The 180,807-nt window shown below is 55.5% G+C and carries 175 protein-coding genes and 3 tRNA genes; 50 read left to right on the forward strand and 128 right to left on the reverse strand.

All coding sequences use genetic code 11. From position 1 onward, the window contains the following. Nucleotides 1-407: 407 nt before the first annotated feature. Genes gmhB through EDC28_RS15520 form a run of 3 tightly spaced genes read right to left on the reverse strand, consistent with a single transcriptional unit; the run spans nt 408 to nt 4,027 of the window. On the reverse strand, nt 408-962 hold the full coding sequence (gmhB, locus tag EDC28_RS15510; RefSeq protein ID WP_123422227.1) for a D-glycero-beta-D-manno-heptose 1,7-bisphosphate 7-phosphatase: 555 nt from the start codon (nt 960-962) through the stop codon (nt 408-410). Beyond that, nucleotides 959-2,668 carry a PglL family O-oligosaccharyltransferase gene (locus EDC28_RS15515; RefSeq protein WP_123422228.1) on the reverse strand — a complete coding sequence of 570 codons (1,710 nt, stop codon included), beginning with the start codon at nt 2,666-2,668 and terminating at the stop codon, nt 959-961. Before EDC28_RS15515 ends, gmhB begins: the two co-directional genes overlap by 4 nt. A 15-nt stretch (nt 2,669-2,683) precedes the next feature. Continuing rightward, nucleotides 2,684-4,027, reverse strand: a complete 1,344-nt coding sequence (locus EDC28_RS15520; RefSeq protein ID WP_123422229.1) for a UDP-glucose dehydrogenase family protein — start codon at nt 4,025-4,027, stop codon at nt 2,684-2,686. 274 nt (nt 4,028-4,301) lie between these two features. On the opposite strand from EDC28_RS15520, the gene EDC28_RS15525 reads away from it, so the two are divergent. Beyond that, nucleotides 4,302-4,493, forward strand: coding sequence for a hypothetical protein (locus tag EDC28_RS15525; RefSeq protein ID WP_050660363.1), 192 nt, complete (start codon nt 4,302-4,304; stop codon nt 4,491-4,493). A gap of 27 nt (nt 4,494-4,520) precedes the next feature. Here EDC28_RS15525 and EDC28_RS15530 read toward each other — a convergent pair whose 3' ends face one another. The 25 genes from EDC28_RS15530 to rfaH all read right to left on the reverse strand — a co-directional run bounded on the left by EDC28_RS15530 (nt 4,521) and on the right by rfaH (nt 32,425). After that, nucleotides 4,521-5,528: an NAD-dependent epimerase gene (locus EDC28_RS15530; RefSeq protein WP_123422230.1), complete on the reverse strand. Its 1,008-nt coding sequence runs from the start codon at nt 5,526-5,528 to the stop codon at nt 4,521-4,523. Nucleotides 5,529-5,591: 63 nt separating this feature from the next. Beyond that, nucleotides 5,592-6,605, reverse strand: a complete 1,014-nt coding sequence (gene galE / locus EDC28_RS15535) for a UDP-glucose 4-epimerase GalE (protein ID WP_123422231.1) — start codon at nt 6,603-6,605, stop codon at nt 5,592-5,594. 2 nt (nt 6,606-6,607) lie between these two features. Next, the gene (gene galU, locus EDC28_RS15540; RefSeq protein ID WP_123422232.1) at nt 6,608-7,489 is read right to left on the reverse strand and encodes a UTP--glucose-1-phosphate uridylyltransferase GalU; all 882 of its coding nucleotides are present in this window, start codon (nt 7,487-7,489) and stop codon (nt 6,608-6,610) included. 15 nt (nt 7,490-7,504) lie between these two features. Then, nucleotides 7,505-8,671, reverse strand: coding sequence for a nucleotide sugar dehydrogenase (locus tag EDC28_RS15545; protein WP_123422233.1), 1,167 nt, complete (start codon nt 8,669-8,671; stop codon nt 7,505-7,507). Next, nucleotides 8,668-10,092, reverse strand: a complete 1,425-nt coding sequence (locus tag EDC28_RS15550) for a phosphomannomutase (RefSeq protein ID WP_123422234.1) — start codon at nt 10,090-10,092, stop codon at nt 8,668-8,670. Before EDC28_RS15550 ends, EDC28_RS15545 begins: the two co-directional genes overlap by 4 nt. A gap of 1 nt (nt 10,093) precedes the next feature. Continuing rightward, complete coding sequence (locus tag EDC28_RS15555) at nt 10,094-10,843, reverse strand: glycosyltransferase family 2 protein (protein ID WP_123422235.1); 750 nt, start codon at nt 10,841-10,843, stop codon at nt 10,094-10,096. Between the two features lie 17 nt (nt 10,844-10,860). Beyond that, entirely contained in the window at nt 10,861-12,267 is a 1,407-nt protein-coding gene (locus EDC28_RS15560; protein WP_123422236.1) for a mannose-1-phosphate guanylyltransferase/mannose-6-phosphate isomerase, read from the reverse strand. Then, on the reverse strand, nt 12,264-12,743 hold the full coding sequence (locus EDC28_RS15565) for a GDP-mannose mannosyl hydrolase (protein ID WP_123422237.1): 480 nt from the start codon (nt 12,741-12,743) through the stop codon (nt 12,264-12,266). The genes EDC28_RS15560 and EDC28_RS15565 overlap by 4 nt, the downstream gene beginning before the upstream one ends. Then, complete coding sequence (gene fcl / locus EDC28_RS15570; RefSeq protein ID WP_123422238.1) at nt 12,740-13,705, reverse strand: GDP-L-fucose synthase; 966 nt, start codon at nt 13,703-13,705, stop codon at nt 12,740-12,742. Before fcl ends, EDC28_RS15565 begins: the two co-directional genes overlap by 4 nt. Before the next feature lie 2 nt (nt 13,706-13,707). Then, entirely contained in the window at nt 13,708-14,826 is a 1,119-nt protein-coding gene (gene gmd, locus EDC28_RS15575) for a GDP-mannose 4,6-dehydratase (RefSeq protein WP_123422239.1), read from the reverse strand. Nucleotides 14,827-14,836: 10 nt separating this feature from the next. Next, a complete protein-coding gene (locus EDC28_RS15580; protein WP_123422240.1) occupies nt 14,837-15,958 on the reverse strand; it encodes a glycosyltransferase in 1,122 nt (373 codons plus the stop codon). Then, nucleotides 15,948-16,874 carry an NAD-dependent epimerase/dehydratase family protein gene (locus tag EDC28_RS15585; protein ID WP_123422241.1) on the reverse strand — a complete coding sequence of 309 codons (927 nt, stop codon included), beginning with the start codon at nt 16,872-16,874 and terminating at the stop codon, nt 15,948-15,950. Before EDC28_RS15585 ends, EDC28_RS15580 begins: the two co-directional genes overlap by 11 nt. Before the next feature lie 8 nt (nt 16,875-16,882). After that, nucleotides 16,883-17,608 (reverse strand): acyltransferase, encoded by a 726-nt coding sequence (locus EDC28_RS15590; protein ID WP_123422242.1) that lies wholly within the window; start codon nt 17,606-17,608, stop codon nt 16,883-16,885. Then, the gene (locus EDC28_RS15595) at nt 17,608-18,525 is read right to left on the reverse strand and encodes a glycosyltransferase family protein (protein ID WP_123422243.1); all 918 of its coding nucleotides are present in this window, start codon (nt 18,523-18,525) and stop codon (nt 17,608-17,610) included. Before EDC28_RS15595 ends, EDC28_RS15590 begins: the two co-directional genes overlap by 1 nt. Before the next feature lie 165 nt (nt 18,526-18,690). After that, nucleotides 18,691-19,845 (reverse strand): EpsG family protein, encoded by a 1,155-nt coding sequence (locus tag EDC28_RS15600; RefSeq protein ID WP_123422244.1) that lies wholly within the window; start codon nt 19,843-19,845, stop codon nt 18,691-18,693. 62 nt (nt 19,846-19,907) lie between these two features. Then, nucleotides 19,908-21,332, reverse strand: coding sequence for a lipopolysaccharide biosynthesis protein (locus EDC28_RS15605; protein WP_170164145.1), 1,425 nt, complete (start codon nt 21,330-21,332; stop codon nt 19,908-19,910). Beyond that, nucleotides 21,329-22,459 carry a dTDP-4-amino-4,6-dideoxygalactose transaminase gene (gene rffA, locus EDC28_RS15610; protein WP_123422246.1) on the reverse strand — a complete coding sequence of 377 codons (1,131 nt, stop codon included), beginning with the start codon at nt 22,457-22,459 and terminating at the stop codon, nt 21,329-21,331. The genes EDC28_RS15605 and rffA overlap by 4 nt, the downstream gene beginning before the upstream one ends. Nucleotides 22,460-22,474: 15 nt before the next feature. Then, nucleotides 22,475-23,359 (reverse strand): methionyl-tRNA formyltransferase, encoded by an 885-nt coding sequence (locus EDC28_RS15615; RefSeq protein WP_123422247.1) that lies wholly within the window; start codon nt 23,357-23,359, stop codon nt 22,475-22,477. Further along, a complete protein-coding gene (locus EDC28_RS15620) occupies nt 23,356-24,393 on the reverse strand; it encodes a TDP-N-acetylfucosamine:lipid II N-acetylfucosaminyltransferase family protein (RefSeq protein ID WP_123422248.1) in 1,038 nt (345 codons plus the stop codon). The genes EDC28_RS15615 and EDC28_RS15620 overlap by 4 nt, the downstream gene beginning before the upstream one ends. Next, nucleotides 24,390-25,268: a glucose-1-phosphate thymidylyltransferase RfbA gene (gene rfbA / locus EDC28_RS15625; protein ID WP_123422249.1), complete on the reverse strand. Its 879-nt coding sequence runs from the start codon at nt 25,266-25,268 to the stop codon at nt 24,390-24,392. Before rfbA ends, EDC28_RS15620 begins: the two co-directional genes overlap by 4 nt. Next, nucleotides 25,265-26,329 (reverse strand): dTDP-glucose 4,6-dehydratase, encoded by a 1,065-nt coding sequence (gene rfbB / locus EDC28_RS15630; protein WP_123422250.1) that lies wholly within the window; start codon nt 26,327-26,329, stop codon nt 25,265-25,267. Before rfbB ends, rfbA begins: the two co-directional genes overlap by 4 nt. An 18-nt stretch (nt 26,330-26,347) precedes the next feature. Then, entirely contained in the window at nt 26,348-27,397 is a 1,050-nt protein-coding gene (wecA, locus tag EDC28_RS15635; protein ID WP_123422251.1) for a UDP-N-acetylglucosamine--undecaprenyl-phosphate N-acetylglucosaminephosphotransferase, read from the reverse strand. Nucleotides 27,398-27,405: 8 nt separating this feature from the next. Further along, nucleotides 27,406-28,365 carry a Wzz/FepE/Etk N-terminal domain-containing protein gene (locus EDC28_RS15640; RefSeq protein ID WP_123422252.1) on the reverse strand — a complete coding sequence of 320 codons (960 nt, stop codon included), beginning with the start codon at nt 28,363-28,365 and terminating at the stop codon, nt 27,406-27,408. Between the two features lie 96 nt (nt 28,366-28,461). Beyond that, nucleotides 28,462-31,158 carry an SLBB domain-containing protein gene (locus tag EDC28_RS15645; RefSeq protein ID WP_123422253.1) on the reverse strand — a complete coding sequence of 899 codons (2,697 nt, stop codon included), beginning with the start codon at nt 31,156-31,158 and terminating at the stop codon, nt 28,462-28,464. 769 nt (nt 31,159-31,927) lie between these two features. After that, on the reverse strand, nt 31,928-32,425 hold the full coding sequence (gene rfaH / locus EDC28_RS15650; protein ID WP_170164146.1) for a transcription/translation regulatory transformer protein RfaH: 498 nt from the start codon (nt 32,423-32,425) through the stop codon (nt 31,928-31,930). 263 nt (nt 32,426-32,688) lie between these two features. Here rfaH and EDC28_RS15655 point away from each other — a divergent pair, with 263 nt between their 5' ends. Both EDC28_RS15655 and EDC28_RS15660 read left to right on the forward strand, forming a co-directional pair. Then, a complete protein-coding gene (locus tag EDC28_RS15655) occupies nt 32,689-34,182 on the forward strand; it encodes a peptide MFS transporter (RefSeq protein ID WP_123422255.1) in 1,494 nt (497 codons plus the stop codon). Nucleotides 34,183-34,349: 167 nt separating this feature from the next. Continuing rightward, a complete protein-coding gene (locus EDC28_RS15660; RefSeq protein WP_123422256.1) occupies nt 34,350-36,353 on the forward strand; it encodes a BCCT family transporter in 2,004 nt (667 codons plus the stop codon). A 27-nt stretch (nt 36,354-36,380) separates the two neighbouring features. On the opposite strand, the gene EDC28_RS15665 is transcribed toward EDC28_RS15660, so the two are convergent. The 12 genes from EDC28_RS15665 to ccmA form a co-directional block, all read right to left on the reverse strand. Continuing rightward, the gene (locus tag EDC28_RS15665; protein WP_211355746.1) at nt 36,381-38,447 is read right to left on the reverse strand and encodes a sensor domain-containing diguanylate cyclase; all 2,067 of its coding nucleotides are present in this window, start codon (nt 38,445-38,447) and stop codon (nt 36,381-36,383) included. Nucleotides 38,448-38,642: 195 nt separating this feature from the next. Beyond that, entirely contained in the window at nt 38,643-39,758 is a 1,116-nt protein-coding gene (locus tag EDC28_RS15670) for a response regulator (protein WP_050660347.1), read from the reverse strand. Between the two features lie 210 nt (nt 39,759-39,968). Continuing rightward, on the reverse strand, nt 39,969-40,760 hold the full coding sequence (locus EDC28_RS15675) for an MlaA family lipoprotein (protein ID WP_050660346.1): 792 nt from the start codon (nt 40,758-40,760) through the stop codon (nt 39,969-39,971). A gap of 13 nt (nt 40,761-40,773) precedes the next feature. Further along, nucleotides 40,774-41,967, reverse strand: a complete 1,194-nt coding sequence (gene ccmI, locus EDC28_RS15680) for a c-type cytochrome biogenesis protein CcmI (RefSeq protein ID WP_123422258.1) — start codon at nt 41,965-41,967, stop codon at nt 40,774-40,776. Next, entirely contained in the window at nt 41,967-42,425 is a 459-nt protein-coding gene (locus EDC28_RS15685) for a cytochrome c-type biogenesis protein (RefSeq protein ID WP_050660369.1), read from the reverse strand. Before EDC28_RS15685 ends, ccmI begins: the two co-directional genes overlap by 1 nt. Further along, nucleotides 42,425-42,955 (reverse strand): DsbE family thiol:disulfide interchange protein, encoded by a 531-nt coding sequence (locus EDC28_RS15690; protein WP_050660344.1) that lies wholly within the window; start codon nt 42,953-42,955, stop codon nt 42,425-42,427. The genes EDC28_RS15685 and EDC28_RS15690 overlap by 1 nt, the downstream gene beginning before the upstream one ends. After that, nucleotides 42,952-44,904, reverse strand: coding sequence for a heme lyase CcmF/NrfE family subunit (locus EDC28_RS15695; protein ID WP_123422259.1), 1,953 nt, complete (start codon nt 44,902-44,904; stop codon nt 42,952-42,954). Before EDC28_RS15695 ends, EDC28_RS15690 begins: the two co-directional genes overlap by 4 nt. Beyond that, a complete protein-coding gene (ccmE, locus tag EDC28_RS15700) occupies nt 44,894-45,355 on the reverse strand; it encodes a cytochrome c maturation protein CcmE (RefSeq protein WP_050660342.1) in 462 nt (153 codons plus the stop codon). The genes EDC28_RS15695 and ccmE overlap by 11 nt, the downstream gene beginning before the upstream one ends. Beyond that, nucleotides 45,339-45,557 (reverse strand): heme exporter protein CcmD, encoded by a 219-nt coding sequence (ccmD, locus tag EDC28_RS15705; RefSeq protein WP_123422260.1) that lies wholly within the window; start codon nt 45,555-45,557, stop codon nt 45,339-45,341. Before ccmD ends, ccmE begins: the two co-directional genes overlap by 17 nt. Continuing rightward, nucleotides 45,557-46,294: a heme ABC transporter permease gene (locus EDC28_RS15710; RefSeq protein ID WP_123422328.1), complete on the reverse strand. Its 738-nt coding sequence runs from the start codon at nt 46,292-46,294 to the stop codon at nt 45,557-45,559. The genes ccmD and EDC28_RS15710 overlap by 1 nt, the downstream gene beginning before the upstream one ends. Before the next feature lie 8 nt (nt 46,295-46,302). Next, a complete protein-coding gene (gene ccmB, locus EDC28_RS15715; protein WP_050660339.1) occupies nt 46,303-46,974 on the reverse strand; it encodes a heme exporter protein CcmB in 672 nt (223 codons plus the stop codon). Beyond that, nucleotides 46,971-47,603, reverse strand: coding sequence for a cytochrome c biogenesis heme-transporting ATPase CcmA (gene ccmA / locus EDC28_RS15720; protein WP_050660338.1), 633 nt, complete (start codon nt 47,601-47,603; stop codon nt 46,971-46,973). Before ccmA ends, ccmB begins: the two co-directional genes overlap by 4 nt. 153 nt (nt 47,604-47,756) lie before the next feature. Here ccmA and EDC28_RS15725 point away from each other — a divergent pair, with 153 nt between their 5' ends. Both EDC28_RS15725 and EDC28_RS15730 read left to right on the forward strand, forming a co-directional pair. After that, nucleotides 47,757-48,434, forward strand: coding sequence for a flagellar hook-length control protein FliK (locus tag EDC28_RS15725; RefSeq protein ID WP_123422261.1), 678 nt, complete (start codon nt 47,757-47,759; stop codon nt 48,432-48,434). A gap of 1 nt (nt 48,435) precedes the next feature. Then, nucleotides 48,436-48,741, forward strand: coding sequence for an EscU/YscU/HrcU family type III secretion system export apparatus switch protein (locus EDC28_RS15730; protein ID WP_050660336.1), 306 nt, complete (start codon nt 48,436-48,438; stop codon nt 48,739-48,741). Here EDC28_RS15730 and EDC28_RS15735 read toward each other — a convergent pair. The 32 genes from EDC28_RS15735 to EDC28_RS15890 form a co-directional block, all read right to left on the reverse strand. Next, the gene (locus tag EDC28_RS15735; RefSeq protein ID WP_123422262.1) at nt 48,738-49,115 is read right to left on the reverse strand and encodes a DUF2802 domain-containing protein; all 378 of its coding nucleotides are present in this window, start codon (nt 49,113-49,115) and stop codon (nt 48,738-48,740) included. The two genes, EDC28_RS15730 and EDC28_RS15735, sit on opposite strands and share 4 nt — an antisense overlap. Further along, nucleotides 49,115-49,606 carry a chemotaxis protein CheW gene (locus EDC28_RS15740; protein ID WP_050660334.1) on the reverse strand — a complete coding sequence of 164 codons (492 nt, stop codon included), beginning with the start codon at nt 49,604-49,606 and terminating at the stop codon, nt 49,115-49,117. Before EDC28_RS15740 ends, EDC28_RS15735 begins: the two co-directional genes overlap by 1 nt. Continuing rightward, complete coding sequence (locus EDC28_RS15745; RefSeq protein ID WP_123422263.1) at nt 49,603-50,445, reverse strand: chemotaxis protein CheW; 843 nt, start codon at nt 50,443-50,445, stop codon at nt 49,603-49,605. Before EDC28_RS15745 ends, EDC28_RS15740 begins: the two co-directional genes overlap by 4 nt. Further along, entirely contained in the window at nt 50,442-51,215 is a 774-nt protein-coding gene (locus EDC28_RS15750) for a ParA family protein (protein ID WP_050660332.1), read from the reverse strand. Before EDC28_RS15750 ends, EDC28_RS15745 begins: the two co-directional genes overlap by 4 nt. 15 nt (nt 51,216-51,230) lie before the next feature. Then, complete coding sequence (locus EDC28_RS15755; protein ID WP_123422264.1) at nt 51,231-52,139, reverse strand: OmpA family protein; 909 nt, start codon at nt 52,137-52,139, stop codon at nt 51,231-51,233. Between the two features lies 1 nt (nt 52,140). Further along, the gene (locus EDC28_RS15760; protein ID WP_050660330.1) at nt 52,141-52,884 is read right to left on the reverse strand and encodes a flagellar motor protein; all 744 of its coding nucleotides are present in this window, start codon (nt 52,882-52,884) and stop codon (nt 52,141-52,143) included. Then, on the reverse strand, nt 52,877-53,983 hold the full coding sequence (locus EDC28_RS15765) for a protein-glutamate methylesterase/protein-glutamine glutaminase (RefSeq protein ID WP_123422265.1): 1,107 nt from the start codon (nt 53,981-53,983) through the stop codon (nt 52,877-52,879). Before EDC28_RS15765 ends, EDC28_RS15760 begins: the two co-directional genes overlap by 8 nt. A gap of 15 nt (nt 53,984-53,998) precedes the next feature. Next, complete coding sequence (locus tag EDC28_RS15770) at nt 53,999-56,146, reverse strand: chemotaxis protein CheA (RefSeq protein WP_050660328.1); 2,148 nt, start codon at nt 56,144-56,146, stop codon at nt 53,999-54,001. 12 nt (nt 56,147-56,158) lie between these two features. Further along, entirely contained in the window at nt 56,159-56,890 is a 732-nt protein-coding gene (locus tag EDC28_RS15775; protein ID WP_123422266.1) for a protein phosphatase CheZ, read from the reverse strand. A 9-nt stretch (nt 56,891-56,899) separates the two neighbouring features. After that, nucleotides 56,900-57,271, reverse strand: a complete 372-nt coding sequence (cheY, locus tag EDC28_RS15780) for a chemotaxis response regulator CheY (RefSeq protein WP_417357653.1) — start codon at nt 57,269-57,271, stop codon at nt 56,900-56,902. A gap of 70 nt (nt 57,272-57,341) precedes the next feature. Then, on the reverse strand, nt 57,342-58,082 hold the full coding sequence (locus EDC28_RS15785) for an RNA polymerase sigma factor FliA (protein WP_050660325.1): 741 nt from the start codon (nt 58,080-58,082) through the stop codon (nt 57,342-57,344). Then, on the reverse strand, nt 58,054-58,926 hold the full coding sequence (locus EDC28_RS15790; RefSeq protein ID WP_050660324.1) for a MinD/ParA family protein: 873 nt from the start codon (nt 58,924-58,926) through the stop codon (nt 58,054-58,056). The genes EDC28_RS15785 and EDC28_RS15790 overlap by 29 nt, the downstream gene beginning before the upstream one ends. Before the next feature lie 32 nt (nt 58,927-58,958). Further along, a complete protein-coding gene (gene flhF, locus EDC28_RS15795) occupies nt 58,959-60,269 on the reverse strand; it encodes a flagellar biosynthesis GTPase FlhF (RefSeq protein ID WP_123422267.1) in 1,311 nt (436 codons plus the stop codon). Nucleotides 60,270-60,274: 5 nt separating this feature from the next. Beyond that, entirely contained in the window at nt 60,275-62,386 is a 2,112-nt protein-coding gene (flhA, locus tag EDC28_RS15800) for a flagellar biosynthesis protein FlhA (RefSeq protein WP_170164147.1), read from the reverse strand. 83 nt (nt 62,387-62,469) lie between these two features. Further along, nucleotides 62,470-63,603, reverse strand: a complete 1,134-nt coding sequence (flhB, locus tag EDC28_RS15805) for a flagellar biosynthesis protein FlhB (protein WP_050660322.1) — start codon at nt 63,601-63,603, stop codon at nt 62,470-62,472. Continuing rightward, entirely contained in the window at nt 63,603-64,382 is a 780-nt protein-coding gene (gene fliR, locus EDC28_RS15810) for a flagellar biosynthetic protein FliR (RefSeq protein ID WP_050660321.1), read from the reverse strand. Before fliR ends, flhB begins: the two co-directional genes overlap by 1 nt. Further along, a complete protein-coding gene (gene fliQ, locus EDC28_RS15815; protein WP_050660320.1) occupies nt 64,379-64,648 on the reverse strand; it encodes a flagellar biosynthesis protein FliQ in 270 nt (89 codons plus the stop codon). Before fliQ ends, fliR begins: the two co-directional genes overlap by 4 nt. Beyond that, complete coding sequence (gene fliP / locus EDC28_RS15820; RefSeq protein ID WP_050660319.1) at nt 64,648-65,391, reverse strand: flagellar type III secretion system pore protein FliP; 744 nt, start codon at nt 65,389-65,391, stop codon at nt 64,648-64,650. Before fliP ends, fliQ begins: the two co-directional genes overlap by 1 nt. Beyond that, nucleotides 65,388-65,708, reverse strand: coding sequence for a FliO/MopB family protein (locus EDC28_RS15825; protein ID WP_050660318.1), 321 nt, complete (start codon nt 65,706-65,708; stop codon nt 65,388-65,390). The genes fliP and EDC28_RS15825 overlap by 4 nt, the downstream gene beginning before the upstream one ends. Further along, nucleotides 65,705-66,097, reverse strand: coding sequence for a flagellar motor switch protein FliN (fliN, locus tag EDC28_RS15830; protein WP_123422268.1), 393 nt, complete (start codon nt 66,095-66,097; stop codon nt 65,705-65,707). Before fliN ends, EDC28_RS15825 begins: the two co-directional genes overlap by 4 nt. Beyond that, on the reverse strand, nt 66,084-67,160 hold the full coding sequence (gene fliM, locus EDC28_RS15835) for a flagellar motor switch protein FliM (protein ID WP_050660316.1): 1,077 nt from the start codon (nt 67,158-67,160) through the stop codon (nt 66,084-66,086). Before fliM ends, fliN begins: the two co-directional genes overlap by 14 nt. Nucleotides 67,161-67,170: 10 nt before the next feature. Continuing rightward, complete coding sequence (gene fliL / locus EDC28_RS15840; RefSeq protein WP_123422269.1) at nt 67,171-67,698, reverse strand: flagellar basal body-associated protein FliL; 528 nt, start codon at nt 67,696-67,698, stop codon at nt 67,171-67,173. 50 nt (nt 67,699-67,748) lie between these two features. Continuing rightward, the gene (locus tag EDC28_RS15845) at nt 67,749-69,533 is read right to left on the reverse strand and encodes a flagellar hook-length control protein FliK (RefSeq protein ID WP_123422270.1); all 1,785 of its coding nucleotides are present in this window, start codon (nt 69,531-69,533) and stop codon (nt 67,749-67,751) included. A 32-nt stretch (nt 69,534-69,565) separates the two neighbouring features. Then, the gene (gene fliJ / locus EDC28_RS15850) at nt 69,566-70,003 is read right to left on the reverse strand and encodes a flagellar export protein FliJ (protein ID WP_050660313.1); all 438 of its coding nucleotides are present in this window, start codon (nt 70,001-70,003) and stop codon (nt 69,566-69,568) included. Next, nucleotides 70,000-71,346 carry a flagellar protein export ATPase FliI gene (gene fliI, locus EDC28_RS15855; RefSeq protein ID WP_123422271.1) on the reverse strand — a complete coding sequence of 449 codons (1,347 nt, stop codon included), beginning with the start codon at nt 71,344-71,346 and terminating at the stop codon, nt 70,000-70,002. The genes fliJ and fliI overlap by 4 nt, the downstream gene beginning before the upstream one ends. After that, complete coding sequence (locus EDC28_RS15860) at nt 71,336-72,094, reverse strand: flagellar assembly protein FliH (RefSeq protein ID WP_050660311.1); 759 nt, start codon at nt 72,092-72,094, stop codon at nt 71,336-71,338. Before EDC28_RS15860 ends, fliI begins: the two co-directional genes overlap by 11 nt. Nucleotides 72,095-72,107: 13 nt before the next feature. Then, nucleotides 72,108-73,142, reverse strand: a complete 1,035-nt coding sequence (gene fliG / locus EDC28_RS15865) for a flagellar motor switch protein FliG (RefSeq protein WP_123422272.1) — start codon at nt 73,140-73,142, stop codon at nt 72,108-72,110. Continuing rightward, nucleotides 73,132-74,868 carry a flagellar basal-body MS-ring/collar protein FliF gene (fliF, locus tag EDC28_RS15870; RefSeq protein WP_123422273.1) on the reverse strand — a complete coding sequence of 579 codons (1,737 nt, stop codon included), beginning with the start codon at nt 74,866-74,868 and terminating at the stop codon, nt 73,132-73,134. Before fliF ends, fliG begins: the two co-directional genes overlap by 11 nt. Before the next feature lie 10 nt (nt 74,869-74,878). After that, nucleotides 74,879-75,247, reverse strand: a complete 369-nt coding sequence (gene fliE, locus EDC28_RS15875) for a flagellar hook-basal body complex protein FliE (RefSeq protein WP_050660309.1) — start codon at nt 75,245-75,247, stop codon at nt 74,879-74,881. A gap of 60 nt (nt 75,248-75,307) precedes the next feature. Further along, nucleotides 75,308-76,615, reverse strand: a complete 1,308-nt coding sequence (locus tag EDC28_RS15880) for a sigma-54-dependent transcriptional regulator (protein ID WP_123422274.1) — start codon at nt 76,613-76,615, stop codon at nt 75,308-75,310. After that, on the reverse strand, nt 76,612-77,622 hold the full coding sequence (locus EDC28_RS15885; RefSeq protein ID WP_123422275.1) for a sensor histidine kinase: 1,011 nt from the start codon (nt 77,620-77,622) through the stop codon (nt 76,612-76,614). Before EDC28_RS15885 ends, EDC28_RS15880 begins: the two co-directional genes overlap by 4 nt. Nucleotides 77,623-77,754: 132 nt before the next feature. Continuing rightward, the gene (locus tag EDC28_RS15890) at nt 77,755-79,203 is read right to left on the reverse strand and encodes a sigma-54 interaction domain-containing protein (RefSeq protein WP_050660306.1); all 1,449 of its coding nucleotides are present in this window, start codon (nt 79,201-79,203) and stop codon (nt 77,755-77,757) included. A 224-nt stretch (nt 79,204-79,427) separates the two neighbouring features. On the opposite strand from EDC28_RS15890, the gene pseB reads away from it, so the two are divergent. The 7 genes from pseB to pseI are packed head-to-tail and all read left to right on the forward strand — an operon-like array spanning nt 79,428 to nt 86,913. Then, nucleotides 79,428-80,429: a UDP-N-acetylglucosamine 4,6-dehydratase (inverting) gene (pseB, locus tag EDC28_RS15895; protein WP_050660305.1), complete on the forward strand. Its 1,002-nt coding sequence runs from the start codon at nt 79,428-79,430 to the stop codon at nt 80,427-80,429. After that, nucleotides 80,426-81,565 (forward strand): UDP-4-amino-4,6-dideoxy-N-acetyl-beta-L-altrosamine transaminase, encoded by a 1,140-nt coding sequence (pseC, locus tag EDC28_RS15900; RefSeq protein ID WP_123422276.1) that lies wholly within the window; start codon nt 80,426-80,428, stop codon nt 81,563-81,565. Before pseB ends, pseC begins: the two co-directional genes overlap by 4 nt. Then, on the forward strand, nt 81,562-82,380 hold the full coding sequence (locus EDC28_RS15905) for an aldo/keto reductase (RefSeq protein WP_050660303.1): 819 nt from the start codon (nt 81,562-81,564) through the stop codon (nt 82,378-82,380). The genes pseC and EDC28_RS15905 overlap by 4 nt, the downstream gene beginning before the upstream one ends. 10 nt (nt 82,381-82,390) lie before the next feature. After that, a complete protein-coding gene (locus tag EDC28_RS15910) occupies nt 82,391-83,140 on the forward strand; it encodes a cytidylyltransferase domain-containing protein (RefSeq protein ID WP_050660302.1) in 750 nt (249 codons plus the stop codon). Further along, nucleotides 83,133-84,416, forward strand: coding sequence for an aminotransferase class III-fold pyridoxal phosphate-dependent enzyme (locus tag EDC28_RS15915; RefSeq protein WP_050660301.1), 1,284 nt, complete (start codon nt 83,133-83,135; stop codon nt 84,414-84,416). Before EDC28_RS15910 ends, EDC28_RS15915 begins: the two co-directional genes overlap by 8 nt. After that, a complete protein-coding gene (pseG, locus tag EDC28_RS15920; RefSeq protein WP_123422277.1) occupies nt 84,416-85,867 on the forward strand; it encodes a UDP-2,4-diacetamido-2,4,6-trideoxy-beta-L-altropyranose hydrolase in 1,452 nt (483 codons plus the stop codon). Before EDC28_RS15915 ends, pseG begins: the two co-directional genes overlap by 1 nt. Then, nucleotides 85,864-86,913: a pseudaminic acid synthase gene (pseI, locus tag EDC28_RS15925; protein WP_123422278.1), complete on the forward strand. Its 1,050-nt coding sequence runs from the start codon at nt 85,864-85,866 to the stop codon at nt 86,911-86,913. The genes pseG and pseI overlap by 4 nt, the downstream gene beginning before the upstream one ends. A 31-nt stretch (nt 86,914-86,944) precedes the next feature. Here pseI and EDC28_RS15930 read toward each other — a convergent pair whose 3' ends face one another. From EDC28_RS15930 to EDC28_RS16045, 24 genes are all read right to left on the reverse strand, one after another. Next, a complete protein-coding gene (locus tag EDC28_RS15930; RefSeq protein ID WP_050660298.1) occupies nt 86,945-87,205 on the reverse strand; it encodes a hypothetical protein in 261 nt (86 codons plus the stop codon). After that, a complete protein-coding gene (locus EDC28_RS15935) occupies nt 87,202-88,500 on the reverse strand; it encodes a motility associated factor glycosyltransferase family protein (protein ID WP_050660297.1) in 1,299 nt (432 codons plus the stop codon). Before EDC28_RS15935 ends, EDC28_RS15930 begins: the two co-directional genes overlap by 4 nt. 109 nt (nt 88,501-88,609) lie before the next feature. Continuing rightward, on the reverse strand, nt 88,610-89,542 hold the full coding sequence (locus tag EDC28_RS15940; RefSeq protein ID WP_232338749.1) for a GNAT family N-acetyltransferase: 933 nt from the start codon (nt 89,540-89,542) through the stop codon (nt 88,610-88,612). 37 nt (nt 89,543-89,579) lie between these two features. Next, on the reverse strand, nt 89,580-90,263 hold the full coding sequence (locus tag EDC28_RS15945) for a class I SAM-dependent methyltransferase (protein ID WP_050660295.1): 684 nt from the start codon (nt 90,261-90,263) through the stop codon (nt 89,580-89,582). Then, nucleotides 90,263-92,431, reverse strand: coding sequence for a motility associated factor glycosyltransferase family protein (locus EDC28_RS15950; protein ID WP_123422279.1), 2,169 nt, complete (start codon nt 92,429-92,431; stop codon nt 90,263-90,265). Before EDC28_RS15950 ends, EDC28_RS15945 begins: the two co-directional genes overlap by 1 nt. A 14-nt stretch (nt 92,432-92,445) precedes the next feature. Next, nucleotides 92,446-92,766 (reverse strand): hypothetical protein, encoded by a 321-nt coding sequence (locus tag EDC28_RS15955; protein ID WP_050660293.1) that lies wholly within the window; start codon nt 92,764-92,766, stop codon nt 92,446-92,448. Continuing rightward, nucleotides 92,767-93,189, reverse strand: coding sequence for a flagellar export chaperone FliS (gene fliS / locus EDC28_RS15960; protein ID WP_050660292.1), 423 nt, complete (start codon nt 93,187-93,189; stop codon nt 92,767-92,769). A gap of 39 nt (nt 93,190-93,228) precedes the next feature. Beyond that, the gene (gene fliD / locus EDC28_RS15965) at nt 93,229-94,662 is read right to left on the reverse strand and encodes a flagellar filament capping protein FliD (RefSeq protein WP_123422280.1); all 1,434 of its coding nucleotides are present in this window, start codon (nt 94,660-94,662) and stop codon (nt 93,229-93,231) included. Nucleotides 94,663-94,689: 27 nt separating this feature from the next. Next, on the reverse strand, nt 94,690-95,085 hold the full coding sequence (locus tag EDC28_RS15970; protein WP_083445976.1) for a flagellar protein FlaG: 396 nt from the start codon (nt 95,083-95,085) through the stop codon (nt 94,690-94,692). 66 nt (nt 95,086-95,151) lie between these two features. Beyond that, on the reverse strand, nt 95,152-95,967 hold the full coding sequence (locus tag EDC28_RS15975; protein ID WP_123422282.1) for a flagellin N-terminal helical domain-containing protein: 816 nt from the start codon (nt 95,965-95,967) through the stop codon (nt 95,152-95,154). Between the two features lie 206 nt (nt 95,968-96,173). Further along, on the reverse strand, nt 96,174-96,992 hold the full coding sequence (locus tag EDC28_RS15980; RefSeq protein WP_123422283.1) for a flagellin N-terminal helical domain-containing protein: 819 nt from the start codon (nt 96,990-96,992) through the stop codon (nt 96,174-96,176). An 81-nt stretch (nt 96,993-97,073) separates the two neighbouring features. After that, the gene (flgL, locus tag EDC28_RS15985; RefSeq protein ID WP_083445998.1) at nt 97,074-98,291 is read right to left on the reverse strand and encodes a flagellar hook-associated protein FlgL; all 1,218 of its coding nucleotides are present in this window, start codon (nt 98,289-98,291) and stop codon (nt 97,074-97,076) included. Nucleotides 98,292-98,295: 4 nt separating this feature from the next. Continuing rightward, the gene (flgK, locus tag EDC28_RS15990; protein WP_198174042.1) at nt 98,296-100,272 is read right to left on the reverse strand and encodes a flagellar hook-associated protein FlgK; all 1,977 of its coding nucleotides are present in this window, start codon (nt 100,270-100,272) and stop codon (nt 98,296-98,298) included. A gap of 11 nt (nt 100,273-100,283) precedes the next feature. Then, nucleotides 100,284-101,264, reverse strand: coding sequence for a flagellar assembly peptidoglycan hydrolase FlgJ (gene flgJ / locus EDC28_RS15995; protein ID WP_123422284.1), 981 nt, complete (start codon nt 101,262-101,264; stop codon nt 100,284-100,286). Next, entirely contained in the window at nt 101,261-102,343 is a 1,083-nt protein-coding gene (locus EDC28_RS16000; protein ID WP_123422285.1) for a flagellar basal body P-ring protein FlgI, read from the reverse strand. The genes flgJ and EDC28_RS16000 overlap by 4 nt, the downstream gene beginning before the upstream one ends. A 10-nt stretch (nt 102,344-102,353) precedes the next feature. Further along, entirely contained in the window at nt 102,354-103,025 is a 672-nt protein-coding gene (flgH, locus tag EDC28_RS16005; RefSeq protein WP_123422286.1) for a flagellar basal body L-ring protein FlgH, read from the reverse strand. Nucleotides 103,026-103,034: 9 nt separating this feature from the next. Next, a complete protein-coding gene (gene flgG, locus EDC28_RS16010; protein ID WP_050660570.1) occupies nt 103,035-103,823 on the reverse strand; it encodes a flagellar basal-body rod protein FlgG in 789 nt (262 codons plus the stop codon). 10 nt (nt 103,824-103,833) lie between these two features. Next, nucleotides 103,834-104,580: a flagellar basal-body rod protein FlgF gene (flgF, locus tag EDC28_RS16015; protein ID WP_123422287.1), complete on the reverse strand. Its 747-nt coding sequence runs from the start codon at nt 104,578-104,580 to the stop codon at nt 103,834-103,836. Between the two features lie 108 nt (nt 104,581-104,688). Further along, the gene (flgE, locus tag EDC28_RS16020; protein ID WP_123422288.1) at nt 104,689-105,996 is read right to left on the reverse strand and encodes a flagellar hook protein FlgE; all 1,308 of its coding nucleotides are present in this window, start codon (nt 105,994-105,996) and stop codon (nt 104,689-104,691) included. Nucleotides 105,997-106,013: 17 nt separating this feature from the next. Continuing rightward, entirely contained in the window at nt 106,014-106,715 is a 702-nt protein-coding gene (locus EDC28_RS16025) for a flagellar hook assembly protein FlgD (protein ID WP_050660573.1), read from the reverse strand. Nucleotides 106,716-106,727: 12 nt separating this feature from the next. Beyond that, a complete protein-coding gene (gene flgC, locus EDC28_RS16030; protein ID WP_123422289.1) occupies nt 106,728-107,141 on the reverse strand; it encodes a flagellar basal body rod protein FlgC in 414 nt (137 codons plus the stop codon). 2 nt (nt 107,142-107,143) lie between these two features. Then, a complete protein-coding gene (gene flgB / locus EDC28_RS16035) occupies nt 107,144-107,545 on the reverse strand; it encodes a flagellar basal body rod protein FlgB (protein ID WP_050660575.1) in 402 nt (133 codons plus the stop codon). Nucleotides 107,546-107,599: 54 nt separating this feature from the next. Then, nucleotides 107,600-108,436, reverse strand: a complete 837-nt coding sequence (locus EDC28_RS16040) for a CheR family methyltransferase (RefSeq protein WP_050660576.1) — start codon at nt 108,434-108,436, stop codon at nt 107,600-107,602. Nucleotide 108,437: 1 nt separating this feature from the next. Continuing rightward, nucleotides 108,438-109,367, reverse strand: a complete 930-nt coding sequence (locus tag EDC28_RS16045; RefSeq protein WP_050660577.1) for a chemotaxis protein CheV — start codon at nt 109,365-109,367, stop codon at nt 108,438-108,440. Nucleotides 109,368-109,450: 83 nt separating this feature from the next. On the opposite strand from EDC28_RS16045, the gene flgA reads away from it, so the two are divergent. From flgA to EDC28_RS16060, 3 genes are all read left to right on the forward strand, one after another. Beyond that, nucleotides 109,451-110,182 (forward strand): flagellar basal body P-ring formation chaperone FlgA, encoded by a 732-nt coding sequence (gene flgA, locus EDC28_RS16050; RefSeq protein WP_170164150.1) that lies wholly within the window; start codon nt 109,451-109,453, stop codon nt 110,180-110,182. A gap of 97 nt (nt 110,183-110,279) precedes the next feature. Further along, nucleotides 110,280-110,612: a flagellar biosynthesis anti-sigma factor FlgM gene (gene flgM / locus EDC28_RS16055; RefSeq protein WP_050660579.1), complete on the forward strand. Its 333-nt coding sequence runs from the start codon at nt 110,280-110,282 to the stop codon at nt 110,610-110,612. 10 nt (nt 110,613-110,622) lie between these two features. Continuing rightward, nucleotides 110,623-111,066, forward strand: a complete 444-nt coding sequence (locus EDC28_RS16060) for a flagella synthesis protein FlgN (RefSeq protein ID WP_123422291.1) — start codon at nt 110,623-110,625, stop codon at nt 111,064-111,066. 24 nt (nt 111,067-111,090) lie between these two features. Here the strand turns inward: EDC28_RS16060 and EDC28_RS16065 are convergent, their stop codons facing one another. Continuing rightward, the gene (locus EDC28_RS16065; protein WP_123422292.1) at nt 111,091-111,549 is read right to left on the reverse strand and encodes an LPP20 family lipoprotein; all 459 of its coding nucleotides are present in this window, start codon (nt 111,547-111,549) and stop codon (nt 111,091-111,093) included. Then, nucleotides 111,546-112,127, reverse strand: coding sequence for a FlgO family outer membrane protein (locus tag EDC28_RS16070; protein ID WP_123422293.1), 582 nt, complete (start codon nt 112,125-112,127; stop codon nt 111,546-111,548). The genes EDC28_RS16065 and EDC28_RS16070 overlap by 4 nt, the downstream gene beginning before the upstream one ends. Before the next feature lie 116 nt (nt 112,128-112,243). On the opposite strand from EDC28_RS16070, the gene EDC28_RS16075 reads away from it, so the two are divergent. From EDC28_RS16075 to luxS, 4 genes are all read left to right on the forward strand, one after another. Then, nucleotides 112,244-113,311: a flagella assembly protein FlgT middle domain-containing protein gene (locus tag EDC28_RS16075; RefSeq protein ID WP_123422294.1), complete on the forward strand. Its 1,068-nt coding sequence runs from the start codon at nt 112,244-112,246 to the stop codon at nt 113,309-113,311. Between the two features lie 73 nt (nt 113,312-113,384). Continuing rightward, nucleotides 113,385-113,460: transfer RNA gene (locus tag EDC28_RS16080), tRNA-Arg, on the forward strand. A gap of 1,164 nt (nt 113,461-114,624) precedes the next feature. Continuing rightward, a complete protein-coding gene (locus tag EDC28_RS16090) occupies nt 114,625-115,107 on the forward strand; it encodes an FKBP-type peptidyl-prolyl cis-trans isomerase (RefSeq protein WP_050660583.1) in 483 nt (160 codons plus the stop codon). A gap of 77 nt (nt 115,108-115,184) precedes the next feature. Continuing rightward, complete coding sequence (gene luxS, locus EDC28_RS16095; protein ID WP_050660584.1) at nt 115,185-115,697, forward strand: S-ribosylhomocysteine lyase; 513 nt, start codon at nt 115,185-115,187, stop codon at nt 115,695-115,697. Between the two features lie 42 nt (nt 115,698-115,739). Here the strand turns inward: luxS and EDC28_RS16100 are convergent, their stop codons facing one another. Beyond that, the gene (locus EDC28_RS16100) at nt 115,740-118,121 is read right to left on the reverse strand and encodes a fatty acid cis/trans isomerase (RefSeq protein ID WP_123422296.1); all 2,382 of its coding nucleotides are present in this window, start codon (nt 118,119-118,121) and stop codon (nt 115,740-115,742) included. Between the two features lie 109 nt (nt 118,122-118,230). Then, complete coding sequence (locus EDC28_RS16105) at nt 118,231-118,890, reverse strand: hypothetical protein (RefSeq protein WP_050660586.1); 660 nt, start codon at nt 118,888-118,890, stop codon at nt 118,231-118,233. 59 nt (nt 118,891-118,949) lie between these two features. Here EDC28_RS16105 and EDC28_RS16110 point away from each other — a divergent pair, with 59 nt between their 5' ends. Next, nucleotides 118,950-119,606, forward strand: a complete 657-nt coding sequence (locus EDC28_RS16110; protein ID WP_123422297.1) for a DUF2982 domain-containing protein — start codon at nt 118,950-118,952, stop codon at nt 119,604-119,606. On the opposite strand, the gene EDC28_RS16115 is transcribed toward EDC28_RS16110, so the two are convergent. Both EDC28_RS16115 and EDC28_RS16120 read right to left on the reverse strand, forming a co-directional pair. Beyond that, nucleotides 119,594-120,460, reverse strand: coding sequence for an EamA family transporter (locus EDC28_RS16115; RefSeq protein WP_232338757.1), 867 nt, complete (start codon nt 120,458-120,460; stop codon nt 119,594-119,596). The two genes, EDC28_RS16110 and EDC28_RS16115, sit on opposite strands and share 13 nt — an antisense overlap. Next, entirely contained in the window at nt 120,433-120,936 is a 504-nt protein-coding gene (locus EDC28_RS16120; RefSeq protein ID WP_123422298.1) for a GNAT family N-acetyltransferase, read from the reverse strand. The genes EDC28_RS16115 and EDC28_RS16120 overlap by 28 nt, the downstream gene beginning before the upstream one ends. 94 nt (nt 120,937-121,030) lie before the next feature. On the opposite strand from EDC28_RS16120, the gene EDC28_RS16125 reads away from it, so the two are divergent. Continuing rightward, nucleotides 121,031-121,408 carry a DUF3634 family protein gene (locus tag EDC28_RS16125; RefSeq protein WP_123422299.1) on the forward strand — a complete coding sequence of 126 codons (378 nt, stop codon included), beginning with the start codon at nt 121,031-121,033 and terminating at the stop codon, nt 121,406-121,408. 64 nt (nt 121,409-121,472) lie between these two features. Here EDC28_RS16125 and EDC28_RS16130 read toward each other — a convergent pair whose 3' ends face one another. Next, nucleotides 121,473-124,589 (reverse strand): ExeM/NucH family extracellular endonuclease, encoded by a 3,117-nt coding sequence (locus EDC28_RS16130; RefSeq protein ID WP_123422300.1) that lies wholly within the window; start codon nt 124,587-124,589, stop codon nt 121,473-121,475. 253 nt (nt 124,590-124,842) lie between these two features. Between EDC28_RS16130 and slyD the strand changes: the two genes are divergently transcribed. From slyD to EDC28_RS16145, 3 genes are all read left to right on the forward strand, one after another. Further along, nucleotides 124,843-125,325, forward strand: coding sequence for a peptidylprolyl isomerase (gene slyD, locus EDC28_RS16135; protein ID WP_050660592.1), 483 nt, complete (start codon nt 124,843-124,845; stop codon nt 125,323-125,325). 83 nt (nt 125,326-125,408) lie between these two features. Then, nucleotides 125,409-126,317 (forward strand): TraB/GumN family protein, encoded by a 909-nt coding sequence (locus tag EDC28_RS16140; protein ID WP_050660593.1) that lies wholly within the window; start codon nt 125,409-125,411, stop codon nt 126,315-126,317. Further along, nucleotides 126,314-127,117 (forward strand): hypothetical protein, encoded by an 804-nt coding sequence (locus tag EDC28_RS16145; protein WP_050660594.1) that lies wholly within the window; start codon nt 126,314-126,316, stop codon nt 127,115-127,117. Before EDC28_RS16140 ends, EDC28_RS16145 begins: the two co-directional genes overlap by 4 nt. On the opposite strand, the gene EDC28_RS16150 is transcribed toward EDC28_RS16145, so the two are convergent. The 3 genes from EDC28_RS16150 to EDC28_RS16160 form a co-directional block, all read right to left on the reverse strand. Then, entirely contained in the window at nt 127,114-128,067 is a 954-nt protein-coding gene (locus EDC28_RS16150; protein ID WP_050660595.1) for an alpha/beta fold hydrolase, read from the reverse strand. The two genes, EDC28_RS16145 and EDC28_RS16150, sit on opposite strands and share 4 nt — an antisense overlap. Nucleotides 128,068-128,116: 49 nt before the next feature. Continuing rightward, nucleotides 128,117-128,193 (reverse strand) — tRNA-Pro (locus EDC28_RS16155). A gap of 39 nt (nt 128,194-128,232) precedes the next feature. Beyond that, a tRNA-Pro gene (locus tag EDC28_RS16160) sits at nt 128,233-128,309 on the reverse strand. Nucleotides 128,310-128,837: 528 nt separating this feature from the next. Here EDC28_RS16160 and EDC28_RS16165 point away from each other — a divergent pair. Next, nucleotides 128,838-129,764 (forward strand): glycosyltransferase family 9 protein, encoded by a 927-nt coding sequence (locus EDC28_RS16165; RefSeq protein ID WP_123422301.1) that lies wholly within the window; start codon nt 128,838-128,840, stop codon nt 129,762-129,764. Here the strand turns inward: EDC28_RS16165 and EDC28_RS16170 are convergent. Then, nucleotides 129,751-130,797, reverse strand: a complete 1,047-nt coding sequence (locus EDC28_RS16170; protein ID WP_170164152.1) for a DUF418 domain-containing protein — start codon at nt 130,795-130,797, stop codon at nt 129,751-129,753. The genes EDC28_RS16165 and EDC28_RS16170 overlap by 14 nt on opposite strands. 25 nt (nt 130,798-130,822) lie before the next feature. Between EDC28_RS16170 and smrA the strand changes: the two genes are divergently transcribed. The 4 genes from smrA to EDC28_RS16190 all read left to right on the forward strand — a co-directional run bounded on the left by smrA (nt 130,823) and on the right by EDC28_RS16190 (nt 134,602). Then, nucleotides 130,823-131,398, forward strand: a complete 576-nt coding sequence (gene smrA / locus EDC28_RS16175; RefSeq protein ID WP_123422329.1) for a DNA endonuclease SmrA — start codon at nt 130,823-130,825, stop codon at nt 131,396-131,398. A 597-nt stretch (nt 131,399-131,995) separates the two neighbouring features. Further along, a complete protein-coding gene (locus tag EDC28_RS16180) occupies nt 131,996-133,423 on the forward strand; it encodes a cytochrome ubiquinol oxidase subunit I (RefSeq protein WP_123422303.1) in 1,428 nt (475 codons plus the stop codon). Further along, nucleotides 133,423-134,433 (forward strand): cytochrome d ubiquinol oxidase subunit II, encoded by a 1,011-nt coding sequence (cydB, locus tag EDC28_RS16185; protein WP_050660604.1) that lies wholly within the window; start codon nt 133,423-133,425, stop codon nt 134,431-134,433. The genes EDC28_RS16180 and cydB (EDC28_RS16185) overlap by 1 nt, the downstream gene beginning before the upstream one ends. Next, nucleotides 134,420-134,602, forward strand: coding sequence for a DUF2474 domain-containing protein (locus EDC28_RS16190; protein ID WP_336391553.1), 183 nt, complete (start codon nt 134,420-134,422; stop codon nt 134,600-134,602). The genes cydB (EDC28_RS16185) and EDC28_RS16190 overlap by 14 nt, the downstream gene beginning before the upstream one ends. Before the next feature lie 26 nt (nt 134,603-134,628). On the opposite strand, the gene EDC28_RS16195 is transcribed toward EDC28_RS16190, so the two are convergent. The 12 genes from EDC28_RS16195 to choX all read right to left on the reverse strand — a co-directional run bounded on the left by EDC28_RS16195 (nt 134,629) and on the right by choX (nt 145,698). Beyond that, nucleotides 134,629-136,497 (reverse strand): transglycosylase SLT domain-containing protein, encoded by a 1,869-nt coding sequence (locus tag EDC28_RS16195; RefSeq protein WP_123422304.1) that lies wholly within the window; start codon nt 136,495-136,497, stop codon nt 134,629-134,631. Nucleotides 136,498-136,522: 25 nt separating this feature from the next. After that, a complete protein-coding gene (msrA, locus tag EDC28_RS16200) occupies nt 136,523-137,029 on the reverse strand; it encodes a peptide-methionine (S)-S-oxide reductase MsrA (RefSeq protein ID WP_123422305.1) in 507 nt (168 codons plus the stop codon). 141 nt (nt 137,030-137,170) lie between these two features. Then, complete coding sequence (locus EDC28_RS16205) at nt 137,171-137,416, reverse strand: cyd operon YbgE family protein (RefSeq protein WP_050660607.1); 246 nt, start codon at nt 137,414-137,416, stop codon at nt 137,171-137,173. A 61-nt stretch (nt 137,417-137,477) separates the two neighbouring features. Then, a complete protein-coding gene (gene cydX / locus EDC28_RS16210; protein WP_050660608.1) occupies nt 137,478-137,588 on the reverse strand; it encodes a cytochrome bd-I oxidase subunit CydX in 111 nt (36 codons plus the stop codon). Between the two features lie 9 nt (nt 137,589-137,597). Next, a complete protein-coding gene (gene cydB / locus EDC28_RS16215; RefSeq protein WP_198174044.1) occupies nt 137,598-138,737 on the reverse strand; it encodes a cytochrome d ubiquinol oxidase subunit II in 1,140 nt (379 codons plus the stop codon). Continuing rightward, nucleotides 138,737-140,299, reverse strand: a complete 1,563-nt coding sequence (locus tag EDC28_RS16220) for a cytochrome ubiquinol oxidase subunit I (protein WP_123422306.1) — start codon at nt 140,297-140,299, stop codon at nt 138,737-138,739. Before EDC28_RS16220 ends, cydB (EDC28_RS16215) begins: the two co-directional genes overlap by 1 nt. Beyond that, on the reverse strand, nt 140,289-140,480 hold the full coding sequence (gene cydP / locus EDC28_RS16225) for a cytochrome oxidase putative small subunit CydP (protein WP_050660611.1): 192 nt from the start codon (nt 140,478-140,480) through the stop codon (nt 140,289-140,291). The genes EDC28_RS16220 and cydP overlap by 11 nt, the downstream gene beginning before the upstream one ends. 311 nt (nt 140,481-140,791) lie before the next feature. After that, nucleotides 140,792-141,886, reverse strand: a complete 1,095-nt coding sequence (locus tag EDC28_RS16230) for an NADH:flavin oxidoreductase/NADH oxidase (protein WP_123422307.1) — start codon at nt 141,884-141,886, stop codon at nt 140,792-140,794. Between the two features lie 126 nt (nt 141,887-142,012). After that, entirely contained in the window at nt 142,013-142,753 is a 741-nt protein-coding gene (locus tag EDC28_RS16235; RefSeq protein ID WP_123422308.1) for a glycine betaine ABC transporter substrate-binding protein, read from the reverse strand. Further along, complete coding sequence (locus EDC28_RS16240; RefSeq protein WP_336391554.1) at nt 142,753-143,580, reverse strand: ABC transporter permease; 828 nt, start codon at nt 143,578-143,580, stop codon at nt 142,753-142,755. The genes EDC28_RS16235 and EDC28_RS16240 overlap by 1 nt, the downstream gene beginning before the upstream one ends. Next, a complete protein-coding gene (locus EDC28_RS16245; RefSeq protein ID WP_050660615.1) occupies nt 143,580-144,767 on the reverse strand; it encodes a quaternary amine ABC transporter ATP-binding protein in 1,188 nt (395 codons plus the stop codon). Before EDC28_RS16245 ends, EDC28_RS16240 begins: the two co-directional genes overlap by 1 nt. Nucleotides 144,768-144,777: 10 nt before the next feature. Next, a complete protein-coding gene (gene choX / locus EDC28_RS16250; protein WP_123422310.1) occupies nt 144,778-145,698 on the reverse strand; it encodes a choline ABC transporter substrate-binding protein in 921 nt (306 codons plus the stop codon). Between the two features lie 181 nt (nt 145,699-145,879). Here choX and betI point away from each other — a divergent pair, with 181 nt between their 5' ends. The 10 genes from betI (at nt 145,880) to EDC28_RS16300 (ending at nt 156,617) form a co-directional block, all read left to right on the forward strand. Beyond that, nucleotides 145,880-146,461: a transcriptional regulator BetI gene (gene betI / locus EDC28_RS16255; RefSeq protein ID WP_123422311.1), complete on the forward strand. Its 582-nt coding sequence runs from the start codon at nt 145,880-145,882 to the stop codon at nt 146,459-146,461. Between the two features lie 12 nt (nt 146,462-146,473). Continuing rightward, a complete protein-coding gene (gene betB, locus EDC28_RS16260) occupies nt 146,474-147,919 on the forward strand; it encodes a betaine-aldehyde dehydrogenase (protein WP_123422312.1) in 1,446 nt (481 codons plus the stop codon). 9 nt (nt 147,920-147,928) lie between these two features. Further along, nucleotides 147,929-149,581 (forward strand): choline dehydrogenase, encoded by a 1,653-nt coding sequence (gene betA, locus EDC28_RS16265; protein ID WP_050660619.1) that lies wholly within the window; start codon nt 147,929-147,931, stop codon nt 149,579-149,581. Between the two features lie 26 nt (nt 149,582-149,607). Continuing rightward, on the forward strand, nt 149,608-150,306 hold the full coding sequence (locus tag EDC28_RS16270) for a TorF family putative porin (RefSeq protein ID WP_050660620.1): 699 nt from the start codon (nt 149,608-149,610) through the stop codon (nt 150,304-150,306). 403 nt (nt 150,307-150,709) lie between these two features. Continuing rightward, entirely contained in the window at nt 150,710-152,230 is a 1,521-nt protein-coding gene (locus EDC28_RS16275) for a 2-isopropylmalate synthase (protein WP_050660621.1), read from the forward strand. A 102-nt stretch (nt 152,231-152,332) separates the two neighbouring features. Continuing rightward, nucleotides 152,333-153,730, forward strand: coding sequence for a 3-isopropylmalate dehydratase large subunit (gene leuC / locus EDC28_RS16280; protein ID WP_170164153.1), 1,398 nt, complete (start codon nt 152,333-152,335; stop codon nt 153,728-153,730). Further along, entirely contained in the window at nt 153,727-154,278 is a 552-nt protein-coding gene (gene leuD / locus EDC28_RS16285) for a 3-isopropylmalate dehydratase small subunit (RefSeq protein ID WP_050660623.1), read from the forward strand. The genes leuC and leuD overlap by 4 nt, the downstream gene beginning before the upstream one ends. Then, nucleotides 154,275-155,318, forward strand: a complete 1,044-nt coding sequence (gene leuB / locus EDC28_RS16290; RefSeq protein WP_123422314.1) for a 3-isopropylmalate dehydrogenase — start codon at nt 154,275-154,277, stop codon at nt 155,316-155,318. The genes leuD and leuB overlap by 4 nt, the downstream gene beginning before the upstream one ends. Before the next feature lie 320 nt (nt 155,319-155,638). Beyond that, the gene (locus tag EDC28_RS16295; protein ID WP_211355747.1) at nt 155,639-155,980 is read left to right on the forward strand and encodes a hypothetical protein; all 342 of its coding nucleotides are present in this window, start codon (nt 155,639-155,641) and stop codon (nt 155,978-155,980) included. 202 nt (nt 155,981-156,182) lie between these two features. Beyond that, a complete protein-coding gene (locus EDC28_RS16300; RefSeq protein ID WP_211355748.1) occupies nt 156,183-156,617 on the forward strand; it encodes a hypothetical protein in 435 nt (144 codons plus the stop codon). Between the two features lie 165 nt (nt 156,618-156,782). Here EDC28_RS16300 and EDC28_RS20050 read toward each other — a convergent pair whose 3' ends face one another. Both EDC28_RS20050 and EDC28_RS16305 read right to left on the reverse strand, forming a co-directional pair. After that, entirely contained in the window at nt 156,783-157,361 is a 579-nt protein-coding gene (locus tag EDC28_RS20050; protein WP_170164154.1) for a hypothetical protein, read from the reverse strand. A gap of 101 nt (nt 157,362-157,462) precedes the next feature. Then, nucleotides 157,463-157,984, reverse strand: coding sequence for a hypothetical protein (locus tag EDC28_RS16305; RefSeq protein WP_148049869.1), 522 nt, complete (start codon nt 157,982-157,984; stop codon nt 157,463-157,465). A gap of 348 nt (nt 157,985-158,332) precedes the next feature. Here EDC28_RS16305 and EDC28_RS16310 point away from each other — a divergent pair, with 348 nt between their 5' ends. Further along, entirely contained in the window at nt 158,333-159,283 is a 951-nt protein-coding gene (locus EDC28_RS16310) for an IS110 family RNA-guided transposase (protein ID WP_123422316.1), read from the forward strand. A gap of 28 nt (nt 159,284-159,311) precedes the next feature. Here the strand turns inward: EDC28_RS16310 and EDC28_RS16315 are convergent, their stop codons facing one another. The 3 genes from EDC28_RS16315 to EDC28_RS16325 all read right to left on the reverse strand — a co-directional run bounded on the left by EDC28_RS16315 (nt 159,312) and on the right by EDC28_RS16325 (nt 164,533). Beyond that, complete coding sequence (locus EDC28_RS16315) at nt 159,312-160,514, reverse strand: RelA/SpoT domain-containing protein (protein WP_123422330.1); 1,203 nt, start codon at nt 160,512-160,514, stop codon at nt 159,312-159,314. 846 nt (nt 160,515-161,360) lie between these two features. Beyond that, complete coding sequence (locus tag EDC28_RS16320) at nt 161,361-162,677, reverse strand: mechanosensitive ion channel family protein (protein ID WP_244946602.1); 1,317 nt, start codon at nt 162,675-162,677, stop codon at nt 161,361-161,363. A 128-nt stretch (nt 162,678-162,805) separates the two neighbouring features. Next, nucleotides 162,806-164,533: a DUF885 domain-containing protein gene (locus tag EDC28_RS16325; protein ID WP_123422317.1), complete on the reverse strand. Its 1,728-nt coding sequence runs from the start codon at nt 164,531-164,533 to the stop codon at nt 162,806-162,808. A 137-nt stretch (nt 164,534-164,670) separates the two neighbouring features. On the opposite strand from EDC28_RS16325, the gene EDC28_RS16330 reads away from it, so the two are divergent. Further along, nucleotides 164,671-165,669: a TIGR00341 family protein gene (locus EDC28_RS16330; protein ID WP_050660501.1), complete on the forward strand. Its 999-nt coding sequence runs from the start codon at nt 164,671-164,673 to the stop codon at nt 165,667-165,669. On the opposite strand, the gene EDC28_RS16335 is transcribed toward EDC28_RS16330, so the two are convergent. After that, on the reverse strand, nt 165,666-166,040 hold the full coding sequence (locus EDC28_RS16335) for a PH domain-containing protein (protein ID WP_050660500.1): 375 nt from the start codon (nt 166,038-166,040) through the stop codon (nt 165,666-165,668). The two genes, EDC28_RS16330 and EDC28_RS16335, sit on opposite strands and share 4 nt — an antisense overlap. 148 nt (nt 166,041-166,188) lie before the next feature. On the opposite strand from EDC28_RS16335, the gene EDC28_RS16340 reads away from it, so the two are divergent. Genes EDC28_RS16340 through ychF form a run of 3 tightly spaced genes read left to right on the forward strand, consistent with a single transcriptional unit; the run spans nt 166,189 to nt 168,494 of the window. After that, entirely contained in the window at nt 166,189-166,797 is a 609-nt protein-coding gene (locus EDC28_RS16340; protein WP_123422318.1) for a 50S ribosomal protein L25/general stress protein Ctc, read from the forward strand. Nucleotides 166,798-166,800: 3 nt separating this feature from the next. Further along, complete coding sequence (gene pth, locus EDC28_RS16345; RefSeq protein WP_050660498.1) at nt 166,801-167,385, forward strand: aminoacyl-tRNA hydrolase; 585 nt, start codon at nt 166,801-166,803, stop codon at nt 167,383-167,385. Between the two features lie 17 nt (nt 167,386-167,402). Continuing rightward, on the forward strand, nt 167,403-168,494 hold the full coding sequence (gene ychF / locus EDC28_RS16350) for a redox-regulated ATPase YchF (protein ID WP_050660497.1): 1,092 nt from the start codon (nt 167,403-167,405) through the stop codon (nt 168,492-168,494). 47 nt (nt 168,495-168,541) lie between these two features. Here ychF and EDC28_RS16355 read toward each other — a convergent pair whose 3' ends face one another. Then, on the reverse strand, nt 168,542-170,440 hold the full coding sequence (locus EDC28_RS16355; protein ID WP_123422319.1) for an extracellular catalytic domain type 1 short-chain-length polyhydroxyalkanoate depolymerase: 1,899 nt from the start codon (nt 170,438-170,440) through the stop codon (nt 168,542-168,544). Between the two features lie 330 nt (nt 170,441-170,770). Here EDC28_RS16355 and EDC28_RS16360 point away from each other — a divergent pair, with 330 nt between their 5' ends. From EDC28_RS16360 to EDC28_RS16380, 5 genes are all read left to right on the forward strand, one after another. Beyond that, on the forward strand, nt 170,771-172,471 hold the full coding sequence (locus EDC28_RS16360; protein ID WP_123422320.1) for a PHA/PHB synthase family protein: 1,701 nt from the start codon (nt 170,771-170,773) through the stop codon (nt 172,469-172,471). A 9-nt stretch (nt 172,472-172,480) separates the two neighbouring features. Next, nucleotides 172,481-173,887 (forward strand): bifunctional enoyl-CoA hydratase/phosphate acetyltransferase, encoded by a 1,407-nt coding sequence (locus EDC28_RS16365; protein ID WP_123422321.1) that lies wholly within the window; start codon nt 172,481-172,483, stop codon nt 173,885-173,887. Beyond that, complete coding sequence (locus tag EDC28_RS16370) at nt 173,884-175,002, forward strand: acetate/propionate family kinase (protein WP_123422322.1); 1,119 nt, start codon at nt 173,884-173,886, stop codon at nt 175,000-175,002. The genes EDC28_RS16365 and EDC28_RS16370 overlap by 4 nt, the downstream gene beginning before the upstream one ends. After that, on the forward strand, nt 174,999-175,757 hold the full coding sequence (fabI, locus tag EDC28_RS16375) for an enoyl-ACP reductase FabI (protein WP_123422323.1): 759 nt from the start codon (nt 174,999-175,001) through the stop codon (nt 175,755-175,757). Before EDC28_RS16370 ends, fabI begins: the two co-directional genes overlap by 4 nt. A 261-nt stretch (nt 175,758-176,018) precedes the next feature. Then, nucleotides 176,019-177,503: a sensor domain-containing diguanylate cyclase gene (locus EDC28_RS16380; protein WP_123422324.1), complete on the forward strand. Its 1,485-nt coding sequence runs from the start codon at nt 176,019-176,021 to the stop codon at nt 177,501-177,503. Nucleotides 177,504-177,549: 46 nt separating this feature from the next. Here EDC28_RS16380 and EDC28_RS16385 read toward each other — a convergent pair whose 3' ends face one another. Together EDC28_RS16385 and EDC28_RS16390 are read right to left on the reverse strand one after the other, a co-directional pair. Then, nucleotides 177,550-178,716 (reverse strand): hypothetical protein, encoded by a 1,167-nt coding sequence (locus EDC28_RS16385; protein WP_123422325.1) that lies wholly within the window; start codon nt 178,714-178,716, stop codon nt 177,550-177,552. Nucleotides 178,717-178,784: 68 nt separating this feature from the next. Beyond that, the gene (locus EDC28_RS16390; protein WP_170164155.1) at nt 178,785-179,522 is read right to left on the reverse strand and encodes a rhamnogalacturonan acetylesterase; all 738 of its coding nucleotides are present in this window, start codon (nt 179,520-179,522) and stop codon (nt 178,785-178,787) included. Between the two features lie 137 nt (nt 179,523-179,659). Here EDC28_RS16390 and EDC28_RS16395 point away from each other — a divergent pair, with 137 nt between their 5' ends. Beyond that, complete coding sequence (locus tag EDC28_RS16395) at nt 179,660-180,694, forward strand: pectinesterase family protein (protein ID WP_123422327.1); 1,035 nt, start codon at nt 179,660-179,662, stop codon at nt 180,692-180,694. Nucleotides 180,695-180,807: the final 113 nt, after the last annotated feature.

Genomic DNA, 180,807 nt, shown 5'->3' on the forward strand with positions numbered 1-180,807 from the left:
CATGATCAAACTCTTCAATTAAAAGCGTTTGATGCTCAATGAATTGCTGAAGTGTTGAACACTTCACTTCATCGAGTAGTTCTCAATTTTTTGAGTCTACCCAACTGTGAGTGCCCACACAGATTACTTGGATTCAATTGTTAAAGAGCGTCGCTTTCTCAAGCGAGGAGGCGCATTCTACCGCCTCCCAATACAGTGTCAAGCCCTTTCGCTTCACACTAAACTTCGTTTTTTAAGCCTTTCGACTCAATCCCCGAAGCGGGCCGCCATTCTACTCTTCTGCTTAGCACCGTCAAGCTTTCTTTTCAGGCGCCTTGCCGAAGCCTCCTTGGCGACGGGAAGCGAAGTATGGGCGCCTCGTAGAAAAAAGGCAAGCCCACAAAAACACTCCCCAGCTCAACTGGTTGTTATTTGTTCGCAGCAAGCCAGACGGGAACATCAGCAATGCTGTCAAGCACCACATTTGCCAGTGAAACACCGTCATCAGCAATAGCTTTGCCGGTCTTTACCAAAACCGCCTTGCTGATGCCCGCCGCGTGGGCTGCCCGCATATCATCGGCTTTGTCGCCGACAAAGACCGAGCGAGCGAGATCGATATTGAGGTCATGTTGCGCCTCCAGCAACATGCCTGGCTTGGGTTTTCGGCAATCGCAGTCGACTTTGTACTGACCGATGCCCTTTTCAGCATGATGAGGGCAGTAATAGACACCGTCGAGCAAGACACCATGGTCTTCAAAGTTCCAGTCCATCCACTGGGTCAACTCTTGGAAGTCTTCTTCGGTATACATGCCACGGGCAATACCAGACTGGTTGGTGATAACAACAACCAGATAACCCTGCTCCTTAAAGGCACGGCAAGCATCGAAAACACCGTCAATAAATTCAAACTCATCGGTTTTACTCACGTAACCGTGATCGACATTAATGACTCCGTCGCGGTCAAGAAATACGGCAGGTTTCATCTTGGCGCTGCTGCTCCACTGGCTGAAAGGTCGAAAGAGGGATTGTTGGGGTAAAGCCACTTGGCACGTTTTCTTATGGCTTCTTCCTGTTGCTTGTCGCCAAGAGCTTGAGCGGCTTCAAGCATATATATAAAGGTGTCGGCTCTGACAACATGTTCACTGAACTGCCAGCCCCACTGAATAAACGTCTGCAGGGTTTTGGTATCGTGATTCTTAAGGGCAAGTTGCAGGCGAGCATACATGGCAATGTGCTCGATGTGGTTTTGAAAGACGATGGGATTGACGATGTCCAGCAGCGGAGCCAGAGGCGAGTCTCCCTCTTTAGCCACTTTGTTGGCTCGGGCCACCTCAACCAGTTTATAAATGGTATGCAGGTTGGTCACCATGAACAAGCCCCCCACCAACACCCCAATTACGCTCAACGACTTGAACACATAAGGTAGCTTTACCTCACGCTCATGAGCCTGAGCCATCCTTGACTCGGCAAGGAACAGTAAAAAGAGAAACGCAAACCAGTGAGTAGCGGAATGGTAGAAGGGATATTCCGTAAGGGAATGCAATGCAAAGGGCAGTAGCAACGCACCATAACCAAGGCCACTTCGCCCTAACCGAGCCAATCGCCAGATAAAGTAACCAACAAAAGCCAGCAATGCGAAAAGTGGCAGGCACCCGCCCTCCACGGCCCAGAACAATAGCTCGTTATGGGGATGATCGACATTGGCCAGGGCCAATACGCCAGATTGTGCAAAGGTAACAGCTCGCTGCTGGGCATAGGCCGCTTCAAAGCCGCCAAGGCCAACACCGGTAAAAGGATGTTCACTAAAAAGTGCCCAGCTCACCCGCCAGATATCCGTGCGGCCATTGCTACTGGCAGCAACGCCCGCCCCATCCCGAATAGGCGCCGATAACTCAGCAAATATCATCCCGGCCAATTCACCGATGACAATAAAGGTAAGTGCCGTAAACAAAGCCCGCCGGTTCTCGCCTTTAGGTGCCCAAAGCAACAAAAGCAGCACGCCAACCAATGCCAAAATGCCGGTCCGGGACAATGTGACATAAAGACCAAAACCAGAGAGCGCAAGAGTCAGGTAGATAACACCCAGCCACATGGGCTTTTGCCAAGGCTTGGCCGCAGGCAGGGGGTGTTTTATCAACAGCCAAAGGCCAGCGGCGACTCCCATGGCAAGATAACTCGAAAAAACATTGGGCTGTTGAAAGATGCCTTGGGGACGAATGGCATCACCGGTTATGCGCCCTATCGGCAGCCACTGCCACCCAAATAACTGCAGCGTCCCCAATAAGGCTTCAATACCCACTGAGCACAGCAAGATGAAGAGCAAGGTTCGCTCATCGCGCTTTGCATCAAAGCATTGAAAGAGCGCAACGAAGAAAAATACCCCTCCCAACACACCAAAGAATCGCCCAATGGCATATTCACCGGTCTGCTGTGACCAGGCAAAAGGAAGAAATAAGACGATAAAAAGCAACACATAAGCCAGCCAACTTGATGGCAGGCGCCAAACACCTCGGTTTACCGCACTAAACACCCCAATGGTGCCAAATAGCAGGGCCACCACCCAAACGGTGTTATTAAAGGCGATTTGAAGGCCATAACCACCAAGATTGTGTTGAAAATAGTGGGCTGCAAACAAAAAGAGCAGCCCAAAGGCTGCCCATGCAAGCTTATTATCCTGGGCGTTATCCACGTGGGATATCCTCGCTTATTGGTTTTGGCTGATACTATCACCCCGGCCAATAGCGTAGTAGGTAAATCCTTGCGCCTTCAGGGCCGCCGGCTCATACAGGTTTCGCCCATCGAAGATCACCGGCTCAGACAACGACGCTTTGATCCGTTCAAAATCCGGTGCTCTAAAGGGTTGCCATTCGGTACAGATGGCCAAAGCATCGGCACCGGCAAGGGCCTCTTCCAAGGTGGACACCAATTTAAGATCAGAGCGCTGGCCATAAATGCGAATGGTTTCGTCCATGGCTTCAGGGTCGAAGGCCTGCACTTTGGCGCCGGCTGCCCATAACGCTTCCATCAGCACCCGGCTTGAAGCTTCTCGCATATCGTCAGTATTAGGTTTAAATGCCAACCCCCAAAGCGCAATGGTTTTGCCCTCAAGCTCACCTTTAAAATGACGGTTGATGAACTGGAACAGCTTCTGCTTTTGCCGGTAATTAACGTCCTCAACCGACTGCAATAGCGCGGGCTCATAGCCCACCTGCTGCGCCGTGCGTACCAGAGCCTGCACATCTTTGGGGAAACAGGAGCCGCCGTAGCCACACCCTGGGTAGATAAAGTGGTAGCCGATACGCGGATCAGAGCCGATCCCCTTACGCACCGCTTCAATATCCGCGCCAAGCAGCTCCGCAAGGTTGGCGATTTCATTCATAAAGCTGATCTTGGTGGCCAACATGCAGTTAGCCGCATACTTGGTCAACTCAGCACTGCGCACATCCATCACAATCACTTTGTCATGGTTGCGGTTAAAAGGTGCATAAAGCTCGCGCATGGCTTTTTCTGCCTCGCTATCGGAGGTGCCGATAACAATACGGTCAGGCTTTTGGCAGTCGCTAACCGCAGCGCCTTCTTTTAAAAACTCCGGGTTAGAGACCACGGCATAAGGCAAAGACTCGCCCCGCTCAGCAAGCACTGCGGCGACCTTGGCACTGACCTTATCAGCGGTGCCAACCGGAACCGTCGACTTGTTGATGATGACCTTACGCCCCGCCATGTGCCGGGCAATGGTTTCAGCCACGGCAAGCACGTACTTAAGATCTGCCGAGCCGTCCTCATCCGGCGGTGTACCTACAGCGATAAACTGCAACTGCCCATGGCCTACGCCCATGGCGGCATCGGTAGTAAATACCAAGCGCCCTTCCCTTGTCCCTTTGAGCACCAGCGCTTCGAGGCCGGGCTCGTAAATAGGAATAACGCCTTTTTTCAGGCCAGCGATCTTGTCTGGATCAATATCGACACAGCACACATGATGCCCAGCATCCGCCAACACGGCAGCCTGCACCAACCCAACATACCCAATACCAAAAACGGTGACCTTCATCCGCGACTCTCACTAGACTCGAGCTTAAAGACTGCCAGCACTATACCAGCAAGGGCTTGGCTGCGCCTGCCCAGCGGCTGCATCTGCCTATTTTGCAAACACAGAGACACCCTCACCGCGCCGTAACAAATGTTTCAGGCCAGAGTGAAGCCGTGGTATCTTAAGCGGGTATTATTTCCTCTGTAACACTCGATGTTCCTTTGAACCGCCAAGGGTTGCCCCAGCGCAGATCGCGGGTTCAATTTGTTACGCTAGATAGAAGGTAAACTGGAAAATGAAAACCAGTGAAGACTGGCTTCCCCATTTTAGACGAGCAAAAAGTCTTGAAACCTTGGAGCTGATGGTCAAACGCGCCTTAGAAGAATGCGCAACCGCCAGTGAAAAATTTCAAGTTTATAAAGCCGAAGAATTAAGGGAGCAAGAGCTGGAAAGGCTCAATGCCCCTGAGCGATTTAGACGCCTTTAAAACAGCCCAATATGTGGGCTGTTTTTTTTAGACGGCATAAAAATCTCGATACCACTTCACGAAGTTGGCAACACCGTCTTTTACTGACACTTTAGGCCGATAATCAATAACCTGGAATAGATCTTCGGTTTCAGCCCAAGTAGCAGGTACGTCACCCGGTTGGATAGGCATCAGGTTACGCTTTGCGCTTTTACCCACCGCATTTTCGATAGCCTCAATAAACTCGGTTAGTTTAACCGACTGGCCAGCACCGATATTAAATACGCGGTACGGCGCACTGCTCTGCCCTGCACTGCCCAGCTCTGGCGACCATCTATTTTGAGGCGCAGGAGGTTTTTCAGCAATACGCAGAATAGATTCGACGATGTCATCAATATAAGTGAAATCACGTTGCATTTGACCGTGGTTATACACATCGATGGCGTCGCCATTGAGAATGGCCTTGGTGAATTTAAACAGCGCCATATCCGGGCGCCCCCAGGGGCCGTAGACGGTGAAAAACCGCAAACCGGTACAGGGAATGTTGTAAAGATGAGCATAAGTGTGGCTCATCAACTCATTGGCTTTTTTGGTCGCGGCGTAAAGTGAGACCGGGTGATCGACCGAATCTGCCACCTTAAACGGCATGCTGGTGTTTAAGCCATAAACCGAGCTGGATGAGGCATACACCAAATGCGGCGTTTTTTGGGCACGGCATCCTTCCAGCACATTCAGGTGACCAACCAGGTTGGCATCGGCGTAAGTGTGCGGGTTGTCAATGGAATAACGGACACCGGCCTGGGCCCCAAGGTGGATGACGCGGTCAAAAAAACGGCTCGCAAAAAGTGCCGCCATACCGGGGCGATCAGCCAAATCAAGCAAATGAAAAGTAAAGGCAGGATGCGCTTTTAATTGCGCCAGACGCGCTTCTTTGAGGCTGACATCGTAATAGTCGTTCAGGTTATCAATACCGGTTACCTGAAAACCGGCGTCAAGCAAGCGCTTGGCAACGTGAAAACCGATAAAACCGGCAGCGCCGGTAACAAGACAATGCATGGGATGCCCTCGTATTTTACGCGTCAATGCTAACAAAAAAGGGCACCCGAAGGTGCCCTTTTATCAGCTGCGATAGCCATTGGGGTTTTGCGACTGCCAACGCCAAGCGTCTTGCATCATCTGTTGCAGCGTCTTTTGCGCGCGCCACTCCAATTGCTCGGCGGCAAATTGCGGGTCGGCAAAACAGGTGGCGATATCTCCAGGCCGGCGCGGCACCACCTTGTAGGGAACTGGCCGCTGAGCGGCTTCTTCAAAAGCCTTGACCATATCCAGCACCGAATAGCCGTTGCCTGTGCCTAGGTTATAAGCCTGCCACCCCTGCTGCACTTTAAGCTTGTTCAAGGCGCATAAGTGGCCTTTGGCGAGATCCACCACATGGATGTAGTCACGCACGCCGGTGCCGTCAGGGGTTGGGTAGTCATCGCCAAACACTTGCAGTTCTTTTAGGCGCCCCACCGCTACCTGGCTGATGTATGGCAGCAGATTGTTGGGAATGCCGTTAGGGTCTTCGCCAATCAGGCCCGACTCATGGGCACCGACGGGGTTGAAGTAACGCAGCACAGCAATAGCCCAACGCTCATCAGCTTTGGCAAGGTCTGCCAACACACGCTCAACCATGTACTTGGAAGTGCCGTAGGGGTTAGTGGTCCCCCCAGTTGGTGACTGCTCGGTAAGCGGAACCGTCTGGGGATCGCCATACACTGTGGCGGATGACGAAAATACCAGTTTAAAGACACCCGCTTTGGCCATCGCCTCACACAGGGTGAGCGTACCAGTGACATTATTTTGGTAATAACGCAGCGGCTGCTGCACGCTCTCGCCGACCGCTTTGAGGCCAGCAAAATGGATAACCGCCTCGATGGGGTATTGGGCAAACAAGCTATCGAGCAGCGCTCGGTCAAGGATATCGCCTTCAACAAAGCTCGGCTCACAGCCGGTAAGCCTCGCGACCCTCGCCAGACTCTCTGTAGTGCTGTTGGAGAGGTTATCAAGCACCAACACCTCATGCCCTTCGCTTAAAAGCTCAAGCACAGTATGAGAGCCGATATAACCGGCACCGCCGGTAACCAAAATCATGGTCAGATATCCAGGGACTTAAGGAAGGCGGCGAACTTTTTACCCAGCTTGGGGTTACGCAGGCCGTAGGTGACAAAGGTCTTCAGATAACCCAGCTTGTCGCCACAGTCATGGCTATAGCCTTTAATGCGATAAGCCTCGACATCCTGGCGCTCCATCAGCAGCGCGATGGTGTCAGTCAATTGGACTTCACCGCCGGCGCCAATGGGGGTTTTTTTCAACAGCGGCCACAGTTCCTTGCCGAACACGTAGCGCCCTACTACCGCCATGTTAGACGGCGCCTCTTCCTTGGCTGGCTTTTCGACAATGGCGGACATCTTGGATGACTCACCGGCAGCGATATCAGCGCCCTGCAAATCCACCACGCCATAGCTGCTTACCGCTTCCATGGGCACCGCTTCTACCATCACCTGGCTAACGCCGGTTTCTTCAAAACGCTTAACCATCTCTGCCATGTTATCGGCTTTAGGATTGGCTGCCGTGTCGTCGATAAGCACATCAGGCAGCACTACAGCAAAAGGCTCGTCACCCACCAGTGGCTTTGCACACAAAATGGCATGGCCAAGACCCTTCGCCTCACCTTGGCGCACTTGCATGATGGTCACACCGTCCGGGCAAATGCTCTGCACTTCTTCCAATAGCTGCCGCTTTACCCGGCGCTCCAACATGGATTCCAGCTCAAAACTCTTATCAAAGTGGTTTTCAATGGCGTTCTTGGAAGAATGGGTAACCAGCACAATTTCTTTGATGCCTGCGGCAATACATTCATTAACCACGTACTGGATAAGAGGCTTATCCACCACCGGCAGCATCTCTTTGGGGATAGCCTTAGAGGCAGGTAACATACGGGTGCCGAGGCCGGCAACGGGGATCACTGCTTTCATCTAAATCAGTCCTTTTTAATCACTGCCAAACAAATCACGGGTATAAATCTTTTCAGCTACATCTTGCAGCTCTTCTACCATGCGGTTGGCCAGAATCACATCACAGCTTGCTTTAAATTCATCAAGGCTTTGGATAACTCGAGAGTGAAAAAACTCAGACTCGGTGAGAACCGGCTCATAGACTACAACCTCAACACCCTTGGCTTTGATGCGCTTCATGACGCCCTGGATAGCAGAGGCACGAAAGTTATCAGAGCCTGACTTCATGATCAGTCGATAGACACCTACAACCTTGGGCTTTCGTGCCAACACCGAATCAGCGACAAAATCTTTGCGTGTCGTATTGGCATCAACTATCGCACCGATGATGTTGTTGGGGACATCCTGATAGTTGGCCAAGAGTTGCTTGGTATCCTTCGGAAGACAGTAACCACCGTAGCCAAAAGATGGATTGTTGTAGTGGCCACCTATACGCGGGTCCAGCCCTACCCCTTCGATGATCTGACGGCTGTCCAAGCCATGGGTTTCGGCGTAGGTATCAAGCTCGTTGAAGTACGCAACCCTCATAGCAAGGTAGGTATTAGAGAACAGCTTTACAGCTTCGGCTTCCGTAGAGTCAGTAAAAAGCACGGGCACGTCTTTTTTAATGGCGCCTTCCAACAACAGGTTCGCGAACCTTTCAGCCCGTTCAGAACGCTCCCCGACAATAATGCGCGATGGATAGAGGTTGTCGTGCAAGGCCTTGCCTTCGCGCAGAAACTCAGGTGAGAAGATGATATTGTCGCAGCCTAGCTCATCCTTAATACGCTTGGTGTAACCCACCGGGACGGTGGATTTGATCACCATCACGGCCTTGGGGTTAACCCGCATCACCTCCCGGATCACCGATTCAACCGAGCTGGTATTGAAATAGTTAGTATCTGGATCGTAATCGGTTGGGGTGGCGATGATAACGAAATCAGCATCAGAGTAAGCGGATTCAGCATCCAGGCTGGCTGTCAGCGACAGCTCCTTGTTGGTAAGAAAGTGCTCAATCTCCTTATCCTCTATGGGCGAACGGCCAGCATTAATAGTGGATACACGTTCCGGAAGAATGTCGACAGCAACAACCTTATGGTGCTGCGCCAAAAGCACAGCATTGGACAGGCCGACATAGCCTGTGCCTGCAACAGCAACTTTCATGCAAATTCCATTTTCGATATAGAGTTAAGAGCCTTTGTTACCATGGTCTCTGCTAATTCAGGGGTCTCCGCCTCTGCATAACAACGTAATTCCGGCGCGTTGCCAGAAGGACGAAAGTGGATAATACGTTCATCCGCTAATGTCACCCGAACACCGTCCGTTGTATTAATGCCGACAACAGCCGTATCTACCTCCATTGTCGCCAGAGTAGATTCAGTACTAGCTAGCAACCGCTCCAACAACGCTTTGCTGCGCTCACGTGGTACATTCTGTAGCCGATCACTACATGTAAAACGCTGTGGGATCTCTTGGCGCAACGATGACAGCTGTTTATCCCCGGCTAACAGCAGCAACATAAGTGCAGGGAGTAAGGCGTCGCGAGTGGGCAGCGCAGCAAGAGTCTGGCCGTTTATTGTTACGGTTGATGCCAACAAATAGCCGCCATTGGCTTCAAAACCTGCAACATGCTCATTTTCAACAGCGAGAACAGGGAAAGCATCAATGACGTAAGGCGAGCCAATACGGGTACGCACTACCTCATTGAACAAGCCCGACTTTTCTATTGCTGTGGTACAGCTTACTGGTACAGCCAAAGCATCTATGCCAAGTGCTTTAGAACACAATATCCCCAGGTCATCGCCCCGAAACCACTGCCCTTTTTCATCAGCGATAAGGGGACGGTCACCGTCACCATCGGTGGAAAAAAGCATGTCAAGCTTGTAGGTTTCCGTCCACTCACGCGCCCGAACTTTATCTTCAATGGAAACCGCCTCGGTATCGATCGGGACGAATTGATCGCTACGACCAAGGCTAATGACTTCAGCTCCTAACGATTCAAACAAACTCCCATAAAGCTCACGGCCAGCACTGGAGTGTTCATAGATCCCAATTCGACGTCCGAGCAAAGCTTGTTCTGGGAGCAATTGCTGATAACGCTGAATATAACGCTCCGCTGCTTCTGCATTGACCTCGAGAAAAGGCACTTGGGTAACAGGTGCAAAAGCCACATTTACTTGGTTTATCGCCAGCTCATCAGCCTTGGTAATCTCACCATCAGGCCGATAGAACTTAAGACCGTTGCGGTCAAATGGAATATGGCTACCAGTAACCATGATGGCAGGGATACCCGCCTGCATACTGGTAAAAGCCATAGCCGGCGTTGGCAAAACGCCGTAGTAAACCGGCTTAATGCCTTGCTCTATCAAGGCGGCGGCACAAGCCGCCGCCATAGCAGGGCTACTGGGCCTGTTATCAATCCCCAAAGCAACTGCCTCAAAACTGAAGCGCTGTTTCATCACCTCAACGAAGGCCAGGACAAAGGCAGCACAAACATCAGGGTTGAAGTCCTCCACCAAGCCGCGGGCGCCGCTGGTACCAAAGGCGACCTGACTATTATTCAGAAGGTCATTTGTATTTAGCATGTCAGAACCTAGCAAAAAACTGCGATATTTTTGATAAATTTTTACCCAAAATAGCGCGTAGAGCAGGCAAGTCATTCTCTTTCATTGCTTGCCAATCCTCTTTTGACTTTTTGATGATATTCATGAAACTACGATTGCTTTCTCCGCCCACCCTCATTTTCACGAGAACCTTAGGGATATACGCAACAGATACATTAGCTTTCCAGAGGTAGCGAAGAATAGATTCATAATCAGCTGCTATCCTATAGCGCAAGTCAAACGCACCTAACTCCAAGTACTTATTTCTTCGCATATAAAATGTTGGATGAGGAGGCATCCACCCGTTAACAATCTTACTCTTTGAATACAAGCCGCTCCGCCAGAGTCTAATAACTTTTTCGACATTATTTTGTGCTACGTATTCGAGATCGCCATAAACTGCATCAACCCCAGACCTTTCAAACTCCGCTGCGATCTCCGTCAATACATTAGGCGATGAAAAAAAATCATCAGAGTGCAGGAAACCGACAACATCACCGGATGCTTTTAATATCCCTTTATTCAAGGCATCATAAATGCCATTATCCGGCTCTGAAATTAAAACGAAGTCAATATCCTTACGAGATTTAATAATTTCAACCGTATCATCAGATGAAGCCCCATCAATAACAATAAGCTCAACATCTTTATATGACTGTGCGGCAAGTGAATCCAAAGTACTAGCGATAGTCCTTCCACTATTCCATGTCGCTGTAATGACTGATATCTTCATCTATATTCTCGATTAGATTAAGCTCGACCGTATTTGTCCTCAAAACGCACAATATCGTCTTCCCCCAAGTAGGAACCCGACTGCACCTCGATCAGTTCTAAGGGCACTTTTCCAGGGTTTTCCAGAGCGTGGACAGCCGCGATGGGAATATAGACGGACTCATTCTCGGTAAGATATTGATCATTACCATCGATAGTGACCTTTGCTGTACCCGACACCACTACCCAATGCTCAGCCCTGTGGTGATGCATTTGAACTGAGAGCTTAGCGCCCGGCTTGACAGTGATCCGCTTGACTTGGAAGCGCTCGCCGTTGTCAACGGAGTCATATTTGCCCCAGGGGCGATAAACCTCACGGTGATGCTGCCATTGGCTGCGGCCTTCGGCCTTTAGCTGTTCCACTACCTTCTTGACCAACTGCACGTCTGACTTCTTGGCAACCAAGGTCGCGTCCTTGGTATCAACAATCACCAAGTCTTCGACTCCGATGGCTGCGATAAGCCTTTCTTCCGAATGAATGTAAGAATTCCAGCAGTCAAGGTTGATCACGTCACCATGGATAGCATTGCCGTTGACATCTTTTTCGCTGACTTCCCATAAGGCAGACCAGCTGCCCACATCACTCCACTGGCAGTCCATGGGCACCACAACGGCGTTGGCCGTTTTTTCCATGACGGCGTAATCAATGGAATCTTCGGGGCTGGCAGCGAAAGCTGCGGCATCAATACGAATAAAATCCAGATCAGCCTTGGCTTGACTAACAGCCTTATGGCAAGCGTTGTATATTTCCGGGCAATGCGCCTCAAGTTCCGCTAAGTATCGGCTAGCCTTGAACAGGAACATGCCGCTGTTCCAAAAATAGTCGCCACTGGTGATATAGGACTCGGCAGTAGCCTTATCTGGCTTTTCAACAAAACGGCTTACCACAAAGCTACCCTCACCCTGCTCCTCGCCACGTTTGATGTAGCCATAGCCGGTTTCCGGTGAATTAGGAACTATGCCAAAGGTTACCAATTTTCCTTGCTGGGCACAGGGCACAGCAAGGGCCACACTTTGCCGAAAGGCAGCAGGATCTTTAATCACATGGTCAGCCGCAAGTACCAACAGTAAAGGATCTTGGCCTTGCGCCATGGCGTGAAAAGCCGCTAGGGTGATAGCAGGCGCAGTGTTCTTGCCAATAGGCTCAAGGATAATGCCGCTAGATATGACTCCCCCCACACGCAACTGTTCAGCTACAGAAAAACGGTGTTCCTCATTACAAATCACCAGAGGGGGCTGATGTTCCAAGCCCTTAAGACGATAAACAGTGTCTTGCAGCATGGAATTAACGCCGCACAGGCGCAGAAACTGCTTGGGAAAAAGCTGGCGAGACAAGGGCCACATCCTTGTTCCTGAACCGCCGGCCATGATGATCGGTACTATCATTCTATTCTCCCTAATACATCCTTACCCTGAAAATACCACTTGCTATGCTGATGTACGTCTTGCGCTGCTCGAAGCACATCGATGGACTGCCAACGATAGCGACTGTGCTGCGCTATTGGCAGTGCCAGATCGTCGGGGTCTACCGTTACCTTTAGTGCCAACACAACGTAATGGGTAGAAAAATTTTCGCCAGAAAAGTTGTCGTCGTATAGGTGTTCAAAAACACCCATAAATTCGGCATTTTTAATATTTAAAGATGCTCCCAACTCTTCCTTGGCTAAGCGCGAAAAAGCACTGCTTATAAGCTCATTTTTATGTACCCGCCCACCAGGTACAAACCAATAACCTTTTGCAGGTCGGTTATTCCGCAGCCCCAACAAATAATTGCCTTGACCGTCACCTACCAGCAGATCGATAGATACCAAAGGAGCATTTTCAACTACCGTTAAGAAAGTTGATAACGGTAGTATACTCATACTCGGATACCGGCAGTGTTAGCCAGGAACCATTGATAGGTATCGGCAAGGCCCTGCTCTAATTCGATACTGTAGCGCCACCCCATTGAGCTTAGACGAGACACGTCCATCAGTTTTCGGGGGGTGCCGTCTGGCTTACTGGCATCAAAAACAATATCGCCTTTAAAGCCAACGACTTGGGCCATTGTCTCCGCCAACTCACGGATAGTGCAATCAACGCCGGTGCCGACGTTAATGTGCGACAACATAGGGGAGATATTTTCCTGATAATGTAATGCATCAAGCTCCATTACAAATATGGAGGCTGCAGCCATATCATTTACATGCAAAAACTCCCGCATTGGCTTTCCCGATCCCCAAACTACAACTTTCTCCTCACTTGCAAGTTTGGCTTCATGGAAGCGGCGCATCAATGCCGGAATCACATGGGAATTTTCCGGATGAAAATTATCGTTTTCGCCATATAAGTTGGTCGGCATCACACTACGATAGTCTCGACTATACTGTCGGTTATAGGACTCACATAGTTTAATGCCAGCAATCTTGGCAATAGCGTAAGGCTCATTTGTCGGTTCCAAAGTACCGCTGAGCAATGCATCCTCACGCATCGGCTGCACTGCAAATTTAGGGTAAATACAGGAAGACCCTAAGAAGAGTAATTTGTGAACACCAGAAATATGCGCAGCGTGAATAATATTGCACTCAATCAGTAGATTCTGGTAAATGAAGTCCGCTGGGTAGTCATTGTTAGCAACAATTCCACCGACCTTAGCGGCAGCTAAGTACACTTCGTCTATCGCTACATCAGAAAAAAATTTGGTTACAGCCTGTCGGTCCAATAAATCCAATTCAGAGCGGCTCCGAAGGACTAATTCTACGTCGGGACGCTGCCGTAACTGACGTACTATTGCTGAGCCCACCATACCGTTGTGCCCAGCAACAAAGATCTTTTTCTTGCTCAACCTTAATTCTCCAAAGACAGCGAGACATCGTGACCATGAGCCTTAAGTAAGGCATGCCGGCGTGCTTTATCCAGATCACTCGCCACCATTTCAGCACACATCTGTTCAACTGTGATCTCAGGTACCCAGCCCAGCTTTGCTTTGGCCTTAGAAGGATCACCCAAGAGTGTATCTACTTCGGCCGGACGGAAATAACGGGGATCAACCCGTACAACAACATCACCAACGTTCACTCCCGTGGATTTCTCTCCAACGACAGATTTCACTATTGCAATTTCATCAACGCCTTTGCCGGTAAATTCAAGTTCTATGCCCAGCTCTTTCGCAGACATGCGAACAAACTCCCTAACGGAAATCTGCTTACCTGTAGCAATAACAAAGTCTTCTGGCTGCTCCTGCTGCAGCATCATCCATTGCATCCGTACATAGTCTTTGGCATGCCCCCAATCACGCAAAGAGTCCATGTTGCCCAGGTAAAGGCAGGACTCCAAACCTTGGGAGATATTGGCCAGCGCACGGGTGATCTTACGGGTAACAAACGTTTCGCCGCGACGCGGTGACTCATGATTAAAGAGAATACCATTACAGGCATACATACCGTAGGACTCACGGTAGTTAACTGTGATCCAATAAGCGTACATTTTGGCTACAGCATAGGGAGAGCGAGGGTAAAAAGGTGTAGTTTCCTTTTGCGGAATCTCCTGTACCAAGCCATAAAGCTCAGATGTTGAAGCTTGGTAGAAACGAGTCGTCTTTTCAAGGCCGCAGATGCGTATGGCTTCCAGTAGCCGGAGTGTACCCATCGCGTCTACATCCGCTGTATATTCTGGCGATTCAAAAGAGACAGCGACATGAGACTGTGCACCAAGATTATAAACTTCATCAGGTTGTATCTCTTGAATCAAGCGAACAAGATTCGACGTGTCGGTCAGGTCACCATAGTGCAAAAAAAATCGTGGATTATCTTCATGAAGGTCCTGATAAATATGATCAACACGCTCAGTGTTAAAAGATGAAGCACGACGTTTGATTCCGTGTACCTCATACCCCTTCTCCAGAAGGAACTCAGCAAGATAGGAACCATCTTGACCCGTAACACCAGTAATAAATGCTTTTTTCATTATATTTACCTCACTTGAAAATTTTTTTTAAGTCATCGACAAACTGCAGAAAATAATTCCCTCCCGAAACAATTTCGGGAATGCAGAAACTCTCATCTAGAAGCTCTGCTAACTGCCTCTTATCATTAACACCAAAAAACGATACATTGATATCAGCCTGTTCTCTATGGACAGGTATATCGGAAAGGATAAGGAATTTTTTTCTTGCCTTAGCGTCTTCAACTGAAGAATTCCAACCTTCGAAAAGGGATGGGTTAAGCAAGGCTTTAGAGTAATACAGCAAACTCTCCAACTCATCATTACTTACAAAGCCTAGTACCTTGTAATCATCTAAAAGCTCATTTCGCTCAAGAAATTCATTGATCTGCTTGTAACATTCTGTATTGAAGTTTCCCGTCGATATGACTTGTAGTGGCTTGCGCCCGCTTTCTCTGAGATGCTGAATAGCCTCGACCACTAGCTTTTGATTTTTATGAGGCCAGTATTGATTTGGCATGAATATATATGGCTGCCGAAAACCAAATTTCGATTGTAGTTTGTCCAAAGACAACAGGGGTCTTTCAGTACCAACCACATTAGGAGAGAATCGCACGACTTTAATTTTACACCTATCTGAAACACGGTATCTTTCTAAGAAAGATCTCTTTGTATCCTGGCTACTTACTATAATGTCTTTTCGGAAGAGTGACTGAAGGAAAAAACCGAAATCTCTTTTAACTCGAGTAGATAAAGAAAAAAAATGTGGCAAAAATGCATGCTGAAGGTCAGGCACCCAGCTGATTACCCTAAAGCGCGTCCTCCAGCCATAGAATGCAGCATTTTCTATAACCATATTTATATTATGCAGACGAAGAAGTTTGTTAACAGTAGGGTCTAAACCCGATACAAGAGCAGTGATTAGATCTTTAAAGGACTGCTTTGTAGAATCGACAACCTTGCATGATACAAAGCTCATTTTTTCGAAGGATGCCCGAATGTAATCTGGAGTACCAGGGGGCATAAAAACCACAACTTCAATTGGTAATGCCATTTTATCTAGGGCTTCACAAATCCTAACATAGTAATTCACTCCGCCCATCCATAGTTTATGGTCAGGGCAAAAAATGGCCAGCCTTTTTAGATCATCGCTCATTCAAAAACCACTGAACATAATGCTTTACACCTGTCGCCAAGTCCACTTGGCAAGGAAAATTAAGACAAGACTGCCTAGACACGTCAGCAACCAGAGAAACTGGGTCTCCTATTCTTTTATTCCCGTTAAAATCCAGCCTAATATCTGAACGCCCAAACTCATTAAGAATAAGCTCCGCGAGCCCCTTCACAGTGTTAGCCACACCAGTACCTATATTCATCACTACTTGGCAATTATCATTCTGGGCAAAATTCCAAAGCATAGAAACAAGATCATCGATGAATATCCAATCCCTAAGCTCATCACCGGAGCCAAACATTTCTAGATACGAGGACTGATTCTCCGATACCCTGTTGCAAAAATCCCAAAGGAACTGTTTTTTCAGCCCAGGACCATAAACAGAGAACAATCGAGCAATCCTAACATCCAATTCCGATCTGGACGCATAACTAAGGGCAATATCTTCGGCAAAAATTTTATGCTGACCATAAGTAGAGACAGGACAAGGAATATTACTCTCTTTTAACAAGGAATTGCTTTCATTTGAGCCGTAAACAGCAGCGCTAGAGGAAAAAATCACTTTGGCCGAAGGACAATAACACCTAACCCATTCAAGCAATCTCAAAGTCGTTACGACGTTATTTTCCAAGCTCTCACTAGGGCTGGCCTCAGCACGAGCAACAGATGCGCTGCCAGCAAGATGGAAAACATAATCAGGTTTAAAATCATGTTTAGCGTAGAATGAGGCTAAAAAAGTAGAGTTCAAGTCTCCACAGATGTAATCATCGCCTTTCCCCTCTTCCGCTGGCAGAATTCCCCTACCTACGCCTAAAACTCTGTGTCCTTCAAGGCGAAGCTTCTTCATCAATGCAGAACCGATAAAGCCAAAACAGCCGGTTATCAATACATTACTCATTAGATTACTCAATAAATACTGGACAGCAAACGGCTAGCCAAGATGGATGTAAATAGTGGATTAAAAGATTTTTTATCCAGTGTTTCTTTGTATTCTTCTCTGGACGGGACAAGACTCTCGTCAAGTCCGTCAAACTCTTTTGTCCACGTTCCTGACTTAAAATCAAAACGCTTTACAACGTGAGCGGGATTACCGATAACAATGGAAAAGGGTGGTATATCACCCAACACAACAGCATGAGCACCAATAATTGAGCCCCTTCCTATACGTACATTTCCAACAACACTGCTGCCATAACCAAAGAAACAATTTTCCTCAATAATAATGTCGTTTTTTTGGGTGACACCGGTAGACAGGTAAGGAGAAAAGGGATCATCAACAATGTGAGAGGCACCAATAAAAGAACAATTAGAGGCAGTCAAAAAGTAGCTGCCAATATCAATGCTATTTCCTACACTAAAAAAATTTCTGACACCAACAAAGCTTTTATCACCAATACTTATAGAGATATTAGCCGACTTCCTATGAGAGACATTAATCCACGTGTCGTGACATAACACTACACCTTTTCCAATTCTCAGGTTTTTCCAGCCCACAATACGAGCGGACCAAGCAATAGTGCAGCTACCAATATATTTTATCCGGTAAAAAAAACCTAATAAACCAAATAGTAAACCATAGATATTACCAATTAGCCAGCTGATAAAGTTATAGCGTTTTATATAGTTTTTCATTAATTAAATAATATCCTAAAATAAGAAACGAATTTATTCCATAATACCTTTGTCTTAAATTTATTAAATTTACAAATCAAAAGACTTAATTGAATTTTATCAATATCTACATCTGCAGGGTACCTTATCTCACTCAATACCGATACCTCTACCTGGCTAAATAAAGAGCCAGACTTATTAGCAGCATGGGTCCCGCTACTATCAAACCCATCATTATTTACCATCGTTGTAGGAGGATACAAAGTGAGTCTATTATGAAGAAAAGAATACAAGTACCAACGTATGGCCCAAGAGTTGACCTTCCCATCAGCTTCCTTTTTAAGCATAGAAAGAAAAGGAAAAGATCCTTCCAGATTGAATTTTCTTTCTTCTAAAGATAAATTTTTTAAGGAAAGTGTATCTTCAACACTAAAATCCCGCCAAGCTCTGGCCCAAGTAGCCCAACCCCAAGAAGTTGTCAAAGGCAAGAAAAAGCAATCCTTCGAATTGCTACCATTACCTAAGTAGTTAAATCCGGATATCTGGCACACCTTATCTTCAAATTGATAACGCTCTAAGCCGGCTCTCATATAGCGATAAAAATCAGGCGCCAATTCTAGATCATCTTCAATAACAATAGCGGCATCATACTTTGAGAGTACTTCAGTGACCCCCTGCCATATAGACTGCTTCAGCCCCAAGTTGTAGTCCCTGACACTAATAGTGGCCGCTGGCAACTCGGTAGTTGTTACAAATAGACACTCGTTAATTTTTTCTTTGTCATTTTCGTTTCTTGCTCCATCGACAAAAACGAAAATGTCACTTAGCTGTCTCTCTGAACATTTTTTATAAGACCTAATAGTTTCCTTCAGTTTATGAGGGCGATTGAACGCAAAAAATATTACGGCAATTCGGCACTGACTTTTATCTTTTTCCATAAACAATAGACCTTGGTGAGCGTCCTGGCGATAAAAATACTTATACGGACTAAAAATCAATATTGATATGACGCGTTAAATTTCATTATCCATATCTCTACCATCGGCAAAATCAATATTAGCTAACCTATTAAATATATTAAAAATAATTATCTTGAATCGATGTCACAGGCCTAAAAAAAATGGGCTCTTAGGCTGGTGAAGTCCAGCTAAATAAAGCAGGTAGACAACAAATCGAAGAAATAAAAGAAGAGAGAAAGCGACCATCCATTTTTTTTTCAACCAGCTATCTGAAAATGCTCTTGCCATTATGAATAAGCAACCTAGATTCAAAAGCATTAATATTCTTATACCTAGCACAGATAGTCCGGAAAATACAAAAAATGTATAAATAAATGCGGTAAATATGAATATCCTAGACTGCAATTCAACAAACCGGTTTGAGTCATGTTGTAACTTGACTGAGAAGAAAAAAATGAATGTATAGCATAGATAATTTAGCAGAGTCCTCGCTTCGCTAAGAAAAAAATGAGTAGCATTGATAAATTTATATCCGTGCTGTTGGTAGTAAACAAGATAGTAATTTATCTTAAAAATGAGTTCTTGAAAAAAGCTACCATCTCTATGGTCATAACCACTTCCGATGGAAATAAAAGAGAGGGAAAGATAAACGATAATTCCGAGAAAAGCCGACAGTGCTAAACCAAAATACGCAAACGAGGGACTCACTCGGAATTTACTTAATATAAAAGCAAGCGGAGACAATATCGCGCTATTATGGAAAGCAACTGAAGGCAACATAAGTGTTGCCGCCCTGATTTTTTTATTCTCACTAATTTGATAGATAGATAGTAATATAAGGGCGGAAGCAAAGAAAGCTCTTATTATATCAATGGCGTCCCAAAACAAAAATGCCATAAAGAATATAAAAACCACCGGAGTTTTAATTTCTTTGTCATTTTTTTTAGCGATGTAGTAGATTATATAAATAGGTATAGCCGACGAGAAAAACAAAAAAAAATGAAAAGAAAGTCCTATTTTTTTAAAGAAAAAGATAACAGTCAACCAACCAATTTCAAAATCGAACTCAAAAGTGGAATTATTTATTGACGACTGGATAACGGAGCCATCATAGAATGCCCTATAATTTTCCAAGTCGAGTCCTAAATCTCTAAACGTAAACAATAAAATCACGAAGGAGAATAGCACAAGCCAAATCAACCGATCTGAATTGGTTTTCCCCGCTTTAAACTTTGAGACTAAAAGAAAAGCCAGAAATAGAAGGCTAATGGCAGCCAATACATCCAGGATTTTTTCCACTTTCTAATTCCCTAGAACGAGATTTGACTAGACAAAAATTTCACCAAGATAGAAGGCACATTCTATTTCACTCTATTGAGGTTAATTCTCATTCTTGACCATGAAGCAATCTCGTGAAATTCTCTAAAAAAGACTATTAGCACGAAAAGAAACAACAGAAGCCAAGTTACCGGTCCCCACCACCCGATAATAGATCCATACAATGCTGTTAAGATGGCCATAGCCGTAGCTATAAAAGAAAACGCATAAAGCTGTCCTCTTTTTATTTTTTTCCAAAGCAAAATTGAAAATTCGGTTCTTAATACCAAGAAAATCCAAAATGAAAAGGCAGTACTAGCAGCAGCACCAGCTGCACCATATAAGGGCACTAAGAAATAATTACAGACGGCGTTAATGAGAAAAGCAAGCAAGGACGCCAGCATCGAATAAAAGGTCTTTTTAGAAATATTCACTCCAACAACAGTTGTCTCAGACAAAGTGTATAAAAGTGGGTACCCTAAACATGCGGTAAGAATAAATTTAACATTTTCATAGTCTTTAGGTAGAAATAGATTAAATACCCAAGAAAACATTCCTGCAGTGCAGAAAAAAATCATTACCATAAGTAAAATATATCTAATTATTTTTTCTATTTTATCTAAGTCCGCTCCAGCTGAATACTTTCTATAGACTATTGGAGCCCAAACAGTTGAAAATATACTTTGCAAAATAATCGCAGCTCCAGCGAAGCTTACAGCTACAGAATAAATACCCAACTCTTCAAAACTTGAAAAATTTCTTAAAAAGACCCTATCAGTAGCCGTTAAGCCCCAGAAGGCGAGAGAACCAAAAATTAATGGATACGCAAACTTAATCAGTCCTAAGCAATGTTGCAAATCGAGCTTCTTCTTTAATGCTTCCATCCATGCATCTTTTGTCGAATACAAAAAAAATAGAAAGGTAAAGCAAAGCGATATAGTTTGAGATATCAGAAGCTGCTCAAATTGGTGTGAATGGTATGATTTAGCAAATATAATAATTGACAGTAAAAATATCACTTTAGGTGCGATCTGGCTTAAAGAAAAAGTAAACCCTCTCTCTTGCATTCGAAGAATGAGTGATAAAAATCTAATGAAAAAAGCCATAAGAAAACAAAATAAAACAATAAAACTTATAGCGTTATTTTTATACTCAAACAAATAATACGATACAAGACCAGGTTGTGTTAGAAGTGCTAAAAAAACAAGTGAAAGAATAAAAAAACTAGGTAAAATACAACTTTTTAAAAGCAATGATTTGTCTTTACTCTCATGAAACTCTCTAACATAAGCTTGGTCTAACCCTAGACAACAAAATATTGTGCAAAGATTTATCGCAGTTTGTAATAGAGAAATACGCCCAATATCTTCTGGCGAATAGTACCACGCAATGATTGGAAGTGCGATAACACTCAATACAGCTGAACCAATAGGTCCTAATGAAAATGCAAATATGGTTTTTATATTCAAGCGTAGAACTCTTTTATTTTTCTTATAATTAGTGATACATCTTGCTTGGTCATACCATACCAAAGAGGTAGACGAATAAGTCTTTCACTTTCAATGGTAGTATATTTATCTTCACCAGAGAAAACACCAAATTCCATGCCTATTGTTGATGAATGGAGAGGAACGTAATGGAAAGCCGCCGTTACGTCGTTCGCCTTTAAATACTCAATCAACTCGCTTCTATCTTCGAGATTAGAGACTTTGACATAAAACATATGTGCATTATGTAAACAATTTGACGGCACAAAAGGTGATTCAATTATGCCTGCCCGAACTAATGGTTGAAGTTCTTCTTTGTACGATTGCCAAATTTCGAGTCTAGACTTATTTATTACATCAACCATCTCCAATTGCCCCCATAAGTACGCGGCTTGGATGTCTGATGGTAAATAACTGCTTCCTATATCTACCCAGCTATATTTATCTACCATACCCCTGAAAAATTGACTTCGATTGGTCCCTTTTTCGCGAATAACTTCTGCTCGCTCTTTGAAACGATCATCGTTGATGATAAGCAGGCCGCCTTCACCACCGCTGGTGTAATTTTTAGTCTCATGGAAACTATAAGCTCCCAGATGTCCAATTGTCCCTAGGGGTTTTCCATTATAGCTTGACATCATGCCTTGAGCAGCATCCTCAATAACAAAGAGGCCATGCTTTTCAGCTATAGCCATGATGGTATCCATTTCACAAGACACACCCGCATAGTGAACCGGGACAATAGCTTTTGTTTTTTCCGTTATGGCCTCTTCGATAAGCCGTTCATCGATATTCATAGTGTCCGGCCGGATATCGACAAAAACAACTTTAGCTCCGCGAAGTACAAAGGCATTAGCTGTACTGACAAAAGTATAACTCGGCATTATGACTTCATCTCCGGGATGAATATCAATAAGAATTGCAGCCATTTCCAAAGCATGTGTGCAGGAAGGCGTCAGTAAAGCTTTAACACAATGTAAGTTCTCTTCGAACCACTGGTGACATCGCTTCGTAAACCCACCATCACCAGAAATTCGTTTGCTTCGCATAGCATCTAAAACATATTGCTCTTCATTACCAGTATAAGGAAAAATATTAAATGCTATCATTTTTAATCGCCCTGACTAACCGAATCTAACTCTGAATGGAATTGTTTCAAAAATTTCCTTGCCATTATCTTCAAAAATAGCTTTATTGATTAATAGTAGTCCTGTCCCACATATAATTACTGGTTTACCATCTTTTGAAAAGATACGTTTCCCAACATGAACCTCTCGGTCAATTATAGATACATCATCAAATAGCTGAGCATCTTTGACTCTGACACTGCGTCCATTGATGTAAGTTAAAGCCCCTAAATATGGTGACCCGAGTGCATCTATGAATCGTATAATTCGCTCAGCATCCTGAGACCAATCTATAACGTAATCGAACCCATCACGCCACATAGAATAGCTCGCAAGGTCGTTATCTTGTTTTATGCCTTCAAGGGTATCTTTATTTGTGATTGATGAATATACACTAACAACCAAATCTGAGTAAATCACGGAAAGCTTATCAATTGCATCGCTTATTTTAACTGGGTACGTAATATTCACCTCCTTTTGACCAAGGATATCTCCACGGTCATACTCATTCGATGCTTTTATTGCAGAAACCCCAATTTTACTTTCTCCATTAATTAACATGTTAACTAGTGGAGAGAATCCTCTATATTGTGGAAGCAAAGAATCATGAAGCACTATCAAGTTTGCATCGTCGGAGATAATCCACCTCCAACCAATTGCAAAGAAGTAGTTTGCACTTCCCTTAGGAGATTCCCCTCGAAAGTAGAACGTGATGTTATTGGATTTACAAAACGAGGATGTTTCATGATGATAATCATTTTCTACACCTCCGTCTTTTCCAATACAAACAACGCCAACTTTCTCAGGGCCCATTTTCTCAACAAACCCTTTTAAAACACTAAACCCTTTCAAACCAAGAAGATAAAAACCAGCACTAATCATCTATTAAAAATCTCTTTCCACTGCGAAACTAATTTATCTCTTGAAAAAAAACTGGCTATAATCAACTTGTTTTTCTCTCTTACATCGATAGCTAGCGGCACTATTTCAAGGTTTTTCACGCTTGACACAGAAACTCCCATATCTATAAAGAGTTTGTATTGTGGAACGTCATCTCTTATGAAAACTTTTTTCCCGAGTCCCAATAATGAGATCGTATTACCCATCGCTTGCTGTCGACGATGGCTAAATATAGCAATATCTATGTCACCTAAAAATTGGATATAGTCTTGGAAGGACATAAAAGTAGTCAATGGAAAAAAATTCTCTCCAAAAAGCTCGTATCCTTTTTTTATAACCATATCTGCATATTTTTTATCGCCGTAAGACAAGGGTACAAAAATTTTCACATTAGCACTGCGAAACTTTATAATATCATCAAAAACTTCAAAGTGATTGTTAGCTGGATCAGCTGAGTTTCCAACTTGAATATTAATAGACTTTTCTTTTTTTTCTTTTATATGAAATTCATGATAAACATTACTTTCATACATCAGACACTGATGTATATGACCTTCCGCTCCGTACCACTTTTTCGCAAGTTCAGCATCTCCTTCGATATATGTAACTAAATTTCCGATCTTCTTTATGACTCGTTTCCTAAAGATCTCTTTAACATACCATTTTAAGCTTGAATTCCTATAGTTGTACGCATACAAATCCCCTCCCCATATAACCCAATAACACTTTTTATAAAATCTAGGATTGCAAAATAAAAAAACTAAAACAGAAGTATCGAAAATACCGTGGAGAATTATTTTATCCGCAGCATTCGACTTTATTAATAAATTTAATAACCCTTTGAGTTTACCCAGTACACTGGACTTCGCCAGATATACCTGCTCTCTACTCCTGTGTTTATAATCATCATGATTCCCTGACAGCCAAAAGTGATGTTTTCCAATATCGAACTCTTTATCTACGAGTTCAATAAAAGAAGGGATGAACTTCTCTGATGGCGCGATATGTAATATCACCTTATTTCTCCATCATGGATAAGTGAGAGCAGATATTGGCCGTACCCATTTTTCGTTAAGTCTGCTGAAATTGATAATATATCATCTTCAGAAAGCCATCCGTTATAAAACGATATCTCTTCCAAGCAGGCTATTTTATAGCCCTGTCGGCGTTCTATGGTCTCGACGAACTGTGCCGCTTCTAATAGGCTTTCATGAGTACCAGTATCAAGCCAGGCGAAGCCTCGTCCAAGCAGTTCCACCTGTAGATCGCCCCGCTCCAGGTAGGCCTGGTTGATAGTGGTGATCTCCAATTCCCCTCGAGCCGATGGCTGCACATCCTTGGCGATGCGTACCACATCATTATCGTAGAAGTAGAGGCCGGTGACAGCGAAATGGGATTTGGGCTTAGCTGGCTTTTCCTCTATGGAAATGGCACGTTGCTGGGTATCAAACTCGACGACGCCGAAACGCTCGGGGTCTTTGACCTGATAGCCAAAGACTGTCGCCCCCGTAGTACGCTTAGCGGCCTGCCTCAACTTAGAGCCAAATCCTTGTCCGTAAAAAATATTGTCGCCTAGCACCAAGCAAACGCTGCTGTCACCAATGAACTCTTCACCAATGATGAAGGCCTGGGCCAGGCCTTCAGGGCTGGGCTGCTCGGCATAGCTAAGAGTAATGCCGAACTGGCTACCGTCCCCCAGCAGCCGCTTGAAACCTTCGGCATCTTCCGGGGTGGTGATGATCAGGATGTCCCGGATCCCGGCCAGCATCAGCACTGACAAGGGGTAATAGATCATCGGCTTGTCGTAGATGGGCAGCAGTTGCTTGGAAACGCCCCTGGTGATGGGATAAAGCCGGGTGCCGGAGCCACCGGCCAATATGATGCCCTTCATAAGGCCACTCCCAGGCGCTCACGCTGATAACTGCCATCCTGGACGCGCCGGCACCAATCAAGATTCGCCAGATACCACTGTACTGTCTTGCGGATGCCACTTTCAAAACTCTCCTGCGGCTCCCAGCCTAGGTCAGCCTTTATTTTCGAGGCATCGATGGCATAGCGCAGGTCGTGGCCGGGGCGATCCTTGACGAACCTAATGAGGTCGGTGAAGTGCTTGAGGCCCTGCGACTTGGGAGCCAGCTCCTCCAGGAGGGCACAGATGGCCTGCACGACAGCAATATTCTGCTTTTCGTTATGGCCACCGATATTGTATGTCTCCCCTACTGCTCCCTCAGTGACAACCTTATAAAGCGCTCTGGCATGGTCTTCGACAAAAAGCCAGTCGCGCACCTGATCACCCTTGCCGTAGACAGGCAGGGGGTTACCCTCCAGGGCATTGAGGATCATCAGCGGGATGAGCTTTTCCGGGAAGTGGTAGGGCCCGTAATTGTTGGAACAATTGGTCACCAGGGTTGGCAGGCCGTAAGTACGCTGCCAGGCACGGACCAGGTGATCGGAACTGGCCTTGCTGGCCGAGTAGGGAGAACTGGGCGCGTAAGGCGTCTGTTCGGTGAACAGATCCTCTTTGCCGTGCAGATCACCATAGACTTCATCGGTGCTGATATGGTGGAAACGGAAGCGCCCTTTTTTCTCCGCATCCAGGCCTTGCCAATAGTGGCGCGCTACTTCTAGCAGGGTATAAGTGCCAAGGATGTTGGTTTCGATAAAAGCCGCAGGGCCGTCAATGGATCTGTCGACATGGCTCTCGGCCGCCAGATGCATGACTGCATCCGGGGCGTGGGCGGCAAAGACCCGTTCCAGTTCGCCGCGATTGCAGATATCGACCTGCTCGAAGGCATAGCGGTCACTGCCGCTGACCTCAGCCAAGCTCTCGAGGTTACCGGCATAGGTGAGTTTGTCAACGTTCACCACTGAATCGGCGGTGTGACTAATGACATGGCGAATTACAGCTGAACCAATGAAGCCAGCACCGCCGGTTATTAATATTTTCAACATATTATCCTACTGAAACTATTAGGTTCTTACTTTTCTAATGAAAGTTACTACCTGCCAGATGTGGTTAATACTCCAGCTGTAAGTAGCAAAAATGATTAGAAAGCACAGCAGGGAATAGCTCTCAGCAACCCTATAATATTCCATCAATATGCCCAATACTGCTAGGCATAGCGCCTTGACAATAATGATCGCCAGGGCTTGCCGAGGGGAAAACCCGGCCCGCATAAAAATATGATGCAAATGGTCCCTATCCGGTTTGAAGGGAGATTGACGTTTCATTATGCGTCTAACCATGATGGCCGTCATATCCATCAGTGGCATGGCTATGATCCAAAGTGCCGTGACTGGCTTGAAGGCCGTGTGGCTGGACTGGGTACCAATTACCAGCATCCAGACTACTGAAAGGCCGATGAGCATGGAGCCAGCATCACCCATAAAAACTTTACTGACACGTTTACTTGGCCAGCCTAAATTAAACATTAAATAGGCCAGCACGGCTCCGACGAAAAGCACAGGAACTACTGTCCATGGACTGTTAACCAATCCAAAGAGTACAGCTAACGAAACAAAGCTAACTACGCTCAGTGACCCTGCTAGGCCATCAATACCGTCCACCATATTAAAAGCGTTTATAGCACCAATAACAGCAATTACCGTTAAGACTATCCCAGCATAGCCAAGATGAATATCACCCAAGCCTACAAGATTACCCAAGTTTTCGAGATAATAACCTGCACCAAAAATCATCATGCACGCAGCCAGTGCTTGCGCCATTAGCCGGAAAGAGACTTTCAAATCGTATTTATCATCTAAAACACCAATGAATACAATCAGCGCTGCCGATAATAAGAAGATATTAATGGCCTGACTTTTGGGGAGGAATATCATCACTGCAAAAAGTACAGCGATAAAAATGGCAATTCCGCCAACCAAAGGTATATGACCATCATGGTGTTTACGAGCATTAGGGACATCAACCAAACCAGCTCTAATAGCGATAGGCTTAGCAACGGTAACGGCAATGCAGCTTAATGCAAAGGCAACAATAGCAGGGAGGAACAGGTCCATGTTACACCTCAGGATTTACGGGAAAAATGCCTTACCAAAACAATCATTACACCTAACATGCCTCCTAGTAGCGTACCCAGTACACAAATCAAAGCACGTTTAGGCTTGTCTTTCTCTTCGGGCACGATTGCTGGATCTACCGTCTTAAACACATATTCATCACGCACTTCGGCAAACATCAGCGTCTTAGTTTGTTGTTCCACTAACTGATAGAGCATGGTGCGAAGGTCAGTCAGATTAGTTTTATTGATTTGCTCATCCAAATACTGGATGCTTTTTTTAGCTTCAGCCATATCACGTTGGCGCATCACATCATTAAGGTCTTTTACCAACCAAGTCGCCCATTGCTGTGACATTTCTGGCGAGTAGAAGCTAACCGAAACGGTGACCATGCCGGTTTCTTTATCTTGGCTGGAACTTAATATATTTTTAGTAAATTCTTTGTAGGCTTCTTGGGCAGAAGGTTTCGGCTGAAAAGGAGGCTTAACCTTACGCACCCAGGTTTTATTTTCGGGGTTGTAGACGTCGGTATCCCAGATCAGCGAGTCAGTATCTCTGTTCCAGCCTTTTGCTGCCATCAGTGGCACCAAAATTTGATGCTTGTCGATAAAGTTACCGATGAACTCTCTGGATTGCAAAACCTGCAATGCAAGGGTGGTTTTGTCGGTACTACCACCGCCAAGGTTTATCCCCGCCAGAGAGGCAAGGCCACCAAACTGCCCTGCTAGGCCAGCAATGCCGCCTTGCTGTTGCTGCTCAGCGGGTGCGAGAAGCACCTCTGACTTATAGATATTGGGGAGATATAAGGCAATGGCGACTGAGGCTATGGCAAAAAAGGCTGTGCAAGTAATGACCAGCCATTTTCCTCGCCAAATAGCGGCGAACAACTCGCGAAGATCTATCTCATCGTCTTGGATAGCCAGCTGCGGTTGATAGTGCTGGGAAGTGGGAAATTCAGCGTCCTTCATGGAACCCTCATTCCTGCGAATTCAGTGCAGGGTGTTTACAGCATAAGAGTGAAGCAGCAAGAGGCTGCATTTTGCAGCCTCTTATTCAGATAGCATTTACAGCGTTGCAATAGCCGCCAGGGCAACCGCACTTTGGTAAATGATCTGAGTGACGCTGCTCCAGGTGGTCAGGTTATTCATATACTCAGTATCGAGCGGTACCACTATGGTATCGCCGGCTTTGAGCTGGTCGCTGTTGGAGGCAAACCAACTGCTATTGTGCCCCGGGATCATCACCGAGCCGTCAGCGCGAATAACGTAGACGCGGTCTTCATCGGCCCGCTTACGGAAGCCACCAGAGAGATTGAGGTAGTCTTCAACACTCATACCAGGCTTAAAGCGATGGCTGCTGGCATGTTGCACTTCACCCACTACGGTAACGGTAGAAGTTTTGCGCGGAATGTAGAGGATATCGCCATCTTCCACTTGCATATCGGCATCGCGATCGCCAGCCAAAACATGCGGCAAGTCGATTACCAGGCGCCCTACCGGCTGAATTTTTTGCAGCTCGCCAATCATCGCCATAGCGTCTTGATATGACACGGTTGTCGTATCGGCAGAAAGAGCGCGAGTGGCCACGTCACTTCGCAATTGCTCAATCAGTTTATTGACCTGCATTTTCTCTCTGTCTTGCACTTGTTTACGGGTAAAGACAGCGCCGTCCACAAAGGCGTACTGCGTTACACCGCCAGCCCGCTGCAGCACATCATCTAGCGTCTCTCCGCGGTGCACTGTGTAGGAACCAGGGAAGCGCACTTCGCCACGGATCTCCACAGTGCGGTCCACTTGCCAATCAGGAGTGGAGAAGACGTTCAGGTGGTCTCGGCTGGCAAGGGCAATATTATCTACACCGCCTTTAACCGCATCGCTGATATCAACAGCGCGGTGGGCAACTTGAATACCGTTGATGTCCTTGTTGGTGCCCTGGGCGCGGGTAAGCTCAGCCCGGCCAAGATAGGCAGACGCATTCAGGCCACCGGCGGCGGTAATGAGGCTGCGGATATTGGCGCCGCTGGCAAGCGGATATTCACCAGGGACTTTAACATCTCCGCTGATGGACACGACTTGCAGCTCAGAGCCGCTACGAGCTTGGTTTTTCAGCTTCTCCAGTACCGGGAACAGCAATTCTTGACGCTTTAGCTCCGGTGTTAAAGCCATCAGGTCAGGGTTGACAAAAATTCTGGAAAGCAGGTTCTGGGTGGCCTCACTCAGGACAGAGACAATGGTACCGTCGGCCAGACGCTCTTGAGTAAGCTCTTGTTGGGTTTGCTGCTTATCTGTAGCCGCATCTTTAATAGCAAAACCGGCAACCGATTTAACATCCTTTTGCTTAGCGTTGTCTTGGATAGACTGAATGCCTTTTGCTAGCAAATCGTCTGAAAGCCAACGCTCATCACTGGATTTATCCAGCACCGGCTGAAGTTGCTTGGTGATGTACTTATTAAGATTGGTACGTTCAAGATTGGCGTCGTCGTAGTTAAAAACCAGTACCACATCTTTGGGTGACAGGGCGATGTCGTCCTGGCTGCCCGGCTTGGTAACCGCATTGCCAATGGCAAACTGTTTGACTTCAATGTCACCCAGGGCATTGACCTGACGCACCACTAGGGCGTAATCCAAGTCAGCCGAGAGCCGCAGATCGGCCCAAAGACTATTTACCAAGTCATGCACATGCATGCCTTTGCGCCAGGCATATTTACCGGGCCGCACCACGGCACCAGCCAGTACCACAGCATTTTCGGTGCGATTGGAGGTAACGCCAACCCGCAGTACGTCCCCACCACGCACATGCTCTGCAAGCACTTTGCTGTTGGTCAGGTCAACGTTCTGGATATCACGAAGGTTTTGGCTGTTGATACGCTCAAGCACCGAGGCTTGAGGATAAGCCTCTGCCTTGGCGCCACCAGCCATGGCCAACAGATCAGCCAGGGTGTCGTCTTTATTGAGTTCGTAAAGCGCTGGGCGACGCACTTCGCCTTTTACCTCGGCGATGCCGGTATAAGGCGGGATAAATACCACATCACCGGACTGCAGGCGGATGTCATCTGAAGCATTACCGCGCAGCAGCAGATCGTAAAGGTCGAAGTTGGTTACTGTTTTACCGGCACGCTTTACCACGATATGCCGAAGGCTACCAATGTCGCTTACCCCACCTGCGACAAAAAGCGCTTGGGTAACGGTGGTGAGCGCGGGAACGGCGTATGCCCCCGGGTATTTGGCTTCACCCGCCACAAAGATGCTGATGGTACGCAGGCTGTTGAGGGTAACGGCCGCGGTGATACCAATCATCTGCTCTTTGACTCGCCCTTCCAACAGGGCTTTGACCTTACCAAAGCTCAGACCGCCGACCGCAATAGGGCCTAGGTCAGGGAAGTTAACGGTGCCGTCTCGCTCCACATTCAAGCTGAGCTGCTGGCTCTCCTTACCGAACAGCAGCACATTGATAACGTCATTAGGGCCGACAACGTAGTCATCCGGCACAGGCGCATTGTCTACCGGAGCAAAGCTACTGATATCGGCATTAAACAGGTTTAGACCGTAACGGACCGGTTTTTTGGCCCCGTTATCATCCGGTGTTTTGTCGTCTTTGGAGCTGGTATCAGTTGGAAGTACCTGGCGCTGTTGTAAAACGGTGCTCTGCTGACGGGTGCCCTCCCCTCCTTGCGAACCAGTGATTTGGGATAAATCGACCCCATACTGTTTTGCCAGCTGTTCCTGCTGGGCACGCGGCAGGCTCTTAAACTGCTCAATCATTGCCGGTGATATGCCGCCGGGCAACGCCGCAGCATAGGCACTCCCCCATGCCAGCAGTGCTAGAAGAACAAACCCAATTTTCCTAAACACTCGATGCTCCGTTTAAAAAGTAATCAACGCCATTAACTCTCATATGACAAAACACATGAACCTGTAGAAACCCTGTACGCCGAACTCTGCCAGCGTCCAAAAACCATTCCCGAACAAAAAAATAAAAACAAATTAAATCAAAAGGTTATGACATCCCACTTCAATTACCGCAGACACGCTACCGCCCCTGGGTTACAGCTCCCACAGTGCTGATGTCATAGCAAATTGTCATTTTTGGCTTTAAAAAAGCCTAAAAGGCCCTGAACCTACAAACGACAACACCCTGAATGCGGACTCTCACATCAGGGTGATTAATAATATAAAAATCATGAAGATAACTGCAAAAGCACCAACATTTTCTATTTACCACTTGCTCATTCTGACGCTTTTTTAGTCTCGGGAAGCGATGAAACTAACAAGATCGCCTACATTCCTTAACAGCCTCTAGATTACCAGCAAGCACCTACAATTTAAACCCGAAAAAGAAACCCTAACCTAATGATAAAAAACAGTTTTTTACATTAAATGTTATTGGATGTACGTTTCTTTGAGCTGCATCCACTTTAGGCGAAAAATTGCACTTTTCTCTATAAAGCTCAAACTCGTAGCAAATTAGAGGTCAACCGCTAAAAAAGCACTCTCAGCAAGCCAGATAAGCAGCCTTAAGACAAGTCTCTCTTTACAATCGTTCAACGTCTTTTAAGGAAATAGACAACGGCGATTGGCTGTTAAGGATCTCAACCATCACTTTGATGCGCTCTTGGCCTTCATTCATGGTGTAAACCGCGCTCAAGCCTTTGAACGGGCCGTTCAACAGCCGTAGCCGCTGCCCAGGCTTAAAGCCTTCATCAAAGACCCCTGCCAGCTCGAGGCGCTCTTCGTTCAAAGCCAAGGTTTTTATCAGTTTCGACGGGATCTGGGCCGGTTTGTCGCCACTGCGCACAAAGCCGCTAACGCCACGGGTAGAGCGGACTTTATAGAAATCGCCACCTTCAGGGTCAAGGTGTACAAAGAGGTAGTTGGGGAACAGCACCGTCTCGGCAAGCTGGCGCTTACCACGGCTGATTTTTTCGCTGAGCACCCGAGGAAGGTAGGTCTCAAAGCCTTGATTATTGAGGTTTGTCTTGGCACGCGCTTCCTGCTTTGCGCGGCAATAAACCAGATACCAACCTAACACAGAACCTCTCTGGACAATTCCTATGTCGCAATAGACAGGTAGTCTACCCCAGACTTAACAAGTTGCAATAACCGTGAAACTTGTTTGCCTACAAGACAACCAACAGTCTAATGCCCTTGGCGCACTCTACGCGAATTGGCTCTACATCGCACCACATCACAACTACAACGCCCTTTTATTGTCTTTTTCAGGGCCTATCGGTATAAGAAGCCGTCAAACTAACAAAACTATAACTGAACCATCGAAGGACGGGAGTTCAATCAATGAGTCAACAGATCCCACAGGGGACCTTCCTGGGCCACCCTAAGGGCCTTTTCCTCCTCTTTACTACAGAGATGTGGGAACGGTTTTCCTACTACGGAATGCGCGCCCTGCTGGTGCTGACCATGGTGGCAGCTACTGATGCAGCAAACCCCGGTTTTGGCATGACGACTGCCGAAGCCCTAAAACTTTATGCCTACTACACCTCACTGGTTTACCTGACCCCCATTTTCGGCGGTTGGCTGGCAGATACCTTTATTGGCCAGCGCCGCGCCGTTATTTTGGGCGGGGCCTTGATGTCGGTTGCACAGTTTGTCCTGTTCGCCGCAACCCCTCATAGCTTGAGCCTGTTTTATGTGGGCCTTGGCATCCTCATCATCGGTAACGGTTTCTTCAAACCCAACATCTCCACCATGGTGGGTGACCTTTACGAGCAAGGCGATGCCCGCCGCGACTCGGCTTTCTCCATTTTTTACATGGGGATTAACCTCGGTGCCTTTATCGCCCCACTTATTTGCTCCACCTTGGGTGAAGATCCGGCCTGGGGCTGGCGCTACGGCTATCTAGCTGCCGGTATCGGCATGGCACTGTCTGTTGTTATCCAACTGTTTTTTGCTCAGCGCTTCCTAGGGGATGTCGGGGTAGTTGCCGGTGCCAAGCGCTCTTTGGACGCTGCCGGCGGTAAGAAGCAGCCACTGACCAAGGTCGAGTTGGACAGGCTGCGGGTTATCCTTACCCTCTTTATCTTCGTGGTGATGTTCTGGCTGGCCTTTGAGCAGGCTGGCGGCCTGATGAATATCTTTGCCCAGGATAAAACCGACCGCATGATTGGCAACTCGGAAGTGCCGGCAGGCTGGTTCCAGTCACTAAACGCGATGTTCATCCTGATCTTCGCGCCGGTGTTCTCCATCCTTTGGGTGAAACTCAACAAAATCGACAAGAACCCTGACGCGCCAATCAAGATTGTGGTGGGTCTGTTCATGACCGCCATCGGTTTTGGCTTCCTGGTTGCCGGTATCTTCCAGATGCAGACTACCGGTGATGCCAAAGCCTCAATGATCTGGCTGGTACTGGCTTACATGTTCCACACCCTGGGTGAGCTGTGCATCTCGCCGGTTGGCCTGTCGCTGATGACCAAGCTGGCGCCGATGCGCCTGGCCTCCCTGGTGATGGGGATTTGGTTCCTGATGCCGGCGCTGGCCCAGCTCCTTGGCGGCCTTATCGGCGCCTTCTCCGAGCAGGCCGGTGAGTACGAGTCGGTGCGCCACTTTGCAGCCAACCTTGGGATCCGCGCCGAAGACGCTGGTATCCTGGCTATCTTCGGCTCCATCGCCATCTTCCTTTGCTTGTTTGCCATCATCCTGTGGTTTATCTCCGGCAAACTGGTGCTGTGGATGCATGGCGCCGAGAAGTTCAGCGCCGATACCACTGAAGCGGCGCTCAACGAAGAGCTGAACGTGGTCGGCGACCACGAAGCGCTCCGAAAACAGCACTAACCTTCCAAAGCCCCGCAACGCGGGGCTTTTTTATTGCTATACCTTCCTTCAGCAGCATTTAGCTCCCTCCTTACACAATCAATTGCACTGTAACAAACCAAGTGTCTTTGAGACTCACGCAAAAGCCCTTTAGACTAAGGCAAAGCCTAAAAAAGAAGACGCCTTATATGACTGACAAGGAAAATTCCATTAGCCATCAACTGAATCCGCCGGTTTTTTTTGGCTCGGCTCTTATCATCTTTGCCGTGGTGCTGTTTGCAGTGCTCGCCCCGGATACCGCAGGAACCGCCTTTGGCAACTTGCAAAACTGGATAATCACCAACACTGGTTGGTTCTACATTCTGTCGGTGGCCATCTTCCTGTTCTTTGTGGTGGGGCTGGCGTTCAGCAGCTACGGCAAGATAAAGCTGGGGCCAGACCATATTGACCCGGATTTCAGCTACGGCTCCTGGTTTGCCATGCTGTTCTCGGCCGGCATGGGCATTGGATTGCTTTTTTTTGGTGTCGCCGAACCGGTGATGCACTTTGTCAGCCCACCGGTTGGCGAGGGGCAAACCATTGAGTCGGCCCGTGAGGCCATGCGTATCACCTTCTTCCACTGGGGCATTCACGCCTGGGCCATTTATGCAGTGGTGGCGTTGTCGCTGGCTTATTTCAGTTTTCGCCATGGCCTGCCGCTGACCATTCGCTCAGCCCTCTACCCTATTCTTGGCGAGCGCATTCACGGCCCCATCGGCCACGCCGTCGACATCTTTGCCGTGCTGGGCACCATGTTCGGGGTGGCAACATCTCTTGGCCTTGGGGTAATGCAGGTCAATGCCGGCCTGCATTATATGTTTGATGTACCGACCGATCTGACAGTACAAATACTGCTGATCTGCGGCATTACCCTGCTGGCCACTATCTCGGTGGTGGTGGGGCTTGATGGCGGTATCCGCCGCCTGTCTGAGCTAAACCTGCTGCTGGCCGTTGCCCTATTGCTGTTTGTACTGCTGGCCGGCCCTACCGTGTTCTTGCTGCAGACTTTGGTGCAAAACACCGGGGCTTATCTGTCCGATATCGTCGATAAGACTTTCAATCTTTACGCCTACAAGCCTGACCACAGCTGGATTGGCGGCTGGACCCTCTTCTACTGGGGTTGGTGGATAGCCTGGTCGCCCTTTGTTGGCATGTTTATCGCCCGGGTATCCCGTGGCCGCACCATTCGCGAGTTTGTGATTGGGGTGCTTTGCGTGCCAGTTGGCTTTACTTTCATGTGGATGACCTTCTTTGGCGACACCGCCATCCATATGATGCTCACCCAAGGCATCGACAGCATCGGCCAGGCAGTGGAGGACGATACTTCCACCGCCATCTTCAAGTTTCTCAAAGAATTGCCTTGGTCAGGGGTAATGTCGCTGCTGGCAACTTTGTTGGTGGTTACCTTCTTTGTCACCTCCTCAGACTCGGGCTCACTGGTCATCGACATGATCACCTCAGGTGGCCGTGAAGAGCCGCCTGTATGGCAGCGGATCTTCTGGGCATTGACCGAGGGCGCCGTTGCCATCGCACTGCTGGTGGCAGGTGGCTCAGATGGCCTCAAAGCCTTGCAGACCTTGTCTATCGCCTCTGCCCTGCCCTTTGCGGTGGTGATGCTGGTGATGTGTTACGCCCTATGGAAGGCACTGCGCATTGAAGGCGTCAAGCAGCTTAGTCTTCGCCATGCCGTTACCACCCCAAGGGCGCCAGCGCCAGCCACCGCTAAAAACCCCTACACCTGGAAGACCCGGCTGCAGCGCATTGTGTCCTGGCCCAAGCGCAGTGAGGTTAAAGCCTTTATCGGTGAAACCGTAAAGCCGGTGCTCGAGTCGGTAGCCCAGGAGCTGCGTGACACCGGTATGGAGGTAACCGTCAAGCAAGAGCCCGAAGATAGGGTGAGCATGGTGGTGTCTCACGGCGAAGAAATCGACTTCATCTACGAGGTGCGTACCCGCGGCTACACCGCCCCCACCTTTGCCTTTCCGGAGTTCAACTTTACAGAGAAGGACGAGGCTAAGCATTTTCGGGCAGAAGTTTATCTGCGTGAAGGGGGCCAAGGTTACGACATCTATGGCTACACCAAGGAGCAGGTGGTCAGCGACGTGCTGGATCAGTACGAGAAACACATGCACTTTTTACATCTGGTGCGTTAACAATCAAGGGGCCGACAGGCCCCTTTTTCATGCGGCAACCAGGCAGTTTCGCCCTTGGCGTTTAGCTTGGTAAAGTGCGGCATCGGCCCGGTTGAGGGCTTCATCGCCATTGTCGTCGGCCCCCACCAAAAAGGTGCTGCCCAGACTCACAGTCAAAGTAACGGCCTTGCCGTCTTGTATGAAGGGCTGCTGCGCTACCGCCAGGCGCAGGGCCTCAAGTAACGGATAGTTGGCCATGCCGTCTTTACCCTCCAATAACCAGACGAACTCCTCACCTCCAATGCGTGCCAACACATCGGTGGATTTAGCATGTTGGCGAAGTAACTGCGCAAAATGCTGCAATACCTTGTCACCCGTGCTGTGGCCGTAGGTGTCATTGATTTGCTTGAAGTGGTCTAAGTCCATCAGCACCAGGGTGTAAGGTTGGTGCTCGGCGATGACTTCGTTCAAAGCCCGGATGAAGGCGCGGCGGTTTAGAAGCCCGGTGAGGGTGTCGGTACTGGCCAGCAGCGCCAATTCGGCTTCGGCTTCGCAGCGGGCTTTTTCTACCAAGCGAGCGTGCATCAACATGCCGAGGGTATCGATAAGGGGGTTAAGGAAGGTTATCTCATCCTCGCTGTACCCTTCAGAGCGGTTGGCAAGCCCCACTAAGCCTAAAAGCTCCCCCTGATAGCAAATCGGCAGCCCCAAGAACGAATCCAAAGGCGGGTGGCCCTTGGGCGTGCCGCCAGAGTTTGGATCGCGGCGCACGTTATTGGAGATCACCGCTTTGGCGGTGAGGATCACCTGGCCAAAGAGGGTTTCCATGTTGTGAAACTCTAGGCCGTTTTGGACGTGCTTTTTATAAAGGGCGCGGCTGGGAGCGTCCCAGCTAATGTCAGAGATGGTTTTCACCCGCATGAAGGGCTTGGCCTCTTCGCTGTAGTGCACCTCGCTGATAAAGCCAAACTGGCTTTCGGCAAGGGCTAATAAAGGCTCAAAGATACTTTCACAGGCGGCCGCCAAGTCTTGTTCTTCCAAAAAGATGGACTGAGCCTGGTGAATGAGGTTGAGCAAGGACTGCTGGCGCTCCCTGGCTTTCTCCTGATATTTGCGGGCGCTGATGTCCTGGTGCATAAACAACATGCGAAGAGGCTGCCCATCACTGCCAAACTCCACCACCCGACCGTGCGATTCCAGCCAGCGCACCTCGCCGTTATGCAGCAAGATACGGTATTCACAATGAAAATCTGCGCTAAGGCCAGTCAGGTGTTTTTTCAAGGATTCGTCGACATTGTTGATGTCTGCCGGGTGGATAAACTGCTGCCAGGAATGCAGGCACGGCTCCAGCTCTTCGCGCCCGACCCCGAGCATCGCCACACATTGCGGGCTCATCAGCAGTTGGTCCTGAGCCAGATCCCAGTCGGCCACCCCCATTCCCGAGGCGTCCATCACCATGGACAGGCGGTCGCGGGTGGCTTTGATTTGCAGCTCAAGTTGCTTGCGATGAGTTTGCTCTAACAAAAAGCCGTAAATGGCGGTGACATTGCCATTGATGTCGTATTGCACAACGCTGTGCTGGCGCACCCAGTGCACCTTGCCATTCTGCCCTTTGAGGCGGTAATCAAGCTCTGATTGCCTGGCGCCCCGGGCATGGGCATTTAGCAGCCGTAAGAAGGCTTTGACATCATCTTCGTCAAGCCAGTCTTCAAAGCGAGCCGCCCCGGCGCGCACTGCCATCACATCAATGCCCAGCAACGACTGCGCGTTGTCGCTGATAAAACACACCGGCAAAGCCGGGTTTGCCTCCCACATCACTATCACCACCGGGCTGTCCTTGAGTTTGACCTGCTGCAATGGCATCTGGCCAATAAGGTCGCGCATTTTCAGCTCTTCGGTAACCAACGCCGCCACCTCTTCAACACCGGGCGGCAGCGCTTCGCCCTGATGCCATATCCCAAGGGTGGCAATCACGTTGTTGGCGTCGGTTAGCGGAATAAGGTGCAGGGTGCCGTTGGCAAGGTATTGGGTTTTGGTGTGGCGGACTAGAGGTAGCAGTTGTTCGGTAGGGTCTGATGGGAAATACCAGCTGCACCGGCGCCGTTGGCAGGTCACCCCCACTCGTTCAACCCCAAGGCAGCTTGTGCACAGTTGCAGTACACGCTCTAACGCAGCGGGGGCAGTGTCACCCAAGGCAGGCGTCCTTACCATCGAAAGTCCTCAATCCAGCGGGTATAGGCGATAAACAGGCCGATACACAGGCTTTTTGAGTGTAGCTGCCCAATTAAGGCTTTGCAGATAGAGCGCGGATCACCGCCACACTTGGTGAAAAACGCCCAAAAGCAGCAGGTCGTCATCTCGCCCGCCTTCTTCGGGCAACGCCAGTTGTTCAGAGAGTGCCTGGCGAGGGTCTAGCGGCCAGTTCCACTCCAAAGGGCGGTTAGCCATCAGCAGCTGGGTATTGGCCACAAAGGGCTCGATATGCTCCTGGTAGCGGCTCCACTCGAACATGCCAAGGGGCGCCTGGCCGTCCTGTAGAGGCTCGCCAGATAATACCGGGCCGGGTTGGTAACCGGCGTTGGCGTAGTGCAGCTGATGCTTCTCTCTGTCGATAACCAGATAAAAGGCGCGCACCGGCTGTTCAAGCTGGCTTTTTAACAGCTCGATATTGAGGTAATCAAGGAAGGCGCCGGGGTTTAACAACACCGAGGGCTCACCAGGCCGGTACTGCTTAAGCGGCTGATTAAAAAGCGTTTTAACAACAACTGATAAGAAGGCGCTGTTGCTGCCAGCATGGGAGAAACGGCCAATGATAGCGGCAAGGTAGCGGTCGTCTAACGCCACGTAATCGACAAATTGGTCAGCAATTTCACTGGCGGTAAAGAGTTGATAACGAAGGGTGATTTCGTGCCAGCGAATGAGGGTTTCAGGAAAAAGCTGTTGCTGCACTTCCCGGCCGGCCAGTTTGCTTTCTTCCAGAAGCCGAAGGTTAAGTTGCAGCTCGACGTTAGCCGCTTCTAGCTCCTCGGTAAGCCGCCGGTTCTCCTGCTGCAACCGATAGCGCTCCAGCGCCGATTCCACCGCATACTCCACCATGGCTAGCTCGTTAATGGGTTTGAGCAGTACATCGGTTGCCCCTAACCTAAGCGCGGTGGTGACATCGTCCATCTGGGCGGTGCCGGAGATCATCACCACCGGCAGGTCGAGGTGGTGGTCTCTCACCTCTTTTAGCACCGTCATGCCACTGCCATCACCCAATTGCAGATCGCAGAGCACCAGATCCACCGTCTCCTGGGCCAGAGTATCCAGAGCAGAACGCAGGCTAAGGGCATCCAGCACGTCAAAGTCCAGCCGGCGAAGAAAAGCGGTAATGAGCTTTAAAAATACAGGCTCATCATCGACCACCAAAATACGCTCTCTTGCCATGGGAATTACGCCAACCTCTCTACGCCGCGACCTTTTAACCCTTGTTCAGAAGGGTTCAGCTGTCAATTTAGTCAGGAGATTATTAGTTTTGTGCAATTGCAAAAAATAAAAAATAAAAACTGCCTATTTGCAACCTACACCATCTACAAAGCGGACCCAAGACTTCAATACTTAAACTTGCCCATTAAAAAAGGCCCCGAAGGGCCCTTTTTATTCTTTGGTTTTGCTCGGAGCCGGTGGCTCGGTGCTGTCATCTTCGTCCAGGTACTGGTCAAGATCGAAGTCATCAGCCGGCTGCGGCATCGCTTGGCCATAAGTGTCGTAATAGGATTTTTGGAAGTAGGCTTCACGAATGAAGGCGTACGGGTCGACACTTTGATTAATAAGCCCTTCCTGAGGGATAAGCTTGGCTCGGGTATCGATACCCTCAATGCCCCAGCGGATGGCCTTTTCGGTGAAGTTAAGCACCGCCAGCGGGGGATAAAGATAATCCACCAGGCCGCCCACTTCGTCCCGAGGTGTGCTGGGGCCAAGTACCGGCAGCATCAGGTAGGGGCCGGATGACACGCCGTAATAACCCATTACCTGGCCAAACTTGGTTTCTTCCTTATCAATACCCGCCATGGTAGCAACGTCGATAAAACCCAGCAGACCAAACGTGGTGTTGAGCAGGAAGCGGCCAATGGTTTTGCCGCTGCGGGCGAACTTGAATTCTAAAAACTGGTTAAGGGCGCTGGACGGCTCAGAGAGGTTTTGTGCGAAGTTCAGCAGGCCGGTTTGTACTGGCGTTGGCACGTGTTTGGTATAGGCAACGGTTACCGGGCGGGCAACGTTCGGGTCCAGCACATCCCAGTTGAACTTCCACATTTCCCGGTTGAAGCTCTCAATGGGGTCCCGGTCGTTGGCAGTGGCCAGGGTCGGCGCCTTGGCATCTGGCAGCACCATGGGCTTGCTGGCACAACCGGCAAGGAAAGCAACACAAAGGGGTAACAACCACCGCATTTATTTCGTCCTTTTATTTTAGAATCAAGCTGACTTGCTTTTCGGAACTATCCACCGGCCCGATTTCACCGCTGAGATCCCCGGCTTGTTGCTGGCCCACCACACCACTTTGACTGATCCTCGCTCCCACCAGATAGCTGCTGGCGTCCGCCAGGCTGCGCCCTGGGATCATCGAGGTGGCGTCCGACAACGCCACTTCGGTAGGCAATCTTGATAAAGGTAGCCTAACCGCTGCCAAAGGAGGACCCCCTTGAGGCGCCTTGGCGTAGACAAAGAGTGTTGCCGAGGGCGGCAAGTTTGCCTTGCGCTCGGTCGCCACATCAATCTTGACCAATAACCGGTGCCCTGCGCCTTGCAGCTTACTGCGAGCATCGCTCACTCTTGCCGCCACCATTGCCTTGCGCGGATCACCCTCAGGCAGCGCGTTGTCTAGCTTCTGCCAGAGGCTAAGCGCCTGATTATAATCTTGCTTTTGATAAGCGACAAAGCCTTGCAGCAACAGTGCGTCGTGATTGGCCGGATCGGCGGCCAATAAGCGCTTGAGGGCATTGTTTGCCGTTTCAAGGCCGGCCTTATCGCCATCAAGCAATTCAACCTGGGCGAGCCCCAGAAGCGCCGAGCTATTGGCCGGCTCGCTTACCAGCGCTTTTTGGTAGGCATCAACAGACAGCTCCTTTTGGCCCAGTGCAAACCCCACCCGACCAAGGAAAACCCAGGCATTAGTGTCGTCCTGCTGGCTAAGGCGGGTGCGGATCCCAAGGGCCAAATCCTGCATCTGCTGCGGGGTAAGATTTTGGCCAGGCTCTGGCCGCAGCGCTTTCTGGGCCAGGCTTGGCAGCTCGGTCATCACCTCTTGCCAGTGGCTAAGTTGCTGCCAGGCGCCAAAACGCCAGTAAAGCGCTGCGCTCAGCGCCACCATCAACAGCACGCCGGGCAGCAATACTTGCCAGCCCAGCGCCTTGCCTGTTCCCTGGTGCTGCTCGGCATCGTCTAGCAGGCTGCGTTTGAGCTCACTGTCCAGTTCGTTAAAACGGCTTGGGTCAACCAACCCTTGCTCAAGCTCACCGGTCAGCTCAAGGCGGCGGTCCTTGTACAACGCCAGGTTTAACTGACGCTGCTCAGGCCCCTGCTGTGAAAGGTAAGGCACCAACACCACGGCGATGGCCAGCAGCAGCATCAAAGCCATACTCAGGCCAAGCCACAGCATCAATGTTGTTCCTTCTCATTAAGCAGCTCAGACAATCGCCGGGCTTCTTCTTCATTGAGGGGAGAGGCCTGTTCACGGCTGGCGCGAACAAAGATAAAGATAAGGCCGGCTATCAGCACCAAAATGGGAGCCAGCCACAACACAATGGTGTCAAGGCGCAGCGGCGGCTGATAGTGGATGAAGTCCCCGTAGCGGGCCTTCATATAGCTGATGATTTCCTTGCGGCTCTTGCCCTGCTCGGTCATCTCGTAGACCTTTTCCCGCAGATCCTTGGCAAGCTCGGCATCGGAATCGGCAATATCCTGATTCTGGCATTTAGGGCAACGCAGCTCTTTGATCAATTCCTTGAACTGAGTTTCCTTGGCCGGATCGGTAAAGGTATAGGCATCCACGGCCGCAGTGGCGGCAACGCAATAAAATGCTACTGGAAGCAGCAATATATACAGCAGCGTTCGCATCATGGCTTCAGTCCGTTGTAGATAGGTTTAAGGGTCTGATTCCAGACCCTGTCGTTCACATCCCCGACATGGCGGTAGCGAATAACGCCCTGCCCGTCGATAAGAAAGGTCTCGGGTGCTCCATACACCCCAAGATCCAACCCCAACTGCCCTTTGGGGTCAAAAAGCACCTCTTCATAAGGGTTACCCAAGCGGCTCAACCAATCAACGGCGGCGTTGCGCTCGTCCTTGTAGTTAACCCCCACTATTCTCACCCCCTGGCGAGCCAGGGTGTTGAGAAACTGGTGTTCGGCATAGCAGGTGGGGCACCAGGTGGCCCAAACGTTCAGCAGTACCGGCTGGCCGGTGGCCAGCAGCTTTTGGTCATAATGCTTGTTATCGTCAAAGAGGTCGACTTTTTGAAAGTCGGGCACCGCTTTACCCACCAGTACCGAGTTTAACTCCCTTGGGTTGGAATAAAGCCCTCGGTACAAAAACACGGCCAACACCAAAAAACAGGCCAGCGGCAGCAACAGCCATAACTTCTTCATGCCTTGGCCTCCTGCAACCTGGCAAAGCGATAACGCCGGTCAGATACCATCAACACGCCGGCCAGAGCCATCAGAATGCCGCCTCCCCAGATCCAGCGAACAAAAGGCTTAACATGAACCCGGATGGCCCAGGCGCCGTCATCAAGCTGCTCGCCAAGGGCAATGTATAGGTCGCGGCTTAGCCCCCAATCGATACCAGCTTCGGTCATCACCGAACGGGCCACGGTGTAAAAGCGCTTTTGAGGGTTGAGTGTGGCCTCCAGCTTACCGTCACGGGTAACCGTAAAATGGCCGCCGTAGCCTTGATAATTAGAGCCTGCTACCGGCTCAATACCGTCAAAATGAAAGGCGTAGCCAGCCAGGGTATAGCTTTGGCCGGTTTTAAGGCGAATATCCTGCTCTTGGGAGTAGCTGGTGGTAAGGGCGATGCCAATCACCGTGACCGCCAGCCCCACATGGCCAAGCACCATGGCCCAGTGGCTGCGGTTAAGTACCCGGAGCCCTTGCCATAGGTTGCCTTTATTGCCGGTACGCAGGTGCACTTCTTGCAACGTGCTGACCAGCACAAAGAAGGCCAGCACCAAGCCCAGCATCGCATAACCCTTGGCCTGGCCGGTGATAAGCGGCGGCAGCAGCACGCCCAGTACCAGGCTGATACCAAAGGCCAGCACCAGCCTTTTGATAAGTTTATTGGCGGGTTCTTTTTTCCAGCGCGCCAGCGGGCCAGCCCCCATGGCAAAGGCAAAAGGTATAAACAGCCAGGTAAAGAGGCTGTTAAAAAAGGGCGCCCCTACCGAGATGGAGCCCAGCCCTAGCTCTTTGTGCACCAGCGGCATCAAGGTGCCCACCAGTACCACCAGGCAGGCGGTGGTCAAAAAGACATTATTGCTAAGCAGCAGGCTCTCGCGGCTCAGCAGGGTAAAACTGCCTTGGCTGTGCACCTGGGCGGCGCGAAAGGCGTAGAGGGTTAAGCTGCCGCCAATCACAATCACCAAAAAGGCCAGGATAAAAAGGCCCCGTGCCGGGTCGGAGGCAAAGGCATGCACCGAAACCAGCACCCCGGAGCGCACCAGGAAGGTGCCCATCAGGCTTAAGGAGAAGGCAGCAATGGCCAGCAGTACGGTCCAGGCCTTAAATACCCCGCGCTTCTCGGCAACCGCCAGTGAGTGCAGTAGCGCCGTACCGGCCAGCCAGGGCATGAAGGAGGCGTTTTCGACCGGATCCCAGAACCACCAACCGCCCCAGCCCAGCTCGTAATAGGCCCACCAGGAGCCAAGGGTGATACCGATGGTTAAAAACAACCAGGCAGCCGCCGTCCAAGGCCGAGACCAGCGGGCCCAGGCAGTGTCGAGCTTGCCGGACAAAAGAGCAGCAATGGCAAAGGCAAAGGCGACCGAGAACCCCACATAACCCATGTACAGCATGGGGGGGTGTACCACCAGCCCCGGGTCTTGCAGCAACGGGTTAAGGTCGGCGCCGTCAACCGGGTAGAAAGGTAAGCTGCGGCTGAAAGGGTCGGAGGTGAAGAGGATAAAAAGCAAAAAGCCGGTGGCTATCATGCCCATCACCGACAACACCCGCGCTACCGCTGGCAGCGGCAACGGCTTTGAAAAAAGCGCCACTGCGCCGGCCCAGCCGGTGAGGATAAGCACCCACAGCAGCAAAGAGCCCTCATGGGCGCCCCAGGTAGCACTGATACGATAGGCCAAAGGCAATTGGGTATTTGAATGAGCCGCCACGTAGGCCACGCTAAAATCGTTGCTGATAAAGGCGTAGACCAGAGCGCCAAAGCTAAAGGCTACCAGCACAAACTGGCCTAGGGCCAAAGGCCGGGCCAGGCTCATCAGCCGAAGGTGCCCTTTATAGGCGCCCCACAGCGGATACACACAAGACAGTAGCGATAAACCCAGCGCCAGTATCAGCGCAAAGTGGCCAAGTTCAGGAACCATTGACCCCTCGCTTATGCATGTTGATGGCCGCTTCTGAAACTTCAGGGGGCATGTATTTCTCGTCGTGTTTGGCCAGCACTTCACTGGCCCGCACCGCTCCGGTATCGGTAAAGGTGCCCTGGGCCACTATGCCCTGCCCTTCACGAAACAAGTCAGGCAGGATGCCCGAATACAATACAGTGACCCGGTAGCCGCTGTTGTCGGTCAGCTCGAAACGGACATCCAGGGTTTTATCATCTCGCTTGACGGTGCCCGGCACCACCAAGCCACCAATGCGAAGGCGCTGGCCAGGATGCGGCTTGATACCGTCCTTGCCGCTTTCCACCTCGCCTGGCGTGAAGAACAAATCAATGTTCTGGCTCAGGGCATAGAGCACCATGCCAGCGGTGGCTGCCAGGCCCAGCAGCACCGCCCCCGCTACGATTAGCCGGGTTTTACGACGAGGATTCATTACCGCTCACCTCTTTGTTTCTTTGCGCTTGGCGTTGTTGGCGGGCATGGCGTTTTTTAAGGTATGACAGCAACCTGCGTTCCTGTTGCCACAGCAAGATAATGAGCCCAATCAAGGTGACAAAGGTCACCCCATAGGCGAGCCAGACAAAAAAGCCATGGGTGCCCTGAGCCAGAAAATCCTTCAGGCTATGAAAATACATCAGCGGCCCTCCAACAGTGTGACAACCCAAGGCCGGCGGGCTTCCATGCTGAGAATGAGGGTCGCCATCCGTTTTACCGACAGCGCCGTCAGCAACAAGGCAAAACCCAACAGGTTAATCAGCAGCGGCCAGAGCATACTGTCGTCCATGGAAGGCCGGGAGAACTTACTGATGGTGGCCCCCTGGTGAAGCGTGTTCCACCACTGGACCGAATAATGAATGATGGGCAGGTTGATCACACCGACCAGCGCCAAAATCCCTGCGGCCCGGCCAGCGGTCTTCTTGTCGTTGAAGGCACCATATAAGGCGATCACACCCAAGTACAGGAACAATAAGATAAGTTGTGACGTTAGCCGCGCATCCCACACCCACCAAGTGCCCCAGGTCGGCTTGCCCCACACCGCCCCGGTAAAGAGCGACAAAAAAGTAAAGACGGCACCGATAGGGGCAACAGCCTGCACCGTGACATCAGCCAGGCGCTGCTGCCAGACAATACCGACAAAAGCGGCGATAGCCATGGCCAGGTACCCCCCCATGCCAAGCATGGCAGTGGGTACATGGATATAGATGATGCGAAAACTGTTGCCTTGCTGGTAATCGGGGGGCGCAAAGGCCAGGCCCCACACCGTGCCAACCAGCAACACAAAGAGGCTTGGCCAGAAGAACCAAGGCGCCAGGCGCCGGCACAGCCAGTAGGCGCGTTCGGGTTTAGCGTAGGGGTGTAACCAGTTCCACATGGCCATTCCTATCCGTTAATACTGATTTTCAGCGCCGAGGCGATGGCAAAAGGACAAAGGGTTAAAGCCCCCAGACTAAAGGCGGCCAGCAGCGCCAACTGGCCGCTGTAGCTCAAACCAAGGGCTGCCGCTTCGAGGCTGCCGGTGGCAAAAATAAGCACCGGGATATAAAGCGGCAGCACCAGTAGGCTAAGTAGAATACCGCCGCGCTTCAGGCCTACAGTCAGTGCCACCCCAACCGCTCCCACCAGGCTCAAGGCCGGCGAGCCTGCCAGCAGGGTTAACACCAGCGCCAGCCAACCGGCGCCATCGAGGTTCAATAGCAGCGCCGCCAGGGGCGATAGCAACACCAGCGGCAGCGCGGTCAGCAGCCAATGGGCTATCACTTTGGCTAGCGCCACCAGCGGCAAGGGCAGCGACATAAGCATCATTTGCTGCAAGCTGCCATCGGCCAAGTCGTCTTTAAATAACCGTTCAAAAGACAGCAGCGCCGAGAGCAGCACCGACACCCAGATGATACCGGGCGCCAATCTTGCCATCAGTTGCGGCTCCGGTCCCAATCCCAGGGGAAACAGTGTTATTACCAGCAGATAAAAGATAAGGGGGTTGAGCACATCGGCCTTGCGCCGAAAAGCAATGGCCAGGTCGCGGCGAATAAGGCTGATAAAAAGACTCGTCAAGAGACCGCCTCAAGTAGCAATCGTTGGCTCGGTGGTTTGGCCAAATCCTGATGGCTGGTCATCAGTACCGCGCCACCTTGCTGGCAGTGTTGCCAAAGCCGCTGCTCCAGCGCCGCCACACCTTTTTTGTCGATGGCAGTAAAGGGCTCGTCAAGCACCCAGACTCGGGCGCGGCTCAACCACAACCTGGCCAGTGCCACTCGCCGCTGCTGGCCAGCGGACAATTGCCCCACCGGCACGTCCTCAAAGCCAAAAAGGCCCACCGTATCTAGCACCTGCCAGTGGTCCAGCGGCTGGCAGGGTTGGATCCGGGCATAAAAAGCGAGATTTTCAAGGGGGGTGAGCACGGTGTTGATGCCACTGTGGTGACCAATAAACAGCAAATCCTGATGGTATTGTGCCCGAACCTCGCCAATGGCTTGGTTCAGATAACACACCTTTCCCGTCGCGCTATCCCCAAGACCGGCAACAATGGCCAGCAGGCTGCTTTTGCCTGCGCCATTGGGGCCTTCTACCTGAATAAGCTCGCCAGCCTCAAGATCAAACGAGAGACTGGCAAACAGGGTGCGTTCTTCGCGAATGCAGGATAAATTTTCAACAGAAATAAGGGGATAGCTCACCAGGGTCATCCGACTGTCAAAGCTGTCGCGATGATAGCATACTGACCTAAAGTGGCTAGGCAGTGCAAAGACAACCTTATGAAAGTACCGACAAATTTGCCTCCTGTTGGCATCAGAGCACAACAGGCAGCGACCACGCCACCATCGGCCCCGGCCAAAGCCATGAGCGCGGCCCTACTCAGCAGCGCTCCAGACATGGCGCGCCTCGCCCTTGGCTTGACCCTCCCGGCCCCGGATGCCGGCGCCTTAAGCCGGGTATTACCGGCGCTTTTAACCAGCCAGTTGCCACAACTTCTGACCAGCTTGCTCAATCCGGCCGACGGTAAGGCGCCCATGGTTCGCCAGTGGTTGCTGGCCGCCCTCGGTGCGCGTTTGCAAAGCAAAGACATTTCCCTGCCGGCGCCGTTGAAGGTCTTGCTGCAAAGCCTTGATGAAGGGCAAAAGCAGCTCCTTTCAGATGGCCTTGGCAAATTGGAGCAAGCGCAGTTCCAATCCCGCCAGGACACCCTTTTTTGGGCGCTGCCCCTGCCCTTTGCCCAGGATTGGCTGGAGCTTGCCTGGCCCAACCCCAAAGAGCAAAAACGCAATCAGGAAAGCGAAGCTGTGTTGACCCTGCTCTTTCCATTGCCAGGCCTTGGCCGCTTGCTGGTAAAAGCCGGGGTGCAGAGCGTACGCTTTTATGCCGACACCCCGGCTTTAAAGCAGCGGGTAGACGACACCCTGCCAAGGCTTGCCAAGCGCCTTGCCGACTTAGAACTCGCCCCGCAGCTGATGAGCTTTCAGGGCAAGGTACCGGCCAAGCTTATTCCGCCGGTCGGCGGTATCAACGAATTGGTGTGAAATGAGCGACCCAAAAGAAACCAAAGCCATTGGCTTGTCCTACGACGGTAGCCAGCCGCCGAAGCTGGACTTCAAACTCACCGGCGAAGAAGCAAAAGCGGTTATCGAGATGGCCAGGGAAAAGGGCCTGCTGCTTCATGAAGACGCAGCGCTTACCGAGAGCCTGATGCGCCTTGAGCAAGGCCAGGGAATACCGCCGGAGCTGTACCTTATCGTGGCGGAGCTTATTGCCTATGCCTGGCTGCTGATGGGCAAGGAACCCGATTATTGGCGCACCCCAGATGGCGGGGTGCGGGCTCGGGGTTAGGGCTTTTTGTGCAGATTAAAGAGGAGTTCGGCCTCGGCGCGGGGCAGTTCGCATTCGCGCATCAGCTCGTCGATATCGGCGCCAAGAGCCACCATTTTGGCGGCGCGGCTGTAGAGCTTACTTTGCGGGTCGACACTTTTCAGCTCGTCCTGGGCGCCTTGCATCCGCTCTACGTCTGCCGCCAGGCTCAACAGCCGTTGGCCCATGCCTAGGGCGCCTGAGTGGATCTCATGGAGCAGGTTTTCCCGGTCTTGAAGCTGGCGCTCCAAGTCGTCAATACGGCCGACAAGTACCGTTTGACGGCGGTACATCAACACGATGACCGCCACCACCAGCAATAACAGCAGCGTTTCGAGAAAGGTAACCAGGCTCATCACAGATTCATTATCTCTTCCCACTCCTCGTCGGTGAGCATTTTGTTGAGATCCACCAGGATCAACAGCTCGCCGTCGCGGTTGGACACGCCCTGGATAAACTTGGCGCTCTCTTCGGTGCCGACATTGGGCGCCACCTCGATTTCGGAGCGCTTGAGGTAAACCACCTCAGCCACGGCGTCCACCAGAATACCGATGACTTCTTTCTCGGCCTCGATGATGACAATCCGTGATTGTTCGCTGACCTCAGAAGACGCCAGGCCGAAACGGGCGCGGGTATCAATGACCGTAACCACGTTGCCACGCAGGTTGATGATGCCCAGCACATAGTCGGGCGCACCGGGAACCGGCGCGATTTCGGTGTAACGCAGTACTTCCTGCACCTGCATTACGTTGATGCCGTAGGTTTCGTTATCCAGCTGGAAGGTTACCCACTGCAGGACTTCGTCGTTAGCTTGTGCCACTTTCGCCAGCTTTTGCTTGTTGCTCATGCTTTACCCTTATTCTCTTCCAGATCCAGACCACCCAGGCCCTTGTCGAGCATGCCCAGCAGGGCATCAACGTCAAGCAAGGCACACATACGTTCTTTGACCATACCGGCCAACCAAGGCCTTTTGCTGCCGCCCTGGCGCCAGCGAACCGAGCTACTGTCGATACGTTCGGTGCGAACCAGGCTATAACAGGCCAGCCCCCATGGACTGTCCCCCAACATCACTAGATATCGGTAGTTTTCGGCATTTTCTTGATTTTTTGTTTTGTCGGGCATCACCCAACGGGCCGTATCCACCACCCGCATTTTTTGATCGCGGTGCAGCATCAGCCCTTTAAACCAATCGGGCTTGCCAAAAAGCGGGCTCACCTCGCCTATCTGGTGGATGCCGCCCAGTTTATCCAGCGGCACCGCAAGCTCAAGCCCCGCTACGTCAAAAAGCAGTACCTGAAAGTCCCCTTCCCGCACCACGGCGTCCACCGGCGCTTCAGGGGGCGGCGGCTCGGCGCCTTTTTGCTCCATGGCTACCGGCACATCAACCGGCGCCTCTACCTGCGGTTTTACCGGCGCCGCAACTGGCGCGGGCGGTGCTTTAGCGGGAGGCTCGGCCACCTTGGCTTCAACCTTGGGCACAGCCAGTTCTTCTTGGGCCGCTCGAACCTGTGCCAACAGCTTATTGAGGGTCGCCTTGTCTTCGCTTGCCGGCGCCGGGCGCTCGGCAAAGGGTTTGGCCGGGGCCTTTTCTTCGGCTTTGACCTGCACCTTGGGCTCGCTCTTGGCAGGCTCTGGCGGCGAAGGCTCGGCCAACAGCGCGGCGAAGTAGTCGTCCATCAGGCTCATGCACTCACCTCCAGCGGCAGCAGAGACTCGAGCAGTTTTTCATAGGCCTGTACCCCCCTTGCCAGGGGCGAAAGCACCGGCAGCGGCACATGCTCGCGGCTGGCATCACGAAACTTGGTATCCACCGGCACCATGCCTTGCCAGACGTTGCCGCCATATTCCTGGTGCAATTCCTTAAGGGCTTCCAGGGAGGCACGGGTACGCTTGTCAAACATGGTAGGCACGATAGTGACCTGGCGCTTGCCTTTGAGGGATTTTTCCATCATCGACAGGGTACGGAGCATCCGCTCTAAGCCCTTGATAGCCAAAAACTCGGTTTGTACCGGCACCAGCACCCGCTGGCAGGCAGCCAGAGCATTGACCATCAACACCCCCAGCACCGGCGGGCAGTCGATAAGCACGTGGGCGTATAGGCCATCGAGCTTTTCCAGCAGCTGCTTTAACAAAAGGCCCAAGCCTTCGCGGCTACCCAGTTGACGGTCGAGAGTGGCAAGCTCCATGGCCGCCGGCCACAAAAAGAGGTTATGGCCCACTTCCAAGGTGGCTTTGTCGATAAGGGCCGGGGTCAATTGCTGGCTGGACATCAAGTCAAACAAGGTGGCATCCAGGTTTTCCTGGGTGCGATTGAAATAGCTGGTCAAAGAGGCATGAGGGTCCATGTCAATCAGCAGCACTTGCTCGCCCCGGGCCGCCAACAAGGCGCCAAGGGTAACGGTGGTGGTGGTTTTGCCCACCCCGCCTTTCTGGTTCGCAACAGTCCAGATATTCACGCTGTTCTCATCGCCTCAGTTATCTTCCCGGGTGGTATAACGAACACCGCCCCCCGGCAAGGCTACCTCTTTGATCTCGGGCTCACCGGGCATCGGCTTGGACGGCAATGGCTGTGGCTTTTGCCAGCCGTAAACCGACAACGCCAGCACCACCCGGCGCCGGTCTGCCTGGTCGGTCTGGGGCTGGTCGCCGTAAGCGCCATAGCCTTCCAAGGCCAGACGCGGCGCTTCAACACCATCAGCTACCAGTTGGCGCAGTACCGCCGCTGCCCTTGCTGCCGACAGCTCCCAATTGGATGCAAAAATGGCATCACTGATGGGGGTGCTGTCGGTATAACCTCGAACCCGAATGTAATTGTTGGCCGACCTCAAGGCCGGCGCCAAAGACGAAAGCAAGTCTCGTGCCGGTTTCTGCAAGGTGGCGCTAGCCCTTGAGAAAAGCAGGCTGTCTGGCAGTTCTAAGGTCAGCCAATCTTCACCCAGCTTGAGTTTGGCGCCGCCGAGGTTGGCGTCACCCTCCAGGGCTTTGCTGAGCTCATTGGCCAGTTCTTTTAGCGGCTTACCGGCTACTTGCTGGGGCTCGCTGGCTAACAGGCCGTCATCGGCCGCCACCTTGCCCTGCCCCGCTTCTTTAAGCTGTTGGCCGCCATCTAGCAGGCCGGCGCCATCGGGCAGCAGGGTTTGGCCGCCCCCTTGGGCAGCAGCGCCGCTCTCGGTGCTTTTCGGATACGGTTTAGCCACCCGCTGCACCGCGCTTTCGAGGTTGGAAACCACTTCTTTGAATTCGTCTTTTTCCAGCAGCACAAAGGCGTAGAGCACCACAAACAGCGCGAACATCAGCGTCATGTAGTCGGCATAGGACACCAGCCAGCGATCGCTGTTGTCCTTATGCTTAACCCTGTGCTGGCGCCGGTAGCGATACACCTCAGCCTCCCTGGTAGCTTTGCAGCTTCATAGCCACCTTGGCCGGGTGCTCTCCCAGCCCCAGGGCCATCAAGCCGACGATGGCGGCTTCCTGGTACCGGCTGCGCCCGTCAATCAGGGCATGCAGGCGCCCACCGAGGGGCAAAAAAATGAGGTTGGCAAAGCCGACGCCGTAGATGGTGGCCACAAAGGCTGTGGCAATACCGGCGCCCAGGGCCTCGGGGTTGGTGAGCTGGCCCATGGCCTGGATAAGTCCCAGCACGGCGCCGAGGATGCCCATGGTCGGGGCGTACCCCCCCATCATCTGAAACACGTCGGCCGCTTTGTAATCGCCGTCTTGTTGCAGGTAGAGATCGCTTTCGAGCATTTCCCGAAGCTGCTCGGGGGTGGCACCATCCACTAACAGTTGCAGGCCTTTACGCACAAAAGGTTCGGGGTAAGACTCGGACGCCGACTCCAGCGCCAAGATGCCCTGGTTACGACACTGCTGACTCCAATGCTGGAAGTTATCCAGCAAGGCGTCAATATCTTGACGAGGCGGGGTCACCAGCCACTGACAAAGGGACAGCCAGCGGGTAAATCGGCCCCAGGGACTTTGCACCAGGGTTGCCATAAAGGAGCCGCCCACCACAATCAGCACCGCCGGGCCATTAAGGAGGCTGGCAAGGTGACCCCCTTCCAGCCACAAGGCTAAAAGGATGATCCCCATTCCCAGCACCACGGCTGGCAGCGCCAGTCTATCCATGGCCAATCTCGGCCAGAATACGCCCGGCAATACGATCCAAACTGATGGACTCGTCGGTGAGGCCGGCGGCGGTCACCGCCTGCGGCATGCCGTACACCACGCAGCTGGCTTCGTCCTGGGCAAACAAGGTGGCGCCCTGGGCTTTGAGTAGCCTAGAGCCATCACGGCCATCGGCGCCCATACCGGTCAAAATCACCGCCAGCACGTCACCCGTCACCTTGGCCGCCGAGGCAAAGGTAATGTCTACCGACGGCTTATAAACCAGCGATTCTGGGCCTTCGGTCACTTTAAGGCGCATCGCCGAGCCTGAGCCCTCAACCAGCATCTGCTTGCCGCCTGGGGCAAGATACGCTGAACCTGGCAGCAGCCGGTCACCGTTTTCCGCTTCTTTGACATTGATTTGGCAAAGGCCGTTAAGGCGCTGGGCAAAAGCCGAGGTAAAAGTGCCTGGCATATGCTGGATAAGCACGATGGGCAGCGGGAAGTTACCCGGCAGGCGGGTCAGAATTTGTTGCAGCGCCACCGGGCCGCCCGTGGAGCAGCCGATAGCCAGCAACTTGTAGGGCATGCTGCGACGCCGGCGCGGCGCTGGTGCATCGTGGCGCTCACTGACCGGCCTTGTAGGCGCGGGTTCGGGCTTGGCAATGGTCGGCGCCGAGCTTGCGCTTCGCAGCTGGCGCGCCTTGATAAGAGACAAGCCGCGGCGGTTAGCCAGGGTTTTGACCCTCGTGAGCAAGGTGGCAACGGCGTCGTTGCGGTCTTTGGCGATGTCCTCAAAGCGCTTGGGCAGAAAATCCAAGGCCCCGGCGTCCAGCGCGTCAAGGGTGGCCTTGGCGCCGTCGTGAGTTAGGGAAGAGAACATCAAAATCGGAGTGGGATTGGCCAGCATGATCTCGCGCACTGCCGAGATACCGTCCATAACCGGCATCTCGATGTCCATGGTGATCACATCCGGGCGCAACTCTTTTGCTTTTTGAACGGCTTCCTTACCGTTCATTGCGGTGTCGATAACCTCCACGCCTTTGTCGGAGGTCAGGATCTCTGACACCCGGCGACGGAAAAAACTGGAGTCATCGACCACCAAAACACGAATCGGCATAGCAGGGTTATCCCTTTACATCTTGCGGGCATAGCGCTTGAGCAGCGCCGGTACATCCAGAATAAGGGCAATGCCCCCGTCAGAGGTAATGGTAGCGCCGGCCATGCCAGGGGTCCCCTGAAGCATCTGGCCAAGCGGCTTGATCACCACCTCTTCCTGGCCGATAAGGCCATCGACCACAAAGCCAACCTGCATGGTGCCTTGCTGGATGATCACCACATGCCCCTGGCCGCGGCGTCGTTCGCGGTTTGAGCCGCGCACTAGCCAATGGTCCAGATAGAACAGCGGTATGGCCCTATCCCGCACTATTATCGTCAACTGGCCGTCAACAACATTGGTCTGGGACAAATCCAGGTGGAAAATTTCGTTGACGGTGGCCAGCGGGAAGGCAAAGGTCTGTTTGCCCACCAGCACCATCAAGGTCGGCAAAATCGCCAGGGTTAGCGGCACCTTGATGGTGATGCGAGTGCCCTCGCCTTTGGCCGAGTCGATATGGATGGAGCCGTTGAGCTGGCTGATTTTGGTTTTCACCACGTCCATGCCCACACCACGGCCGGAGATGTCGGAGATCTCCTTCTTGGTGGAGAAGCCCGGAGCAAAAATCAGGTTGTACGCTTCTTCGTCAGACAAACGGTTGGCAGCGTCCTGGTCCATGACGCCGCGCTCGACGGCGATGGATTTGAGCCGCTCCGGGTCCATGCCAGCGCCGTCGTCGTTGATGGCCAGCAGGATGTGGTCACCCTCCTGGCTTGCCGACAGCACAATGGTACCGGTTTTGGCTTTACCGCTTTTCACCCGGACATCGGGCATCTCGATACCGTGGTCCACCGAGTTACGCACCAAGTGCACCAGCGGGTCGGCAAGGGCCTCTACCAGGTTTTTATCAAGATCGGTTTCTTCCCCCACCAACTCCAGGTTGATGTCCTTTTTAAGGCTGCGGGCAAGGTCACGGACCACCCTCGGGAAGCGGCCAAACACTTTCTTGATGGGCTGCATGCGGGTTTGCATCACCGCGCCTTGCAGGTCGCCGGTCACCACATCGAGGTTGGCAACGGCTTTGGAAAGCTCTTCGTCTTCGGCGTTAAGGCCGATGGACAGCAGGCGGTTACGCACCAACACCAGCTCGCCGACCATGTTCATGATCTCATCGAGCTTCTTGGTATCGACCCGCACCGTGGTTTCGGCCGGCGGGTTAACGTGGTTTTGCGCGGCGGCTGCTGGAGCTGCTTGCGAGGCAGGCACGGGCGCCGCCTTGGCAGGCTCGGCTTTAGGGGCGGCCGCCTTGGGCGCCGCAGCACTGGGCGCAGCCGGTTCGTTTACCGAGGGCCCTTTGCCTTTGCCATGGAGCTCATCGAGCAGCGCTTCAAATTCATCGTCGGCGATAAGGTCGCCACCACCGCCAGCCGCGGCAGGGGCTTTTACCTCTTCGGCCGCGGGCGCTTTTGGCGCTTCGGGTTCGTTGGACTCCACGGCGCCACTGAACTTGCCTTTGCCGTGCAATTGGTCAAGCAGCGCTTCAAATTCGTCGTCGGTGATGTCATCACCGCTGCCGCCAGCCGGTGTGGCAGGCGCCGCTGGCTCAGGAACAGCGGCTTTGGCCGAAGGCCCTTTATTGCTGCCATGCAGCTCGTCAAGGAGGGCTTCGAATTCATCGTCGGTGATATCGTCGATGCCGCCTTCGCTGGTGGCAACCGACGGTTCGGCAGCCTCTTGGCTGACGTCGGGCTCGGGAGCAATCTCAGGCTCAGGCTCGGGAGCAGGCGCCGGGGCGGCGTCTGGGTCGGTCAGGCGGTGCAGCGCTTCGATAAGCGCGGGATCGGCCGGACCGGGGATCTCCCGTTCCTGGATAAGGGCAAACATCTCGTTGATGGTGTCCAGAGCGCTCAGCACCACGTCCATCAACTCGGCGTTTACCGCCAGTTTGTGGTTTCGAAGCAGGTCGAAGACGTTTTCTGCGCCATGGCAGACATCAACCAGGTTGGACAGGCCAAGGAAACCGGCACCGCCTTTAACGGTGTGGAAGCCACGAAAGATGGCATTGAGCAGATCACTGTCCTGGGGCCGTTTTTCCAGCTCCACCAGCTGCTCGGAGAGTAATTCAAGGATCTCTCCGGCCTCAACCAGGAAGTCCTGCAGGATGTCTTCATCCAATTCGAAGCTCATTGCTCAGCCCCTTTAGAAACCCAAACTCGATAGCAGGTCGTCTACGTCATCCTGCCCTGTGACTACGTCGTCTCTACCTTCAGGGTTAAGAATGGGCCCTTCCGGCTCAGTGCTGGATTTTTGGCGCTCGTTGGCCATTTTCGGCTCGCCAAACATGGCTACCAGGCTCACCAAACGCTCTTCCACTTCCCTGACCAGTTCGATAACACGGCGGATGATCTGCCCGGTAAGGTCTTGAAAGCCTTGGGCCATCAGCACTTCGGTCAAGGCACCGCGCAGTTCGTCGGCTTCGTTTTTGGAGTTGACCAAAAAGCCGTCGAGATCGTGAACCAGAGTCTTGAACTCCCCAACCTTCATTTCCCGCTCCATCAACCGCTGCCAGGCAGGGTTGAGGCTGTCGATGCTGTCCACCAGCTTGTCGGCGATAGGCAGGCAAGACTCCACGGCATCCATGGTGGTGTTGGCTGCCGTCTCGGTCATGGTGATGACATGCATCAGACGGTCTTTGGCATCGGGAATGTCCTGGGTGGCCAGGGTGGCAAGACGCGGGTCTTGCTGGAACTCGAGCAGCGAGTCGTGCAATTCGCGGGTCAGTTTACCGACCTGGGAAAACAGTTCGGTGTTGGCACTGACGGCCATTTCCCGCAGTACCGCTTCCGCCTGCTGCTCCTGACCAGCTTCCAGGTGGGCCACCAACGCTCTGGCCTGCTCCAGGGAAATGCCTGTTTTTTGGCGCTCAGTCATGGCGTGTCCTTACCCCATCCGCTCAAAGATTTTGTCGAGCTTTTCTTTTAGCGTGGCGGCGGTAAAGGGCTTGACCACATAACCGTTCACACCGGCCTGGGCGGCGGTGATGATCTGCTCGCGCTTGGCTTCGGCAGTCACCATCAATACCGGCAGGTGTTTGAGGTTGTCGTCAGCACGAATGGCCTTCAACAGGTCAATCCCCTGCATGCCTGGCATGTTCCAGTCGGTGATCACGAAGTCAAAATCACCGTTTTGCAGCATCGGCAGCGCGGTGTTGCCATCGTCGGCTTCAAAGCAATTATTGAAGCCCAGATCGCGCATGAGGTTTTTGATGATGCGGCGCATCGTGGAGAAGTCGTCCACGATGAGGATCTTCATGTTTTTGTCCAATGCTTCCTCCAACGAAGCGTGAGCTGATTTCTTATCGGCCTGATTTATAAATACTTAACTAAATTATGCTGCTGTCTTGGTGCCACTCGGTCAGGCGCCCTTTAAGGCGGGACATCGCCTGGCCGTGAATTTGGCAGACTCGGGACTCGCTGACCCCGAGCACGGCGCCGATTTCCTTGAGGTTAAGCTCCTCTTCGTAATAGAGCGAAAGCACGATGGCTTCCCGCTCAGGGAGCTTTTTCAAGGCGTCACTCAAGGCGCTTTGGAACTGGCTGCGGTGATGGTTGAGATCCGGCCTGTCGCTGTCGTCCGGGGCATACACCTCTTCGGTGACGCCCAAGTCCTCCATGGCCACCAGCCGGCCGCAGTTAACGTCGTTGAGCATACGGTGGTAGTCGTCGACACTGACTTGCAGTTTGGCCGCCACTTCCACGTCCCGGGCTTCTACACCGGTTTCGCGCTCTACGTCATTAATCGCATCGCTGATGGCGCGGGCATTGCGGTGCACGCTGCGCGGCACCCAGTCGCCCCGGCGAATTTCATCCAGCATGGCGCCGCGGATACGGATACCGGCATAGGTTTCAAAACTGGCACCTTTGGAACCATCGAAGTTACGGGCCGCTTCGATAAGCCCCATCATGCCGGCCTGGATAAGATCGTCCAGCTGTACCGATGGCGGCAGGCGCATCAGCAGATGGTGGGCAATACGCCGCACAAGTTCGGCGTAACGGGTAACCAGTTGGCTCTCCCGCTGCTCACCATAGGGATTTTTATTGAGTATCTTGTTCGCTCCCGACATGAGATTTTTCGCCGATCAGTTGCTCAAGGAAAAACTCCACATGACCGCCCGGTCTGTTGGGAATGGGCCAGGTCATCACTTTGGCAGCCAGGGCCTTGAAGGCGATGGCTGCTGGGGCTCGCGGATACAAATCGACCACCAGTTTTTGCTTGCGCACGGCCTGGCGGACATGCTCGTCAAAGGGCACGGTGCCAACCAGTTCCAGAGCAACATCCAGGAAGCGGTCGGTTACCCGCGACAGCTTTACAAAAAGCTCCTGTCCCTCTTTAAGACTACGCACCATATTGGCCACAATTTTAAAGCGAAACAGGCCATAGTCGCGGGACAGGATTTTGATAAGGGCGTAGGCATCGGTGATGGAAGTCGGTTCGTCACAGACCACCACCATGACGTCCTGGGCGGCGCGGGAGAAACTCAGCACCATGTCCGAGATACCGGCAGCGGTGTCGATGATCAATACATCGAAGGTTTCTTCCAGTTCGCTAAAGGCGCGGATAAGGCTGGCATGCTCAGCCGGGGTCAGCTCCACCATGGACTGGGTACCGGAGGTGGCCGGCACGATTTTAAAGCCGCCAGGGCCTTCGAGCAGCACGTCTTTTAGCTCGCACTCGCCGGCCAATACATGGCTGAGGTTTTTCTGGACCCTAAGGCCCAACAGGACGTCAACGTTCGCCAGGCCAAGGTCAGCGTCCAGCAGCAATACTTTCTGCCCGGCTTGAGCCAGGGCTGCCGCGGTATTGATAGAAACGTTGGTCTTACCGACACCGCCTTTACCGCCGGTGACAGCAACCACTTTGGTGATGCTCTGACGCTTCATTTGCCTCAAGCCGCTCGCTTGATCCATGGGTGTTCCTTATTTTACTTGTCGCCTCGGACTTAAGCCGCAGCCGTGCCCACAAAAAGTGCCAGAGCACGCTCAAGCAGGTTCTCCGCCTGGGCAACCTGCAAGTCCTCTGGTACACGCTGACCGTCGGTAAGATACCCTATTGGCAAGGCATTTTGTATCGCCAGGCCAAGGACTTCTCCCAGGCTTAGGGTCTCGTCGAGTTTGGTCAGCACCAGGCCATCAAGGGGGACCTGGGAAAAACGGTTCAGTGCATCTTCCAACACCCGCTGTTGGGCGGTGGCAGAGAGCACCAGGTAACGCTGAATGGGTACCTGCCCGGCCTGGACCAGGGTAGAAAGCTGCTGGTTCAGGCGCAGGTCGCGCTGGCCCATGCCGGCGGTGTCAATCAGCACCAAAGAGCGGTTGCGCAGCTGATACAGCACGTCTTCCAGTTCTTCGGCGTCTTTGGCCACCTTAACAGGGCAACCGATGATACGGCCATAGGTGGCCAGTTGTTCGTGGGCACCGATACGGTAGGTGTCCGTACTGACCAAAGCGACCTCATCGGCGCCGTGCTTAAGCGCATAATGAGCAGCCAGTTTGGCCACGGTGGTGGTTTTGCCGACCCCGGTGGGGCCCATCATGGCCACCACGCCGCCTTTGCGAAGAATGGTGTTGTCACTGGTAAAGAGGCGCTTTTTCAGCTGCACCCGCAGCCACTTCCAGCCATCGTTGGCGCCAAGGGCTTCGGGCATGGGCGCTGTGACTTCCTCTGCCAGTGTAGAAGGAAAGCCCATTTTCACCAGCCGCTCTTCCAGCAGGGTGCGCACCGGCTGGCGCCGGGCTTTGGCATCCTGGCGAAGGCCGGAGAGCTGATGTTCAAGTAATTGACGCAGGCTAAGCATTTCTTCGGAAAGGTCAGCCATGGTCACTTTTTTGACGGGGCTGGCCGGCTCGGTGGCGGCAGCAAACTCGGGTTGCTGCTCCATGGCTTGGCGAGCAAGGCCGCGAGACCATTCTGGCAGGCTTTCGCTGCGGCTGTCCTGCTCGCGGCTTTGCCAATCCCAGTTAAGGGTGGGCGCCGCCTTTTTACGGGGCTCAGCCTTGGCAGTCTGGCGGGGCGCGGCTTGGCGCGGAGCGCTTGAGAGCGTCACCCTGTCTTCCGGTAGCTCGCGCTCACCAGCGCGGCCTGCGCTGGCTCGACCCTGCGGGGTTTTGTCTGCAACATCCACGGCCGCCACGATTTCGACACCGCCATTGACCTTGGTGTTGGACAGAATAACGGCGTCCACGCCCAGGGTGTCTTTGACCTCTGCCAGTGCAGAGCGCATGTCTTTGGCGAAAAAGCGATGGATTTTCACTGGCCTTAGCCTCCGCTACCTATGCTGCTGACAATACGGATCTGCTTGTCATCCGGCACTTCCTGATAAGACAGGACGCGCAGGCCCGGGATCGAATATTTGACGAATCGGGCCAGGGAGCCACGGAGCACCCCGGATGTCAGCAGCACCGCTGCCTGACCGTTCATTTCCTGTTGATTGGCGGCGTTCTCGAGGGATTTTTGTAGCCTTTCTGCAAGGCCCGGCTCCAATCCCGCGTTTTCGCCACCGGCTTGCAGAGTCTGATGCAACATCTGTTCCAACTCTGGCGACAAAGTAATGACGGGCAGCTCGGCCACCGGCCCGAAGATCTCTTGGACCAGTAGGCGCTTGGTGGAAATACGGGCGGCAGCGGTCAGTACGTCGGCATCCTGAGACTTGGGACCATACTCGACCATGGTTTGTACCAAGGTGCGCATATCGCGGATAGGCACTCCTTCGTGCAGCAGGTTTTGCAGCACCTTGACCAGAATACCCAGCGGCATGATGTCGGGAATAAGGCCTTCCACCAGCTTGGGCGCCTTCTTGGCCAGCATGTCCAACAGGTTCTGCACTTCTTCGTGGCCAAGCAATTGCGCGGCATTATTGGCCAGCAGTTGGCTAAGGTGAGTGGCCACCACGGTGGCCGCGTCCACCACGGTGTAACCGAGGCTTTGGGCGTGGTCACGCTGGGATGGGGTTATCCAGTAAGCCTCCAGGCCAAAGGCCGGCTCCTGGGTGGGAATACCGTCGATTTTGCCAAAGACCTGCCCTGGGTTGATGGCCAGTTCCCGGTCACCGCGGATATCGGCTTCCCCAACCGCCACCCCCATCAGGGTGATGCGATAGATGTTGGGTTCCAGTTCCAGGTTGTCACGCACATGCACCGGCGGCACCAAAAAGCCCAAATCCTGGCTGAGCTTCTTGCGCACCCCTTTGATACGAGAGAGCAGCTCGCCGCCCTGGGCTTTGTCTACCAGCGGAATGAGGCGATACCCCACTTCCAGACCGATGGTGTCAACCGGCTGTACATCGTCCCAGCCCAGCTCGCGCTGATCCGGGGGCAGTACGTCACCACTCTTGGGCTCGGGTTTGGTAGCCTCGACCAGCGCCGCCTTTTGCTTGCGCTTGTATTGCACATAGGCGCCGACACCACAAAGGGTACCGAGCAGCAAAAAGGCCAGATGGGGCATGCCGGGCACCAGCCCCATCACCACCAAGATGCCGGAGGCAATCATCAGGGATTTGGGGTTGTCGAACATCTGCCCGACCAACTGCGAACCCATATCGCCGTCGGTGTTTTCTCGGGTCACCATCAGGGCCGCTGCGACCGACAGCAGCAGCGAGGGAATTTGCGCCACCAGGCCGTCGCCGATGGTCAGCAAGGTGTAGATCTGCAAGGCATCGGCAAAACTCAAGCCATGCTGGACCATACCAATGACAAAGCCACCGATGACGTTGATAAAGAGAATGAGGATACCGGCGACGGCGTCGCCCTTAACGAATTTTGAGGCACCGTCCATGGCCCCGTAGAAGTCCGCTTCGCTGGTTACTTCCTTACGGCGCTTGCGGGCTTCATCCTGGTTGATAATGCCGGCGTTAAGGTCGGCGTCGATGGCCATCTGCTTACCAGGCATGGCGTCCAGGGTAAAGCGGGCGCTTACCTCTGAAATACGCCCGGCACCTTTAGTGACCACCACAAAGTTGATGATGATAAGGATGGCAAACACCACCAGACCCACGGCGTAGTTACCGCCAATAACCACCGAGCCAAAAGACTCAATCACCTGGCCCGCCGCACCAGGGCCATTATGGCCTTCCAGCAGCACCACCCGGGTAGAGGCGACGTTAAGGGCCAGCCGCAGCAAGGTGGCAACCAGCAGCACCGTGGGAAAAGCCGCAAAATCGAGGGGCCGGCCGGTGTAGATACAGACCAGCAGCACCACCAGCGACAGGGAAATGTTGAACGAGAACAGCATGTCCAGCAGCAGTGGCGGCATCGGCAACACCACCATGGCCAGGGTGGCCAGCACCATCAAGGGGGCCCCGATGCCTTTGAAGATTTTGCCTCGGGAAGCCTTGATATTCAGGAAGACGTTTTGCCAGTTTGCTACAGCCATGCCTTGACGCTCTCGATCAGGATACCAAGACCAAAGCAAAGACTAGGCCAAGTATTTTTATTATTTAAAAACAGAAAGTTAAATTACCAGTGTCGGAACTCTGGCGGTACCGGCACTTCCGTTGGCAGTGTCTTGGGCCGGGTACCTCTCCCCTTCTTCCAAAGCCGCAGCTGGTAGACATAAGCCAGTACCTGGGCCACCGCCACAAAGAGGCCATCGGGGATGGGTTTGTCCAACTCGCCACTGTAATAAAGAGCCCGGGCCAGCATCGGCGAGCGCAGCATGGTGATGTTGTTGCCGTTGCCGATATCACGGATGTGAGCGGCCACTTCGTCCACCCCTTTGGCCAGCAGCATGGGGGCGTGGTCGCGGCTTTGATCGTAGCGCAGCGCCACAGCGTAATGGGTGGGGTTGGTGATGATGACATCCGCCTCCGGCACTTTGGCCATCATCCGGCGGTTGGCCATCTGCATCTGCATGCGGCGAATTTTGGCTTTGACCTCAGGCTTACCCTCGGCGTCCTTGTATTCGTCCTTGATCTCCTGCTTGCTCATTTTGAGCTGCTTGTTGTATTGCCAGAGCTGAAAGGGCGCATCGATGATGGCAATCAGCAGATAAGGTGCACAAAGCGCCAGGCACAGCCAAAGCAGGATCTCTAGGCCGTCAATAATGGCCCCTTCCACCGGCTCGCCGGCCAGGGCCAATACCTTGGTAAACACCGAATGCAGCAAAAACCAAGCGGTAGCGCCTATCACCAGAAACTTGGCCAGGGATTTTAGAAGCTCCACCCCGGCTTGGATCCCAAACATGCGCTTGAAACCATTAAGGGGGTTGAGCTTTGAGAATTTGGGGGCCATGGCCTGGGTGCTGAAGTTAAAGCCCCCTAAAATCACCGAGCCCACTAGGCTGACAAAAGCCATCACCAACAGCAGCACCAATAGCGGCCAAGCCACAGCCCAAAGAATGCGCCCTACCTGGGACAGCAGCTTGGAAAAATCAAAAAGGGTATCGCGGTCAAGCTCCAGGCTCTCATGCATTAGCCCCATCAGATTTTGGCCCAGCCAGCCACCGAACCACATCAGCGCGACGATGCCGCCCAAGAGGCCCACGGCGCCAGCGAGATCTTTGGAACGCGGCAGCTGCCCTTTGTCGCGGGCATCTTGCCTTCGTTTGGGTGTCGCCTCTTCTGTGCGTTCCCCTGCTTGATCTTCGGCCATCAGCAGCTGGTCCTTAACACTTCACAGACAGCGCCTTGCCCTGCCCGCCAGGCGGTCAGGAAATGGTCGAGCAGGTTGGAGGCGGTAACCCACAAAAACAGCAGCCCCGACACCATGATGATGGGAAAGCCGATGGTAAAGATATTGAGCTGAGGCGCGGCGCGGGTCATGTAACCAAAGGTGATGTTGATCATCAGCAGCGCAATCACCTCGGCAATGGCCATGCTCAGGCCCCCGGCAAAGAGGGTTGAGCCAAAGGCCGCCACCACGTGGAAGTTGGGCCAGGTGATGCCATCAACCCCCACCGGAATGAGGAAAAAGCTCATGTGCAGCATCTGCAGCATCCAAAGATGCCCGTCCAGCGAGAAAAACAGCAAGGTGGAGAGCATCAAAAAGAGCTGGGCCACCACCGGGGTTTGCTGCCCTGATACCGGGTCAACCATGGCGGCAAAACCCAAGGACGATTGCATGGCGATGATAGAGCCGCCCATCACCATGATTTGCATCACCATCAGGGTGACAAAGCCAATCACAGCCCCCACCACCACTTGGATGCCGGTAATGACCATGCCTTTGACTGAAAACAGCGCATCACTGGGCATCGGCGGCAAGGTGGGCACCACTACCAGGGTAATGGCCAGGGTCAGCAGCACCCGCACTCGCCTGGGTACCATCTGGGTTCCCAGCACCACCATGGCGGAGAGCATGGCGCCGATACGGACGAAGGGCCAGGCATAGGCCGCTATCCAGTCCAGTAACTGCGCCACCGAAAAGGTCATTGCATCACCGAGGGGATCTGCTGCATCAGCTCAACGAAGTAATCCATCAACAGCCGGGTCAGCCAGTGGGCCAGCAGCATCAAGGTGATGATGGTTACCAGCAGCCTTGGCAGGAACGACAGGGTCTGTTCGTTGATGGAGGTGGCGGCCTGAAAGACCGATACCACCAGGCCCACTATCAGCCCGGGGATCATGATGGCCGCCACCATGATCAACACCAGGTAGAGGGCATGTTGGAAGAGATCCACGAACTGTTCGGGTGTCATTAGAAACTCCTGGCCAGGGTGCCAAGCACCAGGTTCCAGCCGTCCACCAGCACAAACAGCATCAGCTTGAACGGCAGGGATATGATCATCGGTGACAACATCATCATACCCATGGCCATCAATACCGAGGCCACCACCAGGTCGATGATAAGAAAAGGGATAAAGAGCATGAAGCCGATTTGAAAGGCGGTTTTCAGCTCCGAGGTCACAAAGGCCGGAATAAGAATGCGCATCGGCACATCCTGCGGGGTATCAAAGCTCTCCACCCCGGCCATGGAGGCGAAAGTTTTCACGTCGGTTTCCCGGGTCTGCTTGAGCATGAAGGCCCGCAAAGGCTTTTGCGCCTCGCCAAGAGCCTGCTGGAACGTGAGCTTCTCCTGGGAGTATGGCTGCACCGCATCGTTATAAATCTGGTCGAAAACCGGACTCATCACGAAAAAGGTCATGAACAGGGAGATACCCATGATCACCTGGTTGCTGGGCACCTGCTGCAACCCCAGTGCCTGACGCAAAATGCCCAGCACCACCACGATACGGGTGAAGGCGGTCATCATCATCAAAATGGCCGGGATGAAGGTCAGTAGCGTCATCAACAGCAGCACCTGCAAGGTGACGCTGTATTCCTGGCCGCCGCCCGGGGTGTTGGTGACGGTTACCGCTGGCAGGGAGCCGTTAGGCAGGATGGGATTGGCATAGGAAAAGACGGGCAGCAACAGCAACGCCCACAGCAACCAGCGCTTCACGCACTCTCCTTGTTAACCGGGTTGTCCAGGGCTTTGATAAGGCGAATATCGTTGCCACTGACCGAAATAAGCATCTGCTCGCTGCCCACTTCCACCAACAGCAGCCGGGCGCGGGCACCCAGTTGTTGCTGGGCCACCACCTTGATGGGGCCAGCTTTGAATTGCGGCATATGGCGGCGGGCGAAATACAGCACCGCTACCAGCAACGCCACTACCCCCAGCAGCGACATCACCAGGGTGCCGAGCTTGTCGGTGGGGGTCACCATGGCGGTTTTATCCGCCGCCACCGTGGCGGCGCTAACCAGCAGGCTAATCATTTGAGTTTCTTGATCCTTTCCTGCTGACTGATAACGTCGGTCAGGCGGATACCGAACTTATCGTTCACCACCACCACCTCGCCATGGGCAATAAGGGTGCCGTTCACCAGCACATCCAGCGGCTCACCGGCCACCCTATCTAGCTCCACCACCGAGCCCTGGTTGAGCTGCAACAGGTTACGGATGGTGACTTTGGAGCGGCCCACTTCCATGGAAATGGTGACCGGGATATCCAAAATGGTGTCCAGGCGGCGCTTTTCTTCGGCCGATAACTGCGGGCCTTCACCGGCTTCGTCAAACTCTTCCAGTTCTACCGCTTCGGGCTGCTCCTGCTCGGACATGGCCGCAGCCCATTCGTCAGCCAGTTTTTGTTCTTCATCCGATACCATCGCTATCCCCTTCCCAATCGGTTGCCAGCTCTTCGAGGCCGGAAATGTTGTCTATGCGTACGCCGCGCCTAGTGATGTTCTGCATCTCGGCCTTGGCCGAGCGCGGGCGTTTTAATTTCTCGGTGATTTTCAGCGCCACCTGCTCGCCGCTGCGCCCCATCTGGGCCCTGAATGTAGGCAAGTCTTCAACAAAAACAGTCAGATGCTCGGGCATGTCTACCGGAATAATGTCCCCGGCCTTCATCTCCATCATCTTACGCAGGCTCAGTTCCTTTTCCAGTAAAGTGGCGCGAATGCCAACCGGCACGTCCATTATCTCGTCGCGCAGCGCCTTGGACCAACGGTGGTCGGTGTCTTCCTTGTCGGACTGCACACCGGCATCGAGGATCTCGCGGATAGGCTCGAGCATGGAGTACGGCATAGCGATGTGAAAATCGCCGCCGCCCCCTTCCAGTTCAATATGAAAGGACGACACCACAATCACCTCGGTGGGCGAGACGATGTTGGCCATGGAGGGGTTTACTTCCGAGTCCAGATACTCGAAGGCCACGTCCATCACCGGCGCCCAGGCCTCGGTGTAATCCTCGAACACCAATTTCAAAAGCATCTGGATGATGCGCCGCTCGGTGGGGGTAAATTCCCGACCCTCGATGCGGGCATGGAAACGCCCATCACCACCGAAAAAGTTATCCACCAGGATAAACACCAACCGCGCTTCCAGAGTGATAAGCGCCGTGCCCTTGAGGGGGCGAAAACGCACCATGTTCAGGCTGGTAGGCACAAAAAGGGTGTGCACGTACTCGCCAAACTTCATGGTCTGCACACCGTTGATGGACACCTCGGCCGGGTGGCGCATCATGTTGAACAGGCTGATGCGCATATGGCGGGCGAAACGCTCATTGACGATCTCCAGGGTCGGCATCCGGCCCCGGACAATGCGATCCTGAGAAGAAAAGTCGTACTGCGCTACACCGTCACCGGTTAACGCTGCGCCTTCTTCCTCAACCTCGTCTACCCCGTGGAGCAGGGCATCGATTTCGTCTTGCGATAACAGATCGCTCACCAAGCCTCCTTTACTGCATCACAAAGCCGGTAAAAAGCACCCGCTCTACAACGGGTTTACCGGCCACCGGGGTCAGGGCGTCGCGTACCGCCTGCTGAGCGGCGGTGCGCAGGTTTTCCCGGCCCTGGCTGGTGGACAGTTGCTCTTCGGTAAACTGGCTGAATGTGGACAACAGCACGCTCTCAATCAACGGCAGGTGCTGTTTGGCCAGGGCTTCGTTGTCGGCGCCTCTGACCATCACCTGCACACTTATCTGCACCAGACGGCTGCGCTGGTTACCCGGCACATTGAACACAAAAGGCTGAGGCAGGGCCACATAGAGAGCCTCGCCGACCTCTTTTGGCTCGGCTTTGCCTTCCTTGTCCTGGGTTTGTTCGGTGCTATCGGCCTTGGCCGGCTCCCCGCTGCTGCCAGCGAGCAGGAACCAGGCCACACCGGCGCCGATAAGCAGTACCAGTACAGCGACAATAATGATGATTAACTTTTTCTTGCCGCCGCCTTTTTTACCGACAGGTTCCAGTTCCAGTTCTTCAGCCATTGTCCATGTTTCCAATAAAAGTCTGGTTGTACTTTACCTTAGCTGTCGGCTCAGGCGTAGGCATCAACCAAGCCATCTGGGGTCAAGGCGTAACGATAGGGCAAGCTTTCATCAATTTCGCCCTCGTCACCCTGCCAAAAACCACCATTGCCGCCGCCTTGACCTTGCTCCTGGCGGCTCTCGCCCCCATTGGCGCCTTGGTCACGCACCTGACCCTCGGCCAGGTTAAAGCCCTGGTCAGCCATCATGTCTTTGAGCCTTGGCATGGCATCTTGCAGCCACTCGCGGGTTTGAGGATGACTGGCCTGGAATTGGACCTGGGCATCCTGGTGATGCACCTGCACCCGGATCATCAAACTGCCAAGCTCGGGCGGGTCAAGCTGGATGTGGGCCTCTTTGAGGTTTTTAGACAGCATCACCCCCACCTTTTCGGTCAAGGCCTCGGCAAACCGCTGCTGCGGTACCAGGGTGACCCGGTCGCTTACCTGGGCGTCTCGAGGCACGGCAGCGGCGCCATTATTGGCCGCCGTTTGCAAAGGGGCGCTGGAGTCGGTTTTGTGCAGGCTTTGCACCTGGGCGTCAGGGCTTTGCTGAACCTGGTGCGGCACCGGGTTCATGCGGCTGTTGTCCTGAGCGCTGGCCGCTACCGGAGCATCGGCTTTGGCAGGTTTATCGGTGCCAAGCAGGCTGGCCAGGCTGCTGTCTTTATCACCTTTGTGCTCGCCGGCGCCTTTAACGGCTTTGTCGTCACCGTCTTTATCGGCTTTGTCAGCTTTATCGCCCTTGGCTTGCGCTTTACCGGCACTCGCCACCTGGGCTACCGGGGCGGCCTGGGCGGTATCGGTCTTGGCGCTGCCTTGTTGCAGGCTGGCCAGCACCTGGCGGGCCTTTTCAGCGGCAGGGTTGGTCACTTCCGCCTTAGCGGCGCGCACGCCATCTTTGCCAACCGTCATTTGGGAGGCAACTTCAGCCGCATCGTCATTGATGTTTGAGGCGGCATCGCTATTGGCGGCAGTGCCCGTTTTAGCTGCGCCGGCATTAGCACCGGGCACCGATGGGGTGGCTTTTGTCTCGCCATTACCATCGGTTAGAGGCGCCTTGCCATCGGCCTTGGCCGTTTTGCTGCTGGCATCAATGTGAGCCTTGTCGCCCTTGGCCGATTGGGTATCAGCGGTTTTAGTGCCCTGGCTCAGCTCGCTTGGCAGCTTGTCGCCCTTGCCCTCAGCGTTGGTCGCTTTACCGTTGGTCTCGCTAGCCTTGGCCGTATCAAGCTCGGCTTCACCCGGCGCCAAATTTTTGGCATCGGTGGTTTTGCCATCCGTAGCGGCGGCATCGGTCTTGGCGTCCGCGCCCCCTTTGACCACAAAGCGCGGCAACACCGCCGCTTTATCTTTGCCGTCCACTTTAACGTCGCCGCCCTCCTCGGCTGGCGCGCTTTGCTCAGGCAGGTGCTTTTGGGCATTGACCACCAGGTTGATGAGATCGTCACTGCTGTCGGTGCTTTGGCCATCGCCATCGCCTTGAGCGTCGCCTTTGTGGGCCTTATGGTCTTTGGCCTCAGCAGTTTTGGCGTCATCGGCCTTGCCCTGCTCGGCCGGCGCACTTTCTGTGGCGCCGTCTTTTGGGGTCTCTGTGCGAGCGGAAGCGTCAGCGGGGCCGGGCTTTTCATTGCCCTCGCCGCCTTCGGTTTTATGGGAGTGTTTGGACGGCACCGTCTTGCCGCTGCCTTGCAGGGCTTGGCCAAAGACGCTACCAAACGGGTCGCCGCCCTTATCCAGGGCTTTAGGGGCTTGTTCGGCAGTGGTGGCGGGTTGCGTGAGCGCTGGCAGTTGCATAAGACGGTCCAATCCCAATCAGATGCAATAACCTATGCAATTGGTGTTCCAACCTTACGGCCAACCAGATCGTCAAGCTCCCGTTGCTCGCGGCGCTGGGCGGCTACGGCGGCGTCTTGCGCTTTGCGCTCAAGCAGCAGATCGATGGCTTTGGTGTCTTGGCGGGCAACCCGCCAGGCTTGTTCGCGGCTCGCCACCGCCTGCTGATGCTGCACCAGTTGCCCTTGCAAGTCGGCAAGGCCGCTATCGAGGCGCGCCACAAAGCGCTGGTAGTGGACCATGTTCACGGCAGTAAGACCAACACCGGCCTTTTGCTGCATCTCTTTGAGGTAACCATTGCGGTAGTTTTGCAGGGTATTGAGTTTGCCCTGAAGCTGCGCCAGGGCCTGGCGGGCCTGGGCCAGTTGCGCCAAGGCCCGGTCTTCTTGTTGCTTGCGCTGGTCCAGCACCAGCTCCAAGGCTTTACTCATGCGCCCTCCCCGGCGGCTTTGGCCAACAACTCAAGGGCTTGCAGGCAGTCGTCATAGGGGCAGACCTCCTGCATCGACTGGCGCAGAAAAAGGTTCATGGGCTCTTTCAAGCGGATGGCGATATCGACTTTGGGATCGGAGCCCTGGCGATAGGCGCCCACCTGGATAAGGTCCCTAGATTGCTCGTAGGCGCTGAACAGTGCCTTGACGGCTCTGGCCTGCAATTGGTGCGCTTCAGAGGTAACCTGGGGCATCACCCGTGACACCGAGGCGCCCACGTCAATGGCCGGGTAGTGGCCGGAATCGGCCAGTGCCCGAGACAGCACGATGTGGCCATCGAGGATGGCCCGGGCGGCGTCCGCTACCGGGTCTTGCAAGTCATCCCCTTCGCTTAGCACGGTGAAAAAGGCGGTAATGCCGCCCTGGCCATCGCCGCCGTTACCGGCGCGCTCCACCAGGCCCGGTAGGCGGGCAAACACCGACGGCGGGTAGCCCTTGGTAGCAGGCGGCTCGCCTACGGCAAGGGCTATCTCCCGCTGGGCCTGGGCGTAACGGGTTAAAGAATCCACCAGCAGCAGCACGTTAAGGCCCTGGTCGCGAAAATACTCGGCAAAGGTCAGGGCGGTTTCGCAGGCTTTAAGGCGCATCAGCGGGCTGGTGTCGGCAGGGGCCGCTACCACCACGGCGCGGCGGCGGCCTTCGGCGCCAAGAATTTCGTCAATGAATTCGCGCACTTCCCGGCCCCGCTCCCCCACCAGGCCCACCACAATCACATCGGCGCTGGTGCCTTTGGTCATCATGCCCAGCAGCACCGATTTACCGACACCGGAGCCGGCAAAGAGCCCCATGCGCTGGCCCTGGCCGACGGTGAGCAAGGTGTTGATGGCCCGCACCCCCACATCCAGGGGCTTGCGGATGGGGCGACGGGTCAGCGGGTTTAAAGGCCGACCCTTAAAGCCCACCCGGTTTTCGGCGCGCACCGCGCCCATGCCGTCCAAGGGGCGGCCAAGACCATCCACCACTCGGCCCAGCAGACTCATGCCCACCGGCAAGGTGGCAGATACACCTAAGGGGGTTACCCTGGCGCCGGGTAAAATGCCGGAGACGTCCTGGTTTGGCATCAGATAGAGGGTGTTGTTGCCAAAGCCTACCACCTCGGCTTCCACGTCCTGGCTGTGCCCCTCGATGCGGCACAAAGAACCGATGGGGGCGCGGCAGCCTTGGGCTTCAAGGGCAAGGCCCACCACCCGTACCAGCCGGCCGGCCACGCTGGGCTTTGGCAGCTGCATCAGCCGCTCAAAGCGCCCTAAGCGGTCAGCCAGACTCTGGCGCTCATTCGCCATCGTGGCTCAATCCGGCTTCGGCCAAAATTCCCTGGCACAGGATGCGAAGCCGCTCTTGAAGGTCCACATCCACCAGGGATTGCCCGGCTTCGATGCGGCATTGGCCATGGCGCAGGGTGGGTTCTTCTCGCACTTTCCAGCGCCGGTCTTTGAGCTCGTCTTCGCTGTATTGCTGGTGCAGGAGGCGTGCGTCGGTAGGAGCCACCTCGATGGTGATGGTGGTGTCGTCTTCGGAGAGGGCGTCAATGCCTTGGCGAATAAGGTGATGAACCAGCTCTTTGTCGGTTTTGAGCTCATGGCCCAGCACCGCCTGCATACCGGCCACCAGTAAGGTCACCAGCTTGCCTTCGATGCGTTGGTCTTTATCCAAAAGCGGCGCTGCCAGTTCGTCAGCCATGGCTTGCCAGTGATTAACGGCGTCAGCTATCTGTTGCTGGCCGGCAGCGAGGCCCTCTTGAAGACCCTGCTGGTAGCCTTGCTCTTTGCCTTCGTCGAGCCCTTGGCTGTGGCCCTCGGCATGGCCGGCTTTAAAGCCTTCGTCTTTGCCTTCGTTAAAGCCTTCTTCGGCGGCGTCGGCGCGCAAGGTTTCGAGTTCGGCAATGCTCATGCCCTGGGGGCGGGCAGCCGGCGCCTCAGGCTCGTTGTCCTGGCCTTGCTTGCGCCGGTGAATATGCAGCGCTCTTGATATTTCATCCGGCTCCGGCGGCGTAAAATCGCCCCCTTCCCAGCGCTGAATTTCGTCAGACACGGCCTGTTACCTGTTAGAGGAATTCGTCGGCGCCGCCGCTGGCCAAGGCAATTTCGCCAGCATCGGACAAGCGCCTTGCCACACTGAGGATCTCTTTCTGGGCCGCTTCCACTTCGGAGATGCGGATGGGGCCCATGGCTTCGAGATCGTCGCGCATAAGATCGGCGGCCCGTTTGGACATGTTCTTGAACATTTTTTCCCGAAGGCCGTCGTCGGCGCCCTTGAGGGCACGAATAAGGGTGTCCTGCTGCACGTCGCGCAGCAGCGTCTGGATGGCGCGGTCGTCCACCTCGGCCAGGTTTTCGAACACGAACATCAAATCCTGAATTTGCTGGCTGAGCTCTTCGTCGGTTTCGCGGATGCCTTCCATCAGCTGGTTTTCTACCGCCGTATCTAGGTAGTTCATGATGTTGGCGGCCGCCTTGAGGCCACCCATCTTGGCTGCCTGGGCGCCGCTTTGGCCGGCGAACTGCTTCTCCATGATCTCGTTCAGCTCTTGCAGCGCCGCCGGTTGTACCTCTTCGAGGTTGGCAATGCGCATCAGCAGATCCAAACGGTCCCGGTCGGCAAACTGCGACAAAATCTCGGCGCTTTGGTCCGGGTCAAGGTAAGAAAGCACGATGGTCTGAATTTGCGGGTGTTCGTTCTGGATGATGCTGGCCACCTGGCGAGCGTCCATCCATTTAAGGGAGTCAAGGCCCTTGGCGTTACCACCGAGGATGATTTTGTCGATAAGGGCGCCGGCCTTGTCCTCGCCCAGGGCATGGTTCAGGGCCTTGCGGATAAAGTCTTCGGAGTCAAAACCGATGGAGGAATACTGCTGGATGTCCTCGATAAAGGATTTGTGCACCGCCAGCACCTTCTCCTGGCTGAAATCCTCCATGGACGCCATCATCATGCCCACTTTCTGAACCTGTTTAGGCTCCATGTGGCGCAGGATAGAGGCCGCATCTTCCTCGGTGAGGCTCAGCAGCAAAATGGCGGTTTTCTCAATGCCATTGAGCTTGCTGACATCAAAGGTCTTTTTCTCAGCCAGATCATTTGCCATCGTCGGTCAACCACCCTTTCACCACCTGGGCCGACAGCTCAGGTTCGTTGGCCACCAAGGCGCGGATCGCCTTGAGCACTTCTTCATCTTTACGCAGGTCCGGCAGTTTAACACCCCCAACCAGGGTCACGCCGGGTACCAGGGCATCTTCTTCCATACCGGACAGGCTTTCCAGTGCATCTTCGTCACCCAGCCCGTAATGGCCGCCGTCCAGCGCCAAGTTATCGGCCTGGGCATTGCCGCCCATCAGGCGTTTAAGGAGCGGGCGCACCACCACGAAGATCAGCACGATGATGATAAGGGCCCCGGCCAGTACCTTGGCCAGCCGCGCAAACCAGCCGGTCTCGTAGAAGGGGATGGCATCGGGCAGGTCGGCGTCGGGGCGGGCAAAGGGCACCGACAACACTTCCAGGCTGTCGCCACGGGCAGGATTGATACCCAGGCCTGCCATCAGCAGACGCTTGATGCTGTCCAGCTCTTCGGGGCTGCGCGCCACTTTGGTGACTTTGCCGTCGGCATCGGTCTGGTTTTTGTAATCCACCGCCACCGACACCGTCATGCGGTCGATGGTGCCCACCTGTTGCTGGGTGTGGCTGATGGTGGTGTCCAATTCAAAATTCTTGGTGCTTTCCGAGCGGCTGGAGCCGGGGGTTTGCACGGTATTACTTTGGGTATTGGTGGCGTCTTCGGGAATCTGAGAGGCCGCCGGCGGCTGGTTGGACAGCGCGCCAGGTACGCCACCGGGGGTGCCGCCATTGCGGTTTTCTTCAACGCTCATTTCCGAGCGCACCGCCGGTTGGTCTGGGTTGTAGCGTTTTTGGGTCTGCTCGACGGCGGTAAAGTCCATGGAGACATCCACCTGGGCGGTGTAGTTATCCAGGCCCACCACCGGCGACATGATGGAGTCGACTTTATCGAGGTATTGCTTCTCGCGGGCGGTCTCCAGCTCCAGCTCTTTGCGGGAGCGGGCCGCCAGGGCGTTTTGGCTGCCGGAGTTGAGCAGGCGGCCGTTTTGGTCGGTCACCGTGACTTTGTCAGGGCTCAGGCCATGCACGGCAGAGGCCACCATATCGACGATGGAGTCTACTTCTTCTTGCTTGAGGCTGGAGCCGCGAGCCAGGTTCAGCACCACGGTGGCAGAGGGCTGCTGGCGCTCGCGAAGGAACACGGAATCTTTGGGAATGGCCAACAGTACCCGGGCGCGCTTAACGGCAGACAATTCCTCGATGGCGCGGGACAGCTGCTGCTCGCGGCTGAATTTCAGGCGCTCTTGCTCCAGGCGCTGGCTGACACCAAAGCCCATGTCCTTCATCAGGATGTCGTCGCCGGTGTTTTCCTGGGCCGAGCTCATGCCGGCACGGGTCATGGCCAGCTTTATCTTCTGGTAGTCACCTTCCGGCACCAGCACGGTGTTGCCTTCAATCTTGTAGCTGTATTGGTGCTGGTCGAGAAAATCGAGGGTAGAGACCAGCTCATTAGTCTCCATGCGCCCCAAGGGGCGGTATTCCGGTTCTTTGGCCCACAAAAACACCAATACCACCAGCGCCAGGCCGATGGCCAGGCCCAGCACCAGGCTTATCTGACGCAGCACATCGGCGTTGCCGAGGTTGGACATCAGGCTAAAGCTCTGCTCGCCGTTGTCACTGGCGCCTGCGCCTTGCATGTCGGCGGTGCCGGGAGCCGGCGCGTTGCCGACAGTAGCCAGTTGGGTGTTTTCGTTTGCCACGGCCTACTCCTTACACCGGCATGTTCATCACGTCCTGGTACGCTTGCATCAATTTGTTGCGTACCTGGACAGTGGCTTGGAAGGCAATACCGGCTTTTTGGCTGGCGATCATGGCATCGGCGATGGACACGTTAGGATCGCCCATTTCAACGGCGGTTTGCTTGGACCCGGCATCCTGTTGCAAACCGTTGACCTTGTCCAGTGCCTGGGTAAAAAGGTTGGAAAAATCGCTCTGGATCTTGTTGGGACCCTGGGCACTGCCAAGGGAGCCGAGGCTGTCCGGGGCCATGGCCTCGCGGCTGACGCGCGGGCCTTGGGCCTGGTTGATAAGCGACTGCATCTGTTGCAGCAAAGCTGAGTTTTCACCACCGATCTTCATGTCAGGATTCCGTCGTTAGGGACTGTGACAGAGACATCCTTGCAATCAGCAGGCCAAGTTTTAAGCCGGTATGCTGATCCCCGCATCACGAAGCCTGGCGAGCTTGTAGCGCAAGGTGCGGGGGCTGATGCCCAGCTTCTCGGCCACCGCCTGACGCGAGCCGTTGCAGGCCTCAAGGGTGTCGAGGATGATCTGCGCTTCCTGGGCTTTAAGCTCCCCAGAGAGGCCATCGGCGCTGGGCATCTCCAGGGCCTCGTCGTCGGTCTCGATGTAGAGAGCGTCCGCGTCAATCCATTGGCCTTCGGCAAGGATAAGGGCGCGCTGCACCACGTTATCCAGCTCCCGTACGTTGCCGGGCCAGCCGTGCTGGGTGAGGCGCTCACAGGCATCCTCGGTCAATTGCGGCGCCTCGCCCTTGCTGTGGCGGGCCAGTAGGTGGCGGGCCAGTGGCACGATGTCTCCCGGCCGGTCTTTAAGGGCTGGCCAAGTCAGCGGGAATACGTTGAGGCGGTAGTATAAATCTTCACGGAAACGGCCCTGAGCCACCGCGTCTTTGAGGTCGCGGTTGGATGTGGCCAGCACCCGTACATCCAAAGACACCGGCTTGCGGGCCCCCAGGCGCTCCACTTCACGCTCTTGCAGCACCCGCAGCAGCTTGGCCTGCAGGTTGAGATCCATCTCGGTTATCTCATCGAGCAGTAAGGTGCCGCCGTTGGCCTGTTCAAACTTACCGGGGCAAGCCTGGATGGCGCCGGTAAAGGCGCCTTTCTCGTAACCAAAGAGGGTGGCTTCGAGCATGTTGTCGGGGATGGCGGCGCAGTTGATGGCCACAAAAGGGGCGTTGGCCCGGCCCGATTGCTGGTGCACAAAGCGGGCCAGCACTTCCTTACCCGAGCCGCTGGGACCCAGCACCATGACGGTGGCGTCGGTCTTGGCGACCTTGGCCGCCAGTTTCAGCAGCGCCTCACTTTTAGGGTCGGCCACCACCGGGCCCTTGTCGTCGGTTTCTTCGGCCAGGGCGTAGCGGCTGACCATGTTAATCAGCACTTCCGGGGCGAAGGGCTTGGCCATGTAGTCGATGGCGCCAAGCTTCATGGCCTCGACGGCGTCGTTCACCTTGGCGTGGGCGGTCATCAGCAGCACCGGCAGCTCGGGGTGGGATTTACGCAATGAGCGCAGCAGCGCCATGCCGTCCATCCCCGCCATTTGCACGTCGGATACCACGATTTGGCAGTGATGGCTTTTCAGGGCCAGCAGCGCTTCTTCGCCGTTGATGGCGGTCTGCACCGCAAAACCGGCCAGCTCCAGGGTGTCGACCAGGGCCTCAGACAGGGCCGCGTCGTCTTCAACAATCAAAACCTGGGTCATGCGTTGTCCTCCATCAGCGGCAGGATAAGGGTCATGCGGGCACCGCTGGCGCCGTTGGCCATGTGCAATTGGCCGCCGTGGGCCTGGGCCACCGAGCGCACCACCGACAGCCCAAGGCCGGTGCCATGGCTCTTGGTGGTAAAGAAAGGTTCGGCGACTTTGAAGAAAAGCTCTTCGGGAATACCGGGGCCGTCGTCTTCCAGGCACAGGGTCAGCCAGGGGGACTGGGCACTGATGCTGAGCACCAGTTGCCGGGCGCCGGCTTGCAGGGCGTTGTGAACAAGGTTGCCAAGGGCGGAGACCAGGGCCGTCATCGAGCCCATCACCTGTGCGGTCGGTGCCAGGTTGCGAATATCGAGGGACGCTTGGTGGGTGTCGAGCATGGACTCGGTCGCCTGAGTCAGCTCCTCGGCAAGGCTGGTAGCGTCCAGCTTGTCGGCCACCTTCTGATCGCCGCTTTTGGCGAACAGCAGCATGTTATTCATCTGGCTTTCCAAGTCCCGAAGCCTTGCTACCAGCTTTTGCTGGAAGCGGTCATGAGTGCTGACAGGCAGGTCTTGGCTGAGCTGGCCGGCATAGAGCATGGCGGCCGACAGCGGCGTGCGAATTTGGTGGGCAAGGGAGGCCACCATGCGCCCAAGGGAAGAGAGCCGCTGCATGTGGGCCATGCGGGTTTGCATGGCGCGGGTCTCGGTTAGGTCCGAGATCACAATCAGCTGGCCCGGTTCGCCGTCCAGCGGGCAGATATCGAGCTTAACCCGCCGGCCATTGACCAAGGACACCTCGGCGCCGTCATCGGCTTGAGGGCGAAAGGCGCGGCCTACTACATCCAGCCAGCGACATTGCAGCAAGGGCTCCCCCAGCAGACCGATAGCGGTGGCATTGGCTTCGGTCACCCAGCCGGTGCCGTCCAATACCACTACCCCTACCGGCAGTATGCTCAGAAGCTTGTCCAATTGCCTGGCCGCCGGCTCTGCCGCCGGGTACCACTGTTGTGCCAAGGCCATAGCTCACCTTTCGTTTTGAACCTGATAACAGGCCTAATGCGAAAGACGTGCCAAAACGTAAGGTAATGAATTTAATGGAATTAAAAGAAGAAAAGTGGAGTGCCAAGGATTTGACACTCCGATTTGAAAGGCTTAATCGAGACTTTTGCCGAGGCCGTATTTGCGCATTTTCTCCACTAAGGTGGTGCGGCGCATCCCTAAAAGCTCGGCGGCTCTGGCTACCACGTTGTCGCAGTTGTCCAGGGCCTGGCGGATAAGGTCGGTCTCCAGATCTGCCAGCATCTCTTTAAGGTTGATGCCATCGGGCGGCAGGGTCGCAGCCCCTACCCCATCGACCGCCATCGCCATCGGCGCTGCCAGCTCGGCCTCCATTTCCTCTGACAAGGGCTCGTCGAGGAAAATCGACATCAGCGCTTCGCGTTCAAGGGCCTCTTCCTTGGCGGCGTCAAAGTGGCTGACCTCACCGTACTGGTAGGTGCGCGGTAAATGCCCCACATCCACCTGCTGGTTGGGATAGAGGATAAGCAGCCGCTCTACCAGGTTGGCAAGCTCACGTACGTTGCCAGGCCAGGGGTGCTGAGCCAGAGACTCAAGGGCCCCTTGAGAGAAGGTCAGCGCCTTGCCTTCTTCGGCTTCGAGCCGTGACAAAAGCTCATTGACCAAGAGCGGAATATCGTCGGCACGCTCACGAAGGGCCGGCATTTCAATGGGGAAAACATTGAGCCGGTAGTACAGATCCTCACGAAAACGGCCGTCTTCAATCATCTGGGGCAGTGCCCTGTGGGTCGCCGCGACGATACGAACATCCGCCTTGATGGGCTTGGCGCCGCCAACCCGCTCGAAGGTTTTTTCCTGCAATACCCGCAGCAGTTTGACCTGCATGTTAAGGGGCATGTCGCCAATTTCGTCCAGGAACAGGGTGCCGCCCTGGGCCAGCTCGAAACGCCCTTTGCGGGCCGCCACGGCGCCGGTAAAGGCGCCCTTTTCATGGCCGAACAGCTCGCTTTCAAGCAGCTCGGCCGGAATGGCACCGCAGTTGACGGGCACAAAGGGGCCGTCTTTGCGGTTGGACTGGAAATGCAGGTTACGGGCAACCACTTCCTTACCGGTACCGGACTCCCCAAGGATGAGGACCGAGGCATCGGTAGGGGCCACCTGGGTGATCATCTGGCGCACCTGCTGCATGGCCTTGCTGGTACCGACCAGAGAGCGGAACAGGCGGGCGTCGCTGCCGCTAAAATGATGTTCGTGGTGGAAATGCTGGCGCCGGGACAAGGTGCGCAGCAGCTCTTGGAACTGGCTGAGCTTGAACGGCTGGTTAAGGGCGCCGAGGTAGGCACCGTTACTTTTTACCGGTGTCCAGCCAAGGGTGATATAGGGCTTCTGGCAGCCGTTGAGCCACTCTTCGGCTACTTCACTGCCGGCCACCACCACCCGGCAGGCCGCTTGCTGCGCCCCCTCGGGCAAGGCGTCGGGGGGCACACTTTCACAGTGTTCCCCGATGAATTCCAGCAGTGTATGTACGATTTTCTGACGTTCCCGGTCAGCATCGACGACCAGGAAACCATGTTGGGTCTGCATGCCTACTAAACCATGTGCTTGTTTGCGTCGCTGCATACTGGATGCAAGCTTTTGTTATAGTGGGAAAAAGCACCTATGCCTAGGGCGCCCTGCTGTTTAATGATGCCGTCCGTATCAGGCAGATGCCAGTGTTCAGCGAACATTAATTTTAATATCTTTGTGTTTTGCGTCATGGCGCGCATTTTGCTTTAGCCCTGTGAGCCAACCCCATTTGGAGAAATGGCATGTTCGATAACAAGTCAATCCTGGTTACCGGTGGTACCGGTTCTTTCGGCCACATGTTCGTGCGCCATGTGCTGGCCCGTTACAACCCGAAACGGCTGATCATTTTGTCCCGGGACGAACTCAAGCAATTTGAGATGCGTCAAGAGTTCGACGCCCCCTGCATGCGCTACTTCCTTGGGGATGTGCGTGACCGGGAACGGCTGCTGCAGGCCTTTAAAGACGTTGACTACGTTGTTCATGCCGCCGCCCTCAAACAGGTACCGGCCGCCGAATACAACCCCACTGAATGTATCCGCACCAATATTACCGGCGCGGAAAACGTCATCCATGCGGCGCTTGCCAATAACGTCAGCAAAGTCATTGCCTTGTCCACCGACAAAGCGGCCAACCCCATCAATCTATACGGCGCCACCAAGCTGGCTTCAGACAAACTTTTTGTGGCAGCCAATAATATGGCAGGGCGACACCCCACCCATTTTTCTGTAGTGCGTTATGGCAACGTGGTGGGTTCTCGCGGCTCAGTGGTGCCGTTTTTTCAAAAACTTATCGATAACGGCACCGACCACCTGCCCATTACCCACAAGGACATGACCCGCTTTTGGATCACCTTGGAACAAGGGGTGGAATTCGTGCTGACCAACTTCCAACGCATGCAGGGCGGCGAAATTTTTGTGCCGAAAATTCCCTCGGTGCGTATCCCGGATCTGGCCACGGCCATGGCGCCGGGGCTGGCACAAAAAGAAGTGGGTATCCGCCCCGGCGAGAAGCTGCATGAAGTGATGTGCCCGGCCGATGACTCCTACCATACCTACGAATATCACGACCATTTCGTGATAACCCCGTCTATCACTTTCTACAGTCGCACCAACGACTTCAGCGCCAATGGCCTGGGTGAAAACGGCAAGCTGGTGGAGCCCGGTTTCGAATACAACTCCTTCAACAACGATCACTACCTGACCGTGGAAGAACTCAAGGTCATGAACGAACAGGCCCTGAAATGATCCCCTACGGCCGCCAGCATATCGACAACGACGACATCCAAGCGGTACTGGAGGTCCTTAGTAGCGACTTTCTGACTCAGGGGCCACTGGTGCCCCGCTTTGAGCAGGCCATTGCCCAGTTTTGCGGCGCCAACTATGCGGTAGCGGTCAACTCGGCCACCTCGGCGCTGCATCTCGCTTGCCTGGCATTAGAACTGGGCCCTGGTGACAGACTGTGGACCAGCGCCGTTTCCTTTGTAGCGTCGGCCAACTGCGGCCGTTACTGCGCCAGTGAGGTGGACTTTGTCGATGTCGAACCGCTCACCGGTAATATTTGCCTAAAAGCGCTGTCTGCAAAGCTTGGTGAAGCAGAGCGCCAAGGCACCCTGCCCAAGGTGCTGGTGGTGGTGCATCTGGCCGGCCAAAGCGTCGACATGGCCGCCCTTGGCGCCCTGACCCGCCCCTATGACATTCGCATCATCGAAGATGCCAGCCACGCCCTTGGCGCCTATGACGGCGCCGATAGAGTGGGCCAGTGCCGCCATAGCGATATCTGCGTGTTCAGCTTTCACCCGGTCAAACCCATCACCAGCGGCGAAGGCGGCATGGCGGTTACCCAAAATCCGGTGCTGGCCGAACGCATAAGCAGCCTGCGCAGCCACGGCATCACCCGCGATGTGCAAAAGATGCCGAGCGCCCCCGATGGCGACTGGTACTACGCCATGACCGAGCTGGGCTTTAACTACCGTTTGACCGACATCGGCGCCGCCCTTGGCCTCAGCCAGTTGCACAAACTGCCGGGCTTTATGGCCAAGCGCCAGGCCCTGGCCGCGAACTATGACAAGGCCCTGCCCACGCCCTGGCAGCCCCTTGCCATCAACGCGCCGGCCCACTGCGCCTACCACCTGTACGTGGTGCGCTACCCTGGCATCAGCCTTTCGCAAAAAGCCGAGAAATTCAGCGCCTTGCGCAGCGCTGGTATCGGGGTGAACCTCCATTACATCCCCATACCCAACCAGCCTTATTACCAAAGCCTTGGCCAAAACCCGGCCCATTACCCCGGCGCCCAGCAGTACTACCGTGAGGCGCTCACCCTGCCGCTGTTCGTGGACATGACCGATGCTCAGCAGCAACAGGTACTGGAGTCGCTGCGGTGAAGCTGGTGCTGGGTACAGTGCAGTTTGGCCTGTCTTATGGCATCGCCCACGACGGTTCGACACTAGGCGACTCAGCACTATCGGCCTTACTGACGCAAGCCTATGAAGCAGGTATCGACACCCTTGATACCGCCGCTTTGTACGGCAACGCCCAAGCGAGGCTCGGCCAGTTGATGCGCCACCCTTTTGACATTGTTACCAAGCTCGGCGAGTGGCAGCCAGGCCAAGCACGTATGCAACTGGAGCAATGCCTTAGCGCCCTTGGCCGCAATCAGGTAAAAGCCGTGCTGGCCCATCGCGCCCACTCGCTGCTGGCGCCACAACGTCTTGGCGAATTTGCCGCGCTGAAAACCGAGGGATTGTGCCAACAACTGGGGGTGTCCGTTTACAGTCCAGAAGAGCTCAAGCAGGTGCTCGACAGCGCCGATATAGATGCAGTGCAACTACCGGCCAACCCTTTAGACCAACGCTTTTTTGCCATGCTGCCTGAGCTTAAGGCGCGGGGGATAACCGTTCATGCCCGCTCGCTGTTCCTGCAAGGGCTGCTGTTAATGCCCCAAGCCCAGCGCCCTCATTGGACCGCCAATGCCCAGGCACTTGAGCGTTGGGACAGATTACCCGGCGAGCCGCTGCAGCGCGCTCTGGATTTTGCATCAGCGCAAACACAGGTTGATGGTTGGGTTGTCGGAGTGCAAAACCCAGAGCAGCTAACCGCACTGATTGCGGCCAAAGCCAAGGCCAAGCCTGACTCGATGAAAGCACTCGCCTGCAGTGACGTACAACTGATAAACCCGTCCCTTTGGCCCACATCCTGAGAGGTTAGAGATGATCCTGGCAATACTGCAAGCGCGCATGAGCTCAACCCGGTTGCCGGGCAAGGTGATGGCGGATGTGCTGGGCATGCCGATGATTGGCCGCCAACTGGAACGTTTGGCCCGCTGCAAGCAAATTGACAAACTGGTGGTCGCCACTTCGGATGATGCCAGCGACGATCCCTTGGCGAACTGGTGCACTGAGAACGGCATCGCCCTTTATCGCGGCAGCCTGCGCGATGTCCTAGCCCGTTTCAGTAGTGCCGCCAAGGCTTACAAACCGACTCAGGTGGTGCGCCTGACAGCCGATTGCCCCCTTGCCGATCCAAGCGTCATTGACCAACTCATCGAGCAGCATCTTCGCGGCCACTTTGACTACAGCAACAACTGCTGGCACCCGACCTTTCCCGATGGCCTGGACGCGGAAATAGTAACCGCACCCTGGCTGGAAAAACTCTCTCAGGTGGCCAGCACCGCCATGGAGCGAGAGCACGTCACCTACTACTTTCAGGCCCACAAAGACGATATCCGCTGGAGCGAGCTAAAGCGTAACCCGCCCCGCCCGGAGCTGAGGCTGACCGTGGACAACCCGGAGGATCTGGCGCTGGTCAGGCAGATCTACCAAGCGCTCTACCCCGCGAACCCGGCTTTCACCACTCAAGACGTTATCGACTATTTAGACCAGCACCCCGACCTTGCTCAAAGCAACCAACACCTAGTGCGCAACGCCGGCAGTACCTCCAAGGAGAAACAGGATGCGTAACTTCGACAATTCTGCGGCCTGGCTAGAGCGCGCCGAAAAAACCATTCCCCTGGCCACCCAAACCTTTTCAAAAAGTAAGTTGGCCCAACCCCAAGGGGTTGCCCCGCTGTTTTTGCAAAAAGGCAAAGGCAGCCAAGTGTGGGACCTGGACGACAATCAATACACCGATTTCATCTCCAGTCTGCTGTGTATCAGCCTTGGTTACGCCGACAAAGAGGTAAACCAGGCGGTGGTGGCCCAACTGGAGCAAGGCTCTATCCTCTCCCTCCCCCACCCACTTGAGGCACAGGTAGCAGAACTCTTGGTAGAGCTCATTCCCTGTGCCGAGCAGGTGCGGTTTGGCAAAAACGGGACCGACGCCACCTCGGCTGCTATTCGTCTGGCGCGCGCCTTTACCGGCCGCGAGCGGGTAGCCGTCTGTGGCTATCACGGCTGGCAAGACTGGTACATCGGCGCCACCTCGCGAGACCTTGGGGTGCCCAAGGCCGTTAAGGCATTAACTCATACCTTTGCCTATAACGATCTGGCAAGCCTCGAACAGCTGCTCGCCAGCCACCCCGGCGAGTTTGCCGCGGTGATCCTTGAGCCGATGAACGTGCAATACCCCAAGCCCGGTTTTTTAGAAGGGGTTGCCGAGCTGACTCGCCGCCAGGGCGCAGTACTGGTATTTGATGAAACCATCACCGGTTTTCGCTTTGATATCGGTGGCGCCCAGGCCCTGTTTGGGGTAACCCCCGACCTGGCCACCTTCGGCAAGGGGATGGCCAACGGCTTCCCGCTGTCGGCAGTGGTGGGCCGCGCCGACATCATGGCTAAAATGAACGACATTTTTTTCTCCGGCACCTTTGGCGGCGAAACCCTGTCTCTAGCCGCCGCCAAGGCCTGCATTGAGGCACTTCGCCGCCGCAAGGGCCCGGAGCGCCTGGCTGAACTTGGCAACAGATTGATTGACGGGCTGCAAAACCTTATCGCCAGCCATGGTCTTGGCCACCTTTTTAACGTGTCGGGGCACCCTAGCTGGTCCTTCTTAAACATCACCCCTAGCCGTTACTCGGTGCTTGAGCTGAAAAGCCTTCTGATGCAAGAACTTATCGAACAGGGCTTTTTAAGCCTTGGGTCTCACAACCTCAATCTCAGCCATAGTGAGGCCGATATCGACGCGCTAATCGCCTGCTACGCTAACGTGCTGCCGCTGCTGGCCGAAGTAGAAGCCGAGGGCTCTATGGCAAAGCATTTTCGCGGCAAATTCCTGGAACCGGTATTCAAGGTCCGTTGATGAAACTGGTGTTTAGGGTCGACAGCAGCCAGCGTATTGGCCTTGGCCATCTCAGCCGCTGCCTGACCCTGGCCAAAGCTTGGCCAGGACAGGTGCAGTTTATCTGCAGGGCACTGCCTGGCGCTGCCAGCACTTGGCTGGCAGACTGGCCAGTCACCTGGCTAGAAGCAAGTAACGAAGACGATGGCAGTTGGCTGACCGTCAGCCCGCAACAAGATGCAGCAGAGACCTTAAGTGCGCTAGACAGTGACGCCGCACTGCTGCTGGTCGACCATTACCAGTTGGATGCCGCCTGGGAGCGGCAGGTACTGAAAAGCCGTCCGGCCCTGAAACTTGCCGTGATTGACGACCTGCCCGGCCGGGCGCACCTTGCAGATTTACTCATCGACAGCGGCCCTGGCCGGACTCAGGCCGACTACCCACTTCCCGTATGGAATTGTGCCCTGACCGGCCCGGACTTTGCGCCATTAAGGCCGGAGTTTTACCCATCAAAGGTACAACATGCTCCTAGCAACAAGTTGCTACTGAGCCTAGGGGGTATGGATAGCGAGAACGACAACAGCCGGCTACTGACCTGGTTGGCAAAGCTACAACCCACACTGGGTTTTGAGGTGACGTTGGCTATCAGCAGCAAGGCACCACATCTTCGCGACTTAACAGCGCGCGCCAAGCAGCTTCCCTGGTTAACCCTGGCGATAGATTGCAACACCATGGGGGAGCAAATGCGCCTAGCCCGGCTCGCCATTGGTGCGCCAGGCACCAGTGCATGGGAACGCTGCGCCTGCGCGCTGCCCAGTCTGCAGCTGGTGCTGGCAAGTAATCAGCAGCATAACGCCCAAAGCCTGGCGGCCGCCGGAGCCGCTATAACCCTGCCCCGCTTTGACGAAAATATGTTTGTACAAACGCTAACAAGGGTTTGGCAGGACAAGGCGCTTTGCCAGCAGATGAGCCTGCGCGCACAAGCCCTTTGTGATGGCAAAGGCGCTGAACGAATTATCCGCGCCCTCGAGTCCTTATCAAGCACGATAGTGACGCTTAGAGCTATGACCACCGAACACTGCGAGGCTCTTTTTGCCTGGCAAAACGAGCCTGGTGCGCGCACTTATTCGCGTAATCCAGAGACGCCTGACTGGGCGGACCATCAACGCTGGTTTGCCAGCGCCCTTGCTAACGACAACTGCCTGCTTTGGGCTATTGAGCTGAACGGTGAGGCCCTTGGCATGCTGCGTTTGGATAAACAACATGAGGGGCAAGGAGAAGTCTCCATCCTTCTTAGCCAACAGGCTCGCGGTAAAGGCCTGGGGCTGCAAGCCTTGATACAATTGCAACGTATGCAAGTGGTCGGCAGGCTAACAGCGGAGATCCACCCAGATAACCGCGCCTCCCAATCCTTATTTGCTAAAGCGGGGTTCGGCCAGACCGGGCCACGCCAATATGAGGTCGTTTTATGAGCCACGGCTTTTTTATCGACAAGTTCCCCATCGGGGCCGGTGCGCCGCCCTTCATCATTGCCGAGTTGTCGGCCAACCACAGCGGCTCACTGGAAAAGGCGCTAGCCCATGTCGATGCAGCAGCTGCGGCGGGAGTGCAGGCCATCAAACTGCAAACCTACACCGCAGACACCATGACGTTGAACCTAAACTTACCCGACTTTCGGATTGAGGGCGGATTGTGGGATGGTTACAACCTTTACCAGTTGTACGACAAGGCGCACACCCCTTGGAATTGGCACCAGGCGCTGTTTGAACGGGCAAGAGAAAAAGGCCTGGCGGTATTCTCCTCGCCCTTTGATGAAACGGCGGTAGATTTTCTCGAATCGCTGGACGCGCCGGCCTACAAGGTGGCGTCATTCGAAGCCACCGATCTGCCACTGGTGGCCAAAATGGCTAGCACCGGAAAGCCTCTTATCATCTCCACTGGTATGAGCAATTTTGAGGAAATTGCCGAGACTCTGGCTTGTGCGCGGGATAATGGAGCCCGGGATATCGCTCTGCTCCATTGCATCAGCGCTTACCCGACACCACTCAAAGATGCCAACCTTAAACGCATGCTGACCTTGGCCGAGCGCTTCAAGGCGGTAGTGGGATTATCGGACCATACCCTGGGTACATTGGCTGCCAGCAGCGCCGTAGCCTTGGGTGCCAGCATTGTCGAAAAGCACTTTATCCTCAGCCGCAATGACGACAGCCCGGATGCGGCCTTTTCGTTAGAACCGGATGAGCTAGCTGGGCTTGCCAGGGATTGTCTTGGCGCCTGGGAGGCCCTTGGCAATGGCGAAGACCAGCGCAGTGAAGGTGAGAAGGCCAACCTGCGTTTTCGTCGCTCCCTCTACTTTGTTGCCGATCTGCCGGCAGGCACTGTGATAGCGCCGCAACATATTCGCCGGATCCGCCCGGGGTTCGGCCTTGCTCCTAAACATCAGGATGCCGTTATCGGCAGGCGCACCGCCAAACCCATTACCGCCGGTACTGCCGTTGCCTGGGAGCTGCTGGTGTGAAAAGACAGAACCGGCATTCTCGCCGGTTCTTTCATACTGGAGCACTTATCAGTTCCTGAAGCTCGAACTCCAGATAGTCGGCGAGCCCTAGCCAATCCTGGCGTTCCTGGCAGCCCAGCATCATCCCAAGGACTTGCAACAGCTCTGGCTGGGGCTTACCTCCAGCCGTAAGCTGAGCGGTTATCTGCTCAAGCAGCGGTACCATCTCAAGGGCCGCTTCGGTATTCATACCTAAACGAAACAAGCGGGCCAGGGCCAGGCATTGCTGCTGGCATTGGGCAAGAGTCTTCATAAGGTCACCAAATCGGGATGAAAGGCGGCGCCCTGTATTAAAGCACCGGCTTTTGAGCTGTTATAGAAGGTGACATGAGGGTGCCTGGCAATAAAGCGTTCCACCCCGCACAGGTAACTGCGAAAGTTGCGAAGCGTCTTGACCCGCTGGCCATAGCCGTCGAGAGTCCACTCCACGCTTTGCCCCGGTGCCAGCCCAAGTTCGCCGTTCTCCCACCCGGCGTGGGTGCGATCGCCCGGGAACGCAAAGTCGGCGCCAAACATCACTACCTGTTGCCCACCAGCCTGAACAGCCAAGTCAAGCGCCGGGTGGATAACTGAGCCGGCGTTGTTAAGTAGGCCCCTATCCAGTTGCTGGCGAAGCCGGTCAAAGAAGGGGCTGGTGGTCAATGCCAGGTAACGAGGCCCCTGCCATGCCGCCAGAACATCGCCGTTGGTGGTAGGAAAATACACTAGGCCGATGCCGCCGCTTTGGCTGCAAGGTAGCTCCTGTTCGATGATGCCAAAGTCGAGGGTTACTACAACGTCAGGGCGAATACCGTTATCCAGCAAGGGCTTAAGTGCGGTATCCACGGCGATAAGCAGCGGCGCATTGGCCTGCTTACGTCGCTCACGGATATAGGCGTAATGCTGCTCAAGAGAGGGGCCTGTGGCAACCACCCAAACCTCTGGTGTTTTCGCTATGCCAAACAGCTGGCGAACATCCAGGTCTTTGGCAAAAAAGTGGCGGTTAGCCTCGATGCGAGCCAACCGCTCGGGCGCATCGGTCAGAAAACGCCGGTTATTGAAGGGCAAATCCAGCTCGCTTACCAACCTGTCACGGATCTTGGCGTTGGTGTCACTAACCAACACCAACTCGGCGGGACTGACCAGAAACGGCAGTTGGATATCTGGGCTGTTAGCTGCCAACTGCAGAGAAACTCTGGGATCACTCAACCAGTGCCGTTGGTCCAGCAGCTGCAATACCAAGAGGAATATGGCTTCGTTGAGGATGTGCACTTGCAACTGCTGCAGGTTACTGCGTGCCAGCAGCACCTGCTGAATATCACCAAGGGCTGTGCCATATAGATGCACGGTAGCGGCCGTCTCGGGCAGGCTGGCTGCTTGAGTCTTTGCCTCGGTGATGCGAGCGTGACGGCTGGTCAACTGCACACCGTTTACCATCAACGTACTATCAAGGCCTTCTACCAGTTGCGCCGCATCCAGAGGAATGGAAGAAACTTGATTTAGACTAGCCATCAGCTCGGGCCAGCGCTGCGTGATCACCAACAGGTTGGCGTCAAGAAATTCACTCATGGGTCCACCGGTCATTGAAGAACTCAGGAATAGGCCTCAAGGCGCTTGCTGATTCCTTAGCCCTATAAAGCAACGGCAAAGGTACCACCTTTGAAGACCTAGGTCAGGCTTATCGAGCCAGGCTGAGGCACAGCCAGGGCTGTAAGTCGCCACCGAAGCCGCGTTTAAAAAGCCCGATTTGCGCCAATTTAGGGTCACCATCACCGGCAAAGGCGATAGGGCCCATGTCCATGACGGTACAACCACGCTCACGAGCCCGCTGCAAGCCAGCGTAGAGTGGGTAGTGAGAGATGGGCAGGTTGAAGCGATCCCTGTCGTAAACACCGACGCCATAATAGGCACGGCTGGCACCACAGAGAAAAAGCGACGCTGCAACAAGTTGCCCATCAAGGGAGGCAAATACTGCAAATGCTTCGTTGTCGGCGATAAGCTTCTGCTGGGCCTGCCAAGACGACAATGAGCGGGTAGCACGCCCGGCCACCCGCTCATGGAATAACCGAAACCGCTCCATGTCGCTAACATCAAGGTTGGTAGCGTCTACTAAACGCAGTTCAAGATTTTGCTGCCCCCAACGTACTCCTTGGCGGTAACTCTTTCGCACACCGCTCCACAGCACGTCATCATCGCCAAGGGCAATTTCCTGCTCAAAATGCACGGCAGTCGTAGCGCCGGCATCCAACAAAGCAGTGGCAATGCCGTCAGGGACCTTGGCCGGGAACTGATAGGAAAGCACGCTGGCCTTATCCATAAACTCTGCGGAAAAAGCCTTGGTTAGAAGTCGCTCAGCCTCCAACTTGCGCGCCTCGGCAAGCCCAGGGGCAATCAGTAGCCGAGCCGGGCCGCCAAAAAATCCAAGTTGCCTATCGTCAAGCGTGGCCAGCAGAACCCCGGCCAGTTCACCTTGGTGAACAACAGCCAAGCTATGGTCAACAAAAGGCCGCTGGAAGTATTGGCGGTAATATTCACGATGGCAGGGAGACCACAGTGCCGAGCAATTGGGCAAGCGGCTAAGCGCCGGCCAATGGGCATCCGTCAGAGGCATCAGTTCCACGAGAAATCCTTACCAGCAGACAGCCTGGTTAACCCTTGGCGGCGGTCAACACCAGGTATTCAACATGCTGAGCCTGCTGACCGTAACTGCGTACCAGAGTATCTACCGTCACGTCTGCTAAACCGGCATCACAGGCAAGGTTCTTGAAGCCATTTGCACTCAAAAATGCTGTTTGGCCATTCCCTGCCAGCGGATAACCGGCTGGAATGTCGGCAAGCGTCACTTCGTCAAGACGTGGCGCATCAGCAGCAAAGGCGCTGGAGCCTTGTCCTAAGTGAAAGGAAAAGAACTGGCCACCGGGTTTAAGGCAACGCTGTACCTCGGCAAGAGCCTTACGGTGCTGCTCGAGAGTCAGGTGCTGCATAGAGACTACGTCGACAATGGCATCAAAGTCGGCATTTTCATAAGGTAGCGCCGTCATATCTCCCTGCTTGAGCTCGGCACTCACGCCCCAGTCGTCTAATACCTGCTGACACAAGGTCAAACCGGAAGGCGCGTAGTCCAAGCCGTGGGCATCAAAACCTTCTCGGGCAATCATCCAAAGATTTGCCCCAGAGCCACACCCCAGTTCAAGCACTTTTATCTGGCGCCTCTCGCTCAACGGCAAGCCAAAGTAATGCCCGGCCAGAAAACCGATAAGAGCGTCGTTCGGGTAACGGCGCTGAGACTGCAGTCCTCTGGCCTGGTACTGGTTTTCAAAGACGTTAGTCATCAGGCGCCCTCACCTTCTTCGGTCACAATCCAGTCGTTATAGCCTTCTTGCAGCGACAAACTGTTGGGGCGCTGGTAGTGCATGCGATAATGCGCCGGAACAGCCCGCAGAAAGTCTAAGTAAATCTGCTTCAGCTCGTTATAAGCCGCTACACAACGGGTGTCATCGGTGGGAGCATAAAGCACGCGTACCAGAACAGCGTGGTAGTAGAGCATGCTGCCTTCAAACAGGGAATTCAGGTAAGGGCGACCGGCCCGGCTCTCATCACGCAGGCGCTCCATCACTTCTTCCATCTGTAAAGAACCGGCCCGGCGGCTATCCACATCCGGTTGCAGAATATCAAGCAGCGCTTCACTGAGCGCGTCCACCTTGGGCGGCGCCAGACAATCCCAGTAGGGTGCTTCAAACCGGCTGGCACCTTGGCTGTCCACATTAAAATGGGTAGCCATCTCCATGACATCCGCCTTGTCCATCCCACTGGCCAGCAATACATCTTCTTGATTGCAGGGAATGGCACCTCGAATAAGTGCCCCTTCACCCAGGTTGAAACACATCAATTCGGGGCGGCGACGAAGCAACCGCTCGATACAAATGCGGGAGAGGTTGAAAAAGGCATTGGTCACCACCTCGCCGCCAAAGTTACCGGGTACAACATAGTCGTCAGTTTCCCGATAAATACCGCGGTCTGCGCCATCGGCCTTGTAGTAGACACTGTGCACCGAGTGGTGATTACCATCCCGTTGGTGGCCCAGGTCGACACCGAAAAGGTAGAGGGTTCGAAAGCCAAGGGCATGGGACATGAACACAGCAGTATTGGCAACGGTCGGGTTGATGTGTAGTGCCGATTCAAACTCGTCGCTAAACCCAGGAATGCTTTCCAGGGCATCGGTCGCAGGTTCACCATGCTTGGGAGCCATAAAGGCCTTGGCAAACTTTTTAAAGACCTCAGGGTGTACCGTTCCCGGAGCCAGCAGCACCCGGTCTCGCAAAAACTCAGGATCTTTAATGTCGTCTAGCAAACCGGCGATAGGATAGGTCCGCTCCTGCTCACAATGAAAGTCCGGCGTAATACCATGCTTTTTCAATGCCCGCAGCGCAGTGCCGCAGGAAATCACAATGCCTTTGTCTTGGTTTTGCCGCAAAAACTCGGCATGGCGATCCAAAGACGGGCCATTGCCACAAATAAACACCGGAACGTTCTTCAGCGGATGTGCGGTCTTGCCAGCAATTTTAACGAAAGGTACATCGTTATGAATATTGCGCCCTTGGTGGGCAATCGACATTACTGCATCATCATAAAATCCCCAGCCCATGCTGAGCTCGTAATAGCGATTTTTATAATGTTCCAGAAGCTCCGCGATGGCTTTGGTTTGATAGTGTACAAAGCCATAAGTAGAGATGATGTTATAGCGACCACGAATAGAGCTGTCGCTCATGTGAGCTTCAAAAAACTCTTCCGCCTCGACACCCAAGCTTAGCTGCAGAGTACCGCCTCGTTCATCTATAAGAGGTAAAACATGAAACCAGGCAGTAGTAAAAAGACTGGCATAAAAAATGTCCAAGTCTGGCTCAATGATATAAAGGTGGTGAATGTTGTGGTTGATGGCAAGCAGCTCGACATGAAAGCCAAGACCCATACCAAACACCAGCATCATGCCCACGTCTTTAGGTAAACGCTCGCCACCAACGCTTTCTTCTACGAATTTATCCGATGCGGTTACCAGCTGGTTCAAATAGTCCACATGCATAAATCCCATGGGGTTTTCATGGGTATATTGGATCCGCGAGTGAGACATCTTTGGTGCCAGGCAAAATTCTTCGTACTGACAAAGCGATGTGGTAAATGCTGGTTGAGTGTAAACCAGTGCACCCGTTTCTTTATCTCGGATATTGGGTAGGTTGTCGACGACATCGATGTGATAACGAACAGGCTTATATTCCAGCATTGCCTTGTGTACATCAGGGAAATATTTCTCCAAAGCCGCCATATTTTGATGGTAGTGGCCCACGAGATAATTATCGTCAAAGCCAATCAGAGTAAAGCTGTCGGACAACTCCTGATATCCGCTAGAGCGCTGCTTTTGCCTGTCAACAATGCCTTGGAGAACATCAATTTTCTCCTCTAGATCCCGGATGGTTTCTTCAATCAGTGGCAATGTGTCAGACATATTCTGGTTTACCTTTAGTTTTGAGCCGCGTTACTCATGTAGTTCTTTATAGCCTTGGCACTTTTTTTTTGCTTCAGCATATTCGATTCTACGGTTTGAAGCTGTGTTTTGGCATCTTTTTGGAAAGCGCGATCAGAGGATGCCACCTTCTCGGCGACAACGCGAAATTCAGCGAACTTTTCTTCTTGCAACGCCGCTTGATGCAACGCGTTCAGAAGAGGTTGTCGTTGTGATAATTGCTGGGAATGAAGCTGCCACTGCTGGTCTTGGAAGCTGCTTGCAAGTGAAGTTTGCAACGCTTCCAAGTCGACCAGCAGCTCTTCAAAAGAAGCCATTTAAGCCGGCGCTTTTTGGCGGAGTTTTTCCATGCCTTGGTCTTTGTGCTCTTGCGGCATGTCTCGCCAAGCATTTCTCAGAGGGGAGAAGAGTTCGTGTAGTTCATCAAATGCGGAAGGTTCACGGGAGGCGCTGACTTCCAGTAGCTTGCGGATCATCACGTCATAAAAACTAGCAAAGTTTTGGGAAACCTCAGGCTCACTGTCAAAATCCAGCACCCCTTGCAGACCACTTATCAGTGACACCGCACTGTTGATAGCCTGCGATTTACCTTGAATATCCTGGCGTTCAACACAGCCTTTGGCTACGGCAATCTTTTCCAGCACGCCATCCATCAACATCAGAATGACCTGGTGCGGATCGGCATTCAGTAGCCTTGCGTTTTTGTCTGCACCTTGATACTGCTTGATGTTCATTCGCATAACTTAGGCCCTTTTCTGGTCAGTAACGCCTCCGGCTATTTAGTCCTTGCTTTTGACTGAGGGCAAGGAAGCCAGAGCACTCGTCAGGTAATCCCCTGTCGACTGATACTGTGCGACGATTTGGTCCAAGGCATCGAACTGAGCTCGCATGGTTGCCTCATAATTGGACAGTCGCAACGTCAGGTCATCTCTCTGCTGAGAAATAGACTTGAGTGTATCATTCAGGGACCCTTGCCTTTCTGCGATAGCTCCTTTCGGCTCAGTATAAGAGGTTAGGATCTCATCGAGTTTTACGGCAAATCCCTTATCCTTGGAGTCATTTCCTGTCGGGTTATTCCTAGCAAAAAGCTCGCCAAGTTGTGCAGCGTTGTTGTTGATGGCGTCGGTAAGGCGGTCTTCACCGCTGGGGCCATTGCCGATACCATAGGAGAGGATCTCCATTTTACCGCTGTTGTCGAAGGTGATCCCCACCTTGTAAAGACTATCCATCCCTCCAGAAAGAGCTTCTATAGAGCCGGTCAAGGCGTTTTGCGTCTGGTTTTTGATAGACCGTACCAACGGGTCAAATGCCAGGGCGCCCCCAGCCACAGAATCATCGCCGTCACCACCGCTGCCCGGCGCCCCTAACGTATCGAGGGAGGCTTTGAGTGCGTTATAGCCGTCAACAAAATCCTTGATCATGCTCTTGATACCATCGGTATCACGGCTGACATCCAAGGTATTTGCCCCGGTTGTTACTGCTTTGGCGGTCAAGGTAACCCCAGCGATAGCATCCTTAAAGGTGTTGGTATCGCTACTGATGGTGGTGCCATCAACGGTTATTACCGCATCTTGCGCTGCCTGAGTAACAGACAATCCCGTAGAGAGTGCTGACAATGATGCGTCACCGGTTGAGGTAACCGTCAGATTATTGGCACTTCCTGTTGTATTGGAGGTCAGGGTCAGCCGGGCACCGTCATCACCGTTGATGATGTTGGCGCTAACCCCCAAATCACCACCAGCGTCATTTATTTTCTGACGAATGACCGACAGGGTGTCACCGTCGTCAACTGTGATATCAAGAGACTTATCACCAACATTGAATGTCAGCTTACCGGCACCAAAGGTGGTGCTTGAGCCACCGGCAATCGCAGCCGACGACAACCGAGTCCCTTTGGCCAACTGTTGCACTTCTACTTGGAAGTTACCTTTACTGGCATTGTTGGTTTCAACAGAGAAAGCGTCGGTGTTGGGGCCGGTGATAGCAACGGTGTTTTGGTCAAACGCCTTAGGATCGGTCAGTTTTTTGACGATATCCTGAAAGGTCGACAACGCAGATTTCAGCTGTCCGATACCGGAAAGCTGGGAATTAGTGGTTTCTTCTTTCTGATTAAGGATCGCCTCTTTAGGCGCCTTCTCAGCGTTGACATAGACGCTGATGAGATCTTCGAGTTGAAGGCCTGAACCTATACCCGCATTCGTTACACCAGCCATGACTATGTCTCCTCTGTCTGAACGTGATCAGACGTTACTATCAAGAAATATGCCGATTTTAGCTCCCAGCTCTTCTCGCAATTGACGAACTCTGTCTGCCGTTTTCAGCACTTCTTCAGAAGGAATTTGCCGAATAACGTCCCCCGTCTGTGCATCAAGCACTTTGACAACAGTGCGGCCGCTGGATTCATCTGTAGAAAAGTTGAGGTTGTGGCCCCGCAGATTAACGAACTCGGCAAGGACTTGCACAGCATCGGACAAACTTTGCCTTGTATCCGCAGGCGTATCTTCTTTGCCAGAAACAGGCTGCGTTACAGGCGTATCGAAGCTGGGAGTCGCAGAAGTTTTGCTGGAAATGGCAGGAAGAGAACCGGAAGCGGTATCGCCAAGGCTGTTTGAGAGCATAGTAGATACGTCACTCATTGCCCATTCTCCCGTTATATCGAGCTGAAAATGGATGGTGCCTAAATAGGCACCATCCTATCAACCTTATTGCAACAGCGACAGTGCGATTTGCGGCTGCTGGTTGGCTTGGCTCAGCATGGAGCTGGCAGCCTGTTGCAGTACGCTGTTACGAGCCAGAGTGGCAGTTTCAGCGGCGTAGTCAGCATCCTGGATACGAGACCGGGAAGCAGACAAGTTCTGAGAAGTGTTCTGTTGTGAACGGATAACCGAGCTGAAACGGTTCTGGGTAGCACCCAGGTTGGCACGGGTGGTGTTCACAATGTTCAGAGCGCAATCCAGAGCCGCGATTTGGCTCTGAGCAGCGTCAAAGCTTGCAATGGCGGTGCCCAGGCCAACACCGGAGTGGCCGAAGCTTTGGGTGATGGCGATACTGATGGTTTGCGAAACGTTGGCACCGATCTGGAAGCTGGCTGAGTAGCTACCGTCCAGCAGGTTAACACCGGCAAACTGAGTCTGGTTGGAAATACGGTCCAGTTCGGTAGCCAGCTGGCCATATTCCTGGCTCAGTGCGGTACTGTCAGCAGTGCTGTTAGAACCGTTGGAGGCCTGAACAGACAGGGTACGCATACGCTGCAGCAGGTTGGTGTATTCGTCCAAGGCACCTTCAGCGGTTTGAGCCAGGGAGATACCGTCGTTGGCGTTACGAACGCCTTGGTTCAGACCGTTGATCTGAGCGGTCAGACGGTTGGAGATCTGCAGACCGGCGGCGTCGTCTTTTGCACTGTTGATGCGCAGACCGGATGAGAGGCGCTCATAGCTAGTACCCAGTTCTTCAGTAGACCTGGACAGTACACGCTGAGAGTTCAGAGAAGAGATGTTGCTGTTGACGTACAGAGCCATGATAAAGTCTCCTGTTAATTCGAGTCAGGCGTGGTGACTTGGCATACGCCCTGGCTCACCTCTCGCCACACATTTCGTTCACCTCCTGTATCGCCCTGCCTGAAAAAAACTTTTAGAACTTTTAGTTATAAAAAAAGAAGAAAATAGAAAAACCGCCTAAACGGCGGTTTTTACGGCAATTTACTGTCCAGCTAATAAGGCAAAAATTAGTTTTGCAGCAAGGACAAAGCGATCTGCGGCTGTTGGTTGGCCTGGCTCAGCATGGAACTGGCAGCCTGCTGCAGCACGGTGTTACGGGCCAAGGTCGCTGTTTCAGCAGCGTAGTCGGCATCCTGAATACGAGACCGGGACGCTGTCAGGTTCTGTGCGGTGTTCTGTTGTGAACGGATAACCGAGCTGAAACGGTTCTGGGTAGCACCCAGGTTGGCACGGGTGGTGTTCACAATGTTCAGAGCACAGTCCAGAGCCGCGATTTGGCTTTGGGCAGCATCAAAGGTGGCGATGGTCGTACCCAGGCCAACACCGGTATGGCCAAAGCTCTGAGTAATGGCGATGCTGATGGTTTGCGAAACGTTGGCACCAATCTGGAAGTTGGCAGAGTAGCTGCCGTCCAGCAGGTTTACGCCAGCAAACTGAGTTTGCGCGGAAATACGGTCCAATTCGTCAGAGAGCTGACCGTATTCCTGGCTCAGTGCAGTACTGTCGGCAGTACTGTTGGACCCGTTGGACGCCTGCACCGCTAGGGTACGCATACGCTGAACGATGTTGGTGTATTCATCCAACGCACCTTCTGCGGTCTGGGCAAGAGAAATACCGTCGTTAGCATTTCGGGCTGCTTGGTTAAGACCGTTTATCTGCGCCGTCAAGCGGCTAGAGATCTGCAGACCGGCAGCATCGTCTTTGGCGCTGTTGATACGCAGGCCAGAAGACAAACGCTCGTAGCTGGTTTGCAGCTCATCGGTAGAACGTGACATGACTCGTTGCGAGTTCAGTGAGGCCACGTTGGTGTTCACATAAAGTGCCATGATCCTCTCCTTCGAGATTGAAGAATCTGTTCAGCGCAACGAAACTGCGCCACCCTTTTGTTAAAGCAATAGACGTGCCAACTACTTCACGTAGTTGAACAAAGTCAGCGAATTCACCATTTGGAACCCGGAATACGCGGCCTGCATGATGGTTTGTTGTTGAGCGAGCTTCGATACCGCCTCACCGATATCCACTTCTGCAATATCAGCGCGGTTGGATTTGATGATGATGTCGGAGGCCTGGGAGCTGTTATCCAGGTTCTCAATCACATTGACCCGTCCCCCTATCTGCGCCTGCCCGCCCACTACGCTGTTGTAGGTCTGAACGGCAATGTTTTGCGCATACTGGGCATCCGCTTGCCGCTGATCAGTGGTGCGGGTGGGATCCGTCAAAAGTCCGGCGTAGTCGGTCAGCACGTTCAAAATGTTGTCGCGCTTAGGCGGATCGAGGGTCACATCGGCGCTGGCACCGGCGGCGCCATCCAGGGTGACGTTAAGGCCGTTGAAGTTAATAGGCTCGCCCGGCACATAATTGCCGCTGGCCAGCACATTGCCGCCGCTGTCAGTTACTTGGTAGGTATCAGGGGCACCGGCCGCGGTAGTGAAACTGAAAGTATTGCCGGCCGGGGTGTTAGGGTCGTAATTGCCCCGATAAAAAGACTCAAACTGGCCTTCATCGGCAATATCGGTGGTCACGGTGCCGCCGCCAGCCGTCATGGCGCCGGTGGCGGAGAACACCGGCGACAGATTGTCAAACAACTCAAAACCAGGGAAGTTGGCATTGAGTTTGACCTCGGATGCCACCTGGATCATCTGTTTGCCTTGGTCGCCTTGGTATTCATAGCGGCCATTGACTATCTGATAAGGCGCGGTGCCGCCTTCGTTGCCCGAGAAGATGTAATCGCCGTTGGCATCCTGGGTATTCATGGCATCGAGCAACTGATCCCGCAGCCCGATCAGCTGATCGGCCAGAGCCTTGCGGTCCTCATCACTGTTAGCGCCGTTGTTGGCCTGGATAAGTAAGGTGCGAGTGGTACCCAGGGTATCGGTCATGCTCGACAGCGTACTTTCGGCCAGGCCCAGCCTGGACTTCAGATTGCTGCCGTTATTGCGAAACTGATCGGAGATCCCCAACTGCTCGTCCAGGCGCAACACGGTACCGGCGCCGGTGGGGTCGTCAGAGGGCTGCAAGATGCGCTGCTGGGTACTGACCTGGTCACGCAGCTTCACCAATGAATCCTGGCTGCCCAGAATGTTGGTCAGCCCGGACTGGAAAATCATCTGAGTCGATACGCGCATAACCTTACCCTATGGCTTGCAGCAGATTGTCAAAGACGCTCTGTGCGGTGGAGAGGATCCGGGCCGTGGCCGTGTAGGCCTGCTGGAACTGGATGAGGTTGGCCGCTTCTTCGTCCAGGTTGACCCCGGACACTGCCTGCAGCCGCCCCTGACTTTCGTCATGCAGGGCTTGGGCAGCCTGGTTTTGAATTTTCATGGTGCCGGTGCGGTCCCCCACCTGGCTGACCATGCCGGCAAAGGCATTGGACACACTCTGGTAAGTCACTGGGGAGTCGCCGGATTGGTTCAACCGGACAATGTTGTCGGTTTGCAACTTGGCCAGTTTCAGGCCGTTACCGTTATCCGACTTGGCCGTCATCACCCCGGTGCTGTCGATATTGGGGCTGATGGTAAATTCGTCCCCGGCCGCCGGTGTGCCGGAGAGCTTGATGGAAAAGCCGTAATCCAGAGGTGGCGCCGGAATGGCAGTATTGGGGTCGAAGGCGGTCACGCCGCCAATGGCAGCGCCAGACTGGTCATACAGTTGGTATTGACTGTCATTGACGAACACTACTCGCCCGGGCGCCGTGGTATCCAGTAGCGGCGGCGGAGTGGCGCTAAAGCCGGAGGTGGCCGGGTCGGTATTGGTGACATCGACGCTGGAGACGGCAGCGCTGCCCAGGTTTGAAGAACCCTGGTCTACCCGGATGGGAGAAGCCAGCGCCAACGACTCAGGGTTTTGCATCACCATTGTTATCTGGGCGGCAGCGTCCCGGGTGGGCCTTAAGGTAAAGGTATCGCCAGCAGCAAAAGCGCCGTTGGGCACTAGGTCGATTTGCAAACCATCGACCGTTGTGCTGGCCGGCACCGTGCCGCTGGCCAAGGTGCCAGTGACCTTGCCGGATTCGTCCAAGGACTGTACGTCGTAATCGGTGGCCGAGGTAAAGACGATACGATAGTCCTGGTCGGTCAGTTGGGTACCATCGACCACGGTGCCAGTCACTTGATGCAGCTGCGAGGAGTTATCGGCATCGCCGTAGGCGGTGGCAACCGGCAGGCTGAAGATATCGCCGCCAAGTTTGCCGTCGAGATCCAGGCCCTTATTGTTCTGCTTATTAAAGGCATCCATCATCGCCAGGGACATCTGCCCTAGCTGGCGCTGCGCCGGTTCCAGCACCTCTTCACGATAAGCGCCCAGGCCGCCGAGCTTGCCGCCCACTTTTTTGGCTTCGATATCGTAAGGCTGGGTGCCAAGTTTCACCGACAGTTCCAGACGCCGCGGTTCCGGGTCACCCGGCACAGCGCTGATGGTGGCGCGGCTGTCGGGCAGCACCAAGGCCTGGCCATTGGCCATGGTCAGGTTAACGGCATCGCCCTGAGCAGGGGTCACTTGCACGTCCATCAACTCGGAAAGCTGCTGAATGTACTGGTCACGCTGGTCCAGCAAGGTGGAGCGCTGGCTGTCGTTTTGGCTGGCGCCCACCGCCCCTAGCTGCTGGTTGAGGTTGTACACGTTGCCAATCAGGGTGTTGGCCTTCTCGGCGTAGGAGGTTATCTGCTTGTTGACTTCATCTTGCTGCGAGCTCAGCTGCTCGGACTGGCGCTGATAAGAGGCCAACATGTTCTGAAATTGCGAGAGCGCTAGCTGCCGGTTGGAAATGGAGCTGGCTTCGTTGTTCATGGTGTTGATGCTGGAGAATAAACTACTGATGTTGTTGCCGATGCCGGTGCTGGCATCCCCCAGCAACTTATCGGTCTGGTCAGCCTGGGCCAGATAAGACTCGGTAAAGCCCAGGTTGGAGGTGTCTTTGCGCAGTTGGGTTTGGGCAAACTGATCCAGCAGCCGGGTCACGGTTACCCGGTCCACGCCCCCCAGCTTCTCGGCGGTAAATTCCACCCGCTGACGAGAATAGCCGTCGGTGTTGACGTTGGTAATGTTGTTGCCGGCGATATTCAGGGCGATCTGGTTGGCATAGATCCCTGATACCCCGATCCTCATCATATCGTTAGACATTACGGCGTACCCTTACTCAAAGCGGGATGGTCAAGCACCTGAAGGATCTTCTTGGCGTACTGCGGATCCGTGGCGTAGCCCGCGCCTTGAAGCTCTTGCAGGAACCGTGCCGGTTCTTTAACCCACTTGAGGGCATCCTGATAACGCGGCGATTCTTTGAGCAACTTGACGTAGTCGCTAAAGCTCTGGGCCGGGTTTTGATAGGCGCGGAACTGGGCCGTTTCGCGCTTGGGCTTGCCACCGTCGTACTCGAGGGTACTGGCAGTAACCTTGTCGCCATCCCACTGGCCGCCGGCCTTGATGTTAAAGAGGTTCAGGCTGCTCTGGCCGTCTTTGCCCTTGAGGATCTTTTGGCCCCAACCGGTCTCAAGGGCGGCCTGGGCCACCAATACCTGTGGGCTGACCCCAAGGGCGGAGGCCGCTTGCCGGGCATAGGGCAAGAGGCTGCCGACAAAGCTTTGCGGGCTGTCAAAGTCCAGTGCCGGGGCCGGTGTTGGCGCCGCTTGTGGCTGTTCGCTATCAGCTTTGGCTGCTGGCGCGTCACTGCCGGCAGTATCGGCAACCGCACTTGCCGCTGGCTTGATGCCAGGCTTGGCCGGGAGCGCCAAGGATTTGGCGCTCTCATCTGCGCTACCGGCAAAGTGGCGGTTAACCCCCAGCGCTGAGGCAGGCATCAGGTGCTTGCCGTCGGGCTGCAACTGCTCGGCGATGATCTCCGCCAAGCCAAGGCCACCTTTGGATGACATATCCAGGGCCAGCTGCTGGTCCTGCATGTCTTGGTAGAACTTCATGGAAGAGGAGTTAAACGGGCTGTCTTTTTCAAACACCGCGTTGGCTTCACGCATGCTTTTCAGGAGCTGGCGGACAAAAATCGACTCAAACTGCTTTGCCGTTTCCAGCAATGCCTTTTTATCGTGCTTTTGTGCCCCTTGGCGCAGGTCATCAAGCCCCGCCAGATCCGTGAAAAGCGGCCCGTTCATATGACAATCAACTCCCCAGACAGGGCGCCGGCTTGCTTGAGCGCTTCCAAAATGGCCATCACATCAGAAGGCGCCGCGCCCACCTGGTTTACCGCCCGTACTAAATCTTGCAAGGTCACGCCTGGGTCGAAATAGAACATCCGGCCCTGCTGCTCGCTCACCTGCACATTGGAGTTTGGGGTCACCACGGTTTGGCCCTGGCCCAGCGGATTGGGCTGGGAGACCTGCGGGTTTTCACTGATGGTGATGGTCAGGCCGCCATGGGTGATGGCTGCCGGTTTCAAATGTACCCCTGCCCCCACCACAATGGTGCCGGTACGGGAGTTAACGATGATTTTTGCCGCCTCGGTGGCCGGGGTGAACTCCAGGTTCTCAAGGGTCGACAAAAAACTGACCCGCTGGTCTACGTCGCGAGGGGCGCGCACCTGCACCGAAGCGCCATCCAGCGCCCGCGCCACACCGGGGCCAAGCAGGTTGTTGATGGTGTCTTCCATGCGCTTGGCAGTGGTGAAATCGGAGCGATGCAGATTAAAAGTGATGAAATCGGAGCGGCCAAAGGGCGAAGCCACTTCCCGCTCGACAATGGCGCCACCGGGAATACGGCCGGCAGTGGGGGTGTTACCCACTATCTTGGAGCCATCGGCCCCTTCGGCGCTGAACCCCGAGACCAACAGGTTGCCTTGGGCCAGGGCATAAATTTGCCCGTCCACCCCTTTAAGGAAGGTTTGCAGCAAAGTTCCGCCACGCAGGCTCTTGGCCGAGCCCACCGAAGACACGGTGATATCGATTTGCTGACCGGGTTTGGCAAAAGGCGGCAAGGTGGCGCTGATAGCGACCGCGGCCACGTTCTTGATGTTGGGTCGCCGGCCGGTGGGCATCTGGATGCCAAAGTTACGCAGCATCGAGGCAAAGGACTGCTCGGTAAAGGGGCTCTGCTCGCCAGTCCCCGGCAAACCCACTACCAGGCCGTAACCAATCAATTGGTTGTCACGCACCCCGGCCACATCGGCCACGTCTTTGATGCGTTCAGCCTTGGCCCCAAAGGCCAGCAATAACACCAGAAACCAAAAGCGTTTCATCTTGGCGTCCTCAGAAGGGCCACAGCGGCGAGTTAAAGAACCGCGCCAGCCAGCCTTGCTTTTGCACGTCAGCGAAAGCGCCGGTACCGGAGTACTGGATGCGGGCATTGGCGACACGGGTCGAGGAGACGGTGTTGTCGGCAGTGATGTCGTCCTGGCGTACCACACCGGTCAGACGCACGTATTCATCGCCGTTGTTGAGGGTGATCCATTTCTCGCCCCGTACCATCAAGGTGCCGTTGGGCAATACCCGAATGACATGCACCGAGATAGCACCGCTCAACTGGTTGGCCTGGTCGGCGTCGGACTCGCCTTTAAAATCGTTGTTACCGCTGATGCCAATGCCCAAAGTATTGCCATTGATGGTGACCGGGCGCCCCATCACGGTTGGCGCCGGTAAGTCCACCGCACTTTTCTTCTTAAGCTCGGTGGTGGAGGATTTCTTGGCGCTGGTGCTCTCTTCGAGCATCACGGTGATGATGTCCCCTACCCTCGCCGCTTTGCGGTCGGCATAAAGGTCACGGGCACCGGCGTCGTAATACATCGAGCCGGTAGCCACCAACGGCTTTTCTTCAAAAGCCGGCAGCACAGGCGCAAAGTCCGGGTCATCGGGAATAGGCTTGGGCCCATATGTGGCACAGCCTCCCAGCACCATCAGTGTCAATACAGCCAGGCTACGCATAACGCCCCCTTACAACTGCTGGTTGATGTAACCCATCATTTCGTCCACCGATGAAATCACCTTGGAGTTCATCTCGTAGACGCGCTGGGTTTCGATAAGGTTGACCAGCTCCTCGGTCACGTTGACGTTGGAGGTTTCCAGCGCGCCCTGCTGAATGGTGCCAAGGCCGTCCAGGCCAGCAACGCCCTGCTGGGGCGCGCCGGAGGAACCGGTTTCCTGAAAGAGGTTTTGGCCGATAGGCTCAAGCCCCTGGGGGTTAACAAAGGTGGTGACGTTAAGCTGGCCCACCACTTGGTCTTGAGCCTGGCCAGGGATCTTCACCGACACCTGACCGTCGTTGCTGACTGAAATCGACTGGGCGTTCTGGGGAATGTTGATGGCCGGCTGCACCGCATAACCGGAGCCGGATGTCACCAGGTTACCGGCATCGTCCAAGGCAAACTGGCCGTTACGGGTGTAGGACATGGTGCCGTCGGGCATCAGGATCTCGAAAAAGCCCTTGCCCTCGATCATCATGTCCAGGCTGTTGTCGGTAGTCAGGCGGTTACCTTGGGTAAAGGTCTTTTGGGTAGCCGCCACTTTGACACCGGTACCCAGCATCAGGCCGGACGGCATCTCGGTGTTCTGAGAAGACTGGGCGCCGGGTTGATGCACATTCTGGTACAGCAAGTCTTCAAAAACGGCGCGGCCCTTTTTGAAACCGACGGTCGATGCGTTGGCCAAGTTGTTGGAAATAACCGAGATATCGGTTTGCTGGGCATCAAGGCCGGTTTTGGATATCCACAATGCGGGATTCATGGGTGACTCCTTAGCTCAAACGCATGAGGTTGGTCTGGGACGAGTCCATATCCTCAGCAGTCTTCATCATCTTCATTTGCACCTCGAACTGCCGTTGCAGCTCGATAAGGGCGGTCATCTCCTCTACGGGGTTGACGTTTGAGCCTTCCAGGGCGCCCTGAATGATGCGTACGTTGGCGTCGGCCGGCGCCGGGTTGCCATCTTTCTGGCGAAACAGGCCGTCTTCACCTTTGGTCAGATCTTTCACATCGGGATTGACCAGCTTGATGCGGCCCACCACTTCCATGGCATTGGCCGGTGCCCCTTGGGGCAGCACGCTAACGGTGCCGTCACCGCCAATCTCGAGCTTGCTGTAGGGCAGCGGGACAGTAATGGGGGCATTGCCGTCACCCAGCACCAAGCCGCCTTTGGCGTTTTCCAACAGGCCGGTGTCGGAGATGCGCAGGTTGCCGGCCCGGGTATAACCCTCGGTGCCGTCGGTGCCCTGCACCGCCAACCAGCCGTCACCTTCCACCGCCACGTCCAGAGGACGCCCGGTGGTCTGCAGAGGACCCGCGTCAAAACGTTGACCCGGTCTTTCGCTCATGGCGAAAACCCGGCTGGGCAGACCTTCACCAAAAGCCTGCATGGCGCGCGCCTGGGCAAAATCGGCCTTAAACCCCGTGGTTTTAGCGTTTGCCAGGTTGTTGGCACGGGCCGTCAGGGATTGCATATCCTGGTTGGCGCCGCTCATGGCCAGGTAAAGCAGATGGTCCATCTGTCAGTCCTCTGTCACCAAAGTGTCGATGCTTTAACCGAATGCAATTGCAGTGCCAAAAAAGAAAAACCCGCCAATTGGCGGGTTTTTAACGCGGTGCTTTTAGCCTTAGCGGATCTGCAGGATGTTCTGCTGCAGGGTGTTGGCCACGTCGATGGCCCGGCTGTTGGCCTGGAAGTTACGCTGGGCGCTGATGAGATCCACCAGCTCCTGAGTCAAATCCACGTTGGATGATTCCAAGGCGCCGGAGCGGATGTTACCGAAGGTACCGGTACCAGCTTCACCAGCCAGGGGATCGCCGGAGGCGGTGCTGGCCTTCCAATCGGTGTTACCTACTTGGCTAAGCCCCTGCTCGTTGGCAAAGCGCACCAGCGCTACCCGGCCCAGCGGCTCGGTGGTGCCGTTGGAGTAAGAGGCTTGCACCAGGCCGTCTGCGCCCACTTCTACCCCGGTCAGGCGACCAACGGTGAGGCCGTCTTGGGAGATGGAGTTAACGGTAAAGGCGTCAGCGTACTGGGTTTGATCCTTGTAATTGATGGTCAGGGTCTGGGTGGCATCGGCGCCGTTACTGAGCACCGCTCCCAAAGGATCGGTGGTGATGGTAGCCGGTACGGTAGGCGGTGTGCCCGGCTGACCAGTGGAGTCGAAGTTCATCACATAACCGTTGACGGTGGTACCGGAGGTAGCATCGGTGTAGCTCGGGCCGGTACTGCCGTTGATGTTGACCGGCTGGCCGTCAACAAAGGCAAAGGCGTTCCAGGTATTGGTGGAGCCGGTAGGCTTCACGTAATAGGTGGTCATGGTGTGAGACTGACCCAGAGAGTCGTACACCGTTACCGAGGTGGCATTGTTGTAAGTGTTGGAATCGCTAGGATCGAAGGCGGTCACATCATGGGTGTCGTCACCGGCCGGCAGGTTAAGGTCGATATCCACCTTGGATGAGGCCAGCGGCGTACCCACGGCGTCAGGCACCTGCAGGGATTTGGCGGTGGACAGCGCTGCCGAGGCGGAAGTGCCATCGGGGTTAACCGGGAACACCTTCAGGTAGTTGCCCTGGTTGTCTACCACGTAGTTATCTTTGTTGAGTTTGAAGTTACCGGCACGGGTATAGACCATGTCGTTTGAATTGACATCGCTGCTCATGGCAAAAAAACCATTGCCGTTCACCGCCAAGTCGAAGGTGTTGTTGGTGAACTGCATCGCGCCCTGATTGAACTGCTGGGCTACGGTAGAGGTCACCGCACCGTCACCCACCTTGGTACGGGGGTTGGAGAAAATGGAGCTGGCGTACACGTCCGCAAACTCGGCGCGGGATTCCTTAAAGCCATAGGTATTGGCGTTGGAGATGTTGTTACTGGTGACATCCAGGTCTTTCTGGGCCGCGTTCAGGCCACTGAGCGAGATGTTGAATGACATAACGTTATCCTCTCAAATCAGGTTTTGGCCACTTCCAGGACATCACTCAATTTGATGCCCCCGAGGCCCTTCAGGTTAAGTACTACGCCACCGGAGGACGCCGATCCTAAGGTGACAGATTCAACGTTGGCGTACGCCGCCACACTCAAGTCGGTACGGGTGTTGCCCACCAGCGCCTGCGCCTTAAGGGTGTAGTTACCGGCTGCTGCCGGGGTACCTGCATTATTGGTGCCATCCCACTCAATACGGCTGTTGCCCGCTGGCAAATCGCCCATGTTGATGGTTTTAATCAGCTGGCCGTTTTCGTCTTCGACACGTACCACCACGTCCTGCATCGGATCGCTGGAGGTGAGCATGCCGCTCATGGTGCCGCCCGATGGCAGGTAACCGGTGTCGGTAGGCACCAGCACCTTTTGGCCCACCAGCGTGGAGGCCTGCAGTGCCTGGCTGGAGGTCATTACCTCGTTAAGGCTGCCGACCTGATCAGACATGCTGTTGATGCCGTTTACCGTGGCAAAAGATGCCATCTGGGAGATCATCTGATCGTTGTCCACCGGCTTGAACGGGTCCTGATAGGCCAGCTGTTTGGTCAGCAGCGACAGGAAATCCGTTTGGTTAAGACTGCCGTTATTGTTAGTGGTGGAACTGGCTGTGTCGTCGGTATTCCAGCGGGAGTTAGCCAGCGGATCGACGTTGTTGTTGTTGATCACATTACTCATGAGTTACTCCCCTTACTGCCCGAGCTGCAGGGTGCGCATCAGCATCTGCTTGGCGGTGTCGGCCACCTGGACGTTGGTTTGGTAGCTACGGGACGCCGAGATCATGTTGGTCATTTCTTCCACCACGTTGACGTTGGGCTTATAGATAAAGCCGTCCTTGTCTGCCATGGGATGGTCAGGGTTGTATTCCTTGACCAGCGGTTTTTGTGACTCCACCACCCCAAGTACCTTGACCCCAACCCCTTGCTGATCGGCCTGGGCATCGTCCAAGGCCGCGGCAAAGACCGGCTGGCGCGACTTGTAGGTGGTGTTGACGGAACTGGATATCGAATCGGCGTTAGCCAGGTTCGATGCCGTGGTATTGAGGCGAACGGATTGGGCGCTCATGGCGCTGCCAGCGATATCGAAGATCCTATAAAGGCTCATCATTACTCCCCTTTAATCGCGGACATCAGTCCTTTGATCTTGCCGCCAAGGAATTGCACCGAAGTTTGGTACTCCAGCGCGTTTTGCATAAAGAGGCTGCGTTCCACCTGGGCATCAACGGTGTTGCCGTCGCCGGTGTCTGGCTGGTTGGGGTTGCGGTAACCCACTGCCGGGTCAAGGCCAAGACTTGCCGCCAGGTGTTTGTCGCTGGTGCGTTCCAATGACATGCCCTGCTGCTGGCCGGATACGGCATTGGCTAGGGCCGCCTTGAAGTCGATATCCCGGGCCTTGTAACCAGGGGTATCGGCATTGGCAAGGTTGCTCGACAGCAATTCTGCCCGCTCAGAGCGGACTTTTATCGCTGCCGGGTGAATACCAAATGCGTTATCGAAGCTGATTGCCATGAACTTGCCTCCGTTAAGTGCTTATAACGAAGGCAAGAAGCGTGCCAAGGAAGGTTAGATATTGTCTTTGCGGCGGTAAATAATACCGGGGTTGCAGCGCACCATCTCGAACTCGGTGGCAGCGGTAGGCATGGACTCAGATGCCCCCAGGAACAGGTAGCCCCCGGGATTCAAGGTCTTGGCGATACCGGAGAGGATCTTAAGTTTATTTTCCTGGGAGAAGTAAATCAGCACGTTACGGCAAAACACCAAGTCAAATTTACCCAGCAGGGCATAGCTCGACAGCAGGTTGAAATGCCGGAAAGTCACCAGCCTTTTGACGTTGGCTTTGACTTTCCAAGTACCGTCGCTGGTTTCGTCAAAATACAGGCGTTTGCGCTCATCACTCATGCCTCGGCCCAGAGCCAGACTGTCATATTCTCCCACCTGGCACTGGCTGAGCATGGCCTGGGAGATATCGGTGGCAAGAATTTGCACGCCTCCCGGCAAGGTGCCGGGCTTACGCACCTGATGCTCTAACGACTTGATAGCAATGGAATAAGGCTCTTGCCCTGAAGAACAGGCGGCAGACCAAATCTTGACGGTCTTGCCGCCCTTACCCAGCTCGGGGAAGAGTTTGTCGGTCAGCAGTTCAAAGGGGTAACCGTCGCGAAACCACAGGGTTTCGTTGGTGGTCATGGCATCAATTACCGCCGCTTGCAGTTCGCGGTCACGCCCTGACATAACGGTTTGGATGATTTCTCCAAGGCTGCCCTGCCGATAACGTCCCAGCAGGGGCGTCAACCGGCTTTTAACCAAATATTGTTTGTTATCTCCCAGCACGATACCGCACTGTGTCTCGAGATATCGGCGAAAGGTTCCGTAATCCTGCTCGCTTAGCGCTTTATCCACTCTAACCCGCCTCAATCATCAGGCTTTCTTTAACGGCATTGGCCAGCTCATCAGGATCGAACTTGGCAATAAATTTGTTGGCGCCCACTTTCTGGACCATGGCCTGGTTGAATACCCCAGACAGGGAAGTATGCAAAATTACCTGCAAATCCTTAAGCTTAGGATTAGCTCGGATCTCTGCTGTCAGTGTATAGCCGTCCATCTCCGGCATTTCCACATCGGAGATCAGCAAGCACACTTGCTCGGTGATGGATTTCTGGCACTGTTCTGCCATATCCCGCAAATAATCCAGGCCCTGACGGCCATCTTTAACCAGCTCAAGAGGAATGCCCAACGGCTCCAACGCCCTTTTGATTTGCGCCCTAGCCACCGAAGAGTCATCGGCGATCAGCAGTACCCGGTCTTTTTTCAGCGACTCGGTACCCTGGTAGGCATCGGCACTGGCCACAGCGTTTGTGGGGCTTATCTCATCAAGGATTTTTTCCACGTCCAACATCTCGACCATCTCGCCATCCACCTCGGTGACGGCGGTCAAGTAGCTGGCACGGCCGGCCCCTTTCGGCGGCGGCTGGATGTCTTCCCAGTTGCAGTTAACGATACGGTCCACCGAGTGCACCAAAAAGCCCTGCACCGAGCGGTTGTACTCGGTGATGATAATAAAGCAGTTGGTCACATCTTCAGTGGGCCGGCCGCCCATGGCCTGGCGAAGGTCGATAACGGAAAGCGTTTGGCCACGGATATGGGCCACGCCGCGAATGCTGGATTTGCGCTTGGGCAAGGCTGTCAAGGGTGGGCATTGCAGTACTTCACGCACTTTGAAGACGTTGATACCGAAACGCTGTTTTGCCCCCAGCCGGAACATCAGCAGTTCCAGGCGGTTTTGTCCCACCATCTGGGTTCGTTGGTTGACCGTATCGAGAATACCCGCCATACCTTACCTCTTGTCGTTGTTGTGCAGATGGGCACAGTCCTTGCCTGTCATCTTATCACAGCATCATGTGACTGATTATTGACGTGAAATTGACTAAACCCAAGAAACACGCCTTATCCCAAGCCCTTATCGGCTTATTGGGGGCTTTCTTTACCCTGGTCTCGGTATCGGCAGCCAGCGCCGACACTGCTCCCCGGCTAATGCCCCTGGATCAGCTAAAAAGCGTAGCGCAAGCGGCAGTAAAAGAGGCAGTAAAGGTGCCGGCCCATGGCCGCATCACCATAGAAGCCAGCGATCCCGACAGCCGCCTGCGCCTTCCTTACTGCCCCGACGTTCAAGCCAGCCTGCCCGGCAACCAAAGTATGGATGCCAACATCACCGTCAAACTATTTTGTGAAAATCCCCACTGGCAATTCTACCTGTCGGTCAACACCACCATAACGGTGCCCATGCTGGTGGCCAGCCGCGCCCTGCCGGCAGGCCTGGTGCTGGACGACAGCGACCTTGCCCAGGAATGGCAGTCGCAAAATCGCCTGCAGGGCCGCATTTTTACCGATAAAAGCGTCATTACCGGCGCCAAACTGAAACGCGGCGTGCAGGCCGGCGCCCCCATCACCGCCGATAACCTGTGTCTTGTGTGCCGGGGCGACAAAGTCACCCTGCGTGCCGGCGCCGGGGCGCTTAGCATTACGGCTATGGGCACCGCGCTGTCTGACGGCACTTTGGGCGATACCATCAGGGTCCGTAACCTGAGCTCTGGAAGGGTGGTTGAAGCCCGGGTTGACGCCCAGGGGCAAGTCAGCGTCAGTTATTAAAAATCGTGCTAAAGTGAACCGCCTTTTAGCCGATAAAGGTGCGATGACCCTGTTTTACAGGTAGGGTTGTCAATAAATTGACAGTTGCGAGGTACCCATGGCAATCAACAAGGTCAACCAGGGCCAGACGGCCGACATTCAATCTGCCCGGCTTAAGCAGGCAGAAGGGCAAACCAAGGCCCAGCAGGCACAGAGCCAGCAAACCACGGCGCCGCAAACCACAGCCAAACTGGCTCAGGACGCGGTATCCATTACTCCCCAGGCTGCAGGCCTGGACAAGATGCAAAAGAACATGAGCTCGGAAGCCCCCTTCGATAAGGACAAAGTGGACAGCCTGAAAAAAGCCATTGCGGCGGGCCAGTACAAAGTCGACCCTGACAAATTGGCAGACAAATTGCTTGATTTCGAGGACACCCTCTTCGGAAATTAAGGCAACCGCCATGACCCACGCAACTGGTCAAGCGCATCCCGAGGAGACTCTGGATGCGCTTTTGCTTTTTCAGGACAAACAGCTCAAGGCCATGATCGCCCTGTTGGCCGAAGAAAAATCCCTGCTGATGGGCCGGGACCACCACACTCTGGCTCGGGTATCGGACGATAAGGCAGAACTGGCCATGCGCCTGCAACATATCGACCAGCGCATTGCCAGCCACCCCGACCGCGACCAGCCCAACTGGCTGACTCCGCTGCGCGCCCTCAAAGGGCTGGCCCGCCAGTGCAGCGACGCCAACGCCGTTAACGGCCGCATTATCGAGTCGCTCCAGCAGCGCCAGACTGAGCAAAGCGAGCTATTGCTACGCGCCCTCGGCCGCTCCAACCGCACCTACAACAACAAGGGTGTGACCCATTCCCGCACCCGCCTGCTGGGCGATATCCAGGCCTAAAAAAGCCCGCCGAAGCGGGCTTTTTCAATAACCGCGGATAACCCTTGGTCTGGGCCCTTTGGGGCCAGTGGCGATGGTGGTGGCGAGTATCTCGCTGCCCTGCCCATCAAGGCGGGCAAGGCGGGCGGTGTCGAGCCGAAGCTCGGTGACATAACGCCCGTCAAGCTGGTAGCTTCGCAGCACCTCAGCGCCTTTCACCACCCCTTGCACCCGCACTTGGCTGTAATCTTCCACCAGCTTACCTTGCTTGAGATCGGCAAAGCTGGAGAGCTTGACGCCATAAAGCTGCTCGGCAAGCTCTTGGTAGGCTTGCAGCTTGGATGCCTGCATGGCCTGGCGCTCCCGCTCATGAGCGGTGCTGCCGGGCTGCTCGCTGATAATGGCGATACCCACGCCCTTGAGCACTACAGCGTCACGGCCGTGCACACTGGCGCAGGCGCTCAGTAGCAGGCTGAGCAGTAACAGGCTGGTGATACGCATCATTGCATCTCCTGAATAGGCGCGGCGCGGCGCTCAAGGTAGCCGTCACGGCTGGTCACGGCGCGCTGCAATTCGCTGTCGGCCCCCAGGGCCTTGGCCGGCAAAAAGCCTTCGGCGCTGGCCACCACCAGTTTGGACTTGATGCCGATAATTCGCACATTGACGTTTACCCCTTCAGGGGAGGTCTCATAAGTGCCGGCCAACACAAAATCCACCGGCAGTTTGGCCCGGAGTTTGTCGGCATCGCGGCTAAAGATAAAGTCGCCGCTCTGGGTGATGTTCACCGCACCTTGGCTTTTCAAATCCACCAGGGTGTAGCCCGCCTGGTGCAGGTGGCTGGTAAAACTCTCAGCCATGGCCTGGCCGAGCGCCGTGCCTTTGCTAAGGGCGTGACTGTCCACCAGGGTCGCCACCACCATGGGGGTTTTGTAATCCACATAACGGGCGTTTTGCACCAGCTTGTCGGTCAGCTGCCCGACAAAGGTATCAAGAGGCGCGTGGGCCACTTGCTCTGATGCCGGCGTTTTAGCTCCCGCCAGCACGCTGAAAAATACCAAGGCCAACAGGCCAGATCTCAACATGGCTGTATTCCTCAAGACCAGTGTTTGGCGTATCGGCAGGTAAGCCCTATTCTTTACCCTTCTTTTTGGAACGGCTTTTGCACAAACCTTGCCAGGTTCACCGGAATTTGACACCCATGAAGCTGCCGATACTGCTTTTCGCCTTGCTGACACTGCCCGCCGAGGCCGCCTGGTACCAGGTGACAGGCTATGCCAGCTTGAGTAGCGACGACCCCAAAGCCCAGGCGACAGACGACGCCCTGGCTCAAGCCCGCTTTTATGCCGGCGTGCGCCCAGGGGCCGAGGGCGACGATCCGGTACGGCAAATCCAGCAATACCGCGAGAAAGAACAAGACGGCCAGTTGGCCCTGACCTTACTGGTAGAGCTGGACGACAACGGCCAATACCAATGCCAGGGCACCCAGCCGGTTAGCCTGCACCGGCTCAGCTGGGCCAGCCCTGACCAGGCCATTACCGGTCTGATAGGCGATCCGGGGCAAGGCATTGCCGCCGAGATGGCAAGGTTGCTGCGCGAGCGCCACGGCGCCCTGATGCCGGTGCAAGGCATAGGCGCCACCTTGGACCAAAGCCAGGGCCGCAATACCGACGATCTGCAACAAGTTGCCGAGGAGCAAGGCGCCCGTTATCTGGTGGGGGGAAGGCTATTGCGCATCACCGACAAGCTGCAAAGCTCGCCCTGGTACCTGCCCTGGCAGGACGACCACCATCAGCTTTCCATGGCCGTAGACACCTGGCTTATCGACAGCTTCTCCGGCAAACGCCTGTTTGAACGCCGCTACATTGCCAGCGGCGTGCTGCCCACCGGCACCCTTCTTGACACCCAAGAGCCCAGTTTTTGGTTAAGTCCCTTTGGCCAGCACTTGCAGCGCCAGCTCCAGCAATGGGCGCTGGACGTGGAAAGCGCCCTGCCCTGCCAGACTAGCCAGTGGCCGGTTTTGGCGGTGAGCGACGAGGGGGTGCTGATTGATACCGGCAGCCAAGGCGGCATCCACAGTGATGACCACTTCACGGTGCTGCAAAAACGAACCCTGACCACCAGCCAGGGCGAACGGCGCCAGGTGCTGGTGCCATCCAGCCAAAAACTCAGCGTGGCCTGGCAGTCGGCCACCCAGACCCTACTGGCCAGTAAAGAAACTCCAAGCACGCTGCAGGCCGGTGATTTTGTTGTAAAAACCCCTGATTGAGCAGGATTTGGGCAGATAAAAGCCGGCGCCTTTTCATCGCCGGCTATCTGGGTATAATCGACTGGCCTTTTGGGTCCCCATAGCTCAACAGGATAGAGCACCCGCCTCCTAAGCGGGCGATCCAGGTTCGAGTCCTGGTGGGGACGCCATCAAACAATAAGCCTCGCTAACGCGGGGCTTTTTGTTTTCGCCCTCCCTCATACGGACTGCCAGGCCTACGCATGGCTGCGGCCGCTGCGGGGGGCCGAGCAGCGCTCGGCTTGTATCCCCTTCGCCCTGGTGGGGACGCTATCAAACATCAAGCCTCGCTAACGCGGGGCTTTTTGTTTTCGCCTTCCCTCATACGGACTGCCAGGCCTATGCATGGCTGCAGCCGTTTCGGGGGGCCGAGCAGCGCTCGGCCTGTACCCCCTTCGCCCTGGTGGGGACGCCATCAAACAATAAGCCTCGCTAACGCGGGGCTTTTTGTTTTCGCCCTCCCTCATACGGACTGCCAGGCCTACGCATGGCTGCGGCCGCTGCGGGGGGCCGAGCAGCGCTCGGCTTGTACCCCCTTCGCCCTGGTGGGGACGCCATCAAACATCAAGCCTCGCTAACGCGGGGCTTTTTGTTTTCGCCTTCCCTCATACGGACTGCCAGGCCTACGCATGGCTGCGGCCGCTTCGGGGGGGGCCGAGCAGCGCTCGGCTTGTACCCCCTTCGCCCTGGTGGGGACGCCATCAAACATCAAGCCTCGCTAACGCGGGGCTTTTTGTTTTCGCCCTCNNTGGGGGGGGCCGAGCAGCGCTCGGCTTGTACCCCCTTCGCCCTGGTGGGGACGCCATCAAACATCAAGCCTCGCTAACGCGGGGCTTTTTGTTTTCGCCCTCCCTCATACGGACTGCCAGGCCTACGCATGGCTGCGGCCGCTGCGGGGGGCCGAGCAGCGCTCGGCTTGTATCCCCTTCGCCCTGGTGGGGACGCCATCAAACATCAAGCCTCGCTAACGCGGGGCTTTTTGTTTTCGCCCTCTCTCATACGGACTGCCAGGCCTACGCATGGCTGCAGCCGCTTCGGGGGGCCGAGCAGCGCTCGGCTTGTACCCCCTGCGCCCTGGTGGGGACGCCATCAAACAATAAGCCTCGCTAACGCGGGGCTTTTTGTTTTCGCCCTCCCTCATACGGACTGCCAGGCCTACGCATGGCTGCAGCCGCTTCGGGGGGCCGAGCAGCGCTCGGCTTATAACCCCCTTCGCCTCTGCAAAACCCGCGCAAGGCTACCCCCTACTTTGTAGCTCGGCTATTATGGCGGCCTTTCAGGCGAAGGATATTTCCATGCAAATCACCGACGACAAGGTAGTGCAGTTCCACTACCAGCTTAAAGACGAGACCGGCAAAGAGCTGGAGAACAGCAACGGCCAGGAGCCGCTGGCTTACCTGCACGGCCATGACAATATGATCCCGGGCCTCGAAAAGGCCATGGAAGGTAAAGCCAAGGGCGATACCTTTACCGTGACCCTGGCCCCGGAAGATGCCTACGGCGAGCGCCGTGATGGCCTGACCCAGCGGGTACCCATCAAGCACCTGCAAGGCGCCAAAAAATGGGCCCCCGGCATGGTGGCGGTGGTCAACACCGACCAGGGCCAGCGCCAGGTGCTGGTAGTCAAGGCTGGCCGCTTTATGGCCGATGTGGATCTCAACCATCCCCTGGCCGGTAAAACCCTGACCTTTGATATTGAAATTCTCGATATCCGCGACGCCAGCGACGACGAAGTGGCCCACGGCCATGCCCACGGCGTGGGTGGCCACCAGCACTGATAGCGCCAGGGCCGTGTCGCAAGCCAAGCCGGTTCTGCTAACATGGCCCTCACAGCCCCTGACATAGGACCATCACCATGCCTCTTCTCGACAGCTTTACCGTCGACCATACCCGCATGAAAGCCCCGGCAGTGCGGGTGGCCAAAACCATGAAAACCCCCGGTGGCGATACCATCACCGTCTTTGATCTGCGCTTTTGCCTGCCCAACCAAGAGATCCTCTCCGAAAAGGGTATTCATACCCTGGAGCACCTCTTTGCCGGCTTTATGCGTGACCACCTCAACGGCGACAACGTGGAGATCATCGACATCTCCCCCATGGGTTGCCGTACTGGTTTTTACATGAGCCTGATTGGCAGCCCCAGCGAGCAACAAGTGGCTGACGCCTGGCTGGCAGCCATGGGTGATGTGGAGCAGGTTGAAGACCAATCCAAGATCCCCGAGCTCAACCTCTACCAGTGCGGCACTGCGGCCATGCACTCCCTGGCAGAAGCCCAGGCTATCGCTAAAAACGTGAAAAACCGTGGCGTGACCGTCAACCTTAATAACGACCTGGCCCTGGACGAAGACTTCCTCAAAAGCCACTCCTAAGGCGCCAAGGACAAAAAAGCCCGCTTGAAGCGGGCTTTTTTATTAGCGATTTTCCAGTCGGTTGTAGTCCAGCAGCCCCTTTTCGATGGGATGGCGCTCGATATTGAGGCGGTTTAGCTTGTCGCTGAACGCCCAAAAGCCAGGGTCGGTACGCCGCACCCCAAAGCCATCGAGCAGCGCCCGGTAGCTGGCCTGGTCGTCTACCGCTTCGGCCAGGGCCACCAGGGCCGGCAAATCAGCTTCTTTTACATGCCAAAACGCGCCGGGATAACTGCCCAGAATGCCGTGCACCAGGGTGACATCGTCGTTGATGTAATCACGGTTTTCCTTTTCATCAAACAGGCTCGATATGTTGGTGTGGGCGCTGTTGCGCACCAAGGTAAAGAGCTCGCTGTCGCTGCCGTCTTCCGGCTCAACCATGATGAAGGTCAGCTCAGGGAAGATGTGTACATAGGGACCTTTGAGGCCATCGAGTTGACGCAGCAGCGCTTTGGAGCTGTCTTTGAGCTTGGCCGAAACGATGCGGTAGCGGGGCGATTGCACCGGCGCTTCACGCTTTTCGAGCATGGCATACAGCTCCTCTTTAGGGCGATCGGTAATATAAGTGATACCGCTCGGCTGATTAAAAGGGTTGATGTCTCCTTCTAAAAAGCGGGTCAAGTCTTCACCGGCGCCTCGGTACCACGCTTTAAATGCGCGGTGACGGCTCACCGGAGGCAATAGCGCCAAGAAGTTGGACTCGCCTTCCATCCGCAAAAAATCCATGTAAAGGCGGGTCAGCAGTTGGTGCCCGTAGTTGCCATAGACATCAAAACCCGCCACCAGCAAGTAATGGATACGCTCTAAAAGCGCGTAATCAATCACCCAGGTGGTCTTGGGCGGCCGGCCCACCAGGCCTTTGACCACAGTGGCACTGTCAAAGTGGCGCAGGATGGTCAAGGTGGCGTTGGGATTGGTACCGCCGCCGTCCCAAATGCTTTGCAGATTCAGGTGGCGGCCATCCTTGAAGGCATGGTTCATAAAATCGATGCGGGCCCGCACGTAATCCCCTTGGCGCTTGGCATAACCTAGCCAATTGGAGGCGATAGTGGTGCTTTGCTTTTCGGCCGGCATCCGCAGATTGGCCAGTTGGCTGTGATAAAAAGCACTGACATCCGGGGCGTCAGCCATGGACGGGTCCACAAACAGCACCCAGAAGCGGTCGTTAATCACGTCCAGCGCCACCTGGCCGCGGCACACCGGGCCCTTGATAAAGCCCATGATGGTGTTTTCAACGTTATCGAGCATAAAGCGATAACGGGCGCCCACCGGCAGCTGCTCAAAGGCATTAAGAGGGTTGGCCGCCACTTCCGGCTCATAGCCCGGCCAGCGGCTGACCTGGTAATCAGGCTGATAAAAAAGCGCTTGCCAGCGGGCCATCACCTTGGGGCTAAGGGCATAAGGCATATGGGTTTTATCAACGATGGTGGAACGTACCGGCACCAGCCGGTAATAGACGGCTTTGACGCCGGGGTCATCAAAGGGGCGGCGGGTGGCGATGATATCCACCGGCTGGCCCGGTGGGGTAGTGGAGCGCACCAGGTCAAAAAAGCGCGGCGCCTGGCCGGCATGGCTTTGCTCGGTAAAGTACAGGTGCGAAACAAACAGATGCTCGTAGATATAGCGGTTCACCAGCCGCTCTTTGAGGCTGGTGCCATTTAAAAAGCGCTCCCAGCGGGCCACCCTTTCTTCGGTGTCTTCGTTAAGGGTAGGCAGCGGCGCCATCTCGGCCCCGTCTTTAACCCAGGTCATCAGGGTCTGGTGCTCGGCTGGGGTCAGGCCCGGCATGGCATAAGGCATGCCCCACTGCGGCTTGTTCTGCTCAAAGTCGGGCATTTCCTCGATGGTGGGGCACACCTGGGCCCTATCCAGGCTCAAGTCAAAGCTGTCATCGAGGATCTTTTGGTCAGGCAGCGGATGGCTCTGCTTTAGCAGCAGCATCCGGGCCAGCACGCTGGCCTGGGTGTTGGCAAGGGAAGTTTGGTCCCGTTCGTTCAGCACCGGGTAAAAGCCCTTCTGGCGCCACTGCTGGGTGTCTTTGGCATCAATAAAGAGCCGGCTGACGTTGGCGGCGATAAGGCGGGTGCCCTGGTAGACCTTCTCTTTACTGGCGCCCCGGTCAATGCCTTCTGGAGAAGAGAGCTTGAGCTGGCAGGGGGCGTCATAGCAGGCGTGGCACACCACGCAGCGCTCTTCCAAAATGGGCTTGACTTCGGTCAGGTAAAAATCGGCTTCTTGTGAGATTGGCGGTGCCACCCGCTGGCGCACTTCGGGTTTACCGTAGCGGTCGTTGAGGGTGAGCTTGGCCACCACCGCACAGCCGGAGACAAACGCCAGCAGCGCACACAGTAGCAGCCAGCGTTTGGTAAGCAGCGTCTTTAACATCTCTATCCTTGGCTTAACCTGTTTTTGGCCATTATAAAGAACTGCGCCGCCTAAAAGGCGGCGCAGAGCATAAAGACAGTGTTACAAAAATGATGGCCTGAGGCTCGCCTTAGAACACCACCCGGTAGTAAATACCGAAGTGGTCACCGTCGCCGGAAAGGCCGGTGCCAAGGTCAACACCGTTCACCTTGTCCACGTCGTAGTCTATCCACTCGTAGCGCAGGCTCACCCAGTTGTGGTGGGTGATTTGGTAGTCATACTGGATGATGGCGCCGACCGCGTCGTCAAAATCCACTCGCACATGGGTGTTTTCTTCGCTGGTGGTGCCGTCGCCGTTGTCCACGGTCTCGGTCACGTCCAATTTACCCCGCACCCCCAGGTGCCAGGCGGCGCCCACCGAGAATTTATGGCGCCCGTAGCGGTAATACGGCAGCAGCTCGACGGTATAGCGCTCAAAGTCCACTTTGCCATTGGTGCCGTCGGCGAAGTTGAAGTGGTAACCGAGGTTAAGGGCGGTACCGAAGTTCTCCCCTTCCCACAGGGCACCTACCCCGATGTGAAAGCGGTTACCCATGCGAAAATGTTCGCGGGTATCGTCGGTGTAATTGATGGTGATGAAGTTGTCACCGCCCTGGGTGTAACCACCGAACAGGGTAAAGGCCAACCCGTCGCTTTGGCCGAGGGTTGGGTCGGAATTGTCGATATAGGGGTTGTCCTGGGCAAAAGCTGGCAGGCTCAAAACGGCCGCCAACAGCAAGCAAGGTTTCATTGATCCCTCCATGGGAAGTCTGCGTTATGATGAACAGACTCTAGCTCAGTTAAGCCTTTATGCACGCTCGGGAATTGTCCAGCCACCGCTATCGCAACGGCCTTACCCTCACCCTGCTGGGATTACTGCTTCTTATCCTTGGCCCGACACTGCTCGCCTTCGGCTGGTTTGGTCCTGGCATGGTATTACTGCTGGCCATGCCGGTATTGCTGATCTTGGGGATAGGAAAACTCACCGAGCCCAAAGTCAGCCTGTCACTGAACCACAACAGCCTTAGCCTGCACCACCGACGTGGCGGCTGGAGTCTGCGCTGGCAGGATATACAAAGAATTGACCAATTGGCTATAGGCAGCGGCTTTGAGCGCATGGAGCTGCCCTATATTGGCTTTCGCCTCAAAACCCCCGAGATACTGCTCGACACCATCAATACCCGCCTGGCGGTGGGGCTGCTGACCGAGCAGCGCAACGTGCTTATCCTGGCGCTGCGCACCCAAAGCCCTAACCCACAAGCAGAAGATCTCTTTGAAGCCAGCTATTACCGCAGCCCCACCGGCAAAGAATACCGGGGCGTGCTGGGCATGCTCGGCCAGCGCATGAAGCGGTTTCGCGAACTCACCGGCTTTGACCTCATCATTGCCGAGGAGCTGGCCGGGGAAGAAGGGATGTGGCTGTTGAAAAAGTACTGGGCCAAGGCCCAGTACCCTCAAGAAGACTGACTCCGGCGGCAAAGCCACAGCGCCGCCACCATGCAGGCGCTGCCAAGGGCAAGCCTTGGCCAGTCGGCCTGGCCATTCCAGATAAAGACGTTCACCAAAATACCGGCCGGGATCAGCATGTTGTTCATCACCGCCAGTTGCTGGGCACTGACCCGGGTTGAACCATAACTCCAGCCCAGATACCCAAGCCCCGACGCCACCACGCCCAGCCACAGCAATACGCCCTGCTGCAGGTGCGTTGCCGGCCATTTTTGCCAATCGGCCAGTGCCAGCATCGCCGCCAGGGTCACCACCAGGGCGCCAAGGAAAAACCAGGCAAAACGGGCGCGGTGAGTGAGCGCCGAGCGCTGGCTTTGGTGGCGATACCAGACCTGGCCAAAGGCAAAGCAGGCGTTGGCGGCCTGAATAAGGGCAAAGCCGTGCCAGTACTGCTCGCTCAAATCGGTCCAGCGAATAACCGCCGCACCGGCCACCGCCAGCAAAGCCGGCGCCCAGAACTGGCGAGGCCAGCGCCTGGCAAAAAGGTCGGCAAAAAGGCTCACATAAAGCGGCGTGAAAATGGTGAACAGCAGCAGCTCGGCAACGCTCAGGTACTGATAGCTCTTATATAAAAAGAGATACATGATGCCGATTTCCACCGCGCCGGTGGCCATCAGCGTCAGCGCCTGGCGCCAAGGCAACGGCCGCCAGAACGGCAGAAAGATAAGGAGCGCCAGCGCCATTCTCGAGGCCACCGCGATGTAGGCATCCACTTGCCCGGCGAGATACACGCCAATGAGCGAAAACGAAAAGGCCCACAGTACCGTGATAAGCCACAGCAATCCCATCAGCCGCGCACCGAGGCGTAGAGCCACACCGGCATGCCAAAATATTCGGCCTGCTCGCCACGGCGCATGCCGATTTTCTCGGCGACCCGAATAGAGCCGATGTTGTCGGGGTGGATAAGGGCCAGGATATGGTCAAGGCCCAGCTCGTTGTGGCCGTGGGCCAGCACCACCTTGGCCGCTTCGCTGATAAGCCCCTGGCCCCAGTAAGCGGGCAGGATGCGATAGCCAATCTCCGGCAGCGAAAACTCCGGCAAGTATTTGATGCCGCAAAAGCCAATCACCTCGCCACTGGCCTTGTGCTCTACTGCCAGGCGGCCGTAACCGTATTTTTCATAGTCCGCCAGGGGCGCGGCGCGCATGGCCTGCTCGGCCTCGGCAAGATTGGTAATGGCCTTGTCGCCACCGGTAAAGCGCAGAATGTGCGGGTCGGTGTTCATGGCCAAAAAGGCGGGCACATCGTCCAGGGTGAAGCGGCGCAGAATAAGTCGTTCGGTCTCTAACATGGTGATGACTTGGGTATTTTAAAAAAACGCAGCATACCAAAGCCGCGCCCTGAGCTATAAAAAGAAAAGCGACAAAAAATTGACGAGTCTGCCCATGGATCTATCCCGATTTTCCATCAATAGCGAAGCGCTGATTGTCTTTTCCCTACTGATGCTGGTGGGGTATCTGCTGGTCAAACAGCTGTTTTGCGTGTTCAGCCTGCAGTTTAAAAAAGGCAAGGTGAGAGTCACCAAGGGCAGCGTGCCCCCCGACTTCCTGGCGGCCTGCCAGCGTATTGCCAATAAAACCAATATCAAAGGCTCGGTGTTTGCCTATAAAACCCGCCTGGGGTTGCAACTGTCGTTCTCGGCCAACTTCCCGCCGCTCATAAAAGACAAGGTGCTGTCGGCCTTTCCCCACGAACGATTAGATCGCAGCTTTTTCCGCCGTCACCCCAAAAAGGGCGAGCTGCCCGATAAAGACCAGCCCTGAACGCTCATCGGTGGGACAATAAAAAAGGAGGCTTTCGCCTCCTTTTTTGTTTTGCCTTTTGGGCTTATTTGCAGAGATCGCCGCTGATGGCAGAAGCCTTGCCAGCGCCTTTGCCGATAAAGCCAAACTCCACGCTCTGGCCCGGCTCGATGCTGTGGTTCCAGCTCAAGTCGCTGCCGGTGTAGGGACCGTCGCCTTTGACGTCGGCACTCCAGCTGTGGCTGATGGTGCTGCCGTCAAGGAAGGACCAAGCCACTTGCCAGCCGAAGATCGGCGCCGCTGACGTGTTGGTAATGCGCACCTTGCCCTGGAAGCCGCCCGGCCAGCTGTTATCCAGTTGGTATTCGCACTGGGCGCTCGGCAGGGGCTGGGTGTCGTCGCCATCGTCTTGGTCGTCCGCGGCTTGGCAGATATCACCGGTTACGGCGGTAGCATGGCCATCGCCTTGGGCGGTAAAGCCCACTTCCACGGTTTGGTTAGGCGCGATGGTGCTGTTCCAGCTCAGGTTTTTGGCGTTGTAGGGGCCTTCGCCTGTGAGCGCGGCGCCCCAGGCACCACCCACATGGCTGCCGTCGGTGTAACCCCAGTTCACGTCCCAGCCCTTGATGGGCTTATCGGAGGTGTTGGTGATACGGATAGCGCCCTGGAAGCCGCCGGTCCAGCGGTTAACAACTTTGTGCTCGCAAAGGGCCGGGCCGCTGTGCTCTTGGGCGCCCCAGTCAAGCTCAACCACCACCGGATCGTGGTCGGAAGAACTGAACGGCCCTTCGGATTTCACCAGGCTACCGGTGTACTGGGTTTCGTAGGTAAAGAGGTTGCTCTCGGCGGAGTTGATGTTCCAATCGGCAACCGCCACCACTTTTTGGGCCAAGTCCTTGGTAGCCAGGGCCTGGTCGAGGCGGCCAATGGCGCCGTCGTACTGGTAGGAATAGGCCTTGGGCTCGGTGAGGTTCACCAGGCCATAGCCTTGGGTAATGACACGGGCCGGGCCTTCCAGCAGGGGCGCTTCGGTGGTGTCGCCCAGGTAGGTGTCGTGGGCGGTTTTCAGCTCACGGTCAAGGGCCGGGATCTCGGTCAGCACCAGTAACGGATCTTCACTGCCGTAGGCGTTGAAGTCACCCAACAGCAGAGTCGGGGTCTTGGTGGCGAGGATATGGTCAGCCAGGCGCGACACTTCGGTATTGCGAAGCTCGTTGCAGCTGCCCTGCCCGTCTACCACTTTACCTTCTTCATCCTCGGCGCAGCTTGAGCCTTTGGAGCGCAGGTGGTTGATGGCGACGCGGAAGGCCTTGCCCACCGCCTTGCCTTTGGCATTTACCCGCTTGAAGGTTTGCAGCAGGCTGGGGCGGCCACCGTGGTGGATGTCTTCAACCCCGTCGGTGACGGTGATCTGGTTGGGCATCTCCAGGATATCCAGAGCCCCTTGCGCCGCTACCTTGGCCGGGCGGTACAAAATGGCCGAGGTGATAGCGTCAGAGCCGATGCTGCCGCCCGCGTCGGGGCTGACAAAAGCGTATTGCTTGTCGCTTGGCAGCTCGGCGTTAAGGGCATCAACCAGGTTACGGATGGCCGAGTTTTCGCCAAAGCCGTTGTTTTCCACCTCGATAAGGCCCAGCACATCGGCGTCGATGGCGGTCAGGGCGCTCACGATCTTGGTGCGCTGCAGGGCAAAGGCATCGGCGGTTTCGGCGCCGCGGTTCACCCCCAGCGGGTTGGCATCGCCGCCCACCGCTTCGTTGAAGAAGTTGAGCACGTTAAAGCTCGCCACCCGCAGCGAACCGGTTTCGGCCACCACAGGGGCCGCAGTACGGTCTTGCAGGTGCACAAAGTCGGCGGCGCTGAGGCTGGCATCAGTGCCGGCTACCAGGCGGTAGTTGCTGTAGGAATAGGCCACAACCCCGGTCAGGTTCTCAACCCGGTCACCCACGCGGATATAGCCCTGCTCGGCGTCCAGCCCTGGGAAGTAAGGCACCACGCCATCGGCCGGCTTGCTGTCGGTGTCGATATAAAGGGTGCGCTCGGCGTTGCTCTTGGCCAGGGCCACAGCGTCGTCGCTCAGCGCCGGATAGAGCTGAGTCGGGGTATAGAGCGGGCCGCCGTAGGCCAGCACCATGTTGTTGCGAGAAGAATCGTAGTCGTAGCTGAAGGGGCGGGTGACCTGCATGTCGCTGCTTGCCGTCAGACGCACCTTCATGCCTTCTACCCGCTCCAGGGAGCCGGGGATGTCTTTAGGGTCAATCACCAAATCAACGGGCTCAACCTGGGCCAAATCCAGCGGGCTCTGGGCCATGTGGTCCATAACGATTTCGGTAAAGCCGTAGTACTCCTGCACCAGGCCTTCCACGCAAACGGCCTGGCCCGGCTGAATGCTACTGTCAGGCGCCGAGCCGGTGTAAACGAAGATACCGTCAGAGGTGGCCGGGTCGCCGTCACCGGCGCCGTCTTGCAGGAAGAAACCTTTAAGCAGGCCGCGCATCACCTGGGTTACCCGGCCTTGGGTGACCACTTTGTCGGTGCTGTAGTAGCTGCCGTCAGGCACCAGCGGCGAGCTAAAGCCACTGCCCTGGATGCTGGGAATGGTTTGGTAATCGCTGGGGCAAACCCAGGCATCGGGAGGCGTGCCGTCGTCGTCGCCGTCGCCGGTGCAATCGCTCAGGCCGCTGCAACCGAGGCCCGCAAAGCTGTCTTTGGCAAAGGCTTGCCACTGGTCAAAGTCAAAGGTGGTGCTGGGGCTGCTGCCGGGAATGCGGCGCAGGGTCATGTCCTTGGTGGACTTGCCGTCCTGGGTGTATTCAGAACCCGGGTCGACACCGATGATGCCGATAAGGTCCAGCACCTGGCCGTCACGCTCCAGGGCCACGGCGTCGTCGCCGTTGAAGTTGACCGAGCCGGAGCGGATGTCAGCCTGGATGCTGTCATCGGCGCTGGTATGGGCCAGCACCAGGCTGGCACCGGCGGCCAGGGTGCCGGACAGCGCGATGTGAGTAGTGGTGGTGCTGGCGCCGTTGAAGTAAACCGCCACGTCGGTGCCGTCGAGGTTCTCGACGCTGTCACCGGTGTTGGTGATCTCCAGGGCTTTGTTATAGCTGCTGCCTTCCACGTATTCGGTGATCAGCAGATCAGCCATGGCGCCATGGCTGCAAAGCGCCATGGCCACCACGAGTGAAGATTTCTTAAGCATGTTTGTTGTCCTGTTTATTGTGTTGTTCCGTGCGCAGCCATTATCACAATGAAACCTTTTATTAACAGAGCACCCCCTCAATAAGGTGCTGATAGCAAGCTTGTTTTGCTAAAAAGATCGCTTTTTGAAAAGGCTGACACGGCTTTTTAACAGTTAACTATGACAACAGCGCGACAGCCCTGTGGTTTGTGACCGGCCCCCGGCCTGTGCTAGGCTCAGCGGCTTACTTCGCACCAAACCAATAGGGGTCATCATGACCATCAGCAAAGACAAGGTAGTGACCATCCACTACACCCTTAAAGACGACGCCGGCACCGTTCTGGATACCTCCTCCGGCGGCGAGCCGCTGGTATACCTGCATGGTCACGGCAACCTGATCCCCGGCCTTGAAAGCCAGCTCGACGGCCAAGCCCCTGGCGCCAAACTGGAAGTGACCGTTGCCCCTGAAGACGGTTACGGCCCTTACCACCAGGAGCTGGTGCAGGAAGTGCCTCGCAGCGCCTTCCAAGGTGTTGACGATATCGAAGCCGGCATGCGCTTTACCGCCCAGACCGACGCCGGCCCGCGTACCGTGGTGGTGCGTGACGTCACCGACGAAACCGTCACCGTCGATGGCAACCATCCCCTGGCCGGTCAGTTCCTGCACTTTGCGGTAGAAATCGTCGAGCTGCGTGACGCTGAAGAAGAAGAACTGGCCCACGGCCACGTTCACGGCGCCGGTGGCCACCACCACTGAGCCGAAAAAGCCCGCGCCAGCGGGCTTTTTAATGCCTCCTCTCAGGGCCGCGCCAAAGCGCCACCAGTAGCGCTGAACCGCAGATGAAAGTCGGTGACGCCGCACAGGTGTTGGGCTACTATCAGCCCATGCTGAGACGAACTATCTTCCTGATCCTACTTGTCATTTTCCCTGCTGCCAGCCAGGCGGCACCGGCACTTTGGCAAGTTGATACCCCCAGCGGCCGGTTCTGGCTACTGGGCTCTATTCATGTCGGCAAGGCCGATAACAGCCAGCAGCTTGAAAAAATGCTCGCTACCCTGCCCAAGGTCACCACCCTGGTGCAGGAGCTCTCTCCTGATGAGCTCAGCCCCAAAGCCATACAAAGCGCCTTGGTCCATTACGGCATCCTCACCGAGGGTAAGCTCAGTGACCATCTCTCGGCCGAGGCGTACCGTCAGGTTAGCGATATGGCAGACGATTACGGCCTGCCCATGGCCCAGCTTGACCGCACCCGGCCCTGGTTTGCCTTGATGACCCTGATGCAGGCCGCCCTTGCCCACAGCCATTACGATCCGTCTTTGGGTATCGATAACCAGGTGGCCGCCCTCGCCCGCCAGCGCCATTGGCCCATCAAGGGGCTGGAAACCGCCGAGCGCCAATTCAAGGCCCTGGCCGCCAGCGACGCTTATGCCAATGACATGGTCAGTGACAGCGCCAAAGAGATGGACAGCCTCGATACCACCTTAAGCCCCATGCTGAGCGCCTGGGAACACGGCAAGCTTAAAGAGCTCAACGAACTGTGCCCCCTGAGCCAGGGCGACAACGCCGCCAACCGTTTTATGCATGACAGCACCTTGAAGGCCCGCAATATCGAGTGGGTACCCAAGCTGCTGAGCATTGCCCAGCAGCGCAACAGCCTGGTGGTGGTGGGCCTTGGCCACATCATCTGCCAAGACAATCTGCTGGGGCTCCTTAAAGCCCAAGGCGCCAGCGTGCAAAGGCTGCAATGAGCGAAAGGCTGCGTTTACTGACCGAATACCGCACCCTCTGGGCCACGGCGCCAACCGCCTGGAAGGACGAGTACCCGGTGCTGTATCACCTGATGCAGCAAGAGGCCCGCCACCCCCTGATCCACCAGGGCCAGGTACGAACCGCCCCCTTTTTGGACGAGCTGCCCTGGCTGACCCGCCTAAACCGCCACCTGGCCGGGGAATTGCCGCGCCTTAATAACCTCACCGATGCGGTGCGCCCGCTGCTGCAACCGGTGCCCGGCGTGCTGGTGGAATGGGGGTATCTGCTACCAGAGGTGCTATTGGGCTTTGAGGCAATTTGCGTTGGCCCTACCGCCCCCCAAGGCGAGGGGCGCCAATGGTTTGAAGCGGACCTTAACAGCGGCGAGGCCTTTGAGCCCATCCGCGGCCAGCGCCAATTGCTGGCCCTTGGCCTTGGCCTGGAAGAGGCCCAGCAGTTGCTGCTAAAAGGTACAGAGCGGCGCCTGCCGGCCATGGTGCTGGCCATCAAGGACTACCACCTCATCAACACCTCAAGCTACCAGCCGCTGCAAACAGACGAAATGCCGGACATTCCCATTGGCAGTTTAAGAATGCTGTCGATGACTCAGGAAGAAGCGGCCAAGGACTGGCCGTCACGGCTGCTGCGCTGGTTGTTTCGCCCGGCGCTGCGCCAGGCGATATTTGAAGACTTGGCAAGTTTTGCCCGCCTAGAAGGTTACCAGGCCGACATCCAGCCGCTGCCGGCGGTCCAGGGCCGCCAGATGCATGCCCTGGTGATGGTAAGAAAAGAGGCTTAGTCGTTAAAAAAAGACCAGAGGGTTGCCAGGGTCAGTAGCCGGTAATCGTCGCTTTCCAGCAGCAGTTCGTGCCAGCCGCCGGCCACAATATCCAACCGGCCATCGGGCAAGGCGTCCACAAAGGCTCGCTGCCCAGCCAGGCTCACCACCTTATCGTCCCCCGCCGCAATCACCAGCACCGGCACCTTGATGTTCACCGCATTGGCGATGGCCTTTTCCATGGCCAAAAAGGCGGCGTTGAGCCACTGAGCCGAGGGGCCGCCAAGACGCGCACCGGGCAGCTCGTCGAGCCAATCGAGGTTACGTTCAAAGCGCAGGGTTGAATGGCTCAGCTCGTTGTTTTCAAAGGGACGGCGCTGATAAGGCCCGGCGGTGGGCACATAGCGGGGCTGGCCGCGCTTTTCATCTTGCAGGCTTTGCCAGCGGGCCATGCCTCTGGCCACCCACAGCGGAAAAGGCGCGGTGTTGATGGCAAACATCGGTGAGGTCATCACCACTTTTTCAAAAGGATGGGGGTAGCGCTCAAGGTAGAGAGCACTGATGCAGCCGCCCATGGAATGGGCCAGCAGCCAATGCCGCGCATAACCCAAAGGCACCACCACTTTTTGCACGAAATGGTCGAGATCGGCGCCGTAGTGGTCGAAATCTTCCACGAAGCCCAGCTCGCTATCGCCGGTGAGGCGCCCGGACAGCCCCTGGCCCCGGTGGTCGAGGGCCGCTACAGCAATGCCCTTTTGGCCCAGCTCGAAGATAAGTTCTTGGTATTTGATGACACTCTCGGTGCGCCCGGAGCTCAGCACCAGCAGGGTGCTGGCGCCCTCGGGCAGGAACAATCGGTAGTGGAGGCTGACACCGTCAAGCCCCTCCAGCTGGCCTTGCTGGCCGGCATCAAAGTAGCCCCGAATGGCATCGGGATACAGGCGTTCAAACTGCGCTTCGGTCAGCCACATGCGTCTGGTCCCTGAAAAAACAAAGGCAGCCCTCAGGCTGCCTTATTATTGGTCGGAAAGACAGGATTTGAACCTGCGACCCCTACGTCCCGAACGTAGTGCTCTACCAAGCTGAGCTACTTTCCGTTGCCTGCCCGAGGGGCACTGCAAATTCATTGAATGCTTTGGTCGGAAAGACAGGATTTGAACCTGCGACCCCTACGTCCCGAACGTAGTGCTCTACCAAGCTGAGCTACTTTCCGATACAACGGCGTGCATTATAGCGATCTGCCAAGGGCATTCAAGCAAAAGCCATGGGCCCGGCTATAGCCTGCTGCATTTTCACCCAAGTGGTTAACAGCCAAAAGAAAAGGCCCCGCACAAGGCGGGGCAAAGTCATGATGTCAGTATGGTTTGTGCCATTAACAACATTTGTTAACAACACCGCCGGTACTGGCAACCGGCGCTACCACCCATGGGTGAAGTAGTCGTTCCGCCAGGGCCTTGGCAGGCCTTGGTGGTGTCATCGTCATGATGACGGCATCCGGTCTACCCCTCGTCCGTCCTACCCTGCTCTGGCTGTACTGAAATCATGGCCTTGAGCGCCGGGCAGGCATGGGGAGCTTGATACTCCCACTGATGATTTTTCGATCTGCTTCAGCCCTGTTATGGTAGTACTGCAAGGGTTGGGCTAATGCTGCACGTCTGCTGCACGCTGCTGAATATAAACAAAACGAAAACCCTTCATCAAGCAAAATGAAACAATATAGAAACATTTGTGAGGGACCGCCATGGCCAGGCGCATACTTTGCTTGTTGGATCAGGAAGACGACGCCACCCTGCCCTGGGCGTTGCCGATGCTCAAAAGCCTCAGCCAGACTTGCCTGGTCCAGGTTTTGTGCAAAGCGCAGCACGCCGCGCTCTTTCATCAGCTCCCCTGGCTGGCCCCGCCGCTGGTGGCCTACCATCCCGGCAGTTGGCCAAGGTTGCTTTGGCAACTGCGCCGTCAGGTTTGGGACAGCATCTGGGATCTGAGCCTGCCGCCGATGACCCCCTGGCGCCAAACCCTGCCGTTTTTATTGCCAAGCGCCCACCGCCTGCTGCTGGCTGGCAGTTCCCCCTTTAAGGCCCAGCGCCTGCCCTTTAACCATCAGCAACATGTCAGCGAACGCTTTACCCAGGCCCTGGCCACCTTGCAGTTAAGCTCTCACCACCAGTGGCTGCCGCCGCTGGCGCCCAAGGAGCAGGATTTGCTGGCACGTATTGGTGAGCGGGAAATTGTGGCCATCAACCTGCTAGACGACGACGGCCAGGTCTTCATGCCGTTGGTCGAGCAGTTTCGGGCGCTATTGAATGGCCTGCCGCGCATGGCGTTGGTGCTGCTGCACCCAAGGCCCGAGGCTTTGAGTGACCTGCAATCGCCACGGCTTTTTTATCTCGATGGCGGCGCAGACCTTGGTGGTTGGCAAGTCCTGGCCAGGGCCAAGAGCCTCTTGGGAATAGACTCGGCCTGGGTACACAGAGCGGCGGTGCTGGGGGTTGGCCAACTGGCCATCTTCCCAGAAGACGGCCAGTATTTGTCGCGCTGGCACCCTAACGATCTACACGCCCTTATCTGGCGCCACCCCAAGGGTGCACCGCTGCCGGTCGCCGAGCTGTTAACTCAGCTTCGCAAGCTGCAAAAGACCTTAAAAGAGCCCAATCTCAGCCTGGTGTAGCGTCGCGGTGCGCCAGGCGGCGCCACAGCCATTCCATGGGCCCCTGGCTGAAATAACGCAGGTAAAGCGGGGTGAGCGCCAGCGCCAGCGCGATATAGCCAAGGGCGATGGCCAAAAGCGTCAGCCTCGAAAACTGCCCATAAAGGCCAAAACCATAGAAGAAGCCGGTCATCACTAGGCTTTGCAGCAGGTAATGGCTTAGAGCCAGGCGCCCAGCCCGTTGCAGCAACCGCCAGTGTTCACCGATACGCAGCATCAGCCCCAGATAACCCAGCGCCTGGAAGGGTGAGAACATCAGCAGCCAGCCAAAGCCGCTGTCCGGAAGCTGCCACAGCAGCAACCAAGACGGCACCAATCCCAGCAGCAGCCAGCCATACCAGTAGCGCTTGAGCACCATAAACCAGGCGGGCCGCTGGGCAATGGCCGCGCCTGCCAGCATCAGGCCGCTGACCATAGGGAGGATAAACACCGGCCAGGAGGCGATGGTGTAGCCAAAGCTCGACAGCCGATAGAAGCACTGGCTGAGGTAACTGCCCTGGTTGTAGATGGCAAGCGGCGTGGTGTCCGGCTCGCCGCCCTGGGTGGTGAGCAGCACCAGGGCCACAAATACCAGGGTGGCGAGAATGATCAGCACGCCTGCTATCAGTAATTGGAAGCGCGGCCTGCCCATCACAAAAGGCAAAACCACCATGGCGGTCAGGGCGTACATCAGCAAGATATCGCCGTCCCAAATCAAAAAGCCGTGCACGGCGCCAAACAGCGCCAGGTAACGCAGCCGCCGGTATTGATAGCTGTTACCGGCCTTTTGCAGCCACACCAGGCCCATGCCAAACAGCAAGGACAGCAGGCTGATAAACTTGCCGTCGGCCAGCAACATGTTGAACCACCACACCACCTGGCTCACCAAGCCTGGCTCGGCCAGCCGGTGGTAACGAAACTCATCCAGTTGGCCAAAGGACTGGATATTGATAAGCAGGATGCCGAAAATGGCCAGTCCTCTGGCACTGTCTATGGCGGCGAGTCGGGTTGTCATGAATTGCCAGCAGTTGGAGGTAAAGATGCACGATGATGACAAGAGTTTGTTTGAAAAGGAAATGCTGGGCGTCAAACCGATATCCCGGGGCGACCACATTGGCCTGGCCCCCAAGGATGCCAACAGCAACAGCAAGGCCCGGCGCGCCGCCGCCGAGGCGGAGTTGGCAGAAGATCTCAACTACCTGTCATCGGAAAGTGTCGAGCTGGTGGAGCCTCACGATGTGCTCTCCTACAAGAAAGCCGGGGTCCAAGACGGGGTATTCAAGCAATTGCGGCAGGGTAAATACGATATCCAGTCGGTGCTCGACCTGCACAAAAAGCGCTTTATCGCCGCCCGCAGTGAGGTCTTCGATTTTATCCGCACCAGCCATCGCATTGGCCTTCGCACCCTCTTGGTGCTCCACGGCCGCGGCGAGCACGCCCAGCCGGTGCCGGCGCTGCTGAAAAGTTACTGCGCCAAATGGCTAAAAGAAATGCCGGAAGTGCTGGCCTATCACAGCGCCCAGCGCCATCACGGCTCCACCGGCGCGCTCTATGTGCTGCTTCGAAAAAACGACGAACAAAAGCGCGAGAATTTTGAGCGCCACGCCAAACGCTAAAAAGCCGGCCAAAGGCCGGCTGCTTTATTACGCCAGGTACCTTAACGCACCCAGCCTTCAGTTTTCATTATCTTGGCGCCACGGTAGTCACTTAATAAATAAACTCAAAACTACACGTAACGAATAGAGGCGGAGTGTTAAATCAACATTTAACATCAACAAAGCATTATTCATCACAACAAATTAATCACCCCAGGCACTCATCCAATAGAAACTAAAAGTCTTTAGCCAAACAGAGTGAAGGTGAATAAAAATAAAGTGAAATTAAAATCCTCTCAATCTTAATTGTTAGCTTATTCTGCCGCCAACCTTGGCCTTAAACATCATAAAAAAGGCAGAGGATATGACGTTAAGCTAGCAACCCGCAAAGCCCCTAAATGACAAGACAGCCAGCCCCGAAGCATGCTTAGACCTGGCCAATAAAAATTAAAAAACACGTACTTTTCACTGCTGTTTTCCAGTTTGTAGACAATCATATTCTTCCTTACTCCCCAAGCTAAACCTGATGTCACGATAAATATACCCATGTATAGGTCAAAAAACGTTACTGCTTAGGCACCTTATATTTTGCTTCACCTTAACTGCGGGACACTCAGCATGTTTGACCTAACAGCCTTTTACCTGGCAAGGATACAGTTTGCGTTTACTGTATCTTTCCATATTATTTTCCCTTCCATCACCATAGGGTTAGGTCTTTACTTGGTGGTATTGGAAGGCCTTTGGCTTTACTCGAAAAAAGACGTCTGGCGCGAGCTTTACCATTTTTGGTTAAAAATTTTTGCCGTTAACTTCGGCATGGGTGTGGTGTCTGGGTTGGTCATGGCTTACCAGTTTGGCACCAACTGGAGCGGTTTTACCGCTTTTGCCGGCAGCATCAACGGGCCCATGCTCACCTACGAGGTGCTCAGCGCCTTCTTCCTGGAAGCGGGCTTCCTTGGGGTGATGTTGTTTGGCTGGAACCGGGTGGGTGCCGGGCTGCACTTTTTCTCCACCTGCATGGTGTCCCTTGGCACCTTGATCTCTACCTTCTGGATCTTGGCCTCCAACAGTTTTTTGCAAACCCCAGCCGGGTACAAGGTAGAGAACAACCAGTTGGTGCCCACCGACTGGCTGCAGGCCATTTTCAACCCGTCTTTCCCTTATCGCATGGCGCACATGACCATGGCGGCGATCATCGCGGCAGCCTTTATGATTGGCGCCTCCGGGGCTTGGCATTTACTTAAAGGCAACCGCTCGCCAGCCATTAAGAAGATGTTCTCCATGGCCATGGGCATGATCCTCATCGCCGCGCCGCAGCAAGCCTTTATCGGTGACGCCCACGGCCTGAACACCCTTGAATACCAGCCGGCCAAAATTGCCGCCATTGAAGGTCACTGGCAGAACAAACCCGGCGAGCCTTCTCCGCTGCTGCTGTTTGGTGTGCCAGACATGAAGGCCGAGAAGACCCGCTATGCACTGGAGATCCCCTACCTTGGCAGCCTTATCCTTACCCACAGCCTGGACAAGCAAATCCCCGGCTTGAAGAGCTTCCCTCCAGAAGACAGGCCGGACTCCACCATTATTTTCTGGTCGTTTCGGATCATGGTGGCGCTGGGTCTGCTGATGGTGGCAACCGGTATCTGGGGCCTGGTACTGCGCCTTAAAGGCAAACTGTACGAGCAAACCCTGTTCCACCGCTTTGTGCTGGCCATGGGGCCATCGGGTCTGCTGTGCATCATTGCCGGCTGGTTTACCACCGAGATAGGCCGCCAGCCTTGGGTGGTGTATGGTCTGCTGCGCACCAAAGACGCGGTGGCGCTGCACAGTACCTTGCATATGTCGGTCACGCTTATCGCCTTTGTGGTGATCTACAGCTTCGTATTCGGCATTGGCGTCAACTACCTTATCCGCCTGATCGGCAAAGGCCCGCAAGCCTTGGCCGACCCTGTCGATCCCCACCCTTCACGCACCCCGGCCCGGCCGTTGTCCGCCATTGATGACAACCCCGTTAGCCCCGACCCCAAAAACTTGAGGAGTAGCAACTGATGGGTATCGACCTGCCTTTGATTTGGTACATCATCATCGTCTTTAGCATCATGATGTATGTGGTGCTGGACGGCTTCGACTTAGGGATAGGCCTGCTATTTCCCTTTATGGGCCGCTCCGAAGACCGCGATGTGATGATGAACACCGTTGCCCCGGTTTGGGACGGCAACGAAACCTGGCTGGTGCTGGGGGGCGCTGGGCTGCTTGGCGCCTTTCCCCTGGCCTACTCGGTGATCCTTGACGCCATGTCCCTGCCACTGACAGTGATGCTGTTCGGGCTTATCTTTCGCGGTGTGGCCTTTGAATTCCGATTCAAAGCCGACCATGGCCACCGGCCGTTTTGGGATAAGTCCTTTATTGCCGGTTCGCTGATCGCCACCTTTGCTCAAGGCGTGGTGCTGGGCAGCTTCTTGAACGGTTTTCACGTGGAAGGGCGCACCTGGGTTGGCGGCGCCATGGACTGGTTTAACCCCTTTAGCCTCTTTTGCGGCTTAGGGTTGGTGGTGGCTTATGCATTGCTGGGCTGTAGCTGGCTTATCGTTAAAACCTCGGGCCGGCTGCAACAAAACATGCGCGAACTGTGCCGGCCGCTGCTGATCTTGCTGCTGGTGGTGATTGCCATCGTCAGTATCTGGACGCCGCTGGCGCACCATGCCATTGCCGAGCGCTGGTTCAGCCTGCCCAACTTCTTCTTCTTCCTGCCGGTGCCGATATTGGTGCTGGTGCTGGCCTGGGGACTTTGGCGTACTGCCTGGCGCGACAGCGCCCACCACCTGCCTTTTATCCTGACCTTGGCTTTGGTATTTATGGGCTTTAGCGGCCTTGGCATCAGCGTTTGGCCCAACATCATTCCCCCTGACATCAGTTTCACTCAGGCTGCATCGCCGCCGCAAAGCCAGGGCTTTTTGCTGGTGGGCACCTTGTTCATTATTCCCATCATCTTGATGTACAACTGCTGGAGCTACTACGTGTTCAGGGGCAAGGTCAGCCCGGAAGATGGGTACCACTGATATGCAGCGCTTGGATATCCAACCTTTAAGTGAGCAAAAGCCCGAGCGCGCTGCCCTGCGCTATCGCCTGGGGTGGTTGGTGGCTATCTGGCTTGGCAGTGTGCTGGCCCTTGGCATTGTCGCCATGGGATTCCACCTACTGATGCACGCCGCTGGCCTTCACAGCTAAAAAAACCGGCCCTTAGGGCCGGTTTCTTAATAGTCACTTTGCCGTTCCTTGTCGGTCAGCATACTGGGGCTGTCCTGCCCCAGCTGATGCTGGTAGATAACGTTAAAGGCCAGCACGTTTTGCACGTAGTTGCGGGTTTCTTTAAAAGGAATGGCTTCGACAAAGGCATCGAAGGGCAACTTGTTACCCACCCAACGCTCAACCCGGTGCGGCCCGGCATTGTAGGCCGCCGCCGCCAGGATGCGGTTATCGTCAAACCTGTCCAGCATCTCTCGAAGATACTGCGTGCCAAGGCGGATGTTGACCTTAGGATCGTAAAGGTCCCCATGGCTCTTATCGCCGAGGTTACGGGCGGTATGGCGGGCCGTGGCCGGCATCAGCTGCATCAAACCGCGCGCTCCTACCGGTGACTGGGCTTTAGGGTCCAGGGCACTTTCCTGGCGGCTAAGCGCCATCACCAGGCTTTCAGGCAGTTTGCGCAGCTTGCCGTAATGCCTGAAGCTCTCCTCAAAGGCCAGCGGAAAGCGCAGCGACACCAAGTCCCAACCATCGCCGCGAATGGCCGCCAAAATAGCGAGGTTCTCATAGCCCTGGCGATGGGCCCAACCGGCCAAGGCTTGGCGCTGGCCGTTGGTAAGGGGGGTCATCAGGTGATACCACTCGATACGAGCCAGCACCCGTTCGTCCATAGCCATCAGCAGCGGGATGCGTTTGAGCGCGCCTTTTTGCTCGAGGCTGTCGGTCATGGGCGGTACCGGCGCCTCGTTGAGATCAAAAGGTTTACCCAACTGCTCGGCAGCCAGAAAGCCGTAGTAGGAGCGGCTTTTGGCCGCCTCTTCCAACAATGCCTTTTTCTTGGCGTCATCGGATTCTGTGCGCGCCAGCCAATATTGCCAGCGGTCGTTGGCCACCTCACTTTCGCTAAGCAGCGCTATCCAGTCGCGAATGCCGTTGATGTCCCCTTGACTGAGGGCATAGCGAATGCGCCGCTCGGTCATTTCATCGTCGCGGTAATAGCGCACCGCCTCATCTCGCCAAGCAATGGCCTTGGCATCGTCGGTGTCGTACAGCCGATAAGTTAAGAACCGCGCCAGTTCATGGCGCTGGGGAGCGGTAAATTCCATGTGTTCGCGAGCCATCATCCAAGTGCGCCAGCCGCGCACCGGGTCGCGCCGCGCTAACCGCTCCACCGCCAGCACCACCAGCCGGCGGCTACGCTCTTGCGCCCCCAATTGCGGGTTGCTGCTGGCCACCTGCTGTGGGTCGCCAAACAGCGACACTATGGTTTTGCCATAGTCCTGATAACGGCCGTGCAATTGCCGGGAGAGGTAACCAAGCAAGCTGCCCTGGCCGCTGGCAAAGGCGAGCTCCATGCGCGACAAAATAAGCTCCTGGCTGAGGTGGCCGGCTTTTCGCCAGGCATCAAACAGGGCGTCGCAGTCCTTGGGCTGGGATTTACCGGTGAGATACAAGGCTTCTGCCCCTTTCCAAGCCTCGGCTTTGTCGCCGGTTTCGAGCTTGGCCCGGTAGTAGTTGCATTGCCGTTCTGTGTCACTGGGCACCTGGCTGCTCACCGCCAGCAGGCCTTGCCAGTTTTTGTCGGCCGCGGCCTGATCGATATAGCGCATCACCAGAAAGCGCCCCAGGGGCAAGTCGGGGTAGCGGTCCAGGTAATCACGTACCTCTTTGGCTTTGAGGGTGCGGATATGATCTTTTAAGTAGTAATAATCGAGGTAACCGGCCAGGGGATGCTCATCCAAGCCCTGGCGCAGTTTGAGATAGGCTTTGTCGTCGCTTCGTTGCTGGGCTTTTCTCGCTTCCAGATAGTTGTCGTCAGCCCAGCTCAATGATGACGACGCCACAAGACACAACAGCGCTACGATACCCAGGCGCATAGTCCTTCCTTACGTGTAAACGGTACTACTCGGCTAACTGCAATTTGTTCAATTTGGGTTGGATAACCCATTGGCAATAGGGTTGCGAGGGGTGCCGGTTAAAGTAATCGTGATGTTCCGACTCAGCGGCATAAAACGCCTGCAACGCCTTAAGCTCGGTTACCAAGGTTCCAGCATAGTATTTTTGCGCCCGCGCCATAGCCGCTTCAGCCGCGGCTTTTTGCCCTTGGTCGCCAAAGAGGATGATGGAGCGGTACTGAGGGCCGATATCATTGCCCTGGCGGTTGGCCGTGGTGGGGTCGTGAGCCAGGAAGAACACATCTAACAGTTCATCAAGGCCGATACGGTGCGGCTCGAAGTGAATGTCCACCACTTCGGCATGGCCGGTGTCGCCCCGGCAGATATCGGTATAGGTAGGATAAGAAGTGTGGCCCCCGGCATAACCGGATCGCACCGCCTCAACGCCGGGCAGTCGCTGAAAAACCGCCTCCAGACACCAGAAACAGCCTCCGCCCAAAATGATGTGGCTCATCTTCCCTCCTTTGTCGTGAACGCTGCCCCTCCTGGGCAACGGTCATCTTGCGGCCAAGCCTCTGGCTCCATGGTGGAACGTTCAACACCATTTCGCCAGGGGCAGCGTCAAAAAATTTACGCTCTGGCCACAAGCTTAGATCTAGAAGGATAAATACAAAGCCAACAGCCACACCACCCAGGGCAATGGCGGAAAAAACAGGTAACGCTCCCACTGGGCGCGGATCTTCCAGCCAACGGCATGCACCACACAAAGTGCCATACCCACCATCATCAGCGACATGGCGCCATGGGGCGGCGGGTTGCCGGTGACCACCCGGCCCCAGATGAACACCACGCCAGCCAGGGCCAGCAAGGCGGAGATCCAACGAAATTTACCGGTGCCCATTAACACTCCTTAGTGCACATAAAAAGACAGGCCCGAAGGCCCGTCTCTACCCAGGACAATATCAGTCCTGCTTTTCTTCTTTATCGAACTCGACAAACTCGAGCCACATGGCATTGATGATACCGAAGGCACAGGCCAGCAGCACCCCCAGGACCCACGCGAAATACCACATATATCCTCCTTAGTAGCTGCCAACCGGGTTGTTTTCGATATGCTGTGCATTAACCTTGCCCCACATCTTGTAGTAGCACCAGGTGGTGTACAGCAGGATGATGGGTACAAAGATGCAGGCGACGGCGAACATGATGCCCATGGTTTTGTGGCTGGACACCACATCCCACATGGTCAAGCTGCTGGCCGGGTCGAGGCTGGACGGCATCACGAACGGGAACATGCTGCCACCGGCGGTGAAAATCACCCCGGCACAGGCCAGTGAGCTCAGCACGAAGGCCAAACCCGCGCGGCCTTTGAGGCCCAGCAGCACGCTCAGCAGGGTGCAAAGGATGCCGAGGATGGGTGCCAGCCACAGGGCAGGTACCGCCTCGTAGTTGGCAAACCAGGCACCGCTTTTCACTTCTACGGTTTTATCCAGCACATTAAGGGCGGCGTTAGGGTCGCCCATCTTGGTGATGACGTAGCCGTCGATGCCAAAGTTGAGCCACAGGCCCGCCAGGATGAAGCCCACGATGGATACCACACCCGCGATACCAGCGTACTTGCGGGCACGGTCGGCAACAGCGCCTTCGGTGCGCAGGTGCAGGTAGTTACCACCGTGCAGCATCAGCATGGCCACGCTCACCACACCGCACAGGATGGCGAAGGGGTTGAGCAGTTGGAAGAAGTTACCGGTGTAGGTGGAGTACATCAGGCTATCGAGCTTGAAGGGCACCCCTTGCAGCAGGTTGCCAAAGGCCACGCCGAATACCAGGGCCGGGATGGACGAGCCGGCAAAAATGCCCCAGTCCCAGGCGCTGCGCCAGCGCGGATCTTTGATTTTAGAGCGGTACTCAAAGCCTACCGGGCGGAAGAACAGGGCAAACAGCACCAGCAGCATGGCCCAGTAAAAGCCAGAGAAGGCCACCGAGTACACCACCGGCCAGGCAGCGAAGATGGCGCCGCCAGCGGTGATAAACCACACCTGGTTGCCGTCCCAGTGCGGGGCCAGCACGTTCAGGGCAATACGACGCTCGGTGTCGGTTTTGCCGACAAAGGGCATCAGGGCACCGGCTCCCATGTCGAAGCCGTCGGTGATGGCAAAACCAATCAGCAGCACGCCGATCAGCACCCACCAGATTACTTTCAAGACTTCATAATCCATGATTAAGCCTCCACAGCCTTGGTTTCAAAGTGGTAGCGACCGGTTTCCAGCACGCTGGGACCACGGCGGGCATAGCGGATCATCAGGTACATCTCGGCGATAAGCAGCACGGTGTAGAAGAAGATGAAACCAAACAGACTGCCCAGTACGTCCCCTGCAGAGAGGGTGGATACAGACAGGTGAGTCGGCAGCACTTCGGCGATGGTCCAGGGCTGACGGCCATACTCGGCCACGAACCAACCCACTTCACAGGCGATCCAGGGCGCAGGCAGAGCGATAAGGGCGAACTTGAGCAACCAGCGCTTCTGACCGATGCGGTGGCGGGCACTTTCATAGAAGGCCAACGCGAACAGCACCAGCATGATGACGCCCATGGCCACCATCACCCTGAAGCTCCAGAACATCGGCGCCACTTTCGGGATGGAGTCGTTAACCGCTTTCTTGATATCGGCATCGGTGGCATCCACCACATCTGGGGCGTAGCGCTTAACCAGCAGGCCATAGCCCAGGTCTTTTTTCACCTCGTTAAAGGCGGCGCGGTTGGCCGGGGTGTCCTGGCCGTTTTTCAGTTTTTCAAGGATGGCGTAGGCCAGCATACCGTTACGGATACGGGCTTCGTGCTCGACTTGCAGATCCTTGATACCGATAACCGGCTCATCCACCGAGCGGGTCGCAATCAAACCCAGTACATAGGGGATCTTGATGGCGTAGTCGGTGTGCTCCGTTTCCTGATTGGGGAAACCAAACAGGGTGAAGGAGGCCGGAGCTGGGGAGGTTTCCCACTCAGCTTCAATGGCAGCCAGCTTGGCTTTTTGCACGTCGCCTACCTCGTAGCCTGACTCGTCACCCAGCAGGATGACAGACAGCACCGAGGCCAGGCCAAAAGAAGCGGCAATGGCAAAGGAGCGTTTGGCAAAGGCCACATCGCGCCCTTTAAGCAGGAAGTAGCTGGAGATGGCCAGCACGAACATGGCACCTGTGACATAACCGGCAGACACGGTGTGTACAAATTTCACCTGGGCAACCGGGTTGAAGACGAGGTCGGCAAAAGACGTCATCTCCATGCGCATGGTTTCAAAGTTGAAATCGGCACCGACCGGGTTTTGCATCCAGCCGTTGGCAATCAAGATCCACAGCGCCGAGAGGTTGGAGCCCAAGGCCACCAGCCAAGTCACCGTCAAGTGCTGCACTTTGGTCAGCCGTTCCCAGCCAAAGAAGAACAGGCCGATAAAGGTGGACTCGAGGAAGAAGGCCATCAGGCCTTCAATGGCCAGCGGCGCCCCGAAGATGTCCCCCACGTAGTGGGAGTAGTAAGCCCAGTTGGTACCGAACTGAAACTCCATAGTCAGGCCGGTAGTGACACCCAGGGCAAAGTTAATCCCGAACAATTTGCCCCAGAATTTCACCATGTCCTTATAGATCTGTTTGCCGGTGGTGACATACACCGACTCCATGATCGCCAGGACAAAGGTCATTCCCAGAGTGAGTGGCACAAACAAAAAGTGATACAGCGCCGTAACGGCGAACTGCAAGCGCGATAGATCAACGACATCATCACCGATCATTGTCGGACTCCTTGGATGCTGAAGGCGAGGCGTTTAGAAATTGGTTATCAATGGCCGTGTTGCCCTGGTCGACATTCACCGGCGAGCTGAAGAACAACACCTTGAGGGTGAAGATCAGCGCCAGCTTCAGCACCAGAATGGCAACAATTTCTTTCGCCAAGGAAGGGCGTTTTATGCCCATGGCGGCTCTCCTTAGTGAACCTGGGCTGAAGTATGCGCCCTACCCGCCTAGGCAATTTTGATTTGCCGCAAATAACTATCGGGCTAGCAGAAGAGAATTAAACCGCATCCCTGTCCTGAATCAGGCACATCCATGAACCGCAGACGTGAAACAAAACTATCGAGCAAAAACTATACAATACAATGACAAAGCTGCAAGCCTGCGGCAATTAGCCTGCCGCTGACATTGCTCGCCCCGCCAATACATCGCGATAAAGAACCATAAAAAAGGCCACCTCTAAGAGGTGGCCTTTTTTTAAACAACAGCCCGGGTTATTCAAAAAGTCCTTTTACGCCGTGAGGCTCACAACGCAAATATTGGGGCGAGGCGTGGGCCTTGTCACCAAGGGCGGCGGCGGCGTGCCAAGGCCAGCGCGGGTCATACAAGATACCCCGGGCCAGGGCCACCGCATCGGCATTGCCCTCAGTCAGTACCGCTTCGGCCTGGTGCGGGTCGGTAATAAGGCCCACGGCAATCACCGGCATCTTCACTTCAGCCTTGATGGCGTCGCTGAGCGGCACTTGATAGCTCGGGCCTACCGGAATTTGTTGCAAGGGTGACAAGCCACCAGAGGACACATGGATAAAGTCGCAGCCCCGTGCATCCAGCGCTTTGGCCAGCGCAATGGATTGTGGCAGATCCCAGCCGCCTTCCACCCAGTCGGTACCGGAGATACGTACCCCTACCGCTTTTTCTTTGGGGAAGACGGCGCGCACGGCGTCAAACACCTCCAGCAAGAGGCGCATGCGGTTTTCCAGGTTGCCGCCGTATTCGTCGCGGCGCTGGTTGCTCAAGGGAGAGAGAAACTGGTGCAGCAGATAGCCGTGAGCAGCGTGTAGCTCAATCACCTCGATACCGAGGCGGTCAGCGCGCTTGGCGGCGGCAACAAAGGCCGCCTTAACGGCCTCGATACCGGCTTTGTCCATGGCCTCGGGAGCAGGGCCGCCTTCCTGGAAGGGTTGGTCGCTGGCAGAGAAGGTTTGCCAGCCGTTGTCACTGCCAGGGGCAATGGCACCGCCACCGTCCCAGGGCTTGTGGGTAGACGCCTTTCGCCCGGCGTGGGCCAGCTGAATACCCAGCGGCATGTCGCTGTATTGGCCAATGGCCTTTAACACCTTGCCAAGGGCCTGCTCGGTGGCATCGTCCCACAGGCCAAGGTCGGCGTAGGTGATACGGCCTTCCGGCACCACGGCGGTGGCTTCAAGGATAAGCAGGCCAGCACCGGACTGAGACAAGGTGCCCAAGTGAATTTGATGCCAATCAGTGGCTTGGCCCTGGTCGGCCGAATACTGGCACATGGGGGCGATGATAATGCGGTTGGGCAACTCGACATGGCCGAGCTTGATGGGGGTAAAGAGCTGGCTCACGGCCGCCTCCTATAAAGTTGAATGGCTACTAGGGTAAAAACGTGAGCTCCATCACGCAAGACGGCACCAAATCCAAACCAGGGAACCAAAGGGTAACCAATAAAAAAGCCGCCCCAGGCGGCTTTTTTATTGGCGGGCGGCGCGCATGGCATCCAGTACTTGCCGTGGCGTCCAATGAAAGCCCTTCAAAATAGCGTAAGCCTTGGGGTGCTGCTCTTTAAGTGAACGGCTGACCAGGGTATGCACGCTCTCCCCTTGGGGATATATCCCCTTAGGGTCGTCGAGAAACCGCAGGTGCAGCTCTTCCACTATCAGGTGCGGCCACCAGGCAGTTACCACCACCGGGCGCCCTTCCTTGACGGCACGCTTAAGAAGATACCCCATTGCTGGCCCCGATCCGGGCAATAGTTTATTGCCAAGGCCGTAGGCTCCCATGGCCCTTTTGGTCAAGGTCATTAACCCGGCGCCGGGGTCGATACCCAAAATGGGGCCGCTAAAATCTTTAAGGTCGGTGATGCTTTGCAAGGGGCTATCTTGCGGCACTGCCAGCCCCAACTTGACCCCTTCAAGGTTGGGGCCCACGTCTTCCACCTTGGCCAGATACAGCTTGGCGTACTGGGCCTGGGTTTGCGGCAGCCAGGCAGAGACAGTGGCATCCACGCTGCCACTGGCCACCCCGGCCCACATGGCACCGGTTGTCACCGGCACCAGTTTGACGGTAAAACCGGCCGCCTCCAGGCGCTTTTGCACCTGCTCGGTGGCTGCCACCGCCGACGACCACTGCACGTAAGCCAGCTTGATGGTGTTGTCCTTTGGCGCCGAACAACCCGCCAGCAACAAGGCACAGGCCAATAACCATTTGCTCATTACTCCCGCCCCTTACCCAGTGCCTGGGTGATGCGGTCAAGGATCATCGCCAAAATCACCACGGCAATGCCCGACTCAAACCCCGCCGCCATGTCCATGCTGTTGATAGCACGCCACACTTCGCCCCCCAGGCCGCCAGCACCGATCATCGCCGAGATAACCACCATCGACAGGCTGAGCATGATGGTCTGGTTGATACCGGCCATGATGGTGGGCACCGCCAGCGGCAATTGCACCTTAAAAAGCTTCTGGGCAGGAGCCGCGCCAAAGGCATCAGCCGCTTCAATCAGCTCTTCTGGCACCTGGCGAATGCCAAGGGTGGTAAAGCGAATAGCCGGCGGCATGGCAAAGATCACCGTGGCAAAAATGGCCGCCACCGGCCCCAGGCCGAAAAAGGGAATGGCCGGGATGAGGTACACAAAGGCCGGCATGGTCTGCATGAAATCCAGTACCGGCATCACAATGCGATAGCAGGTCTTGTTAAGGGCAGCAGCAATACCGATAGGCAGCGCCAGCACAATGCTCGACAAGGTGGCAAACAGCACCAGAGTGAGGGTCTCAATCATCGGGTACCAGAGTTCCAGGTTCCAGATGAGCCCAAGGCCTAGGGCCGAAGTGAGCGCAAAGCGCCAGCCCTTAAGGCGCCAGGCAATAACGGCGGTGGCCAGGATAAAGGCCCACTCGGGGATCCACATCAAGCAATCAATCACCCAGTCGATGGCCTGTTCGGTGCTGTCGCTAATGGCGCGGGTGGCATTGGAAAATTGGCTGGTCAGCAGGTCGATGCCATCGGCTATCCACTGCCCCAGCGGGATACGGTCAATCATCATTGCACTCCTGCCAGTTCGGACAACACGGCGCCTTTCAGCACCACCCCTTGGATCTTCTGCTGCTCATCCACCACCGGCAGCGGGTAATGGATACCGTCAAAAAGCGGGAACAGCTGGGCCAGGGCATCGCCTTTGGCAACGCTGCGCACATCGGTATTGACGTAAGCCTCCAGGTTTTCAGCTTTGTCGGCCAAGGCCTTGGCGATGGCGTCCAGCTCAATCCAACCCACCAGGGTGCCTTGGCGGTCGGTTACCAGAGCGTGGTCCCAGCCTTCTTCGTTGAGGGTATAGAGGGCGGTGCGCGGCCCCTGCCCGGCTTTGAGTACGCAGCGGGCCTGGGTCATGGCGTTTTCGGCGGTCAGCACCCCGGACATATCCACCCCTTCCACAAAACGCGCCACATAAGGGTTGGCCGGTTGGGTGAGAATTTCCTCCGGGGTGCCGGCCTGGGAGATAAGGCCGTCTTTTAACAAAATAATGCGATCGCCTATCGCCAGGGCTTCATCAAGGTCATGGGTAATGAAGATGATGGTCTTGTGCATCGCCTCTTGCAGCGCCCGAAGCTCCTTTTGCATGTCCCGGCGAATGAGAGGGTCAAGGGCTGAAAAAGCCTCGTCCATCAACAGGATATCCGGGTCTGCCGCCAGCGCCCTGGCCAGGCCCACCCGCTGCTGCATACCGCCGGAAAGGGCCGCCGGCTTGGCGTTCTCCCAGCCTTCCAGGCCCACCTTGCTTAAGGCGTCCATGGCTTTTTGGCGGCGCGTTGGTTTGTCCATCCCCTGCACCTCCAGGCCAAATTCGGTGTTGGCCAGCACGGTGCGATGGGGCATCAGTGCAAATTTTTGAAACACCATGCCGAATTTTTCACGGCGCAGCTCGCGAAGGGCCTTGGCATCGAGGCTACAGATATCGGTGCCGTCGATTTCCACCTTGCCTTGGGAAGGCTCAATCAGGCGGTTAAGGCAGCGCAGCAAGGTGGATTTGCCGGAGCCCGACAACCCCATGATCACCAACAGCTCGCCCCGTTTTACCTCGAAACTGATGTCCGCCAGCCCCAAGGTACTGCCGGTGGCTTTGAGGATGTCGTTTCTGCCCTCTCCTTTATGGTGGCGGGCAATGACCTCCTTGGCATCCTTGCCGAAGACCTTGTACAGCTTGTCGACTTTAAGAATGGCGTCACTCATCAAAAGCCCCTTATTGCCAGCGGCTAAGGGCCGGGGTGCCGTCGGTGTTGGTCACACCGGCTAGCCAGGTTTTCAGCAGCTCGGGGTGGTCTTTGAGATAGGCCTTGGCGGCGTCTTCGGCGCTCTGGTGGTCATTCATGATGGCGTCCATCAGGTGGTTTTCCATGTCCACGGTGAAGGTCAGGTTGTTAAGGAAGTGCCCGACATTGGGGCAAGTCGCCACATAGCCTTTGCGGGTTTGAGTGCGCACCGTGGCCGCGCCGTAATCGGGGCCGAAGTAGTCGTCACCGCCTTTGAGGTAGGTGATGTCGAGCTTGGTGTTCATGGGGTGCGGCGCCCAAGCCAGGAACACTACCCAGTCCTTGTTTTGGGTAGCGTGCTTAACCTCTGACAGCATCCCTGCCTCGGATGACGACACCAGGCGGAACCGGCGCAGCCCAAAGGCGTTGTCGTGAATCATATTCTCGACAATCTTGTTGCCGTCGTTACCGGACTCCAGGCCGTAGATGCGGCCACGAAACTCGCTCTTGTGCTCGGCCAAGTCTTTAAAGGATGTCACCCCGGCCTTGGCCACATAGCTGGGTACCGCCAGGGTGTATTTGGCGCCCTTGAGGTTGGTGGTCACGGTTTCTACCGCGCCAGAGGCTTCATAGGGTTTGACGATACTGGCCATGGACGGCATCCAGTTCCCCAAAAACACATCAAAGTCATTCTGTTTAAGCCCGGCGTAGGCAATGGGTACCGAGACCGTCTTGCTGTCGGTGTCGTAGCCCATTTTGTCCAGCAGCACCCTTGCTACGCCGGTGGTGGCCTGAATGTCGGTCCAGCCGACTTCGGCAAAGCGCACTTTTTGGCAGCTGTCGCTAACAGCGGCCTGGGCGGAGGTGGCGAGAAGGGTGCCCAGCATCAGGGTCAGAACGTGCTTTTTCATGGTGTTAGCTCCTTGGGTTGCTGCGCCTGGCCGACCATCTCGTGCTGCAAAACTGGCAGCCGGTATGGCCCGTGACAGCGCATTCAATTTCATTCGCTTGCTAAACATTAAAACGTTTCTTTATTGAATGTTCAATCAATAAAACGTTAGAGTGAAAAAGAACCTGAAGCGGAGAAGCGGTATGCCCAAGGTAGGAATGGCCCCGGTAAGGCGCGCCCAACTGATTGAATCGGTGATCCGATGCATTGACGACGGCGGCTTATCAAAAGCCACTTTCAAGTCTGTCAGCCAGGATGCTGGCGTATCAGCCGGGATCATCGCCCACTACTTTGGCAACAAGCAGGGGCTGATTGACGCCACCATGCGTCATTTGCTCAAGAACCTTTTTGCCGACTTAAAAATGGCGGTGAGCGCCTTTGACAAATCAAGCGTACAGGAACGACTTTGCGCCATGGTAGAGGTCAACTTCGATGGTAGCCAGCTTCGCAAAGCCATAGGCCGCACTTGGCTCAGCTTCTGGGCTGAAAGCGCCTTTCAGCATGATTTGTCGCGCCTGCAAAACGTCTATGTGGGCCGGATGCAAAGCCTGCTGCGCCACGAGTTTGCCAAGGTGCAGCCAAGGCCCCTTGCCAGAGACAACGCCAAGCTGCTGCTGTCGGCCATCGACGGCGAGTGGCTGCGCACCAGCCTGGAAGGCGACAGATCCGATCCGGCCGCCATCCGCCAACGCATCAGCCGCTTGATTGCCTTGCTGCTCAACTGACGAGGACGCCTTATGAACTCCCTCCCCCTTTATATTCATGGCCGCCATGTGGATGCCCAAAGCAAGCAATGCTTTGACAACATCAACCCGGCCACCGAACAGCGCCTGTGCCAGGTGCAAAAAGCCGGCGCCGCCGATGTCGAGGCCGCGGTCGCCTCCGCCAAGGCCGGTTTCAAGATTTGGTCAGCCATGAGCGGCATGGAGCGCAAACGCATCCTCGATAAAGCGGTGGCGCTGCTGCGCCAGCGTAACGACGAGTTGGCCAAGATTGAGGTGCTGGATACCGGCAAGCCGCTTGCTGAGGCCATCGAAGTGGATGTGGTCACCGGCGCCGACGCCATCGAGTTTTATGCCGGGCTGGCACCGGCCATTGCCGGCGAGCAGGTGCCCCTTGGCGATGAGGCCTTCTTTTATACTCGCCGCGAACCCTTAGGGGTGTGCGTGGGCATTGGCGCCTGGAACTACCCCATTCAAATTGCCTGCTGGAAGGCGGCGCTCGCCCTTGCCACCGGCAATGCCATGATTTTTAAGCCCGCCGAGCTAACCCCCACCGGCGCCTTGAAGCTGGCCGAAATTTTCACCGAAGCCGGGCTCCCCGATGGCGTTTTCAACGTGCTGCAAGGTGACGGCGAAACCGGCGCCCTGCTCACCGCTCACCCCGGCGTAGCAAAAGTGTCGCTGACCGGGGAAGTCGGCACCGGCAAGAAAGTGATGGCCGCCGCCGCTGGCACCTTAAAAGAGGTGACCATGGAGCTTGGCGGCAAAAGCCCGCTGATCATCTTTGACGACGCCGATCTCGACGACGCTGTTAGCGCTGCCCTGCTTGCCAACTTCTATACCCAGGGCGAGATTTGCACCAACGGCACCCGGGTATTTGTGCACCACAGCCTGCACGGCGCCTTTGTTGAAAAAGTGGTTGAGCGCAGCCGCGCCATTCGCGCCGGCGACCCCATGGATATGAACACGCAGCTCGGCGCCTTGATAAGCACCGGCCACATGCAGCAAGTGCTTGGCGCCATCGAACAAGGCAAAAAAGACGGCGCCCGCCTGGAAGTGGGCGGCAACCGTATCGGCAGCACCGGCGCCTTTGTCGAGGCCACCGTCTTTAGCGGCGTTACCGACGACATGGCCCTGGCCCGCGATGAAATTTTTGGCCCGGTGATGAGCATCCTCACCTTTGAAGACGAGCAAGAGGTCATCGAACGGGCCAACAACACCGACTTTGGCCTGGCCGCCGCCGTCTTTACCCGCGATCTCAAGCGCGGCCACCGGGTTATTCACCAGCTCCAGGCCGGCATTTGCTGGCTTAACGCCTACAACCTCTCACCGGTAGAAATGCCCGTGGGCGGTTACAAAGCCTCCGGCATCGGCCGTGAAAATGGCCTTGAGAGCATCCGCCACTACACCCAAGTCAAAAGCGTTTACGTCAATCTCGGCGGCGTTGAGAGTCCGTTTTAAGGAGGCAGTATGAAATCCTTTGACTACATCATCATCGGCACCGGCTCGGCAGGCTCGGTGCTGGCCAACCGGCTGTCAGCCAACCCCGAGCACCGCGTGCTGGTACTGGAAGCGGGCCGCCGCGACGACACCTGGAAGGTGCAAATGCCAGCGGCGCTGACCTACAACCTGATGGACGACAAGTACAACTGGTACTACCAAACCGAGCCGCAAGAGCACATGAACAACCGCCGCTGCTACTGGCCCAGGGGCAAGGTGTGGGGCGGCGGCTCCTCGTTAAATGCCATGGTCTATGTGCGCGGCCACGCCGAAGATTACAACCGCTGGCAGCAACAAGGCGCCGAGGGTTGGTCTTATGCCGACGTGCTGCCGTACTTTCGCCGCTCAGAGACTTTTGAGCTTGGCAGCGACAGCTACCGGGGCGATAACGGCCCGTTGAAGGTTACCCGCGGCAAAATCAAAAACCCCCTTTACGAGGCCTTTATCCGCGCCGGCCAGCAGGCCGGGTATCCCTATACCGAAGACATGAACGGTTATCAGCAAGAAGGGGTGGGCTGGATGGATATGACCATCTTCCAGGGCCAGCGTTGGTCAACCGCCAAAGGGTACTTGCGCCCGGCTCTGACTCGCCCTAACCTTCGCGCCGAAACCGGCGCCCTGGTCACCCGCATCCTCTTTGAAGGCCAGCGGGCGGTGGGGGTTGAGTACCGGCAAAACGGCCAAACGGTGCAGGTAAAAGCGCAAAAGGAAGTGATCCTTAGCGGCGGCGCCATTAACTCGCCACAGCTGTTGATGCTGTCCGGCATAGGCCCGGCCGATGAGCTAAAAAAACACGGTATTGAGGTGGTGGCAGACCTGCCCGGCGTGGGCCAGAACCTGCAAGACCACCTTGAGATTTATGTACAGCAAGCCTGCACGCAGCCTATCACCCTGTTTAAAGCGACTAAGCTCCATAACATGGCCATGATGGGCGCACAGTGGTTTTTAACCCACACCGGTTGGTGTGCCACTGCCCATTTGGAGGCAGGCGGCTTTGTTCGCCGAAATAACGAAGTGGAACACCCGGATATTCAGTTTCACTTTTTACCCGGGCTGGTGAATGACCATGGCAGAGACCAAGGTGACACCCATGCCTTTCAGGTACATGTGGGGCCCATGCGTCCGGTATCCAAAGGTTTTTTGGCGCTCAAAAGTGCCAATCCGGACGATCACCCCATTATCCAGCCCAATTACTTGGAATCTGAGCAAGATCGCATAGAAATGCGCGATTCGGTAAAAATTACCCGTGACATTTTTGCCCAAAAAGCGTTTGATTTATTTCGTGGCGAGGAGATCCGGCCAGGTTCCAGCTGTACCACGGACAAAGACATCGATGCCTTTGTTCGTGAAAAAGCGGACTCCGCCTATCACCCCTGCGGTACCTGCAAAATGGGCACAGATCCCATGAGTGTGGTAGACAGCCAAGCCAAAGTGCATGGCGTTGCAGGGTTAAGGGTGGTGGACGCCAGTATCATGCCCAGCATCGTGTCAGGCAATTTAAATGGCCCGACCGTGATGATGGCGGAGAAATGTGCCGATCACATTCTAGGGAACGAGCTGCTTGCACCTTCTTCGGTCCCGGTTTTTGACTGGCGCAAAGACACTCCGTCTTATCAGGGCTAAGCAAAAAACCAACAGAAGGGAACGACATGAAAAAAGCATTGATTGCGTCAGTCATCGCCAGCAGTTTTGCGTTTGCCGCTAACGCCACCGACTATTCCGCTACCTTGACCGGTGCCAGCGATTATCTGTTCAACGGTATCAGCCAAACCGGCGAAGATCCGGCCATTCAAGGCAGTTTTGATATTGGCTTCGACAACGGCTTCTACGTGGGCACCTGGGCGTCCAACGTGGATTTTGGCTCCGGTGACGACGCCAACGCCGAGTGGGACTTCTACGCCGGTTACAGCCAGGATTTTGCCGATGGCTGGAACTACGATCTGATGATCAACCAGTACACCTACGTGGGTGAGTCCGATTACAACTATCCCGAAGTGTCTGCGGCCATCACTGCCCCCACCGACACCACCCTGCGGGTTTGGTACACCTGGAAACAGTTCGGCCAGAGCAACCTGGACCACACCTACGTCCAGCTGCACCAGGGCTACGCCATTGACGAGATCTGGGGCCTGGAAGCGGCTTACACCTACAGCAAAGCCTTGTCTGGCCCCGGCGCCGACACGTATTGGTACGGCAAGGACCACTACAGCAACTGGCTGGTGGGTGTAACCGCTTCCTACCAAGGCTTTGATTTTGCCCTCAACTGGCAAGACACCGATATCGACAACGCCAAGGAAGCAGATGGCCGCATCTTCTTCTCCGTGTCCCGGACCTTTGATTTCAAATAAGACTTATCGCATCAGGGCAGGTGTTTGCCGCGCCCTTGATGAATAAACCTCCAACGAGGGCTAGAATCGTTCTTGTCCTCCCTTAGCCTGGCTTGCCAGACGCTAAGATGTTTCGCCGCCACTCCCTTGGCGGCGATTTTTTTTGTTGACTTCCCATGAAAACCCATGCAAGTTCTTCTGCATGAATATGTCAGGCAGCGTTACCTCACCCCAGCATCACGGCCACACAATGGACCGCGATTTTCTGTGCCTGAACACCAACCTCCTTCTTGGTCTCCTCCTCCTTCTTAAGCGCGGGAGCGGGCACCTTTTGTAATTTGAAACGCCAACAGGCAACCAGATTTCAAAAAAACCCGCTCCCCAAGAGCGGGTTTTTTTATGGCTTATTTTCAGGAGAATTCACATGTCAGACAAAGTCATCATTTTCGACACCACCTTGCGGGACGGCGAACAATCCCCCGGCTGCGCCATGACCCTGGCCCAAAAGCGCCGCATGGCCAAATCCCTGGGCGCCCTGGGGGTTGACGTGATTGAAGCGGGCTTTGCCGCGGCCAGCCCCGATGACTTCAACGCTGTGGCCTCCATCGCCCGCGAAGTCAAAGGCCCCACCATCTGCGCCCTGGCCCGCTGCAACGACAACGACATCCGCGAAGCCGCCCGCGCCCTGGAAGAAGCCGAGAAAAAACGCATCCATGTCTTTATCGCCACCAGCCCGCTGCACCGCGAGCACAAGCTGAAGATGACCAAAGAGCAGGTGATTGAGCGGGCCATCAACGGCGTGAAACTGGCCAAGAGCTTTGTAGACGACGTGGAATTTTCCTGTGAAGACGCCACCCGCACCGAGAAGGATTACCTGGCCCAGGTGGTAGAAGCCGCCATCGAAGCCGGCGCCACCACCATCAACATCCCGGATACCGTCGGTTACACCACCCCCACCGAGATGTTCGAAACCATCGACTTTTTGAAAAAGCACGTCGGCAACATCGAGCAAGCCATCATCTCCACCCACTGCCATGACGACCTGGGCCTGGCCGTAGCCAACAGCCTGGCCGCCGTGGAAGCGGGCGCCCGCCAGGTGGAATGCACCTTGAACGGCATCGGCGAGCGGGCCGGTAACTGCGCCCTGGAAGAAATCGTGATGGCCATCAAGACCCGCGCCAACCACTACGGCCTGGACACCGGCGTACGCACCGAGCAAATCCTGCCAAGCTCGCGCCTGCTGTCGGCCATCACCGGCTCTGTGGTGCCCCGCAACAAGGCCATCATCGGCGACAACGCCTTTGCCCACGCCTCCGGCATTCACCAGCACGGCATGCTGAGCCACCCCGAGACTTACGAGATCATGCGCCCGCAATCCATTGGCCGGGTTGATACCAGCCTGGTACTGGGCAAACACTCTGGCCGCCACGCCTTGGTGGACAAGGTTAAAGAGCTGGGTTTTGACGCTGCCAGCGAAGACATCGACCGCATCTTTGCCGACTTTAAAAACCTGGCCGACCGCAAAAAACACATCACCGACGCCGACATCGAGGCGCTGGTCGTTGGCCAGGCCAACACCGGCCCCTGGCAGCTGGCCCAGATGCAGGTGACCTCCGGCACCGGCGACGCCATTGCCTCAGCTGCCGTCTTTATTATTGGCCCCGACGGCAGCGAGCACCGTGAAGCCGCCACCGGCGACGGCCCGGTCGATGCCGCGTTTCGCGCCATTGAACGTGCCACCGGCATGGAGATCCATCTCGAGGGATTGTCAGTAAACTCCATTTCCGAAGGCATCGATGCCCAGGGTGAAGCCCAAGTGCGCGCCCGCTTTGCCGGCCAAAGTTTCCATGGCCGCGGCACCTCCACCGACATCGTTGCCGCCTCCGTGTCCGCCTTTATGGACGTCATAAACCGCATCAGCCGTCAGATGGCTAAGGCCAGCTAAGGAATGCCCAGCATGAAGCACGCTCAGACAATCACCCGGCAATCCGTAGCGGCTGTATCAGCCGTCGTCCACGTGGCCAAAGCCAGCTAAGGAGCAAAGACCATGGCACAGACAATGTTCGACAAGATTTGGCAGCGCCATATCGTCAAACCGGCTGAGAACGGCCACCCGGCGGTGATTTACATCGACCTGCATTTGATCCACGAAGTCACCAGCCCGCAAGCCTTTACCGAGCTGAAAAACCGGGGCCTGACCGTGCGCCGCCCCGACAAGGTGCTGGCCACCCTGGATCACTCCACCCCCACCTCGGCCCCCGATGCCCAGGGCCAGCGCAAGTATGTGTCTGAAGCGGCCTGGCAACAGGTGCGTAAGTTGCAGGAAAACTGCCGCCGTTTTGGCATCCACCTGCACGGTTTTGACAGCCCCCACCGCGGCATTGTGCACGTAATGGGCCCGGAGCTGGGCGCTACCCAGCCCGGCATGACCATTGTCTGCGGCGACTCCCACACCGCCACCCACGGCGCCTTTGGCGCCCTGGCCTTTGGCATCGGCACTACCGAAGTGGGCCATGTGCTGGCCACCCAAAGCCTGCTGCAACACAAACCCAAAACCCTGCGCGTGTGGGTGGATAACACCCTGCGCCCAGGCGTTGGTGCCAAAGACCTGATTTTGCACATCATCGGCAAACTGGGCATGGGCGGCGGCACCGGCCACGTTATCGAATACGCCGGCCCCGCCATTGAAGCCCTGACCATGGAAGAGCGGATGACGGTGTGCAACATGTCCATCGAAGCGGGCGCCCGCGCAGGGCTGATAGCCCCCGATGAAACCACCTTCAACTGGCTGCGTGGCCGCCAGATGGCCCCCAAAGACTTTGACGCGGCCTGCGCCGACTGGCGCACCCTGCGCACCGACGAAGGCGCCAGCTTCGACAAAGAACTGCGCGTTGACGCTGCCAAAATCGGCCCCACCATCACCTACGGTACCCACCCGGGCATGGTTATTCCCATCGGCGCCGCCGTACCGGCCGCCCGCGACGAAGTGGAAGCCAAGGCGCTGAGCTACATGAACCTCAAGGCCGGCGAGCAGTTGTCAGACCGCAAAGTAGACATCGTCTTTATCGGCTCCTGCACCAACGGCCGTTTGTCCGACATGCGCGAAGCGGCCAATGAACTCAAGGGCCACAAGGTAGCCAAGAGCGTGCGGATGATGGTGGTGCCGGGCTCTGAAGACATCAAGCGCCAGGCCGAAGCCGAAGGCCTGGACAAAATCATCCTGGCCGCCGGCGCCGAGTGGCGCGAACCGGGCTGCTCCATGTGCATCGCCATGAACGGCGACATGGCAAAGCCGGGCCAGACCGTGGTGTCTACCTCCAACCGTAACTTTGCCGGCCGCCAGGGCCCGGGCTCCCAAAGCTTTTTGGCAAGCCCCGCCGTTGCCGCCCGCGCCGCCGTTAGCGGCTTTGTCTGCGAGCCCCAAGCCATCGAGGAAACCGCATGAAAATCGACTCCAAAATCCTGGTGGTTCGCCAGAACAACATCGACACCGACCAAATCATCCCGGCCCGGTTTTTAACCACCACCACCCGTGAGGGCCTGGGCCAACACGCCTTTGCCGACTGGCGCTACCAGAACGGCCAAAAGACCGACTCCATTTTAAATACCGACCACGGCTGCACCGTGCTGGTAGGCGGCGAGAACTTCGGTTGTGGCTCGTCTCGTGAGCACGCGCCTTGGGCCATGCTCGATTACGGCTTTAAAGCGGTTATTTCCAGCCAAATTGCCGACATCTTCCGTGGTAACGCCCTTAAAAACGGCCTGGTGCCAATCGAGGTTACCCCCGAGCAGCACCAATACCTGCTGGACCACCCCGACACCCGGGTCAGCATCGATGTCACCGACGCCACCGTTACTTTGGATAACGGCCAGGTGTGGTCTTTCGAGCTGGACCCGTTTAGCCGCCACTGCATAGTGCAAGGGGTTGATCAGCTGGGCTATTTATTGAATCTTGATAGGCAAATTCGCCAATACGAGGAGAGCCACCCGTGAAGGCCAATATCGTTTTACTGCCCGGCGACGGCATAGGCCCGGAAGTAACCCAGGCGGCCAAGGCCGCCCTCGGCGCCATCGCCAAGCGCTTTGGCCATGAGTTTGCCATCAGCGAAGCCCTGATGGGCGGCGCGGCTATCGACGCCACCGGCGAGCCGCTGCCGGCCAAAACCCTGGCCGCTTGCCAAGAAGCCGACGCGGTATTCCTCGGCGCCGTTGGCGGCCCCAAGTGGGACAAAAGCGAAAAACGCCCCGAGCAGGGCCTGCTGGCCATTCGTAAAGCCCTGGGCCTGTATGCCAACCTGCGCCCGGCAGTCACCCACCCTGCCCTTTATGATGCCAGCCCCATCAAGGCCGATCGCCTTGAAGGGGTGGATATCATGGTGGTGCGGGAGCTGACCGGCGGCATTTACTTTGGCGAGAAGGAAGAAGGCACAGATGCCGCATGGGACCGCTGCGCCTACAGCGGCGAAGAGGTAGACCGGGTGCTGCACCAGGCTGCCAGGCTGGCGAAAAAGCGCGGCGGCAAGGTCACCATGGTGGATAAAGCCAACGTGCTGGCCACCTCTCGCCTGTGGCGCCGGCGCACCGAAGCGCTCTTTGCCGAGCACTACCCAGAGCTGGAACTGGAGTTTTTGCTGGTAGACGCCGCCGCCATGCACCTTTTGTCGCGCCCGGCGAGCTTTGATGTGCTGGTCACCGAAAACCTCTTTGGCGACATCCTCACCGACGAAGCGGCCATGCTGGTCGGCTCCCTGGGTATGTTGCCCTCCGCCTCCCTTGGCAACAGCGGCCCCGGCCTGTTCGAGCCCTGCCACGGCTCGGCCCCAGACATTGCCGGGCAAGACAAAGCTAACCCCTTTGCCGCCCTGCTCTCTAGCGCCATGCTGCTGGAACTGGGCCTTGGCTTAACTGAAGAGGCGCAAATTCTCAAAGAAGCAGTGTACGACTGCCTCACCCAAGGCCAATGCACCGGCGACTTGGGCGGCAAACTCGGCACCAAAGCCGCCACCCAGGCAGTACTGGCCCGCATTATTTAAATGCCATTAAAAATGGAAAAGCCCGGCATAAGCCGGGCTTTTTTATGGGGCGAGTGTTTTAAATACAAACCGCAGCCTGATATATAGGCGACGTTAAAGGCTTCGTTATCTGACAGTGTGGATACGCCTTGAACTCAAACTTCATTATTGCTCAAAACATCTGAAAACTGGACTTTTGGTTACTCAGAAGATGGATGTCCTTTTTTATTTCGCTCGCCTTGAATTTGCGTTTTAAAAGCAAAACACGGCATCAGAGCAAAGAAAACACCCTCATGGCTGATTAATGCCGCACTGTCGATTGATGCCGCACTGTCGATGCAATGCGAAAACTGGACTTTGGTTACTCAGAAGGTGGATGTCCTTTTTTATTTGTTACCCAGTTTAAAGACAGCCCCAAAGGCATTCCCTTTGCACTGGCTGATTACCTGGCGCTTGTCGATTGGACTGGTCGGGCACAACGAGAAAACAAGCGCGGTTTCATCACCCCAGAAACCCCTGCCATTCTGGAACGCTTAGGCCTGGATGCCGACAGCTTCCTTATCGCCCTGGGCCAACATCAACTTTCCCGTGGCTCTGTGATTGGCCACAAACAGGCCCAAAGTGCCTACGCCAAAGCCCATCATCGACGACATGTGGTCGGCCCACCAATAAAAGCCGCTTAATCCCCTTACGGCACCACGCTCACATGCCCTCAGCAGTCGCTGACAATCCCGCTCGCCTCTAATTTGCGTTTTTAACAACAAAGCGCGGTATCAGCGCGAAGCAAACACCCTCAAGGTTGATTAATACCGCACTGTCGATGCCATGCGAAAACTAGACTTTGGGTCACTCAAAAGATGGATGTCCTTTATTTTTTCTCAAAAGATGGATGTCCTTTATTTTTTTTATTTTTTTGTGGACCTCAACCCGCTTCGCGCCAAGATAGTCGACACGCCTGAAGCCTCAGCAGATGTGTCACTCTCAGCACGGCTTAATACTGACGACAGCAAGCCAGCGTTGTTGCCTTTTGTCACCCAGTTTAAAGACAGCCCCAAAGGTATTCCCTTTGCGTTGGCTGATTATTTGGCGCTGGTGGATTGGACTGGCCGGGCGCAACGAGAAGACAAGCGCGGTTTCATCACCCCAGACACCCCTGCCATTCTGGAACGCTTAGGCCTTGATGCTGACAGCTTCCTTATCGCCCTTGGCCAACACCAGCTTTCCCGTGGCTCGGTGATTGGCCACAAACAGGCCCAAAGTGCTTACGCCAAAGCCCATCACCGACGGCACGTGGTCGGCCCACCGATAAGAGCCGCTTAATTCTACCCCGCACCACCACACTCACAGACCTTCGGCACCTGCTGGCAATCCCGCTCGCCTCTAATTTGCGTTTTTAACGACAAAACGTGGTATCAGCGCGAAGCAAACATCTTCAAGGCTGATTAATACCGCGCTGTCGATGCAAAACGAGAACTAGACTTTTAGTTAATCAGAAGATGGATGTCCTTTATTTTTTATTTTCCATTTAGTGACCTCCGGTTTTTCAACACCCAATGATTCTAGACAAGAAACCACATTTTCTTTTTCCATCAATATTTCATTAAGTAATTCGTGAGGTACGCTTCCCGATTTTATTTTAATTTCAAAATCACTAACGAGTATATTCATCGTTGCTTGATGAAAACCATTTTCAACAGCCGATTTTATTGTACCAGGGAGAAGATGTGGAGAAACATGATGTTTTACGTAATTTAATCCATCTATATCCTCATTTCTGTCCTCTTCCATTCCAACAGGATCCAGAAAATGGATTCGAGATGCTTCTACTAAGATATCTATTGCATTTGGCAAATACTCAACCGCCTTCTCAAGAAGAAGTACTAACACTCCTCCCGCACTAAGTAGTTTAACCAATCGATCATCTTTTTCTTCTGGGGTTAAAGATTTTGATAGAGACATACTGCGATGTATTCCACAATACCCCTTGTATTCTATCTTCCCCTTGTTTGAACACGGGGTTCCGTTTTTTAACTTGGCTAAACAAAGACTGGCTTTAACAACCATACCTCACCCCCCAAATAATTATCGTTATTTTTTGCATAACGTTTGAATTCACCGGACTGCGCGGCTTTTGCGCAGGTCCGGTGGAATGATGGGTTAGGCAGCTACTTACCACTCGGCCGAAAATACACGGTGATGTCATGACCAAGACCGGTGGGCCAAACTGAGTACTTAACCTCGGTAGTCCATTCGCCGGACACCCATTTTCGAGATGTTCCTTGACGGATAGCATTCTGTAGCCCTTGGGGCTCTGCACCAAGAATCTTTGTGGAGATGGAACTGGCGACACGTGCGAGTTCAGCATGTGCCTTTGCTTTTTCCCGGACGTTGTTGACATTGAGGATAAGGGAAATCCGCATGAGCTTCGCGGGGCTGTCGAACTCCCCCATTGAATAAAAGGCAAGGTTGTTTTTCAGGCCGTTTCTTCCCGGAGTGGGGGTAACGTCCGTCATATTGCTTGCGCACCCTCCTGTGTTGGGGTTGTAGCCACGTGAAGGGTACCCAAGATCCACCGCAAGATTGCAGAAGGTCTTGGGATGAGCTGACGGCAAAAGTGGTGCTGCTTGAGCTGTAGAGAAAGCTACCGCAGAGCACAAGAACACGACTAGACGTGATTGAAATGCCATTACTCCTCCTATCTGTGATCGGCGTCGCATACCGGCTGTGCTGGAGCTGCCCAACGCTTTGCTAAGCGGCAATAAAATAGCTGGCCAAAATTAGCGAGGAACGAGCAAAAGCCAGCTGTTTTTTGTCCGTTTAAGCAACTTGTATGGTTGATTCTGCTTGAAAACGGGTAAATTGGAGGCCCACCCTCAACGGCCATTGAGGGCCTTTATGCAGCAGCTCGGTGTAGCGCTGGCTCCTCTTTCGAGAGACCGGTAACAAGTGGGTAGCGCTGCATAACTCCGAAGCGATAACTCGAACAGTCATCGGGGCCTCGAGCCCGCATAGCAAGGCAGAGTCAGCTTATTACCATGAACAATAAAAACCAACTTCAGATCCATGTCGGCGTCGATGTCGGCAAGTCCAAACTCGATATTGCCCTTCATCCCCTCGACCTCCATTTCACTGTGCCCAACGATGAAACGCACATTCAAAAAGTCATCCAGGTACTCAAGCAGCACCAGCCAAAAAGCATCGTGGTGGAAGCAACAGGCCGCTATGAACATGCTTTGGTTTTCGCCTGCGACAAAGCCGAACTGCCCATCATTGTGGTGAACCCTATTCAGGTGCGCCGCTTTGCCCAGGTTATCGGTGTGCTGGCCAAAACCGACAAGATAGATGCCAGTGTTATTGCCCGCTTCGCCGCAACCATCAAACCCGAGTTCAAACCCATACCTGATGAACAATCAAGGTTAATCAAAGACTTGCTTATCAGGCGGACGCAGCTTCTTGAGATGGCCACCATGGAGAAAAATCGTCTGCAGATCCTGCCCAAGACGCTCCACGCCTCAATAGCGGCATTGCTGAAAACCTTGGACAAGCAGGTTGAAACGATCACCAAGCAGTTGGATGTCCTGGTGGTACAAGCCAAACACTGGCGCTCGAAATCCGAGATCCTGACCAGCGTCCCCGGTGTGGGCAAAGTACTGGCCTATACCCTGCTCAGCGAACTACCGGAACTGGGTAACTTGAACCGAAAAGAGATAGCCGCCTTGGTCGGGGTAGCCCCCATGAACAAGGAAAGCGGCTCTTACCAGGGCAAGCGTCGTATCCGAGGTGGCCGTCACCGGGTGCGTACCGTGATGTTTATGGCGATGATGTCTGCCATCCAGTGCAACCCGGTATTTAGCCGTTACTACCACCACCTCAAAGCCGCCGGAAAGCTTCCCAAAGTCGCCTTGATAGCCTGTATGAGAAAGCTCGTCGTCATCCTCAACACCATGGTTAAAAACGGTGAGAAATGGACCGAAAAAGAGGCTTAATTCATTGACAGAACGCCACAGTCACTTGTTAGTTTTCAGTGTCTGAGCCAGTTTCCTCATCAGCACTTGGTTTAGATATTACCTTTTCAGCGATTTTAGCAGCTGAATTACCGGCTAAAATATTAGCGTTCATTGCAGCGAGTTTAGCTGCTGAATTACCACCTAATATATTAGCATTCATTGCAGCGATTTTAGCAGCTGAATTACCGCCTAAAATATTAGCGTTCATTGAGGCGATTTTTTCAGCGGCTGAATTTATATTTTGACTATATGCTCTTATTGCAGTTGCTTTTGCAATTAATCGTTCTGTAGCAGAAAGATTACTTTCATTATATATTCGAGTTTGAGAGTTAGCCCTTAACTTCTGGATCTCACTGCTTAGCTTATTGACCTTACTATCTTTGTTTTTACTCTTATTTTTCTCATTAGATAATTCAGATGCTAGCTCTTCTATCTTTGAAAGATGAAGTTCTTGCGCTCTATTAATCTCATCTATTTTAAGTTCTTGAATGTTAATTTCTGATGTTAAGTTTCTAACAAATGATCCCATCTCATCAGCACTTCCTGCCATACAATTGAAAATAGTTAAAAAATAAGAAATTAATTCATTATTTGAAAAGTTTGGGTAACGTATTTTATGATCAATTTCACTCCAGCCTTCTTCAAAAATTGTTCTGACTTGAATTTCAGAAAATACTTTATTTAAAGTTGGCTGTGTAGATATAACATAATGAATAGAACGATAGCCTGCAGGGTGATTTTTAACTTCACAAGAGTTGGCTTTATAGCTTTCAACAATTTCCCCTTCGTCACCTGAGCGAATGTATGCGACGGGCGCTTCTTCGTTTTTCCAATGTGCTAAAATATGCTCTTGAATATTCACCCATTCATATTTGAATAGATGCAGAACTCTGACTCCAATTAAATCTGTTATTATTTCTGTATAGTTTTTAGTGTTTATCGTTAGATATTTTTCACTTCCAAGAACACGCTTTCGGACAATTTTTTCAATTAAATGCACAGGATCTTTTACCCTCCACCGTACAGAGTGTACCTGTGGGCATTTTTGTAAAATTTTAGCTAAATAGCTGGCTGTGTCATCTAAGCTTGTGACTTTAGCTGCATGATCTAATGCTATAGCCTTCAGCTCATCAAATTCTATTGCAGCTTTCTCCCAGTCCTCACGAGTAATTCGGTTATTTTCTAAAAAAAACTCTAATGATAAGTCCACAATACTCAAAACTATCTCCCTTGAAAACTAACAATAGTTATGAGGCCGGCTCGTTTTCACTCATCAGATCACTTGGAGTGTCGGTTTTAACAATCTGATTTTCCTAACGATACCTGCGACCCCATCAATCACCCTGCGTGAAAACGAGCCGGCTTCTTTTGCTGATCGAACCGGCTTCACACCCTGAAGTCTGACCAAAAAAAATCCAATATAATCAGTGATTTATCTAGCGCCTGGCGGGATAACGGAGCCTGACATCCGTAATAAAGGTGCCTAATTTCCACGGCACGCCTGGATATACTGTATGCCCACCCAAAAACCTGAACGAAACTGCGTACCCAACAAGAATCTGCCGAGCTCGCTGGTTTAGGGCTCTTGGAGCCCATTTCAGTGGAGCGCCTTACCGCCGGGAGTGTGAGCTGGCACGAGGCATGGATGCCGAGTGAGCGGAAGATGCGTCGGGACACGCATGTGTAGCGGTCAGCGGCAAACGACCAGAGGGAAGGACGTCGCGTAACGCCAGGGCGGTGCCTTTGGGTACTTTGTGCGAAAACAAAGTACCTGCCTGCCGGGGCGAGTCCCGGCGATAACAGCATTCGAAGGAAGCTACGATATCTAGGCAAAAACTTACGCTACCGCCCCTGGGTTACAGCTCCCAAACCGCTGATAGCATCCTTGTCATCAACCAAACCGCCCATAATCGCAGGTCTATTGAAAATCTATTCCGGCAGAACCGCGACTGAAACCCCAGCCTAACCCACTGACACTATTCAGTAAATAACCCAATACCGATAGACAAAGCCCCCTTGCTACAATCGCCACCGCGCCACCAAAGCAACACAAAAGCTAAGACTTCCCAAAGCCTTCGTTAAGCACCCTGACTTCCCGTTGCGGGAAGGGAATTTCAAAGCCGTGTTCTTGCAGGGCTTCGAGGATCATCAGCAGCAAGTCGCCCCCTACCCGGTTTTTGCCGTCGTCGATGCCGTACATCCAAAACTCCACAAACATATTGATGCCCGAGTCGCCGAAGCTGTCGATTTCGCAATCGGGCCTTTCTTCTATAGGCAGCTCCTCGCCGCTCAGCACCTTGGGATGGGAGGCCACTACCACTTTGACTATCTCCACCAGTTTGCGAATGTCCGAGCGGTAAGCCACCGAAAAATCCACCCGGTAGCGCTGCTTCTTATTCTTGTGGGTCCAGTTGGTAAAACTCTCGGTCATGAACTTTTCGTTGGGGACCATGATGTCTTTGCCATCGAAGGTCTCCAAGGTGGTGGAGCGCAAGGTTAGCTCGCGCACTATGCCGGTGCGCCCGTCGGCCAGCTCGATGTAGTCGTTAACGCTGATGGAGCGGTCCAGCAGGATGATGATGCCGGAGATAAAGTTCGAGGCGATGGCTTGCAACCCAAAGCCAAGGCCAACGCCAAGGGCGCCGCCAAATACCGCCAGCGCGGTGAGGTTGATGCCCATCACTTGCAGCAGCATCAAAAAGATAAGGAGGAAGATGGCCACCTGCAGCAGCTTGGCTGCCACTTCGCGGGTGCGAAAATCGAGCTTTTCCTGGCGGCGGATGATCTCCTGGCCGGTGCTGGTTGACACCCTTCCAAGCCAAAACAGCAGCGAGCCAAACAGCACCACCCGCACCACCCCGTAGGCGGAGACTTCGATATTGCCGACCTTGACGGCAATGGCATCGAGAATGTCGATAAGCGGCGCCAGGGCGTCAATAAGGTGCAGGAAGATAAGAGGCAGGCCAATCCAGCGAAACACAAAGGCGATAAAGTCGCTGCGCACGTGGTCGCGGATAAGGGCGTTAAACACCAGCAGCATGGCCAGCAGCAATGCCGCGCGCACCAGCCAGGAATGGCCCAGCCACTGCTGGCTGACGGTGACAAAAATGCTGAGTGCCAAAATGGCCAACAGCGGAAAGAACAGGTTGCCAAGCTTAGCGGTGAGCCGCCGCAAGGGCCCTGAGGCCGCCTCCCCTGCCGGCAGCTCGGCAAAGAGCGGCAACAGCTTTCGAAGGCGCCTTGCCAGGAAGAACGAGAGCGCGAAGATCACCAGTACCAAAGCAAGCTGGGCGTAGGTGCTGGTCATCAAGAGGTTCTCGACCACCTTGTTGCCTACCTCGGCCAGCATCTTGTTGAGCGCTGCAAAATCCACGGTCACCCCCAACGGCGCGTCACATAGGCCAAACCTTTGACAGGTTATAGAAGTTGCCTACCCCGGCTGCCAGTTTGCGCCAGCCATAAAAAAACCCGGCCGGGGCCGGGTTTGTCGGTAACGCGGGGTTACAGGTATTTGGGTACGAAGTCTTCCAGCACCGCTTTTTTGAGCAATTTGGGCGGCAATAAGCCCTGGGCCAGGATGAAATCGTGGAAGGCCTGCTGGTTGAACTTGTCTTTGAGTTTCAGCTCCACTTCGGTGCGCAGCTGGCGAAGCTCCATGTAGCCGTAGTAGTAGCTGGTAGCTTGGCCCGGCATGCGGAAGGTGTAGCGGTCGACTTCGGCGTCGGCAAAAGGCTCGGAGAGGCCTACGTCTTGCACCAGCACTCGCTTGGCATCGGCCGGGGAGATCATGCCCAGGTTCAGCATCGGGTCGAGGAAGGCGCGGGCCGCCCGTTGCAGGCGGGCCTGCAAGGAGAACAGCTGGCCGTCCAGCGGCAGGTACTGCTTCATGATGGCCTCACTATACAGGGCCCAGCCTTCGGCGTTGGCGCTGTTAAAGGCGAAGATGGCGCGGGCCTGGGACACACCGTTTTCCACCATGTTGGAAAATTGCAGCTCGTGGCCGGGGCGCGCTTCGTGGATGGTCAAGGTCCAGGAAAACGCCTTGGCGGTGAAGTCATCCTGCTTTTTACCGCCCGCATTGGGGTTATTGAGCGGCAGCACGAACTCGCCATATTCGCCAGTGTTGCCAATCAGGCGCGGCGGATTCATGTGCGGCGCTGGAATAGACGCCGATTCGGCCTCGGAGGCCAGGCGTATATTGGCCTTGCGGTTAGGCAGGGTAACGATGTGGTGCTCGCGGACCATATCTTCGATGGCGGCCAGGCGCTTTTCATAGAAAGGCAAAATGGCCTTGCCGGTGATTTGATCTTTTTTCAGCACCTTGAGCACATCGCGATAGTCGCTGCTTTTAAGGCCTTTTTGCTTGGCGATGATGGCCGCCAGAGATTGCATTTCGTCGCGAATTTCGGCAAAGCCAAACAGCGCCCGCTGGATAAGCTCATCGGGAGCCATGTCGACGCCTACGTCTTTCAGAGCGTTGGCATAGAGGGCTTCTGGCAGCACAAAGCTGGTGCGGGCGCGAGGCTCAACCTTGGCTTTTAGCCAGGTGTCGTAGCTGGTCAGCTGCTCGGAGAGGGTCTTGTAGGCGTCTTGCCAGCCCGCGATGTGGTTGGCTTCAAACAGCTGCTTGATACCGGCCAGATACCGAGGGGTGTTGGCCAAGTCTTGGTCCAGCTCGCGCTGGTAAGGGCCAAGGAGTTTGGGGTTAGCCAGGCTCGCTTCGGTGTAGCTTTCGGCCTGGCTCACCAGGCTTGGCTTGCCAGCCAGGCCCACATAGGCCTTGAGGCGCTCAACGGCGCGGGCTTTGCGCTCAGCGCTGTTGCGCTCGTCCAGCAGCACTTGCAGGCCCTGGAAGATGGTCTCGCCGAGGTTTTCATAAGGCAGCAGGGCATCGTGCTTGAGCTTGGCCGAGGCCAGGCTTTGCTCTACCGAGCCAATCATGATTCCTAAATCTTGTTTGACCCTGGGGTCGCTTTCCTTGGCCAGCTCGCCTTTGAGGCGCACCAGCAGCGCCTCGCCGTCTTTCATGGAAGCTTCATAAGCGGCTTGGCTTAGCACCTGGGCCTGGGTGTCGAATTGCTCCAACCCCAGCGAGGAGCCCATTTCCGGGCTGTATTTGGCCATTTCTTCCAGCACGGGCTGGGCATAGCTGTTGCTTTGGGTGACCCAAGCCGGCTCGGCAACGCCAAGGCAGCTGACCAGACTCAGGGCTAACAAGGATTTTTTCACGGTTTTTATCTCTTGATATGTGGCTGGGCTTTCGCAGTAGTGTCGACGTTATCAGGCTGTTTTAAAGAAGAAAACGTTAAGCTGAACCTAAAGTGTGATGAGATGTAACACCGCTGTGTTAGCCCAAGGAGAGGCCAATGGCGCTACGATTGATGACCCTGGTGGTGGCCACCGAGGCCAAAGCCAAGCTTGAGCAAATTCTTGAAGAGCGCGACTTGCGAGACTGCTGGCAAGAAGAAGACGACGGCCACCTGCAAGTAAACATGGTGCTCAATGCCGACCAGGCCGAGCCCTTGATGGACGCCTTTTGTGACGCCTTCTCAGAGCAAAGTCCCTTTAAGCTCATCCTGCTGCCGGTAGAAGCGGCCCTGCCCCACCCCGAAGAAGACGAAGATCAGCAACCAGAGGCCGAGCAACAAGAGCAGCAAAAGGCCGCCAACCGGGTCAGCCGCGACGAGCTTTACGACGAGGCCATCAGCGGCAGCCGCCTGGGCCGCAATTACCTGCTGATGGTGGTGCTGTCGGCCATCGTGGCGGCGGTGGGGCTGCTGCGTGACGATATCGCCATCATCATCGGCGCCATGGTGATAGCCCCTTTGCTGATGCCCAACATTGCCCTGAGCCTGGCCACCACCCTTGGGGATTTGGATTTGGGCAAAAAGGCGCTGCTGTGTAACGGCGCAGGCCTTGCCCTAGGCCTGGTGGTGGCGGCCGCCATTGGCCTGGTGATTGCGGTAGACCCCAGCATCAACGCCATTCACAGCCGCACCGAGGTGTCGCTGTCTGACTTGGTGCTGGCCCTTTGCGCCGGCGCAGCCGGCACCCTTGCCTTTACCGCCGGCCAGGCCGGCGCCGTTATCGGGGTAATGGTGGCGGTGGCGCTGATGCCGCCGCTGGTGGCTTGTGGCCTGTTGGCGGGGGGCGGCCACTGGGCCTTGGCCGGCAAGGCGGCGCTGCTGGTAGCCAGCAACCTGGTGTGTATAAACCTCGCCGGGGTGGGCACCTTTTTATTGCAAGGCCTTGGCCCGCGCCATTGGTGGCAAGAAGACAAGGTACGCAAGGCCAGCATCCGAGCCTTTGCCATCTGGGCGGTATTGCTGGTGGCCCTGGCGGCGCTGATTAAAACCCTGCTTTAAAGCAGGTGGTTGGAGAGCGCCTTATACAGCTCGCGCACGTCATTGCCTTTACCCAGTTCGCGGCTGATGGGCTCGGGCTCTGAGCCCACCCACAGCTTTATCTCGGCATCGAGGTCAAAATGCCCTGCAGTTTCAAGGGCATACTTGGTGATTTTGCTGTAGGGCACCGACAACACAAACTGCTTCTTGCCGGTCAGGCCTTGTTTGTCCAACAAGATGATGCGCTTGTCGGTAAACACGAACAGGTCTCGCACCAGTTGGTAGGCTTTGTCGATGCGCTCGCCGTCGGCCAGCAAGGGGCCAATCAGGGCGTCGATTTTCTCGCTGTTCACAGCAGAGCCCATTCCCAATAATCCTGACAACAATCCCATAGGTTCTCCTTGGCCGGGCGGCGCTTCATATTGTGGTGATTTGCGGGCTTTGTTAAACTACCGCGCCTTTAGCCACAGCTGGCTAAAGTCTGGGTTGGTTTCTTGGTCGCGGGAAGCCAACAACCTTACTTCTTTTTGGAGCAATACCATGTCTTATATTTTTGAAGCAGAACTCCGCACAGACCTGGGGAAAGGTGCGAGCCGCCGCCTGCGTCGTGAGGACAAAGTGCCTGCTATCGTTTACGGTGCCGATAAAGAGCCGGTTTCCATCGCCGTTGAGCACAACAAAATCATCGAAGCGCAAGCTGACGAAGGTTTCTACACCCATATCCTGACCCTGAACATCGCCGGTGAAAAAACCGAAGTTCTGGTTAAGGACATGCAACGTCACCCCTACAAGCCGAAAGTCACCCACATCGACTTCCTGCGCGTTGACGCTTCTCACAAAGTTGTGACCAAGATCCCTCTGCACTTCGTTGGCGAAGACATCGCCACCAAGAAAGGCGGCGTGATCGCTCACCAAACCACTGAAGTTGAAATCAGCTGTCTGCCTAAAGATCTGCCTGAGTTCATCGAAGTGAACGCTGCCGTACTGGAAGTTGGCGACACCCTGCACCTGTCCAACCTGGCCGTGCCTAAAGGCGTTGTTCTGGTTGAACTGAGCAAAGGTGAAAGCCACGACCAAGCCGTTGTTTCTCTGAACGCGCCTAAAGGCGCCGCTTCTGAAGACAGCGCCGAAGAGGCTGCAGCTGAGTAAAGCGTGAGCGATATTCAACTGCTGGTGGGCCTGGGTAATCCAGGCCCCGAATACGCCCAAACCCGTCATAATGCTGGCGCCTGGTATATCGAGGAGCTGGCCCGCCTTCACCGGCAATCTCTGTCTCTGGAAAGCAAATTCTCCGCCCTTACCGCCCGCGTTTCTATCAAGGGCAAAGAGGTGCGTCTGCTTATTCCCACCACCTACATGAACCTCTCAGGCAAAGCCGTCGGCGCTTTGGCCAACTTTTACCGTATTCCGGTAGAGAGCATTCTGGTGGCCCACGACGAGTTGGACTTGCCCCCCGGTGTAGCCCGCTTCAAGCAGGGCGGCGGCCATGGCGGCCATAATGGTCTCAAAGACATCATGGCCAAGATGGGTAACAATCCGAATTTCCATCGGTTGCGCATTGGTATCGGCCACCCGGGCGACCGCAACAAGGTTACCGGTTTCGTGCTGGGCAAAGCCCCGGCCAACGAGCAAGACCAGATCAACGCAGCCATAGATGAAGCCATCCGGGCCACCGACATTTTGTTCGAAAGCGGTATTACCGCTGCCCAAAACCGGCTTCACGCCTTTAAGGCATAAATTTTAAGGACACTCCCATGGGATTCAAATGTGGCATTGTGGGCCTGCCTAACGTCGGCAAATCCACCCTGTTCAATGCGCTGACCAAGGCCGGCATCGAAGCCGCCAACTTCCCCTTTTGCACCATTGAACCCAACACCGGTGTTGTACCGGTACCGGATATCCGCCTGAACAAGCTGGCCGAGATTGTTAATCCCCAGCGGGTACTGCCCACCACCATGGAGTTTGTGGACATCGCAGGCCTGGTAGAAGGTGCCTCCAAAGGTGAAGGCCTGGGTAACAAGTTCCTGGCCAATATCCGCGAAACCGACGCTATTGCCCACGTGGTGCGTTGCTTCGAGAACGACAACATCATCCACGTTGCCGGCAAAGTCGACCCAGCCGAAGACATCGATGTCATCAACACCGAACTGGTGCTGGCCGACATGGAAGCGGTAGACCGCGCCCTGACCCGGGTGCAGAAAAAAGCCAAAGGCGGCGACAAAGACGCCAAAGCCGAGCAAGAGGTGCTGCTGAAAATTCAGCCCCATCTGGAAGCCGGTAAAATGCTGCGCTCCGCTGGCCTGTCTAGCGACGAAAAAGCCGCCATCGGCTACCAGAACTACCTGACCGGCAAGCCCACCATGTACATTGCCAACGTCAACGAAGACGGCTTTGAGAACAACCCGTATCTGGATAAAGTACGGGCCATTGCCGCCGACGAAGACGCCATTGTGGTACCGGTGTGCGCCGCCGTTGAGTCTGACATCGCCGAGTTGGACGACGAAGACCGCCAAGCCTTTATGGAAGAGCTGGGCCTCGACGAGCCGGGCCTAAACCGGGTTATTCGCGCCGGTTACGAGCTTCTGAACCTGCACACCTACTTCACCGCCGGTGTCAAAGAAGTGCGCGCCTGGACCATCAAGGTCAACTCCACCGCCCCGCAAGCGGCCGGTAAAATTCACACCGATTTTGAAAAAGGCTTTATCCGCGCCGAAGTGGTGGGCTATGAGGACTTTGTGGCCAACAACGGCGAACAAGGGGCCAAAGAAGCCGGTAAATGGCGCCTGGAAGGCAAGGAATACATCGTCAAAGACGGCGACGTGATCCATTTTCGCTTTAACGTCTAAGCACCTGTTATTGAAATTGAAAAGCCGCCCGATGGGCGGCTTTTTTATTACTGCTCGCAACTGCCCAGATACCAGCTCTGGCCGTCGTCTGAATGCAGGGTGTTGATGCCCCAGGTGGAACCGGCCATGGGCTGGTCGCTGCCGGTGGCAAAGTAGTCCGGCGCCAGGGGGTTGCCGGTGCTGTAGGCGCGCCCCGCCACCTTCTGGCTGTAGTTGTTGGTGGTAAAGGTTTGGCAATCGCCGCCCCCTTCGTCTGGGGGCGTCGCGCTGCTGCCAGAGCAGGCCTGCACCGGCCCCAGGCAACTGGCGTCGTCATCCTGCCAGCGGCACTGCTCGCCGCTGGTTACCTCACGCAGGGTAAAGCTCGCCGTGCCGTACTCGAGGTAGCAATTGGCGTAATTGGTGTAGTCGAGGCGCCCGGCGCTGATGTGGCCGTCAAGGGTTGCGCTTTGGCCGGCGTCGATTTCAAAATCCAGTACCTGGCTGGTACTCAAGCCACCGGCGTCGGTGGCGGTGACGGTAACGCTGTTGCTGCCCCCCGGCAGGTTGCAGCGCTGGCCGCTAAATTGGCTGGCGCTGATGTCGGCATTTTGGGTGGCGCCGGCAAAGGCCAGGGTAACGGCGCTCAAATCCTCATTCACATCCACCACGGTGCCGGTCACCAGGGCACACTGGCCGCTCACCGCCACATTGAGGTTGGACAGCACCGGGGCGCTGGCCGGTGGCGCCGGCCCTACCCTGGCGCTGCCTTGGTAGAGGTTGCCGTCCATGCCCGCATCATCGGTGGCCACCACCGCTACCTGGTAAAGGTCATTGGCAAGGGCCGGGCTTTGCAGGCTAAAGCTGCCATCGGCCGCAGCCGTGGCGCTAGCGGATTGCTCGCTGCCATTACTGGCCACAAAGCGGGCGCTGACGGCGGCGACGCTACCCTCAGCATCCACCGCCTTGCCGGTGACCAGGATGCGATCACCATTGACCGCCAGCGCCACGTTACCCAGCACCGGCCCCAGGTTGCGGCTGACCCTTTTGTTGTTCTCCAAAAAGTAGCGGCCAAGATAACGGGCATAGTTGATGCTGGCGCCGTTGATGTAACTGCCGCTGGCACCCTCGCCGCCAGACCAGGCGTGGTCGACATTGTTGAACCACAGCATCGACACCCGCCCGTCTTGCCAGAGGCTTTGTTCAGCGCTGTGGCCACTGCCTTCGCTGATAAGGGTGCTGCCCGGCAAGGGGCTGACCCCATAAAGGGCCGCCATGCCCTCGGCGTTTTGGCTGTTGTAACAGAGGTTGACGGTGCTATCGCTGTCCCCTTGGGCGATGGAGGCGATTTGGCTGCCAAGAGAGCTTTGGTAGCTGCCGGCGTATTGGCTACAGCGGCTGGCCACATCAGCGCTTTCACAGGGACCAAGGGCGCCGCTGGAGCTGGTGCCGATGCTGGGCCCGGCACTGATGCCCATGCCCGCAAAAACGTCTGGCGCCAGGCAGGCGGTGGTGTTGGCAAAGCTGGCCCCGGAAGAGAGCCCGGCGATATAAACCTGGTTGGCATCGATATGGCGGCTGGTATCCGCCACCAGGGCCTGGGCCAGGTTAATCAGGTTTTTATAGTCGCCACTGCTGCGGGACTTGCTGCCGCTCCAGTAAGACCAGCAGCTAAAGCCGGCCTTGTTCATGGCGTCCGGCACGGCGATCACCAAGCCAAACTCTTCGGCGGCGTCTTCAAGGTTGGCACTCAGGTAGGCGTCGATGGCCTGGGTGCAGCCGTGCAATACCAGCAGCAGGCCACGGCCGTCGCCGATGTTCGATTGGCTGTCCGGGGTGTAGATATGGACCTTGTTAAAGCCCCCCAGGCTTTGGTTCTTGCTCCAGCTGCCGGCATAGGCCACGGCGCCCAGCCCTAGCCCCAGCCACAAGGCCAGAGCCAGCAGGATATGTTTCTTCGTTATCATTGTTGCTGCCCTCTTTGGGTGAAATGAAATGGGCTGGCACCACATCGGCCCACCACCACACCACAGAGCGACATCCAGTCCCGCACCCAGCCTAGCCAGTGCATGCGGGTAACGATTTACTACTTTAGTGCTACCAACGTCACCCACCTTCCGGCGTTACACGAAACTCCGCCGCCTTGGCAAGCTGTCATAAAAGCTGCACTTTCAACCATCTACCCATGGCTATACTGGGCAAGTGCGCAAAAATTGACCTGGATTATAAAAAGGCCGCCGGCCTTGGTTCACCATGGTCGATATTCTGTAAAACCTGCCAAGGAGCCGCAGTTTGCCATGGATGCTTCCCGCAATTTTTTTGACGATCTCGACCGCAGTTATCAGGCCAATCTGGCCCGTTTTACCCTGGGGCTGAGCCCGGCAGGCCTTACCGAAGCCTATGCCTCCTGGCTGGCGCATCTGGCCATGAGCCCAGGCAGGCTTAGCGAGCTGGCCCTCTTTCCTCTCAGCCAATGGCCCGATTGCTGGCAAAGCCAGAGCCAGGAGCAGCCAAAGGCCAGCCAAGACGCGCGCTTTGCCAGCGAGCGCTGGCAGCAGTGGCCCTGGCGCTTTTATGCCGAGGGCTTTCGCCAAAGCGAGCAGTTCTGGCAAAAGGCCACCACCGGCATCAACGGCTTATCGGATGAGTACCAGCGCATTCTCTCGTTCTCGGCCCGCCAGTTATTAGACGCCCTCTCCCCCAGCAACTTTATCGCCACCAACCCAGACCTCATCCACACCACTTTGACTCACCTGGGTACCAACCTGGCGGCCGGGGCCGCCAACGCCCTGGAAGACTGGCGCCGCGACCAGACCGGCGAGGCGCCGGTGGGGGTGGAGGCCTTTGAGGTGGGCCGAAATATTGCCTGCACCCCCGGCAAGGTGGTGCTGAAAAATCAGCTGATTGAGCTCATTCATTACCAGCCCCGGTGCGACAAGGTGAAAAAGGAGCCGGTGCTGTTTATGCCAGCCTGGATCATGAAGTACTACATCCTCGACCTCTCGCCCCGCAATTCCCTGGTGCGCTGGCTGCTGGAGCAAGGCCACGACGTATACATGATCTCCTGGAAAAACCCCGGCGGCGAAGACCGCGAACTGGGCATGGAAGATTACGTGCGCCACGGCGCCTTGGCGGCTATCGATGCGGTTCGCAGCATCAGTAAAGACGCGCCCATTCACCTGGCCGGCTACTGCCTGGGGGGCACTTTGGCGCTGCTCACCGCCGCCTACCTGGGCGCCCGCCAAGACAATCCCTTAAAAAGCCTGACCCTCTTTGCCGCCCAAGGCGATTTTACCGAGGCTGGCGAGCTGATGCTGTTTGTCACCCCAAGCGAAGTGGCCTTCCTTAAGAACATGATGTGGGCCCAGGGGGTGTTGGATACCACACAGATGGCGGGCGCCTTTCAAATACTGCGCTCCAACGACCTTATCTGGTCGCGGCTGGTGCACGAGTACCTGCAAGGACAAAGACCGGGCATGAACGATTTGATGGCCTGGAACAGCGACGCCACCCGCATGCCCTTTAAGATGCACAGTGAATACTTAGAAAAGCTGTTTTTGAAAAACCAGTTTGCCGAGGGCCATTACAGCCTCTTTGGTGAGCCGCTGGCGCCGGGGGATATTCAGTTGCCCATCTTTGCGGTGGGCACCGAAAAGGACCATGTGGCGCCCTGGGTATCGGTACACAAGGTGCACCTTATCGGCGGCAACGACGTGACCTTCGTGCTGGCAAGCGGCGGCCATAATAGCGGCATTGTCTCCGAGCCCGGCCACCCGCACCGCAGCTACCGCCAGCTTTTTAAAGGCGCCAAAGACCCTTATCTCTCCCCAGAGCATTGGCTTGAAAAGGCCGAGCCGCACTCAGGCTCCTGGTGGCCAGCCTGGCAGGCTTGGCTGGCCGAGCACAGCAGCGCCGAGGTGGCCGCCCCCAAAAACCTTGGCAGCCGCCAGTACCCGGCAAAGGGCGATGCCCCCGGCAGCTTTGTATTGATGAAGTAGGAACCCGACATGGACGACAACCTTCTCAGTAACATCACCTTTGATGAGCTCTACATAGGCCAGAGCGCCAGCCTCAAACGCAAACTCACTCAAGACGACATCAACCTGTTTGCGCTGATGTCCGGCGACGTTAACCCGGCCCATATGAACCCCGAATACGCCAAGGCCAGCCTCTTTCACGGGGTGATTGGCCACGGCATGTGGTCTGGCGCCCTTATCTCCACCGTGCTCGGCACCCAGTTGCCCGGCCCCGGCACCATTTATTTAAGCCAAGACATCCACTTTAAAAAGCCGGTGCGTCTTGGCGACGAGATAACCGTCACCCTTAGCGTGAAAAGCAAGGGTGAGGGCAAACCGCTGGTGGATTTTGACTGCCAATGCATTAACGAACATGGCGAGGTGGTAGTAAGCGGCATCGCCACCGTGCTGGCGCCCACCGAGCATTTGTCCCTGCCCCGGCCCATGCTGCCAAGGGTTGCCTTTTACCAAGACCACTACCAAAGCGTGATTAGCGCCTGCCAGGACAAGGGCGCGGTTAAAACCGCCGTGGTGCACCCGGTTAACCTTGCTGCCTTGCAGGCGGTAAAAGAAGCAAGTGACGCCGCCCTTATCGAGCCGGTGCTGGTTGGCCCCAAAGACAAAATCTGGCAAGCCGCCACCGAGGGGGATATCGACATCAGCCCCTGGCCCTTGATAGACACCGAGCACAGCCACGAAGCGGCCGCCAAAGCCGCCGAGCTTGCCGCCTGCGGCCAGGTGCAGGCCATCATGAAAGGGGCGCTGCACACCGACGAGCTGTTGGGCGCGGTGGTAAAAGCGGCCAGCGGCCTTCGCACCGAGCGGCGCATCTCCCACTGCTACGTGATGGATGTGCGCGGCCATCATAAACCGCTCATCATCACCGATGCCGCCATCAACATTGCCCCCAGCCTCGAAGAAAAGGCCGACATCTGCCAAAACGCCATTAACCTCTGGCAGGTGCTCTTTGGCCACCAGGGCGCGCAGCCCAAGGTGGCCATCCTCTCGGCGGTGGAGACAGTCACCAGCCGCATCAGCTCCACCCTCGATGCCGCCAGCCTGTGCAAAATGGCCGACCGGGGGCAAATCACCGGCGGCATTCTTGATGGCCCTTTGGCGCTGGATAACGCCATCAGCCGGGAGGCGGCCGCCAACAAGGGCATCCACTCGCCAGTGGCTGGAGACGCCGACATCCTGGTGGTGCCCAACATCGAGGCCGGCAACATGCTGGCCAAACAGCTGACTTTCCTTGGTAAGGCCGACGCCGCCGGTATCGTGCTGGGAGCGAGGGTGCCCATCATCCTCACCAGCCGCGCCGACAGCCTGCGCACCCGGCTGCTCTCCTGCGCCGCCGCAGTATTTTTGGCGGCCGCCCGCAAAGAGGGAAACATCAAATGAGCGCGGCGCTGTTGGTACTCAACACCGGTTCGTCCAGCGTCAAATTCCGGCTTTTTGCTTTGGATGAAGCGCTGACCTTACTGGCCGGTGGCAAAGTGGAAGATATCGGCACCGGCGCCAGTTTTAAGGCCGGGTTGGCAGGCGCCGCGCCACAAGCCGTTGCCCTGGAAGGGGCAGACAACCACGACAGCGCCATGGAAGCGGTGCTCAACTGGCTGGATGCCCAGCCGCAAGACTGGCAACTGCTGGCCGCCGCCCACCGCATTGTGCACGGTGGCGAACGTTTTACTGCCCCGGTGGCGCTGGACCAAGCAGCCATGGATTATCTGCAAAGCCTCTCGCCCCTGGCGCCGCTGCACCAGCCCCATAACCTGGCCGGGGTGCGCGCCCTGGCCCGGCGCCGCCCCGGCATTCGCCAGTACGGCTGCTTCGACACCGCCTTTCATGCCCGCCACGGCGCCCTGTTTAACCGCTACGCCCTGCCAGACAGCCTCTTTGAGCGGGGCATTCGTCGCTACGGCTTTCATGGCCTGTCCTACGACTGGATAGCCCACCAGCTGCGCCACCATCACCCCAAACTGGCCCAGGGCAAGGTGGTGGCTGCGCACCTGGGTAACGGCGCCAGCCTCTGCGCCATGAAGCAGCTGGCCAGCATCGACACCACCATGGGCATGACCGCCCTCGAAGGCCTGCCCATGGGCACCCGCTGCGGCAATATCGATGCTGGCGCCGTGGTGTATATGGTCAAGGGCCTTGGCATGCCCATCGAGGATATCGAGTACCAGCTTTATGAAGAGTCGGGCCTTAAGGGGCTGTCGGGGCTGAGTAACGACGTGAAAACCCTGCTGGCCAGCAGCGATCCTAAGGCCCGCTTTGCCCTTAACTTTTTTGCCTTGAAGGTGGCGCAGCAAATAGCCGCCATGGCGGTGTCTCTCGGCGGCTTGGACGCCGTGGTCTTTACCGGCGGCATCGGCGAGAACGCCGCGCCCCTTCGCAAACAGATCTTGGCGCATCTGGCCTTCTTGCCGCCTTTTGGCCACCTGGTGATCGCCGCCAACGAAGAGGGCTGCATGGCCCTTGAGATCCAGGAACACTTTGCCAAGGAGCTGCTATGACCAAGCCCCTCGTCGGGTTGATTGTTGGCCTGGCCAACAGCGACTCCATCGCCTTTGGCTGCGCCCAGGCCCTTAAGGCCATGGGCGCCGAACTTGCCATCACCTACCAAAGCGACAAAGCCAAACCCTTTGTCGCGCCCCTTGCCAAAGAGCTGGACGCAGCGCTTTTCATGCCCTTGGATGTGCGCCAGCCGGCCGAGCTCAGGGCGCTGTTTGGCGCCATCGGCGCCCAATGGGGGCGCCTTGATTTTGTGCTCCATTCCATCGCCTTTGCCCCTAAGGCCGATCTCCAAGGCAGGTACCTTGACAGCTCCGCCGAGGGCTTTTGCACGGCCATGGACATCTCCTGCCACTCGCTGGTGCGCCTGGCCAAAGCGGCCGAGCCGCTGATGGCAGAGGGCGGAGCCATCCTCACCATGAGCTATTACGGCGCCGAGAAGGTGATAGCCAATTACAACCTGATGGGGCCGGTAAAAGCAGCATTGGAGGCCAGTGTGCGCTACCTCGCCAGCGAGCTGGGCCCGGCCAATATCCGGGTTAACGCCCTCTCCCCTGGCCCGGTTGCCACCCGCGCCGCCTCGGGCCTAGCGCACTTTGACGCGCTGATGGCCGAGGCTGCCGCCAGGGCGCCGCTGCACCAGCAGGTTTCCATCGCCCAAATCGGCGAAGCCGCCGCCTTTTTACTGTCAGACAAATCCCGGCACATTACCGGCCAGGTGATCTTTGTGGATAACGGTTACAGCGCGCTGGGGTAAGTGCTGGCTGGCGGAGCGTTTTGACCAACGCCACCTTAGCGCCGCGCTTTCCGGCTATTGCCGCTTAAAGCCTGAAACCACTGCAAAGATTTTGATACAGGCCGCTAAAAGCATGTTCCAACGTTAAAAATGTTGAATGAAAGTAACAATCCTGGTGTTAGCATACGGAGGCAGTGAAATGCCCAAATGCCCTGGCTGTCGACACAACTCATAAAGAAAGACACTGGGCCTGATTAATAAGAATGCTTGTAAGGTTTTCCATTGCCACACGACCAACGGAACGTCATTGCTTCTGATGCCCCCCTCGGCACAACCGTTGCCGCCAACGCCTTGCTGCTTCGCTTTCCTTGGCTGAGCGATCTGCTGCTTATCCTGTTGTGGATGGCCAGCTGGCGCATCGCGTCACTCATGGAATACGCTCCCCACGCCAGCATCTGGTTTCCGCCCTCGGGGGTCACCTTTGCCGCCTTTTTGCTGCTGGGCAAACGCGCCTTGCCGGCCATTGTTTTTTGCGGTCTGGCCAGCACCTTCTGGGAAGACATGCTGGACCAAAGCCAACACAGCCTGAGCGAGCTGTTGCAATCAGGGCTCCTGTTCGGGGTAGTGCATAGTCTGTCTTACTGGCTGGGCGCCGCCATCACCCTTTTGGTGATCCGCCGCTCCAGCCGCCACAACCTGCCTACCGTTATTCTGGCGTTTTTACTGCTGGGCCCCTTAAGCGCCCTGCTGGCCACCTTTACCGGCACCCAGGCTCTTGCCGTTACCAGCATTTTAAGTGGCAGCGACATCAGCCAAATCTGGCTGGCCTGGTGGATTGGCGACCTTATCGGCATCATCGCCCTGACCCCTCTTTGCATCGGCCTTATCAGCCGCTTTTATCCGCGCTGTGGCAGTTGGATATTGGAGCTGGGGCTGCGCCAAAGCGGCAGCGACCGCTACGGTTTTGTAATGAAGCTGCTTTTAAGCGCGCTGCTGCTGACCCTGACCATGACCGCCACCGCCCAGTTTCACCACGACGAAGTGGCCTTTAGCATCTTCTTTATGTGCATTCCCCTGATGTGGATAGTGCACACCGAAACGCCGCTTAGAAGCGCTCTGAGCCTGGCGCTGCTCAGCACCCTTACCGCCATCGGCATCAAGATGCTGGCGCTGAGCGACCACGCCTTGGTGTATCAATTCGCCATCAGCGTGCTGGCGGCCAGCACCTACTTTGGGCTGACCGTGCCGGTGTTGGTGAGCCATAACGCCAGGCTCAGGCAAATCGCCCTGGAAGATGGCCTGACCAAGGCCGCGTCCCGCAGCCACTTTTTCGAGCAGGCCGAACAGGAAGTGCTGCGCGCCCGCCATTATCGCCAGCCCATTTCCCTGGTGGTATTCGATATCGACCATTTCAAAAGCATCAACGACAAATACGGCCACAGTGTTGGCGACATGGCGCTGGTGGCGGTGGCCAGCACCGTTAAGCGCCAGCTGCGCCAGGCCGATATTTTGGGCCGCTTTGGCGGCGACGAGTTCATGATGCTGCTGCCGGGTGACACCCTAAGCCAGGCCAGGGAAACCGCCGACCGTATGCGCCTGGCGCTGATGCAATTAACGGTACAGGGCCCCATCCAGGGCTTGGCCGGCAGTTTTGGGGTAGTGGAAGTGATGGAAACCGAGACCATCATGGAAGCCTTTGACCGCGCCGACCGCCACTTGCTGGAGGCCAAACGGGCCGGGCGCAATCAGGTGGCCATCAGCGCTTAAGATACCCCCGTGACAAAAAAGCCAGGGCTAAGCCCTGGCTTTTTATTTAGCTGTTTTGCCAGAAATAGAGCTTGCCGTCGTCGCTGCCGCCGTAAAGCCGCTGACCATCGTGGCTTATCACCATGGGCCAGTTCATCATCGGCGTTTGAAAGCGCCATTGCTGCTGGCCGCTGTGGCCATCAAAGAGATAGAAATGGCCGATAGACTCGGCGCCGGTGCTCTCGTCTATGGGTTTGCCGTCGGTGGCGGTCACCCATGTGCCTTTGCTGTCGATACTCACCCCGGGGTTGGCCGCCAGCGCCAGAGGCGCCTGCCATTGCAGCTCCATGCCCCTTTGCTCATCGCCTTTAAGGAGATACAAAAGACCCTGGTTTTGCGGCGCAGCATTGTTGAGGTTGACCCCGCAAGCCACCACCACTTCACCGGCGGCGGTAACGGTAAGAGCAAGGCCATAGCCCACCGACAGGTTGGCCACATCCGGGGTGGAGCGGCAAAAAGCGCCGCCCGGCAGATTGCGGCTAAAAACCGCCACGCCGCCGTCGTGCAGCAAGGCCGCCCAGTGGCTGCCGCCCTCGGCTATCGCCACCCGCATCACCCCCACTTCGAACTGGCTGCAACTGGGCAGCGCCAGGCGTGAGTCTTTAACGGGATAGACAAAGACGGCGCCGTTATTGAGGCTGTAGTTGCGGCATGACACCACCACCGCGCTGCCGCTTTGGTCGATAACGGCGCTGTTGCTCTCATAACTGACACCGTTAAAGCCAAGGGCCACTTCGCTTTTAAGCTGATACAGCCCCGCCTCCAAGGCATAAAGCTGTAAGGTGCCGCCGTAAACCGCCACCAGCAGCGCGCCGTCGTGGCTCAGCGACACCTGGTTGACCCTTGCCGGCAGGTCGACATCCAGCAGCACCTCACCGGTATCACCCCGGTAAGCCTTCAAAAAGCCCTGGGCGCTGCTGTACTGGCCGCCGCCAGCGGCGTAGGCGCCGTCGTTACTGATGGCGGCCCAGAAAAAACCCTGGGTGCAGGCTTCGGCCAGGGGCTGCTGCCACAGAGCTTGGCCGCAATTGTCGACACAGAAAAACGAGAAAATACCGCTGCTAAATTCGCTGGAGGTACCGAACACGCAGCGCTCGGCGGCGCCATCGGTGGCAACGGAATTGATTTGGTAGAGGTGCTCTGGCGAAAAGATCCAGGTAGGTGACGCTGACATGACACTATCCCTATGAAAGTAGATTAGAAATCCATCATGCCAGCGTTATCCCGCCCTGAATATGGCGGTTATTTTAAATACGCAGCTAGGGCCGGCAATTGCTCGCGAATGGCCGCTACCGCCAACGCGTTCATGGCCTCGGCGCCCTTGGGATTAAAGTGGGTGTTGTCTTCCACGCCCTTGGGGTAGTTGGGGTTTTGCCCCGGCTTTAGCTGCAAGAACAGGGCTCGTGACGGCTCGGCGCCTAATTTCACCAGCACCGCTTCGCTGCGCCGGTGCATGTCCAAAAGCGGTACCTTTTTATCCATGGCCACGCCACGGGTGATGTCGGGGTAGACCCCGTGCACATCATAAAACTGGCCGTTATCGTCAAAGCGGCGGCGCATTACCGGCGTCAGCAGTACCGGGTTGGCGCCCTTGGCCCGCACTTCGGCCACGAAGCGCTCCAGGTTTTGCCGAAAAGCGTCCGGCGCCGTGTAGCGGTCCACCTTTTCCTTGGACTCGTCATTATGGCCGAACTGGATAAAGACCCAATCGCCGCTCTGCAAGGCCGCCATCAATGATTGCCAGCGCCCCTCGCTGATAAAAGTGCGGGTGGAGCGTCCGTTTTTAGCGAGATTCACCACTTGCATCTGCGGCTTGAAGGCGTGTTGCAGCTCTTCTCCCCAGCCGGTTTCCGGGCGTTTTTCGGGGAGTTTTTCGGCCATGGTGGAGTCGCCGGCCAAATAAAGGTGTTGTGGGCGCAAGGTGGTGCTGGCGCAGCCAAAGAGCCAAAGCGCGCTGATAAGGAGAAGGACGTTTTTCATCAAAATAACCTCTGCCGTTTTTTGCCCACCATACGCCAGCGCCAGCGCCTCTTTTGGCCAAAAAGGGGAAAATTCCATATCTGGAACAGGCAATTAGCGTGGTGGCGTTAGCATCGGGGCAACCTAAGGAGGCGTTGATGCGTGTACTGTTAAGTTGGCTGGTCTTGTTTTGTGGCGGCGCGCTGGCGACGCCTTATCAGGCGGTGGTGGGCCCAGGGGGCGATCACGCCACCATAGCTGCGGCGCTGGCGGCAGTGCCGGCCGATAACCCCAAGCCCTTTACCATTTTTATCAAAGACGGGGTGTACCGGGAAAAGCTCAGCATCGATAAACCCCATGTACAGCTCTTGGGGCAAAGCCAGGGCGGCACCATCATCCGCTATGGCGACAGCGCCGAGGCCAAAGGGCCGGACGGCAAGGCGGTGGGCACCTGGGGCAGCTATGTGCTGCGGGTCACGGCGCCGGATTTCACGGCCCAAAACCTCACCATCGACAACAGCTTTGATTTTCCGGCCAACGCCGCCAAAAGCGACACCGACCCCAGCAAGGTGCGCCACACCCAGGCCGTGGCACTGGCCACCGCCGGGCAAAGCGACCGGGCGCTGTTTCGCCACGTTACCTTACTTGGCTACCAGGACACCCTGCTGGTGGACGCTGGCCGCCAGCTTTTTGAAGACTGCACCATCAAAGGCAATGTCGATTTTATCTTCGGCAAGGGCCAGGCGGTGTTTCGCCGCTGCGATATTGTTTCACGCAACCGCGAGGGCGCCAAAATCACCGGTTATATCACCGCCCCCAGCACCGATATCAGCCAGCCCTACGGCTTTTTGTTTATCCATAACCGTTTCTTAAAAGAACCGGGGGTGCCGAAAGGCTCGGTGCGCCTTGGCCGCCCCTGGCACCCCAGCGGCGACCCAAGGGCCGAAGGCTCGGCAGTGTTTATCGACAACTTTATGGACGACCACTTCGGCAAGGAAGGCTACGCCGCCATCGGCATCACCCGCCCCGACGGCACCCCAGGGCGCTTCGAGGTGCACCCCTGGTCGCGTTTTTTTGAATACGCCAATACCGGCCCCGGCGCCATTAAAAGCGATGAGCGGCCACAGCTGCTGCCAAGAGCCCTGCCCTGGTACAACGCCGATGCGGTGCTTGCCGGCTGGCAACCGAACTAAAAAAGCCCCGCATTGCGGTAATGCCAGTCAGTTAAGCTGACTGGCATTTTTTCTTTCTCGCTGGGTACTTGCTGTGTTTTGGCCGGATACAGCGTGGATATGACCGGTCTGGT

Source organism: Gallaecimonas pentaromativorans (genome assembly GCF_003751625.1).
Taxonomy (GTDB): domain Bacteria; phylum Pseudomonadota; class Gammaproteobacteria; order Enterobacterales; family Gallaecimonadaceae; genus Gallaecimonas; species Gallaecimonas pentaromativorans.

Excerpts from the sequence above, each read along its gene's own strand:
- gmhB (WP_123422227.1), bottom strand. The coding sequence starts at position 962 with ATGAAACCTGCCGTATTTCTTGACCGCGACGGAGTCATTAATGTCGAT.
- EDC28_RS15520 (WP_123422229.1), bottom strand. The coding sequence starts at position 4,027 with ATGAAGGTCACCGTTTTTGGTATTGGGTATGTTGGGTTGGTGCAGGCT.
- EDC28_RS15525 (WP_050660363.1), top strand. The coding sequence starts at position 4,302 with ATGAAAACCAGTGAAGACTGGCTTCCCCATTTTAGACGAGCAAAAAGT.
- EDC28_RS15530 (WP_123422230.1), bottom strand. The coding sequence starts at position 5,528 with ATGCATTGTCTTGTTACCGGCGCTGCCGGTTTTATCGGTTTTCACGTT.
- galE (WP_123422231.1), bottom strand. The coding sequence starts at position 6,605 with ATGATTTTGGTTACCGGCGGTGCCGGTTATATCGGCTCTCATACTGTG.
- galU (WP_123422232.1), bottom strand. The coding sequence starts at position 7,489 with ATGAAAGCAGTGATCCCCGTTGCCGGCCTCGGCACCCGTATGTTACCT.
- EDC28_RS15545 (WP_123422233.1), bottom strand. The coding sequence starts at position 8,671 with ATGAAAGTTGCTGTTGCAGGCACAGGCTATGTCGGCCTGTCCAATGCT.
- EDC28_RS15550 (WP_123422234.1), bottom strand. The coding sequence starts at position 10,092 with ATGCTAAATACAAATGACCTTCTGAATAATAGTCAGGTCGCCTTTGGT.
- EDC28_RS15555 (WP_123422235.1), bottom strand. The coding sequence starts at position 10,843 with ATGAAGATATCAGTCATTACAGCGACATGGAATAGTGGAAGGACTATC.
- EDC28_RS15560 (WP_123422236.1), bottom strand. The coding sequence starts at position 12,267 with ATGATAGTACCGATCATCATGGCCGGCGGTTCAGGAACAAGGATGTGG.
- EDC28_RS15565 (WP_123422237.1), bottom strand. The coding sequence starts at position 12,743 with ATGAGTATACTACCGTTATCAACTTTCTTAACGGTAGTTGAAAATGCT.
- gmd (WP_123422239.1), bottom strand. The coding sequence starts at position 14,826 with ATGAAAAAAGCATTTATTACTGGTGTTACGGGTCAAGATGGTTCCTAT.
- EDC28_RS15580 (WP_123422240.1), bottom strand. The coding sequence starts at position 15,958 with ATGAGCGATGATCTAAAAAGGCTGGCCATTTTTTGCCCTGACCATAAA.
- EDC28_RS15585 (WP_123422241.1), bottom strand. The coding sequence starts at position 16,874 with ATGAGTAATGTATTGATAACCGGCTGTTTTGGCTTTATCGGTTCTGCA.
- EDC28_RS15590 (WP_123422242.1), bottom strand. The coding sequence starts at position 17,608 with ATGAAAAACTATATAAAACGCTATAACTTTATCAGCTGGCTAATTGGT.
- EDC28_RS15595 (WP_123422243.1), bottom strand. The coding sequence starts at position 18,525 with ATGGAAAAAGATAAAAGTCAGTGCCGAATTGCCGTAATATTTTTTGCG.
- rffA (WP_123422246.1), bottom strand. The coding sequence starts at position 22,459 with ATGATAGCATTTAATATTTTTCCTTATACTGGTAATGAAGAGCAATAT.
- EDC28_RS15615 (WP_123422247.1), bottom strand. The coding sequence starts at position 23,359 with ATGATTAGTGCTGGTTTTTATCTTCTTGGTTTGAAAGGGTTTAGTGTT.
- rfbA (WP_123422249.1), bottom strand. The coding sequence starts at position 25,268 with ATGAAGGGCATCATATTGGCCGGTGGCTCCGGCACCCGGCTTTATCCC.
- rfbB (WP_123422250.1), bottom strand. The coding sequence starts at position 26,329 with ATGTTGAAAATATTAATAACCGGCGGTGCTGGCTTCATTGGTTCAGCT.
- wecA (WP_123422251.1), bottom strand. The coding sequence starts at position 27,397 with ATGGACCTGTTCCTCCCTGCTATTGTTGCCTTTGCATTAAGCTGCATT.
- EDC28_RS15640 (WP_123422252.1), bottom strand. The coding sequence starts at position 28,365 with ATGAAGGACGCTGAATTTCCCACTTCCCAGCACTATCAACCGCAGCTG.
- EDC28_RS15645 (WP_123422253.1), bottom strand. The coding sequence starts at position 31,158 with ATGATTGAGCAGTTTAAGAGCCTGCCGCGTGCCCAGCAGGAACAGCTG.
- EDC28_RS15655 (WP_123422255.1), top strand. The coding sequence starts at position 32,689 with ATGAGTCAACAGATCCCACAGGGGACCTTCCTGGGCCACCCTAAGGGC.
- EDC28_RS15660 (WP_123422256.1), top strand. The coding sequence starts at position 34,350 with ATGACTGACAAGGAAAATTCCATTAGCCATCAACTGAATCCGCCGGTT.
- EDC28_RS15670 (WP_050660347.1), bottom strand. The coding sequence starts at position 39,758 with ATGGCAAGAGAGCGTATTTTGGTGGTCGATGATGAGCCTGTATTTTTA.
- EDC28_RS15675 (WP_050660346.1), bottom strand. The coding sequence starts at position 40,760 with ATGCGGTGGTTGTTACCCCTTTGTGTTGCTTTCCTTGCCGGTTGTGCC.
- ccmI (WP_123422258.1), bottom strand. The coding sequence starts at position 41,967 with ATGCTGTGGCTTGGCCTGAGTATGGCTTTGATGCTGCTGCTGGCCATC.
- EDC28_RS15685 (WP_050660369.1), bottom strand. The coding sequence starts at position 42,425 with ATGCGAACGCTGCTGTATATATTGCTGCTTCCAGTAGCATTTTATTGC.
- EDC28_RS15690 (WP_050660344.1), bottom strand. The coding sequence starts at position 42,955 with ATGAAGAAGTTATGGCTGTTGCTGCCGCTGGCCTGTTTTTTGGTGTTG.
- EDC28_RS15695 (WP_123422259.1), bottom strand. The coding sequence starts at position 44,904 with ATGGTTCCTGAACTTGGCCACTTTGCGCTGATACTGGCGCTGGGTTTA.
- ccmE (WP_050660342.1), bottom strand. The coding sequence starts at position 45,355 with ATGAATCCTCGTCGTAAAACCCGGCTAATCGTAGCGGGGGCGGTGCTG.
- ccmD (WP_123422260.1), bottom strand. The coding sequence starts at position 45,557 with ATGTATTTTCATAGCCTGAAGGATTTTCTGGCTCAGGGCACCCATGGC.
- EDC28_RS15710 (WP_123422328.1), bottom strand. The coding sequence starts at position 46,294 with ATGTGGAACTGGTTACACCCCTACGCTAAACCCGAACGCGCCTACTGG.
- ccmA (WP_050660338.1), bottom strand. The coding sequence starts at position 47,603 with ATGACCCTGGTGAGCTATCCCCTTATTTCTGTTGAAAATTTATCCTGC.
- EDC28_RS15725 (WP_123422261.1), top strand. The coding sequence starts at position 47,757 with ATGAGCGCGGCCCTACTCAGCAGCGCTCCAGACATGGCGCGCCTCGCC.
- EDC28_RS15730 (WP_050660336.1), top strand. The coding sequence starts at position 48,436 with ATGAGCGACCCAAAAGAAACCAAAGCCATTGGCTTGTCCTACGACGGT.
- EDC28_RS15735 (WP_123422262.1), bottom strand. The coding sequence starts at position 49,115 with ATGAGCCTGGTTACCTTTCTCGAAACGCTGCTGTTATTGCTGGTGGTG.
- EDC28_RS15740 (WP_050660334.1), bottom strand. The coding sequence starts at position 49,606 with ATGAGCAACAAGCAAAAGCTGGCGAAAGTGGCACAAGCTAACGACGAA.
- EDC28_RS15745 (WP_123422263.1), bottom strand. The coding sequence starts at position 50,445 with ATGAGCCTGATGGACGACTACTTCGCCGCGCTGTTGGCCGAGCCTTCG.
- EDC28_RS15760 (WP_050660330.1), bottom strand. The coding sequence starts at position 52,884 with ATGGATAGACTGGCGCTGCCAGCCGTGGTGCTGGGAATGGGGATCATC.
- EDC28_RS15765 (WP_123422265.1), bottom strand. The coding sequence starts at position 53,983 with ATGCCGATTCGTGTTTTGGTGGTCGATGACTCCAGTTTTTTCCGTCGC.
- EDC28_RS15770 (WP_050660328.1), bottom strand. The coding sequence starts at position 56,146 with ATGAGCTTCGAATTGGATGAAGACATCCTGCAGGACTTCCTGGTTGAG.
- EDC28_RS15775 (WP_123422266.1), bottom strand. The coding sequence starts at position 56,890 with ATGACTGAGCGCCAAAAAACAGGCATTTCCCTGGAGCAGGCCAGAGCG.
- cheY (WP_417357653.1), bottom strand. The coding sequence starts at position 57,271 with ATGAAGATCCTCATCGTGGACGACTTCTCCACGATGCGCCGCATCATC.
- EDC28_RS15785 (WP_050660325.1), bottom strand. The coding sequence starts at position 58,082 with ATGTCGGGAGCGAACAAGATACTCAATAAAAATCCCTATGGTGAGCAG.
- EDC28_RS15790 (WP_050660324.1), bottom strand. The coding sequence starts at position 58,926 with ATGGATCAAGCGAGCGGCTTGAGGCAAATGAAGCGTCAGAGCATCACC.
- flhA (WP_170164147.1), bottom strand. The coding sequence starts at position 62,386 with ATGGCTGTAGCAAACTGGCAAAACGTCTTCCTGAATATCAAGGCTTCC.
- flhB (WP_050660322.1), bottom strand. The coding sequence starts at position 63,603 with ATGGCCGAAGATCAAGCAGGGGAACGCACAGAAGAGGCGACACCCAAA.
- fliR (WP_050660321.1), bottom strand. The coding sequence starts at position 64,382 with ATGACCTTTTCGGTGGCGCAGTTACTGGACTGGATAGCGGCCTATGCC.
- fliQ (WP_050660320.1), bottom strand. The coding sequence starts at position 64,648 with ATGACACCCGAACAGTTCGTGGATCTCTTCCAACATGCCCTCTACCTG.
- EDC28_RS15825 (WP_050660318.1), bottom strand. The coding sequence starts at position 65,708 with ATGATTAGCCTGCTGGTTAGCGCCGCCACGGTGGCGGCGGATAAAACC.
- fliN (WP_123422268.1), bottom strand. The coding sequence starts at position 66,097 with ATGGTATCGGATGAAGAACAAAAACTGGCTGACGAATGGGCTGCGGCC.
- fliL (WP_123422269.1), bottom strand. The coding sequence starts at position 67,698 with ATGGCTGAAGAACTGGAACTGGAACCTGTCGGTAAAAAAGGCGGCGGC.
- EDC28_RS15845 (WP_123422270.1), bottom strand. The coding sequence starts at position 69,533 with ATGCAACTGCCAGCGCTCACGCAACCCGCCACCACTGCCGAACAAGCC.
- fliJ (WP_050660313.1), bottom strand. The coding sequence starts at position 70,003 with ATGAGTAAAGCCTTGGAGCTGGTGCTGGACCAGCGCAAGCAACAAGAA.
- fliI (WP_123422271.1), bottom strand. The coding sequence starts at position 71,346 with ATGGCGAATGAGCGCCAGAGTCTGGCTGACCGCTTAGGGCGCTTTGAG.
- fliG (WP_123422272.1), bottom strand. The coding sequence starts at position 73,142 with ATGGCAAATGATCTGGCTGAGAAAAAGACCTTTGATGTCAGCAAGCTC.
- fliE (WP_050660309.1), bottom strand. The coding sequence starts at position 75,247 with ATGAAGATCGGTGGTGAAAACTCAGCTTTGCTGCAACAGATGCAGTCG.
- EDC28_RS15880 (WP_123422274.1), bottom strand. The coding sequence starts at position 76,615 with ATGACCCAGGTTTTGATTGTTGAAGACGACGCGGCCCTGTCTGAGGCC.
- EDC28_RS15885 (WP_123422275.1), bottom strand. The coding sequence starts at position 77,622 with ATGGCCTTGGCACAACAGTGGTACCCGGCGGCAGAGCCGGCGGCCAGG.
- EDC28_RS15890 (WP_050660306.1), bottom strand. The coding sequence starts at position 79,203 with ATGCAGACCCAACATGGTTTCCTGGTCGTCGATGCTGACCGGGAACGT.
- pseB (WP_050660305.1), top strand. The coding sequence starts at position 79,428 with ATGTTCGATAACAAGTCAATCCTGGTTACCGGTGGTACCGGTTCTTTC.
- pseC (WP_123422276.1), top strand. The coding sequence starts at position 80,426 with ATGATCCCCTACGGCCGCCAGCATATCGACAACGACGACATCCAAGCG.
- EDC28_RS15910 (WP_050660302.1), top strand. The coding sequence starts at position 82,391 with ATGATCCTGGCAATACTGCAAGCGCGCATGAGCTCAACCCGGTTGCCG.
- EDC28_RS15915 (WP_050660301.1), top strand. The coding sequence starts at position 83,133 with ATGCGTAACTTCGACAATTCTGCGGCCTGGCTAGAGCGCGCCGAAAAA.
- pseG (WP_123422277.1), top strand. The coding sequence starts at position 84,416 with ATGAAACTGGTGTTTAGGGTCGACAGCAGCCAGCGTATTGGCCTTGGC.
- pseI (WP_123422278.1), top strand. The coding sequence starts at position 85,864 with ATGAGCCACGGCTTTTTTATCGACAAGTTCCCCATCGGGGCCGGTGCG.
- EDC28_RS15930 (WP_050660298.1), bottom strand. The coding sequence starts at position 87,205 with ATGAAGACTCTTGCCCAATGCCAGCAGCAATGCCTGGCCCTGGCCCGC.
- EDC28_RS15935 (WP_050660297.1), bottom strand. The coding sequence starts at position 88,500 with ATGAGTGAATTTCTTGACGCCAACCTGTTGGTGATCACGCAGCGCTGG.
- EDC28_RS15940 (WP_232338749.1), bottom strand. The coding sequence starts at position 89,542 with ATGCCTCTGACGGATGCCCATTGGCCGGCGCTTAGCCGCTTGCCCAAT.
- EDC28_RS15945 (WP_050660295.1), bottom strand. The coding sequence starts at position 90,263 with ATGACTAACGTCTTTGAAAACCAGTACCAGGCCAGAGGACTGCAGTCT.
- EDC28_RS15950 (WP_123422279.1), bottom strand. The coding sequence starts at position 92,431 with ATGTCTGACACATTGCCACTGATTGAAGAAACCATCCGGGATCTAGAG.
- EDC28_RS15955 (WP_050660293.1), bottom strand. The coding sequence starts at position 92,766 with ATGGCTTCTTTTGAAGAGCTGCTGGTCGACTTGGAAGCGTTGCAAACT.
- fliS (WP_050660292.1), bottom strand. The coding sequence starts at position 93,189 with ATGCGAATGAACATCAAGCAGTATCAAGGTGCAGACAAAAACGCAAGG.
- fliD (WP_123422280.1), bottom strand. The coding sequence starts at position 94,662 with ATGGCTGGTGTAACGAATGCGGGTATAGGTTCAGGCCTTCAACTCGAA.
- EDC28_RS15970 (WP_083445976.1), bottom strand. The coding sequence starts at position 95,085 with ATGAGTGACGTATCTACTATGCTCTCAAACAGCCTTGGCGATACCGCT.
- EDC28_RS15975 (WP_123422282.1), bottom strand. The coding sequence starts at position 95,967 with ATGGCTCTGTACGTCAACAGCAACATCTCTTCTCTGAACTCTCAGCGT.
- EDC28_RS15980 (WP_123422283.1), bottom strand. The coding sequence starts at position 96,992 with ATGGCACTTTATGTGAACACCAACGTGGCCTCACTGAACTCGCAACGA.
- flgL (WP_083445998.1), bottom strand. The coding sequence starts at position 98,291 with ATGCGCGTATCGACTCAGATGATTTTCCAGTCCGGGCTGACCAACATT.
- flgK (WP_198174042.1), bottom strand. The coding sequence starts at position 100,272 with ATGATGAGGATCGGGGTATCAGGGATCTATGCCAACCAGATCGCCCTG.
- flgJ (WP_123422284.1), bottom strand. The coding sequence starts at position 101,264 with ATGAACGGGCCGCTTTTCACGGATCTGGCGGGGCTTGATGACCTGCGC.
- EDC28_RS16000 (WP_123422285.1), bottom strand. The coding sequence starts at position 102,343 with ATGAAACGCTTTTGGTTTCTGGTGTTATTGCTGGCCTTTGGGGCCAAG.
- flgH (WP_123422286.1), bottom strand. The coding sequence starts at position 103,025 with ATGCGTAGCCTGGCTGTATTGACACTGATGGTGCTGGGAGGCTGTGCC.
- flgG (WP_050660570.1), bottom strand. The coding sequence starts at position 103,823 with ATGAATCCCGCATTGTGGATATCCAAAACCGGCCTTGATGCCCAGCAA.
- flgF (WP_123422287.1), bottom strand. The coding sequence starts at position 104,580 with ATGGACCATCTGCTTTACCTGGCCATGAGCGGCGCCAACCAGGATATG.
- flgE (WP_123422288.1), bottom strand. The coding sequence starts at position 105,996 with ATGTCATTCAACATCTCGCTCAGTGGCCTGAACGCGGCCCAGAAAGAC.
- EDC28_RS16025 (WP_050660573.1), bottom strand. The coding sequence starts at position 106,715 with ATGAGTAATGTGATCAACAACAACAACGTCGATCCGCTGGCTAACTCC.
- flgC (WP_123422289.1), bottom strand. The coding sequence starts at position 107,141 with ATGAGCCTTTATAGGATCTTCGATATCGCTGGCAGCGCCATGAGCGCC.
- flgB (WP_050660575.1), bottom strand. The coding sequence starts at position 107,545 with ATGGCAATCAGCTTCGATAACGCATTTGGTATTCACCCGGCAGCGATA.
- EDC28_RS16045 (WP_050660577.1), bottom strand. The coding sequence starts at position 109,367 with ATGGCGGGTATTCTCGATACGGTCAACCAACGAACCCAGATGGTGGGA.
- flgM (WP_050660579.1), top strand. The coding sequence starts at position 110,280 with ATGGCAATCAACAAGGTCAACCAGGGCCAGACGGCCGACATTCAATCT.
- EDC28_RS16060 (WP_123422291.1), top strand. The coding sequence starts at position 110,623 with ATGACCCACGCAACTGGTCAAGCGCATCCCGAGGAGACTCTGGATGCG.
- EDC28_RS16065 (WP_123422292.1), bottom strand. The coding sequence starts at position 111,549 with ATGATGCGTATCACCAGCCTGTTACTGCTCAGCCTGCTACTGAGCGCC.
- EDC28_RS16070 (WP_123422293.1), bottom strand. The coding sequence starts at position 112,127 with ATGTTGAGATCTGGCCTGTTGGCCTTGGTATTTTTCAGCGTGCTGGCG.
- EDC28_RS16075 (WP_123422294.1), top strand. The coding sequence starts at position 112,244 with ATGAAGCTGCCGATACTGCTTTTCGCCTTGCTGACACTGCCCGCCGAG.
- EDC28_RS16090 (WP_050660583.1), top strand. The coding sequence starts at position 114,625 with ATGCAAATCACCGACGACAAGGTAGTGCAGTTCCACTACCAGCTTAAA.
- luxS (WP_050660584.1), top strand. The coding sequence starts at position 115,185 with ATGCCTCTTCTCGACAGCTTTACCGTCGACCATACCCGCATGAAAGCC.
- EDC28_RS16100 (WP_123422296.1), bottom strand. The coding sequence starts at position 118,121 with ATGTTAAAGACGCTGCTTACCAAACGCTGGCTGCTACTGTGTGCGCTG.
- EDC28_RS16105 (WP_050660586.1), bottom strand. The coding sequence starts at position 118,890 with ATGAAACCTTGCTTGCTGTTGGCGGCCGTTTTGAGCCTGCCAGCTTTT.
- EDC28_RS16110 (WP_123422297.1), top strand. The coding sequence starts at position 118,950 with ATGCACGCTCGGGAATTGTCCAGCCACCGCTATCGCAACGGCCTTACC.
- EDC28_RS16120 (WP_123422298.1), bottom strand. The coding sequence starts at position 120,936 with ATGTTAGAGACCGAACGACTTATTCTGCGCCGCTTCACCCTGGACGAT.
- EDC28_RS16125 (WP_123422299.1), top strand. The coding sequence starts at position 121,031 with ATGGATCTATCCCGATTTTCCATCAATAGCGAAGCGCTGATTGTCTTT.
- EDC28_RS16130 (WP_123422300.1), bottom strand. The coding sequence starts at position 124,589 with ATGCTTAAGAAATCTTCACTCGTGGTGGCCATGGCGCTTTGCAGCCAT.
- slyD (WP_050660592.1), top strand. The coding sequence starts at position 124,843 with ATGACCATCAGCAAAGACAAGGTAGTGACCATCCACTACACCCTTAAA.
- EDC28_RS16140 (WP_050660593.1), top strand. The coding sequence starts at position 125,409 with ATGAAAGTCGGTGACGCCGCACAGGTGTTGGGCTACTATCAGCCCATG.
- EDC28_RS16145 (WP_050660594.1), top strand. The coding sequence starts at position 126,314 with ATGAGCGAAAGGCTGCGTTTACTGACCGAATACCGCACCCTCTGGGCC.
- EDC28_RS16150 (WP_050660595.1), bottom strand. The coding sequence starts at position 128,067 with ATGTGGCTGACCGAAGCGCAGTTTGAACGCCTGTATCCCGATGCCATT.
- EDC28_RS16165 (WP_123422301.1), top strand. The coding sequence starts at position 128,838 with ATGGCCAGGCGCATACTTTGCTTGTTGGATCAGGAAGACGACGCCACC.
- EDC28_RS16170 (WP_170164152.1), bottom strand. The coding sequence starts at position 130,797 with ATGACAACCCGACTCGCCGCCATAGACAGTGCCAGAGGACTGGCCATT.
- smrA (WP_123422329.1), top strand. The coding sequence starts at position 130,823 with ATGCACGATGATGACAAGAGTTTGTTTGAAAAGGAAATGCTGGGCGTC.
- EDC28_RS16180 (WP_123422303.1), top strand. The coding sequence starts at position 131,996 with ATGTTTGACCTAACAGCCTTTTACCTGGCAAGGATACAGTTTGCGTTT.
- cydB (WP_050660604.1), top strand. The coding sequence starts at position 133,423 with ATGGGTATCGACCTGCCTTTGATTTGGTACATCATCATCGTCTTTAGC.
- EDC28_RS16190 (WP_336391553.1), top strand. The coding sequence starts at position 134,420 with ATGGGTACCACTGATATGCAGCGCTTGGATATCCAACCTTTAAGTGAG.
- EDC28_RS16195 (WP_123422304.1), bottom strand. The coding sequence starts at position 136,497 with ATGCGCCTGGGTATCGTAGCGCTGTTGTGTCTTGTGGCGTCGTCATCA.
- msrA (WP_123422305.1), bottom strand. The coding sequence starts at position 137,029 with ATGAGCCACATCATTTTGGGCGGAGGCTGTTTCTGGTGTCTGGAGGCG.
- EDC28_RS16205 (WP_050660607.1), bottom strand. The coding sequence starts at position 137,416 with ATGGGCACCGGTAAATTTCGTTGGATCTCCGCCTTGCTGGCCCTGGCT.
- cydX (WP_050660608.1), bottom strand. The coding sequence starts at position 137,588 with ATGTGGTATTTCGCGTGGGTCCTGGGGGTGCTGCTGGCCTGTGCCTTC.
- EDC28_RS16220 (WP_123422306.1), bottom strand. The coding sequence starts at position 140,299 with ATGATCGGTGATGATGTCGTTGATCTATCGCGCTTGCAGTTCGCCGTT.
- cydP (WP_050660611.1), bottom strand. The coding sequence starts at position 140,480 with ATGGGCATAAAACGCCCTTCCTTGGCGAAAGAAATTGTTGCCATTCTG.
- EDC28_RS16235 (WP_123422308.1), bottom strand. The coding sequence starts at position 142,753 with ATGAGCAAATGGTTATTGGCCTGTGCCTTGTTGCTGGCGGGTTGTTCG.
- EDC28_RS16240 (WP_336391554.1), bottom strand. The coding sequence starts at position 143,580 with ATGATTGACCGTATCCCGCTGGGGCAGTGGATAGCCGATGGCATCGAC.
- EDC28_RS16245 (WP_050660615.1), bottom strand. The coding sequence starts at position 144,767 with ATGAGTGACGCCATTCTTAAAGTCGACAAGCTGTACAAGGTCTTCGGC.
- choX (WP_123422310.1), bottom strand. The coding sequence starts at position 145,698 with ATGAAAAAGCACGTTCTGACCCTGATGCTGGGCACCCTTCTCGCCACC.
- betI (WP_123422311.1), top strand. The coding sequence starts at position 145,880 with ATGCCCAAGGTAGGAATGGCCCCGGTAAGGCGCGCCCAACTGATTGAA.
- betB (WP_123422312.1), top strand. The coding sequence starts at position 146,474 with ATGAACTCCCTCCCCCTTTATATTCATGGCCGCCATGTGGATGCCCAA.
- betA (WP_050660619.1), top strand. The coding sequence starts at position 147,929 with ATGAAATCCTTTGACTACATCATCATCGGCACCGGCTCGGCAGGCTCG.
- EDC28_RS16270 (WP_050660620.1), top strand. The coding sequence starts at position 149,608 with ATGAAAAAAGCATTGATTGCGTCAGTCATCGCCAGCAGTTTTGCGTTT.
- EDC28_RS16275 (WP_050660621.1), top strand. The coding sequence starts at position 150,710 with ATGTCAGACAAAGTCATCATTTTCGACACCACCTTGCGGGACGGCGAA.
- leuC (WP_170164153.1), top strand. The coding sequence starts at position 152,333 with ATGGCACAGACAATGTTCGACAAGATTTGGCAGCGCCATATCGTCAAA.
- leuD (WP_050660623.1), top strand. The coding sequence starts at position 153,727 with ATGAAAATCGACTCCAAAATCCTGGTGGTTCGCCAGAACAACATCGAC.
- EDC28_RS16295 (WP_211355747.1), top strand. The coding sequence starts at position 155,639 with ATGCGAAAACTGGACTTTGGTTACTCAGAAGGTGGATGTCCTTTTTTA.
- EDC28_RS16300 (WP_211355748.1), top strand. The coding sequence starts at position 156,183 with ATGGATGTCCTTTATTTTTTTTATTTTTTTGTGGACCTCAACCCGCTT.
- EDC28_RS20050 (WP_170164154.1), bottom strand. The coding sequence starts at position 157,361 with ATGGTTGTTAAAGCCAGTCTTTGTTTAGCCAAGTTAAAAAACGGAACC.
- EDC28_RS16305 (WP_148049869.1), bottom strand. The coding sequence starts at position 157,984 with ATGGCATTTCAATCACGTCTAGTCGTGTTCTTGTGCTCTGCGGTAGCT.
- EDC28_RS16310 (WP_123422316.1), top strand. The coding sequence starts at position 158,333 with ATGAACAATAAAAACCAACTTCAGATCCATGTCGGCGTCGATGTCGGC.
- EDC28_RS16330 (WP_050660501.1), top strand. The coding sequence starts at position 164,671 with ATGGCGCTACGATTGATGACCCTGGTGGTGGCCACCGAGGCCAAAGCC.
- EDC28_RS16335 (WP_050660500.1), bottom strand. The coding sequence starts at position 166,040 with ATGGGATTGTTGTCAGGATTATTGGGAATGGGCTCTGCTGTGAACAGC.
- EDC28_RS16340 (WP_123422318.1), top strand. The coding sequence starts at position 166,189 with ATGTCTTATATTTTTGAAGCAGAACTCCGCACAGACCTGGGGAAAGGT.
- ychF (WP_050660497.1), top strand. The coding sequence starts at position 167,403 with ATGGGATTCAAATGTGGCATTGTGGGCCTGCCTAACGTCGGCAAATCC.
- EDC28_RS16355 (WP_123422319.1), bottom strand. The coding sequence starts at position 170,440 with ATGATAACGAAGAAACATATCCTGCTGGCTCTGGCCTTGTGGCTGGGG.
- EDC28_RS16360 (WP_123422320.1), top strand. The coding sequence starts at position 170,771 with ATGGATGCTTCCCGCAATTTTTTTGACGATCTCGACCGCAGTTATCAG.
- EDC28_RS16365 (WP_123422321.1), top strand. The coding sequence starts at position 172,481 with ATGGACGACAACCTTCTCAGTAACATCACCTTTGATGAGCTCTACATA.
- EDC28_RS16370 (WP_123422322.1), top strand. The coding sequence starts at position 173,884 with ATGAGCGCGGCGCTGTTGGTACTCAACACCGGTTCGTCCAGCGTCAAA.
- fabI (WP_123422323.1), top strand. The coding sequence starts at position 174,999 with ATGACCAAGCCCCTCGTCGGGTTGATTGTTGGCCTGGCCAACAGCGAC.
- EDC28_RS16385 (WP_123422325.1), bottom strand. The coding sequence starts at position 178,716 with ATGTCAGCGTCACCTACCTGGATCTTTTCGCCAGAGCACCTCTACCAA.
- EDC28_RS16390 (WP_170164155.1), bottom strand. The coding sequence starts at position 179,522 with ATGAAAAACGTCCTTCTCCTTATCAGCGCGCTTTGGCTCTTTGGCTGC.
- EDC28_RS16395 (WP_123422327.1), top strand. The coding sequence starts at position 179,660 with ATGCGTGTACTGTTAAGTTGGCTGGTCTTGTTTTGTGGCGGCGCGCTG.